This window comes from Tessaracoccus sp. (assembly GCF_016714275.1).
In the GTDB taxonomy this organism is placed as follows: Bacteria; Actinomycetota; Actinomycetes; order Propionibacteriales; family Propionibacteriaceae; genus Arachnia.
This window is the reverse complement of sequence record NZ_JADJNP010000004.1, coordinates 509,159-732,506: the sequence shown is the minus strand read 5'-3', so window position 1 is coordinate 732,506 and position 223,348 is coordinate 509,159. Positions and strand designations below refer to the sequence as shown.

The following is a 223,348-nucleotide window of genomic DNA, read 5'->3' as shown; positions in this document are numbered from 1 at the left end:
GATCACCATCGGCAAGACCGATGAGCAGGACCCGACAGTCCGGGCGATGGTCCGGGCCGCGATGCGCGCCGCCGACGAGGCCCGTCCCGGCTTCGACGGCATGGCCTGGGACATCTGGTGGGACACCGTCTATGTGCCGTCCGCGATTTTCACCAGCTTCCCCGCGTCCGACGACCCGAACATCTCGCCGCAAGGCTGGACGATCATGGCGAAGGAAACTTTGCAGTCGGGCAAGGGCCGCGAGTACGCGGTGCCGCTGCACCTGTCGATGCTGGACAACGAGGTGCCGGGCCTCAACCTGGCCACGGTCGAAGTCCCGTCCGGCAGCCCGACGGTACCGGCGCCCTCCACCGCGAAGGGCCAGCCGGGCGGCCTGGCGTCGCTCGACTACCAGGGTAAGGTGCCCGCCAGTCAGCTGCCCGACGGCTTCGAAGGTCTCCCTGATGCGGAGGACGGGCAGTTTTTGGCCCGTGTCGCTGGCGAGTGGACTGGTGTCGAGCCCCCCACGGGTGGCGTGTCGTCGTGGGACGACCTTGCCGACAAGCCGCCGGTGATCGCCGCGGGCGCTAACGCCGCGAACGCCCGGGCGGCGATCGAGGCGGTTGGGTCTAGCGACTCCCGCCTGTCGGACGCCCGCACCCCTACCACGCACGAGCATCCTGCCGCGGACCTCTCTGACTCGACCACGGTGGGGCGCTCCGTCCTGACCGCAACGTCCGCAGCAAGTGCCCGCAGCGCGATCGGCGTCGTCGATGCGACCGTGTCGGCGAAGGGGCTGGTGGAGCTGGCCACGACCGCCGAAACCCAGGACGGCACAGACACGGCCCGCGCGGTCACCCCGGCAGGGATGGCAGCCGCGGCGCTGACCAAGCGTCCTGGCGCGTCCGGTCGGTTCGGTGGCGTGTACGCCACTGAGGGTGATATTCCGACCGGCAGTCTCGGCCCGGGCGATGTCGGGACCTGGTTTGTGGTGATGGGCTCGTGAGCCATGTCTCGACATGGGACGGGAATCGTCTGGTCCCTGACCGCACCCCTGCCGTGTGGCCCGACCCTGGGCCAGGATGGGACCCCATCTACTACTCGACATTCGCGGTCGATGATGGCTGGACGCATCGTTTGGAAACCCAGTCGAATGACAATTCCTATAACATGCCGAAGAATGTCAAATTCGGGCCGCGGGGAATGGTTATCGAGGGTATTCGCGAGGCTGGATATCCTCGCCCGTACACCTCCGGAGACACCCTGGGTCAGCACATTTCGATACCAAATTATTTCCGGTGGGACGTCGCCGCGAGTCTTCCCACGGCGCACGGCATGTGGCCCGGATTCTGGCTCCGTCCACTCACTCGCCCGGGCGGCTCGCCCGGCAACGGCGCAGAGATCGATCTGGTGGAGACGTGGACCATGTCCTGGCCCCCACCGAAAATGTCGGCCACGATCCACCCCAACTACGACGCCGACCCCCGCCCCCCGCACGCCGGCGCGAACCTCAACTACAGCGTCCTGCCGAACTCAGACCCCGCCGCCCTGCACATCTACACGTGCATCAAGACCCCCGGACGGATTGAATTCTTGTGTGACGGGATTCGAATCTATGCATGGGATAGCGACGTCCCGGTGTGGAATGGGGCGCTCAGGCACGGCCCGCCACCGGCCTGGTACAACGACGCCTACGAAGCCGCGGGCACCACCTGGTACCCCCGCTTCACGCTACAGATCGGCATGGGCACCGGGGGCAACAACGCCGAGCCCGATGCTGACTGGACCTATTCCGAGATCGTCATTCCCTGGACCCGAATCTACAAGAGGAGCATCGACTAATGGCCATCGTACGAAGCTGGTCCGGTAAGGGCCCTCCGCCGGACCCCTCACCACCTCCAGCGTGGGTACCGGCGACACCGCCTTCTCTAACGTCACCGGCTCACCCGCGATCGTCGCGGCGTCCGGGCGCGCGCCCCGCGTCCGTTTCGCCGACGGCACCCCCCGCCAGCTGACCTGGTGGCCGCTGCCCGCCGCTCCCGTGTCCGTGTACGCGATCCGCATGTACCTGTCCCTCGAGGAGCTTCCCGCGTCCGGCGACGGGGAGATCTGCGCCACCCGCAACTCTGGGGCGCAGTGGTCACTGCGGGCCGTGTCCACCGGCGCGCTACGGCTCCGTGACGACGTCGCCGGTACCGTGCGCTGGACCTCCACCGCCGGCATCATCACCACCGGGATCGTCTACCGCGTCGAGATCACCGTCGCCGCCGGCTCCGCGCTCGTGCGCCTCTACGAGGGCGACGGCACAACCCCGCTGTGGTCCTCGACCGCCGCCGCCGTCCCCAGCGAAATCAACGAAGTGCGCATCGGCACGGCGACCGCGACCATCCCCGCAGGCCTGGCCTACGGCGACATCGCCGTCGCCGACACAGATGCCTGGATCGGGCCCGCCGTCGCTCCGCTCCCGGCCCCGGTCCTGGGCACGCCCACGATCACCGACACCACCCTCCCCGGCGCCAACGACGGCCAAATCAGCCTGCCGTTCACCGCCGGGTCCGGCCCGGCGCCGGCGGGGTTCCAGCGCTGCATCCTCCCCGGACATGTGACGTCCGGATTCGTCGAGCAGGGGTCTGCGACGTCGCCCAGGGTGTGGACCGGTCTCGCCCCCGGCGACTACACCATCGCCATCAAGAGCAAGGCGTGACGCATGTCTGTCGACTCCGAGTGGGCCTACGAGCACGTCCGTGTCGGGGACGGCCTCGCCACCGCCGACTCCGACTGGTCCTACCTGCATGTCCGCGTCGGGGACGGGCTACCACCGGGCGACTCGGCATGGTCCTACCTACACGTGACCGTGACGGCCGGGATCGACTCCGGCATCCGCATCTGGGGCGGCACCAGCCTCGTCCCGGCCCGGGTCCTCACCTGGGACGGCGCCCAACTGGTCTAGCCCCGGCACCGCCGGCCCGACAAGGAAGCCCCCGCTCAGCATCAGCTGAGCGGGGGCCTTTTCGCGTCCCCGGGCAGGGCGCCGCGGTGGGGACGCGAGTCTCCAACCCCACCAGGGTGGGGAACACGGAAACCCCGACATGCCAAGTGGGGTCAGCTCCTCCGAGGAGGAGAGCGCGCGGGGAAGTCTACACCGGGGGGTAGCGTCGAAGCCGGTTCCACACCACCGACCCGTTCGCCAGGCCGACTGCCCGAGCGATCGCCGCATGTGAAACGCCGTCGCGCTCGATCAGCGCCCGGGCCCTGTCGGCCCAGCCCTGCATGTCGGTGAGGTCGCCCAACTCGGCAACCTGGGCCGGTATCAGGTCCACGCGCCGCGCCGATGATGCTTCGATACGTCGGGCTACCCGCTCCGCCCGCCGCTGCCCGGCCGCGGTGTTGCCCGCGCGCGCCGCGTCGACGTCCCTTGCTGCGTCGAGCCGCGCCAGGTGCTCGGTCTCGTGCTCGTACCACGCCTCTGACAGCCGAGCAGCCGTCGCCGTGCCGATGAGCCTGGTCCGGGTGCTCAGACCATGCTTCTCCCGGTACCGTGCTGCCGTCAGCCCGTGCGCTGTGCGGGTGTGGGTTGCGAGCTGCTCGAACGCGCGCCCGCACTCGTGACAGACCGGGCGCCCGTCATCGTCGCGGTCCAGCACCCCGTACCGGCCAACGCCGGACGGCGCCCCGAACTCCGGTCTCACGCCTTGCCTGCCCGTATCTGGTACACTCGGGCCCGCTTCACACCGGAGGCCTGCACGACGACGTCGACGGGCACGCCCGCCCCAAGCGCGGTGCGGATCGCATCATCCCTCGCGGTCTGCGCGGCATGCAGCGCATCCACAGCCTCATCCACCCGGGCCGCGTAGGCCCGCACCTGCTCGACCGGGTCACCAGCCAGCCACTCCGCGCGCAGCCCCGCGATCACCTCCGACGGCACCTCTCGCCGGAACGCGCCCACCCCGGTCGCGACCGGGAGATATCCCGCCGGGAGCCGCTTGGCCTCATAGCGGGCCCAGTCCTCGACGCTCCAGTCCGCGGCCCAGCCCTTGCGTGACGGCATCGACACATCCCAATGCTGCCGCCAGTGCTCGCCAGGGCGCCGCTCGCCGGCTTCGATCGCCTCGGCATGCTGGTAGCGGACCGTCTCGTCGGTCAGGTCCCAGTCCTGCTCGGCGAGCAGCTCGGCATTCGTGCGTACCGACTCGATCGTGATCGTCTGCCGGTCAGCCTCCGCCCGGGGGCTCCACGGCAGGCTCGGGAACAGGGCGAGGAGCGCGCGGGCGGTGATGTTCAGCTCGGTCATGGTCAGTTCTCCTCGGTCATCGAGCGGATGTAGTCGGCGGCGTCGGCGGCGCTCATGGCTCGGATGCCGTCGAGGGTGTCGGGGCCGGCGAACCAGGAGCCGAGGTGGCGTTCCTGCTCAACCAGGGCCCAGACGGTGGCGACCTGGTCGTCGGTGATGCTCCCGCGCACCGGCACGGCGGGAGCCTCGGTGGTCGTCTCGGCCTCGGCGGTCTCGATGACGGCGGGGGCCTCGATCTCGGGCACCTCGTCGATGTGGGCGTAGGTGGCGACCGTCTGGCCCTCGGCGTCGACCACGATGACGCCGGTGTGGCGGCGGTAGCGGGCGGCGCGGTTGGGGATGTCGGCGCGGATCTGGAGCCCGGCGGCCGCGTAGGCGCCGACCTTGGCTTGGCGGGCGGCGTTGCGTGCGGCGAGGGCGTCGTCGTCGGCGCGCATCGCGGCGACCTTGGCCTCGGCTTCGGCCTGCGAGGTAGCGGACCCGGCCAGCTCGCCGTTGCGGCGGATCATGAAGAGGTTGGCGGCCCTGCTGCTGATGCGGTACTGGTTCGTGCTCATGCCATGAGTCTACCCGACTAGACTCATGATGTCTAGTCGGGTAGACGACTGTTATCTAGTCGTTATCTTTGGGGTCACCGCACCGTGACCCAACGGCCACGGGGTTCTTCGTCTTAGGATGAGCCACATACGGCGAAGGGAAGAACCCCAGATCACCGCGAGTGGCTCCTCGGTACTAGGGATACCGAGGAGCTAACTCATCCCTTGGGCGGGTAGGGGTCGTTCCCGTAGGAGTTCGAGCCACCGATCTTGCCGTCCTTGTTGTGGATGACGTGCTCGGTGCCGGCAGGGTGCGTTCCCTGCGGTGGCTCTCCTCACAGCGGCGCGCCGCGCTCAATCGTCGTCGGGCGTCTTCGCAGGCCTGCCCCGCGGCGGTCGACCGTCCTGCCACTCGTCGATCGTCGAGGCCCACCACCATGCCGACTGCCCCATCGACCCGTCGGCCTTGGGCATCGTCTTGTCACGCTGATAGCTGCGCAGCGTCGCCACGGAGAGCCCCGTGTGTTCGGCGACCCCAGCGATGTCGAGAGGCTGGTCCCCGACCTCCGGGGCGCCTGGAGCCTTCGCCCGGGACGCCCGCGCTCCACTCGGCGACGAGACCGCCGCCGCCTGTAGCTCCAGCAGGCTTCGCCTCCACAGCGGACCCGCGCCGCGCCTTAGGTGAGGCGCAGGCAGACGCCCAGGGAACGCGCGGCTCGCCTCGGTGCGCCCCAGGATCTCCGAGCGGACCCAGTCGTCCTCCCATCGTTCCCGGGCTTGGTTGGCCCACCTTGCGGCCGGGATCGTGACGTACTCACCTGGCCCCCACCACGGCGGGTAGTGGCCGGTCCGGTCGTGGATCGGCTCCCACGTGATCGCGGTGTGGTCGAGCAGGGGGTGGTCGTCGGGTTGGCCGTCCCAGAGGTGCCCGACGGCGCGGCTGCCGACCATGTGGCCCGGCCAGTGCTGCGCGACCGTGGCGCCGATGTAGGCCAGGGCATAGCGGATCAGTGGGCGCTTGAGCGGCGCCTCGTCGGTCTCCAGCGTGACCCACTGGCGGTCGATCACCCAGCCAGCGAGCGCGCTGGTCGATAGCACCCGGGCTCCGAGGCACAGCTCGGCAACGATGTCGACGTCGTGGTCGATCGCGACAAGCTCGGAGTAGATCGCTGCCCCGAGACCGTGCACGCTGGCCTGCCCGCGGGTACGCCACCACGGATCCCGGCCTACGACCTCCGGCGGCGTCGGCTGCTCTGCCAGGTCGCGGCTGAACCGCAGCTCGTACCACTCCAGCAGCCGCCCGAACCCGGCCACCGGCCCGTCGACCTCCAACTGCCGGGTCGACCCGACCCGGACCCAGCGGGAGTTGACCAGCGGAGCCCGGCCGAGCGAGCTGGCCAACTCGAAGGCGTCGACCGGGTCCATCGGCGCCGGAGACAGATGGATGAGCCCGACCGCGGCAAGCCAGGCCGTCGGGCCCGCCGCGAAGCCCTGCTCGATGATCACAGCGAGCCCGCGCCGTCGATGACCGCTTCGGCGACGATGTCGCCGTCGGCGAAGACCCGCACCAGGTCGCCATCGACGATGTCGACGCACCAGTCGGCGTTCGGGTTGCCAAGGGTGCGCCCAGAGATCTCGTCCTCGTGCCAGGAGTCGGCGGTGAGAGGGTGGATCGCGCGGAGGTGCTCGTCGAGGGTGAAGTCCGGGCTAAGGGTCCCGGCCTCGTAGGCCGTCCGCACTGCGGCGGTGCGGAGATCGTTGATGCGGGTGTACAGGTCTGCGTTGCTCATACCTCTATTAAATACCCTAACCGCGTGACTGTCAAGCGGTTAGGGTAATAAATTTTGAGCGTCTCACCGCACCGTCACCCGCGCCGCCACATCCCCCAACGGCAGCCACGTCCGCCGACGCCGATCCGACGGCTCATCCAACGGCCACGCGACCAGCACACGGTCCACACCTCTACCCGCACCGTCGTCCGCACATCGCGATCGCCGAAACGCACCCATGCCAGACCCCAGATTGGCGCCCACTCCGTCGCCCGCGTCATCGGCTCCCGGTGCAGGTCCAGCTGGTCCCGACTCAAGCTCTGGAGCGGGCCATGCTGCCGCGCCTCACGGATCTCACGCTCCTCAGCGAGCCGTCCGGCGTTGTGGGGATAGCGACGATTCGTGCCCATGCGGAGGATTCTGGACGGAGGGTCTGACAGGCTTGGAGCGCGATTGGCTACACCTATGGCTACACGTCCGAGCCATTGAACGCCGTTCAAACTGCCTCTGGCTAGGTGCCCCCAGCGGGGCTCGAACCCGCGACCCATGGATTAAAAGTCCACTGCTCTACCGACTGAGCTATAGGGGCGGTGTCGAGTGTAGCGGCGCGTGGCACTGTAGGGGCATGGATTTCTGGGGCTGGTTCCTGCTCGCGGTCGTCGTCGGCGGCGGGTTGCTCGCAGCCGCCGTCCTCGCCGACAGGCGCGCCCGACGGCGCGAGTCCGGCGAAGGCGAGCCCGCCCCGGAGCGCGGGATCCCCGCCGTCGACTCCCAAGTCCCCGCCTACATCACCCAGGACGAGGTCGATGCCTTGCCCGCGCCCGGGCGCGGAGTCGCCGGCGACCTGTCCCACAAGGGCGAGGCTTCGGGTTCGGTCACGCACACCCGGACTTCGCGACCCAGACCTCCGGCGCCGACTGCCCTAATCCACGCATCCTCGTTGTCGACGGCGAGATCGACGCGATGCGCCAGCTGTTCGTCCCTCTCCACGGCAACCGCGGAGGTGCCGCTCGTCGTCGTCGCGGGCCGGCTTCGCCGACGACGTCCTGACCACGCTGGCCGCCAACCGCCGCGCCGTCGGCCTCTCCGTCGTCGCCGCGGTCGCAGGCCCCGGGGACCGGCGCCGACTGGCCGAGCTGACAGGCGCCGAGCAGCTCACGCCGGAGGATCTCCGCGCCGGCTACGTCCCTGAGCAGGCCTTCGGTCGCGCCGCCCGATGGACGAGCACGCTCCGCGCATCGTGGGTCGCCCCTGCCCCGGTCCGCTGACACCAGCATCGCCGCTCGGCACCCCGCCTATGGCTCAGCTGAGCGAACCTCCGCAGATTTGCGTACGCGACCCGGCCCGAGGGTGTCCGCAAACCCTCAACCTCGAACCTCAACCTGCGGGGTAAACCTCAAGGTCGACTTGAGGCGGATCGAAACTGAGAGGATCGACCCAGGCCCTCTCCGACGAAAGTACGAGCCGCGACCTTGGGGCCTCGGGATAAACCCCTAGTCAACCCGTAGTCAACGCCACTCATGACCCCGAAAATCACACAAATGTGGTTTTCAGCTTCCCCGGGCGTTTCACCTGACCGGCTCTCAGGCAACTCTCAACCTCGCCGTTGCTGACCACCCTCCGCCCTTCTTACTGTCCACCGGAAGGGGGACGTGCCGGGGTCACCCGACCCGGGGAAGCGGCACGTCCCTCATTCAGTTCAACGAGGAGAGACGTGAGAAACGCAGTCAAGGGCATCCGGGGGGCTGCCGCCGCCATGGGGCTGGCGATCCTGGTCCAGGGACTCGGCACTCTCGCCGCGGGTCCACTCGCGGACGCGGGCACCTCGCCGGTGACCGCCACGGCGCGCGTGCATGTGCGCTCCGGCCCCTCCACCTCCTCCTCGAGCCTCGCGGTCCTCTCCGTCGGCGATTCGCTCCCGTCGAAGGGCAGCTCAAACGGCTGGACGAAGGTCACCTACAAGGGCAAGACCGCCTACGTATACAGCCAGTACCTGAAGGGCTCCTCCTCGAACTCCGGTTCCGTGTCGGACTCGGCGGCGAAGGGCACCCGCTACGCCACGGCGAACCTGAACCTCCGCACCGGTGCCGTCTCCGCGACTCCGTGTCGAGGGTCGCGCGAAGGGCACGAAACTCACACTGACCGGCAAGGTCAGCGGCAACTACGCGCAGGTGACCTACAACGGCAAGACGCTCTGGGCGTCGCTCAGCTACCTGTCCGAGAGCACGCCGAGCACCGGCTCCTCCCTTCCGAAGGTGACGGGGCAGAAGCGCGGCACGACGGCGCTGATGATCCGCACGACCTCGACGAGCGGGTTCGCGAGCCTCGGCGATGCACCCAAGGGCACCATCTTTGACGTCACAGGCAAGACCTCCCGCGGGATGGCGCAGATCGTCTGGATGGGCGCGGTCCGCTGGGTGAATGCCGCATACCTGGTCAACGTGGGCAGCAAGACCGACGCCCCCTCGGCGCCGTCGACGCCCAAGACGTCGACCCAGTACGCGACGACGGTCCTCAACATCTGGAAGTCCAGCACAGGCACCTCCCACAGCGGTGAGTTGCCCCGAGGCGCCGTGGTCAAGGTGACCGGAACCGTGAAGGACGGCCGCGCGCAGATCGTGCACAACGGTGCGACAAGGTGGGTGACGGCCCGGTACCTCTCCGCAAGCAAGCCTTCTTCCGGGAGCGCTTCGAGCGGCAGCGGCGATAGCCTGAACCGCGGCTGGTCGAGCGGCCTCGACAAGGCCAACGCGAACGTCCAGGCAATCGCCCGCGACGTCTGGGACCGCTTCCCGCAGATCAAGACGCAGTACGGCTGGCGCCGCGACGTCACCCCTGATCATCCCGCCGGACGCGCCGTCGATGTGATGATCCCGGGCTACAAGTCGAACCAGGACCTGGGCTGGGAGATCGCCAAGTACTACCGCGTCAACGCCAAGAAGTTCAACATCAACTACATCATCTTCGGGCAGAAGATCTGGTCGGTGCAGCGCAACGGCGAGGGCTGGCGCTCGATGTCGGACCGCGGCGGCGACACCGCCAACCACTACGACCACGTCCACATCAACACCTACGGGTAGGCCCAGACACCCGAAACTTCGAGCGTGATCCGCTGCTCATTGCGCGAGACTCAACGTTGTCAGCAGACGATGCCGACGACGACGTTGCCCGGCGAATCCTGCTAGCATTCCTTCCGGCGCCCAGCCCCTGGCTTGGAGCAAGACGGCACCAGCCCCTATGCTGGTGCGCGCTGGTCCCCATCGTCTAGCGGCCTAGGACTCCGCCCTTTCACGGCGGCAGCACGGGTTCGAATCCCGTTGGGGATGCGACGTCTCCCCCTCCAGGGAGCAGGCAAACCGGTGGCGACAAGGGCTTATGACGGATGTGACAAGCTCAGCGGAGTCACGCTATAGTTACCGGGCTGGCTTGGCCAGCAGGTCAAGAAATTGGCCCCGTAGCGCAGTTGGTTAGCGCGCCGCCCTGTCACGGCGGAGGTCGCGGGTTCGAGTCCCGTCGGGGTCGCTCGGTCAGACAGATATGTCAGACCACGGCCAGGTAGCTCAGTTGGTACGAGCGCTCGCCTGAAAAGTGAGAGGTCGCCGGTTCGACCCCGGCCCTGGCCACCCCGCCTTCGTTGTTCACACCACCGCCGTCGGCGGACCCGGCGCGGATTCCACAGTAATCTCCTGTTTCCGCGAGCCGCAACACGTATCATCTCATCGAACCACCGCTCCACGGCATCGTCGACCACAGGGGCGCAATCCGACCCGACATGGACCGGCGGGTCCCGACGAATGGAGAGCACACGACCTCACCGAGTCACGGGATGACCGCCGCGCCGCGCATCGTCGTCCTCGGCGCCACTGGCTACACAGGTGACCTCACCGCCCGCAGCCTCGTTCGCCAAGGGGCCCGCCCAGTGCTCGTTGGCCGCAACCCAGCTCGGCTTGCGGCACTCGCAGCTGATCTCGGAGGTCTCGACACAGCGACCGTCGACATCGAAAAGCCCACCACGCTTCGAGCCGTGCTGCACGAAGGCGACATACTCATCAGCGCCGTGGGACCGTTCCTCAAATACGGTCGCACCGCCGTCGAAGCAGCAGCTGAGATCGGCGTGCACTACTTCGACTCCGCGGGCGAGGGCCCGTTCATTCGCGAGGTCTTCGAGCGTTGGGGCCCGGTGGCGGAGCGCAACGGAGCCGGTCTGGTCCCCGCGTTCGGCTACGACTACGGTCCCGGTGCTTACGCCGCCGCCGCGGCGCTCGACGAAGCGGGCGATGAGGCGACAGCCGTCGACATCGCCTACTTCGCGCCCGGCTTCGTTCCCAGCGGAGGCAGCCAGGCCACCGCGGTCAGGGTCGTGGTCGAAGAGGGCTACGCGTTTCGTGAAGGTCGCATCCAGGCCGAGCGACCGGGCCGCTGGACGAGACGCTTCACCGTCGACGGCCGGCCCCTGCTGGGCGCGTCGGTTCCCGCTGCCGAACAGTTTGGGCTCCCCCAGACCTATCCCGGCCTACGAGATGTCACAGTGTTCCTCGGACTCCCGCGAGGCGCGGCCCGCTCCCTCGCCATCAGCTCGCGACTGCTCGGCCCCGTTCTGCACATGGGCGCGCTCAAGCGAGGGCTGACAGCCATCGCCGACCGGATGATGACGGGATCGACCGGCGGACCCGATGCGCACAGCCGGGCCCAGGCCAGGTCGGCGGTGGTTGCCGTCGCACGATCACCCCATCGCGAACTGGCACGGGTCACCCTGGCCGGGCCTGATCCGTACGAGGTCACCGCCGACCTCCTCGCTTGGGGAGCTAGGACCGCCGTCCAAGACGGCCTCCACGGCGTCGGCGCGCTCGGTCCGGTGAAGGCCTTCGGCGTCGACGGACTCGAACGGGCCTGTACGACGGCGAGCCTCATACGCGGACAGTGCCCTCGAAGTTCCGGCACGAGACCCGCTCATCGGTAGCCTGAAAGCCTTGCGGGCGGACCCACCGCTCGTGAGACCCCTGGGTGACGCCGACGATGAGCGGTCGACGTGGCCTCCGGGTTTTTCAGAAGCACCTACGGAGGCCCGGACAGTGATTCCCTCAGAGTCCCACGACATGGTGCGCATCTCCGCGGGCGCATTCCTGATGGGGTCCGCCGACTTCTACGCCGACGAAGGCCCGGTGCACGCGCGCCGGGTCGATGCCTTTCTGCTCGACCGTGCCCCCGTGACGAACGCACAGTTCGCGAGGTTCGTCGCGGACACCGGCCACGTCACGGTCGCTGAACGCTCCCCCGACCCCGCCGACTTCCCCGGCGCCGACGCCGCCGACCTCGTTCCGGGATCCATGGTCTTCACCCCAACCGACGGCCCTGTCGACCTGCGCGACTGGCGCCACTGGTGGCGGTGGCAGCCCGGGGCGTCGTGGCGAGCGCCGTTCGGCCCGGGCTCCTCCGCCGACGACAGGCACCCCGTCGTGCACGTCGCCTACGCCGACGCCCGCGCCTACGCCGACTGGGCCGGTCTCCGTCTGCCCACGGAGGCCGAGCACGAGTACGCGGCCCGTGGCGGCCGCGACGGGCTGCGATTCGCCTGGGGCGACGAGCCCTACCCCGACGGCGTCGCGCAGGCCAACACCTGGCTGGGGCGGTTCCCGTACCAGAACCTGGGCGTCGGCGGGACGTCGCCCGTCGGCACCTACCCCGCCAACGGCTACGGCCTCTTCGACCTCATCGGCAACGTGTGGGAGTGGACGACCGACGTCTACACGCCGCGGCACCGCCCACCGGACGAGGTCGTCGTCGACCCCGAAGGACGGCCGAATCTGCTCGCTCCCCCGCCCGCCACGACACCCCGCCGCGTCCTGAAGGGCGGATCGTTCCTCTGCTCGCCGGACTACTGTCTGAGGTTCCGGCCGGCCGCGAGGTCGGCACAGACCGAGGATTCGGGCATGTCACATGTGGGCTTCCGCTGCGCGCGCGACGCCTACTCGGCGTAGCAGCGCAGGAAGCGCGCGTACTCCTTGAACACCTCGGCCCGGACCGACGGCGCGGACAGCACCAGATCGTGCAGCGCGTCGGCGAACCGGGCGATCACGATCAACCGGCCCATGCCGTCGGCGCGCGAGACGATCCGCTCGACGTCGAGGACGGTGTCGGCCTTCGTGAGCGCCTCGTCCCACTTGCGGCGGAAGTCGCTGCGCTCCGAGACACCGACGAAAACGGGGCAGTCGATGTCGAGCCCCGAGGCGACGACGGCGTGGCCCGCGAGGATCGCGGCGAGCCAGCCGAAGCGCAGCAGAAACGCGGGGTCCCCCTTGAGGTTGTGGTTGTAGACCCACTCCCCGTCCTGGTCCGCGGCGATGGACCGACGATAGTGGCCGATCTCGGAGGCCGGGAGGGACGACGTCGGCGCCACGGCCCGCATGGCCGTGAACACCGGCTGCGTCGCGGGGCGCAGCACCGAGTTCCCCTGCAACTCGAGCCACGGCGAGTTCAGGATCACGGCGGCAAAGGTCCCTGGGCGCTCGTTGGCGTACAGGGAGCCGACCAGTCCGCCCGTCGAGTGGCCCATGAACACGATGCGGTCGTGACCCTCGGCGCGGAGCTGCTCGACGGCCAGGTCCAGTTCGACGAAGTAGTGCGTCAGGTCCGCGACGTAGCCGGCGAGCTGCTTAGGCCGCAGCGAGCGGCCGTAGCGGCGAAGGTCGAGCGCGTAGAAGTCGTAGCCGAGGCCATCGATCTCGTCAGCCAGGTGCGTCTGGAAGAAGTAGTCATTCCAGCCATGGAGGTAGAGCAACGCGGAGGGATATCGAGGGGCGTCGTGGCGCACGAGTGTCGCCACCAGCGAGTTCTCAGGCTCCAGGGCGTACGTCGGCTCCTCGGGCAGCGGGAAGACCAGCTGCTCGTAACCGTCAAGCTCCGTATCGGGCGACCACTCACCCATGACTACCGGGACGCACCACCAGGGCTATGACGAGGCGCGCTCGTCGTCTTCGTCCTCGTAGTCCGCGTACTGCTCAGCGAGGTCGGCGTAAGGGTCAGGGATGTCCTCAACCTCGACGTACTCCCCGTAGGAGTCGCTGCGGAGCTCACGCTCCAGAGATGCGAAATCGGTGTCCACCGCGCGATACTTCAAATCGCGGGCCACCCTCGTCTGCTTCGCCTTTGCACGGCCGCGCCCCATATCGGGTCGACCCCCTTGCCTTGTGTCCCTCGCGGCCTTGCCGCGGAATCTTCAACCAACTCGTGGGGTACAGGCTACCCAATCCACGGAATTACGCCAAAGCCCTGGTCACCTCCTGGTCACGCGGCGCGCGACAGCCCGAGCTGCGCGGTGGGGACGTCCTTCGTCTCCCTCGCAGTGAGCGCGCTGACGGTCGCGACAAGGCAGATCGTGGCGGTGAACGCCGAGATGACGACCCATCCGCCCTCTCGCACTCCGCCCAGCCACGCAACGATCGACGGCGCGAAGCCGGCCATCAGGAAGCCCAGCTGCGTGCCGATCGCCATGCCGGAGAACCGGACCTTCGTGCTGAACATCTCGCCGTAGAACGACGGCCACACCGCGTTTGCTGCGGCGTATCCGCACGAGAACGTCACGACCGCCAACGCGAACGTCTGGATCACGTTGCCCGAGCTCATCGACAGCAGGTAGAACGGCATGAACACCGCCGACGACACGGCCCCGTAGATGAACACCGGCTTGCGTCCGATCCTGTCCGCCAGGATCCCGAACAAGGGCTGCGTGACGAGCGCGCCGATGTTGGCCGCGACCACGAGCCACAGCGTGAGCGACTCGCGCAGCCCGACCTCCTTGCCGTAGGCCAGCGCGAGGTTCCCGAACACCGTCGAAACGGCGGCGATGAACGCGCAGCAGATGACGCGCAGGACGTCGCGCCAGTGGTTGGTCATCAACGCGACGAACGGCAGCTTGGCGATTTCGCCGTCCTTCTTCGCGTCCTCAAACGCCGGGGTCTCGTGCAGGCTGCGGCGGATGTAGAACGCCACGAGCACGACGACCGCGCTCAGCCAGAACGGAAGGCGCCAGCCCCAGGTGTACTTGATCTCGTCGGGCAGCGCGACGACGGGGATGAAGATCAGCGCGGCGAGGATCTGGCCGCCCTGCGTGCCGGTGAGGGTCCAGGATGTGAAGAAGGAGCGGCGATGGTCCGGCGCGTGCTCGAGGCTGAGCGACGATGCCCCGGCCTGCTCACCCGCCGCCGAAAGGCCCTGCATCAGGCGGCACAGCACCAGCAGGACAGGCGCCCACCAGCCGATGGCGTCGAACGTCGGCAAACAGCCGATGATGAACGTGGAGAGGCCCATCAGCACGAGGGTGAACATCAGCACCTTCTGCCTGCCGATCCGGTCACCGAAGTGGCCGAGCACGACCGCGCCGATGGGCCGCGCGATGTAGGCGAAGCCGAACGTCATGAACGACATCACCAACGCGGCCTGGTCGTTGCTGCCGAAGAAGATCCTCGGGAAGATCAGCGCGGCGGCGGATCCGAAGATGAAGAAGTCGTAGTACTCGACGGCGGAGCCCATGAAGCTGGCCACCGCCGCGCGGACGGGGGTGCGGCGCGGCTGCGCGGTCGTCGTCGACATCGGTGCTCCTTGGGTTGTCAGTTCTGCTCGGCGGCGAGCAGGTGGAGGAAGTGCTTCCGCATACGTTCGGGATCTGGCTGCAGGCCGGTGATCAGTTCCATGGCCTCGACGGCCTGGAAGACGGCCATGCGTCCGCCGTCGAGGGTGGCGCAGCCGAGGCCACGCGCGACGGTGAGGAGGCGGGTGCGCAACGGCCGGTAGACGATGTCGGAGACCCACATGTCGGGCCGCAGGAGGGCCTCGTCGAGCGGCATCCCCGGATGGTGGTGCATGCCGATGGGAGTGCAGTTGACAAGGCCCGATGCGGCGGCAATGGCGTCGGACAGCTCTGTGGGGACACCGGAGCACACCTCCGCGTGCCGGTGGGTGCCGAGACTGGCCGCAAGGGCAGCGGCACGGGCGCCGTCGACGTCGATGACGGTGAGCCGCTTCGCTCCCAGCCGCAGCAGCGCGTCGGCCACGCCGCTACCCCCGCCGCCCGCGCCGAGGAGGACGACGTCACCGAGGTCGGCGCCGGGCAGCCCGGCCCGAAAGGCGCGCTCGTAGCCGCTGGTGTCGGTGTTGTAGCCGACCGCGCCGGCGTCGGTGAAGATGACCGTGTTGACCGACCCGAGCCGCAGCGCCGTCGGATCGACATGGTCGAGGAGGTCCACCACCGCGCGCTTGCACGGGAAGGTGATGTTGAGCGCGTCGTAGCCGAGCCTGCGGGTCCAGTCGAGAATCTCGGGCAACTGTCGGGGCAGGAGGCCCAGCGCGTCGAGGTCGATGGGGCGGTAGACGTAGCTCACTCCCAGCGCCGCGGCCTCCGCCATGTGCATCGGCGGCGTGAACGACGGCAGCACCCCGGAGCCGACGAGGCCGACGAGGTAAGGCCGCCTCGGCGCGGCGCTGGGGGACGTCACGACGGCGAGGATAGTTGACCGCCGCATGGTGTTCGCGAGCGAGCCCACTGGATGGATGCCGCTCTGGGTAAGCTGTAGCCCGCCGCCACCGGGTCTATCACTAGGAGTTGTTGCCGCCATGGGCACGATCATCTACACCCTCACCGACGAGGCTCCCCTCCTTGCCACCTACTCGTTCCTGCCGGTCTTGGGCGCCTTCGCGGGCCAGGCCGGGGTCGATGTCGAGACGCGCGACATCTCACTGGCCGGCCGCATCCTCGCCCAGTTCGCCGACGTCCTGCCCGAGGACCAGCAGGTAGCCGACGCGCTGACCGAGCTCGGCGAGCTGGCGAAGACGCCCGAGGCGAACATCATCAAGCTGCCGAACATCTCCGCGTCCGTACCGCAGTTGAAGGCCGCCGTCGCCGAGCTGCAGGCGCAGGGATTCGCGATTCCCGACTACCCCGAGGACCCGCAGACCGACGAGGAGCGTGACGTCCGCGCCCGCTACTCCCGCGTGATGGGCTCCGCGGTGAACCCAGTGCTGCGCGAGGGCAACTCGGACCGCCGCGCGCCGGAGTCGGTGAAGAACTACGCGAAGAAGAACCCGCACCGCATGGGTGCGTGGTCGAGCGACTCGAAGACCGCCGTCGCCACCATGGACGCCGACGACTTCCGTCACAACGAGCAGTCGGTCGTCATGCCCGCCGACGACGTGCTGACCATCCGCCTGATCCACGAGGGCGGCCCGACCGTCCTCAAGGACGGCCTGAAGGTGCAGGCCGGCGAGGTCGTCGACGGCACCGTGATGCGCGCTGCCGCGCTCGACGCGTTCCTCGCCGCGCAGGTTGCCCGCGCCAAGGCCGAGGGTGTCCTCTTCTCCGTCCACCTCAAGGCCACCATGATGAAGGTGTCGGACCCCGTGCTGTTCGGACACGTCATCAAGGCCTTCTTCCCGGAGGTGTTCGCTGCGTACGGCGACGACCTGGCCGCGGCGGGCCTCTCCGCCAACGACGGCCTGGGCGCGATCCTCGCGGGCCTCGACGCCCTCGACAACGGCGCGGAGATCCGCGCGGCGTTCGAGAAGGGCATCGCCGATGGCCCTGCGCTCGCGATGGTCAACTCGGACAAGGGCATCACCAACCTGCACGTCCCGTCTGACGTCATCGTCGACGCCTCGATGCCCGCCATGATCCGCCAGTCGGGCCACATGTGGGGCCCGGACGGCGCCGAGGCCGACACGCTCGCCGTCATCCCCGACTCCTCCTACGCCGGCGTGTACCAGGCCGTGATCGAGGACTGCATCGCCAACGGCGCATTCGACCCGCGCACCATGGGCACGGTCCCCAATGTCGGCCTGATGGCCCAGAAGGCCGAGGAGTACGGCTCGCACGACAAGACCTTCGTCATCCCGGCCGACGGCGTGGTCCAGGTCGTCAACGCCGCCGGCCACATCCTGATGAGCCACGACGTCGCCGCCGGCGACATCTGGCGCGCCTGCCAGGCGAAGGACGCCCCCATCCGTGACTGGGTGAAGCTGGCCGTCAGCCGCGCCCGCATCACCGGCTGGCCGGCCGTCTTCTGGCTCGACCCGGAGCGCGCGCACGACCGCAGCATCACCGAGCTGGTGCAGCAGTACCTGCGCGAGCATGACACCGTCGGCCTGGACATCCGCATCATGAGCCCGGTGGAGGCCACGAAGTTCTCTGTCGAGCGGATCCGCCGCGGTGAGAACACCATCTCGGTGACGGGCAACGTGCTGCGCGACTACCTGACCGACCTGTTCCCGATCCTCGAGCTGGGCACCTCGGCCAAGATGCTGTCGGTGGTTCCACTGATGGCGGGCGGCGGCCTGTTCGAGACCGGCGCTGGCGGCTCGGCCCCGAAGCACGTGCAGCAGCTCGTCGAGGAGAACTACCTGCGCTGGGACTCCCTGGGTGAGTTCCTGGCGCTCGCCGCGTCGTTCGAGCACCTGGCGCAGACCGAGGACAACGCCCGCGCGGCCATCCTCGCCTCGACGCTCGACCGCGCCACCGGCACCTTCCTCGACAACGACAAGTCCCCCACCCGTCGCCTCGGCGGCATCGACAACCGCGGCTCGCACTACTACCTGGCCACGTACTGGGCCCAGGAGCTGGCGGCGCAGACCGAGGACGCCGAGCTGGCAGCAGCGTTCGCCCCCGTCGCGAAGGCCCTGACCGAGGGCGAGGACGCGATCGTCGCCGAGCTGCTCGCCGTGCAGGGTCACCCGACGGATCTCGGCGGCTACTACCGCCCCGACGAGGCCAAGACGAGCGCGGTCATGCGCCCGTCGGCCACGATGAACGCCATCATCGACGCCCTCTGATGAGTTTTGACGCACAACTGGGCTCTCAGTGCTCGATAGGGCACAGGGAGCCCAGTTGTGCGTCATTCCTCCATGGTCAGTCGTGAACCCATGAGCACACGACCTGTCCGCATGGGCGCGCGGGTCTACGGAATCGCCTGTGTGATGGCTCTCGCCGGCTGCGCCGCATCCCCTCAGCCTTCCACCCCGCCGCCGGGTGGGACCAGCACGCCGACACACAGCGTCAGCCCGGCGGTCAGCGTCGACCCTCCCGCCGCGGCTTTGCTGACCGAGATCGTGCTGAGCCCACCGATCTCCGCGTTCGGACCGGAGTGGAGCGAGGTGTTCGCCGTCGGCTACGGCGACGCGCCGGAGCTGCTCGGTACCTCACTCGGCGGTGACGGCAAGGGCATCCACTGGGGGCCGAGCTACGGCACCCAGCTCCCGGACGGGACGTGGTGGTTCGTCGATACCGGGAAGCTCCGGCTCGCGCACTACTCGGAGACCGGCGCCTACCTCGGCGACCTACGCCTGCGCGAGGAGTACCTCGCCCAAGGCCAGTACCTGCAGTGGGCGCGGCCGCTCGCCCTGCGCGACGGCACCGTCGTCCTGCAGAGCACAACCCCCGACAACCCGGAGATGCTGCTGCTCGCACCCGATGGCACGCTGTCCCGCACTCCGCTGGACGAGTGGCTGTCGGTGCACACCACAGACGGCACCTACCTTTACGGCTTCAGCGACGGCGGGCTCATGGTCCGCATCGATCCCCGAACGGGAACGTCGATCCCCGTGCTCGTGCTCTCCGCCATCACCGAGGAAGACCTACGGATCTCGCTGGAACCCGGCCTCCTGTCGGTCACCCTCGGCACCCATGCTGTGCAGCTGCCGGTGTCGGCCGCCGGCGCCGACGGGGCCGAGGTTCACCTGGGCATCGAGGCCGCCGTCGGCACGGACGGCGTCGCGAACATCCTGCTCAGTGGGCTCATCGAGAAGACACCCGGGGAGGTCGAGGACGTGTTGGGCCTGCTTCGCCTCCGCCACGACGGCCGCGCCACGATCGACGACCTCCCTGCGCTCACCAGCTCGGCCGATCCCGCCGACGGCCTGCGCCTCGGCGTCCGCTGGGGCGATCACCGGCCTTGGCTGATGCTGATCGGGGAGGACGCCGTACGCGTCTTCCGCAGGACCGTGGAGTTTTGACGCACAGTGCGCCTTCCTATGCTCGCCAGAGCACAGGAAGCCCAGTTGTCCGCCATTCCTCCATGGCGACTGTCATGATGTCGGCATGACACTCACCAACTGGGCGGGCACCGTCGCCTTCACCCCGTCTGATGTCCTCGTCCCGCGCACGATCGAGGAGGCGCAGGCAATGGTGGCCGCGGCGTCACGGATCCGCGCGCTAGGGACCGGGCACTCGTTCAACCCGCTAGCCGACTCGGCCGCGCTGATCTCGATGCGTGCGATCGAGCTTCCGTTCGACCTGGACGAGACCGCGCGCACGGTGACGGTGCCGGGGTCGGCCCCCTACGGCGCCGTCGCGAGGTTCCTCCAGGAGCGTGGGTGGGCGCTGCACAATCTGGGCTCGCTGCCGCACATCTCGGTGGCCGGGGCCAACTCGACCGGCACCCACGGGTCTGGCGACGGCAACGGCGTCCTGGCGACGGCCGTGCGCGGGGTCGAGCGGATCGGGGCCGACGGCAGCCTCTCTTGGGTGCGCGCCGGCGACCCCGACTTCGAGGGCAGCGTCGTGTCGCTCGGCGCGCTCGGCGTCGTCACCAGGTTGACGTTCGCGATCGAACCCACCTACGACATCACCCAACACATCTACACCGGCCTCGCCTGGGACCGGTTCCTCGACGATTTCGACGGCATCATGAGCGCCGCCTACAGCGTCAGCGTGCTGGGCCGCTGGGTCGAGCCGACGCTGTCGACGCTGTGGTTGAAGTGCCGCGACGACGACGCCGAGCCATCCTCCAGCCGGTTCGGCGCCGCGCTGCAGGGCCCGCGTGTGGGCGCCATCGCCGACGGCGGTTCGCCCGACGACAATCTCACCCCGGTCGGCAGCCGCGGTTCGTGGGCGACGCGCCTGGCGCACTTCCGCTTCGACCGCGCCCCGAGCGCGGGCGGCGACGAGATCCAGTCCGAGTACTTCGTCCCCCGCGACCGGGGATCCGACGCGCTGCGGGCCGTCCGCGCGCTTGCCGATCGCATCGACCCGGTGCTGCACGTCAGCGAGTTCCGCACCCTCGCCGGAGATGACCTGTGGCTCAGCGGCGGCGAGGGCGGCCCGCGACTCGGCATCCACTTCACGTGGCAGAAGCGCCCAGCGGAGGTCGCGCGCGTGCTGCCCGAGATCGAGGCAGCGCTCGCTCCCTTCCAGCCGCGCGCCCACTGGGGAAAGCTCTACGGCGAGGGCTTCGACCAGGCCACGGCCTATCGCCGGGTGCCGGAATTCACCGCGCTCATGGCACGCGTCGACCCGTCGGGCACATTCCGTAGCCCGCACCTCGACCAAGCCCTCGGGCTCGGATAGCTCTCTGGGCGGAACATATCATGGATACTAACTACAAGTCCGTTAGTATCCAAGCATGAAGTCACGCGTGGCGCTAAAGACGCTTGCCGAGGTGACTGAGTCCCAGTGGGGACTGGTCACCTCGGCGCAAGCCCGCGCACGTGGCGTTACACATATGAACCTGACCCGGCTGACCGAGTCTGGCGACCTCGTGCGCGTCACGCACGGCGTCTATCGAGACGCAGGGGCGCCAAGCACCGAGCACGAAGAACTCCGTGCAGCATGGCTCGCAGCCGAGCCCGCCAAGCCTGCCTACGAGCGACTTAGCGAGCGCCCCATGAGCGCGGTCATCTCAGGCGAGTCCGCAGCGCGTCTACATGGCATCGGCGACTTCCGTGCGACACGAAGCGAGTTCACCACACCGACGCGCAGGCAAACGCAGCGCCCCGACGTCCATTACCGAACCCGCGTGCTTCCCGAGCAGGACGTCACAATTCGCGACGGACTACCCGTGACCACACGCGAGCGCACCATTGCCGACCTGGTCGAAGACCGTCAAGACCTGAGCCTTATCGGCGACGCGCTGCGCGACGCAGCCGGCCAGTCACGCCTTGACTCGGATCGTCTCGCCGAACTTCTCAGCCCGCTTGCCGAACGCAACGGCCACAAGAAGGGCGACGGTGGCGCGCTTCTGAATGAGCTGCTGCGGGTCGCCGGCATAGACTTTGACCACCTAGCCACGCGCCTCACCACCACCATCTCCCCTGACGCGTTCGTCAAGCTGGCTGAAGCCATGTCCGAGGCCCTGCTCAAGCGGCTGCCCGTAATCGATCCCAGCATCTACCTCAAGTTCGCCGAAGTAATGTCTGAGGCTCTACGCAAGATACCTACACCGGATCTCAGCGCAGTCGCTACTACTCTTCCCGCCGACGGCGCAGTGAACGCAGCCCAACTCATCAAGCAACTGACAGCGGCGAACTGGACGGAGCTCACAGCGGCCGCGAAGTCCAACCGGCACGAGGACGAGCAATGACCGATCATCAGCGTTACTCAAGCCCGGCCGCAGTAGAGGCAGCGATCAAATCGACCGCCCGGGCCGCGTTCACGGCCGATCCCTCGCTGAGTATCCAGGAACGGATCCGGCTGGAGTACTTCCACCGCTTCCTGAGCCGCGTGTTCTCCGAAGGAACCGACTCCGCCTGGGTGCTCAAGGGAGGAACGGGCATGCTGGCCCGCGTGGCATCTGCCCGTTCGACGACCGACGTCGATCTGTTTAGCCGTAGTCGCAGCCATTCTCTCGACTCGGCGCTTGATAACCTTCGGCGCCTCGCCACGATCGATCTCAGCGACTTTTCCGATTCGACTATGTCGGTCACACCGACGCAATCGGCGGAGACCAGCAGACCTACACTGAGGGCTACCGAGCGACCTTCGAGGTCTACATCGGTGCGAAGCGGAAGGATCACCTTCACGTCGACCTTGTGGTGAACGTCGTCATGACCGACGATGCGGAGGTCGCGACCCCGGCGAACGCACTCCCCCTACCGAAGCTCGCGAGCAACCCCTACCTTCTCTATCCCGTCGTAGATCAGATCGCCGACAAAGTGTGCGCAACGCTCGCGCTCTACAGCGGGCGCCCATCGAGTAGGGAAAAGGACCTGGTCGATCTCGTCGTACTGGCCGTCACCCAGGATGTCGGCGCCGCGAAGCTTCGACGAGCACTTGACGCCGAGTCGGGGGTTCGACTCCCCACACTCCCCAGCTCGTTTGGGGTGCCTACCACATGGGGTCCGCGGTACGGCCGGCTCGCAGCCGCCGTACCAGCGTGCGACGGCTTCCGAACCGTCGCCGGTGCAACGGACCTGATGAGACGCTTCATCGACCCGGTACTCGACGGCAGCGCGGCGGACAAGAGGTGGAGTCACATCCACCTCGGTTGGAGCTAGCCATCGGGAACTCACAAGGCCGAGGAGATAGCGACGGCGTGGGCCGCCAGCGCGTCGCCGCCCAGGTCGGGGCTGAAGCCCAACCGTGCGATGACGAGGCCTTGCGAGGGGATCACGAACAGGCGCTGGCCGTCGTGGCCGGACGCCCAGTAGGTGTCCGCCGGCAGGCCGGGGAAGGCCAGGCTGCCGTCGACGTTGCGGTTCAGCCACCACCCGGAGCCGTAGTTCTCGTCCTCGCGCGTCCCGGCGGTGGTGTTCGTCGTGGCCTCCGCCATCCAGCCCTCGGGGAGCAAGCGCCGACCGTCGACGACGCCGTCGTCGAGCGCGAACTGGCCGATTGCGGCCCAGTCGCGCGGGGTCGCCCACAGGTACGAGGAGCACACCGGGACGCCCGAGGCATCCGGCTCCCACACGGCCGAGGAGATCCCGAGCGGCGCCAGAAGCTGGGTGCGAGGCAGGTTGGCGCTGTCGCGGGCCTTGAGGAGCAGAGCCTCACATGCGATGTTCGTCGACCCGCTCGAGTACTGCTGGAACGTCCCCGGCGCGTGGTCGAGCGGCTGCGCCGCCGCGGAGGCCGCCATGTCGCCGTCGAGGTAGAGCATCTTGGTGATGGCGGTGCCGAGGTCGTAGGTCTCATCCCACCTCAACCCGGACTGCATGCGGAGGAGGTCGTCGACGGAGATGTCGCGGCGCTCGTCCCTGGCCCAGTCCTCGCGGAGGTCGTTGTCGGTGAGCTGGATGGCCCGCTGGTCCGCCATCCGGCCGACGAGCAGGTTGGTCACGGACTTGGCCATGGACCAGCCGAGCTGCGGCGTGTCCTTGGTGAACCCGTCGGCGTAGCGCTCCGCGATCAGTGCGCCCTCCTTGACCACGACGACGGCGCGGGTGCCGAGGCCGTCGGCGAAGGCGGCATCCAGCGCCGCCGCCAGCTCCGGCGGGACCGAAGCGGGGTCGGTGGCCTCGGCGATGGGGTTCGATGACGTGATGGGCGCCGCTGATGCGGGGAGGCTGGGACGCTCGGCCGCGATCGTGCAGCCGAAGCCCTCGGTGTACCAAGCGGTCTGCTTCGCGAGGATCCCCAGGACGGTGGTGCTGATGGAACCGTCGTCGTTCACCGCTGTGCGCAGGTAGGGCACCAGGGGATTCGGCGGGAGGTCGGCCTCGGGGTCCTCGCGCCCCGCGACGTTCAGCACCGCACAGGCGTTGTGCGCCGCGTACCCGGTTCCGGTCAGGAGCAGCGGCCGGACATACCAATAGACCGCTACCCCGGCGACCACCAGCAGTAGCGCGACGGCGAGCAGAATCCTGCCCCAGAGACGACGTCGTCGAGCCATGCCCGCAACGATAGCCCCGCGCGCCAGCCCACGGGTTTGTCCACAAGAGAGACACCAGCGTCGGGGTTATCCCCAGCTTTCTGAGGGCCGCTTGAGCGCGGACGGTCGCTTTGCTTGGCTGGGCGCGACGACGTGGGGCGCGTCGTCGGAGCCAGGGAGGCGGACATGGGACGACGAGCGGTCGCGCTGGCAGGAACTCTTCTCCTGATGCTGGGCGTGGTGGTCGCCGGACCGGCAGCCGCGGACGACGGCACGGAACAGACGCTGCTGATGGTGCTCGACGCATCGGGCTCGATGAAGCAGAAGCTGTCCGACGGCAAGACCCGGATCTCCGCGGCAAGGGCGTCGCTGCACAGGGCGATCGACCAGCTGCCGGAGTCGACGCGGGTGGGGATGCGGGTCTACGGCGCGTCTGTACCCGACGAGAAGGGCAAGAAGGCCCAATGCGCGGACTCCGACCTCGTGGTGCCGATCGACACAGGAAACCGCGCGGCGCTGCGCACTGCCGTAAAGCGGTACGCGCCGCTGGGCGAGACGCCTATGGCCTACTCGCTGAGGCAGGCGGTGAAAGACCTCCCCGAGAAGGGAAACCGCACCATCCTCCTGGTGTCCGACGGCGAGGAGACCTGCGCGCCGGACCCCTGCCCAGCCGCTGAGGAACTGGCCGGAGTCGACCTGCGCATCGACGTCATCGGCGTGGACGTCAACGCGAAGGCACGGGCGCAGCTGAAGTGCATCGCGGACAAGGGCAACGGCCGCTACGTCGACGCCCGCACGAGCAAGGACCTCGACTTCGCGCTGAGTCGGCTCGCCGAGCGCGCGTTCCGCTCCTTTGGGCTCAGCGGCACGCCAGTGGCGGGTGCGGCTGACGGCGCCGCGGCGCCGGAGATCGGCGAGGGCACCTGGGTCGACACCGCGCCCGCGACCGGGAGCGCAGGCAAGAGCTACCTGATCCGACGGACGATCCCCGGGTCCGACCTCTGGGTCGGCCTGGCGTTCACGAACCCCGCCGACGTGAGGGGAACGCAGATCGTCGGCCTCGACGTCGAGGTCGCCGCCGTCGACGCGCGCCTCACCCGCTGCGACGGGGCGACCGCGTCGGCAGTCGGAGGCAACGGGATCGGCTCGGCGCAGGGCCTTTTCAGCGCGCTCGTTACTTCGTTCGACAGCGGCGCCGAGGCATGCGACACCGCGGAGGAGGTGGTCGTCACCGTCTCGCCGAACATGGGCGCCGACCTCGACGGCCACCCCATCCAGCTGAGGGTCCACGAGGAGCCGCCGGTCGCGGACGAGAGCAGCTTGCCCGCACCGACGGAACCGGTCTGGGAGAAGACGAAGCCCCGCACGGCCTCGGCGGCTCCCCCGCCGGGCAGCACCTTCGACGACGCGCCAACCCTCGCCCCGGGCACCTTCGGCATCGACGTCGTGCCGGGTGAGGTCGCCGTCTACCAGGTGCCTATTGGGTGGGGCCAGCGCCTCCAGGTGCAGCTCGACTCGCCGGGCTTCGAGGGCGACGACCGGCGCCGGATCGGAACCCGAACCGCAGACCTGGGATTGATCGGCCCCTACGGCGGTGACGCCCGCGCACCCGGGGTCGGCCCGGCCGCGAGCAACCGGCTGGTGGTCCGCGATAAGGGCAACGTCGGCGTCTCGACCCGCGCGATCGCCTACCGGAACCGCTCCGAGCCCAGGACCGACCTCAACCAGCACGTGAACGCGTTGCCGGGCAGCGTCCGCGTCGTGGTCAACGTCGTCCGGGAGCCCAGGGATTATGAGTCCATCTCCTGGGCCGTACCCCTCACCATAACGGTGAAGGTCGTCGGCGACGAGGCTGCCCAGCCGACCTACGTGCTGCCAGCCCTCAGCCCGCCACCCTCCACCGACACGCCGACCCCAGCTCCCACCACTAGCGCCGTCACGACGCCGGAGCCGACACCACCGTCGCTTCCCGCGCCCCCATCCTCCGGCGTCCCCTGGCTCGCCCTCAGCGTCGGAGGCGGTGGACTCCTCGTCGCGGCCTCAGCCCTGGTTTGGGCGCGGCCACAACCGGCGCGTTCGGTGACCCCGAAATGACCTCGATTCCAGAACGGACATGCGTTGTGCATGCGAGTAGCATGAAGTGCATGTCTACTGTTCAGGTGAGGGACGTCCCCAGCGATGTGCATCGCACGCTCAAAGCGCGCGCTGCCGAGTCCGGACGCAGCCTTTCGGAGTATGTGCTGGACATCCTCACGCGAGAGACGCGGCAGCCCACGATCGACGAGCTCCTTGAGCGGGTACGGCTGCGGGGACAGGTCGACCTCGGCGACAGAGTCACCGAAATCCTCCGTGCTGAGCGCGAATCGATGCGATGAGCGTCGTCCTCGACGCATCGATCGTCACGGAGCTGCTCGTACTGAGCCCCCTCGGCGAGCGGGCCGCGCCGCTGGTGCGCGCGACAGGCGGAGACGTGCACGTGCCGCACCTGCTGGACATGGAGGTCATGTCCGTGCTGCGTGGACTCGTCCTCGGCGGCATCCTCACTGAGACGCGCGCCTCCTACGCCCTCACGGACCTACGGGATTTCCCCGCCCGCCGGTGGCCCGCCACGGTGTTCTTCGAGCGGATCTGGGAACTGCGCGGCGACGTGACAGCCTACGACGCAAACCACGTCGCACTCGCCGAAGCCCTTGACGCGCAGCTGATCACCTCCGACGCCAGGTTGGCCCGGGCGCTCGACGGCATCGCGCGGTGTGGCGTTACCCTCGTCGCGTGACCCCGCCCGGCGCTCCGCGCGGGGCCCGGCTCAGGGAACGATGGTGGCGCGACTCAAGGAACGAGGCGGGCGGCGCCGGGGCCGTCGGAGGCGATGATCTCGCCGAGGGTCCAGCTCCAAACGCCGCGGGCCTGCAGCGCCGCCAACGCCGCGGCAACCTGGTCCTGAGGAAGGATCGCAACCATGCCGACGCCCATGTTGAGCGTGGCGTCGACATCTGCCTGGGACAGCCCACCCACCTGCTGGACCAACTGGAAGATCGCGGGAGGAGTCCAGGACGAACGCTGCAGAACGGCAGTCATGCCGTCGGGGATGACGCGGGCCAGGTTGTTGGCAAGGCCGCCGCCGGTGATGTGGCTCATGGCGTGGACGTCGGCCTTGGCGATCAGGTCCAGGACGTCGAGAGCGTAGACCTTCGTCGGCTCGAGCAACTCCTCGCCGAGCGTGCGGCCCAGCTCGTCGACGTGCCGGTCGAGCGCCCAACCCGCCTGGTTCAGCAGCACGTGGCGCACCAGCGAGTAGCCGTTCGAGTGCAGGCCCGACGACTTCATCGCGATCACCGCGTCGCCGACCTCGACGCGGTGCGCGCCGAGGATCTTTTCGCGCTCGACGACGCCCGTCGTCGCCCCCGCGATGTCGTACTCGTGCGGCTCCAACAGCCCGGGATGCTCCGCGGTCTCACCGCCGACGAGCGAGCAGCCCGCCGCGACGCACGCGTCCGCGATGCCGGAGACGATCGCCGCGATCCGCTCCGGCACGACCCGCCCAGTGGCGATGTAGTCGGTCACGAACAGCGGCTCGGCGCCGCAGACGACGAGGTCGTCGACGAGCATGCCGATCAGGTCGAAGCCGATGGTGTCGTGCTTGTCGAGGGCCTGCGCGATGGCGACCTTCGTGCCCACGCCGTCGGTCGACGTCGCCAGCACCGGATGCGCGTAGCCCTTCAGCGCGGAGGCGTCGAAGAACCCCGCGAAGCCACCGAGGCCGCCCAGCACCTCTGGCCGACGGGTCCGGGCCACGGACGCCTTCATCAGCTCGACGGCGCGATCTCCGGCCTCGATGTCGACGCCGGCGGCGGCGTAGGCGCTCTGGTTCACAGTTCCTCCAGGTTCAGCAGCTTGGCCTGCTCGGGCGGGATGGCGACGGGGTAGCGGCCGTCGAAGCAGGCGCGGCACAGCTCGTCGGCCGGCACCTCCGTGGCCTCGGTGAGACCGTCGAGCGAGATGTAGCCGAGCGAGTCGGCGCCCAGCGAGCGACAGATCTCGTCGACCGTCAGCCCGGGCGCGATCAGCTCGGCGCGCGTGGCGAAGTCGATGCCGTAGAAGCACGGCCACTGGACCGGCGGTGAGGAGATGCGCACGTGCACCTCCTTGGCGCCTGCTTCGCGCAGCATCCGCACCAGCGCTCGCTGCGTGTTGCCGCGGACGATGGAGTCGTCGACGACGACGAGCCGCTTGCCCTCGATGACCTCGCGGAGCGGGTTCAGCTTCAGCCGGATGCCCAGCTGGCGGATGGTCTGCGTGGGCTGGATGAACGTGCGGCCTACGTACGAGTTCTTGACGAGGCCCTGGCCGTAGGGGATGCCGGAGCCCTGCGCGTAACCGATGGCCGACGGCGTGCCGGACTCGGGCACAGGGATCACGAGGTCCGCGTCGACAGGGTATTCCTCGGCGAGCTTCCTGCCGATCCGCACGCGCACCGAGTGCACGCCGTGGCCGGCGATCGTGGTGTCCGGCCTTGCCAGATAGACGTACTCGAAGATGCAGCCCTTGGGCTTGGCCTCGGCGAAGCGCTGCGTGCGGAGCCCCGCCTCGTCGACGGCGATGAACTCACCCGGCTCGACCTCGCGCACGAAAGAGGCCCCGACGATGTCCAGCGCGGCGGTCTCGGAGGCGATGACCCAGCCGTTCGCCAGCCGGCCCAGCACCAGGGGACGGATGCCCTGCGGGTCGCGCGCCGCGTACAGCGTCTTCTCGGTCATGAAGGTGAGGCAGAACGCACCGCGCAGCCGCGGCAGTACCTGCATTGCGACCTCCTCGAGGGGAAGGTCGCCGAAGCTCGACATCAGCGCCGTCACCAGCGACGTGTCGTTGGTGGAGTCCATGGTGCGCTTCTCCGGCACCCGCTCCGACGGCGCGAGCTCGGCCAGCCAGGCCTCGAGTTCGCGCGTGTTGGTCAGATTGCCGTTGTGCGCGAGCGCGAGGCCGCCGTGGTGCGTGGCGCGGAACGTGGGCTGCGCGTTGTTCCACACGCTGGCGCCGGTGGTCGAGTAGCGGGTGTGACCGATGGCCAGCCGGCCCGGGAGGGACTTGAGCGTTGCCTCGTCGAACACCTGGCTGACAAGGCCCATGTCCTTGTAGACCATGATCCGGTGAAGGTTGCTGACGGCGATGCCCGCGGACTCCTGGCCGCGGTGCTGCAACGCGAAGAGTCCATAGAACGTCAGCTGTGCGACGTCCTCCTCGGGCGCCCACACCCCGAAGACGCCGCATTCTTCCTTCGGACCCTCAAAGCTTTGGAGCACCCGGCCAGCCTAATGCACGAAACGGCGGGCCTCCGCCCCGGAAGCCCGGGATGGAGGCCCGCCGTCGGGGTAGGCAACGAGGTGGCTAGACCTGGTACAGCCGCAGCAGGCGCGCGACCTCGTCGGCAAGGGCCTTGGCCGCAGGCCCGGTCCACTTGCGGGTGTCGACAACTGGCGACGCCGAGCACGGTGCCGACGATGAGCGGCTCGCCGATGAGGCCCACCAGAAGCTGCCGGTGGCGACCTGGACGATGGCCCCGGTGAAGGCCATGTGCCAGATATTCCAGATGTCGACGTTGACGACGCGGGTGGCGCGCACCAGCAGCATGATGATGTTGACGGCGGTCACTCGCCGAATCGTGCAGCGAGGATCTGGGCAAGGGTCTCGGGATCGGCCGCTTCTCGGGCGGCCTCGACGAACGAGGAGTCCTGCAGGGCCGTGATCATGGCTGACAGCTGCGGGACGTGGCTCTGGCTGTCGGCGATGGGCGAGGTGAGGGTGGCGACGGCGAGTGTGTTGCCGGTGACGAAGTCCGCCGAGGAGGGCAAGCACTTCGTCCCGGTCGGCCGCCGTGATCTGGGGGAACATCAGCCGAGCTGTTATAACCATGCAGTTACTCCTTCGTGGTCGTGAGGGTGATGTCCGCGCCGTCGATGGCGACGGACAGCTCAGGGGAGGGTGTGCCGTCGGTGATGACGACGTCGATGGACTCGAGCTCGCTGATCCTGTTGACGGCGATGGTGTCGAGCTTGTCGGCGTCGGCCACGAGGACGACGGTGGTGCAGTGATCCATGGCCTTGCTCGAGGTGGCGCCCTCGAGCGCACGCTCAGCCAGCGGGCCGAACAGTGAGCACTCGTTGCGGCGCATGATGCCGCCGAGCACGACGGTGTCGACCTCGGTGCTCTCGGGGAGGATGTTCGCGATGGGCAGCGTCGGGGTGATGACGGTGGCCCGCTTCTGCTGCCGGACGATCTCGGCGGCGATGGCGTAGCTGGTGGTGTAGTCGAGGTAAACGGTGGCACCGTCGGCGATGAGTTCCACCGCCGCGCGGGCGATGACGGCCTTCGCCTCGTTGTTCACTGCCCGACGCCGCTCGTACGCGCTCTCGTGCTCGACGCGGCGGGCCCCAACCTCTTCTCTGCATATTTCTTGGAATTCTTGTGTGGTTCGCAACCTGCACTCGCGTGGCCCGCCTCGCGCGGCGGCCCGGGCGACGGATGGCTAGGATCGGAACCCATGACGACGTGGCCGGGATTCAGCCTCCGGCGCGCGGCGAGCGCCCGGTCGTTGCTCGGGCTTCTCCTGGCCCTCGTGATCGTCTCCACCGGGATCATCGCCGGCACGCTGGGGCATTCCCGCGCCCTCGCGACGCGAGCAGCCGCCGTCGCGCTGGCCGACACGTCAGTCGGCGACGTCGGCATCGACGTCCAGACGCGGCTAGGCCCGGACCCGGCCGGACAGGACGCGCTCGCACGGAAGCTGCTGACCGACGGCTTCTCCCCCTCCCCCGTCAGCATCGAGACGAGCTACCTCTCCACAAAGGGCGTTCCGATCCCTGCGAGCGAGGCGTCAGCCGAGGCCGAGTCGTTCGTCCGTTGGACGGTGCGGCCCGATGCCGACCGCCTCCAGCCCGAGCACCTCGACACACTTGCCGGCGCTGCCGAGCGTGCTCGACGGCTGGTCGGCCCCGCGGACGTCACCGGCCGCGGAATCACGGTTGCCGGCGACCTCGCGGGCACCGCGCATCGCGCGAGCCAGGACTTCGCCGTCGGCGAGGCCTTCCGGCTCGTGCCGCTCTCGGTCCTGCTCCTCGTGGCGATCGTCGGCCTCGCTCAGGTGGCGAGCCTCCTCGCCACCGCGCGCGAACGCGAGGTACATCTCCTTTTCGCGCGCGGCGCGAGCCTGCGTCAGGTCGCCGCCGCGGGCCTGGCGGAGTCGCTCGCCGTCGCACTCGTGGGCGCGGCGCTGGGAACCGGCGGGGCGGCCCTGGTGGTCTGGGCTGTCTCAGGGACGACCGGGAACGGCGCGCCCGTGCTGGCCGGCGGCGCCGTCGGGGCGGGCCTCGCCGCGCTCTGTCTGGGCTCCGTCTCCACCAGGTCCGCCGTCCAGGCCGCGCGCGCCGAGTCCACGGGCTCCTCGCGGGTCCGCGCGGTCGCCGGAGCCGCGGGCCTCGTCCTGGCGGTGCTCCTCGCGGGGCTGGCCACCTGGCAGCTGCGTCGGGCGGGGCGGTTCCTCACCGTCGAGGACGACGGCGCGGTCACCACCGACGTCGTCTCGGCCCTCGCGCCCGCGCTGCTGATCGCCGCGTTCGCGGTGACAGCTCTCGTGGCGCTCGCGCCGCTGACGCGGTTGCTGGAGCTCGTCACCGACCGGGGTCGCTCCGCCGCGCTGTGGCTCGCCGGCGCCCATCTCGCCCGCGGCCTCCGATTGCACGCCGTGCCTGTCGTCCTCACCGTTCTCGCCACCGCCATCGCCACGTTCGCGTCGCTGTTCGCCGGCACGAGCGCCGCGATGCAGCGCGACCTGCGCACGCTCTCCGACGGCGCCCGCCTCCGCGTCACGGCCTCCTCGGTCGAGGCCGATTACGCGTCGCCACTCTCTTTGCCCCCGGTCGGCGAGGTCGACGGCGTGACCGCCACCGCCCCCGGTGTGGCGGGCCGAGGCCGCGAAGATCGGCGACCTGCTGCTGCCCGCCGTCGCCGCTCCCACGGCCGCGCTGGGCGAGATCGCGCTGCTCCCTGGGGGTCAGGTCGTCCCTGCCCTCACCCGTCCCGCCCCTGCTGCAGGCCCGCGCTCGCTCCCGATCCCCGCCGAGGCGACCGAGCTGGAGGTCACGCTGGGCGGCGGGGCATCTCTCGACCCCTGGCAGCAGCTGTTGCTGGAGAAGAAGGTGGAGACCAGCGACGACCCGGGCTTCGAGTTGGAGCAGTACGAGTTCCCGCTGCGGTTCTCCGTCACGCTGAGCGTGCGCGACGCCGAGACCGGCCAGGGTGCCGTGCTGGAGGGTCCCACGCTCGAGCTGCCTCCCAACGCCGTCGGCCGGGCCAGGCCCCGGTTCGAGGGTGCCCACGGCGAGAAGACGACGAAGGTCGCGCTACCCGCAGGTCGGGCCCTCTTCATCGATGCCGTGACCGTGCGCATCGAGGGTTCTACCTGGGTCGAGTACACGACCGAGGTCGCCGTCGACATCGCTGCGCAGGGCGAGAGCCTCCTCGGCGAGGGGACGAAGGGATGGGTCGGCGACGCGGCCGTCAGCGAGGAGTTGGCGGGTCCGTACCGCACGCAGCTGGCCGATGTCGTGCCGGAAGCTGGTGCCCATGTCGAAGAGACGGACGACATGACGTTCACCAGTTGGCACACGAACCGCCCTCCGACGCCGAGCGCTTTCCTCGACACCACGTCGTCGCCGTGGCTCCTGACTACGACGTCCCCCGAAGACGAGATCCGAATCGGCCCCACCGTCGCCTTCGACCCGACGAAGGACTACGACCCTCTTGAGGTGATGAAGGCCGCGCAGGCGCCGACTCCGTCCCCTGCACCCGTCGCACTCACCCGGCGCGCGGCGGCCGAGGCCGACCTGCGCACGGGCGACAGAATCGAGGTGAACGCCTTCGGCCGGCGCATCCCCGCCGTGGTGAGCGCCGTCGTCGACTGGGTGCCCTCCGTTACCGGCGACCGCGCGCTCCTCTTCGACTCCGGCGCCCTCGCCGAGACGCTGTCGTCGCCCTCCCCGATCCTCACCCGCCCGACGGAGGTGTGGGCCGCCGCGGACGGCGCCCCGGCCGCGGTTGCCGACGCGGTCCGGGCCGTCCCGGGAGTCGAGGACGTCGCCGTCGCCTCGCCTGCTGCGGTCGGCGGGCCGACGACGGCTGCGGCGGACTCGCTGTGGCTGGTCGCCGGCAGCGCGCTGGCGCTCGCTGTCACCGGCCTCGCCGCCGCGGTGAGCGCACAGCTCACCACGCGACGCCCCGAGGTTGCCGTGCTGCGCGCCCTCGGCATGACACCGGTGTCCCAGGCGCGCAGCCGCGCCTGGGAGACCGGCGGGGTGCTCGGCATCGCGGCCGCCGTCGGGATGCTTGCGGGATGGGCGATCAGCGCGCTCGTAGTCGGGCCGCTCGCCTGGTCGGCCGGCTCCGTCGAACTCGACGCGGCGCTCCGTCCGGAGCTGCTGCCCCTCGCGGGGATCCTGGCCGCGGGAGCGGTCGCGGTCGGATTCGTCCTCGCCGGGCTGGCGTCCTCCGTCCGCAGGCAGGCGCTGGACTCCGAGTACCGGGCGGAGGTGCGATGACCCTCGTGACCCTCCTGCGCCGGCAGCTCGCCGCGCGGCCGTGGCCGACGCTGCTGCTGGCCGTGACGCTCGTCATCGCCGCGGCCCTGGCCGCGGCCGTGCCCCGCCTGATCGACGACCTCGATGATCGACAGCTTGCCCAACGACTCGCCTCGCTCTCCGCGATCCAGGGCGACGTCACCGGCACGTGGGGGCCTCCCATGGGGATGGGGTCCTCTCCTGACGCCGCATACGATCCGTGGCCCGAATACCGGGAGCGCATGGCGGCCCTCCGGGAGGCACAGCCCGAGCCGTTGCGTTCCCTGCTGCAACCCGCGCAGTTCATCGCTCGCTACCCGGCAACGGACTCCTTCGTCCCGCCTGCCGAGTCCGGGTACTACCAGGTCACGCTCGACATCGTGGCCGACCCCGATCTCGCCGACCACGCGGAACTCGTCACCGGCAGGTGGCCCCAGGCCGCCGGCACGCAAGAGGTCAGCGAGGTCACGGTCACTTCGGTCGCGGCAGAGCGCATGGGATGGGCGGTTGGCGACCTCCTCTCCGACGGCTACCGCCTCGTCGGCATCTTCCGCCCGAAAGACTCGACGGACGTGCGGTGGGAGCACATCGAGTTCGGGCGGAGTTACCTGGAGAAGACCGACCCGGACCGAGGGATCGAGTTCTTGACCGCCGTCTTCGTCGACCCGGCCCTCGTCGGTTCCTCCCCGCTGAGGCTGGGCGCCCCCTTCACGATCACCGGCTGGTTCCGGCTCGACGCCGCCCAGGTCGTCGGGGTCGACGTCGCCACGCTCGCGGCTCAGCTCACCGGCATGTTGGTCAATCCGTGGATCATGCACGAGCCCACCGATGAGCGCCCGTGGACCGAGGAGGCGCGACTCGCCTCGGAGCTCGGCGGAGCGTTGGCCGAGGTCTCGGCGCAGCAGCGTGGGACGCGCGCCCTGGTGGCGGTGAGCGCCGCCGGCCCGCTGGGCGTGGCATCCGCTCTCGTTGTGCTGGCCGCGCGGCTCGTGGCCGACCGCCGCCGCGCCATCCTGGCCCTCACCTCGGCGCGGGGCATGTCACCCCGCCAGCAGCGCGGTCTCGCCATCGCCGAGGGGCTGCTGGCCGGGCTTCCCGCGGCGGCGCTGGGCACGGCGATCGCAGCGGCCCTCACGCCGGGCGGGCCTCCCGGACCGACGGCGTGGCTGATCGCCGGCCTCATCGCGACGGCGCCGGCCGCCGCGCTTGCCTGGCAGGTCACCCCGCCGACCGGGCGCGGCGACCTCTCGTCCCGCGGCGGCAAGGCCCGTGTCGTCGGCGAGGCCCTCGTGTTGCTGGCGGGTGTCGCCGCCGTGTGGCGGCTGCTCAGCGGCGCCACCGCGGGCGAAGGCCTCGACATCCTGGGCGCGACCGCCCCGTTCCTCCTCGCCCTCGCCGGCTGCCTGGTCGTGCTGCGCGCCTATCCCCTCCCCCTGCGCTGGCTCCACAGGATGTTGCGCCCCCGCCGGGGGCTCACGGGCTTCCTGGGCTCCGCCCGCGCGCTCCGCGAACCCGCCAGTGGGCCGATCCCCGTCCTCGCCATCGTGCTGGGCAGCGCGCTGACCCTCACCAGTGCCGTCCTCCTCGGCACACTCTCACATGCCACCGAACGCGCGGTGTGGGAGCGCACGGGATCCAGCCTGCAGGTGGGCGGTCCCCGAATCACGAAGGAGGACGCGGACCGGATCCGCGAGATCGATGGCGTGACCGCCGTCGCGCGCATCCGCGTGGGCGGGGCCACCGTCCGGTTGACCACCCCCGTCGGCGAGGCGCATGTGCGCGTGTGGCTCGCCGACCGCGACCTGCTCGACGCCTACGCCGTCGGGTTCGACACGCCGCCGGTACCTGCCGCGCTCTTCGGCGACGGCGACCCGGTCCCCGCCGTGTTCGGAGGGGAGGTGCCCGACGCCGCCACCGGCACGCTCTCCTCACTCGGCCAGGTGCGCCGCGTGGCCCACCTCGACGTCCTTCCCGGGGTCCTGCCCGGGCTGGGCTGGGTGGTGGTCGACGCCGCCCGATGGCCTCAGGCCGATGCCGCGCCGTCGACGCTCGCTCTGGTGGCCCTGGCACCCGAGACCGATACCACGGCCGTCACCGCGCAGATCCGGGAGGTGCTGAGGACGGCGCGGATCACGTCTGCCGCCGACGAGCTTCGCGACCTGCGCGCCTCCCCCACCGTCTCCGGCCTGACCCGGATCTTCGCCCTGCTCGCCGCGACCACAGCCGTCCTGCTGGTGTTGGCCGTCTCCGCGGCGCAGCTCCTGGGCGCGGCGTCGCGGCGTGCGCTCGCGGCGGTGCTCAGCACTCTTGGCATGCCACGTCGTCGGTTCCGCGCGCTCGCCGCCTGGGAACTGGGGCCAGTTGTCGCTGTTGCCCTGGTCTTCGGGCTGGCCCTCGGGGTGGGCATCGCCGCGCTGCTGGTGCGAGCCTCCCACTTCGTCGCCCTCACAGGCGGCGCGACCGCTCCCACGCTCGCCGTCGACCCACTTGTCGTCGGCGGCGTCGTCGGCGGGTTGCTGGCCGCGGCCGGTGTCTCCATCGCTCTCAGCGCCGCCCTCGCGGGGCGGGCAGACGTCGCACACCAACTCCGGATCGGGGAGGACAGATGAGTCAACCGAGGCACGCCCTTAACCTGGCGGACCGGGCGCACGGCGGTCCGGACATCTGGTGCGAGGACCTGGTGCGCATCCACAACACCGACGGCGTGGAGGTGCAGGCCCTGCAAGGACTGAGCCTCACCGTCGAGCCCGGCGAGGTGGTGGCCCTCGTCGGAGCATCCGGTTCGGGCAAGTCGACCCTGCTGAACATCCTGTCCGGGCTCGACAAGCCAACGGGCGGGCGGGCACGGGTCGCGGGCGAGGACCTGACAACGATGAGCGCCCGCCAGAGGATCGACTTCCGTCGCCACGCCGTCGGCTTCGTCTTCCAGCAGACGTCGCGCAATCTGCTGCCGTTCCTGACCGCTGCCGAGAACGTGACGCTTCCGATGGTGATCGCGCGCCGGGCGCGGGAGGGAAGGGCGGGCGAGTTGCTCGACCTGCTCGGCGTGGCCGACTGCGCGGACCGTCGACCCGCACAGCTCTCGGGCGGCCAGCAGCAGCGCGTGGCCATCGCGACGGCGCTGGCGAACGCGCCGTCGGTGCTGCTCGCCGACGAGCCCACCGGCGAACTGGACGAGACCCATTCCGCCGAGGTGCTCGATGCGATGCGCGACTCCGCCGAGCAGCTGGGCACGACAGTGCTGATCGTCACGCATGACCCGATGGTGAGCGAGCACGTCGCCCGCACGGTGCAGATCCGCGACGGCCGGACCTCCACCGAGGTACTGCGTCGCATGGTCCCCGACGGCGCGGGCGGGCTCACCGAGGTTGCCGAGGAGTACACCGTGATCGACAGGAACGGCCGCATCCAGCTGCCGAAGGCGCACGTTGAAGCCCTTGACCTCCGCGAACGCGTCCGGCTGGACCGAAAGCACGACCATGTGGGCGTGTGGCCGGGAACCCCCAGGGAGGACGAGGCATGAGAAGCGCGACGCTGACCGGGCGCGACCTGCGCCGCGTCTTCGGCCGAGGCGACACCGCGACGCCGGCACTCGCCGGGGTCGGCATCGAGGTGTACGCGGGCGAGCTGACCGTGGTGACCGGGCCGTCGGGCTCCGGCAAGACCACCCTCCTGAACCTCCTCGGCGGGCTCGACCGCCCGACGTCCGGAACGGTCACCCTCGACGACGGGCGCGTGCTGAGCGCGCTGGCCGACGACGAAGTGCTCGCGGCGCGGCGCCAACGGATCGGCTACGTGTTCCAGACGTTCGGGCTGATCCCCGTGCTTTCCGCGGCGGAGAACGTCGAGGTGCCGCTGCGACTGGCCGACGTGGCCCCCGCGGAGCGTGCCACCCGCGTCGCAGAGATCTTGGAGCGGGTCGGCCTCGCCCGGCACGCGCGCCAGCGCCCGAACGAACTCTCGGGTGGCCAGCAGCAGCGTGTCGGCGTCGCCCGCGCCCTCGTCGCAAAGCCTGACATCCTCATCGCGGATGAGCCCACAGGTCAGCTGGACTCCGAGACCGCCGCCACGATCATGGATCTCATCGTCGAACTCACCCACGAGCGCGGACTCGCCTCGGTCGTCTCGACGCACGACCCGGTGCTCATCCAGCGCGCCGACCGCGTCGTCAGCCTGCTCGACGGGGCGCTCACGCCCTAGTTACTTCCTCTCCTCCGCGCGGGCGGCCTTCGCCGCGTACAGGCGAGCCATCAGCAAGGGACGGGTGGTGACCTCTGCTCTTTGCATGAGGCGGCCGAGACGCTTCTTCAGCCCGGACTCGGACAGGCCGAGGCGGCCGGCCATGACGTCGACCGAGTGCCCCTCAAGGACGATGCCGACCAGGCGTTCGTCGTCCTCGTCCTGCACGATCTTCCCGTACACGTCGGGCCCCAGCTGCCCGATCAGCGGCTCGTCCAGCAGCGAGGCGATGGCCTCCGGGCTGCTCACCGAGAGCCCCTGCGCCGCGGTCTTGACCGCATGGAGCAGGTGGGCGGGGCGCACGTCCTTGTAGAGGTAGCCGCTCGCGCCCGCCTTCAGGGACTCGGTCACGTTCCCGCTGGGGAAGGCCGTCAGCATCAGCACCCGCGGCGAGCCCTCGTTGGCGCGCAGGCGGCGGCACGTCTCGGCGGCGCTGAGGCCTGGCATGGCGACGTCGAGCAGCCACACGTCGACGGGGTGAGGGAACGAGAGCGCGGATTCCCTATTCTGGGCGAGGTGGACCACGACGAGGTCCGGGTCGCGGCTGAGGATGCTGGCGACGCCCTGCAGCGAGAGGGCGTCGTCGTCGCAGAGGCCGACGCGGATCATCGCAGGACCCCTTCGTTGCTCAGTGGCAGGCTTGCGGTACACACCCATACGTTCCCCTGTGATGACGATTCGGCACGGCCACCGAGGACCTCGGCATGCTGCCGTACGGTCATCAGCCCCATGGAGTCCGGGCTCGCCGCGCGCGGCTGGCCAATCCCGTTGGTTACCAGCAGATCGAGTCGGTCCTCTGTGCGCTCAGCGACGATGACGACCGGTTCCTCAAGCGCTGCGTGCCTGGCGACGTTGCACAGCGCCTCGGAAAGGATGCGTCCGCACGCCCTGTCGACGACGCCGGGGAGGCCCGTGAGCGCCGCCTTCGTCCCCTTGGCGACCTGGGCGTGTCCGCCCTGCAGGGAGATGGCCTCGATCCCCTTTTCGAGCGCCTCCTCGGCGCCGATCGAGGTGATCTGCGCGTCGGGGTTCCCGTCCTCCCTGAGCATGCTGGTGATGGAGCGCAGGGAGGAGTTCGCGAGCCGCGCCCGCTCCGCCAGCGAGGCGATGACGGGGTCGTCCTGCGGGAGCGACTCGGCCGCGAGCACCAAAGCGGAGAGATTGCGGGCTACGAAGTCATGCAGATCGGTAGCCACGGCGAGCTGGCGTTGCCGGTGCCGCGCCTCGACGCGCGCTGCCTCGGCCTTTCCGACGCTCCGGGAGCCGAGCCCGAGCACCCAGACGATCAGGTAGAGGAGCAACGTCGCGAAGAAGAGCGTGACCGGTCTGTCGCCCGATCGGCGATACATGGTGATGAAGAGCGGGATACCGAGCGTCGCTGTTCCCACGACCGCCAGCGGGAACCTCCCGAGCCTCACCGCGAGCACCACACCACAGGCCGCGATGTAGTGCGCCATCCCGATTCCCTCGGGATCGACCATCAAGCCGGCAAAGCCGGCAACGATGAGCGCCGCCATGCCGATCCTGGGATAGCGCAGGGTGAGCAGGAGGAGCAGGAACGTGAAGGCATCCCAGAGGAGCGCGTGAAACTCCTCTCGGGCCTGCGTGAACCCGAGCACCGACACCGCCAGGAAGAGGAACCCGACCGTGCACTCAACCCACCCCAAAACGGGAACCATTCTGATTCGCACATCTGGACAGTACTAAAGTTGACCGGGCGTCGCCTATTGGAGACTCCAAGAACTACTTAGGTGAGTTCGTCGCAGCGGCGCCGAGGGCCGCTCATGTCCGGTCTCCGATGCCGTCGAGAGGCAGTGTGGCCGTACACACCCACATGTCTCCCAACGCCGTGGATTCGACCCTGCCGCCCAGCATCTCCGCGTGCTGCACCATGGCCATGACGCCCATCGTGGGGAGCGCCGACGACGACGTTCGCCGCGCGATGCGGTTGGAGACGACGATGTCGAGCGTCTCCTCGGACCGCTCGGCGACGAGGACGCACGGCTCCCGGACATCGCCGTGGGCCAGCGCGTTGTGCAGCGCCTCCGCGATGATGCGGCCGGCCACGAGGTCCAGTTCCTCCGGCAGCTCGTGCAGCGAGGCGGCCGTTTCCCCTTCGACGCTCACCGCCCCCTTCTGGGCGGCGAACATCTCCTCGGCCTGGCGCAGCGCCTCCTCTGCTCCGACCGCGGGACGCAGCCGCCGAGGCCCTCCGCGCATCACCTCGGTGATGTCGCGGAGGGTGGCGTTGGCCAGGCGCGCCCGCTCGGCGACCTTGGAAGCGGCGCCCGGATCGTCGGTTTCCGGCAGCGCCTCCGCGGCCATGACCAGTGCGCTGAGGTTCCTTGCCACGAAGTCGTGGAGGTCGGCGGCGATACTGAGCTGGCGCTCCCGGTACTGGCTCGCGACGCGGGCCGCTTCGGCCCGCGCAAGCCCGCGGATGCCGAGCCCAATCGCCCAGACGACGGCGTACCAGATCCCCACTGAAGCGAGCATGAAGAAGGGGGCAGGGGGATCTCCGAAGTAGGCGGCTCTGACGAAGAGAACCGCGTAGTTGACGCCACCAAAGACGACCGTCCCTATCACCGCGAGCCGAAGGTGATCTCGCCGAATCATGAGCACCACCGCGCAGGACGAGATGAGGACGTACATGCCTTGGCCCAAAGGATCGACGAGCATGCCGAGAGGGACGGCGACGAAGAGCGCCCACGCGCTGACCAGCGGCCATCGCATACCGAGACATAGGAGCGCCAGCACCAACGCGTCCCACCAGGGCGTCCACCCCAGCGCCGTGCCTCCGGTGAGATAGTCGAGGAAAGCGACGAGGAAGAAAAGCGCGCCGAGGATGCACTCCGCCCCACCGGAGTTCAGAATCGACCGCACGCGCATGTTGTACACCGTAATGCTCGATTTCCCGGCGTGTCTCCGATCGGGCACAGACGTACCCGAAGGGTGCGCGACTAGGTCTGAGCGTCCACACCCCATAAGGTGACGTCGTGAAGATTCTGGTCCTAGTCCTCGCCCATTTCGCGCTTGTGGTCCCTCCGGCCCTTCCCCAGCCTGCGCTGCCGCAGGCTGGGAAGCCCGCCGCAACTAAAGTAGCTACGCCCTCCTCAACGCCCCCCACGACCACCAGCCTCACCGACCCTGTCGGCTGGTGCGACGTCTTCCCGTGGTGGCCCGGCTGCCGCCGCTCGAAGTACACCCCGCTCCCCTGACGAACCCGGCCTCGGGGTCCGAGCCGCGGTTACTGGCGGCTCGGATGCAGGGCGACCTGGGTCGCCTTGACCACCGCGACGACGGCGGTGCCGTCAGCCAGCGACAGCTCACGAAGCGCCGACGGGGTGACGTCGGCGTGGATGGGCTGGCCGCCGACGAGCAGGCTGACACGCTGGACGAGCCCGCGGTCCTCCACACCCGCCACGACGGCCGGCAGCTCGTTGCGCGGACTCCCGTGCGGCGCCGCCGGGAAGATGCTGACCGCTCCCGGCGGGAAGACCGCCCGCGCCGGACCCGCCGGGAGCTGCGACTCGGCGAGGCCCGCGATCACCGCTCCCCCATCGAGCCTGACAGCTCCGTCGTCCTCCGCGGTGCCGTGGAGCAGGTTGAGGCCGACGAAGTCCGCGAGAAACGGCGTCCCCGGGCGCTGGAAGACATCCTCGACGGCACCCGACTCCGCCACGCGGCCCGCGTCGAGGTAGGCCACGCGGTCGGCGAGGACGAGGACGTCGAGCGGATCGTGCGTGACGAGCAGTGTGGTGATGCCGCGGAGCCGGTCGCGAAGGACGCGGCGCAGCTCCGGTGTCGCGCTGGCGTCGAGCGCCGCGAACGGCTCGTCGAGCAGCACGACATCGGGGTCGACGGCGAGCGCGCGGGCCAGTGCCACACGCTGCGCCTGGCCGCCGGACAACTCGCGCGGGCGTCGCCGCTCGAACCCGGACAGCCCGACGGCGGCGAGCTCCCGCTCCGCGCGCGCCCGCGCCTCGGCCTTGCCGACCCCTCGGGACCGCGGGCCGTAAGCGACGTTGTCCAGCACCGAGAGGTGAGGGAACAGCAGCGGGCGCTGCTCCAGATAGCCGATCCTGCGCCGGTTGGCGGGGATGAAACCCTTGGCATCGGCGACCGTGGCTGCGCCGATGGCGACCTCGCCGTCGTCGGGGCGAAGCGCGCCCGCGACCAGCTGGATGGACGTCGACTTGCCTGCCCCGTTCGGGCCGATCAGCGCAAGAACCTCGCCCGGTGCGACGGACAGCGCGACGCGGACACCCCGGGCAGCGACCCCGGCGTCGACGCGGAGAGCTTCAGCCATGGTTCCCCCAGGCGCGGAAGTGGGTGGCGAGCCACACGACGAGGCCGGCGACGGCGAGCAGGATGACCGACAGCGCCAGCGCGAGGTCGGAGTCGGACTCGCGCAGCAGGTAGATCTCGAGCGGCAGCGTGCGGGTGGTCCCCTGCAGCGACCCCGCGAAGGTCAGTGTGGCGCCGAACTCGCCGAGCGCCCGCGCGAACGACAGCGCGGTCCCGGAAGCCAGCGCGGGGGCGGCCATCGGAAGAGTGACGGTCAGCAGCGTTCGCGTCGGGCTGGCACCCAGGTACGTGGCGGCGCGCTCGTAGTCTTGACCGCTGGAGCGCAGCGCGCCCTCCAGTGAGACGACGAGGAAGGGCAGCGACACGAAGGTCTGGGCGACGATCACGGCCGTCGTGGTGAAGCCGATCTCGATGCCCAGCGCCGACAGGTACTGCCCGACGAGTCCGCGGCGGCCGAGCGTCGTGAGCAGCGCGAGGCCCGCGACCACCGGCGGCAACACCATCGGGACCGTGACGAGCGTCCGGGCGGCCGACGCCCACCGGCCACGCGTGCGGGCCAGCACCAGCGCCGTCGGCACGCCGAGGATCAGCACGATGGACGTGGAGATCAGGCAGGTGAAGAGGCTCAGCCGGAGCGCGTCCAGCGAGCGCTCCGACAGGAGGAGCTCGGGAAGCCGCGCCCAATCGGCGCGGATCAGCAGCCCGAGCAGCGGCAGACCGAGCAAAGTGAGCGCCAGCGCCATCGGCACCAGCGCCCACTTCGGGTAGCTCAGGCCAGTTGTCACTGAGGAGCGCCGAAGCCGAACTCAGCCAGCTTCGCCTGTCCTTCAGCACCCATGATGGCCGCGATGAAGGCGTCGGCCTGCTCGGGCATCGGGGCGCCCTTGACCTTGCCGATCCAGTAGGTGTTCGGGTCTTCCTTCGCGCCGGGGACGTCAAAGACCTTCACCTTGTCGCCGGCGCCAGTGGCGTCGGTGGCGTAGACGAGGCCGGCATCCGCCTCACCCGCGGTGACCTTGCCCAGCACGTCGGTGACCTTGGCCTCCTCGGAGACCGGGGTCAACGTCAGGTTGTTGGCCTCGGCGGCCTTCACCGTCGCGGCACCACACGGGACGTCGGGCGCGCAGATGACGAGCTTGGTGCCGTCGAGCGAAGCGTCGAAGCCGGTGATACCCGCGGGATTATCCGCCGGGGTGACCAGCACCAGGTAGTTGGTGGCGAACATGACAGGGTCGCCGTCCATGAGGCCCTCGGCCACGGCGTTGTCCATGTTCTTCTTGTCGGCAGAGGCGAAGACGTCGGCCGGCGCTCCGCCCTTCAGCTGATCGACCAGACCCGACGAACCGTCGAACGAGTACTTCGCCTCGGCGATGTCCGGGAACACCGCGTTCATTGAGGCGGCGGCGAACACGATCGCGTCCGCCGTCGACGGCGCCGCCGGCGGGGCCTCAGTGGTCTGGGTGACCGACGGCGCCGGAGCGGCCGGGGTCTCCGCGGGCGGGGTAGTCCCGCCGCACGCGGCGAGCAGGGCCAGGGGGGCGGCGAGGACGAGGAGCGCCAGGCGCTTCATGCACGGTTCCTTTCGATGGTGACGTTCGTAGCCTTGATGACCGCGGTGGCGACGACGCCGGGCTCGAGGCCCAGCTCCTGCACCGCCTCGGTGGAAATGAGGGACACGATCCGGTAGCGGCCGCATTGCAGCTCGACCTGGCTCATGACCGTGTCGGAGACCACGCGGGTGACGAGGCCCGTCAGATGGTTGCGGGCGGAACGGGCCCCCGCGCCGCCGTCGAGCTGGTCGAGCGCCTTGTCCGCAAGCTCCTGCGCGAGCGCGGCCAGCTCGACACCGTCGATGGCCTGCCTGCCTGACTCGTCCGCGACGGCGTGCAACCGTCCGGTGTCGACCCAACGACGAACCGTGTCGTCGCTTACTCCCAGGAGGCTCGCCGCCGCGGCAATCCGAATATGCGTCATGAACGAATACTATCAACCGTAGTTGCGGTGCATGCATGCGGTGACAACCGCATGCGCCCGTTCCTCCAATTAACTTGGGTCAAGTCCGCCGGTTCGCGGGGCGGCCACTAGCATGGCGTCATGCCATACCGCGCCGTCGTGATCACCTGCTCCGACCGGGCAGCCGCCGACATCTACGAGGACCGCTCCGGAGCGGTCCTGCGCGAGGGCCTCCTCGCTCAGGGGTTCGAGGTCGACCACCCCGTCGTGTTGCCGGACGAGGCGACACTCATCAGGCAGGCGATCATCGACGCCGTCGACGGCGGCGCGCGGGTGGTGCTGACCACCGGCGGGACCGGGGTCGGCCCGCGCGACGTGACGGTCGAGGCCACACGCCCGCTCCTGACCTACGAGGTGCCGGGCATCGCGGAACAGGTCCGCGCCGCCGGTCTGGCGGCGACGCCGCTGTCGTCACTCTCCCGCGGCCTGGCCGGCATCGTCGACCGAGGCGGCCTTCGCGCGTTCGTCTTCAACGCGCCCGGCTCCCGCGGCGGCGCCCGTGACGCCCTCGCCGTCCTCGCCCCCGTGCTCACCCACATCGTCGACCAGCTCGACGGCGCGGATCACGACATGAACCGCCCCGCCTCCGCCTCTGCGGGGCGCTCCCGCTGACGGATAAGTGCGGTCACAACAGGGTTATCGGGATATGAGGGCCTTGGATCGCATCTCGGTGACGTTTTCCGTCAGATAGTCAGCGCACCCAGTCGCCGGAACGGCCGCCGGACTTCGAGGTGACGCGCGCCGAGACGATCTCCGCGCTGCGGTCCACGCCCTTGACCATGTCGACGACGGCGAGCGCGGCGACCGTCACGGCCGTCAGCGCCTCCATCTCGACGCCGGTACGGTCCGCCGTCTTGACCTCGGCGCGGAGCTGCACCCCGCCGTCGGCGATCTCGACATCCAGCACGACGCCGTGCACGCCGATGACGTGGGCCAACGGCAGCAGGTCCGGCACCTTCTTCGCCGCGGCGATGCCCGCGATGCGCGCCACCGCGACGACATCGCCCTTCGGGACGGTCCCCTCGCGCAGGGCAGCGACCACATCGGCCGAGCAGGAAACGAAGGCCTCTGCGCCCGCGGTGCGGACGGTCGGCTGCTTGGCGGTGACGTCGACCATGCGGGCGTGCCCCCGCGCGTCTAGATGCGTGAACTCCATGTGACTACCTCACCAGAAAGACGTCGAGGATGTCGCCGGGCGCCACGGCCTCGACATCGGCGGGGACGACGGCAAGGGCTTCGGCCAGGTGGAGCGAGGCGACCAGGTGCGAGCCCGAGCCCAGGCGATGGGCGGGACGGGCGCCGTCGGCGGTCAGGACCACGGGGACGTACTGGCGTCGGCCGGGAGGGGTCTTCCAGCCCTCGGCCACGGCCACCCGTGTGGAGGCCCACTCGGGATCCGCCCCCTGGAACGCAGCGAGCAGCGGGCGCAGGTAGGCCCAGGCGGAGACGAAGACACTGACGGGGTTGCCGGGCAGCGCGAGCAAGGCCTGCTCGCGGCCGTCGGTAGTGCGCAAACGGCCGCTGGCCTGCGGCTTCCCCGGCTGCATGGCGACCTTCACGAACTCGATCTCGCCCTCGACCACCTGGCGAACCACCTCGAACGCGCCGACGGAGACACCGCCGGAGGTGACGATGACGTCGGCCTCAGCGGCCTCGGCGAGGGCCTCGCGGAAGTCGTCGACGTCGTCAGAGACCGCGCGAGCGCAGACGACCTCGCCGCCGAACTGCTCGACAAGGCCGGCGATGAGGAGGGAGTTGGAGTCGGGGATCTGACCGAAGCCGATGGGCTCTCCCGGCGCGACGAGCTCCGTGCCCGTCGCGAGCACCGCGACCTTCGGCCGACGGCGCAGCCGCACCTCCGCGTAACCGATCGACGACGCCGCCCCCGCGGCCGCGGGGGTCCAGCGCTCGCCGGCGCGCAGCACGAGGTCGCCGACGGCGACGTCCTCTCCTCTGCACCGAACGTTCTTGCCAGGCGTGACGGGCACGACGGCGACAGACCCCGGCAGCGGCACGTCGCCCTGCTCCTGATCCGTGTCCTCCACCATCACAACGGCGTCGGCGCCGGGAGGCATCGGCGCGCCGGTCATGATCCGCGCGGCCTCGCCCGGACCCACCGTCGGCGCGTGCGAGGCGCCCGCCGGGACGTCGCCGACGACCTTCAGCCGGGTCGGCCCCGCCGCGGTGTCAGCGGCGCGGACCGCGAAGCCGTCCATGGCGGAGTTGTCGAACGGCGGCACGGCAAACCGCGCCGTCAAGTCCTCGTCCAGCACGCGTCCGAACCCGGACCCGACGGCGCACGGCTCTGACCGCAGCGGGCTGGCGAGCCCGACGACCCTCTCCAGGTACTGCTCAACGGTCAACATCGGTAGTCCTTCTGTCTGTTTTCGTGTTCGGGTTCATCGGTTTCACTTCGACACGACGACGAGGCTACGCCTGCCGCGTCGGCTCAGCACGGCGCGGCACGAGTCCGGCGCTTCGCGCGGGGATTCGGCGCAATCAGCGGTAGCGGCCAACTCAACTCAACCTGCGGCTTTTCGCAGTGGGAGCACGGACCAGCGGGCGGACAGCGCATTGAGGACCATGACACGGCCGACGAGCGGCTCCCCGAAGCCCGCGAGGAGCTTGATCGCCTCCGTCGCCTCGAGCGCGCCGATCTGGCCGACCATCGCCCCCAACACGCCGATCTCCAGGGCCAGCGGGTAGTCGCCGGCATTCGGCTCCTCCGGGAAGAGGTCGCGAAGATAGAGCTTGTCGCCGTGCCCGTCCGGCACGCCGAACACCGAGCACTGGCCCTGCATTCCGACGGCGGACGCCCAGATCAGGCGCGCTCCGACGGCCTCCGCGGCGTCGGAGAGGAGATACTTGGCGCCGTAGGTGTCGGTGCAGTCCATGACCAGGTCGTAGCGCACGAAGAGGTCTCGGGCCCGCTCCGCCGTCAGATACTCGGGGTACTCGTCGACGGTCACGTCGGTGTTCAGCAGCCGCAGGCGCTCCGCGGCGGACTCGGCCTTGTTGCGACCCAGCTCGGTGTGCAGCACCTGGCGCTGCATGTTCTTCAGCTCGACGGCGTCCCCATCGACCACCCCGATCCTGCCGACACCGGCCGCCGCCAGGTACGGCAGCGCGGCCGATCCCAGCCCACCGGCGCCGATAACGAGGACCGACGATGCCAGCAGCCGCTCCTGCCCCTCCACGCCCATGCCGACGACGTCGACGTTGCGGATGTAGCGCTCCTGCTGTTCCGAGGTCAGGGGCATTGCGACCACTCGTGCGTGCCGTCGGCGAGCACCTGACGCTTCCAGATGGGCAGCTCGGCCTTGACGCGCTCGATGAGGTCCGACGCGCAGTCGAACGCCTGCTTGCGGTGCGACGCGGAAACGGCGACGAACAGCGCGACCCCGCCGATGTCCAGGTATCCCACGCGGTGCTGCGCCGCGATCGCGTGCACCCCGTCGCGACCGGCGAGATCGGCGACGATCCTCGCCATGATCTCCTCGGCCGACGGATGCCCGACGTACTCGATGCCCGTGACCGCGACGCCGTGGTCGTGGTTGCGGACGGCGCCCTCGAACGTGACGATGGCGCCGGCCTTCTCGTCGGAAACGGCCGCACGGAGTGCGGCGCAGTCGACGTCCGCGTCGGTGATGCCGGAGACGATCCGGTCAGTGTCCACCATACTTAGACGTTCGTCGAAGTATCAACGAGGGAGCTGACGACGCCGAGCGCGCGCTCGATGGCGGCGTCTCGATCCTCCGCGGAGCCCGCGGACAGCCCCACGAGGAAGGCGGTCAGCGGCGCTCCTGGGCGGCTCGGTCCGTGCGCCACTTGGCCCACCATGTCGAGCAAGGCGTCTGTGTGGCTCTGCGCGAGGCCGGCCGGGATGTCGAGGGCGGCCGCCACTTGATCCACCCACTGCCGCATGGCAGCTTCCTTCGGGTTCTGAGGATTTTCTGACATGCGAAAGACGCTATCACGAGCGTTTCGCGCCCGGCGGGGCGGAGGTACCGAAAGGGTTCGCGACCCGGAAAGCGCACGCCGCGCAATAGGTACCCCGGCCGCCGGCATGCCGGGCCTGGCAGCGGGGGCACGCGGTCGTCGCGACCGCGGCGAGCACCCTGCCGGGCTCCCCGGCGAGGTCGTCGAACGGAATGGGGCCGCCGTCGGAGATCGCCTCCATGGGGCACAGGCGCATGCAGTCCAGCTCGCCGCGGCACGCGTCGCGCAGGTGGACGAGCTTGCTGACGGCGCCGTCGTGGGTCAGCGAGAGGGCGTCGTGCGGGCACGCGTGGACGCAGACGCCGCATGCGGTGCAGCCATCGACGGCGAGTGCGCGCGCGGGACTCTCCTCGCGCACCTCGAGGACGGCCTGGCCGCGTGCGCGGAGGAGATCCAGGGCGGCCAGCGTGCGGGCGGTGTCGTCGCCGTCGAGGTCGAGCGGAAAGGGCCCCGCGCCGGCGAGGCCGAGGAGGCCGCGGCGCGAGACCGGGATCGCGCCGAGCGTCAAGACCTCGGGTGCCTTGCGCCAGCGGCCCGGTGGAGGCGGGCTCTCTACGATCTCGACTCCCGTCACGATGGTCGCGCGCCACCGCTCCCCCAACGCCCGCACTTCTTCCGCGCGATCGCCGCAGATGACGACGGCGACCTCTCCCACCCCGCACGCCAGCAACTGCGCGGGCAGACCGATCGACGCGTCCGCGACACAACCGGTCAACCGGACCGCGACGGCGCCGCGGCCGATGTCCGGCACGGGTGCGTCCGGGCACAGCAGCACCATTCGCCGAGGGACGTCATGGGCGGCCAGCCAGCGCAGCAGCGAGAGGGTGCTGTCTGTCACCGGGAGCGCAGCTCCTCGACGAGGAAGCCGCGCACCAGTCCGGGAAGCACCCGGAACAGTGGGGTCGCGGCGCGCTCCTGAACGGCGTCGAGGACGAGACCGACGACGGGGTCGAGCTTCTCGCGCAACCGCGTCGCCGACTCACGCGCCGCCGCGGCAGCGGCTCCGTCCCCGGAGCGTTCTGCCTGGGCGGCGGTGGCGGTCAGCTCGGCGAGGTCGAGGATCCGCTGGCCGACGTGGTCGTCGGCGCCTTGTCCCGTGCGGAGTTCGATCCGGCCGGGCGACGCGCGCACGAACAGGCGCTCGTAGTCGAACCGGACGGCGCCAAGCTCGCCGGCGCCGCCGTCAAGTGCCGCGAGCGCCGCTCGGGTGTCCTCGTCGGCGAGCGGCCAGGTGGCGCGCATCGCGGGGTCGTTCAGGCTTTCGACCAGCGCCGCGGCGGGCGGCTTCAGCAGGAGCCGCCCGAGGACGAATCCCGCCGTCGCCACCTGGATGCCGAGGGGCAGGGCGGCCCCGGCGCTTCGCGCCTCCATCAGATGCCGACGCGGAACATCGAGTCGTAGTGCAGCGAGCGGCCCATGATCTCCGCGATCGTCGCCAGCACGAATGCCGTGGTGATCAGCAGAACGAGCAGCTGGGGCCGCTCGCGGAGCGTCTGCCCGGCCAGCCGGTACCCGAACAGGGCGAGCACGACGGTCGCGAGCGCGAGCAGCAGCATCCGGCCGACGAAGAACGTGCCGGAGAACACCGCCGCCGACGCCTGCGCCGTCGCGTCGCCTGCGGCCAGCGCGGAGATGTGCACGGGGTAGGAGATCAGGACCAGGATGCCGCCGACGGCGGTGACCACCGCGATCCACTGCATCACCTGCGTGATCGCCTTCCACTCATCGGCGGTGGTGGGGGCGTTGATCTCCGCGATGCGCGCGGAGATGCCCGCCTTGGTCGACGGCTTCGTCGCGACGGCCACGCCGCCGCCACCGACGACAGGGGCCTCGCCGGCCGGCGCCCGTCCCTCGTTGCGTCCCCGCACCATCACCGTCCACATCAGCGCGCAGCCCGCGGCCAGCGCGCCCAGGATGATCGTCGTCAGGAAGAAATGGAACGGCACGATGGGCGTGTTCCAGGCCGGAACCGTGACCAGCGAGTAGTAGATCATCGACATCGAGCTGACCAGCCCGATCCCGACCAGCGCCGTGAGGAGTCCGACGACGCGGCGCAGCGCGTCGCTGCCGATCCGGAACCAGGAGAGGATGGCGAACAGGAAGCCGAGGCCGGCGAACCCCATCCCGAAGAGGATCTCGCGCGACAGCCAGGACGAGTCCCAGTGCCGGACCACGTTGAACACGTGCAGCACGTCGTTCATGTGCAACATCGAGATCAGCAGGCCGAGCACCAGCGCCGGCCCGATCGCGTACAGCACCGGCTCGGTGATGCGGCGCACCGTCGTCGCGTCGTTGCGATGCGAGAGCAGCACGTCCATGATCCCCAGCGCGATGAACGTGCCGACGCTCAGCTGGGCGATGACCGTGAACAGGATCATCGGCAATTCGTGCGTGTTCATCAGATCTCCTTGGGGTTCGCGATCTCGCCCGTGCCGCCGTCCCAGGGCTGGGCGTCGCGGTGCGGGGTGATCACCAGTTGAGGATGGGTGATGCTCGGGTCGGGCAGCGGGGCGACGGCGTCCTTGGCGCCCCAAGTGGCCCGGAGGTCGTCGATAGGCCCGAAGTCCAGCGCGCGCGAGGGACACGCGGACACGCACGCGGGATCCTGGCCCGTCTCCCGATAGTCGTAGCAGAGGTCGCACTTGGACATGTGCCCGGTCTCCGCGTTGAACTGCGGAGCGGAGTAGGGGCACGCCCACTCGCAGTAGCGGCAGCCGACGCACTTGGACTCGTCGACGAAGACCGTGCCGTCGTCGCGCTTGGTCATCGCCGTGGTCGGGCAGACCTGCACACACACCGGGTTCTCGCAGTGGTTGCAGGCGATCGAGGTGTAGTACGTGAACACATTCGGAGTGAACGTGTTGCCGTCGGTCTGCCACGTCCCGCCGCTGTACTCGACGACGCGGCGCCAGTTCACGCCGATCGGCAGGTCGTGCTTGTCCTTGCACGCGATCTGGCACGCCTTGCAGCCGTTGCACAGGCTCTGGTCGAAGTGGAAGCCGTAGTTGGCCCCCGCCGTGATCTGCGGTTCGCTCATGATCTGACTCCCTACGCCTTCGCGACCTGGACGAGACTTGTGTGCTGGCCGTTGCCCTTGGCCAACGGTGTGGTGTGCAGCGACGTGAGGACGTTGGCGGCGCCGCCGTGGTCGACGCCCGCGTCGTCGAACTTCACCCACGCGCCCTGCGGCACGGAGATCGCGCCGGGGACGATGCGCGGGGTGACCAGCGCCTGGCACTGGATGGTGCCGCGGTCGTTGAAGACCCGGATGATGTCGTCATTGGCGATGCCGCGGGCCGCGGCGTCGCGGGTGTTGATCCAGATCTTCTGCGGATGCGCCTCAAGGTTGTTGGAGAGGTTGCCGTAGGTGGAGTGCGTGCGCCCCTTGTAGTGGTGGCTGATGCACTGCAGCGGGTACTTCTCGTTGCCCCGCGCCTCCTCCGCGCTCTCCCAGGTGGCGACGTGGGCCGGGATGGGGGTGATCTCATCGCCGGGCAGCGCGTTCGGGAACTCCCAGGTGGCTGCCAGGTCGGCGAGCTGGGAGGAGTAGATCTCGATCTTGCCCGACGGCGTGCCGAGCGGGTTGGCCTCGGGGTCCTCACGGAACGCCTTGAGCCCGACGTAAAGCCCGTTCGGATCAAGGTACCGGTAGACGCCCATCTCGCGCAGCGCCTCGAACTCCGGCAGGTGCGGGTTCGCCTCCCTATTCTTGGCCTGCAGCTCCCGAGCCCAGTCCTCGGTGGTCTTCTTCCCTCCCCCGAACTCGGCGCCCACCCCGAGGCGCTCGGCCAGCGCGGTGGTCACGTCGATCGCGGTGCGCGACTCGTACAGGGGCGCGATGGCCTGCTCGCACATGATCTCGTAGGCCATGTCGCCGGTGTACTCCGACGGCACGAGGTCCCAGCGCTCCGACGTCGTCGTGTCGGGGAGCACCAGATCGCACAGCTTCATCGTCGAGGTCATCTGGTTGTCCATGCCGACGATGAACTCACACTTGGACTCGTCGTCGAGGATCTGCCGCGTGCGGTTGATGTCGCCGTGCTGCGACGAGCCCATCGCGGAGCCGTAGAACACCATGAACTTGATGCCGGTCTCGAGCTTGTCGCGGCCGCGCACGCCGTCGGCGAGCGCCGTCATCTCCGGGCCGCGCTCGATGGCGTCGGTCCACGTGTAGCAGGAGATCTGCGTCTGGACGGGGTTGGCGCCGTCGTCGAGCCACTGGGTGACCGGCCAGTAATAGCCGTCGCGGCCGCCGGTGCCGCCGCCGGGGATGCCGACGTTGCCGGTCACGCAGGCGAGCAGGTAGATGGCGTTGGCCTGGTTCTCGCCGTGCGCGTGGCGCTGCGGCCCCCAGCCCTGCGTGATGTTGGCCGGCTTCGCCAGCGCGACCTCGCGAGCGAACTTGCGGATCTGGTTGGCTGGCACGCCCGTGATCTCGGCGGCCCACTCCGGGGTCTTCTCGACGCCGTCGGGTCCCTTGCCCTCGACGTAGGAGCGGTAGGACGCGTTCGCCGGCGCCCCCTCGGGCAGGTGCTCCTCGTCGAAGCCGACGCAGTATGTGTCGAGGAACGCCTGGTCGTGCAGGTTCTCCTGCAGCATCACGTGCACCATGGCCGCGATCAGCGCGGTGTCGGTGCCGGGCCGCAGCGCGATCCACTCGTCGGCCAGCACGGACGCCGAGTCCGAGTAGCGCGGGTCGACAACGATGATCTTCAGGCCCCTCTTCTTCGCCATCGCGGTGGTGAAGGTGACGCCGCCGCCCGACATCCGCGTCTCCTGCGGGTTGTTGCCCCACAGCACCAGCAGCTTCGAGTTCTCGATCGAGTCCTCGATCGAGTTCGACGGCTGCTCGTCGGGGGTGCCGTAGAAGTAGCGGGTGCACTGCGACACCTGGAGGTAGGAGTAGTTGCCGTAGTAGCCCAGGTACCCACCCAGGAGGTTGAAGAGGCGCGCCCAGCCGCCCGAGTAGCCGATGTGCGCGTTCCATACGCCAGAGCCGTAGTTCTTGTAGACGGCCTCGGGGCCGTAGGTGTCGTAGGTGTATCTGATCTTCTCGGCCAGCAGGTCGAGCGCCTCGTCCCAGCTGATCTCCTCGAACCGGCCCTCGGTGCGCTTCGCCCCTTCCACGCGCTTGAGCGGCTTCTTGATCCGGTCCGGGTTGTAGACGCGCTGACGCATGTTGCGGCCGCGGACACAAGCCTTGATGTTCCGATTCAGGAGGGTGTCGTCGCCGGTGTTGTCGGGCAGGACGCGGACGATCGTTCCGTCCTTGACCTGGAGCCGTAGCGGGCAGCGGGAGCCGCAGTTGATGACGCAGGCAGACCAGACCGTCTTGTCGGCGTCGGCCATCCCGTCGCCGGGCGCCGCCGCGGCGGTGCCGGGCATGCCGAGGTCCGCGACCGTGGAGACAAGGGCGGCCGTGCCGCCGGCCACGCCGGACCACTTGAGGAAGGTGCGCCGAGAGCTGTTTCCGAACGGCGTGGTCACCGTCTCCTGGGTCGTGGACATCTGGGGCCTCCGCAGGTTTGAGGATCAGGTGTCTCGCACGCTACAGGACACCCGTTGGATAGATTGGCGCGGGGTCGGCTAAGCGCGGCGGGGGGCCCGAAATAGACTGGGGGTACCGCGCGCGCGGGTGACACCCCTGCGGGATCACCCGCCAGCGGCCTCTCAGACCCGCATCTCGGGCACCCCTCCCCCGGCTCGCAAAGGAACTCCATGCAGGACATCGAACGCCTCGACGACATGGCGGCGGCCTTCTCCGTCCTCGGCAGGTTCCACCGGGCCGCGCCCGACGAGCAGACGCTGCTGACGCTCTGGGAGCTGCTCCCCGAGTGGCCGCTGGCCTCCGACAAGGCTCGGGAGGGCCTCGCCGAGTTGGCTGCCTCGCACCGGGAGGGCGAGAGCACCGACGCCATCCGCCGCGATCACGACCGCCTCTACGGCGATACGGCGGCCGCCGTCGTCGCGCCGTACGAGTCTGTCCACCGCGGGACGGAGGGCCTCGTGTTCGACGAGCAGACCCTCGAGGTCCGCGCCGCCTACCGCGAGTTGGCGCTGAAGGCCCCGCGGCTGAACAGGGAGCCCGACGACCACGTCGGCCTGGAGTTCGACTTCGTCGCGCAGTCCTGCCTGCGCGCGATCGATGCCCTCGACGCCGGGAATGACGCGGAGGCGGCCGGCCTCATCTGGATCGGTGCCGCCTTCCTGCGCGACCACCTGCTCCCCTGGGCGCCGGAGATGCTGACCACGATGATCGGCGAGGCGCACACCCACTTCATGCGCGGCGTCGGCCTGCTCTCCCTCGGCGCGCTGGCCTCCTACGAGGAGTTCGCCGCGGCCGGCTGAGCAGACCGGATGCGCCGCAGGGTGATGTGGCCGGTCTCGTCCGGCCTCGCGAGCTGCCAGGGCGGCGCGAGGGTCAGGTAGGTGTCGATGACGACGTCGGGCGGGTCGGCCAGGCCCGTGTCGAGCCAGGCCTTGATCATCGCAATCGAGCCGCGCACCTGCTGCTGGATGGCCATGGTGCGCCAGAGCGCCGTCACGTGCGGCTCGGCGAACTGGGCAACGACGGCGTCGACGGAGCGCGTCGCCACCGACTCCAGGTACTGCACCAGCGACGACAGCGTGAACGAGCTCGTGGCCAGCAGCGTCTCGTAGACGGCGCGGTGCTCCTGCACGTGCTCAAGAAGCGCCGTGTACGCCTCCCGCCACAGCTCGACGTACTCGACGCCGGGCACGGTCATCTCGTCGGCGAGTGCATCCAGCCGCGGCGCGAGCCGCTCGACGAGCGTGTCGGCCAGCAGTTGCGCGGGCGACGAGGAGTGCGAGTAGAACGTCGTGCGCGACACCCCCGCAGCCGACGCGAGTTGCGAGACGGAGATCTCGTCGGCGGGTACCTCCGCGGCCAGCTCGAACAGCGCCGACACGAGGCTGGCGCGCACGCGGAGATACCTCGGGTCCTCCTCGGTGATCCGCGCCATCGGCCCATGCTCCCACATCCGCGCACAGACGACGAGCGGCCAAGCCGCCTCAGGATTTCGCGCAGTCCGGCGTCTCGTCGCGGATAGGATGGCCTCCTACCCAGGAGGGACATGAAGCGCTGGTGGGCGACGGTCCCCGAGATCGCAGAGGACGTTCGCGACGCGCTCGCGGCCGGGGACGACATCCATGCCATCCGCATGCTGATGGATGGCATCAACGCGCTGCCCGCCGCACAAAAGGCCGGAACCCTCGACGACGCGCTCAACGCTCCGGACACCACCGGGGATCCACGATGGGACGCGCTCCTCGCGGGGGCGCTGCGCTACCGCCTGCACCAGATAGGGGAACACGCGCCGTCGTGGACCTTCAAAGAGCCACTGGAGAAGGGCTGGTGGCCGTTCGCCTACAGCCCGTCGGACGCCTACAACGACATGGCCCACACACCGGCGGAGCTGATGCGGCTGGGCATCTTCTTGGATGAACGGGAGTTCACGCAAGCATGACGGCCCACGACCGGAACCTCACCCGCGACGAGATCCTCTCCCTCCTGCGGGAGGTCGGCGAGATCCTCGTGGGTCGCGACGTGGAGGCCAGCGTCTATGTCGTCGGCGGCGCCGCGATCGCGCTGGAGTTCGACGCCAGGCGCATCACCAGGGACGTCGACGCCGCTGTCAGGTCCGGCGGCGACGAGTTCTGGCGCGCCGTCGCCACCGTCGCGGAGGCCCACGAGCTCAGCCCGGACTGGGTCAATTCCCGGGCCACGGCGTTCTTCAGCAACGAGCCGGACCCCGACTCCCGCGAGCTCACCCTGCCCGGCCTCCGGATCGCGGTCGCCTCACCCCACTACTTGGTCGCGATGAAGCTGCGCGCGATGAGGAGGCGCGATCTCGACGACCTCGAGGTCTTGTTCCGCCACCTGGGATTCACCTCACCGGAGCAAGCGGCGGCGATCCACGACGAGTTCTTCGACGAGAGCTACATGGGCTATAACGACCCACAAGAGGCCCTGTACGCAGCCCAGCGGGTGTTCGACCGGGCCGCCGCGCGAGGCAATCCGCTCACCTAACCCAAGTTCTTCAGGCCGAAACGCCTTGATGCCGGTGAACCGCGCCCTGACATCGTTAACCGCTGGCGATTCCACTAGATCTGGTGGAATCGCCAGCGGTTAGGCGCGAATCAGCTCTTCTTCGGGGCGCCCGGGCGGGCGTAGCGGATCCAGGTGATGACGATGCAGCCGACGGCCCACACCGCGCCGATGATGTAGAACGCCGTCGGGGACATCATGGTGAGGCCCACGCCGAACAGGAACGGGCCGAAGGCGGCGATGGCGCCGGTCCAGCCGATCACGCCGCCGGCCTGGCGGCGCTCGAAGATCATCGGCATCTGCTTGAACGTCGACGCGTTGCCGATGCCGGAGAACAGGAAGATCAGCAGCATGCCCCACAGGAACTGGTTGAACCCGCCCTGCAGCGCCGCGGCGCTCGAGGTGTCGGGCGTCAGGCCCGGGATGGTGTAGATGATCGAGCCCAGAATGCCGATGCCGCTGATCAGCGTCCAGATCGCGCCGCCCATGCGGTCGGTCAGCGGCGAGAATACGATGCGCGCGCCGGCGCCGACCAACGGGCCGAGGAACACGTACTTCACCGGGTCCGGAACCGCATAGCCCTCGACGAGCACCTTCGCAGCATGGCCGACGCCCTCGACGATCTCGGGGTTGCCCGTGCCGTACAGGTTCGCCATCAGCAGGCCGAACTGCGCGGAGAGGCCGGAGAACGTGCCGAAGGTCATGATGTAGAGGATCGTCATCCACCAGGTGTCCTGGTTGGTGAAGATGTCGAACTGCTGCTTGATGCTGGCCTTGACCGGCACCGACTTCAGCACGATGTAGGCCCAGATGGCGCCGGCGATGATGAACGGGATGTAAACGAGCGCCGAGTTCTGGTACCAGACGACGACGGGGTCCTTGCCCGCGACCGCCATGGTCTGCGAGCCCAGGAACGCGAACATGCCGAAGCTGATCAGCCAGGGCGTCAGCAGCTGCACGAGCGAGACACCGAAGTTGCCGATGCCGGCCTGGAGGCCCAGCGCGGTGCCCTGCATCCGCTTCGGGAAGAAGTACGACGTCGACGGCATGAAGCCTGAGAACGCGCCGCCGCCGATGCCCGCCAGGAACGAGAGGCCCATCAGGCGCCAGTACGGGACGTCAGGGTTGGTGACCTCGAAGCCCCAGCCGAGCACGGGGAGGATCAGCAGCAGCGTCGTCAGCGTGACCATCTTGCGCGTGCCGATCTTCGGGGGCAGCACCATCCAGACCAGGCGGAGCAGGCCGCCGGAAAGGCCCGGCATGGCGGCAAGCCAGTACAGCTGCGCCTTGGTGAACTCGAAGCCGAGCGCGTTCAGCTTCGGCACGATGGCGCTCGGCAGGAACCAGGCGACGAAGCACAGCGTCAGGGTGAAGGTGGTGACGGTGAGCGTGTTCCACGCCAGCTTCTTGTCCCATTTGCTCTCGTCCTCGGGGTCCCAAGCGACGAGCCAGTCGCCCTTGGTCTCAGTTGCGCTCATGCGTGTGCCTCCTCAAGGGGACGGTCGATGCTGCCGGCCAACTCGGGGGCCTTCTCGTGCAGCATCTTGACAATAGTGACGTGCATCCAGATGGCGCAGACGGCCACCAGGACGAAGATGCAGGAGAACGTGGAACTCGGGAAGCCCGACCACGTCTTCGTGTAGGCGAACAGCGGCGGCAGGAAGAAGCCACCCAGGCCGCCCAGCATGCCGACGAGCCCGCCAACGGAGCCGACGTTGTCGCCGAAGTACTCGGGAATGTGCTTGAACACGGCGGCCTTGCCGAAGCCCATCGCGCAGCCGAGCACGAACACCAGCAGCACGAACCACGGCAGCTGCATCTGGTAGTGCAGATGGTCGGTGGTCGCGCCGTCGGGGTGGACGACGGTGATGAAGCCGTTGGGCATCATCAGGATGCCACTGCTCAACAGCATCAGGCCGAAGGTGAAGTACATGACCTTGCGGGCACCCCAACGATCGCTCATCCAGCCGCCGACGGGCCGCAGCAGCGACGCGGGAAAGATGAAGGTGGCCGTGAGCAGGCCCGCGATGGTGAGGTCGACGCCGAAGTTGTCGACGTAGTACTTGGGCAGCCACGCCGACAGCGCCACGTATGCGCCGAACACGGCCACGTAGTACAGGCTGAATCGCCACACGCGCACGTTGCTGAGCGGCGCCAGCATCTCCTTGACCGGCTTCGATGCCCCCGGCGCGCGGTCCACGCGCGGGACGATGATCCAGGTCAGGATGCCGACGACCACCAGCAGCACGGCGTAGATGACGGGGATGAGCCGCCAGCCGCCCTGGATGCCGAGGACGAAGGTGCTGCCCGCCGTCGTGGCGATCAGCGGCGGACCGATGAACTTGGTGACCGACGCGCCGACGTTGCCCGCACCGAAAACGCCCAGCGCGAGTCCCTGGCGGTCCTTGCTGAACCAGGCGGAGTTCCAGGTGGTGCCCACAGAGAACAGGTTGCCGGCGAAGCCGACGAGGAAGGCGAGAACCAGCAGCCATGTGTAGCTCTGCGCGAAGCTCACCATGTACGCGGGGATCGCGGTGGCGAACAGCAGGAACAGGGTGACCTTCCTGCCACCGATCCGGTCCGCGATGATCCCGGCAGGAAGCCGCCACATCGAGCCGTTGAGGACGGCGACGGCCGAGATCCAGGCCAACTGCTCGTCGCTGATGCCCAGTTCCTTCTGGATCGGGATGCCGAGGATGCCGAACATCAGCCACACCGCGAACATCAACGTGAACGCGATGGTGGACATGGTCATGACGCGGCCCGCGCCCTTGCCGGTCTCGTGAACCGGGGGGACCTCGATGAGGTTCTTACTCACTGACGGTGGTCTCTCTGTCGTCGAACATCTTCCAAGTTTTTCGGAAGTACGCGCCTAGTCTGCACAAAGGGTTCTCCCCGGCGACGACCGGCCCCGGTTAAGCGCCTGGGCCGGGTCCATTCGTTTCGACACGGGTGCTCGGCTGACGCCTCGCGACCCGGCTCAACGAGCGGTACCTACCTTCTCGTCTTCTCGTTGTCGCGGGTGCCGATCGGGTCCCAGCCGCGGCCCTTGACGGTCTGCGAGTGCTGCGGCACGACGTCGCGCGAGCGGTAGACGACATAGGGGCGGAACAGGTAGTGCAGCGGCGCGGAGAACGCGTGCACGAGACGGGTGAACGGGATCATGGCGATCAGCAGCAGCGCGATGACGATGTGCGCCTGGAACTGCCACGTCGCGTGACCCATCGCCTCGACGTTCGGCTGGAACACGAACAGCGACCGGAACCAGATCGACACCGTCTCGCGGTAGTTGTGTTCCTCACCGGTGGGCGTCTTGTCGCCGGTCAGCGTCGCGACCATGCCGAGGCCGACGGCGAGCGCCAGCACCAGGTACATGACCTTGTCGTTGACGGTCGTCGCGCGGAACACCGCGGTCTGGGTGCGACGCCGGTAGATCAGCAGCGCGAGGCCGACCACGAGCGCGACGCCCGCAAGGCCGCCACCGTAGAACGCGCCCATGTGGTACATGTGCTGGTCGATGCCGATCCAGTCGGTGAGCGCCTTCGGGATGATCAGGCCGACGACGTGGCCCAGGAAGACCGCGAGCAGCGCGAAGTGGAACAGCGGCGAGGCGAACTTCAGCAGCTTCGACTCGTACAGCTGCGACGACCGGGTGGTCCACCCGAACTGGTCGTAGCGGTAGCGCCAGAACAGGCCGCCGAAGAAGACCAGCGCCACGATGTAGGGGAAGACGCCCCAGAGGAAGGTACTCATGTCAGCCTCCTTGCCTTGCCCCGGCCAGTTCCTGGCCGGCGACGGGGAACGGGGTGGTGTTGATGAACGGCTCGAGCCCGACGAGCTCGCTGGGGCGGTTGCCGAGCAGCTCCTGGACCTCAGCCCTCGTCTGGGGAGATGGCCCGCCGAGCGTGTCGCAGACCGCCGCGACGACGTCGGCGTGCGGCAGCTTGTCCTTCACGAGTCCGAGCCGCAGCAGCTCCAGCGAGGCCCGATAGGTGTTGAGCAGCGCGACGCCGAGCGCGGGAGCGCCGTTGGCGGCGAACTCGAGCACCATCGGCAAGTAGTCGGGCAGTTCGCCGTCGAGATCGACCAGCAGGCCGGAGTCGCGGTAGGTCTGCTTGATGGCGGCAAGCACCTCGCCGCGGCGGCGGGTGTCGCCGTCGGTCCAATAGGTGAGGTGCAGCGCGTGACGGCGCGACAGGTCGAACTCCTGCACGTGCCAGGCCTGCGCGTCCATCGGGGCCATCGACCTGAGGTGCGCCAGCACGGGAGCGAACGACGCAAGCGCGTCGGCCTCGACGAGTGCCTCCTCCACAAGCGGCAGCCTGCTCAGTGTCTCCTCGTCCGGGTAGGACAGAACGACGGCGGCCGCGGCGTAGAGAACGCGGTCGCGCCGCGGGGGCGGGGCGGGCAGCTTGAGCGCCATTACGACCTCCCCGCCTTCTCCCGCTCTTCCTCGTCGCGCTTGGCCTTGACGGCGGCGAACGACTCGATCGCCACCGGGACGAGGCGCCCGGACGACTCGCCCAGCGGCGAGGAAAGGCTCGGATCGTCGTCGAAGTTAACCGAGCAGGCCATCTCCTCAAGGTTGTGCGCCTGCTCATGGTGCGCCTTGGGAATGACGTAACGCTCGTTGTACTTCGCGATCGCCAGCAGCCGGTACATCTGCTCCATCGCCCCGCCCGTCATGCCGACGGCGGTGGCCAGTTCCTCGTCGCGCTCGCGGCCGAGCGTGACGTCGCGCATATAGGAGCGCATCGCTGCCAGCTTCTGCAGCACCAGCCGCACCGGCTCGACGTCGCCCGCCGTGAACAGCTCGGCGAGATACTCCAGCGGGATCCGCAGCGCGTCGATGGCACCGAAAAGGTTGCCGCCGGCCTCCGCATCGTGCCCCTGAGAGCTCAGCAGGTCGACCACCGGCGACAGCGGCGGGATGTACCAGACCATCGGCATGGTGCGGTACTCCGGATGCAGCGGCAACGCGACCCTGAAGTGCTTGATCAGCGCATAGGTGGGCGACTTCTGTGCGGCCTCCAGCCAGTCGGCGGGAATGCCGTTGGCCTTGGCGTCGGCGATGACCTGCGGGTCGTAGGGGTCCAGCATCAGTTCGAGCTGAGCCTCGTACAGGTCCTTGTCATCGGCCAGCGCGGCCTCGGTGACCTTGTCGGGGTCGTAAAGGATGACGCCGATGTAGCGCAGCCGGCCCACACAGGTCTCCGAGCACACCGTCGGGATGCCCACCTCGAGGCGCGGGTAGCAGAAGTGACACTTCTCCGCCTTGCCCGTGCGGTGGTTGAAGTAGATCTTCTTGTAGGGGCAGCCGGTGATGCACTGGCGCCAGCCACGGCACTTGTCCTGGTCGACGAGCACGATGCCGTCCTCGGAGCGCTTGTAGATCGCGCCCGAGGGGCACGACGCCATGCACGACGGGTTGAGGCAGTGCTCGCAGATGCGGGGCACGAAGAACGCGAAGCTCTTCTCGTACTCCAGCTTGATCCGCTGGTTGGACTCCTCGCGCAGCGTCTTGAGGATGGGGTCCCCCTCCTCCGTCGCCGCGACGCCGCCCAGCGAGTCGTCCCAGTTTGCCGACGCGGTGATCGCCATGTCCTTGCCCGTGACAAGGGACTTCGGCCGGGCGACAGGAAAGTCGTCGCCGAGGGGCGCGGTGATCAGGGTCTCGTAGTCGTATGTCCAGGGTTCGTAGTAGTCGTCCATGCCCGGCTGCACCGGGGACGCGAAGATCGAGAGGAGCTTCTTGAACCGGCCGCCCGAACGCAGCTTGAGCCGTCCGTTCTTGGTGCGGACCCAGCCGCCCTGCCACTTGTCCTGGTCCTCGTAGCCCCGGGGGTAGCCCTGGCCGGGCCGGGTCTCGACGTTGTTGAACCAGACGTACTCGGTGCCCGCGCGGTTGGTCCACGCCTGCTTGCACGTCACCGAGCACGTGTGACACCCGATGCACTTGTCCAGGTTCATCACCATGGCCACCTGGGCCATGACGCGACGCTGCTTCGCCATCAGTACTGCACCTCCTGGGAGCGACGGCGCACCGTCGAGACGATGTCCCGCTGCACGCCCGTTGGGCCGATGTAGTTGAAGGCGTACGCCTGGTGCGCGTAGCCGCCGATCAGGTGGGTGGGTTTGAGCAGGATGCGGGTCACCGAGTTGTGGATGCCACCGCGCCTTCCGGTGGCCTCCGACTTCGGCACGTCGATGGTGCGCTCCTGGGCGTGCTGCACGTAACAGATGCCGTCGGGCAGCTTGGAGGAGACGACGGCGCGGGCGACGAACACGCCGTTGGCGTTGGTCAGCTCGATCCAGTCGTTGTCCTTCACGCCGATCGAGGCGGCGTCGGCCACGCTGAGCCAGGCCTGGGGCCCGCCGCGTCCGAGCGACAGCATGAACAGGTTGTCCTGGTACTCGGAGTGGATGGACCACTTGTTATGCACCGTGAGGTAGCGCAGCGTGATCGCCTTCTCCCCCGCAGGTCCCAACTCGGGCTCGCCGTAGGCCTTCGCCATGTCGAGAGGCGGCCGGAACGTCGGCAGTTGCTCGCCCGCGTCGATCATCCAGTCGTGGTCGAGGAAGAAGTGCATCCGGCCCGACAGCGTGTGCCAGGGCTTCAGCCGCTCGGTGTTGATCGTGAAGGCCGCGTAGCGCCGTCCGCCGGTCTCCGACCCCGACCACTCCGGCGACGTGATCACAGCCTGCGGCGCCTGCTGGGTTTGCGCGAAGGTGATCAGCTTCTCCTCCGACCCCTCGGAGAAGTCCGCCAGCTTGCGTCCGGTCTTCCTCTCCAGATCGTGGAAGCCCTGCGTCGCGAGCTCGCCGTTGGTGGTGCCCGAGAAGATCAGGATGGCCTCGGCGAGGCGCTGGTCGGTGTTGATCGCCGGCCGGCCCGCCGCCGCGCCACTCGGGAAGACGCCGTGTAGCTTGCCGAGCTGCTCGACCTGGTGACCCACCTTGTAAGTGATGTTCTTGACCGTGAAGCCGAGCTTCTCCGCGAGAGGCCCGACGGTGGCGAGCTTGTCCGCGATCGCCGTGTAGTCGCGCTCGACGACAGCGAGCACCGGCATGTTCTCGCCGGGGACCGCGGGGATGTCGGAGCGCTTCCAGTCGCGCACCACGCCGCCGGGCTGCTTGATCTGGCCCGGCGTGTCGTGCTGCAGCGCGACCGCGACCAGATCGGAGCGCTTCTCCAGCCGGCCCTTCGCCATCTGGGACAGCTTGTGCGCCAGCTCGGTGAACAGCTCGTAATCCGTCTTCGCCTCCCACGGCGGGTCGATCGCCGGGGAGAACGAGTGCACGTACGGGTGCATGTCGGTGCTGCTGAGGTCGTGCTTCTCGTACCAGGTGGCCGCCGGGAAGACGATGTCGGACAGCAGCGTCGAGCTCGTCATGCGGAAGTCGGCGGTCATCAGCAGGTCGAGCTTGCCCTCGGGCGCCTCGTCGTGCCAGGCCACGTCCACCGGGCGCTCGTCGGCGCCGTGGTTGTTGGGCATCAGGTTGTTGTGCGTGCCCAGCAGGTGCTTGAGGAAGTACTCGTTGCCCTTCGCCGACGACCCGAACAGGTTCGAGCGCCAGAGGATCATGGTGCGCGGCCAGTTCTGCGGCGCGTCGATGTCCTCCATCGAGCTCTTCAGCTCGCCGCTCTTCACCTTCGCCGCCACGTAGGCCTGCACGGACTCGGCCTCGCCGCGCTCCACGGCGGCCTTCGCCTCGTCGGCCAGGTCGAGCGGGTTGGCGTCGAATTGCGGGTAGAACGGCATCCAGCCCAGCCGGTTCGACTGCGCAAGGGCGTCGGCGGTGTGCATGTTGTCGAGCACGCCCCGCGACAGCGGCGACTTCACCCGGTTCGACGAGAAGCCATCCGTGCGCCACTGGTCGGTGTGCATGTACCAGTACGCGGTGCCGATCATGGTGCGCGGCGGGCGCTGCCAGTCCATGGCGTTGGCCATGTTGAACCAGCCCGTCATCGGGCGGCACTTCTCCTGGCCGACGTAGTGGGCCCAGCCACCACCGTTCTTGCCGATGCAACCGGTCATCATCAGCAGCGCGATGATGGCGCGGTAGGTGACGTCGGCGTGGAACCAGTGGCAGATGCCCGCGCCGATGATGATCATCGTGCGGCCCTTCGACTCCTCGGAGTTGCTCGCGAACTGGCGCGCGGTGCGGATGCAGGCCTCTGCGGGCACGGAGGTGATCTCGGCCTGCCACGCGGGGGTGTAGGGCGAGTCGACGTCGTCGTAGTCCTTGGCCCAGGTGCCGGGAAGGCCTTCGCGGCCGACGCCGTACTGCGCGAGCATCAGGTCGAAGACGGTGGTGACGAGCTTGTCGCCCAAGCGCCGGGCGGGAACGCCGCGGCGGATGATCGAGCCTTCGCCGCGGGGGTCCTCGAAGCACGGCAGTGCGACCTCGACGCCCTCTGCGGCGTCGTCGTCGATGAACGTCAGCGTCGGCTGGATGTCGCCGAGGTCCAGGTTCCACTGGCCCGCGCCGTCGTCGGAGTACCGGAAGCCCATGGAGCCGTTCGGGACGGCAGTGGTGCCCGTCGCCTTGTCCCACATCACGGTCTTGAACGCGGCGTCGCTGAGGTCCTCGTACTCGGGCAGGTCGGCCGCAGTGATGAACTTGCCCGCGGTAAGGCCATGGCCGTCCGGGTGCTCGACGAGCGTGATCAGCATCCCGAGGTCGGTGTACTGCTTGACATAGCCGTCGAAGTACTCGACCTGCTTGTCGACGAAGTTCTCCTTGAGGATCACGTGGCCCATGGCCATCGCGAGCGCCGCGTCGGTGCCTGCCTGCGCGGGCAGCCATTCGTCGGCGAACTTCACGTTGTCGGCATAGTCCGGGCTGACGGTGACCACCTTGGTGCCGCGGTAGCGGACCTCGGCCATCCAGTGGGCGTCCGGAGTACGCGTGACCGGGACGTTGGATCCCCACATCATCAGGTAGGAGGCGTCCCACCAGTCGCCGGACTCGGGGACGTCCGTCTGGTCGCCGAAGACCTGCGGGCTAGCAACGGGGAGGTCCGCGTACCAGTCGTAGAAGCTGGTCATCGCGCCGCCGATGAGGTGCGTGAAGCGCGTGCCGACGGCGTGGCTCACCATGCTCATCGCCGGGATCGGCGAGAACGAGACGCAGCGGTCCGGGCCGTAGTTCTTGATGGTGTTGATGTAGGACGCCGCCGCGATCTCGAGCGCCTCGTCCCAGCTGATCCGGACAAGGCCGCCCTTGCCACGCGCCTGCTGGTAGCGACGGCGTTTGGCCGGGTCGGTCGAGATCTCGCGGAAAGCCTCCACCGGATCTCCCAGGCGTTTCTTCGCCTCGCGGTACATCTCGATCAGGACGCCTCGACCGTAGGGGTAGCGCACCCGGGTCGGCGAGTAGGTGTACCACGAGAAGGCCGCGCCGCGGGGACAACCGCGGGGCTCATACTCCGGGCGGTCGGGACCCGTCGACGGATAGTCCGTCTGCTGCGACTCCCACGTGATGATGCCGTCCTTGACGTACACCTTCCAGGAGCACGAACCCGTGCAGTTCACGCCGTGCGTGGAGCGGACGACCTTGTCGTGGCTCCAGCGGTCGCGGTAGAACACGTCGCCCGCACGGCCGCCCTTGCGGAAGACAGCTCGGCCGTCCGCGGTCTCATCCCAATCGGTGAAGAAGCGGCCAAGCTTCAGGAGCGCGTCCGATGCCGGGCCGTCGAGTCGAGCAGTCTGGTCCATGCTGGACAGCTTTGCATAGAACCTTCGTACAAACACGAAAATCGGCGCTTCTACGACAACCCGTCGGAGTTATTTTTCTGAGATCCGCGATTACGGGCCATTACAGAGATACATTCCGCGTATACGGAGCGCTCCCCGGATTATTTTCGCAACTTCGGCTACGCGAAAATGTGGTTTTGTGTCATCCTTATGCCGACACGGCGTCTACGGTAGGAAGGGTCCCGAACCCCTCGCCCCAAGGAGAAACATGTCATTCCGAGTAGGTCTCATCGGCGCCGGCGGGATCGCAAGGGCGCACCTGCCCGCCTGGCTCGCGCTGGGAGCCGACGTCACCGTCCACTCCGTCGCGGGGCAGGAAGCCCTCGTCGCCGAGTGCGGCGGCACCGTCGTCGACAGCCTCGACGACCTGCTCGCCGCGTGCGACGTCGTCGACATCGTCACGCCCACCCCCACGCACCGCGAGCTGGCCGAGCGCGCGCTGCGCGCGGGCAAGGACGTCGTGTGCGAGAAACCGCTGGGCCGAACCCCCGACGACGCCAAGGCCATCGTCGACCTCGCCGCGGGGCTCGGCCGCCAGGTCTACCCCGGCCACGTCGTGCGCTTCTTCCCCGAGTACGCCGCGATGCACAGGGCAGTGGCCGACAGCGTGATCGGCACACCCGCCGTCGCCCGGTTCACCCGCACGGGGAGCTTCCCGCAATGGGCCGCCTGGTTCGCCGACGACGCGCAGTCGGGCGGCGTGGTGTTCGACCTGATGATCCACGACCTGGACATCGCGCGGTGGACGATGGGCGAGGTCACCGAGGTCTACGCAACCGCCGCCCGCGACCGCTCCTCGTCGGGAGTTGAGGTATCGGTCGCGGAGGCCGTGCTGACCCACGAGGGCGGCGCGATCAGCTACGTCCGCGCCGTCTGGGGTCCCCCGGGGACCACCTTCTGGACCTCGTTCAACGTCGCCGGCGACGGCGGCGTGCTCCGGCACGACACCCGCGACGAGAAGTCGTTCCGCCTCGACGGGGGCGCATCAGCCGCAGAGGGCGCGATGCTGCCGGACCTGAGCTTCGTCGAATCCCCCTATCTGACCGAGTTACGGGAGTTCGCGAGCGCCTTCGCGGGAGGGCCGACGCCGCGAGTCACCGGCGAGGACGGCGCGATCGCCGTGCGCCTCGCCGCGGCGGTGCAGGCGTCCATCGAACTCGGCCGCGGCGTCGCCTTCGGTGAGGAGGCCGTGCGATGAGGATCGGCCTGCTGTCCTTCGCTCACGTCCACGCCGCGGGCTACGCAGCCCTGCTGCGCGACACGCCCGGCGTGGAGCTGCTGTGCGCCGACCCCGACGGCGCCACCGCCCCGCCCGGAGAGGTGCGCGGGCGCGCGTTCGCCGACGCGTTGGGCGTGTCCTCCGTCGAAACCTACGACGAGCTGTTCGCGTGGCGCCCCCACGCGGTGGTGATCTGTTCGGAGAACGCCCGTCACCACGACCTCGTGCTCCGCGCCGCGGCCGAGGGCGCGCATGTGCTGTGCGAGAAGCCCCTGGCCACGACGGTCGCCGACGGAGAGGAGATGGTCGCTGCGTGCCGCGCGGCCGACGTCTTCCTGATGACGGCGTACCCGGTGCGCTTCTCGCCCCAGTTCGCGGCGCTGCGCACCCTCATCGACGGAGGCGGCCTCGGCCGCCCGCTGCTGGCGACCGGCACGAACAACGGCCAGATCCCCGTCGGCTCCCGGGCCTGGTTCACCGACCCGGAGCTGTCCGGTGGCGGCGCCCTGATGGACCACGTCGTACACGTCGCCGACCTCCTCGACGCGCTGCTCGGCGGCGAACAGGCCTCCTCGGTGCGCGCCGTCGCCAACGCGATCCTGCACGCCGACAAGCCACAGGTGCGCGCCGAGACCGGCGGCCTGGTCAGCGTGTCGTACCCGAGCGGGCTGCGCGCAACCATCGACTGCTCGTGGAGCCAACCTGACCACGCCGAGGTCTGGGGCGGGCTGACCCTTGAGGTCGTGGGTACGGAGGCCGGCGCCTCGATCGACCCCTTCGCGCAGCACGTCGGCGGCTTCAGCGAGGCGGTCCCGGGAGGGGTGTGGATCGGCTACGGGCGGGACCTCGACCGGCGCATGCTCGACGCCTTCATCGAAGGGGTGCGCTCGGGGGCCGGCCCGCAGCCCGACGGCGACGTGGGCCTGCGGACGCTGCGCATCGTGGCCGCGGCTCAGCAGAGCGCGGCGACCGGCGAGGTCGTGCAGCTCTGAGCGCTGCCGCGGCTCAGACTCCGAGCTGCGGGAGCTTCGCGCCGGCGGCCCTCGCAGCCTCGGGCGTGTCGACGTCGCGCGTCGTCGCCTCGGGAGCACGGACGCGGGCGACATCGAGGGGGCGCATGAACCGGTGCACCGCGCCAACAGGGTCGGCAGCCAGAGCGTCGACCAACGTGGCCAGCGCCGCAGCCCGGTAGCGGCCGGCCAGGTACTGCGGCCAGCCGTCGTCATCCTCGAGCACGACGCCGTCGGACCCCACTTCCGCCGCGGCGAGCAGCGCGACGGCGGCGCCCGGACTGGCGAGGTCGCCGGCGAGGATCAGCACCTCGTCGGCGGCGGTCAGCTCCGCGAACGCGGCGGCGATGCCCGCAACGGGCCCGCCGAAGGGCGGGTCCTCACGGCGGAAGGTCACCCCGTCGCCGCTTGACCAGCCCTCAGGCTGATCTCCTGCGACGACGACGGCATCCGCCCAAGTCAGCGCCGCATCGACGACACGAGCCAGCAGCGGCCGACCGTCGAGAAGGAGGGCGAGCTTGTCGGTGCCCATGCGCGACGACCGCCCGCCGCCCAGCACGATGGCGCCGCGCACAGCGGTCTATCCGCCGGCGAACGGAGGCAAGACGTCGACCCGGGCGACGCCGTCGAGGCTGGCTTCACGACCCGACACGCGCGCGCCGTCGGCAAGCAGCGAGCTGACGTTCAGGACGGCGGCGAGGCGCTCGTTGCCCGCGCCGAGCTGGTCGACGAGCGCGGCGACGGTGCTGGCGCCGGACACGCTGAGCGACTCGGCGCCCGCGGCCTCCGCCGCTCCCGCGAAGAACCTGACCTCCATGTGGGTCCCCTTCCTGCCCCGGTCATCCGCCGATGGCGCTCATGGTGCGGGCCGGCTGGACGAAGCCCGCGTCGTCGATCCCGTGGGCGCGCGGTTTGCCCCACTGGGCGGCCGCCCAGGCGGCGGCCAGGTCGTCGTCGGAGCCACCGCCGCGCAGGATGGCGCGGAGGTCGGACTCCTCCTGGGAGAAGAGACAGCTGCGGATCTGGCCGTCGGAGGTGAGCCGGGTCCGGTCGCACGCACCGCAGAACGGATGCGTGACCGAGGCGATCACGCCCAACTCGCCACCGGGGTGATCGTCGCCGGGGGCGACCCGCCACAACTCGGCGGGTGCAGCTCCCCTTGGCTTGACGGCGGCGGAGAGAGCGAACGCCTCGCCCAGGGCACCGAGGATCTCCTCCGCGGTGACCATGCCGTCGCGGCTCCACTCGCCGGACGGCCCGAGCGGCATCTGCTCGATGAACCGCAGCTGGTAGCCGCGGGAGAGACAGAACCGGGCGAGGGGCACGACATCGGTCTCGTTTACGCCGCGCATGACGACGGCGTTGATCTTGACGGGGCGGAGGCCCGCGGCGTCGGCGGCGGCGATGCCCGCGAGCACGTCGTCGAGCCGATCTCGACGAGCGAGCTCGGCATAGCGCCGGCGGTCCAGCGAGTCGAGCGAGATGTTCACGCGGTTCAGCCCCGCGGCCTTGAGCCCGAGGGCACGGCGGTCGAGGCCGAGGCCGTTGGTCGTGAGCGCCAACTCCGGGCGGCCGCGCTCCCCTCTCAAAGCGGCGGCACCCGCGACGATGCGCTCCAGCCCGCGGCGCAGCAGTGGCTCACCACCCGTGAACCTGATCCGGGCAACGCCCAACCGCTCCACGGCGACACCCAGCAGGCGCAGCACCTCGTCGTCGGTGAGGGTCTGCTCGGTCGGCAGCCAGTCGAGTCCTTCGGCGGGCATGCAGTAGCTGCAGCGCAGATTGCAGCGGTCGGTCAGCGAGACACGCAGGTCTCGCGCCACTCGACCGTGCCGGTCTGCCAATTCTCCGAGGAACACGGTCTTACCCTACCCTGAGTCCTTCGGCGGGCCGCACCGGGACGAGGCCTCACGACGCGGCGCTTCGCGACGGACGCTAGCCGGGGGCGCGCGTTCGGCGAGTTTGTCCTAATGCCACAATGGCGACTGTGAAGACAACCCAGCCCCACGGCCTGGGACCCACACGCGCCCGAGTCTTGTCACTCCTGCAGGGTGCGACGGCCCCCAGGTCCGTCAGTGACATCGCCGACGAACTCGGCCTGCACCGCAATTCCGCGCGCTTCCACCTCGACGCCCTCGTCGCCGCGGGCTATGCCGAGCGCGCCATCGTTCCGTCCGGCGCCCAAGGCCGTCCCCCACTGCTCTACGCCGCCACCCAGGCGTCGCCGACGCTCAGCAGCATGCACCTCCTGGAGCTCGCCGACGTGCTCCTCACTCACGTGGCGGCATCCTCCCCCGACGCGAAGGCCGCCACCCGCGAGGCGGGCTGCGAGTGGGGCGCCAGTGTCGCCGAGGTAGGCCTGTCGGCCTGCGAACTCATCGAAGAGCTCGCCCGGCACCTCGCCGAGCGCGGCTTCGGCACCGAACACGACGGTGAGACCCTCACCTTCCGACGTTGCCCGTTCCGCGGCGCCGTGGGCGGGAACCGGATGCCGCTGGTGTGCGCCATCCATCAGGGCTTCCTCGACGGTTATCTGAAGGCCAGCGGCGCCGAACTCAAGGCCGGCGAACTGGAGATCGGGTCGGAGATCTGCACCGTGACCGTCACGGCGAGGTGAACGAGCCGCACCCTCGCCAGACCCCGACGGACGCCCTCCCGCGACACTCGCTATCCTTGGACGGTCGTCCGTCGGCGGGGATGCCGGCACTGTCAAAGGAGCCAGATATGTCGAGCAAGACCGCCATCGTGGGTTCAACCGTCGGCCTGCATGCACGCCCCGCGGCGGTCATCGCCGCGGCGGCGATCGAGTACGAGGATCCCATTTTCCTGTCCTTCGGCGGAAACTCCGTCTCGGCGGCGTCGACGCTGTTGATCATGTCGCTCGGCGCGGAGCACCTCGCCGAGGTGACCGTCGAGTCCCAGAACGCGGACGCCGTTGAGCGTCTCGCCTCCCTGATCGAACAGAACCTCGACGACTGATGAGCCAGCTCAGCCCGCAGTAGCTAGGGAAGTACGGATCAATGGGGTGCCGAGTAAGGACGCGCGAGGCGGGATGAACTGGGCTCTCAAGATCCGAGGGTGCTATTGGACATAACGCCGAAGATAGTGAGAGTTCAGATCGCCCGATCTGGTGCGCCGCAGTCGGTGCCCGATTGATCAGTGCTTCCCTAGGTTCTGGAGCAGGAGGGCCTCGGCGAGGGTCGCGCTCGCGAGGTCGTCCAGGTCGACGGACTCGTCGATACCATGCATCCGCGATGTCGGATCGACGACGGCGGTCAACAGGACGAGCGCACCGGGGTTGCGGTCGGCGAACTCCGCCGCGATCGGGATGGAGCCGCCGACGCCGATCTGGACGGGATCGACGCCGAAGGCCTCGCGGATTGCGGAGAGGACCGCCTCCGCGCGTGGACCCTCGACCGGGAAAGCGCTGCCGGCGCCGCCCTGACCAGGCTCGACGTCGACACGCGCGCCCCACGGGGCATGGGCGCGCAGATGGCGGACGAGCGCCTCCGTCGCGGTGTGCGGGTCATCGCCAGGGGCGATGCGCACGCTGACCTTCGCCCGCGCCGTCGGAACCAAGGTGTTGGAGGCGTCGCGCACCGGGGTGGCGTCGATGGCGAGGACGGAGGCCGCCGGGCGCGTCCACATCCGCGCGGACGCCATGCCGTCGCCGATCCACTCGACGCCGTCGAGGAGGCCGGACTCCTCGCGGAGCCGGTCGAGGTCGTACTCGACGGCGGGATCGGGCGCGGTGGCGAGGCCCTCGATCGCGACGTTGCCGCGGTCGTCGTGCAGCGTGGCGAGCAGGCGGCAGAGCGCTGTGAGGGCGTCGGGAACGACGCCGCCAAACTGCCCGGAGTGCACTCCACTCTCGAGCGTCGAGACGGTGACGACGGCGTCGACCAGTCCGCGCAGCGTCGTGGTGAGCGCGGGCACGCCTGCCTGCCAGTTGACCGCGTCGGCGATGACGAAGACGTCCGCGTCCAGCAGTTCGCCGTAGCGCGCGAACAGCGCGGGCATGCTGGGCGAGCCGATCTCCTCCTCGCCCTCGACGAAGACCTTGACGCCCACCGGAGGGGTGCCGCCGTGCGCTCGGAGCGCGCCGAGGTGGACCGCGATGCCGCCCTTGTCGTCGGCCGAACCGCGGCCGTAGAGGCGACCGTTCCGCTCGCTGGGCGAGAACGCCGGGGAGGCCCACGCGGCGGGGTCGCCCATCGGCTGGACGTCATAGTGGGCGTAGAGCAGTACCGTCGGCGCTCCCGCGGGAGCCGGGTAGTGACCGTAGACCGCGGGCTTGCCTCCCGGGACGTCCAGCAGCTCGACCCGCGGGCAGCCGGCGCCGCGCAGCAGCTCCGCGACGATGTCGGCCGCGGCGAGCACGTCGTCGTGGTGCTCGGGCTGGGAGGAGACGGACGGGATGCTGATGAGGTGGTGAAGATCGGTGAGGACCGCCGGCAGGGCGGCCGAGACGGCGTCGCGAAGGGTCATGAGGCCACCATACTCACGCCCGCGCCCGCGGCATCGGCTGCCCTCTGAGGTCCCGCGGACACCCTTATCCCACACCGGGTAAGTTCAGAAAAACGGAAGTTATAGCCTCCTTGTATGAAGCAACCGCCGCCAACGCTGTCGCCCTTGCTTCGCTCGGATCTGCAAGGGGATCTTCTCAGCACGCTCTACCTCGCGCCGGGCGAAGAGAACTCGCTCACCGATCTCGCGCGTCAACTCGACGCGGGGCTGACCACGATCCACACCGAGGTGGAGCGCCTGGCGATCGCGGGGCTCGTCGTTGACCGTAGGGTCGGCCGCGCCCGCCTCGTCCGCGCCAACCTCGAACATCCGTTGGCCCCGGCGCTCACCGAGTTGCTCACCCTGACCTACGGCCCTTTCACGCTGCTGCCGCGCCTGCTGCGCTCCGTACGCGGCATCGAGCGGGCCTATTTGGTGGGGCCGTGGGCGGCCCGCCGGACCGGGAAACGCGGCGAGTTCCCACAGCAGATCGACGTCGTACTCATCGGCGACGTGCCCGAGCGGACGGCGGCGCGCGTGAGCGCGACGGCCTCGAAAGCGCTGCTGCGCGATGTCGCGGTGACGGTGCTCGCGCCGGCGGACTGGTGCCCGGGCGGTGAGCCCGCCGTCGAGTTGGCGCTGAGCGCCTAACTCAGCCGAGCGCCGCAGGGATCGGGGCGAGCCAGGCGTCGCGGGCCTCGTCGAGGCCAACGCTGAGGACGCCGAAGTCGAGCACGGGTTCCGCGGTGACCTCTCCCAGCCGCGTGACCGGAACGCCGCGGTGCTCGCAGAGCATCAGGAACTCGGCGACAGCCCCCTCGGGCAGCGACACGACGGCGCGGGCCGCAGACTCCGAGAACAGCGCGATCGTCGCGTCGCCGCCCGGCAGCATGGCCCGGAAACCGAACCCGGCGCGGAAGGCCGACTCCGCGAGCGTCGCGGCCAGGCCGCCCTCGCTGACATCGTGCGCCGACGTCACGAGGCCACGGCGCGCGGCCTCGCCCATGACACCGGCCAGCGCAGCCTCCGCGTTCAGCACGACCGCCGGCGGCATGCCGCCGAGGTGACCGTCGTGAACGGCCGCCTCCCAGATCGAGCCGGAGAGCTCCTCTCGGGTCTCCCCCAGCAGGAGGATGGCCTCTCCGGGCCGCGTGAAGCCGGCGCGGATGCGCGTGGCGACATCGTCGATCACGCCGAGGACGCCGATGGTGGGCGTGGGCAGGATGGGGGTGGTCGCCGTCTGGTTGTACAGGCTGACGTTACCGCCGGTGACGGGCACGCCGAGCTCGCGGCACCCGTCGACCAGGCCGATGATGGCCTCGGCGAACTGCCACATGACCTCCGGGTCCTCGGGCGAGCCGAAGTTCAGGCAGTCGGTGATGGCGACCGGCTCGGCGCCGGTGACGGCGACATTGCGGTAGGCCTCGGCCAGCGACAGCTGTGCGCCCAGGTAGGGGTTGAGGTACGAGAAGCGGGAGTTCGCGTCGAGCGACAGCGCGATGCCGAGACCCGTCTCCTCGTCGATGCGGAGCATGCCGGAGTCCTCTGGCTGCGCGAGGACGGTGTTGCCGCGGACGTAGCGGTCGTACTGCTGCGTGACCCAGGTCTTGTCGGCCACGTTGGGGTGGCTGAGCACGGCGAACAGCGCGGCACGCAAGCCCTCGGGTGTGTTGTCGCGGGGAAGGAGTTCGGCACGGTCGGCGTTCACGCCGTCGAGCCACTCGGGGCGACGGTAGGGGCGCTCGTAGACGGGACCCTCGTGCGCGACGGTCTTGGGGTCGACGTCGACGATGGTCTCGCCGTGCCACTGGATGACGAGGCGATCGCCCTCGATGACCTCGCCCACCACGGTGGCGAGCACATCCCACTTGGCGCAGATCTCCATGAAGCGCTCGACGTTGGCCGGCTCGACCACCGCCATCATGCGCTCCTGGGACTCGCTCATGAGAATCTCCTCGGGCGCGAGGTTGGGGTCGCGGAGCGGGACGAGGTCGAGGTTGACGAACATGCCGCCGTCGCCGGCCGAAGCCAGCTCGGAGGTGGCACAGGAGATGCCCGCGGCGCCGAAGTCCTGGATGCCGTTGATGATGCCGGCCTGAAACAGCTCGAGCGTGCACTCGATGAGCAGCTTCTCCATGAACGGGTCGCCCACCTGGACGCTGGGCCGCTTCGCGGGGCCGGTCTCGTCGAACGTCTCGGACGCGAGGATGGAGGCGCCGCCGATGCCGTCGCCGCCCGTGGCCGCACCGAACAAGATCACCTGGTTGCCGACGCCGGAGGCGTGCGCGAGGTGCAGGTCCTCGTGCCGCAGCACTCCGACGCAGAGCGCGTTGACGAGCGGGTTTCCGAGATAGGTCCGGTCGAACTGGACCTCGCCGCCGATGTTCGGCAGACCGAGGCAGTTGCCGTAGCCGCCGACGCCGTGGACGACACCAGGGAGGACACGCTTGGTGTCCGGCTCGCCGAGCGGGCCGAAGCGCAGCGAGTCCATGACGCCGATCGGCCGCGCGCCCATCGCGAGGATGTCGCGGACGATGCCGCCGACGCCGGTGGCCGCGCCCTGGTAGGGCTCGACGTACGACGGGTGGTTGTGCGACTCCGCCTTGAAGGTGACGGCGTAGCCCTGGCCGATGTCGACGACGCCGGCGTTCTCGCCGATCCCCGCGAGCAGCGGCCCGCGCGGCGTCTCCTGGCTGAGCGCACCGAACTTCTTCAGGTGCACCTTGGAGGACTTGTAGGAGCAGTGCTCGGACCACATCACCGAGTACATCGCCAGCTCCGCGGACGTGGGCCGGCGCCCGAGGATCTCCCGGATCCGGGCGTACTCGTCGTCCTTCACGCCGAGGGCGGCGTAGGGCTGCTCGAGTTCAGGGGTCTGGATCGCGTTCTCAACGGTGTCTGCCACGGGGTCAATCTACCGGTGACGGCGCCCTGGGACTGAACTCGACCGGAGCCGTCACCACTATCTGGAGTTTTGACGCACGGTTGGGCTTCCTGTGCTCTGTAGAGCACACAGAGCCCATCCGTGCGTCATTTCTCCATGCCCGACACAGAGCGATGCCGACCAACGGCAGCGCGAGCGTCACAGGGTGTTGTCCGAACACACGAATGTGTTGTCCATCGGCCGCGAACTATGGCGCCAGCCGCCGCGCGACACTCCAATCGTCGCCATGCGAGTTGAAGACGCCCTTGCCCTGAGCGCTGGGGTCGTGCGTGTGCGCAACCACCCATCGCTCCGCTCTGCATGGACCCAGCACCTCACGTCTGGACGACTGATTCGCGCGCTCCCCGGCGTCCTCCTGGACGCCGATCTGGCAGCCGACCCGGTGGCGTGGATGCGAGCCGTTCACCTCTGGGACCCCGACGCCGTGATCGCGGGGGCCGCTGCTGCCTATCTCACTTTCGACCCTGGCACCATTCCGAAGAACGTCCTCGTCTACACCCGCACGAAACTGGCCCACCGCGGGCTCGTGAGGTTCCAGCGTCATCGGCTGGCCCCGGACCTCACCATGTGGCGAGGAGAGGTGCATGTCACGTCACCAGCGGTGACAGCGTTGACGGCGGCGATCGCCGGCGACTACGCCACAGCCACGACGGCGCTCCGGGAGGGCATCGTGAGCCAGGACCGGCTGCAAGAGGCAGCCCGGCGGCTTCGTCTATCCCCTCGAGATCCGCTCGTCCGCGTGCTTCGCGAGCTGAGCGAGAACCCCTGGTCCGTGGCTGAGGTAGACGCGCACCGTCTCTTCCGGGCGGCGGGCATCCGAGGATGGGTGGGCAACTACGAGGTCGTAGCTGGAGGCCACCGCTTCAGCCTCGACATCGCCATTCCCGAGTCTCGCATTGCCTTCGAGATCAACAGCTTCGCGTTCCACAGCGGGCGCGAGGCGATGATGCGCGACTCCTGGCGCGGAAACCTACTGTCCGCCGACGGATGGCGCCAGTACGTGCTTCTCCCGACCCAGATCAGCAACCACCCAGAGGAGACGATCGCATTCGTGCGCGACGTGGTATGGGCGCGGCATCGCGGGGGCGCATCGGCGTAGCGGCAGGGTCGGCATGGAGTTTTGGCGCAGGGATCGGCTTGCTGTGCTCTGTAGAGCACACAGAGCCCAACCGTGCGTCATTTCTCCATGACGCCCGACACGGCGCCCCGCGGTCAGACGCGGATGCTCAGGAACTGCAGCACCGACTCGAAGAACTTCGCGCCGTCCAGCGACGGGCCGGTCAGCGACTCGATGTTGTGCTCCGGATGCGGCATCAGGCCGACGACGTTGCCGCGGTCGTTCGTGATGCCCGCGATGTCGTTGGCCGAGCCGTTCGGGTTGTCCAGGTAGCGGAAGACGACCTGGTCGTTGCCCTCGAGCTTGCGCAGCGTCTCCGGGGAGGCCTGGTAGTTGCCCTCGCCGTTCTTCAGCACGATGGTGATCTCGTCGCCCTTCGTGAAGGCGCAGGTCCAGGTCGTGTCGATGGTCTCGACCCGCAGGCGCTCGTCGCGGCAGATGAACTGCTGACCCGCGTTGCGGATCATCGCGCCCTCAAGCAGGTGGGCCTCGCACAGCAGCTGGAAGCCGTTGCAGATGCCGAGCACCGGCATGCCCTTGTTCGCGGCGTCGATCACCGTCGACATCACGGGGCTGAACCGGGCGATGGCGCCGCAGCGCAGGTAGTCACCGTAGGAGAACCCCCCAGGCAGGATGACGGCGTCGACCCCGTCGATGGAGTCGGAACCGTGCCACAACGGAACGGCCTCGGCCCCCGAGAGCCGCACGGCGCGTAGGGCGTCGTGATCGTCGAGCGAGCCGGGAAAGGTGACGACGCCGATGCGGGGCATCAGTCGGTCACCACGTCGAAGGACTCGATGACGGTGTTGGCGAAAAGCGTGTCCGCGGCGCGCTCGATCTGGGCGAGCACCTCGTCGGTCACCTCGCCGTCGACCTCGATCTCGAAGCGCTTCCCCTGACGAACCGAAAGGCCCTGGAAGCCGAGCCGCTGCAGGGCACCGGTGACGGCCTTGCCTTGCGGGTCGAGGATCTCGGGCTTGGGCATGACGTTGACGACGACGCGTGACATGCGCCCAACTCTAACGGCCAACCGCCCAATCGCTAACCTAGTGTCCCGCTCCTGGGCACCCGGTGAGGGCTAGCCGGCGAGCCACTCCACGGCTTGGCCGAACAGCTTGCCGTAGCCCGCCCAGTCCATGAACTCCTGCGGCGCCCAGTGCGGGGAGATGTCGGAGGCGTAGGCGAGCGTCCGTCCCTCGCCGACCTCGCGCACCACAAGGAGGGGGCGCCCCTCGACCTCTGCGAGCACCAGCGCGTCGTCGCGCGCCGTCAGCTTCTGGTAACCGAGGATGGCTGGCCACTCCCGGTCGAGCCCTGCGGTAACGGGATGTTCGACGTCAGTCAAAGTACCCTCGGCTCCCTCCGGAGCCTCCACGCGGTCGTCGTACGGGAGGAGCGTGACGGGCAGGATCTCCTCGATGGGCGTTTCGAAGTAGTTCGCCTTTGCTTCGAAGCCCTGGAAGCTGAGATAACCGCCGGCCATCATGAGACCGCCACCGCTGTTCACCCACTCGCGGAGGAGCTTCAGCCGGTTCGGCGCGCGCCTGCCCTCCTCGAACACGACCGGGGGCAAAAGCAAGGTGTTAGCGCCGACGTCGGAGAGGAGCACGACGTCGTAGGCGTCGAGTTCCTCCAGGGTCAGCGGGAAGAACTCGGCGACATCGTGCGAGCGCAGGTGCGTCACCTCGTGCCCCTCCGCCGCGAGCGCCGTCAACAGGGCCGCGCACCCGATGTGCACCTGCGTGTGCGCGAACGCGTCGTAGCCCTTGTGGTCGATGACCGCGCTGACCCACGATTCCCCTGCGAGTAGCACCTTTGCCATGTCTTCTCCTTTGCTGAGCGGTAGCGAGAGCCTACCAACGCGTAGGGTGTCGGCATGGCAGTACTCCTCGTGGCCCTCCTCGACGGCACGCTCGTCGACCCCGCGCGACCCATCGTGCGCGCCGACGACCAGGGCGTGGTGCGCGGCGATGGCGTGTTCGACGCGCTGCTCGCGCTACGCGGCCGAGCGCGCGATCTCGACGCCCACCTGGAGCGGCTCGCTCAGTCCGCGCGCATGCTGGACCTCCCCGCGCCCGACGAGGCCGGCTACCGCCGAGCCGTCGACGCCGTGCTGACCGCCTGGGACTGGGCCGAGCACCCGGAGGCCGTGCTCCGAATGATCCTCACCCGCGGACCGGAGGGCACGATCGACGAGCCGAACGGTTGGGTGATGGCAGCGCCGCTCGACGCCGCGTCGCGCAGGCAGCGGACCGACGGCGTGCGCGTCCTCCTGCTCGATCGCGGGTTCGAGGGCGGCGAGATCGCCGACCTGCCGTGGCTGCTGCCCGGCGCGAAGTCGCTGTCCTATGGCATCAATATGGCGGCGAAGCGGTACGCCGTCACCAACGGCGCCGACGACGTGATCTTCCGCGCACCTTCGGGCAAGCTGCTCGAAGGGCCGACGTCCAGCGTGGTGCTCGACCTCGACGGCGTCCTCGCCACACCTCCGCTAGACGGCATCCTTCGTTCGATCACCGTCGAAGAACTCGTGACGGGCGCACCCTCCGCTGGGCTTGAGGTGCGGGTCCAGGAACTCCGCGTCGGCGACCTCGACCGGTGCCGAGGCGCCTGGCTCCTCTCCAGCGGCCGCATCCTCGCGCGCGTCACGCACGTGGACGGCCGGGAGCTGCCGACGTCACCGCTCGAAGCGAAGCTGAGCCGCGTGCTCGACGTGCCGGGGCGCTGATGCTGGTTCCGCCGGACATCTCATGGGCCGGGCTCCCTCCGGAGGGTCGCACGCTGCTCGATCGCGTCGCCGAACGCGCCCGCGGCCTCCTGAACGGCACGTTGACCACCGTCCGGGAGGGCGAGGCCGTCACGCTCCGGATCACCGAGGTCGAGGCCTACGGCGGTGGGTTCGATCCCGCCTCGCACGCCTACCGCGGCCCGTCCGCGCGCAACGCGGCCATGTTCGGCCCACCGCTGCACGCCTACGTCTACCGGCACATGGGGTTGCACACCTGCATGAACGTCGTCGTCGGCATCGATGCGATGCCGACGGGGGTGTTGCTCAGGGCGGGCGAGGTGATCGACGGCGCGGCGACGGCCCGCGCCCGCCGCGGGGCCTTGGGCGTGACCCGCGCCGACCTCGACCTGGCCTCCGGCCCGGCCCGCCTCACCGTCGCGATGGCGATCACCATTGCCGACGTCGGCGCCCCGCTCGACGGGACCGCCGGGCTCCTCCTCGAGACACGGCAGGGGGCCGAGCCGACGATCGCCGTCGGCCCCCGCATCGGCGTCGGCAAGGCCAAGGACTTCCCGCTGCGTTTCTGGGTCGCAGGCGACAAGACCGTGTCGAAGCCCAATTTCCTTCCGCGCACCTCATCGTGATACTCATGTTTCCTGCCGCCTGAGCGCGGCCCCTTTCGCCTCTCGCCCACCGCCGCGCCCGGGCACCGTCTTCCGCCGTCCTCTCAAGGAGCACCCCCGATCACACCTGTAGACACGTCCGTCCTCCGCCGCGCCGCAGCCGGCGCCGCCTACTCCGTCCGCTACGCCGCGCGCACCACGCCCGGCTGGTTCGCCGCCATCGCCGGCGCGCTGGGCTGGACGCCCAGTGGCCGGCGCGGACATCGCCCGGCGAGCAATGGGGCGGCCGCGGCATCTCCGGCGGTCAGTGGCAGCGGCTCGCGCTCAGCCGGATCCACCTCCGCGGCGCCGGCATCTGGATCCTGGACGAGCCCACCTCCGCGATCGACGCCGAGGCCGAGCAGGAGATCTTCGCCGAGCTGTATGCCAACCGCGCGGACCGGATCACGCTCGTCGTCACCCACCGCGCTTGGACCCTGCGCCAGATGGACCGCATCTACGTGTTCGACGACGGCCGCGTCGTCGAGTCCGGCACCTATACCGAACTGCTGCGGCGACGCGGCCGGTTCGCCGATCTCTTCGCTCAGCAGGCGGAGGGAGACCTCGCCGCGCTTTCCGCGGAACCCGTGACCTCTGGAGACATGTGAACGACCTCCCCCTCACCCTTCCGCCGGGCCTCACCTGGGCCCTCTGGCACGAGCTCGGCCCGTCGTCCCGCGGCCCCGAGCCGATTCCCCACTGGCTCGTCACCCAGGACGCGGTGGACCGCGAGCTCGGGATCATCAAGTCCGGCAAGGAGGCGGAGGCCTTCCTCGTCGAGCGCACGACCTGGGCCACCGACGACGCGTGCCTCCTCGTGCGCAAGACTTACCGCCCCGAACATCTCCAACCGCGGCGCGCCACCACCGACATGGACCTCGGGCGCCTTTCCAGCCGCGACCTCCGCGCGCTGGAGAACAAGTCCCTCTACGGCAAGTTCGTGCTCAGCCAGACCTGGCCGACCCGCGAGTTCCGCACGCTTGTCACGCTCTGGGAGGCGGGCGTGCCGGTGCCGTACCCGGTCGGCCAGAACGGCGCGGATATCTGGATGGAGTACGTCGCCACGCCGGACGGCTCGCCCGCACCCCGCCTCTCTGATCACCGTGGCGACGACCTTCCTGCCATCGCCGAGGCCGTGCGCGAGGCCGCGGTGCGTATGAGCGCCGCGGGCATCGTCCATGGCGACTTCTCCCCCTTCAACGTCCTCGTCCCCGAGCCGGGCACCATCAGCGTGATCGACGTCCCACAGGCGATCGACGCGACGTCGACGACCGGAATGAGCCTCCTCCAGCGGGATCTCGACAACTTCACCGCGTGGTTCGCCCGGCGCGGGGTCGCGCTCGATGCCGACGACTGGTTCGGCGACTGCATGACCCACGCCTTCAGGTAATCCGCCGCCTTTGGGCAATCCGCAACGCAGCACGGCCCGGCCTGCAGTGCGCAGGGCCGGGCCGTGTGACGGTGGCTAGAAGGCCAAGCGCTCGGGCTCCGGGCCCAACTCCGCCTCGCGCGGGTTGGGGACCTGGAAGCCGTTGGCCTTGTACGCCTCGTAGTCGAACTCCTCGCACTCGTCGAGGCCGATCTTGTGGTACTCGTAGAAGCCGTCCCAATCCTCGTAGCCGTCGCCGAGGCTGCTGTTCAGGAACGCGTCCGCCATGGCCATGCCGAGGCGCGGCGCGGTCCAGAACCCGCCCATGGCGAGCAGGTTGCAGCCGTTGGCCGCCGCCGCCCGCTTGGCCGAGCGCACGGACTCGGCGACAGCCGCGTGGACGTGCGGGCACTTGCTCGCCGCCACGTGGATGCCCATGCCGGTTCCGCAGAAGGCCAGCGCCTTCTCGAACTCGCCCTCGGCGATCTGCGACCCGACGAGGAAGCCCACCCGGTGGTACATGGGGAGGTCGTCCTTCACCGGGGTGAGGTCCGTGACGGTCCACCCGTTCTTCTCCAGGTGCGCCTTGACGTACTCCTTGAGCGGGAAGCCCGCGAAGTCCGCCCCGACGACGACCTGCTTGTCTGCTGTGGTCTTCATCGCTACTTCTTCCTGAAGCGGGCGAACAACCCGCCCCCGACGTTGCCCGTGCTGATCACGACAAGCAGCACCGCGCCCCAGATGAGGGGCAGGTAGAAGTTGCTGACCTGCGGGAAGGTGTTCAGCCCCGACTGCAGGATCTGCAGGATCGCGATGGCCATGACGACGCCGATGAGGCGGCCGCTGCCGCCGTTGGGGTCGACGCCGCCGAGCACCACGATGAGGACGGTCAACAGCGTGTAGGTCACGCCGTAGTCCGCCTTCGCCGAGTTGTAGTTGGCCATCATCACCAGGCCGGCGACGCCGGCGCAGAGCCCGGAGAGGGCGTAGGTGCGCACCAGCAGACTGACGGAATTCAGGCCGCTGAACTTCGCCGCGGTCGCGTTGCTGCCGATCATGTACAGCTTCTTCCCGAATGCCATCTTGGTCAGGATGAATCCGATGATCAGGGCGAGCACGACGAAGATGATGAGCGGCATGGGGATGCGCAGGATCTTGCCTCCCAGCAGAGCGCTGTAAGCGGGTGGCAGGCCGCTGAGCGGCTTTCCTGCGGTGATCACGATGGCGATACCGGTGAACAGCTCGAGCGTGCCGAGCGTGACCAGGATGGCCGGGATCTTCACCTTTGCGACGAGGAAGCCGTTGAACGCGCCGGCGAGGGTGCCGAGCACGATCGACAGCACGATGGCGACGAGCACCGCCGTCGCCTGCTGGCCCTCGGCCGCGCCGGAAGGGGCGATGGTCAGCATCACAGTAGCCGAGGCGATGGCGGTCATGTTCGCGATGCCGACCGACGACAGGTCGATGCCGCCCGTGATCATGGTGAGCATGACGCCGAGCGCCATGATCCCGAACTCGGGGAACGCGACGCCCATGGCCTGCCAGGTGGAGACACGGGTGAACGAGTCGGTCTTCATGATCGCGAACAGCAGCAGCAGCGCCGCGAGCATGAGGACGAGGCGCTGCAGGTGCGGGTCGAGCCCGAGGCCGACCCTCTTCTTCTTCGTGGGAGTGACGGTGGTTGTGGTCATGTCAATGGTCCTTTCACTCCGCCACCAGACGCTGACGCTTTCGGCGCCGTGTCAACTGGACGGCCGACACACCGGTGCCGGCGATGATCAGGAGGCCGAGCGCGAAGCGCTGCCAGAACGTCGGAACGCCGACGAGGATCATGCTGTTCTGCACGATGACGATCAGCAGCGTGCCCAGCATGACGCCCGTGAGCGAGCCGGTGCCACCGGTGATGGCGGTGCCGCCGAGCACGACGGCCGCGATGACCATCATCTCCATGCCGAGCAGGTTGGTCGGGTGCATCTGGCCCATGCTCGTCGTGCGGACCAGGCCCCCGAGGGCGGCGATGACACCGACGATCACGTACAGCCAGAACTTGATCCTGCGAACCTTGAAGCCCGCGCGGATCGCCGACGACTCGTCGCCGCCGAGCGCGAAGATCCCGCGGCCGAACATGGTGTAGCGCATCACGAAGAAGATGACGGCCAGCACGGCGACCAGGATGAGGAAGGAAGCCGGCATCGATGAGGTGAGCCCCGTCGAGCTCGTCGCCTTGAACAGCGACAAGCGGCCGAACGCCTCCATCGACGGAGGCAGCTGGGAGATCTGCACGGAGGAGAGCGCACCCTGCATGATGCCGGAGAACACGTTGAGCGTCGCCAGCGTGATGATCAGGGTCGGCACAGCAAGCCGCGAGGTGAAGATGCCGTTGAATGCGCCGAGCAAAGCGCCCAGCGTCATCACCAGGACGAACGGCAGGAGCACGTTGCCCTGGTACCCCGAGTCGACCAGGTACCGGGTCACGGCGTACACCGCGAGGGAGGCAAGCGCCGGGAACGAGACGTCGATGCCGCCCGAGACGATCACCAGATAGGCGCCGATCGCGAACAGACCGGGCACGACCATCGCGTTGGCGAGGTCGACCATGTTGTTCGACGTGAAGAACTGGCCGCTCCGCGCCTGGATGATGATGCTGAGCACCACGATGATCAGGAACAGGTAGAACTCGTTGGCGCGCAGCAGTTTGCCGATGATGCCCTGCATGTCACTGCTCCTTTCCGTGGATGGAACCGCCGGTGATCTTCGCGGACATCTCGGCCTCGGTGACCGACGCCGGATCGATCTCGTCGACGAGGCGCCCCTCCTGCAGGAGCAGGATCCGGTTGGAGACCGTCAGCAACTCGGGGATGTCGTCGGTGATGACGATGATGCCCATGCCGCGCGCAGCGAGGTCGTTGAGGATCAGGTGGATGACCCGCTTCGACCCGATGTCGACGCCGACGGTCGGACCATTGAGGATCAGGATGTCCGGGTTCGTGGCCAGCCACTTCGCGAGGACAACGCGCTGCTGGTTGCCGCCGGACAGCGTACTGACCGCGTTGTACGGGTTCGCCGTCGCGATCTTCATCTCGTCGACGCGGAACTCCACCTCCTGCGCGCGACGCTTGTCGTCGAGCACGCCGACGGCGTTGCTCAGGTGGTCGAGTTCGGAGATGACGATGTTGTCGGCGATGGAGCGCTGCAGCATGAGTCCCTCTGTCAGCCGATCCTCGGGCACGTAGGCGATGCCGTTGTCGATCGCGTCCCTGATCCCCTTCAACCGCACGGGCTTGCCGCTCACGCGGATCTCGCCCTCGTCCGCGGGGAAGACACCGAAGAGCGTCAGCGCAAGTTCGGTGCGGCCGGAGCCGAGGAGGCCCGTGATGCCCAGCACCTCGCCCTTGCGGAGCGTGAAGTTGATGTCGTAGAGAGCATCCTTCAGCCCGAGGCCCTTCGCCTCGAGGACCGCGTCGCCGGGCTCCCCCGTCGGCGCCGTGCTCGACTCGTCGTAGTCTCGGCCGGTCATGTACTGCGCGAACTTCTTGCGGTCCAGTTCCGAGGGCACCGTCGTGACGACGAGCTTGCCGTTGCGGATGATGGTGAACCGCTCGCTGATCTCGAAGACCTCCTCCAGCTTGTGGCTGACGAAGAGGATCGCGATGCCGCGCGCCTGCAGGTCCGCGACGACCTTGAACAGCGCCTCGACCTCACGGTGGGTGAGCGCCGTCGTCGGCTCGTCCATGATCAGCAGCTTGGTGTCCGTGAGCAGCGCGCGGCAGATGGCGACGAGCTGCTTGTCCGCGACGGAGAGGTCGCCGACGCGCGCGTCCAGGTCGACCTTGAAGTTGATCTTCGCGATCGCCTCCTCGGCGATCTGCCGGAACCTCTTCCAGTTGACGAGCTTGCGCCCCGCGGAGACCTCACCGGTCAGGGCGAGATTCTCCATCACCGTGAGGTTCGGGAACACCGAGAAGTCCTGATAGATCACCTGCACGCCGTTGTGGATGGCCTCGATGGGTGTCAGCTTCGTGTACGTGTTGCCGTTCATGGTGATCTGGCCGGCGGTCGGCTGGTAGACGCCTGAGATCACCTTGATCATCGTCGACTTGCCGGAGCCGTTTTCGCCGGCGAGGCAGTGCACCTCGCCGGGGTATATATCAAAGTCGACCTGGTCGAGAGCCTTCACGCCGGAGAACGCCATCGTGAGACCTCGGATCGACAGGAATGGTTCAGCCATTGCTCTCCTATCGGGTGTGGGGCCGTCTCCGAAGAAAGACGGCCCCACGGGCGATGTGTTCGACGGTCCTAGAACCCGAAGCTGTCGACGTTGTCCTTGGTGATCACGATCCAGCCGGCACCCTCGAGGATCTTGTCGCTACCCTCCGCGAACTTGACCTCGGAGTAGCCCTCGGCCTTGAGGTCGAGCGGCGCCTCGATCGGCTCCTTGTCGAGGATCCTGCGGGCCAACTCGGCCATGGCGTAGCCTGCCTCGGCCGGATCCCACAGGGTCAGGGCATGCACGAGGCCCTTCTCGAGGATCTGCTTGTTGGCCTCGGGCATGCCGGTGCCCGCGGTGAAGAACTTGCCCTGCAGGCCGAGCTCCTCGATCGCGCGCGCGACGCCCGGGGCGTCGAACGAAGAGGTGCCCATGATGCCCTTGAGGTCCGGGTACTTCTTGATCAGCTCCTTGGCGGTCTGGTACGCGATCTCGCCGTCGTCCTGCGACTCGACGCGGGGCTCCGCCTCGAGCAGCTTCATGTTCGGGTACTTCTCCTTCTGGTGCGCGACGCCGCCGTCGGCCCACTCGTTGTGGGACGCGTTGGTGACGTGGCCGACCATCGTGGTGTAGAGGCCCTCCTCGCCCATGCCCTCGGCCAGGTTGTCCATGATGAAGCCGCCGTAGGCCGAGTTGTTGAAGGCCTCGAGGTCGTACATGGTGTTCTGCTGCGTTGCGCCCTCGTGCGTGACGACGACGATGCCCGCGTCCATGGCCTCCTTGAGCACCGGCTCAAGGGCACCCGGGTCGACGGGAACGACGCAGAGCGCGCCGACCTTCTGGGCGATCAGGTCACGAATGACCTGAGCCTGCTGGGTCGCGTCGGTGGTCGCGGGGCCCTTCTGATAGACGTCGAGGCCCGTGTCGGCGGCGTAGCGCTTGACGCCGACCTCCATGCGCACGAACCACGGGTTCGTGGAGTCCTTGGGGACGACCACGATGGTGTGCTTGCTGTCGCCACCACCGCCGCCGCCGTTGGTGGGCTGCGTGGTTCCGCCGGGAGCGGCCGTGTCGTCGTTGCAGGCGCTGAGGCCGACAGCGGCCGCAACCGCGATGCCGTTGATCTTGATGAATAGACGCCGCTTCATGGAGTCCGTCCTTTCGAGGCCCTGTAGTGGAGCACCGGGGCGGCCCTGCCCCAGCTGCTGCTTAAAACGCTTTAATGCGCTGTAGGTGACACTACTCTTAGCAGGAGGCGAATTTCAGCAACACTCCGCGGATCGATACCGTTCCGTGATCTTTAGGTAGGGAACATGACACACCCCCCCGTACCCAACGGGGAGCGCGCACGCATCGTCGACGTGGCGGCGATGGCGGGAGTCTCGCCCGGGACTGTCTCCAACACCCTCAACCATCCCCAGCGCGTGAACGAGGAGACCCGCAGACGGGTGATGGAAGCCATCGACCAGCTGGGCTTCGTCCGCAACAACCAGGCGCGCGTGCTGACCGGCGCGCCCAGCACCACCTTGGGGCTCATCGTCCTCGACCTCAAGAGCCCGTTCTTCATGGAACTGGCCCACGCCGTCGAGCGGGCGGCATCGGCGCTGGGGCACGTCGTGATCATGTGCAACTCCGAAAACGACCAGGCGCGGGAAACCCAGCTCCTCGAACTGCTCGCGAGCGAGCGCGTCGCTGGTGCGCTCGTCACTCCCGCAGGCGGAAGGAATCCGGTCCCGGGACCGCAGGCCGGCCCGCCTCTCGTCCTGCTCGACCTGGAGAGCCCCGACCATCCCTGCTCCGTCCGCGTCGATCACGTCGAGGGGGCACGGCAAGCAGCCCGGCATCTGATCGAGTTCGGCCATCGTCGGCTGGCCTTCATCGGCGGCCTCGCGGACCTCGGTCAGTTCCAGCAGCGCGTCGTCGGCATGGAACTGGCGATGGCTGAGGCCGGCCTGGATCCCGAGAGCCTCGTCGTCATCCGCTCCGAGGGCATCAACCTGGAGAGCGGCGAGGCGTCCGCGGCTCGGCTCCTGGACATGGCGGACCGACCCACGGGAGTGTGCTGCGGCAACGACATGCTCGCGTTCGGCGTGTACCGCGCACTGGACCGCGCCGGCGTTCGGGTGCCGCAGGACATCGCGCTCGTCGGCTACGACGACGTGGCCTTCGCCGCGAACTGGATCGTGCCCCTGACCACGGTGCGGCAGCCGACCCGCGAAATGGGCCGCCGGGCCGCGGAACTCCTCCTCGACCACGCCACCGGCACCGCCCACGAACACCAACGCGTGGTGCTCACTCCCGAGCTGATCGTGCGCCGCTCAAGCGGCGCCTATGAGTGACGCCCGGAGCCCGACGCCCTCAGTCGGCGAGCCTCTTCAACGCCTCCAGGTAGCGTTCGCGCGTCGCGGCCACGACGTCGTCGGGCAGCGGAGGAGGCGGAGTGTCCGACGCCTTGTCCCAGCCCGACTCCTTGAGCAGCCAGTCGCGGACGTACTGCTTGTCGAAGCTGGGCAGCGACTCCCCTGGCTGCCAGAGCGCGGCGTCCCAGAAGCGGGACGAGTCCGGGGTGAGCACCTCGTCGGCGAGGACGAGCGTGCCGTCGGCGCGGTGGCCGAACTCGAACTTGGTGTCGGCGAGGATGATGCCGCGCTCGGCGGCGATCCGCTCGGCGCGGGCGTAGATCGCCAGCGTCAGGTCGCGCAGCTGGGTGGCGAGCTCCTCGCCGTGCAGCCGGACGATGGTGGCGAAGTCGACGTTCTCGTCGTGCTCCCCCAACGGCGCCTTGATGGCGGGCGTGAAGATCGGCTCGGGCAACTTGTCGCCATCGCGCAGCCCCTCGGGCAACGGGATGCCGCACACGGTGCGCGACCGCTGGTACTCGACCCAGCCGCTGCCGGTCAGATAGCCGCGCGCGACGCATTCGACGTCGACCATGTCGAGCGCCTCGACGACCGTCGCCCGCCCCGCGACCGAGCCGGGCACGTCGGTGCTGAGGACGTGGTTGTCGACGAGGTCGGCGAGCTGGTCGAACCACCACAGGCTGAGAGACGTGAGGATCTCGCCCTTGCCCGGGATGGGCGTGCTGAGGACATAGTCGAACGCGGAGATGTTGTCGGTTGCCACCATCAGGATGCGCGGGACGCCGTCGACCTCGACATCGTAGAGTTCGCGGACCTTCCCCGCGTGACGAAGGGGTAGCTGCAGAAGATCGCCGTACTGACTCACGCTCACAGGTTACGGATTCGAAACGCTTTCCCGGAAATCGTCGTGGTCAGTTGCGGCGCATGCATAGGGTGGAACATGGCGTCGATCACCTCCCCCGCTCCACTCATCGCTATCCGAGGCGTGAACAAGTACTTCGGGGAACACCACGTGCTGAAGGACATCGACCTGGACGTGGCCAAGGGCGAGGTCGTCGTGGTGATCGGCCCGTCGGGCTCCGGCAAGTCGACGCTGTGCCGCGCCATCAACCGTCTGGAGACCATCGACTCGGGCGAGATCCTGATCGACGGCATCCCGCTGCCCCAGGAGGGCAAGGGCCTCGCGAAGCTCCGCAGCGACGTCGGCATGGTGTTCCAGGCCTTCAACCTGTTCGCACACAAGACCGCGCTCGAGAACGTGACGCTGGCCCCGATCAAGGTCCGCAAGACCCCCAAGGCAGAGGCCGAGAAGCGGGCGATGGAGCTTCTGGCCCGGGTCGGGGTGGCGGATCACGCGAAGAAGCTGCCCGCACAGCTGTCCGGCGGCCAGCAGCAGCGCGTCGCCATCGCGCGCTCGCTGGCCATGGACCCGAAGCTGATCCTGCTCGACGAGCCCACCAGCGCGCTCGACCCCGAGATGATCAACGAGGTGCTTGACGTCATGATCGGCCTCGCCCGTAGCGGCATGACGATGGTGGTTGTCACCCACGAGATGGGGTTCGCCCGCAAGGCCGCGGACCGCGTCGTGTTCATGTCCGACGGCGCCATCGTCGAGGAGGCTACCCCTGAGGAGTTCTTCACCCACCCGCGGTCCGATCGCGCCAAAGACTTCCTCTCCAAGATTCTGTCCTAAGTCCATCCACGAGAACGGAGATACACCATGAAGAGGTTCGCACTAGCCAGTGGCGCCGTCGCACTCGCGGCCGCGCTCGCCCTCACGGCCTGCGGGGCAGACAAGGAGGTGGACACCAAGACGCGGCTGTCCGAGGCCGGCACCATCACGATCGGCACCAAGTTCGATCAGCCGCTCTTCGGGCTCGTGGGAGCCGACGGCAAGCCAGAGGGCTTCGACGTCGAGATCGGCAAGCTTGTCGCCACGGCACTCGGCATCCCGGCAGACAAGATCAAGTGGGTCGAGACCGTCTCCCAGAACCGCGAGCCGTTCATCCAGAACGGCCAGGTCGACATCGTCGTTGCCACCTACACCATCAACGACACCCGCAAGGAAGTCATCGACTTCGCCGGGCCGTACTACATCGCCGGCCAGTCGTTCCTGGTGCCGAAGGGCAACCCGAACGGCATCGTCAGCACCGAGACCCTGGGCGACAACACGATCTGCACGGTCACGGGGTCGACGTCGGAGAAGAACATCAAGGAGTTCACCGACAAGGTGCTCACGCTCGACAAGTACTCCGACTGCCTTGAGCCGATCCGCAACGGCGACGCGCAGGCGCTGACCACCGACAACGTGATCCTCGCGGGCCTCGTCAACCAGAACCCGGACGAGTTCGAGGTCATCGACTACACGTTCACGGAGGAGCCGTACGGCATCGGCCTGAAGAAGGGCGACGACGACTTCCGCACCTTCATCAACGACGTCCTCGAGGCCTCCTACAAGGACGGCTCCTGGGCGAAGGCGTGGGAGAACACGGCGGGCACGGTGCTGCCGACGCCCGAGCCGCCGCCCGTCAACCGCTACTGATTCCCTTCCTGCGACGAGGAGCTGAGAGGAGGCGCACCCATGGACGCCGTGCTGTCCAACCTGGACACCTACTGGCTGGGGTTCAGAGGCACCCTTGAGCTACTGGCCATGGGCGGCCTCGGCGCCCTCCTTCTCGGCACCCTCGTCGCCCTGCTGCGGATCTCACCGATCGGCAGCCTTCGCGCCGTCGCCGTCGGGTACACGGAGCTGATGCGCAACACCCCGCTCACGCTGGTGTTCTTCTTCATCATCGTGGTGCTGCCCGCGCTGCAGATCCGCATCCCGACGAAGCTGGGTGCGTTCATCGCGCTTTCGCTGTACACGTCGGCGTTCGTGGCGGAGGCGATCCGGTCAGGCATCAACGGCGTCCCCATCGGCCAGGCAGAGGCGGCGCGCTCCGTCGGCCTCAACTTCGGGCAGACGGTGCAGCTGATCGTCCTGCCGCAGGCGCTGCGGATGGTGGTTCCTCCCATGATCAACGTGTTCATCGCGCTGACGAAGAACACGTCGGTCGCGGGTGGCTTCGCCGTCATCGAGCTGTTCTATGTGTCAAAGGGCCTCGCGAACCAGCACGGGAACGCCGTCATCGCCGTCCTGCTCGGCATCGCGGCCTGCTACCTCGTCATCACCATCCCGTTGGGGCAGATCGCGGCGCGGATCGAGCAGAGGGTGGCGATGCAGCGATGAGTACCTCGTCCGTCCTCTACGACGCCCCGGGTCCGAAGGCGCGTCGGCTGTCACGCATCGTGTCGGTGGTGGCCGCGGTCGTCATCGGCGGCGCCGTCATCTGGCTGTTGTGGGCGCTCGGCCAGCCGCGCGTCACCGTCAACGGCACGACGCTCACCGGGCTGTGGAGTCCGGAGCGCTGGGACATCTTCGGCGACCCGCAGGTGTGGCGGCGGCTCATACTCGAGGGCCTGGTGATGGGCACGCTGCGCGCCGCGGCCCTCGCCGCGGTGCTTTCGCTGATCCTCGGCGTCGTCCTCTGCTTCGCCCGGACCGCACCGCAGCGCTGGATCAGCGTCCCCGCGGCCGTCATCCTCGAGTTCTTCCGCGGCATGCCCGTGCTCCTGATGATGCTATTCATCCTGCTGGCGCTGGGCACCGGCGGCTACACCGCGGTGGTGCTGGCACTGACGGTCTACAACGGCGCGATCATCGGCGAGGCGCTCCGCGCAGGGCTGTCGGCCTTGCCGAGGGGCCAGCGCGAGGCAGGCCTCTCCCTTGGCCTCACCTCACTCCAGACCCGCATCACCGTCGAGTTCCCGCAGGCGCTCCGGCAGATGCTGCCGATCATCGTGGCGCAGCTGGTCGTGCTGCTGAAGGACACCTCGCTGGGGTACGTGGTGTCGTACCCGGAGATCCTGCGCGTGTCGGGCTACATGAAGGACTTTTACGGGTCGACCCGCTACTCGTTCCCGATCTTCATCGTGGTCCTGCTCACCTACCTGGCGGTGAACTTCTCGCTGTCCGCGTTCGCGCGTTGGCTCGCGCGCCGCTCGGGACCTCGGGCCGGCGCGATGGCCGTCGCCGCCCCTACCCCGACTGAACAGCCGTAGCCGACGCCGTGCCCTCGACGTCGACGCTGCGGATACCGATGAGGCCGAGGAACCGGGTCTCGTAGGCGCCGGCGAGGGTGACCTCCGCCGCCTGGCCGCTGATCGTCACGCTCGCGTCCCAGCCGGCGGCCGCGGCGTAGTCCACTGCCGCCCGCTTGGCGGCGTCGACGTCGATCGACGGTCCGTCCGCCGTCAGAGTCGTCTGGTGCGTCGCGACCCGGGACGCCTGGCCGGCGACGGCGCGGGCCTCCTGCTCTGCGGCGGCGTGCCCGGCGAAGTCGACGCCGAGACCGACGGCGATGATGAACGCCGGCAGCATGACCGCCGTCCACACCGACAGCGCGGCCCCGCGCTCACCCTTCCCCATGGTTCTTCCCTCCCTGGGCCATTCAACCAAGGAAACTCACAGCGGTACAGCACGCCCGTCGACGTTGTGGACAACTCATGAGAAGACTCTCATTCAGCACTCACTGGGTTCTCACGAGCCCCCTGTGGACTATGACCATCGAACGGCAACATCGCCCCGATCAAAGGAGTCCTCATGACCACCACCCGACTGCGTAAGTTCGCCGCCACCGGCTTCGCCACGGCGCTCGTCGGCGGACTAGCGCTGACCATGTCGCCGCTCTCCGCCGACGCCGCGACCTACACCTGCAACGGCCACAAGGCCACCATCGTCGGCACCAACGGCAGCGACGAGATCCGCGGCACCTCAGGCCGTGACGTCATCGTCGCCCGCGGCGGAAACGACGAGATCGACGGCCGCGGCGGCAACGACGTCATCTGCGGCGGCTCCGGCAGCGACGAGATCGAGGGCGGCAGCGGCAACGACTGGATCGACGGCGGCTCGGGCCACGACGAGATCGACGGCGATTCCGGCAACGACAACATCCGCGGCGGCTCCGGCCACGACGACATCGACGGCGGCTCCGGGAACGACACCATCCGCGGCGAGTCCGGCCACGACGAGATCGACGGCGATTCCGGCAACGACGTCGTCTACGGCGGCACCGGCAACGACCACATCGAGGGTGGCCGCGGCGACGACCGGCTCTCCGGCCAGGCCGGCCACGACCTCATCGAGGGCAATGCGGGCAAGGACAAGCTGAGCGGCGGCGCCGGCACCGACATCCTCGTCCAGGGCTCGGCCTCCGACCGCGTCGAGGACCGCTGGGACGATCGCTACGGCTACGACGACTGATCCCCTGCACCGACGAACGGCCGCCCGCCCCGGTTCGGGGCGGGCGGCCGTTCTGCGCTGGTGCGCCGCAGCCGGTGCCCGATTGATCAGTGCTCCCCTAAACCTGGGCGGGCGCGGGGAGCGCCTCGACGATCGCTTGGACGGTCTCCTTGGCGTCGCCGAAGCACATCACCGAGTTCTCGTTGAAGAACAGCGGATTCTGCACGCCGGCGTAGCCCGCGCTCATCGAGCGCTTAAACACCACGACGGTGCCCGCCTCCCAGACGCGCAGGACAGGCATGCCGGAGATCGGCGATCCCGGCTCCATGGCGGCCGGGTTGACCGTGTCGTTCGCGCCGATGACCAGCACGACGTCGACCTCGTCGAAGTCCTCGTTGATCTCGTCCATCTCGTAGACGATGTCGTACGGGACGTGGGCCTCGGCCAGCAGCACGTTCATGTGCCCGGGCAGGCGGCCGGCGACGGGGTGGATGCCGAAGCCGACCTTCGTGCCCGCGCGGCGCAGCCGCTCCGTCAGGTCGGCTACGGCGTGCTGCGCCTGGGCGACGGCCATGCCGTAGCCCGGGACGATCATCACGTTCTTCGCCTCCGCGAGCAGGCCGGCGACGTCCTGCCGCGAGGCCTCGCGATGCTCACCCTGGGGACCGCCGTCGGAGGTGGCGACGGCGTCGCCGAACCCGCCGAGGATGACGGAGACGAACTGGCGGTTCATCGCCTTGCACATGATGTAGCTGAGGATCGCGCCGGACGCGCCGACGAGCGCACCCGTGATGATCAGGACGGTCATGTCCAGCATGAAGCCGCTGGCCGCGGCCGCCCAGCCGGAGTACGAGTTCAGCATCGAGATGACCACGGGCATGTCCGCGCCGCCGATCGCCGCGACGAGATGGGCGCCGAGCAGCAGCGAAAGCACGGTGGCGATCACCAGCGGGATGATCGATCCGGTGGCGAGGTACCACCAGCCGAGGAGCACCAGCGCAACGACGACGACGAGGTTCAGCCAGTGGCGGCCTGGCAGAGTCAGCGGCTTAGACTTCACCTTGCCGTTGAGCTTGCCCCATGCCACGAGCGAGCCCGTGAACGTGACGGCGCCGATGAAGATGCCGAGGTAGACCTCGATCATGTGCAGCGCGTCGGCGTTCGGATGGTCGAGGTGGACGTTGAAGCCGACAAGCACGGCCGCAGCGCCCACGAAACTGTGCAGCAGCGCGATGAGCTCCGGCATGCCGGTCATCTGGACCTTGCGGGCCTTCCAGATGCCGATGATCGCGCCGATAGAGAGCGCCGCGTAGAGCATGACCGCGGCGTCGGGCTGAAGGTTGTGGTTGGCGTAGTCGCGGTAGGCGATGGCGAAGTTGGTGGCCACAACCGCGAACACCATGCCCATGATCCCGTAGACGTTGCCCTTTCGCGCCGTCTCGTGCTTCGACAGCCCCGCGAGTGCGAGGATGAACATCAGCCCGGCGGCGATGTAGGTGGCGTTGATGAAGTTCGTCAGCATGGCGGACTCAGCCCTTCTTGAACATGTTGAGCATGCGCGCGGTCACGGTGAAGCCGCCGAACACGTTGATGGAGGCGAGCAGCACGGCGACGAACGCGACGATCTTCACGGCGTAGTTGTCGCTGGCGAGCTGCGTCATGGCGCCCACGAGGATGATGCCGCTGATGGCATTGGTGACGCTCATCAGCGGGGTGTGCAGGGCGTGAGTGACGTTCCAGACCACGTAGTAGCCGACGACGCCCGCGAGCGCGAAGATGCCGAAAAGGCCGACGAAGCTCGAAGGGGCGACGGTGAGGGCGCCGATCATCACGAGCGCCGCGACGGCGACCAGCACCACCTGGTGCCACCACGGGCGCGGCGGCTTCGGGGGCGTCGGCTCCACCTGGGCGGGTGTCGCTGCGGGTGCAGGGGCCGCCGAGACCTCGATGGGAGGCGGCGGGAAGGTGATCTCGCCATCGCGCACCGTCGTCATGGTGCGGACCACCTCGTCGTCGAAGTCGAGGACGAGGGTGCCGTCCTTCTGCGGCGTCATCAAGGTCAGCGCGTTGACCAGGTTGGTTCCGTACAGCTGCGAGGACTGGCCGGGCAGGCGGCTCGCGAGGTCGGTCCAGCCGATTATCGTCACGCCGTTGTCGGTGACGTACGTCTCCCCGGGCCTCGTCAGCTCGCAGTTGCCGCCGCCGAGGGCAGCAAGGTCGACGATGACCGATCCCGGGCGCATGGTGGCGACCATATCGGCGGTGACCAGCTTCGGCGAGGGGCGGCCGGGGATGGCTGCGGTGGTGATGATGATGTCAACGTCCGCGGCCTGCTCGGCATACAGCTGCGCGGCCTTCGCGGCGTAGTCGGCGCCGACCTCCTTCGCGTAGCCGTCGGAGCTGACGCCCTGGTCAGCAGTGTCGACGTGGAGGAAGGTCGCGCCCATGGACTCGACCTGCTCGGCCGTCTCGGGACGCACGTCGGTGGCGCGGACGATGGCGCCCAGCGAGTTCGCGGCACCGATCGCGGCCAGGCCAGCGACCCCGGTGCCCGCGACGAGCACCTTCGCCGGCGGGACCTTGCCCGCGGCGGTGACCTGACCGGTGAAGAAGCGCCCGAACGCGTGCGCTGCCTCGACGACGGCGCGGTAGCCGGAGATGTTGGCCATCGAGCTGAGCGCGTCGAGGGCCTGCGCGCGGCTGGTGCGCGGCACCATGTCCATGCTGAGCGCGGTGACGCCGCGGGCGGCGAGCCTCTCGGTCAGCGCGGCGTTCTGCCGCGGCCAGAGGAACGCGACGAGCACGGCGCCGGGCCGCAGCGCGGCGATCTGTTCGTCCGTGGGCGGGTTGACGGCCAGCACGACGTCGGACGCCCACGCCTCCGCCGTGGTGCCGATCGCGGCGCCCACCTCGCTGAAGGCCTCGTCGGGAAGGGCCGCCCGGGCGCCGGCCCCGGTTTCGACGAGGACGTCGTAGCCGAGGCCGATGAGTTGAGTGACGGTTCTGGGTGTCGCGGCCACCCGGTTCTCGCCGGGAGCCACCTCCAAGGGGATGCCGATTCGCATAAAGAGAACCTATCGGGTGCCCTTCTCACAGATTCACCGGGGTCGACTGGTGCGAGTCTCGGACACACATCTCTCTACGGCGAGGCCGCCCGAAAAGGGCTGGCTCCCCGCATAGAAAGATCTGTGTCCGAGCGAGAGTGGGAGACCGACCGGGGCGGCGGGTCAGAGGACGGCGCCGGGACGGTAGGCGGCTGCCTCGGGATCGGAGGCGACGACGACCGCCACGCGCTCGGCGACGCGCGCGACCTGGTCCTGCGCCGTGCCCGCGAGCTCCAGCGGGCTGACGACCAGCGCGTCGAGCTCCTCACGGCTGAGCTGCAGGCGGTCGTCGGCGGCGAGGCGGGCGAGCAGGTCGTTCTCCTTCGCGCCCTTGCGCAACCCGAGAGCGACGGCGACGGCGTGCTCCTTGATCGCCTCGTGGGCGACCTCGCGGCCCACGCCCTTGCGGACAGCGGCCATCAGCACTTTCGTCGTGGTGAGGAACGGCAGGTAGCGGGACAGCTCGGCCTCGATCACGGCAGGGAAGGCGCCGAAGTCGGCGAGCACCGTCAGGAACGTCTCGAACAGCCCGTCGAGCGCGAAGAACGCGTCGGGCAGCGCGACGCGGCGCACCACGGAGCAGGACACGTCGCCCTCGTTCCACTGGTCACCGGCCAGTTCGCCCACCATCGACACGTAGCCGCGCACGATCACCGCGAGACCGTTGACGCGCTCGCAGGAACGCGTGTTCATCTTGTGCGGCATGGCCGACGAGCCGACCTGCCCCTCCTTGAACCCCTCCGTGACCAGCTCGATGCCGGCCATCAAGCGAATCGTGGTTGCCACGTTTGACGGCGCGGCGGAGATCTGCGCCAGCGCGCTGACCGCGTCGTAGTCGAGCGAGCGGGGGTACACCTGGCCCGTCGATGTGAAGACCTGGGCGAAGCCGAGCTCTTCGGCGATCCCGCGCTCCAGCTCGGCCAGCTTCGCGGCATCGCCGCCGAGGAGGTCGAGCATGTCCTGCGCGGTCCCGACGGGGCCCTTTATGCCGCGCGCGGGGTAGCGGCCGACGAGGTCGTCGAGGCGGGCCAGCGCGACCAACAGCTCATCGGCTGCGGTCGCGAACCGCTTGCCGAGCGTCGTCAGCTGCGCGGCCACATTGTGCGAGCGGCCGGTCAGCGGCTGGTCCGCGTACTGCACCGCGAGCCGCGACAGCTGCGCGAGCGCGGCGACGACACGGACGCGGATCACGCGCAGCGAACCGAGCACCTGCAACTGCTCGATGTTCTCGGTGAGGTCCCGCGACGTCATGCCCTTGTGGATGTGCTCGAAGCCCGCGAGGTCGTTGAACTCCTCGATGCGTGCCTTCACGTCGTGCCGCGTGATCCGCTCACGCTCGTTGATCGACTCGAGGTCGACATCGTCGATCACACGCTCGTAGGCCGCGATCACCTCGTCGGGGTCTGCCCCGCCGAAGTCGACGCCGAGGTCGCGCTGGGCGCGAAGCACGGCGAGCCACAGCCGACGCTCGGCCACGATCTTGGCCTCCGGGGCCCAGATATCGCGCATGGCCACGGAGGCATAGCGGTTGGCAAGGACATTGGGGACGCTCATGGGCCGGAGTCTACTGGCGTTTGCGCGACGAGCCGGGCCGTGAGCCCACCCGTCCGCGGCGCGCTACCTCGGTGTCGGCGACTACCTCATCCGGCGCTGGACCGGCGAGACGGCCACTGACTACGGCATGGCCGCCCGCACCGGCGTCCTCGACATCGACAGCCGCGCCTGGAGCGAGGACCTTCTCGGAGCCATCGCCCCGTTCGCGCCGTGGCTCACCGCGGACCGACTGCCCCGTCCGGGGCCCAGCGGCAGCGCCGTCGGCACGCTGCGGCCGGCCGCGGCGGAGCGTCTGGGGCTCCGGCCTGACGTCGTTGTGGCGCTGGGCACGCACGACCAGGCCGCCGCGTACCTCGGCATCGGAGGCGGCCCTGGGGTGCGCTCCTGCATCAGCCTCGGCTCCTCGGACTGCTTCACCGTCGGCTCGGCCGCGCGGCCGCTGGGCTTCGACCGCACCGGCTTCGCCACCTACCCCATCGACGACGAGACGTGGATCACGCTGGCGGGCACGGCCGCCGGCGGGTGGGCGCTCGAGTGGTTCACGCGCATCGTCGGGCGGGAGCGGGTCGGCGACGTGTTCGACGATCTCAGCCCCGATCCGCCGCCGCTGCTCGTGGTGCCGTACCTGCGCGGCTCCGGCACCCTGGACAACGATCCCTCCGCCACCGGCACCGTCCACGGGCTGACCCTCGAGACGACGCTCCCCGAACTCGCGCGCGCGTTCATCGAGGCCTCGGCCCTCAGGGTCCCGGCATAGTCCTATCTCACGTTGTCAGGAGCAGGTCGGCGGCCCGGTTGATGTCTCGGGAGATATAGCGTAGGCCAGCGGCGATGTTGTCCCAGCCTGCCAGACGTAGCAGGCTGATGGCGATGTTGCGGAGGGTGGCCATGATCTCGGCGCCGGTGCCGGTGTGGACCCTGCAGCGGTCCTCGTCAAAAGTGACATCCCTGACCCAATGAAGGCGGTTCTCTATTCCCCAGTGATGCTGCACCCAGTTGGCCACGACGCGAGGCTGTGCCTGTGACATCGGCTTGGAGCAGATCAGGTAAGCCACTTCCACGCTGCGCTTGCCTTTACGGGTGGTGGTACGGCGGACCTGCAACACCTGCCTGGCCCCAGGGAAGTCGATCCAGGCCGGCACCTCGATCGCTTTGACGGTGCGGGTGGCCTTGCGGCCATGACCGACTTCGGTGGTAGTACAGCCCACTGGTATCCGGGTCCAGGGCAGGGCGGCGATCTGCTTGGCAGGGTGGGCTGGTTCTTCTTCACCGTGAAGACGAAGTCGGCGCCGTTGTCGGTGAGGAAGGTAGCCGTGGCGGTTTGCGTATGGAGCGCATCCGCGGACACGATCACTCCGGTCAGGTCCATCGTGCCTAGTAGATCCCGTAATGCCGGGATCTCATTGGTCTTGGCATCGACCCGTGCCTGGGCCAGTACCAGGCCCGTGTCGTGACTGAGCACCGAGACCAGATGCGGTAGGCAACCATCGGTCCCGCCGGATCGGCGCAGCGTCTTACCATCGACCGCGACCGCCCGGGCTCCGCCGACCCCGGTGTGGCGCTGTCGCATCCAGGCACCGCACAGCAGGTTGAACATGACCGGATCGCAGGCTTCCAGCACCCGACGGATCGTGCTCTCCGACGGGATCGGTGTCGACATCTGCACCCGTCGCAGCAGGGCTGGGCCGAGGTCTTGAGCCCAGTCCCAGATCCACCAGCGACTCGGCACCGGCCGCGACGGCAGCAACCGCGAGCGTGAGGATCACCTCCAGCCGATGCCGCCGACCGCGCCGATGCCGGGGCCGGGACCTGGGTGAGTAGTTCGAGGATGTTAACGGCGTGCGGCATGCCAGGTTCGACATGGGCGGCCGTGACAGGGAAGATGTCACTGGACGCGGTCCTTCGAGACGAGAACGGATGGGTTGACACCCCGATCTCAACCCGAAGACCGCGTCTCTTGGTCCACGACACGCCGACAAACCCAGCAAAACCCCTAGCCAGGAGCATCCTCAACAACCTTGCCGGGGCCCTGCCTCGGCCCTGGAGTTCGCGAAGATCGCGGCCGCGTTCGAGTCCCACGGCGTTGCCCCCGGGGTCCTCGTCGTGGCAGGCACCGGCGGGCGCAACACCGCGGCCCTGCAGGCGCGCTCCAACGCACTCGGGCGGCCGCTGGCGGTCGCCGCCGAGAACGCCTCCTGCCGCGGCGCCGCGCTCCTGGCGGCGCGCGCCGTCGGTCTGGGCGAAGCCTTCGCTGGGACGCTCGACCGCGCGTCCACGCCGCTGACCCCCGAGCCCGGGCACCTCGCGTGGTACCAGGCCCAGCGGGCGGCCTACGTCGCGCTGCGCGAGGCGACGGCGCACATCACCCCCAATCCCTCCACCCACATCCACATCTAGAGGAGACAAAATGATCGACCCGTCGTTCGACATCGCCAAGGCCCGCGAGGAGATCCTTGCCTACTGCCTGCGTTCCATGGAGTACGGGCTGAACTTCAATACCCAGGGCAACATCAGCATCCGCGTCCCCGGCGACGCGGACCTCTTCCTGATCACGCCGACCGACCTCGAGTACGACAAAATGAGTCCCGAAGACATCGTGCTGGTCAACGACCGCTATGAGGTCCTCGACGGCCACCTTGAGCCCTCCTCGGAGGTCACCGTTCACGTCGCGGTCTACAAGCGTCGCCCCGACGTCCAGGCGATCGTCCACTCCGAGCCCGTCTTCGCCAACGTGTGGGGGGTCGTCGGCGAGCCGATCCTCGGCACGCTGGTGAACATGGTCATCTACACCAAGGGCGACGTGCCGATCATGCCGTTCGAGCTCAGCAACAACGCGGTGTTCGGCGACCACATGTGCGACGTCATGGGCGACCTCAACGCCGTCGTGTGGGCCAATCACGGCCTCCTCACCGTCGGCCCCGACCTGCGCACGGCGTTCAAGACCAGCGTGGCCGTCGAGTCCGCGGCCAAGGTGCTCGCCTATGCCCGCGCCATCACCCCCAGCCCGATCGTGCTCGAGTTCGACAAGCTCGGCATCGATCACACGCTCTGATGGGCATCCGAACGCTGCGGCAGCTCCTCGCCGACGCCGAGGACGGCGGCTACGCCGTCGGCGCCTTCAACGTGTCCAGCCTCGAGCAGGCGGTGGCGGTGATGGAGGCGGCGACGGCGGAGCGGTCGCCGGTGATCGTGCAGGCGATCTCGGGCATGTCGCCGTACTCCTCGGAGGCGCGCTGGTGGCGCCAGCTGCGCGCCGTCGTCGCCGACTACGACGAGGTCGCCGCCTGCGTGCACCTCGACCACGGGCGCACCTACGACGACTGCCTCCGGGCGATCGCCGCCGGGTTCTCGAGCGTCATGATCGACGCCAGCCGCGACCCAGAAACCGACGAGCCTGCCAGCTATGAGGCCAACCGCGCGCTCACGCTGCGCGTGGTGGAGGCGGCCCACGCAGCAGGCGTGAGCGTCGAGGGCGAGTTGGGCACCGTCGGCGGCGCCGAGGCGGGCATCAAGGGCATCGTCGAGGAGATCGTCTTCGCTGACCCGGACACCGCGGAGCGCTTCGTCGCCGAGACCGGGGTCGACGCGCTCGCGGTCGCCGTCGGGACCAGCCACGGATCGGTGAAGTTCACCGACGCCGCGGGCGGCCAGCGGCTGCGGATCGGGCTGATCGAGCAGATCAAGGAGCGCCTCCCCGACACCTACCTCGTGCTGCACGGGTCGTCGTCGGTTCCGGCCGACGCGGTCGCGACGATCAACGCCCACGGCGGCGCGGTGACGCCGTCGTACGGGATCGGGCTGGAGCAGAAGCGGCGGGGCATCGCGTCCGGGATCCGTAAGATCAATCAGGGCACCGACTCGCACCTCGCGTGGAGCGCCGCCCTGCGAGAGTTCCTCGCGACCCAGCCCGCCGTCGTCGAGCCGAGCGAGCAGCTGCGCCCGGCGATGGCCGCGTTCCGCGACATGGTGGCGCTGCGGATGCGGGAGTTCGGGTCGGCTGGAAAGGCATGGGCCTAGACCTGCTGGACCGCGACGCCTGCCTCGCGGATCGGCTCGAGGTTCGCCTCGGGGGTCTCCACTCCGGTGATCAACAGATCGATGTCCGAGAGCGGGGCCACCCGGGCGAGCTGGGTCCGGCCGATCTTCGTGCTGTCGGCCACGAGCACGCGCTTGCGGGACGACTCCATGAAGCGCTTCTTCATGATCACCTCGGGCATCGACGAGTTGGTGACGCCCTCCGCGGACACCCCGTTGCAGCCGATGAAGCAGATGTCGCCGCGGATCAGCCCCATGAACATGTCGCCGAGGGGATCGACGAGCGAGTGCTGCTTGTGCCGCACCGTCCCGCCGGTCACGCCGACGGTGAACTGCTGCTCGCCGCGCTCGAATTCGAAAGCAATGGTAAGCGAGTTGGTGAAGACGACGACGCCCGACAGGTCGTCGCGCGCCAGCAGCGCGCGGGCGACGGCGGTGGTCGTGGAGCCCGCGTCGATCAGCACGGACTGGTCCCTCGTCACCATCGCGGCCGCCGCGTGCCCGATCCTGCGCTTCTCGCTCGTGGCCCGCGTCATGGCGAGTTCCAGCGCCGGTTCGGTCGCCAACGCGCGGTGGCCAGCGACGGCGCCGCCGTGCACCCGCTCGATGACGTGCGCCACCGCGAGCGCGTCGAGGTCCGTGCGGATGGTGACCTCCGAGACCTGGAACGCGCGGCTCAACTCGGTGACCCGCGCGAAGCCTTGCCGCTCCACGATCGAGACGATCTGCTCGCGCCGCACCGAGGCGGGAAGGATCGGCGAACCCTGTGTCATGCGGGCACCCTACCCGGGGAAACGCAAACAACCGCAAACCCGGGAGACCGCAAGGCCCGACCCCTTCACGGGGCCGGGCCTCGGGTTGCGGCGACGACCGGTCAGGCGTCGATGACCGCCTGCAGCTCGCCGACGCGCGGGCGCGCGCGCTCGGTCAGCAGACGCTGGCGCTCGCCGCGGTCCACCGACATCGCGTCCTTCCAGATCGACCGCCCGGCCATCGCGCCGGCCGCCCCCGCCTTCATCGCGGTGGCCACCTGGCCGAGGAACGTCTCGTGGTCAACGCCCGCCGACAGCACCGCCCACGGCACACCGCTCGCAGCTGCCGTGACCCGCTCGCAGGCCTCCGCCGAGCCGGGGAACGGCAGCTTCAGCACCTTCGAGCCGCACGCGACGCCGAGCTCCGTCGCCCCGACAAGCAGGTCGGCGAACGCGGCCGCGTACTCCTCGTCGGTCTCGCCCTCCAACCGGTAGAGCAGGAACTCGACGATGAGCAGCACACCCTCACGCTCGCACTCGGCGACCAGGTCGGCGATCTGCCGCCCCACCTTCGAGTCCGCATCCTGGCGGTCGGTGCGCACGTAGAACAGCATCTTGGCGACGTCGCCGCCGAGGTCGCGCACCGTGCGCGCGGTCACCCCGTCGACGTAGCGCGTGTAGCGCAGGCCGTCGACAGTCTCGAAGCCCGAGGCGTCCATGCCGACGACCAGGGCGGTCGAGGCGGGCAACGCCGAGTCGTCGACGATCCCCGGCAGCGCGACCTCCGGGTCGAGCAGAACCGCGGGCGCAGCGGGTGCGAGGTGCGTGGCGATGTCGTACTTCGCCTCGATCAGCTGCTCGGCCGTGACCTCCGCGGGCGTGGCCGACACCGCCTGCTTCATGCCGTTGCGCTGGTCGGCCGCCACGATCAGGAGGTGCCCCCCAGGTGTGAGGAGCCGTTCATAGGCCCGCCGCTCGGCCGGGCTCAGTTTCGTCGTCATGTCAGATCTGCCTTTCCTGTGGAATTCCATTCGCGCATCCGGAGCGCAACCGCCTCGCGCATGCCCGCGAGGCCGTCCTTGACCACCATCGCCGGCTCGATCTCGGACGGGTTCGTCGTCATGAACTCGCGGAGCCTTGCCGTGAAGGCCAGGTGCGAATCGGTGCCCTGGTTGATCTTGGAGAGCCCGTTGGCGATGCCCGCGACCTTCTCCTCGGGGGCGATGCCCCTGCTCGATCTTGCCGAGGTTCATGACGACGATCCGGTCGGAGAGCGTCATCGCCTCCTCCTGATCGTGGGTCACGAACACGCTGGTGATGCCCAGCTGCTGCTGGATCCTGCGGATCTCGCTGCGCATCTGGCCGCGCAGCTTGGCGTCGAGGTTGCTGAGCGGCTCGTCGAAGAGCAGCACCTTCGGCTTCATCACCATGGCCCGGGCGAGCGCGACCCGCTGCTGCTGCCCGCCGGACAGCTGGTGCGGCGCGCGGTCCGCGTACTTGAGCAGGTCCATGCTGGTGAGCGCCGCGTCGACCTCCTCGGCCAGCCGGGCGCCCTTGATCTTCTTCAGCTTCAGCCCGAAGCCCACGTTCTGCCTGACGGTCAGGTGCGGAAAGAGCGCGTAAGACTGGAACACCATCGACATCGGGCGCTTGTTGGGCTCCATGCCGACGATGCTGTCGTCGTCGAGCAGGATGTCGCCTGAGGTGACGGATTCGAAGCCGGCGACCATCCTCAAGGTCGTCGTCTTGCCGCAGCCGGACGGGCCGAGCAGCGTGACCATCTCGCCCGCGCGCACGGTGAGGGACACGCCGTCGACCGCGGGCATCGGGTTGTTGCCGTAGTACTTGACCAGGTTCTGCAGTTTGAGTTCGCCGGGGCGGATCATCGCCTCAAGCGCCAGGGAGTTGGTGGCAGTCATGTCGGTGTCCTTCACAGTCGCTTCTGCCGAAGCGCTCGGGGGTGGTCAAGAGGAACAAGATGTTGAGGATGCCGATCACGACGAGGACGATCGTGATCAGTACGACGCAGTACGCGAAGGCGTTGCCGAACCGGGCCGCCTCCACTTCGTTGAGGATCTGCGCGGTCATGATTCGCGTGCCCGGAGTGTGATGAAGATGATCGGCGACAGCGTCACCATCGATCGGGAGAACGCGTAGATGAGCCCGGAGAGCAGCGCCGGCCAGATCAGCGGCAGCGTGACCTTCCAGAAGGTGACGAGACTCGTCGCGCCGAGCGAGGTCGCCGCCTCGTCGATCGCCGGGTGGATCTGCTGCAGCGAGGCGATGCCGCTGCGCTGGGCCGACGGCGACGACCGGGCCACGTACATCATCACGATCGCGATGGCGCCCGCGAAGATCGCCGAGCCACCGGCGAGGGCGGGCAGGAACTGCCTCCCGCCGATCACCGTCGGAACGTTGAATGCCAACGCATAGCCGATGCCGAGGACCGTGCCGGGCACCGAGACGCCCAGCATGCCGAGGAAGTCCAGCCAGCCGGAGGACCGGCCGAGCTTCCGCACGACCAGCCACGCGACGACGATGCCGAAGACGCCGGCCAGCGGCATGGCGATCAGCGCGAGGCGGGTCGTGTCGACCATGGCCTTCGTCCCGAACCCGCTCAGGATGTAGGCGAAGTTGTCCAGCGTGAAGGTGTTGTTCACGCCTAGGTTCTTGACGAAGCCGCCCACGATCACCGTGGCGTAGACCACGACGATGAACGCCGAGAGCAGGTACACCGCGATTCCCATGGGCCAGCGCAGCGCCGGGGCCGTGATCAGCTCGGCCCGGCCGGCGGGCTTGCCCGTGACCGAGACCACCGACTTGCGCTTGACCCAGTACCGCTGCAGCAGGAACACCAGCAGCGCGGGAACGAGCAGTTGCACGGAGTAGGCCGCGCCGGCGGCGACGTTGTACTCGCCGGCGATGGCGATGTAGGCCCGCGCCGAGAGGACGGTGAAGTCGCCGCCAAGGACGACGGGGTTGGCGAGGTCGGCGATGGCCTCGACGAACAGCAGCATGAAGGACCCCAGCGTGCCCGGCAGCAGCATCGGCAGGGTGACCATGACGAAGGTCTGGAGCTTCGACGCGCCGAGGTTCGCGGCCGCCTCGTCGAGTGACGGATCCAGGTTGCTCAGCATGCCCTTGAAGTTCATGTAGGCCACCGGGAAGAACGAGATGCCGAGCACCAGCGTCAGGCCGGGCATGCCGTAGATGTTCCACTCCTGGCCGAGGATCTGGTTGCTGATCACCCCGCTGCGGCCGAACAGCGTGATCACCGAGGTGGCCAGTGCGAACGGGGGCGAGACGATGGGGATCATCGCGATCAGGTTCAGGATCTTCTTTCCCGGGAGCTTCAGCCGCACCTGGACGTAGGCGAAGATGAACCCGACGAGGGTCCCCGCCGCGCCGACGACCACTCCCAGCAGCATGGTGTTGCCGATGATGCGGCGGTTGATCGGATTGGTGAGGGCGCCGCTCAACACCTCGAGGCCCTTGGGCCCGAAGGCTCCCAGCAGCACCTGTAGCAGGGGCAGGATGACCAAGATCGTCAGCACGGCGATGACGGCGATGAACGTGATCTTGACGCCGAGGTCTTTCGGGCCGCGCGGACTGCGGCCCGTCCGTGGCGGCGCGGCGGCCAAGGGGGTTTCTGTGGGTAGTCCTGGCATGGCTATCCTCTCGATCCAAGAGCCTGAAGGTGGGAGATCGGCCTCCCCGGTCGCTTCTCAGCGACCAGGGAGGCCGCCTCGTCACTCCTTCGGTGCCGGGGCGATCTCGGCGTCGAACCGCGGAATCATGGGCTCGACGCCTGCGGCCGCCTCAGCGGGATCGAAGTCGAGCAGCTTGACCTTCTCCGGGTCGACCATGTTCGGCAGGACCTCGGCGTTGACGTTCGACGGGTTGGAGAACATGTTCACCTCGGGGCCGATGTTCTGGCCCTTGGGCGAGATCTGCCAGTCGATGAACACCTTGGCCGCCGCCGGATTCTTGGCACCGGCGACGAGGCTGATCGAGCCCATCGAGAAGCCGGTCCCCTCCTCCGGGTAGGTGAGCACCAGGTCGGTGCCGCTCTCGATGAGCTTCGTGCAGTTGTCGCTGAACACGATGCCGACGGCGATCTCACCGCGGCTGGCCATCTGCGCGGGCGCCGCGCCGCTCTTCGAGTACTGCAGGATGCTGTTGTGCAGTTCCTTGAGGTAGGCGAAGGTCGCATCCTCGTCACGGTTGTGGAGCAGCATCAGGGTCCACAGCAGGTTCGTGCCCGTGCCGGGGTCGCCGGGTGGGACACGGCAACCTCGCGCTTCAGCTTCGGGTCGAGCAGATCGGCGAAGCTCTTCGGCGCCTCGACGCCGAGCTTGTCCAGCCGCGCGGGATTGGAGCAGAACGACATCACGCCGAACTGCAGCGCCGTCCACTTGCCATCCGGGTCCTTCATGTTGTCGGGCACGTTGTCGGCCTCGGGAGACGCGTACGCCTCGGTCAAGCCCTGCTCCGCAGCCTCGATGTGGCCCTCGGCCGGCCCGCCGAGCCACGCGTCGAATTCCGGCGCCGTCTTCGTCGCCGCCATGCGCGCGACCGCCTCGCCGGTGCTCATCCGAATGAAGTTGGTCTCGATCCCGGTGTCGTCCTGGAACTTGCTGATCTTTGCCTGGCACACCTCGTCGTCGAAACTGCAGAGCACCGTCAGCGGGCCCTTCACCTCGCCACCTGGCTCGGTACCCCCACCTGGCTCGTCCACCGCACATCCCGTGACGGCGAGCAACAGCGAGAGCGGCGCCGCCGCCCATGCCCACTTCTTCTTCATCTCTTTGCCTCCCTTGGCTCCTGGTCCATGCCGGGCGCCGCGCCTCTGCGGCGGAACCGGACACCTGTTATTCAAGCCGGATGCACGAGCCCGAGGGGAGGCCTCAACGCCACGAGTGGTAACAGTCCTGTTACCCACAGGGCCACCCGCTCTTTCCTTCCGCGGCAGGGGGCGTGGCAGGATGCGAAACACAATGACGTTCGCACCCGATCGGGACCCGCTTCCCTTCGTCACCGTTACCGCTGCCATCGGCGCAGCAGGGTCGAACGCGCTCTCGCTCATCTACGGCGGTTGGTGGGTGTCGGCGATCGCGTTGGCACTCGGCCTCGTCGCCGCCGTCGGGGCCTCGGCGACGATCGCCCGCACGATCGCGCGGAACCGGCGCCGCAGCCAGCAACTCCACGAGCAGTTCGCTGAGGCCCGCGTCCTCAGCCATGAGATCCGCACGCCGCTGGCCGTCATCGTCGGCTCCGCCGAACTGCTCAGCTCGGCCAAGGACGCCCTCGATCGCGACCAGCAGGGCTTCCTGCAAGCCATCGTCACCAACTCCAAAAGCCTGCAGCGGCTGGTCGACGACCTCCTGGCGCAGGCCCGCATCGACGCCGACCTCTTCACGGTGCGGCTGGAGACGGTCGACTACCGCGACTTGATCCGGAGGATCGTCGACGAGTTGCGGGTCGCCTATCCCGCGGAGATTCTGCTCAGCAACCTGCGCGCGCCGGTCCTCGTCGAGGCCGATCCCGGACTCCTGCGTCAGGTGCTCAACAACCTGGTCAGCAACTGCCTCCGGCACGGCGAGGAGCAGATGGTGCTGATTCGGGTCGCGCGGCAGGAGGAGGGCGTTCTCACGGTGGTCTCCGACTTCGGTCCTGGGCTGCAGCGCGGTCGAGATGTGAACGCGCGCAGACACCCCGAAAGCAACGGCATCGGCCTTCGCGTCGTCAGGAACATCGTCAAGAGCCACGGCGGCGGCGTCTTCTTCGCCAGCACCCCGGGGTTCGGCACGAGCGCCAGCGTCTACCTGCCCCAATCCCCCTCGGAGGTCGCTCGTGTCAGAGCCCGCTGACATCCTGCTCGTCGAGGACGAGCCGGCCATCGCCGCCATCGTCGACTACGCGCTGCGCGAGAGGGGCTTCCATGCGCTCCACGCGACCAGCGCGGAGATCGCTCTGCGCGCCTTTCACACCCACCAGTTCGTCCTCGCCATCGTGGACGTCGGCCTCCCGGGCATGGACGGATTCGCCTTCTGTCGCGAGGTGCGACGTCGCAGCGACATGCCGCTCATCATCCTGACCGCGCACGCCGAGCCGGAGGAACGGATCCAGGGGTTCGAGGTGGGCGTCGACGACTACGTCGCCAAGCCGTTCAATCCGCGCGAGTTGGCGCTGCGCGTGCAGGCAGTGCTCGGCCGCTCCGCCCGCCCGGGTCGCGCCGGGCTGCGCGTCGGGCGGATCAGCCTCGACACCGCCTCCGGCCTCGCGTTCGTCGACGATCGCGAGCTGTCGCTCAGCCCCACGGAGCACCGGCTGCTCCTGAGCCTCGCCCGCACACCCGACCAGGTGCTCACGGTGCGGCGGCTGCTCGAGGCGGTGTGGGGCCATGACGTTCAGCTCGGCGGCCGGGATCTCGTCAAGGTCGCGGTGTACCGCCTCCGAAAGATCCTCACCGCCGCCGGGCTGCCCGCCGGCTGCGTCGAGGGGCGACGGGGTCAGGGGTACGTGCTGCGCTCGGACCTGACGCGCTGATCCCTGCCTCAGCCGACCGGCGACGACGCGATGGCCCCCGCCACGGCCGCGGCCTGCGCCTCCGGATCCAGCCGGGCGTCGACCGCGATGTGAGGCACCTCCGGCGCAGCCATGTCCGGCAGGGCTCCCCCCTGGTCGAGGTGGGCAAGCTTGCCCGCGTCGCGCGCCGCGCCTCGGCGTCGCATCCGCTCCGCGATCAGCTCTCGGTCCGCCTGCAGCCACACCAAGTGGGGGTTCCCGGAGGCCGCGCGCAGCCGCTCGGCCAGCGCGCGCCACGCCTCGGCGTCGGAGCGTTCGGCTGTGAACGGGGCGATGAGCACCACCGGGGTGCCCGCGGAGAGGCAGTCGACCGCGGCGCTGAGCAGTGCCTCGTACCGAGGCCCGCGGACCGTCGCTGCGAGCGCCGGGTCCCCATACTCACCCGTCGCCCCGCTCAGTCGCACGATGACGTCCACGAGCGGGTTGGTCATCGTGTCGAGGTCGAGAAGCGCGGCGCCCAACACCCGCGCCAACTGCCGCCCCGTCGTCGTCTTGCCGACGCCGGGCGGGCCGGTCACCACCAGCGCGAGCGGGCCGCCGGGGCCTTGGTCCTGTGCGGGACGGGAGCATTGCGCCATGCGGGCACCCTACTCGGAACACGACGGCGCAGGTGCGCGATCACCCGGTAGGCGCCGGGCCCGCGACCGTCACTCGAACGTGAGGCCCCCGTTGACGCTCAGGCACTGGCCGGTGACGAAGCTCGCCTCGGGCGAGGCGAGGAACGCCACGGCGTTGGCCAGCTCCTCCGGGGTCCCGGTCCGGCCGAGCGGCACGCCCTTGACGTAGTCGCCGATGTTCGCGCCGTCGTGCCGTTCGACGGGAATCCAGCCCGGTGCGATGAGGTTCACGCGGATCCCCTGGCCCCCTAGCTCGTTTGCCCAGGAGCGCGTCAGTCCGATCATGGCCGCCTTCGCCGCCACGTAGGTCGCGAACGGCGCCGCGCCGCGATGCACCACCTCGCTGCCGATGTTGACGACGCTGCCGCCGCCGAGTCGTCGCATGCCCGGCAGCGCCGCCCGCAGCAGAAGAAAGGGGGCCTTGACGAAGAAGTCGATCTGATCCTGGTAGTCGCTCCAGGAGCTCTGGTCGATCGTCAACTCCGGCTGCGGCCCGGTCGCGTTGTTGACGATGACGCCCACGTCCATGCCGAAGTGCGCGGCCGCGTCCTCGATGAGCGCGCGGGCCTGGTCCTCGTCCGTGACGTCGCCCCGCACCGCGACGGCGTCGCCGCCCCGCTGTCGGATCAGGCTCACGACCTCCTCCGCTCGCGCGGCAGACCGCGCGTAGTTGACCGCGACCTGCGCCCCGTCGGCCGCCAATCTCAGCGCGATCGCACGCCCCAACCCCCGCGACGCGCCGGTGACCAGCGCGACCTTTCCTTCACTGCCGTGATTCATGCCGTCATCCTGGCCGCTCCTCACCGAGCCGAACGAATCCGACGCGAAGTCGCCCGTGTGGGAGGAATTTCGCCGGAAACGCCTTGTTGTTGGCTGGTCAGTTCGGGGCACCACCCACGCGCGCTTACCGGCCTTCTGACCGGAAAGAGCCACGGCGCACAGCTGACGATTGACGAGATCGAGGAAGCGATCGCCGAGGCCGGCGCCTCAGCAGGTCAAAGGCGAACAGTGAAGATCGCTGTCGACGCCGATGTTCTGCTGCGCACGCGGGCTGGCTCGCTTAGACGCGGGCCGCAGGCGCGGGCTGAGAGGCGCGAGCCGCGGTGACCATCGCATCGATGATCTCCGACCAGGGTGTCGCCGACACGCCCAAGAGTTCGGTGGTCTCCGCGCCGTCACAGAGGAACGGCTCGTCGTGCTGACTGCGCATCTCGAACAGCTCCCGCACCATGGGGCTGAAGATCGCCCCAGCGAGCAGGAGGGCGTCGGGCATGCGCTTCAGCCTCGGCTCCGGCGCTCCGGCGGCCAGCGCGATCGCCGACGCGATCTCGCGGAGGCTGCGCGGTTCCGCCGTCGGGACAACCCAGGGGCGGCCCCACGCTTGGTCAGAACCCAGCGCCGCGGTCACCGTGGCCGCGATGTCGCCGACCGCCGCCCAGCTGTGCGGGGCGTCCGGCTGGCCGAACACGGACGCCGTCCGCCCCTTGAGCACGGGCGCGACCAGGCGACGCCCGGCGTGGGCACCGTCAGTGGTCAGCGCCTCGGGCCCGGTGTAGTCGGACGCCCGGATCTCGGTGGCGCGCACCCTGCCCGCGCGATGCGCCGCCAGGAGCTCCTCCCACAGCGCGGCTCGCACGGCGCCCTTCCTGGTAGTGGGGCGCAGCGGCTCGGATGCCGTCATCACCACGCCGGGCGGGTACCCATACAGGTTCCCGACGAGCACGACATCGCTGCGTGACGCCTCGGCCGCCGCGATCACGTTGCGCAGCAGCGGCGGCCACGCGGCGCGCCAGCGGTGGTACGGCGGATTGGTGGCGATCACCACACCGGCGGCGCCGTGCAGCACGCCGCGGAGGGCCGGGTCGTCGCCGGCCATGGCAACGGCATCCGCACCGGGGACGGCCGTGCCGGAGCGGGTAACGACGGCGACGGCGTGACCGTCGGCGAGCAGTCGGCTGGTGACGGCACGGCCGATCGGGCCGGCACCAAGGACGATGTATCTAGTCATGACAACCTCCGAGAACAGTGTTCACTTACAACTAGCGAACAGTGTTCTCCAGGGGGTCCCATCCTGTCAAGAACACTGTTCTCAGGATGTGCGATGATGGGGCCATGGGTGCGGAGGATGTGAACAACGAGGCGGTCGACAGCGGTGCCGGGGGAGCACGAACAGTGGGTGCCGTCCTCGACGTCGCCCGCCGGCAACTGGGCGAGGTTGGGCCGTCCGCGTTGTCGCTGCGTGCCATCGCCCGCGAGATCGGCGTGGTGCCCTCGGCCATCTACCGCTACCTGCCCGGCCGGGAGGCGATCCTCACCGAACTGATCCACACCGGATACGAGCGCCTGGGCGCCGCGGTCTCCGCCGCGGAAGCCCAGTGCGATCGCGACGACTACCTCGGACGTTGGCTCGCAACGTGGCACGCCGCACGCGCATGGGCCGTCGACCACCCGCATGAGTACGCACTGCTCTACGGGACCCCCGTCGTCGGCTACCGCGCGCCACAGACGACGGTCGCCCCGGCCCAGACCGTCGTGCTCACCCTCGCGCAGATCAGCATCGACGCGCTCGCGTCCGGGGCGTTGGCGTCGTCCGCCGCGCCGCTCCCGCCACCCGGCCCGGCAGTGACGGCGGACGCCGAAGCCGTCCTCACCAGCCTGCCCGGCCTGGGGTTCGACGTCCCCCCCGACCTGACGCCCGACATGGTGCTGCTGGTCATCGACGCCTGGACCACGCTGTTCGGCGCGATCTCCTTCGAGCTGTTCGGCCACTACGTGGGATCGATGACTGCGAGCTGCGAGCATCTCGAAGCGCTCGCCCGCCGATGCGCCGCCGCACTCGGCATCCTCAGTGCCGCGTGTCGGAAGTAGCTCGCGCACTGGGGAGGCCATCGACCAGATGGCCTCTCTGCTAGGGCGCGTCACCCCCACGGAGCCACCGCAGCTGAACTGCTCGGCTCGGAACACAAGGTTCCCGCAGGAGACCTGCGTCGGCTCCTCTGCGACGCCCAGATCATCCCCGTCGTCCTAGGATCGCACTCGGAGATCCTGGACATGGGGCGCGCCACGAGATTCTCACCACCGCGCAGCGACCGGCGCTCGCGATGAGGGACAAGGGCTGCCTGTTCCCAGGCCGCGGGGTCGGCGAGCCGGAAGGCCACGCGCACCACGTCGTGCCGTGGTGGCAGGGCGGCAGATCAGACCTCACCAACCTGGTCCTGCTCTGCCCGCATCTCTGCGGACTTGTGGAACCCACGCGGCTCCACGGGGACAAGGCAACGAGCAGATGGGAGGTCGGCCTCCTGAACCCGCGGGCTAGTGCCGCGCGCTACTTCCGACACGCGACACTCGAAGGAAGTCAGTCGATCCCAGCGAAGAAGCGCGTCAGTTCCTCCGCGATCTGGGCCTCGGCGACGGCACAAGTGACGGTCGGGATGCCGTCGCCGGCCTGTGGGCCGTAGCGGCCGAAGAAGGAGTGCACCGCGCCGTCGATCGTCACCAACTCGGCCGACTCAGGCAGGCGGCTGAGTCCGCCCTTCACCTTTGCGGCATCGGCCACCCCGTCCAGCTCCGCGCGCAGCGAAAGCGTGGGAAGGGCGGTGCTGCTCAGGTCCGCGCTGTCCGCAGGATACGAGGCTAGCAGCACCAGTCCGGCTATGGCATCGGCGTGGTCTGCGGCGTAGGACGCCGCCATCGCGCCCCCGAGTGAGTGCCCGCCCAGAACGACGGGGAGGTCAGGCGCAAGTTCGGCTGCCACCTTCTCAGCGCGGCCTTCACCGAGGACGGCAAGGTCGAGCGGCATCTCTGGGATCAAGGTCCGTACCCCGTGCGCGGCGAGCGCCTGGCCGATCCACTCGTACGCCTGCGGGCGGACGAGACCTCCTCCGTAGAGGACGAAGGCCACGCGTGCCTCCCCCGTGGGCGGATCCACGACGAGCACCTTCCCGCCCGCCTCGGCCACGTCGACCCTCGCGGAGACACCGGGAACCACTGCGTCCTGCCCGACGACGAGCGGGCCCCGCAACAGGTACGGCTGGCCGACGCCGATCCCGTACCCGAGCAGCGCCGCAGCCAAGACCAAAAGGACGACCGTATGCTTCTTCATGCACCCATTGTGATCGCGTCGCCTGTCGGACGTAGCGTCGGCTTCTGCTCCTGACCCACGACGCTAGCGAAGCTAGGGCTCGTTACGGAAGTGGTGGTCGTAGCGTGCGTCGGAAGCGGCACTAGATAGCTCGCCGACGAGGTGCGGCTTGCCCTCCTTGCCCACGACGGCGAACGCCCAGCCGTCGTCCCGGCGCGCTGCGGCGAAACCGACCCTGCCCGGAAGGGGGATCGGCTTCGCGAACTGCACCCGGGCCCGGTAGGCGTCGGGGAGGCGGCCGAGGCCGGCGAGCGCCCGCGCGTGCGTCCACATGCCGTGGATGATCGGGCGGCGGAACCCGAAGAGCCGCGACGTCGCGGGGCTCAGGTGGATGGGGTTGAAGTCGCCGGACACTTCCGCGTAACGACGGCCGAGATCCGCGGCGAGCCGCCACTGCTGAGAGGGAACGACGGAGGGTGCGGCCAGCCGCTCTGCCGCGACCGGCTCGCCGGCCACCCGCACCCCCGTCGCCAGGTACAGCGAGGTTCCGCGCCAGACCGGCTCATCGCTCGCGTGCACCTCCCCCACCATGTCGAAGACCGCGCCCTTGCCGTGCGGGCGGAGGTTCTCGGCGCGCACGAGGAGCCGCAGCCGCTCACCCATCGACACCGCCCGCGAAAGCGTCATGTCGTTGCTCACATGCACGAGGCCCGGCAACGCGAAGGGGAACGCGTCGTCGGCCATCAACGCCGCCTGCAGCGGAAACGTCAGCACGTGCAGCCAGGTCGCGGGCACGCGGTCGGTCAGGCCGAAGCCGGTGACGCGGCAATACTCGGCGAGCCGCGCGATATCCTGCTCCTGGTCGTCGAGGAGCAGGCTGAGCGGCGGGAGGGTCTCGACGGGAACTCCTCGCTTCCGCGCGGAACCGACGAGCCCCTTGACGAGCAGCGGCCCGACCTCGGGGACGGAGGTCAGCTCGCGCACCTCGCGGGACATCTCAGGCCCCCACGAGGTTCTGTCCGCAGACCCGAATGACCTGGCCGTCGACGCCACCGGAGGCCGGCCCGCACAGGTAGGCGAGGGTCTCCGCGACGTCGACAGGATTCCCCCCCTGCGTGAGCGAGTTCGTGCGGCGGAAGATCTCGCGCTGCACGAAGGGGATGGCGGCGGTCATCTCCGTCTCGATGAACCCAGGCGCGACGGCGTTGACCGTGATCGGCCGGCCGGCGAGTTCCTCGCTCATCGCCCAGACCAGCCCCATCACCCCCGCCTTGGAGGCCGCGTAGTTGGTCTGCCCCTTGTTGCCGGCCACGCCGGAGGTCGAGGCGATGCCGACGATCCTGGCCTCCTCGCCCAGACCGCCAGGGATGTCGTTGTTCAGCAGGAAGTCGTTGATCCGCATCTCGGCGGCGAGATTCACGTCGAGCACCGACGCCCACCGCTTCTCGTCGAGGTTGGCAAGCAGCCTGTCGCGCGTGATGCCCGCGTTGTGGACGAGGGCCCAGATCCGCGTGTCGGCGCCGTGTCGCGAGGCGACGTGCTCCGCGATCCGGCGCCCGGCGGCGGCGGCGGTGATGTCCAGTTGCAGCGCGGAGCCGCCCACTTCGTTGGCGACGCCGGCGAGCGCGTCACCGGCCGGCGGGATGTCGACGGCGACCACCGTCGCCCCGTCCCTCGCGAAGGTCCGCGCGATCGCGGCGCCGATGCCCCGAGCCGCGCCGGTCACGACGACGACCCGCCCCTCGAACGGGCGAGCGGTCAACGGGCGGGTGGTCTTCGCTGGGCCTACCCGCCACGCCTGGCCGTCCACGAACGCGGAGCGGCCCTCCAGCAGGAAGGAGAACGTCGAGGCCAGGTCGTCTGCCGTCGCGCCCGCGCGGACGAACACCAGGTTCGACGTCGCTCCCCCGCGCAACTCCTTCGCCACCGTGCGGTTGATGCCGTCGATGCCCTGCGCGACGGCCTTGGCCTCCAGCCCCTCGACGGCGGAAGCGTCGGCGGCGAGGATGATCACGCGGCCGGAGGACTCCAGCTGCCGCATCACGGGCCGGAGCAGTTGCCGGATGCCCTCTAACTCGACGATACGCCGGACCCCGGTCGCGTCGACGACGACGACCCCTGGCTTGCTCGGGTAACGCGGCGGGACGTCGCGCCCCTTGTCGTCCTTGGTTCGCGCGTCGGCTGTGTCGAGCAGCGGAGCCGCGGGCGTGACCCCCAGCAGGGCGAACGTCTCGCGAGCGATGCCCCCGCCGTCGAGCTCGCCCAGCACGATCGGCCCGGCGGGGAGCACGCGCCCCCTGCGCAGCCGCGGCGGGTCCGCGAGCCCCGCCTTCCTGGCGAGGAACTTGCCGGCGGGGGTGCCGTAGATGGTCTCGAGGATGTCCATGTCACACCGCCTCGAGGATCGCGACGACGCCCTGGCCGCCCGCCGCGCAGATGGAGATCAGCCCTCGCGAGCCCTGCCCTCGCGCCGCCAGCGCCTTCGCCAGCGAGGCGACCATCCGGCCGCCGGTCGCCGCGAACGGGTGCCCGGCTGCCAGCGAGGAGCCGCCGACGTTCAGCTTCGCCCGGTCGACGACGCCCGTCCCGTTGACCTCCAGCGCCTTGAGCGTCGCGACCACCGTCGCGGCGAAAGCCTCGTGGATCTCGATCAGGTCGAAGTCATCCAACCTGAGTCCGTTGCGGGCGAGTAGCTCGGGAATGGCCCGCGTCGGCGCGAGCAGCAGATCCTCTGCACCCGTGACGTAGTCGGCGGCGGCGACCTGCGCGTCGACCAGGCGCGCCAGCACCGGCCAGCCGCGCCCACGCGCGTGCTCCTCCTCCGCGAGCAGCACGACGGCGGCGCCGTCGGTCAGCGCGGTGGAGTTGCCCGCCGTCATGCTCGCGTCCTCGCCCGCGCCGAAGACGGGGCGAAGCTTCGCGAGCGCCTCCAACGAGGTGTCGGGGCGAAGGATGCCGTCGCGCGCGACGCCGAGGTAGGGCGTGACAAGGTCGTCGTAGAAGCCCTCGTCCCAGGCCTTTGCCAGGTTCCAGTGCGAGGCCAGCGCCAGCTCGTCCTGCTCCTCGCGCGTCACGCCCCACTTCGCGGTGGTGAGCGCCTGCGCTTCGCCCATGCTCAGGCCCGTGCGCGGCTCGATGACCGCGGGAGGGACCGGCGCGAGGTCGGAGGGGCGGATCCGCGTCAGCGCCTTCAGCTTGTCAGGCATCGTTCGCGCCCGCGACAGCGCGAGCATCGCCTTGCGCAGCGGCTCCGTGACGACGACGGGCGCGTCCGACGCCGAGTCGACCCCGCCGGCGATGGCCAGGTCGGCCTGGCCGAGGCTGATCTTGTTCGATGCGTAGATCACGGCCTCCAGACCGGTGCCGCAGGCCTGCTGCAGGTCGCACGCCGGGCTGTGCGGGGAGAGTGCGGAGCCGAGGACCGCCTCGCGCGTGAGGTTGAAGTCGCGGGTGTGCTTGAGCACGGCGCCGCCGACGACCTCGTCGACCTTCTGCCCTGACAGCCCGAATCGGGCGACGAGCCCGTCGAGCGCGGCGGTCAACAGGTCTTGTGCGGACGCCGACGCGTACTTCCCGCCGGCCTTGACGAACGGGGTGCGGTTGCCGCCGACCACCACCGCGGTGCGTGTCCTCATATCGATCCTCCCGGGCCTCGCGATATATCCGATACCGACAGTAGCAGGTACGCTGAGTTTCGGGTACTGTCGATTCATGCACACCGACACCGTCCGTCAGGCCGACGGGCGCACCACGCGCTGGGAGCGGCACAACACGACGCGCCGCCAGAAGCTGGTGCAGGACGCCGTCCGCGCCATCCGCGCCTACGGACCCGGCGTCGGAATGGACGAGATCGCCGCCCAGGCCGGAACATCGAAGACGGTCCTCTACCGCCACTTCGGCGACAAGGCCGGGCTGTATGCCGCCGTAGTCGAGTCGGTGCACGACTTCATCCTCCACAAGCTCCCCCTCGACGAGGCCAGCGAACTGGACCCGCGCGAGCTCGTCACGACCCTCGCGGAGGCCTACCTCGCCGTCGTGGAACGCGACCGCAATCTATACCTCTTCACCACCTCCCGCCCCACAGGCGACACCCCCACCGAGGACCCGGTGCTCGGCATCACCACCCGGATCGGCAACGCCGTCGCCGAGGCCATGCGCTCCTGGCTCCGCCGTGAGGGCCTCAGCGAGGAGCCCGCCAACATCTGGGCCCACGGTGCCGTCGGGTTCATCTGGGCCGTCGCCGACCGGTGGATCGTCACCAACCTGCGCCGCCCTCGCAAAGAGGTCGTCGCCTACATCGACCAGCTGTTCGGACCCGCGTTCGACGCTCAACGAAGGAGTTGACCATGACCATCACCCCGACCGGCTCCGCGCTGCAGCGCGTCCTCGACGGCGAGTTCCACGAGATCAAGCAGCGCTGGCGGGACGTTGTCACCGCCGACGACGTCGTCCGCGACCCCACGCTCAGCCTCGACGATGCACGCGACTGGGCCCTCGACCGCGTGAAGCGGCTCGCCCACCGCCACTTCGTCACTGCGGGCTTCCCGACGGCGCAGGGCGGCACGGGCAACGCGGCGGCCTCCGTCGCCAACTTCGAGATGGTGGCCATGGGCGACCTCTCGCTGACCATCAAGTCGGGCGTGCAGCACGGGCTGTTCGGCGGCGCCATAGTGAACCTCGGCACCGCGTGGCACCACGAGACGTTCCTGCCGGGCGCGATCGACGTGAGCCTTCCCGGCTGCTTCGCCATGACGGAGATCGGCCATGGGTCCGACGTGCAGTCGCTCGAGACGTCGATCACCTGGGATCCCGAGACGTCGGAGCTCGTCGTCCACTCCCCTAGCCCGACGGCGGCCAAGGCCTACATCGGCAACGCCGGGCGCGACGGCCGCATGGCCGCGGTGTTCGGACAGCTCTGGGTCGGCGACGAGCACCAGGGCGTGCACGTCGTGCTCGTGCCCATCCGCGACGAGCAGGGCAACGACCTGCCCGGGGTCACCACCCGCGACCAAGGCCACAAGGGCGGCCTGCTCGGCGTCGACAACGGCACGATCTCCTTCGAGCACGTCCGCGTGCCGCGCGAGATGCTGCTCGACCGCTACGGCGGGATCGGCGAGGACGGCGTGTACGCCTCCCCCATCGCGTCCAAGAGCGCCCGCTTCTTCACGATGCTCGGCACGCTGGTGCGCGGCCGGATCTGCGTCGGCGGCGGCGCGGCGTCGGCGTCCCGCAAGGCGCTCAGCATCGCGGTCCAGTACGGCAACCGTCGCCGCCAGTTCCGCCTGCCGGGTCTGGGTGAGGAGATCCCGCTGCTCGATTACCTCACGCACCAGCGGCGGCTCCTCCCCGACGTCGCCCGCGCCTACGCCTACGGGTTCGCCCAGAACGAGCTGGCCGCGCAGCTGCAGCGCGTGCAGGACGCGGAGACGCTGGACCCGCAGGCGTCCCGCGAGCTCGAGACCCGCGCGGCGGGCATGAAGGCGGTGCTCACCCGCTGGGCCAACGACACGCTGCAAACCTGCCGCGAGGCCTGCGGAGGGGCAGGGTTCATGTCGGACAACGGCATCACGCTGCTCCGGCAGGACGTCGACGTCTTCGCCACCTTCGAGGGCGACAACACCGTCCTGCTGCAGCTCGTCGCCAAGGCGCTGCTTCTCGACTACAAGACGACCTGGGGCGAGATGGACCTCCGCGGGACGGCGCAGCAGACCGCGAAGATGCTCGGCGAGACGTTCATGGAGCGGACGACGGCGCGCTCGGTCATCGAGCGCCTCATCGCCGCGGCCGACCGTCGCCCCGAGTCCGACCGCCTCCGCTCACGCGGCTGGCATGTGACCCTCTTCGAGTTCCGGGAGCGCCACACCGTCGAGGGCCTTGCCAAGCGCATGCGCGCCGCCGCGAAGGCCGACGACCCGTTCGCGGCCATCAATCAGTGCCAGCCCCACATGCTGGAGGCGGCGAAGGCGCACGTCGACCGCGTGGTGCTCGAGGCGTTCATCGGCGCCATCGAGGACTGCGACGACGACTACATCACGGTGCTGCTCGGCCGCGTCTGCGACCTCTACGCTCTGGCGACGATCGAAGCCAACCGCGCCTGGTTCCTGGAGCACGAGGTCTTCGACTCCTCGCGTTCGAAGGCGATCACCGCGGAGGTCGACGCGCTGTGCGGCGAACTGCGTGGCAAGTCCCGCGAGCTGGCGGAGGGCCTGGGCGTCCCCGACGCCTGGCTCACACTCCCGAGGGCCGCGATCCCCCCGCTGATCCCCACCGCTGGTTGAGCCGACGCGCGCGCCAGACCATGCCGACAACGCCACCCCGGAGCCAGCGAACATGAGGTTCGGGCCATCAGCATGTATCGCCCTCCTCTTCGTCGTCCCTCAGGCACCCGCGTGGGCCGACGATACGGTGCCGGACGATGTCGCTCAGGTCTTTGCCTCCGAGGCGCTCTCCGCGATGCACGACAACATCCACGCGACAGAGGTCGGGAACGATCCCGTCGATTACCGCGCCGTGGTCGGCTTCGGTCGGCCGCACGAGGTCTTCGCCTGGTCACGCGACTTCCTCGCCAACGACCAGGACGCCCCACCCACCAGATCAACCAACGAGTGGATCGCGCCCGCCGTGCTCACGAGCGGCGATGTGGCAGGCACGGCCACCGCGTGGCGGCCCACCGCCGGCGCCGTCGCGGAGACCGCTGGGTTCGACGGCGACATGGAGTTAGGGGCGGCGCTGGAAGCGGTACCTGAGGACGCCCAGGTGGTATCCGATCCCAGGTCCGGAGCGTGGTACGTCATCGCCGACGGCGAGGTATCCGCGCTCACGCAACGGACAGCCGCGGAGCTGCCGAACCCGCTCCCCATCAGGCAGTTCCAGGCCGTCGTCGCGGCCGAGTTCGCCGACTCGGCGACGAACGCCCGAGCGCAACCCGGATTGGTCTGGGCGCTGGTCGCGATCGCGTGTTGCCTCGGCATTCTGGCGCTCCCGGCGATCATCCGGAGGGCGCGGAACCGGTGACCGGCGCCGCGCTCAGGTGATCCGCAAGTCGGCACTCGGTGCGGGCATCTCGACCCAGGTGCGGCCCGGCGCCATCAGCAGCGGCGAGCCGTCGGCAAGGGTGAACGAGAACCTCTTGTTCACCGCGCCCTTCTTCCAGGTGCCCTTCACGACCTTGCCGCCGTGGGCGTAGTGGAACGTGCCCTTCGCGTCGATGATGTCGACGATCGGGTCGGGCGCGTGCTTCCCGTAACCGATCCTGCCCATCTCCCACGCCGCGGCGATGATCAGTACGGCGTCGGCCGACACGCGTGTGCCGCCGGCGAGGATGTGCTCTCCCCACGGCTGACTGCGCAGATAGGTGGAGCTGCCCTTGTCGTACTCGTAACTCATGTCGTACTTGTGTGCGGAGCCATAGGGCACCTCGATCGTCTTCGCCTTTTCGCCGACCGATGTCGACGCCTCGGTCCCGCGGGGCGCGAAGGGGAAGTAGGGCTTCGGAGCCTTGGTGTTGCGCGTGGCCAGCTCCGCCATCTTCGCCGGGTGCGCCTGAATCGCGCGGTCGTACTCGGTGCGCCCGTTCGCCCGGTACAGCCGATCCTTGTTCACGCTGAAGGCACCGGTCCCCCGCCAGTCGAGGTAAGTCATGCGCTCGAGATACCCGGAGTGCTTGTCGGCGTACGCGAGAACCCAGTCAGCAGCGCCCGTGTTGCCGAACACCGGCTTCATCGGCGAAAGCAGCGGGATGTCGACCGGCCGGATGGAGCGGATGGGGCCTACGGCCTTCGGATAGGAGCTGTGGTAGACCGGACACAGCCGCGTGTAGGCGAAGCCGTTGACCTGACAGAAGACGATGTCGGCCTCCTGCAGGCCCACCTGCGGCTGCTCCACCTTGAGGTTCGGCACCTTCAACGCAACAGCCGGTCGTTTCAGGAGCGAGGCGTCGGTCAGCGGACGGCCGGTGAGCGGCTCGATCGGCTCCGGCGTAGGCGACGGGCTGGGGCTCGGCGACGGCGTGAGGGTCGGAGAAGGCGACGGCGTCGGCGTGAGGGTGGGAGTCACCACGGGCTCGGGCTTGCCTCCGCACGCGGCGAGAGTCGCACCCGCGGCCGCCATTCCCGCTGAGAGGACTACACGCCTTGACGTCTCCACGTCGCCTCCTTACTTTTCAACCCGCGACCGACAGCATAAGGCTAGTGGTGCGCCTCAACTTCCGGAGCACCCAAGACCTGCCGCGAAAGCGGAAGATGCCTAGTTCTAGTGGGGCACGCCGATGTCGGCCCGGTGGAAACCACCTTCGAGTGTGACGCGACCCAACAGCGCGTAGGCCCGGGCGCGGGCGTCATCGACGGTGTCGCCGCGGCCGACGATCCCCAGCACGCGCCCGCCCGAGGAGACAAGGCGGTCGCCGTCGAGGCGGGTTCCGGCCTGCAGCGTGTACGCATCGTCCTCGTCCGAGGGGAGCCCGATCGGCGTGCCTGTGGTGGGCGTTCCCGGGTAGCCCGCGGCGGCCTCGACCACGACGACGGCCGCGCCGTCCTGCCACTCCAACGCGCCGACGGCGTCGAGCTCGCCGCGCGCGGCGGCGCGGAGGACCCCGGCAAGGGGCGTCTTGAGCAGGGCGAGCACTGCCTGGGTTTCCGGATCACCGAAGCGGACGTTGAACTCGACGACGCGCAGGCCCTTCGAGGTCAGCGCGAGCCCGGCGTAGAGCAGGCCGATGAAGGGCGTGCCGCGGCGGCGCATCTCCGCCAGCGTCGGGTCTACGACGGTGGCCATGATCTCGTCGACGAGGCCGGGGTCGGCCCAGTCGAGCGGACAGTAGGCGCCCATGCCGCCGGTGTTCGGGCCCGCGTCGCCGTCGCCGACGCGCTTGTAGTCCTGCGCGGGCAGCAGCGGGAGCGCGCGCTCGCCGTCGCAGATGGCGAAGAGGCTCACCTCGGGACCGTCGAGGAAGTCCTCGATGACGACACGGCCGCACTCCGCGGCATGCGCGAGGGCCGCGTCGCGGTCGTCGGTCACGACGACACCCTTGCCCGCGGCGAGGCCATCGTTCTTCACGACGTAGGGCGCGCCGAACTCGTCGAGCGCGGCGGCGGCCTCCTCCGCGGTCTCGCAGACGCGCGCGTCCGCCGTCGGGACTCCGGCCGCGGCCATGACGTCCTTCGCGAATGCCTTGGATCCCTCGAGCACGGCCGCCTCACGGCCCGGGCCGAAGGTGTCGAAGCCGGCCTCGCGGAGGGCGTCGGCGACCCCGGCGACGAGCGGGGCTTCGGGGCCGACGACCACGAGGTCGGCCCCGATCGACGTCGCCAGCTCGACCATCGCCGAAGGCGAGTTGGCATCGGCAGCGTGGAGTGTCGCCAACGCGGCGAGCCCGGGGTTGCCGGGCGCGGCATGGAGGTCGACGGCGGGATCGGCGGCGAGGGCCCGTCCGAGCGCGTGTTCGCGCCCCCCGGAGCCGAGCAGGAGGATCTTCACGCGGGCCAGCCTAGTGGTCGAGCGCGGTGAGAGCAGCGGCCTCCCGGTAGCGGTCCCAGCGCACGGTCCCCTGCAGCGTCGGCTCCGCGACGACGGGGGCCTCGGGACGGAGGTCAGCCATCGCCTGCCCGAGCGGGACCCCCGCATGCAGCGCGAAGGCCTGGACGGCGGCGCCACGCGCGACGGCTTCCTCGGCCTGCGGCAGGCTGACCGGCCGCTGCAGCGCGTCGGCGATGAACCGGCGGTACGCCTCCGCGCGAGCTCCTCCCCCGACGACCATCGCCCCGCCGGGCGTCTCGACACCCAGCGCGTTGAGCTGCTCGACCCCGGCGCGGAGGCCGAAGACGACGCCCTCGTAGGCGGCGCGGGCGAGCTGCTCGCGGCTCGTGTCGGAGGTGAGATCCACCACGAGTCCGCGGGCGTTCGGGCGGTTGGGTGTGCGCTCGCCGTCGAGGTAGGCGACGAGGATCGGCCCTTCGGGCCCTGCCTCGAGCGCGAGTCGGCTCAGCTCTGCGTGGTCGACGGCGAGCCAGCGGGCGAAGGCGTCGGTGACCTTGGTGGAGTTCAGCGTGCACGCCAGCGGCAGGAACCCGCCGGGGACGGCGGCGACGCCGTTGATGACGCCGCCGGGGTCTCTGACGGGCCGCGGCGTGGGCGTGAAGATCACCCCGGACGTGCCCAGCGCGATCACCAGCTCGCCGGTCTCCAGGCCGAGCCCGACAGCGGAGACGTGCTGGTCTCCCCCTCCCGCACCGACGGCGACGTCACCCGTAAGCCCCAACTCGCGGAGGGCGTCGGCGTGCAACACGCCGACCACCTCATCAGGCCCGGCCACGCGCGGCACGATCGACGGCCAGTCCGGCTCGGGCGAGACGGCCTCGAGGAACTCCCAGACGTACTCGTTGGCGTCGGCGTCGAAGTAGCCGGTTCCCGAGGCCTCGGACCTGTCTGTGACCCGTTCCCCGGTCAGGCGGAAGTTCAGGTAGTCGTGCGGCAGGAGCGCGGTGCGCAGCGCGCGCAGGACGTCGGGCTCGTGCGCCGCGAGGCCCGCCAACTTGCTGATGGTGAACGCTGCGGGCGGGAGGGAGCCCGTGCGTTCGATGAACCGCTCCGCGCCGACACGTGCGATGAGCGGCTCAAGGTCCGGTGCCGTCGTGGTGTCGTTCCACAGCTTCGCAGGCCGGAGCGGTATCCCTTCGCCGTCGAGAGGGACCAGGCCGTGGCACTGGCCGCCCACGGAGATGGCGGCCACCCGCGAACCCGCGGGCGCGTCGGCCATCGCGGACCGGAACGCCGCGACGAACGCGCGCCACCAGTCCTCGGGGTTCTGCTCGGAGCGCGGCGGCGTCACCGGAGGATGCGCGGCCGTCCCGCGCGCGACGAGGCTAAAGTCCGTGGCGTCGCGAAGCTCCACCTTGCATGACTGCGTGGAGGTGTCCACGCCCGCAACGAGCACCCGCATGGCTGTCACGCCTTCGCGGCGCGGTACTCGTCGATGCTCAACGGGTCGAGCTCCAGACGATCGACCGGCTTCGGCAGCGTGGTCTGCGCCCCCACCGCCCCGCCGGGATGCGTGTGGTGCACCTTCGCCCACTCGTATCCTCGAACCTTCATCAGGACCGAGGCCAAGGCATCGCCCCACACCCCGTGCGCCAGCGTCGACCCCATGGCGATCATGCCGCCGAGATCGGCCTCGGGGGCGGTGCCGACGACGACGGCGAGGTCCGCGTTCCCCGTCAGCGGCGTGCCGGAGGTGCATGTCAGCGCGATCACCCCGGCACCGCGGTCCTGCGACCGGGTCACCAGATCGTTGATCTCGGTGGAGCCACCGCCCTTGGAGATCACGATGACGATGTCGCCCTCGGTGACGACCCCGAGCGTGCCGTGGAGCGCGTCCATCGCGGGCAGGAAGATCGCGGGCGTGCCGGACACGGCGAGGAGGTGGGCCATGCGGCGCGCGACAGTGCCGGAGGTGCCGGATCCGCTGACGAAGACCTTGCCCCGGCAGCCGTAGAGCAGCCGGGCCGCAGTGAGGAAGGTCTCGTCCAGCTCGTCGGCGACAGCGGAGACACCGGCGCTCTCGGCGGCGATGCGTTCCTTGGCGGCGGCCAGGATGCCTTCAGCGTCAGTCATGGATCGATAGCCTTTCGTTAGGGGTTTCACCAGGAAGCAATCGTGTCGCACGCTCAGGCGGCCGCCCAGGCGGCCTTCCGGAGATCGGCCTCGGTGAGGTCCGAGGCCAGCGTGGTCTCGCCCGTGCACGAGCCGTCCGCGAAGACCGCGACCTCGTCGGCGACAGCGAGGACCTCCTCCTCCTCGGAGGACACGACGATGACCGTCATCCCCTGCTCGGCGGCGAGGTTGCGCAGCAGGTGGTGGATCTCGACCTTGACGCCGATGTCGACGCCTTTCGTCGGCTCGTCGAGCAGAAGCACCTTCGGGTCTTGGCCCAGCACCCTCGCGAGCAGCACCTTCTGCTGGTTGCCGCCGGAGAGGCTGGCGATCGGAGCCAGGCGGTTCCCGCGCACGCGGACCCGGTCCATCAACTGCTCGCCGGCCTTGACCATGGCCCGCGGCTTCAGCAGGAAACCCGCGTCCGTGTAGCGGCGCACCACCGGAAGCGTGACGTTGAACGTGCCGTCGCGCAGCGGGATGATGCCGTCGATCTTGCGTTCCTCGGTGAGGTACGCGATGCCGTGCGCCTGCGCGGCTGCGGGGTTCTTGGGCCGGTACGGGCTGCCGAAGAGGCGGACTTCGCCGGAGTCGACGGCATCGAGGCCTACGAGCGTGCGGAGAAACTCGGTGCGGCCGGAGCCGATCAGCCCGTAGATCCCCAAGACCCTGCCCGCGTGTGCCTTCAGGGACACGTCCTCCAGGTCCTTGTTGCGGAGATGCGAGACCTCGAGGGTCGCCTGGGCGTCGGCGGGGAGGGGGGCGCGGCTCGTGGGTGAGGCGGAGACGGTCTGGCCGGTGTGGCCCGCGGGCTCGCCGGTGATGGCCTCGATCACGGCCGACTGGGGCACCTCGGCAACGGCCGCGTCGATCCGCATCTCGCCGTCGACCAGCGCGAAGATCCGGTCGGCGACCGCATAGAGCTCGCTGAGCTTGTGGTCGATGAGCAGGATCCCGATTCCCCGCTCTTTGGAGAGCTCACGGACGAGGTCGAGGAACTCGGCGACCTGTGCGCTCTCCAGGCTGGTCGTCGGTTCGTCGAGCAGCAGGAAGCGGCAGTCGCGGTGGGTGGCTACGGCGATCTCCAAGAGCTGCCGGGTGGCGACCGGGTAGTCGCCCAGCTTGCGGTCGACGTCGACGTCGAGGTTGAACTCTGCGACGAGTTCCCGCGCCACGCGCCGCATCTGCTTGGAGTTGAGGGTTCCCCGGGAGGTGAGCTCCTCGCCGAGGAAGATGTTCTCGGTGACGGTGAGGTTCGGCAGCAGCGCCAGCTCCTGGTACACCGTCGAGACGCCCAGTTTGATGGCGTCGATCGGGCTGCCGAACTGGTGCTCTTCGCCGTCGATGTGCATGAAGCCGGAGTCGGGCTGGACGGCGCCGCTCAAGCACTTCAACAGCGTGGACTTGCCCGCGCCGTTGTGCCCGACGAGGCCGATCACCTCGCCGGGGGCGAGGGAGATGGACACGCCCTTCAGCACGGTCGTGCCGGAGTAGCTCTTGACGATGCCCTCGGCCCGCCACGCCCGTGTCTTGTCAGACATGTCCGTCTCCCTTCCCGTTGTGTTACTCAGCCGAGCTCGTTGTCAGCCGGTGTCTCGCCCTTGACGAACATCTTGAGCGGCTGCAGGACCTCGTGCTCGACGGTCTCGCCCGCCAGCCACTTCTGGATCTGCTCGATCACGAGCTGACCGTACTTCTCCGGCTCCTGCGCGACGCAGGCCGGGTACTGCTCGGTCAACGGCTCCCCCTCGGCGCAGAAGCCGTAGACGAGGGTGTCCTTGCCCGCGACACCCTGGAGCGCACCGTAGGTGGCGGGGCCGGTGGAGGCGAAGATCACGTTGATCTCCGGGTGGCCCTGCATCATCTCCTGGGTGACCTTCAGCGCCACGTCGGGCATGACGTTGCTGTCGACGGTGGCGACAACCTTCGCGTTCGGGTTGGGCTTGATGCCGTCCTGGAAGCCCTGGTCGCGGAGCACGACGGGGACCTCGTCGGGCTCGGAGACGAGGCCGGCGTTGATCTCGGTGTCGGCGCCGAGGTCCTTCAGGACCTGCTCACCGATCTGTCGGCCGCCCTCGTGGTTGTCGGCGCCGAGGTATTGGACGATCTTCGCGCCCTGGGAGAGCATCGCCTCCTCGTCAACGGTGACGTTGACGGTGAACACCGGAACGCCCGCGTCGTTGGCGGCCTTCACCAGCGCGGCGGCCGGGGCCGACTTGACCGCGTTGAGCGCGAGGGCGCAGGGCTTCTTCTGCAGCATGGCCGTGACCTGGGCCAGCTGGGCGGCGTCGTCGTTGTCGGCGACCTGCACCTCGACGCTGAAGCCCGCCGCCTTGCCCGCGTCCTCGAAGCCCTTCTTCATGTACACGTAGTAGGGGTTCGTGAGGTTGGGCAGCGCGACCGCGATGAAGGGGCTGTCGGCGGAGCACGACTCCGGCTTGGGAATGTCCGTCAGGTAGATGCTGGCCGGGGCATCGGTCGCACCACCGGTTCCTGGCGTGTTGGCGGGCGGGGTGGTCACGCCTGTGCTGCAGGCGCTGAGGGCAAGGGCTGCGATGCCGATGCCCGCGAGAAGGGTCTTCCTCATGTTGCTGGTTCCTTTCACCGTGTGGATTCAGAGGAGGGTGGGGATGCTGTTGCCGCGGCGGGGGCCGGCGGGCCGCCGTCGGTCCCGCGGCGGATCCGGCGCAGGCCTCCCGCCCGCGCCGAGGCGGAGCGGCGGTAGCCGTCGAGCACGACGCCGAGGAGGATGATCACGCCGATCACGAGCGGCTGCCAGAAGCTGGGGACGCCGAGCACGTTCATGCCGTTGGAGACGGTGGCGATCAGGATCGCGCCGATGAAGGCGCCGAGGATGGTGCCTGTCCCGCCGAAGAGGCTCACGCCGCCGACGACGGCGGAGGCGATCGAGTAGAACTGCTCATTGCCGGAGCCTGCGCTGGGGTAGCCGACCATCAGCCGGCTCATGGTGATGAGGCCGCCGAACGCGGCGCAGACGCCGCTGACGACGTAGGCCGAGATCGTGACCCGCGCGATGTTGATGCCCGCGAGGCGGCTGGTCTCCTTGTTGCCTCCGACGGCGTAGAGGTGCACGCCGTAAGGGGTCCGGTGGAGGATGAACATGAAGATCAGCAGAGCGATGACGAGCAGGATGACCGGGGTGGGGATGCCCGCGAGCGACCCGCGCCCGATCACCGCGAACATGGGATCCGCGACGTTGACGGACTGGGCGTTGGTCAGGATCTTCGGGATCGAAGCGGTGATCCCGAATGTCGCGAAGGTGACGATGAAGGGTGGCAACCCCACGTAGTGGACCACGACGCCGTTGAAGAGACCCACGGCGATGCCGGCGAGGATGGCGACGATCGCGGCGACCCACCAGGGAAGCCCGGCGGCCATGGTCAAGGCGGCCAGCATTCCGGTGAGGGCGATGTTCGACCCGACGGAGAGGTCGATGCCGCCTGTCAGCAACACGAACGTCTGGCCGAGGGCGAGGAACGCCACGACCACGCCGTTCTCGAGCAGCACCGTCAGGTTGCCGGGGCTGCGGAAGCTCACCGAGATGAGCGACATGGCCAGCACGACCAAGAGCAGAACGCCCGTGATGCCCAGTTCATCGGGCAGCTTGAAACGTGATCGCACGACGCCTCCTTGAGTCGACCAGGGGTCTCAACCGCCCACCGGTTGGCCATCGCCGTCGCGAAGGCCTACTACCTGGACGACAGGACGAAGATCCAGATCGCCGACGAGTTCCAGCTCTCGCGATTCAAGGTGGCGCGGCTGCTCGACTACGCGCGCGAGAGCGGCGTCGTCGCCATCTCGATCCGCGAGAACCCCCGCCCTGAGCATGCCCTGGCCAGCCGCCTCCGCAGCGCCCTCGGTCTTGCGGACTGCGTCGTCGTCGCGACGGCGGGCCGCGAGTCACCCCGGGCACAGGTCGCGATGGCGGGCGCTGCATACCTCGCAACGTCCGTCGGCACGAACGACGTGGTGGGCTTCTCCTGGGGCCGGACGCTCTCCGCGCTCACGGGGTATCTCGGCAGCCTTCCCCCCATCCGCGCCATCCAGTTGAACGGCTCGCTGGGCAGTGACCTGGCGATCTCCCCGCTCGAGATTCTGCGCCGCGTCGTGCAGAGCGCGGGCGGGAGGGCGGACCCGCTCATGGCCCCGCTGCTCGTCGACAGCGCAGAGGCCGCGACGGCGATCCGCCGCCAGCCGGAGATCAGCAGCACCTACGCGGGCTTCCGGGAACTGACGGTCGCCTGCCTCTCCGCCGGCTCCTGGGAACCACGCACCAGCCAGCTGGTCGAGCACATGACCGACGAGGACCGCGCTCCACTGTGGGCCGCGGGCGCCGTCGGCGAGCTCGCGGGAATCTTCCTCGACGCCGCGGGCACCCCGCTCGAGCACCTGACCGATCGGCTGATCCGGATCCCCACCCACGAATTGGCCGCGGTGCCGCAGAAGATCCTGATCGCGGAGAGCACCGTCAAGGCGACGATCGTGCTGGCCGCCGTCCGCGCCGGCCTGATCGACGTCCTCGTGATCGACGTCGCCCTGGCGGAGGAGCTCCTGCGCCTGGCGGAGAACTCCTAGGACTCGTCGAACTCCCGGTCGGCGCGCTCCGCGGCCTCCTGCGCGCGCTGCACCACGACGCGGAAGCCGATGATCAGAGCGACGAAGCCGGCGCCGACGGGGACGGCCCACCACCAGCCCCAGCCGAGCTGTTCCTGCCACACGGCGACGACGACGGTCGCCACCATGAACACCGCGAGGATGCTCACAAGGATCGCCATCAAGCGCATGGTCGTCACCCCGCCAGCGTAGGGCACCCGCCACTTCATCACCTGCGCTCCTGGCTCGCACGTGCAACGCCTAGACACACCTCTCCCCACATGACAAGATTTATCTTGTATTCCAGATTTTCCTTGGAGGGAACATGCCGCACCCGAACGACCCCAACAAGCGGTTCTACGGCGCCATCACCGTGAGCGACCGGGGACAGATCGTGATCCCTGCCAAGGCCCGACGCGACTTCGGCATCGAGATCGGTGACAAGCTCCTCGTCTTCGGCGATCTGCAGCACGGGATCGCGATCGCGAAGGCCGACGACGTCATCGCCCGCCACCCGGGGACCGCCGCAATCCTCGACGACGGCGCCTCCGGTGCTGCTGACTGACCGAGGCGCCAGCCGGCTGACGTCGATCGCGGCCAACGTCGTCGCCGCGCTGTGCGGCGCAAGCACGGCGTGGCTCACGGGGTGGGCGGCATGGGGGATCCCGCTGGCCGTCGTCGGCGGTACCGTCGGCTGGTTCGTCGGCCGTGTCGCCGGCCGCGCGATCGCCGATCGACTGCTGCGGCTCGGCTTCGCGCCCCGCGGCCGCCCCGTCTACCGGCTGGACGCCCTGCCCGTGGGGGAGGGCGGCGCGGGAGGGAAGGCACAGGCCCTGGCGCGGTTGACGCGCGCGGGACTGCCCGTCCCCCGAGGAGTTGTCGTCCTCCCCCGCGGCTTCGACGGCGAACAGCTGACCTCGGATGCGGCCGCGGCCCTCTCCGTGGAGATCGCCCGCTTCCCGAGCGGCCAACGCTTCGCCGTGCGGTCCTCCGCGCTGGCGGAGGACTCCTCCGCCGCTTCCTTCGCCGGCGCCTACGAGTCGGTGCTGAACGTCGCGGCCAAGGACGTGAACGACGCCGTCGCGCAGGTGCGACGCTCCCGCGACGCGGCGCGCGTCGCCGGATACGGGGCGGCAACGGGCACCGAGGTGGGCGACCTCGCGGTGGTCGTCCAGGCCATGGTCGACGCCGACCTCGCCGGCGTGCTCTTCACCGTCGATCCGCCGACCGGCGACCTCGGCACCATGACCGGGAGCATGGTCGAGGGCCTCGGCGAGTCGCTGGTCTCCGGCGACGCAACCGGGGAGGGGTTCACCCTCGTGCGCCCATCTGGGGCGTACGACGGCCCTGCCGCGCTGGCCCCCTTCGCGGCCCGGATGCACCGCGAAGCCCACACGATCGAGAACGTCTTCGGCGGCACCGCGCAGGACATCGAGTGGGCGATCTCCGGCGATCAGCTCTGGGTCGTGCAGGCTCGCCCGGTCACCACCATGAACCCGTGGCGGGGCCACAGCGCCGAACGCAACGACTCGCTGGCCGGGGCAAGCCTCTGGTCCGCGACCAACCTCGGCGAGGCCAACCCCGAGCCGCAGACCCCGCTGACCGTCTCACTCAGCCGCTACCAGCAGGCCAACGGAGGCCCCTCCATGGCACTGCGCGGACGGGAGATGGCGGGCTCGATCGGCGGACGGCCCTACGCGAACCTCAGCGTCCAGATCACGGCACGGCGCGGCAAGGCCGCCAACCTGGAACCCCGCGAGGCATACCGCGCGATCTCCGGCTGGTGGGGCGACCTCCCCGACGACGTCCCGATCCCCCTGATCCCGATGACGTCGCAGGACTGGTCCGAGGCGGGGCTGCGCCTTCTCGGCACCCTCGCGCGCATGGGCTGGGAACGCCTACGGCTGCCTAAGTTCCTGCGTGGCTGCCGGGCACGCTGCGCGGCTCTCGACGCGCGGATCGACGGCTGCGACACGCCCGCCGCGCTGCGCGCGGCCTGGGACGAGGAGGTCTTCGGCTTCGGGATCCGCGCCTTCTGGGCGGTGATCGCGGCGGGCTCCACCTCCCCCGCCCGCCTGGAGGCAGAGCTAAGGGAGCAACTCGGCCCCGAGGATGCCGCGGTGCTGATGTCCTGCCTCTCCATCCTCGCGGGGCCGCTGGAGAGCCTCGGCCCCGCCGTCGGACTGCAGCAGGTGCGCGCCGGCACGCTGTCCCGAGAGGAGTACCTGGACAGGTTCGGCCACCGCGGCGTCAACGAGACCGAGCTCGCGTGGCCCCGCCCCGCGGAGGACCCCACCTGGCTCGATCGCCTCCTCGCCGACACCGCGGACGGAGCCGACCTCACGGACAGAATCGTTCGGCAGCGCGAGACGTTCGATGCCGCCATGGACCGGGTGCGCGCCCGGAACGCCCGGCTCGCGAGGCGCTTCCGTCGCCGGCTCGAGAAGGCCGCGACCCAGGCCGCGCTGCGGGAACGCGCCCGGTCCGAGGGCGTGCGGGCGATGGGCGTCGCGCGCCGGTTCGCGCTGCGCGCGGGCGAGCTGCTCGGCATCGGTGAGGACGTGTTCCTCCTCACCATTGAGGAGTTGCTCGCGGCCCTCGACGGCGACCACGCCGTCTTCGCGTTGCTCGATCTTCGGCGAGAGACCGTGTACCGGTACCGGGAGCTGCCGCCCATGCCTGGGATCGTCTGCGGCCCCTTCGACCCGTTCGCCTGGGCGGCCGATCCGGACCGACGTACGGACGTCTTCGTCGCCGGCCGCGAGCAGACGCCACCGGCGCCGCCGTCCGACGGCGTGATCGTCGGGCATCCGGGCGCCCTCGGCCGGGTGGAGGGGGTGGTCCGCCGACTCGATCGCTTCGAGGACGCCGATCAACTCCTCCCAGGCGAGATCCTCGTGACGCGCCTGACCAACATCGGCTGGACCCCGCTCTTCCCCCGCGCGGGCGCAATCGTCACCAATTTGGGCGCCCCGCTCAGCCACGCGGCCATCGTCGCGCGCGAGTTGGGGATTCCCGCCGTCGTCGGCTGCGGGAACGCGACGACGCAACTCCGCACCGGCGACCGCGTGCTCGTGGACGGCGCGGCCGGCGAGGTGAGGATCCTCAGATCAGGTCGTTGATCGCCACCGACTGCTCCCGGCCGGGGCCGACGCCGATGCCGCTGATCCGGCAGCCGATCAGCTCCTCCAGGCGCTTGACGTAGGCCTGGCAGGTGGGCGGCAGGTCGTCGAACGCGCGGGCGCCCGAGATGTCCTCGGTCCAGCCGTCGAGGTACTCGTAGACCGGGGTCGCGTGGTGGAAGTCCGACTGCGTCATCGGCATGACGTCGTGACGGACGCCGTCGACCTCGTAGGCCACGCAGACCGGGATCTTCTCCCAGCCGCTCAGGATGTCGAGCTTCGTCAGGAAGACGTCGGTGAACCCGTTGATCTTCACGGCCTGCTCGACGACCAGCGCGTCGAACCAGCCGCAGCGGCGCGGGCGGCCGGTCGTGGCGCCGAACTCGCCGCCGATCCGTCGCAGTTCCTCGCCGTCGTGATCGTTCAGCTCGGTGGGGAACGGGCCCTCGCCGACACGCGTGGTGTAGGCCTTCGCGATGCCGATCGTGCGGTCGATCCGCGTCGGGCCCACCCCGCCGCCGGTGGTGGCGCCGGCCGCCGTCGGGTTCGACGACGTGACGTACGGGTAGGTGCCCTGGTCGATGTCGAGGTGGTGCGCCTGCGCGCCCTCGAACAGCACGACCTTCCCCTCGTCCAGCGCGTCGTTGATGTAGCGGCCGGAGTCGATGACGTGCGGGCGGATGGTGTCGGCGTGCTTGAGCAGCGCGTCGGCCACCTCGTCGGCGTTGATCGGCCGGCGGTTGTACACCTTGACCAGGAGCTGGTTCTTCTGCTCAAGCGCCGCCTCCACCTTCTGGCGCAGGATCGACTCGTCGAGCAGATCCTGGATGCGGATGCCCAGCCGGTTGACCTTGTCCGAGTAGCAGGGGCCGACGCCGCGGCCGGTGGTGCCGATGCGGCGCTTGCCGAGGAAGCGCTCGGTGACCTTGTCGAGCACGCGGTGGTACTCGGTGATGATGTGCGCGTTCGCCGAGATCAGCGGGTGCGGCACGTCGACGCCGCGGGAGTGCAGCACCTCGAGCTCCTCGGCGAGCACGTCGAGGTCGACGACGACGCCGTTGCCGATCACCGTCGTCGTCTCCGGATTGAGAATGCCCGACGGCAACAGGTGCAGCACGAACTTCTCGCCGCCGACGACCAGCGTGTGCCCTGCGTTGTTGCCACCCGAGTAGCGCACGCACACGTCGACGCGGTCGCCGAGCTGATCGGTCGCCTTGCCCTTGCCCTCGTCGCCCCACTGGGCTCCGACCACGACCACACTTGGCATCGAGTCCACATCCTCGTCACTGCATGCTTTCGCCCCAGGCCTGATGGCTGGGGCGGTATTACCGCGGGCATTCTACCCGTGGGACGCGTCAGTGCCCAGTGCGCCGCAGGAGGTGCCACCTGTCTGCGGGACCTCACCCCCATTACAGGCGGCACTCATCCCATGGCGCACGTTCGCTCACGGTGGAACAATGGGATCCAAACGCGCACACGGCGCGGCCAATGCGATGTAGCAGGAGGCTCCAGCATGAAGAAGCTCATCAACTCGCCGGACACGGTGATCGCGGACGCCCTGAAGGGCATCGAGGCATCCGACACGTCAGTCCGGGTCGACCATGGCACGCGCGTCATCTACCGCGCGGCGCCCAAGGACGCGGGCAAGGTCGCGCTGATCTCCGGCGGCGGCTCCGGCCACGAGCCGATGCACGGCGGCTTCGTCGGGCTCGGCATGCTCGACGCCGCGTGCTGCGGCGAGGTGTTCACCTCGCCCACCCCCGACCAGATGCTGGCCGCCACCACCGAGGTGGACAACGGCGCCGGCGTGCTGCACATCGTGAAGAACTACACCGGCGACGTCATGAACTTCGAGATGGCAGCCGAGATGGCAGCCGACGCAGGGATCCAGGTGGAGACGGTGATCGTCGCCGACGACGTCGCCGTCGAGGACTCGACGTGGACCGCCGGACGCCGCGGCGTCGGCACGACGGTGCTGCTGGAGAAGATCGTCGGCGCCGCCGCCGAGGAGGGCCGCGACCTGGCCGCCATCAAGGAGCTGGCGCAGAAGGTGGCCGACAACGGCCGCTCGATGGGCATGGCCCTGACGTCGTGCACCGTTCCCGCGGCGGGCAAGCCCACCTTCGACCTCCCCGAGGACGAGATGGAGATCGGCATCGGCATCCACGGCGAGCCGGGACGCCACCGCGAGCCCATCGCCGACGCCGCATCGATCGCCAAGCAGCTCGTGGATCCCATCCTCGCCGACCTCGACTTCACGGGCGCGCCGGTGATCGCCATGCTGAACGGCATGGGCGCCACGCCGCTGATCGAGCTGTACCTGGTCTACGGCGAGGTGGCCGCGCTGCTGGACGCCGCCGGCGTCACCGTCGCGCGCAACCTCGTCGGCAACTACATCACCAGCCTCGACATGGCCGGCTGCTCGCTGACGTTGGTCAAGGCCGACGACGAGATCCTTGGACTCTGGGACGCACCCGTCGTCACGGCGGGACTACGGTGGGGCCTGTGACTGCTACAGACCTCACCCTCGACCAGCTCGCGGCCTGGCTTCGCCGCTACGCGGAGATCATCGACGAGCAGAAGTCCTACCTGACGGACCTCGACTCGGCCATCGGCGACGCCGACCACGGCACCAACATGGCGCGCGGCACCGCCGCTGTCGTGGGGACCCTCGACGAGGCCAACACCGTCGACGCTCTGCTGAAGAAGGCGGGTATGACGCTGGTCAGCACCGTGGGCGGCACGAGTGGCCCGCTGTATGGCACCTTGCTGATGCGCGCGGGCATGACGACGGGCAGCGTGACGGCCCTGGCCCCGGAGGAGTTCGCGAAGGCGCTCCGGGCCGGGCTGGACGGGCTCGTCGCCCGGGGCCGCACGGAGCTGGGCGACAAGACGATGGTCGACGCCCTCGCGCCCGCGCTCGATGCGCTCGACGCGGCGATCGCCGACGGCAAGCCGCTGGCCGAGGCGGTTGCCGCCGCCCGCGACGCCGCCGTCATCGGCCGCGACGCCACCATCCCGCTCGTAGCCCGCAAGGGTCGTGCGAGCTACTTGGGCGAACGCTCCGCCGGGCACCTCGACCCGGGGGCGGCGTCGGCCACCATGCTGCTGGACGCGCTGGCCGAAGTGGTCGCGGCCTGATGGCCGTCGGCATCGTCGTCGTCTCCCACAGCGCCCCGCTCGCGGAGGCCGCCGTCGAACTCGCCATGCAGATGGTGCACGTCGACCGGCCCCCCGTGGCGGTGGCCGCCGGTGCCGACGGGGGGCTCGGCACCGACGCGACCGCGGTTGCGGCCGCGCTGGCCGAGGTGGACAAGGGCGACGGCGTGGCCGTGCTCGTCGACCTCGGCTCCGCGCTGATGAGCGCCGAGCTGGGGATCGAACTCCATGGGGCACCGGACTCGGACATCCGCATCCTGCCCGCCCCCTTCGTCGAGGGCCTGATCCTCGCGGTCATCCAGGCTTCGGTCGGTGGCAGCCTCGACGACGTGGCCTGCGAGGCGTCGGGCGCGATGGCACCCAAGCTGGCGGCCATCGGCGTCCCGGAGGAGGAGCCGCCGCTCCCCGCGGCGCCGGCCCCCCTCCCCGAAGCAACTCCGGACACAGAGGCACTCGCTGAGGCTGTGATCGTCAACGCGAACGGCCTGCATCCCGGGCCCGCCGCGTTGTTCGTGGCCGAGGCGCGCAAGTTCGACGCCGACGTGAAGGTCCGCTGCCGCGACGTCGGCCCCGTGTCGGCGAAGAGCGGTATCGGGCTGGCCTCGTTGCACGCCGGGAAGGGGGACGCCCTGCGACTCAGCGCCACCGGCCCCGAGGCCGAGCAGGCGGTCGAGGCCCTTGCCCTGTTCATCTCGTCGGGTTTCGGCGAGTGAACGAGTCGGCGTGCCCTAGTGGCCCGTCGCACCTAAAGGTGCGACAGACCACTAGCCCCGCACTGCGGCGTTAGGCTGAGCGCCATGAGCGAGACGCACCCCAACCTCCTGGCTTCCGACGTCGTCGTGCACCTGCCTGAGGATCCTGCCCTGACCGCGATCGCCGAGCGGGGCCGAGAGAACTTCCTCAACGTCGTGGCGGCACATCCGACGTCGTCACTCTGCTGGGCGTTGCTCGCGGAGACCTGCCTGACGGAGGAGGGGGTCGGCAACGCCGTCGCCGCCTACGCCTACGCGCGCACCGGCTACCACCGGGGCCTCGATACGCTGCGACGCAACGGCTGGAAGGGCAGCGGCCAGATCCCGTGGAGCCATGAACCCAACCGCGGATTCCTCCGCGCCCTGTGGGCGCTGAGCGTCGCCGCGGGCCGGATCGGCGAGGCCGAGGAGCAGGAGCGCTGCGCCCAGTTCCTCCGCAACTCCTCAGAAGAGGCTTTCCAGGCGCTCTCCTCCTGAGACTTCTCGCGCGTCATGGAGTTTTGGCGCACGGATGCCCTCCCTGTGCCCTATACGGCGCAGAAGCCTGAGGCATGCGCCAAAACTCCATGCAGGCCGAGTAGCCACGGTTCAGCCGACCCACGCCGGGGTCGTCAGGACGCGGCCCTCGGCGACGAGGCGGCGCTCGCCGACCAGGTTCACGGCTAGGCCCGGCAGCCTTTCCTCCGAGGAGTGGCCTGCCGAGAGCAGGATCTCTCCCGGCTCGACGATGCGGCGTCCGTCCACCCCGGTGAACGAGGAACGATCGGCATGGACCTCGAACGTGACCCGGCGCGACTCGCCGGCCGCGAGGTCGACCTTCGCGAACCCGATCAACTGCTTCAGGGGGCGCACCACCTCGGCCCAAGGATCCTCCAGGTACAGCTGCACCACCTCGGCCCCGTCGCGGCCGCCGGTGTTGGTCACCGTCACCGCGTACTCGACCGCGCCGTCGACGGGGATCTCCTCTGCGGAGACCACGGGGTCGGTCAGCGCGAACGACGTATATGACTCGCCTGCCCCGAAGGGGAAAAGCGGGCGGGGGTCGAGGTTGGAGATGCCGTCGGAGACCCATCCGAGGGTCGGGGCGAGGTAGGTGCCGGGCTGTCCGCCGCGCAGCGCAGGGATGGCGATCGGCAGCCGGCCCGACGGGTTGACCGCGCCCGTGAGGACCGCCGCGATGGCGTCGGCACCCTCGACGCCCGGCATGAACGACTGGACGACGGCGGCGGCGCGGCCGGCGTACTCGCCCAACGCGTAGGGGCGCCCCGTCACCAGCAGCAGGACGGTCGGGGTTCCCGTGTCCAGCACGCGATCGACCAGCTCACCCTGACGGCCGGGAAGCGCGAGATCGACGACGTCGCACCCCTCCCCCGAGGTGCCGATCCCGAACAGCCCGGCGATGTCGCCGACCGTCAGGACGGCCACGTCGCTGGCGCTGGCGAGCGCGACGGCCTCGTCGAGTTGCGCGTCCGTGCCATCGACGAACCCGCAGCCAGGCGCGAAGACGACCTCGCCGTCGAGGGTCTCGAGCGCCTCGGGCAGCGTGCGGATGTTGAGGCCGGTCTGCCTGCCGGGGAGGTTCGACATCACGTGGTTGGGGAACGAGTAGCAGCCCATGAACGAGCGCACGTCCTCCCATACGGGGCCGACGACGGCCACCCTGCCCAGCCCGGCGCCCAGCGGGAGCACGCCGTCGTTGTTCAGCAGGACGACCGACTCCTCTGCCATGCGGCGGGCGACGACGCGGTTGCCCGGCGAGTCGAGGTCGCGGTCAGGGGCGCCGCCGCCCGCGGGCTGCCAGTCGGGGTCGAGCAGCCCGAGCTCCGCCTTCTGGGTGAGGACGCGCAGCGCGGCGCGGTCGACGTCGGCCTCATCGACGAGCCCCAGGGCAACAGCCTCGGCGAGGTGTCCGAAGGGGCCGGTCTCAGGTAGCTCGACATCGAGGCCGGCCCGCAGCGCGAGCGCGGCCGCGGTGGCGGCGTCGGGCGCGACGCGGTGCGTGTGGATGAGGAACGGCACGGCCCAGTAGTCGGAGACGACGACGCCGTCGAACCCCCAGCGGTCACGCAGCACTTCGGTGAGCAGCCGCCGGTCCGCGACGGTGGGGACGCCGTCGATGTCGCAGTAGGAGTTCATCACGGCCTTCGCCCCGCCGCGCACCGCCATCTCGAACGGCGGCAGCATGATGTCCTCCAGCTCGCGGACGCCCATCGAGATGGGCGCGTGGTTGCGCCCTGCGCGCGAGGCGGGATAGCCGACGAAGTGCTTGCATGTCGCGTGCACGCCCCCGGACTGGAGCCCCTGCACGTAGGCGGTGCCGAGCGTCCCCACGAGGTACGGGTCCTCGCCGCAGGTCTCCTCGACGCGGCCCCAGCGGTAGTCGCGCACGACGTCGAGCAGCGGCGAGAGCCCTTGGTGCACGCCGACGGCACGGAGGTCGGCGCCGATCGCCGCGGCCATCTCGAAGACCCGCTCCGGGCGCCAGGTGGCACCCCAGGCGATGGCTGCCGGGTAGACGGTGGCGCCGTGCGTCGTGATGCCGGTGAGGCACTCCTCGTGGGCGAGCGCGGGGATGCCGAACCGGGATGCCGCCCGCACCTCCGCCTGGCGAACACGTAGTTCGGCCCGACCCTCGGCGACGCTGACGGGGCCGGTTCCGAAGACGCGCGTCAACTGGCCGAGCCCGTCGCGATGGGCCTCCTCCCAGCCGGTGCTCGCCATCGCGTGCTCCATGGGCGCGACGTCGTGGTGCTCCCCGTCGTCGGGGGTGGCCTCGGGGCGGGGCCGGTTCCAGAAGGAGCCGAGCTGCGCGGCCTTCTCGGCCAGCGTCAGCTCGGCAACGAGCGCCGCGGCCCGGGCCTGGGGGGTGAGCGAGGTGTCGTGCCAGGTTGTCATGAGAGGGTCCTTGGGATCGGTCAGCCCTTGACGGCCCCGGAGAGGCCGCCGACGATCTTGCGCTGCATGGTGAGGAAGAAGATCATCGCGGGGATCATGGAAAGGCTGGTGAACGCGAAGACGCCCGCTGTGTCGGAGGCGTGCTCCGTCGAGTAGTCCGCGACGCCCAGCGGGAGGGTTCGCATGTCGCCGTGGAGCAGGAGCAGCGGCAGCAGGTAGGCGTTCCAGGATCCGACGAACGCCAGCACGCCCACGGTCACGAGGCCGGGGGCCGACAGCGGCAGGATCATCGTCGAGAAGATCCGCAGCCTGCTCGCGCCGTCGATCTGGGCCGCCTCGTCGATCTCGTTCGGGATCGCTTGCAGGAAGGGGCGCAGGATGACGATGGTGATGGGCAGCGCGAACGCCGCCTGCGGTAGCGCGACGCCCCACCAGGTGTTGCTCATCTGGAGGTCCTTGGAGACGATGATGAACAGGGGGATCACCGCGACCGTCGCGGGGAAAAGCAGGCCGAGCACGAACACCATGTAGAGCGCCTCGCGGAACCGGAAGTGGTAGCGCGACAGCGGGTAGGCGGCCATGAGCCCCAAGAGGACGGCGAGCCCCGTCGTCAGAAGGGCGACAACGACGGAGTTGAGCGCGTAGGTCCAGAACCGGGAGTTCGTGAGCACGTTCACGTAGTTGGTCCACACCCACGGGTCGGGCAACGCCGCTGGCCGGTCGGCCAACTGCGCGTTGCTGCGGAACCCGCCGAGCACTGCGTAGAGCACGGGGCCCAGCGAGAGTGCCGCGGCGACGAGCGCGACGAAGTAGACGAGGGGGTTGGCTCCGCGGGGCCTGCGGCGCGGGGTTTCTGCTGCGCTCATCGGCGGACCTTTCGTGGCGAGTCCGCGAGGTTGTCGCGGCTGAGCACGAAGCGCTGGTAGGCGAGCGCGAACGTCAACGCGATCACGAAGAGCACAACCGATGCCGCGCCCGCGATCCCGTAGTTCGAGCGCTTCGTGCCCTCGTTGATGAGGAAGGTGGCCATGGTCGCCGTCGCGTTGGCCGGGCCGCCCTTCGTGAGGATCCACACCATGTCGAACAGCTGTAGCGAGCCGACCATGGAGAGGAAGGCCCAGGTGCGCAGCGTCGGTCCCAGCAGCGGGATGGTGACGTGCCATTGGCACTGCCACCAGGACGCGCCGTCGATCTGCGCCGCCTCCTCCAGCTCCTGCGGGATGCCCTGCAGCCCCGCGAGGAACAAGATGATCGCCAACCCGACGTACTTCCAGGTCAGCACCACCATCACGGTCCACAACGCATACTCAGGCGTGCCGAGGAAACCCTGCGCAGGACCTTGGATGCCCACGGCAGCCAGCAGGGAGTCGATGACTCCGTACTTGGGCTGCAGCAGCTGGAACCACACGACGCCGGCGATGACCTCCGCCAGCACGTAGGGGACGAAGACGACCGTGCGTAAGAGTCCCCGAAATCTGATTCGCTGGTTGAGGAGCAGCGCAACCGCGATCCCCAGCGGCAGCTGGATGACGACGGATGCCACCACGATGAACAGGTTGTTCCCGAGTGCGCCGAGGAAGACGTCGTTGGTCAGGACCGAGACGTAGTTCTTGAGCCCGACGAAGTCGACCAGCGGCCCGAAGCCCTTCCAGCGGTAGAGCGAGAACTGCACGGCGCGCACCATCGGCCACACGACGAAGAGCCCGAAGAGGACCAGCGCCGGTGCCGTGAACGCGACGACTTCGACGGCCATGCGCCAGTCCCGCGGCCGGTGGCCGCGGGACTGGACGGTGGATGAAGCCATCACTTCTCCGCGTCAGCGGCTTCCTGCGTGGCGGTGACGATGTCCTGCGGACTCGCCTGACCCGCGAACATCAGCGCGATCGCGTCGTTCATCGCGCCGCCGACGGAGGTGCCGAAGGCGGTGTCGAAGTACAGCTGGACGCGAGCGGCGTCGTCGCGCACCTTCAGCAGCGTGGCGAGCGCGGGGTCGGACACGTATTGCGAGGCGGTGGGGTTCGTCGGGAGGCCCATGTCCTTCTCCGCGAAGCCCTTCTGCACGCCGTCGGAGAGCAGATAGTTCACGAACTCGACGGCGACGTCAGGCGCGTCGGCCGGGAGGCCCCAGGCGTCGCCACCGCCGAGCGCGGAACTCGGATCGCCGAGTTGGCCCTCGAACGACGGGAACGCGAACCAGCCGGTCGCCTCGCCCAGTCCCTTGTTGTCCTCGGTCAGGCCCTGCATGACGCCGGGCTCCCAGTGCCCGGCCAGCTCCATCGCGACTTTGCCGGTGGCCAGCAGGCCGGACGCGGACGTCGGGCCGGACTGGGCGGGGGTCGTCAGGAACCCGGAGTTGAACGGCTCGGCGGCGACCAGCTTCTCCAACTGCTCGCCCGCGACGATGAAGCACTGATCCGAGAAGTCGAGGGTGGTCACCGCCTTGTCGAGGACGTCGGCGGAGCAGGCGCGCAGCGCGAAGTAGTACCAGTAGTGCGCGGCGGGCCACTTGTCGCCCGCGCCGACCGAGATCGGCTCGATGCCCGCGGCCTTCAGCTTGTCGATCGCCACGTACATCTCGTCCCAGGTCGCGGGCGCCTCGGTGACGCCGGCCTGGGCGAAGAGGTCCTTGTTGTACCAGAAGCCCACAACGCCGAGCGAGAAGGGCAGCGAGTAGGTCTTGCCGTCGACCTGCCAGCCGGAGACGGAGCCTCCCAGCTTGGCGATCGTGTCCGCGGAGCTCTCGGTGAGGTCCTTGACGAGGCCGACCTTCACCTTGTCGGCCAGCTCGCCGCCTCCGCGCTCCATGTAGATGTCGGGGACGTCGCCGGACTGCCAGGCAGCCTCGAGCTTGGTGACCATGTCCTCATGCTGCATGGCCGAGATGTCGATCGTGACGCCAGGGTGGTCAGCCTCGAAGTCCTTTGCCACCTGCTCGTAGTACGACTTGCCGGGGTCGCTGTTCGAGTTGTGCCACCAGGTGACGGTCACGTTCTCCTGTGGGGAGCCGCCACCCGCGGTGGTCTCCGTGGGCGCGGGGGTCGTCCCGCCTCCGGTGCCGCACGCGGACAGCGCCAAGGCGCCGGCCGCCGCCAGCGCCAGGATCTGCTTCTTCATTGAAACCTCCTCATGTTCACGATTTGTTTCGCGAAACAACATTTGCTTCGTATCGTACGCGCCACCGCGTAAATCGCAAACCTTGGCGTCCAATTTGTTATCTGTCTGTTGCACTTGATCGAAAATTTTTCGGTAAGGTGATGTCATGTCGACCACACGACCCCGCCTCGACGAGGTGGCCCGGCTCGCCGGGGTCTCCCGCGCCACGGCGTCCAAGGCGCTCAACGGCCGCGCCGACGTGTCACCCGCCACACGCGACAGGGTGGCGGCGGCCGCCTCCGAGCTCGGCTATCAGGGCGTGGGCGCCGGCCCCGCGGTGCCGCTCATCGGCCTCGTCGCCGACAACATGACGACGACCTACACCCTCGACATCCTGCGCGGCGCGACGACGGCCGCCATGGCCGCCGGCGTGGGATTGGTCACTCAATACTCCGAGGACCTCCCGCCCGCCGGTGCCCACCCGCTCAGCGACGCGTGGTTCGAACAGGTGAAGCGCAGCGGCTGGCTCGGCGTGATCGTCGTGACCACCAAGCTATCGCGGCGCCAGCTGAAGAAGGTTGCCGAGCTGCAGCTCGCGACGGTGGCCATCGACCCGGCCAACGCGCTGCCCGCCGGCGTCACCTCGATCGGCGCCACCAACTGGAACGGCGGCGTCGAGGCCACCGAGCACCTGATCCGGCTCGGCCATCGGCGCATCGGCTTCGTGCGCGGCACCACGGGATCTGTCCCCGCGGCCGAGCGCCTGCAGGGCTACCTCTCGGCGCTCATGATGCACGACCTCCCCCACGACACACGGCTGGTCGTCGGCGACGAGTTCTCGGCCGAGGCGGGTCTGCGGGCCGGCCTTCAGCTGCTGTCACTCCCCCCGGATGTCCGCCCCACCGCCGTCTTCGCGGCTAACGACGCCATCGCGCTCGGCGTGTACCAGGCGGCACGGCAGTTAGGCCTCCACGTCCCAGACGACCTCAGCGTCGTCGGCTTCGACGACTCGCTGCTCGCCCCGCTCGTCACACCGCCGCTCACGACGGTGAACCAGCCGCTCGAGGACATGGGAGCCGCCGCTGTGCGCACGCTCGTCGACCTCAGCCAGTCGCGTCCGGTCACCGCCGGCCCCATCCGTCTGGCCACCTCCCTCGCCGTCCGCGCCTCGACGGCCCCGCCTACCCCGTGAGGAACTAAGCCTCGATCCATCGGTGGGCGACGCCTGACACCTTGCAGCAGGAACCGTATGCCCTTCCTCGGCCCGCCGGCTCAGACCATGCCGTTAGGGCTGAGGGCCTGCGCGCCTTACACTTTCCGACGGCCCATTTTGTCTACTCCGTCTGGAGCCGCCGCGCATGCCCATCCGCCAAGACCTGCGAAACGTCGCGATCATCGCCCACGTCGACCACGGGAAGACGACCCTCGTCGACGCCATGCTGTGGCAGTCCGGCGCGTTCAGGGAGGGCGCGGACATCAACAACCGGGTCATGGACTCCATGGACCTCGAGCGCGAGAAGGGCATCACCATCCTCGCGAAGAACACCGCGGTGCGGCACGTCCGCCCCAGCGGCGAGACCGTGACGATCAACATCATCGACACCCCCGGCCACGCCGACTTCGGCGGCGAGGTCGAACGTGGTCTCGAGATGGTCGACGGCGTGATCCTGCTCATCGACTCCTCCGAGGGCCCGCTCCCCCAGACCCGGTTCGTGCTGCGCAAGGCGCTGGCGAAGCAGCTGCCGATCATCGTCGTCGTCAACAAGGTCGACCGCGCCGATGCCCGCATCAGCGAGGTCGTCGAGGAGACCTACGACCTGTTCATGGACCTGCTCGACGACGACGCGGCCCACGTCCTCGACTTCCCCATCGTCTTCGCCTCCGCGAAGGCCGGGCGCGCGTCGCTGACGCAGCCCGGCGATGGCGAGATGCCCGACAGCCCGAACCTCGAGCCCCTGTTCGACACGCTCTTCGCGCACATCCCCGCGCCCTCGTACGAGGAAGGCGCGACGCTGCAGGCGCACGTCACCAACCTCGACGCGTCGCCATACCTCGGACGCCTCGCGCTGTGCCGCGTCGTCGCCGGCGAGCTGCGCCGCGGCCAGCAGGTGGCCTGGTGCAAGACCGACGGCACCGTCAGCACCGTGAAGCTCACCGAGCTGCTGATGACCGAGGCCCTGGAGCGCGTCCAAGCCGACGTCGCCCGTCCCGGCGACATCGTCGCCATCGCCGGCATCCCGCAGATCATGATCGGCGAGACGCTGTCGGACCCCGAGGACCCGATGCCGCTGCCGCTGATCCACGTCGACGAGCCATCGATCTCCATGACGATCGGCATCAACACCTCGCCGCTGGCAGGCAAGTCCGGCAAGAACCTGACCGCTCGTCTGCTGAAGGCGCGTCTCGACCAGGAGCTGGTCGGCAACGTGTCGATCCGCGTGCTGCCCACCGAGCGCCCCGACACCTGGGAGGTGCAGGGCCGCGGCGAGCTGCAGCTCGCGATCCTCGTCGAGATGATGCGCCGCGAGAGCTTCGAGCTCACCGTCGGCAAGCCGCAGGTGGTTACGCGCACCATCGACGGCAAGCTGCACGAGCCCGTCGAGCGGCTCACCGTCGACATCCCCGAGGAGTACGTCGGCACCGTCACGCAGCTCATGGGCCTTCGCCGCGGCCAGATGGAACAGATGGTCAATCATGGCACCGGCTGGGTGCGCCTCGAGTTCATCGTGCCCGCGCGCGGCCTCATCGGGTTCCGCACCGAGTTCCTGACCGAGACCCGCGGCACCGGCATCATGAACCATGTCTCGGAGGGCTATGCGCCCTGGGCGGGCGACTTCCGCACGCGCCCCACCGGTTCGCTGGTCGCGGACCGCACCGGCGTCGTCACCGGCTACGCGCTGTTCAACCTGCAGGAGCGCGGCACGCTGTTCGTCTCCCCCGGCGACGAGGTCTACGAGGGCATGATCGTCGGCGAGAACCCGCGCGCCGAGGACATGGACGTCAACCCGTCGAAGGAGAAGAAGCTCACCAACGTGCGCTCCTCGACCGGCGACGAGCTGGAGCGTCTCATCCCGGCGAAGAAGATGTCGATGGAGCAGCAGCTCGAGTTCTGCGCAGCCGACGAGTGCCTCGAGGTGACGCCTGCGGTCGTCCGCATCCGCAAGGCGCTGCTGAACGCCAACGACCGCGCCAAGGAACGCAACCGCACCAAGCGCGCCTGATTGCTCGCCTCCGGCACCACCGGCCCGGCTTCGGGTACACAAATCCCTCTATACGTCGAGCCAGCCCTCATATGGGTTGGCCCGCATAGAGAGATTTGTGCGTGGAGGGCCTGAAGAGACAGATGTAAAGATATATCTTTGACATATCGCGATAGGTCGCGCATACTGGTTGTCGACGGCGCCACACGGGCGCCGCGCAACAACCAGGAGGAGACATGGACTACGCCATGCACCACCCACATCCCCTGCCGCGGATGCGCGACATCGCGCGGCAGATGTTCACCGAGGCCGATGGCGGCGACCCCCGGGGTCGACGCGGCGGCCCGCGCGGGCACCGCGGACCCGGCGGTCGCGAGGGCGGCCCCGGCTTCGGCCCCATGTCCGGCTTCGGTGCCGGTTTCGGCTCGGGCTTCGGTCACGGCTTCCCCGGCGGCCCCGGGCGTGGCGGGCGGCGTCGCCGCGGTGACGTCAGGCTCGCGGCCCTGCTGCTGATCGCCGAGACCCCCCGCAACGGCTACCAGATCATCCAGGAGCTGGCCGCCCGCACCGATGGCCACTGGAAGCCCAGCCCGGGCGCGATCTACCCCGCGCTCAGCCAGTTGGAGGACGAAGGCCTGATCCGCGCCCTCGACGGCGGCAAGGTCTACGAGGTCACCGATGCGGGCCGCGCCGAGGCGGCGGCCGTCGCCGACCAACCCGCACCGTGGGAGCAGGCCGGTGACGACCAGGACCCCGCCCGCGCGTTGGCCCACAGCATGCGTCAGGCCGCCCAGGCCGTCGGCGCGATCGTGCAGTCGGGTGACGCCGAACTCATCACCAAGGCGACCGCGGAGCTGGACGACCTCAAGCGGAAGCTGTACCAGCTGCTCGCCGAGGCCTGAGGCTCACAACAGCCGCCACCCCAGCAGCGCAAGGCCGGCGAAGGCGGCCGCCCACATCATCGAGGCGAACGTTCCGATGATGAAAAGCTCCCCCTTGCGCGACGTCGGACTCGCCAACTCCGCGTAGCGGCCGAGTCCCTTCACGCCCAACACGACGGCGATCCCCGCCGGGAAGCCCGTGACGATGCACACATACGTCGCGAGGCGCTCGAGCACCCCGACCCAGCGCCCTCCCGGCAACTCCTGCTGCAGCAGGCCCAGGTTCTCGCGGGCGCGACGGACGTCTGCATCGCCGTCGGGCTGGGCGGGGTCGATCCGCCGCAGCACCGCTCGGATCACCGGGTTGCCCAGCATCGCGCCCACCGCGCAGGCCACCGCGATGACGCCGCCTAGAACCATCTCCATTCCCCCACGCTATCCGCGACCTCCGACATTTTTCTCCGACCTTCGCGAGCTGAAGGAATTATCTACATTTATGAGTTCTTTAGGTAGTCTCTTCATGTGAACGAGGGGAAGAACGGATCTGTCATCGCGCTGCTCGTCGACGTCGTGGGCTCGCGGAGCCATGACCGGGGCGGGCTGCACCGCGCGCTCCTGGGTGCGGTCGACGACGTCAACGCGCGCGTGCCGACGCTCGACCCGCTACGGCCTACCGTCGGTGACGAGCTTCAGGGCGTCTACTCCACGCTGGGCGGCGCGCTCTCAGCGTCGATCTGGCTCAGGCTGCACCTCGCGGCAGCCGCGGCCACCTCACCTGTCGAGTTGCGCTTCGGGGTCGGGGTCGGCGAGGTAACAACCGTCGACCCCGCCCTGGGCATCCAGGACGGCACCGCGTGGTGGAGCGCCCGCGACGCCATCGACTGGGTGCACACCCAGTCCACCCGCGCGGGCTACGAGTCCGTGCGCACGGCGGTCCGCGACTCCGAGGGCTCCCCACCCGTCGACGGCCTGCTCCGCCTCCTCGATGCCGCCCTCGCGCGTCTGCGCCCGGGGCCGCTGCGCACCCTCGCGGGCCTCCTCGACGGGCGTGACAACCAGGAGATCGCCGAGCGCGAGGGGATCACCGCCTCGGCGAACTCTCAGCGCATCCGCAACAACGATCTACGCCCACTCGCCGATGCGATCGTCGCCGTCGGCCGCCTCCCCTGAGGGCGTCAGTCGTCGGCGTCGATCTCGCTCAGCTTCTCGACATCGGGCGTGCTGGGGCGGTTCTTGCGGCCGCGCTGGACGAGCAGCGGGTCTGTCGGCTTGATGACCGACGGGTCCTTGCCGTCGTAGTCGTGCAGATCGAGGAACAGCCGCATGGCGTTCAGGCGGGCGCGTTTCTTGTCGTTGCTCTTGATCCGGTACCAGGGGGCGAGCTCGGTGTCGGTGTGCTTGAGCATCGCGTTCTTCGCAGCGGTGTAGTCCTCCCAGCGGCCCAGCGACTCCAGGTCCATCGGGGACAGCTTCCACTGACGCACCGGGTCGATCTGGCGGATGGCGAACCGGGTGCGCTGCTCGCGCTGGGTGACGGAGAACCAGAACTTCGTGACGGTGATGCCCGACTCGATCAGCATCTCCTCGAACCGAGGTGCCTCGCGGACGAAGATTTCGTACTCCTCGTCCGTGCAGAAGCCCATCACGCGCTCGACGCCGGCGCGGTTGTACCAGGAGCGGTCGAACAGCACGATCTCGCCCTTGGTGGGCAGATGCTGGATATAGCGCTGGAAGTACCACTGGCCGCGCTCGCGCTCCGTCGGCGCCGCGAGGGCGACGACGCGCGCCGTGCGCGGGTTGAGGTGCTCCGTGAATCGCTTGATGGCGCCGCCCTTGCCCGCTGCGTCGCGGCCCTCGAAGATGATGATGTGCTTCTCGCCGTTGTCCTGCGTCGAGTACTGGAACTTCAGCAGCTCGATCTGCAGCTGCCGCTTCTCGACCTCGTACTCCTCCCTGCTCAGCAGCTCGTCGTAGGGGTACTTGTCGCGCCAGGTCTCGACGGCCTTGCCCATGGGATCGAGCAGGTACGGATCCTCGCCATGCACGTCGGTGACGGTGAACCCGTCGGACATCAGCTGATCAATGTATTCGCGCAAGCCCTGACTCATGGCCACATTTCAGCATGGTTTGGTTAACGGCACCCCAACAACGCGCGAAACACTCAGACCCGGGGGGGCTGAAGCCTTTTCCGCCGCCAGCGAAACCCCGTCCGACGGCGCCCCCGACGGACCCCTCCCGCACTGTCGGCGCGGGCCTGTAGGGTCACGGCATGACTGAAATCACCTTCCGAGGCACCCCTGTCAACACCGTCGGCCAGCTGCCCGAGGTCGGCAGCGCGGCGCCCGCCTTCGAGGTCACCGGCGGCGACCTGAAGCCCCTGACCAGCGAAGCCTTCGCAGGCAAGAAGCTCGTCCTCAACATCTTCCCGTCGGTCGACACCGGCGTCTGCGCCATGTCCGTGCGCCGCTTCAACGAGCTCGCCGCCGGCCTCGATGGCGTCGCCGTGCTCTGCGTCTCGCGCGACCTTCCCATGGCGCTCGGCCGCTTCTGCGGCGCGGAGGGCATCGAGAACGTGACCGTTGCGTCGGACTTCCGCACCAACTTCGGCGAGACCTACGGCGTCACCATGGCCGACGGCCCGCTGGCACACCTGCTCAGCCGCGCTGTGGTGGTCGTCGACGCCGACGGCGCGGTCGTCTACACCGAGCAGGTCCCGGAGATCGGCCAGGAGCCCGACTACGACGCCGCCCTGGCCGCGCTGAGCTAGGCCGTCTCACGCACGACGAGAGTCGTGGGCAGCACCACGGAGTCACGCGGGATGCCCGCAACGACGTCGAGCAGGATGTCGACCATGACGCTGGAGATCTGAGCCCAGGGCTGGCGCATGGTCGTCATCGGCGGGTCGTGGCTCTCCGCGAGGCCGGAGTCGTCGAACCCGGCGACGGCGACATCACCGGGTACCGAGCGGCCGCTGCGGCGGAGCGCGGCGATGGCGCCGACAGCCATGACGTCGGATGCGGCGAACACGGCGTCGATGTCCGGCGCGCGCTCCAGGAGCCGCTGCATCGCGGCCGCGCCCCCGTCGACCGAGTAGACGCCCTGCTCGACGAGGGTGGGGTGGAAGCGCAAGCCCATCTCCTCGCGAAAGCCCTCCACCCGGTAGCGGCCGCCCGGGGTGTCGTTCGGGCCCGTGATGAGCGCGATCTTCTCGTACCCGCGGTCCATCAAGTAGCGCGTCATGACGCGCGCCGACTCCTGTTCCGCCACCGAGACCGTGGGCACCATGGCCCGGTACCCGAGCGGGGCGCCCGTGCAGACGGTAGGCACTCCCGCTTCGATGAGGTTGGCGAGCAGCGGATCCGACTCATGCGACGAGATCAGCAGCACGCCGTCGACGTGGCCGGCGCGCACGAAGCGCTCGACGTTCGTCCGCTCGGCGGGCGTGTCCGCGACGACGAGCGCCGTGGTCATCCCGCGCTGGGCCAGCGCCTCGGTCGCGCCCCGCAGGAGCAGCGCGAAGGTCGGGTCGGCGAACAGCAGCTGCTGCGGCTCGGTGAGCAGGAAGGCGACGGAGTCGGCCCGCCCGGTGGCGAGGCTCCGCGCGGCGTGGTTGGCGGTGTACCCCGTCTTCGCGATGGCCGCCTGGACGGCGGCGCGCGCCTCGGGCGAGACCCATTCCTTGCCGTTGAGGACGCGGGAGACGGTGGCGTGCGAGACCCCCGCGACGGCCGCGACGTCGCGGATGGTCAGCTTTCGCTGAGCGGGGATCACCTCTGCCACGTAGCGGACTCTACCCTGCGATTCCTGTACACGGTCACAGTTTCATAACAGAACGTGACTTTTCTTCGTCTCCAATCTAGGTTTGAGGCATCCTGTAACCGATCACAGCCCGTGACCACTCGAAAGACCCGAGGACGTGTCGTACATGACAAAGACCCCCTGGCCTGGGATCGCCTACGGCGGCGACTACAACCCGGAGCAGTGGCCACGCGAGACCTGGCGCGAGGACGTCGCGCTGATGCGCGAGGCCGGCGTCGGCCTGGTCAGCGTCGGCATCTTCTCCTGGGGCCTGCTCGAGGTCGCCGAGGGCGAGTTCGACTTCTCGTGGCTCGACGAGTTGCTCGACCTGCTGTGGAGCAACGGCATCCGGGCCGACCTCGGCACCCCCACCGCCTCTCCCCCCGCGTGGTTCTTCGACGCCTACCCGCACGCCCGCGTCGTGACCGGCGACGGCGTGGCGCTCGGCTTCGGCTCCCGCGGCGCGGCCGCCCCGTCGTCGCCCGAGTACCGCGCGGCCGCCGTCCGCATCGCGGGCGAGCTGGCCCGCCGCTACGCCGACCACCCCGCCGTCGTGATGTGGCACGTCCACAACGAGTACGGCGTCCCCGTCGGGGAGGACCACTCGGCGCCCGCGCTGGCCGCCTGGCGGGTCTGGCTCGAGGACCGGTACGGCACCGTCGACGGCCTGAACAGCGCGTGGGGCACCGCCTTCTGGGGCCAGCACTACACGACGTTCGCCCACGTCGGCACCCCCGCCGCCGCGCCGTCGGCGGTGAACCCGGCCCAGCGGCTGGACTTCGCCCGCTTCAGCGACCAGATGCTGCGCGACTGCTTCATCGCCGAGCGCGACGAGATCCGACGCCACGCCGCCCAGCCCATCACGACGAACTTCATGGCCAACCAGCACGACGGCTGCGACCTGTGGGCGTGGGCGCGCGAGGTCGACATCGTGGCCGACGACCACTACCTCTGGGCGGCCGACGAGGAGGCGGAGATCGGCCTCGCGATCGCGGCCGACCTGACCCGCTCGGTCGGCGGCGGCAGGCCCTGGATCCTCATGGAGCACTCCACCTCCGCCGTGAACTGGCAGCCCCGCAACATCGCGAAGCGGCCCGGCGAGATGGCCCGCAACTCGCTCGCGCACCTCGGCCGCGGCGCCGACGCCGTCCTCTTCTTCCAGTGGCGCGCCTCGCGCTCCGGCGCGGAGAAGTTCCACTCGGCGATGCTCCCGCACGCGGGCACCTCATCGCGGGTCTGGCGCGAGGTCGTCGACCTGGGCGCGAAGCTCGGCAGGCTGGCCGAGGTCAAGGGCTCCGAGGTGCGCGCCGACGTCGCCATCCTGTGGGACTTCGAGTCGATGTGGGCGCAGGGCCTCGGCTGGCACCCGTCCGAGGCCGTCGACCCGCGCGAGCGGATCCGCGCCTACTACGAGCGTCTCTGGCGCGACGGCCTCACCGCCGACTTCGCCCATCCGTCGCAGGACCTCTCCGGCTACCGCCTCGTGATCGCGCCCGCGCAGTACCTGTTGACCCGCGCGCAGGCCGACAACCTGAACCGCTTCGTCGCGGGAGGCGGCACGCTGCTCGTCTCCTACTTCTCAGCCGTCGTCGACGAGCACGACGCGGTGCACGAGGGCGGCTTCGGCCGGCCGCTCGAGCCCGCGCTGGGCGTGTGGGTCGAGGAGTTCCTTCCCCTGCGCGAGGGCCGGCACGACACCTTCCGCCTCGGCGACCGCGAGTTCACCGCGGACGTCTGGCAGGAGGACCTGGTGCTCACCACCGCGGAGCCGCGCGCCCGCTTCGTCGCGGGAAGGACCGACGGCGGCCCCGCCGTCACGCGCAACGTCCACGGCGACGGGGTGGGCTGGTACGTCAGCACCCGCCCGACGGCCGACGGCCTGGCCGCCATCATGACCGAGGTCTACGCCGACGCGGGGCTCGCCCCGCTCGGCCTGCCCGCGGGCGTCGAGGTGGTGACCCGCCACGGCGCGGGCGCCTCCTACACCGTCGCCGTCAACCACTCGACCGACGACGTGGTCCTCCCCCTCTCCGGCGCGGACCTCCTCTCCGACGGTGTCGACTCCGACGCCGTCGCCCTGCGGGCCGGCGCCGTCGCCGTCGTCCGCCACTCCCCCGACTCCTCTCTCCGCGGACGCTGACCGGCGCCCGCACACCTCACCGAAAGGAACCCACCCATGAGCAAGTTCAGCATCGGGGCCGCCGCACTCGCGGCCTCGCTCCTGCTCGCCGCGTGCGGCGGCAGCACGCCCGCCACGACGCCCGACCCCGGCACCGCCGCGCCCACCGAGACGACCGCGTCCGAGGCCCCCATCGACGCCACCGGCGTCGAGCTGACCATCTGGACCGACGCCAACCGCAAGCCCGCCATCGAGGCTGCGGCCAAGACGTTCGAGTCGGAGACCGGCGCGAAGGTCACGCTCGTCCAGAAGAACTTCGACGACATCCGCACCGACTTCCTCGCCCAGGTTCCCACCGGCGAGGGTCCGGACATCACCATCGGCGCCCACGACTGGCTCGGCGCCTTCGTCCAGGGCGGCGTCGTCTCGACGATCGACCTGACCGACAAGGCCTCCTCGTTCGCCCCCGTCTCGCTGTCGGCGTTCACCTACGACTCCCAGCTGTACGCGCTGCCGTACTCGCTGGAGACCATCGCGCTCATCCAGAACACCGACCTCGTCGGCGAGGAAGCCCCCGCCACCTTCGACGACATGATCGCCAAGGGCAAGGAGTCGGGCGCCGAGCGCCCGTTCGTCATCAACACCGCGGGCCAGACCGGCGACGCCTACACGATGTACGGCTTCCAGACCTCGTTCGGCGCCCCGGTGTTCGTCCAGACCGAGGCGGGCTTCACCACCGAGGTCGGCATGGGCGGCGAGCCCGGCACCAAGTTCGCCGAGTGGCTCGGCGCCAACGGCGAGAAGGGCACCAAGTACATCTCGACCACCGTCGACTACGACACCAACAACGAGCTCTTCGCCGACGGCAAGGCGCCCTACACGATCCAGGGCCCCTGGGCCATCGAGGCGCTGACCGCCAAGGGCGTCAACGTCAAGGTCAACCCCATCCCGTCGGCCGGCGGCGAGACCGCCTCCCCGTTCGTCGGCGTGCAGGGCTTCTACCTGAGCGCCCAGAGCAAGAACGCGCTCGTCGCGCAGGAGCTCATGGTGAACTACCTCGCCACCGACACCGCGCAGAAGGCGCTCTACGAGGCCGACCCGCGCATCCCCGCGTGGACCACGCTGGCCGACGAGGTGTCCTCCGACGCGGTCATCGCCGGCTTCATCGAGTCGTCGAACAACGGCGTCCCGATGCCGAACATCCCTGAGATGGGCTCGGCGTGGGAGATGTGGAACGCCGCCCAGGTGCAGATCATCAAGGGCGCGAATCCGGCTGACACCTGGTCGAAGATGATCAGCGACCTCGAGGACGCGATCAAGTGACCACCGACGGAGGCGGCCGCGGGCCGCATGGACGCGCATGGCTCGGCTGGGGGTTCCTCGCGAAGCTCGCCATCATGGCCGTGATCAACGCATTCGGCCTCATGGGCATCATCGCCGCGTACCAGGCGGGCAGCTGGGTCATCCTCGGCGCCGCTGTCGTGCTGCTCGCGGCCGCCGACGTCGTCTACTTCACCAAGCGGGCGCTGCCCCTGAAGTATCTCCTGCCGGGGCTGGCGTTCCTGCTGGTCTTCCAGGTGTTCATCTTCGGCTACACCGCCTACATCGCCTTCACGAACTACGGCGCAGGCCACGTCGGCACTCAGGCGCAGGCCGTGCAGGCGTCCCTCGGCCAGGGCGAGCGGCGCGCCGAGGGCGCGCCCAGCCTCCCGCTCTCGGTCGTCCGTCAGGGCGACGAGCTGGGCTTCGCCGTCGTCGACGACGGCCAGCTCAAGGTCGGCACGGCGGAGCAGCCGCTGGAGTCGCTGGGCGCCGCGACGGCCGCCGCCGCGCCGAAGGAGGTGCCCGGCTGGGACGTCGTCTCGCGCCGCGACCTCCTGAGCGATCAGGAGCTGCAGAAGGCGGTCATCGACCTGCGGGTCCCGGTCTCCGACGACCCGAACGCGGGATCCATCCGCACCCGCGACGGGGCGAGCGGCGCCGTCTACCAGTCGACAATGGTGTGGGACGAGGCGGCCCAGACCATCACCAACACCGCGACCGGCGTCGTCTACCACGCCACGGACCGGGGCCTCTTCACCTCCGACGACGGGGAGTCGCTCGCCACCGGCTGGGCGGTCGGCGTCGGCTTCGAGAACTTCACCCGACTGTTCACCGACCCCGACATGGCGAAGCCCCTCGCGATGGTGTCGCTGTGGACGCTCGCCTGGGCCGCGCTGTCGGTCGTGATCCCCTTCGCGCTCGGCCTCGTCATCGCCATCGTCTTCAACGACGAGAGGGTCCGCGGCCGGAAGGTGCTGCGCACGCTCTTCATCCTCCCCTACGCCTTCCCCGCGTTCATGTCCGCGCTGCTGTTCCGCGGCATGTTCAACGCGGAGTTCGGCGTCATCAACGAGATGTTCTTCGGCGGGGCGAACATCGACTGGCTGGGCGACCCCTGGCTCGCCCGGTTCGCCGTCCTCTTCGTCAACGTCTGGCTGACGTACCCCTACTACTTCCTCGTCTGCACGGGCGCGCTTCAGGCCCTGCCGTCCGACACCCTCGAGGCGGCCAGCCTCGACGGCGCGGGCAGGCTCCGCCAGATGACGTCGATCATCCTTCCGCTGATCCTCGTGTCGACGGCGCCGCTGCTGATCTCGTCCTTCGCGTTCAGCTTCAACAACTTCACCGTCATCTACATGTTCAACAACGGCGGCCCCGCCATACCGGGCGCCCCGTACGCGCTGGGCTCCACCGACATCCTGATCTCCGCGATCTGGGACATCTCCGGCGTCTCCGGCGGCTCGGCCGACTACGGCCTCGCCAGCGCACTTTCCATCATCGTGTTCATCGTCGTCGGCCTGATCTCGGCGATCGCGTTCCGGCAGACGAAGCGGCTTGAGGAGTACCTGTGATGTCCGCAACGCCTACGAACCGCACCGCCGCCCGCCGCCGTCGTTGGCTGAGCGAGGTCGGCTGGAAGTACCTCGTCGCCGCCGTCGTGCTGTTCTACGCGACGTTCCCGCTGATCTACATCGTCTCGGCCGCGTTCAACCCGCACGGCAGCCTCGCGGCGAGCAACGCGCTGTTCTCCGTGATCGACGTCCACAACTTCGCCGCGCTGTCGGACACCCGCTACTGGACGTGGTTCGGCAACACCCTGATCGTCGGCGGCACCGCCGCGATCGGCACGGTACTCATGGGCGCCGCGGCCGCGTACGCCTTCTCGCGGTTCCGCTTCGCGGGCCGCCGCGTCGGCCTCACCGCGCTGCTCATCATCCAGATGTTCCCGCAGGCCCTCGCCTTCGTCGCCATCTTCCTGATGCTGTTGGCCCTCGGCGCGGTGTTCCCGCAGCTCGGCCTCAACTCGAAGCTCGCGTTGATCTGCATCTACCTCGGCGGCGCGCTCGGCACCAACACGTTCCTGATGTACGGCTTCTTCAACACGGTGCCCATCGAGATCGACGAGTCCGCCAAGATCGACGGCGCGAGCCACGCCCAGATCTACTGGAAGCTCATCATGCCCCTGGTGACGCCCATCCTCGCCGTCGTCGGCCTGCTGGCGTTCATCGCGTCGTTCGGCGACTACATCGTCGCGAAGATCGTGCTGGTCTCCGAGGAGAATTGGACGCTCGCCGTCGGCATGTTCCAGTGGGTGTCGAACCAGCTCTCCAGCAACTGGGGCCTCTTCGCCGCGGGCGCCCTCGTCGCGTCGATCCCCGTCCTCGTGCTGTTCCTGACGCTCCAGCGCTACATCATCGGCGGCCTGACCTCCGGCTCCGTGAAGGGTTAGCCCAGCCGCGGCCTCACGTGGAGGCCGACGTCGGGGTCGACGAGCACCTCCTGCGCCGCCGCGATGCCGGAGACGACGAGCTCGGCGTCCACCGGGACGCCCCGCTTGACCAGGCCCAGCGCGATCGGGCCGAGCTCGTGGTGGCGTGCCGCAGAGCCGACGAAGCCGACGGCGCGGCCGCCGTGCTCCAGCGCGGCGCCGGGCTCCGGCAGCTCCGAGCGGGAGCCGTCGAGGTGCAGCTGCACCAGCCGGCGCGGCGGGCGGCCGAGCGTGTGGACCCGCGCGACGGTCTCCTGCCCGCGGTAGCAGCCCTTGCTGAGGTGCGTGCCGACCAATCCGATCTCGTTCGGGATCGTCTTGAAGTCGGTGTCGACGAAGATGCGCGGCACCCCGGCGGCGATCCGCAGGGCCTCGAACGCCCAGGTGCCCGCGTTGTCCTCCAGCTCGGCGTCGACCGGCAGGAAGGCCTCGACGCCGCCGAGGTCGGAGTCGCGGACGCGCCAGGCCCCGTCCAGCGGGACGCGGTGGCCCGCCCACACCAGGCGCAGGTCGTCGCGGCGGGCCACCTCGACCCTCATCGCGAACCGCATCCGGTCGAGGAAGGCCACCAGCTCGTCGGCGCGGCCGGGCTCGGTCCACGCCAGGAACGAGGTGCCGTCGTCGACCCCGTGCAGCACGTGCTCGATGTGCCCCGTCGGAGAGAGGATCAGCGCGGTGGTCGCCTCGCCAGGCGCCAGCGCCTCCATGTGCTGGGTGGTGAGCGAGTGCAGCCAGCTCAGCCTGTCGGCGCCGCCGACCTCGACGACCTCGCGGTTGCGGAGGTCGACGACGCCGTCGCCGGCCTCGAGACGGCGCGCCTCGGCGACCGGGTTGCCGAAGTGCCAGGCCAGCCCCGCATCGGCGCCGGCCTCGACCCGGACCGGCATCAGACGCGCTTCAGTCGCGCCCACATGTGGGGACGCAGTTCGTGCTCGGTGGTGGCGCGGTCGAGCGCATACATCAGGTCGCCCTCCACCTTGCCGTAGAGCCGCTGGCCCGCGGAGTGCGTGACCTCCGCCGACTCCGTCCGCACGACGGCGTCGCTCAGCAGGTCGATCCGCGTGACCTGGATCTTCCCGACGAGCAGCTCCGTCCACCCGTCGGCGTTGGTCAGCGTCACCTCGAGCGACGCGTCGGCCTTCGGCCGCCAGAAGCCCGCCTCCATGCCGAGCGGGGCGGGATCCGCGCCCTCCTCGCCGAGCAGGAAGGTCTGCGACGCGTAGAACAGGTAGTCGCCGCCGTTGTGGCTGAACTCGATGCGCTGCTCGAAAGCGAAGTCGGCGCCCTCGTGATCGGTGCCGTTGCCCGTGCCCTCCCAGCGGCCGACGAGCCAGCCGAGCGCGGTCAGCTTCGGGTTCAGGCCCTCGGGCACCTCGATGTCAATGTTCACGGTTCTCCTTCTCCCGGAGCTGGTGGCGCAGGCCCCAGAGGACGGCGGCCAGCGCCACGAGCGCGATCGCGCTCGTGATCCCCGCGGCGGCGATCAGCACCCACACCAAGACGGCGTTCATGGCCCCGAGTATAGGAAGCAGGCCAGAATGGGGCCATGCGCGTAGTACTGACCCGGGTGTCGTCCGCCTCCGTCACCGTCGACGGCGAGGTGATCGCGGAGCTCCCCCGCCCCGGGCTGCTCGCTCTGGTCGGCGTCGGCCACGACGACACGGCCGCCGACGGCGCGGCCCTCGCCCGGAAGATTTGGGGGCTCCGCATCCTGGACGGCGAGCTGAGCGCGAGCGACGTCGACGCCCCGGTGCTCGTCGTCAGCCAGTTCACGCTGTTCGCCTCGACGCGCAAGGGCCGTCGCCCCTCGTGGAGCCAAGCGGCGCCCGGCCCGGTGTCGGAGCCACTGGTCGAGGAGTTCTGCGTCGCCCTCGAGGGACTGGGCGCGACCGTCCTTCGAGGCCGTTTCGGCGCCGACATGAAGGTGTCATCGGTCAACGACGGCCCTGTCACGATCACGATCGACACCGCGGACTGGGAGTAGTTCCCATGAGCCCGTGCCAGAAATACTCACGCGCGCGCCAGGAACTCCAGGGAGCTGATCGACACCGAGTCCGCCTCGGTGTCCTCGTCCTCGCCGGGCAGGGAGGAGAGGATCTCCATGCGGGCGAGTGCCGTCGTGGTCTCCGGGAAGCGCACCTCCTGCGGTGAGCTCTCGCTGGGCGCGAAGCCCTGGTCGAAGAAGGAGCCGTCCGCGAACATCCAGCGGATGGCGGTGATCCTGCGCTCTGCGAGGAAACGGTCGGGGACGGCGGTGTTGCCGTTGACCAGCCGGATGCCCACGAGGTGGACGGGCTGGTCGAAGGTGAAGTCGATCACCTCGCCGACACCGTCGCCGGGGCACCGCCACACGGTGTTGGGGTCGTCGTCGAGGAGCGTTGCGGGGGCGCCGCCTGCACCGTCGCGGCACTCGCCGGTGGCGTACTGCGCGGCGACGGCAGCGACGGGACTGTCAAAGGACACGGCGACATCCACGACCGGGCCGGGCGACACCACCGAAGGAACGGGCGTCTTGGGATCGCCCAGCGGGTTCGGAAGGAGCCGTCCGATGAGGAACCCGACGATGACGGCGAGCACGATCGGCACGATCAGCAGGCTGGGTGCGATCCCACTCGCCTGTTGCTCGGCGGGGCGCCGACGGCGGGGGCCTGGGGCGCGCGGCGGGCGCGGCCGACGGGGCCGCTCGTCGGCGCGGCCGGAGGAGTCATCCTCCCGGACCTCCGCCGACTCGGCCGTCCGCTTCCGGAAGTATTCATCCGGCACGCGCTGAACCATTCGGCCATGCTAACAAGGAGGTGCAGCGCCGCGAGGGCGGGAACCCGACTCGCGCCGTAACACGACGTAACACGACGGCGATACGATTACGCAGTCCCACGTGAGTCAAGGAGGGATGCGGGCCATGAGCGCAGTGTTGTTCGTCTCCGGGGGTGAGCCCCCCGATGAGCTCCGTCTCCTCAGCCATCAGCTCCGAGGCGCCGCCTCCGCCTCGGACGCGCTGCTCGCGGCCGAGGCGGTCGACGTCATCATCGTCGACGCCCGCACCGACCTCGCCAGCGCCCGCGCCACCTGCCAGACGCTCGCCAAGACGGTCGGCACTCCGGTCTTACTCCTCGCCCCCCTGACCGCGCTGGCGGTCCTCGCCCCGGACTGGGGCTTCACCGACTTCGTCGCCGCCGGCTCCGAGCCCGCCGAACTCGACGCGCGGCTGCGCATCCTGACCCGCGCCAGCGCGGACCCTGACGTCTTCACCGCCGGCCCGCTGCGGGTCGACGGCGCCGCCTACACCGCGACGCTCGACGGCGAGCCCCTCGACCTGACCTACACCGAGTTCGAACTGCTGCGTTACCTCATGCAGCATCCCGGCCGCGTCCTCTCCCGCGAGACGCTCGTCAGCCAGGTGTGGGGTTACGACTACTACGGCGGCACCCGCACCGTCGATGTGCACGTCCGGCGCCTGCGTGCGAAGCTGGGTCAGTACGACCACTACATCGGTACCGTCCGCAACGTCGGCTACCGCTTCGCAAGCACCCGGGAGGGAACCCGTGCTGGTTAACCTGACCACGCTGACCCCAACGATGCAGGATGCCCTGCGCGGGCTCGTCGCCGAGATCACCGCACATGACGGCATCTCCCCCATCAATGAGTCCGCGTCGCTGGGCATCGATGGCCTGCGCGACGCGGACTTCTTCTTCATGGGTCGCCGATCGGACCCACACGGCTTCGTGGTCTGCGACGAGCGCGAGTCGACGCTGCAGGTGGGTGTGCATCCGCAGCACCGCCGCCAGGGCGTCGCCACCGAGTTGCTCACGGAGGCGCTGCGCGCCTACCCCACCTTCTCGCTCTGGGCGTTCGGCACGCTGCCGGGCGCTCCGGAGCTAGCCCGCCGCATGCGTATGGTCGCCACCCGCGAGTTGCTGCGGATGGAGCGCGACCTTCCCGTCGTCGGCGACGACGCGACGGCGGCCGGCTACGAGATCGGCCCGTTCATGACGGGAGACCGGGAGCAGGTCGTCGCGGTGAACGCCGCCGCGTTCGCGCATCACCCGGAGCAGGGCCGGTTGACCGTCGAGGAGTTCGACCAGCTCACGGCGCAGGACTGGTTCGACCCGGAAGGGCTTTTCGTCGCCCGCACGACCGACGGCGAGGTCGCGGGCTTCCATTGGACCAAGCGCCACGGCGGCGGACTCGGGGAGGTGTACGTGTTGGCCGTCGCCCCCGGACACGAGGGAAAGGGCCTGGGAAGGGTGCTCCTGAACCGCGGATTGGACCATCTCGCCACCGTCGGCGACACCCGAGTTCAGCTGTATGTGGAGGCCTCCGAGCGGAGGGTGGTTAGGCTGTACCGGAACGCGGGCTTCGAGATCGCGCAGACCGACACCAGCTACCAGGCCCCAGGAGAGGTTCCGTGACCGAGACGCCGCTGCCGGCCGACCGCTATCTCGACCGCGAGTTGAGCTGGCTCGCGTTCAACGATCGCGTGCTCGACCAGGCCCGCGACGCCCAGCGCGTCCCCCTGATCGAGCGCGCAAAGTTCCTCGCCATCTTCTCCTCGAACCTCGACGAGTTCTTCATGGTGCGCGTGGCGGGCCTGAAGCGCCGCATCGCCGCCGGCGTGGCCGTTCCCACCGTCGCGGGCAAGATGCCCGGCGAGTTGCACACCGAGCTCCTCGACCGGGTCCGCGGGCTCGTTACGGAGCAGTCGCGGATCTTCCAGGAGGACGTGCGCCCTGCCCTGGCCGCGGAGGGCATCGAGATCCTGAAGTGGGACGAGCTGACGGCGGCGGAGAAGGACTCGATGCGGGCGCTGTTCGCCGAGCGGATCTTCCCCGTGCTGACGCCGCTCGCCGTCGACCCCTCGCACCCGTTCCCTTACATCTCCGGGCTGTCGATCAGCCTCGCGGTGCAGCTCCGCAACCCCGCCACGGGTGCGCGGCAGTTCGCCCGGGTCAAGGTGCCCGGCATCCTCGACCGGCTGGTCCGGTTGGGCGAGGGCCGTTTCATCCCGCTGGAGGAGATCATCTCCCGCCACCTGGGGCAGCTGTTCACGGGCATGCAGGTGCTGGCCCACACGACGTTCCGGGTGACGCGCAACGAGGACATCGAGGTCGAGGAGGACGATGCCGAGAATCTCCTCTTTGCGCTCGAGAAGGAGCTCCTGCGCAGCAAGGTGGGCCGGCCGCCGGTGCGCCTTGAGGTCGAGGAGGACATCGACGAGGGGATCCTCGCGATGCTGATGGCCGAGCTCGACGTCACCGACGACGAGGTCTTCCGCATCGCCGCGCCGCTGGACCTCACCAGCCTCTTCGCGCTGGGCGGCTCGCGCCGCGAGGACCTCAAGTACCCGAACTTCCTGCCGATCACGCACCCCGACCTCGCCCAGGTCGAGTCGGCCCGGCCTGCCGATCTGTTCAAGGCGTTGAAGCTGCGTGACGTCCTCGTGCAGCATCCGTACGACTCGTTCGCCACCTCGGTGCAGCGGTTCATCGAGCAGGCCGCCGCCGACCCCGCCGTGCTCGCCATCAAGCAGACGCTGTACCGGACGTCGGGCGACTCGCCCATCGTCGACGCACTGATCGAGGCGGCGCAGGCCGGCAAGCAGGTGTTGGCGATCGTCGAGATCAAGGCCCGCTTCGACGAGCAGAACAACATCGGCTGGGCGCGAAAGCTGGAGCAGTACGGCGTCCATGTCGTCTACGGCATGCTCGGGCTGAAGACGCACTGCAAGCTGTCCCTCATCGTCCGGGCGGAGGCGGACGGCGGGCTCCGCCGCTACGCGCACATCGGTACGGGCAACTACAACCCGAAGACGGCGCGCCTGTACGAGGACATGGGACTCCTGACGTCGAATCCGATCATCACCGACGACGTCGCCCGCCTCTTCAACCATCTGTCGGGCATGACACAGGAGACGAACTACCGTCGCCTGCTCGTCGCCCCGCACGGCATCCGGCAGGGTCTGCTCGATCGGATCGAGAATGAGATCGCCAACCACGAGGCGGGGCTGCCGTCGGGCGTGAAGATCAAGGTGAACTCTGTCGTCGACGAGGCGCTGATCGATGCGCTGTACCGGGCGTCGCAGGCCGGCGTTCCCGTCGACATGCTCGTGCGGGGGATCTGCACCATCCGGCCCGGCGTGCCAGGGCTGAGTGAGAACCTGCGCGTCCGATCAATCCTCGGCCGGTTCCTCGAGCACTCGCGGGTGTTCTGGTTCGCGGGTGGAGGCCGCCCGCTCGTCGGGATCGGGTCGTCGGACCTCATGCACCGCAACCTCGACCGGCGCGTCGAGGCCATCGTCTCGCTCACGCATCCCGAACACATCCAGCAGGTGGAGAACCTGTTCGAGCAGGCGTTCTCGCCCGAGGTCGTCCACTGGGAGCTCACGGACTCCGAGTGGGCCGCCCACACCACCGACGAGGACGGCACTCCCTTGACCGACCTGCAAGAGTCCCTCATTCAGCAGGCCAAGGCCAGGCGCGCCACCCGATGACGAAGCGGGCGAAGGTACGCGCCGCAGGCGCCGTCGTGTTGCGCGGGGAGGGCGACGACCAGGAGGTCCTCCTCATCCACCGACAGCGCTACGACGACTGGTCCCTGCCGAAGGGCAAGGGCAAAGTCGACGAGTTGTCGCCCGCGACGGCGGTGCGGGAGGTGCTGGAGGAGACGGGCTACGTCGTGCGCTTGGGCTTGCGGCTGCCGACGATCCGCTACAACGTGTCACGCGGCCCGAAGACGGTCGAGTACTGGCGGGCGGTCGTCGTCGAGCAGCGGGAGTTCATCCCCAACGACGAGGTCGATCGGACGAAGTGGATGAAGGTCGCCAAGGCGATGCGGAAGCTCACCTACAACACGGAGCGCCGTGTCCTCGCCGCCGCACTGCTCACCCCGCACACCATTCCGCTCGTCCTGGTGCGTCACGGCAAAGCGATGCTGCGCAGGAACTGGACCGGTCGTGACCAGGAGCGACGCCTCACCAGCCGCGGCCGCCGCCAGGCGAAGGAGCTGATCGCGGTCCTCGACGCCTACGGCGTCGCGGCGCTGGCGTCGTCGTCGTCGACCCGGTGCGCGCAGACGCTCGCCCCGTACGCGAAGTTCGCGGGCCTCGATGTCGCGACCGCCGATGTTCTGACCGAGGAGGAAGGCACGGTGCGTCCGAAGGACGTGCGCAAGTTCATGGCGCGCCTCCTGGCCACCATGGACCAGCCAACGGCGATCTGCGGCCACCGCCCGGTGCTGCCACAGATGTTCACGGGCCTCGGCCTCGAGCCGCGGGCGATGGTCGTCGGAGAGGCAATCGTCCTGCACCGCGACGATGACGGCCAGATCGTCGCGAGGGAGATCCACAAGCCGACCGCCTGATCGGGGGCTGCAACATCGCGGATCACGACGACGCCGTAGGCTGTGTTCGTCGTGTCACGCACCCGGTCGAAGGAGACGGCCATCACAGGTAAAGGGACCCGACGCGCGCCGGGTCGCGCTCGATCAGGGTGGCATGTACCGGGTCTCCTTCACCTACCAGGGCAACACGCGCGGCGGTCAGCCTTCCGAGGTTCACGCCCGGTTCGACCATCACCCCTGGTTCACGGAGACCGCATCAACCGAGGGCGAGGTCACCCGGATCCGCTACGTCCGCCTTTCCAGCGTGCTCTGGCCGCTGCCGGAAGCGTTCACCCAGCGTTCACCCAGGGCCGCCGGTTGCGTTACCTTCGCGGCCTAGCTTTCCTTCCATGAACACTAGACTTACCGCCGCGCTCGGGCTCGCAGCCGCGCTTTCGCTCTCCGCCTGCGCCGCGAACGAGATCCCCGGTGCAGGCACGCCCGGCACCACCGGCTCGGACACGCCCGGGACCAGCTCAGGCCTGAGTGGCACACTCGCCGGCAAGGGCGCGTCGTCGGCGAAGGTGGCACAGGAAACCTGGATCGCCGCCTTCCAGACCGCCAACACCGCCGTGACCATCAACTACTCCCCCGACGGCTCCGGCGCCGGGCGCGAGGCCTTCATGGGCGGCGGCGCCGACTTCGCGGGCTCCGACCGCGCGCTGAAGACCGAAGAGAACGTCGCCGGCGCCTTCAAGGGCTGCGCCGACGCCTCGGCCGCCATCGACGTGCCGATCTACGTCTCTCCCATCGCCGTCGTCTTCAACCTCGACGGCGTGACCGAACTCAACCTGACCCCTGAGGTCCTTGCCAAGATCTTCCACGGCGACATCTCCAACTGGAACGACCCGGCCATCGCCGCCATCAACGACGGCGCCACCTTCCCCGACCTGGCCATCACCGCCGTCCACCGCTCCGACAAGTCGGGCACCACCGGCAACTTCACCGACTACCTGGCCGTCGCGGCCGCGGATGTGTGGACCGGCGGTTCCGTCGAGGAGTGGCCGCTGCAGGGTGGCGAGGCCGCGAAGGGCACCTCCGGCGTCGTCGCCGCCGTGACTGGCGGCGCAGGCACCATCGGGTACGCCGACGCATCCCAGGCCGGAAAGGCCAGCATCGCGAAGGTCGGCCCGGACGGCGCCTTCGAGCTGCCGACCGAGGAAGCCGCCATCAAGGCGCTCGAGGCGTCCCCGATCGAGGAGGGTCGCGCCGAGAACGACATCGCGATCGCGCTCGACCGCACCGCCACCGGCTACCCGCTGGTGCTCGTCTCCTATGGCATCGCCTGCGCCGAGTACAAGGACCCCGCCAAGGGAGCGCTGGTGAAGTCGTACCTCGAGTACGTCGCCTCCGAGGAAGGCCAGGCCGCCGCCGCGGCGTCCGCGGGCTCCGCGCCGCTGAGCGCCGGCCTCCGCGACAAGGTCCTCGCCGCTCTCGCGACCATCAAGTAGCAGGGCGACCAGCTACGTGAGCGTCGACTCCCTCAAGAAGGACCGGAGGCGGTTCGGCGACGCGCTGTTCAGGCGCGTCGCCACCGTCTCCGGCTCCGGCATCCTCGTCATCCTCGCGGCGGTGGCCCTCTTCCTGATCGGCCTCTCGCTGCCCGCCCTTTTCGCCTCCGCTGAGGAACTCCCCTACGGCCCGTTCTGGTCATGGGTGATCCCGCTCGCCCTCGGCACGGTCTGGGCCGCCTTCCTCGCGATGCTGTTCGCCGTCCCTGTCGCGATCGGCGTCGCGCTGTTCATCTCGCACTACGCCCCGCGCCGGCTCGCGCAGGGGTTGGGCTACATCATCGACCTGCTGGCGGCCGTGCCGTCGGTCGTCTTCGGCCTGTGGGGCATCAACGTGCTCGCGCCGATGCTGCTGCCGGCCTACGCCTGGCTGAACCGCACCTTCGGTGACGTCTTCGTGCTCAGCTACTTCTTCGGCGGCAAGGCCTCGGGCACCGGCCGCACCATCCTGACGGCGGCACTTGTGCTGGCCGTGATGGTGCTTCCGATCATCACCGCCATCAGCCGCGAGGTGTTCCTGCAGACGCCTCGCCTGCACGAGGAGGCCTCCCTCGCCCTCGGCGCCACCCGCTGGGAGATGATCCGTCAGGCCGTCCTTCCCTTCGCCATGCCGGGCATCGTATCGGCGTGCATGCTCGGCCTCGGCCGGGCGCTCGGCGAGACCATGGCCGTTGCGATGGTTCTCTCCCCCGGCGCCGGGTTCCATCTGCAGCTGCTGACGTCGTCGAACCCGAACTCGATCGCCGCGAACATCGCGCTGCAGTTCCCCGAGGCCTACGGCCTGGGCGTGAACCAGCTGATCGCCTCCGGCCTGATCCTCTTCGTCATCACCCTCGGCGTGAACATGGCAGCCCGTGCCATCGTCGCCCGACGGGCCGAGTTCTCGGGAGCCAACTGATGTCCACCGCCGTCGCCGACACCGTCACGAAGCGCCGCAACATCCTGACGTCGGCCCAACTCCCGACGACGACCATCCCGCTGCTCCTGGTCGCGGCCTACGCCGCCAGCTTCGGCCTGCTCGCGCTGTTCGGGGCCGCCTCCTGGCTCTCCGGCCTCGCGCTCGGCTCGCTGGTCTTCCTCGCCGCAGGCTTCGCTCTCTCGGCCGCCGTCGAGGGCATCCGCAAGGCCAAGGATCGGCTGTTTCGCTACATCATCACCGGCGCGTTCCTGCTTGCCCTCTTCCCGCTCATCTCGGTGATCTGGGGGACGCTCAGCAAAGGCATCGCACGCCTCGACGGCCTGTTCTTCAACTCGTCCATGCGCAACGTCGTCGGTGAAGGCGGCGGCGCCGTCCACGCCATCTGGGGCACCCTCATCATCACGGGCCTCGCGACACTGATCTCGGTTCCCATCGGCATCATGACGGCCATCTACCTCGTCGAGTACGGGCAGAAGGGCAGGCTGGCGCACTCCATCCGGTTCTTCGTCGACGTCATGACGGGCATCCCCTCGATCGTCGCGGGTCTCTTCGCATACACGATCTTCTCGATCCTGATAGGCCCCGGCACCAACAACGGCCTCGCCGGCGCGTGCGCGCTGTCGGTGCTCATGATCCCCACCATCGTGCGCTCCACCGAGGAGATGCTGCGGCTCGTGCCCAACGAGCTACGCGAGGCCTCCTACGCGCTCGGTGTGCCGAAGTACCGCACCATCTGGCGGGTCGTGCTGCCGACGTCGCTAGCCGGCATCGTGACCGGCGTCGTGCTGGGCATCGCCCGCATCATCGGCGAGACTGCCCCGCTGCTCGTCACCGCAGGCATCACGGCGTCGATGAACGTCAACCCGTTCGCGAACCCCATGGCCACGCTGCCGGTGTTCGTCTACTACGAATACACGACACCCGGCGCCGACCCCACCCCGTACATCGACCGCGCCTGGGCCGGCGCACTCACCCTGATCCTGATCGTCATGGGACTGAACCTGATCGGCCGCATCATCGCCGCCAAGTTCGCACCCAAGGCCGGCCGGTAGAGAGAAAGCACATCCATGTCCAAGCGCATCGAGATCAAGGATCTCAACATCTACTACGGCAAGTTCCACGCCGTAAACTCCGTCAACATGGTGATCGAGCCGCGCGCGGTGACGGCCTTCATCGGGTCGTCGGGCTGCGGGAAGTCCACCGTGCTGCGGTCGCTGAACCGGATGCACGAGGTCATCCCGGGCGCGTACTGCACCGGCGAGGTGCTGCTCGATGGCGTCGACCTGTACGACAAGGCCGTTGACCCGGTGAGGGTCCGACGCCAGGTCGGCATGGTGTTCCAGCGCCCCAACCCTTTCCCCACGATGAGCATCCGCGAGAACATCCTGGCGGGCGTGCGGTTGAACAACTCCCGCATCAGCCGTTCCGACGCCGACGCCCTCGTCGAGAAGTCCCTGCGCGGCGCCAACCTGTGGAACGAGGTCAAGGACCGCCTGGATCGCCCCGGCTCCGGCCTTTCGGGCGGCCAGCAGCAGCGCCTGTGCATCGCCCGCGCCATCGCCGTCTCCCCCGACGTCCTGCTGATGGACGAGCCCTGCTCCGCGCTCGACCCGATCTCGACCCTCGCGATCGAGGACCTGATCAAGGAACTCAAGGAGACCTACACCGTCGTCATCGTGACGCACAACATGCAACAGGCCGCGCGCGTGTCGGACCAGACGGCGTTCTTCAACCTGAAGGAACACGGCAAGCCCGGCGAGCTGATCGAGATGGGTCCCACCGAGAAGATCTTCCACAACCCCGACCAGAAGGCCACGGAGGACTACATCACCGGCCGTTTCGGCTGATCCCCCAAGCCGGCGCGCTCCGGTCGCCCCCCCTCCCGGGCCGCGCCTCCTACACAGCTCTCTATACGCGAGCCAGGCCACCGGCGCCGGCTCGCGTATAGAGAGCCCCCTCTCCCCTCCCTCGGGCTTTCACGCCCTGCTCCGGGCACTAGGGAAGCACCGACCAATCGGGCACCGGCCGCGGCGCACCAGATCGGGCGATCTGAACTCTCAATATCTTCGGCGTTGTGTCCAATAGCACCCTCAGATCTGGAGCCCAGCTCTCCTCCCCCCCGGCCCCCCCCCCCCGGCACCCCATTGATCAGTACTTCCCTAGGGAAGCACCGACTGCTCAGTACTTCCCTAGAGGTCCGGCCCCCTGATCGACGCGAGCGCAGAGGAACGCGCCCATGAACACCCTTGACGGCATCGTCATCTGCTCCTTCTACACCGGCGACGACTACTACCGGTCGAGCGCCGACGCCCTGCGGTCCGACCTCGACCGCCTCGGCGTGCACTCCGTGCTCGAGGAGATCGAGAAGCCGGAAGGCACGGACTGGGCAGACATCTGCCGCAAGAAGATCCCCTTCGTCGTGCGCGTGTGCGAGTCCCACCCGAACGACAGGGTGTTCTGGATCGACGTCGACTGCCGGCTCCTCGACATCCCCGACTACGTGCGCCACTCGACGGCCGACCTGCTCGGCTTCCAGCGAGGCTTCGGCAGCCCGTTGACGATCGGATACGGGCGTCGAACGAGGTTCTGGGAGCCGACGTTCCTGGGCATCAACGCGACGCCGGGCGGCCGGGCGTTCATCGCAGAAGCGGCTCGAAGGGAGGCATCCACCGACATCAAGGCCACCGACGACTACTTCTTCGAGGAGGCGTGGCGCGCAAAGGCCGACAACCTGACGTTCCAGATGCTCCCCTCCCCCGCCATCGTCGGGCGTGGGGCGCCCGACGGCACCGTCTCGCCCTTCTTCGTCTTCGGTTCCAGCGGAAACGTCTCAGAGTTCAAGGGGAAGGTGGCCCAGCACGCGTCGGTGACGGGCACCGGACGGCCGACCATGCGCTCGCTTGCCGACATTGCGCGGCGGCGCGCGCTGCAGGGGGCGAAGAAGGTACACGCCTGGATGCCCGCGAAGACCTCGGGCATGCTCCGGCGCGTCGCTGACCGGTCCGGGGTGACGCATCTGCTCACCGGCGGAGCCGACGCCCATCCGACGCAGCCCACCTCCAGCGCGGCCCGGTCGCGGCTAACACAAGCCATGGTCATGGCAGGTCAGCGCGGCGAGACCGATCAGGTCGCGAGCATCTACGAGCGGCTGGCGAGCAGTTCGACGCCGACGGCGTCGGAGCGCGACGCTCACAGTGCCGCGAGGAGCTTCGCCCACTACCGCACCGCGGAAGGCCTGGCGGATACGACCGACGCCGCCCGTCTCGCGTGGTGGGTCCGGCCGTTCCCGGGCAACTTCGGCGACTGGCTGAGCCCGCTGGTCGTGGCGCGTACCGGCGAGACGGCCGTGCAATACCAGTCGTTGACCGCGAGGTCGAGCGCTCCGCACCTGGTCGCCGTCGGATCGGTCGGTCGGTTCATCAAGGCCGACTCCATCGTCGTCGGCACCGGCATCTCCAGCATGGACACCGCCACCGGCGTGCCGGCCCGGTATGTGTCGGTGCGCGGTCCTCTGACCGCGCAGGCCATCGCGGCCGTCGGAGGACCTGTCGTCGAACGCTTCGGCGACCCGGGCATCCTCGTGTCCCGGCTCCTCCCCGTCCAACGCGGCGTGACGAACGGCCGCGTGGCGGTGGTGCGCCACTTCACGCATGTGGGCGTCTCGCTGACGCTCCCGGACAACGTCGACGAGTTGAGCGTCCTCGTGAGCGCTCCCGACGACATCGCCGGCCTCCTCCGGCGGCTGAACGAGTACGACTACGTGATCACGAGCGCCATGCACATCCTCATCGCATGCCACAGCTACGGCATCCCTGCGGGGCTCGTGACGTTCGCCGGCCTAGAGACCTCCGTACACGGTTCCGGGATGAAATACACCGACTACGCGCGCGGCGTCGGGATCGCCAGGGAGTTGATTCCGCAGAAGGTCGGGTTCGACTTGAGGAAACTGTCGCTCGAGTCGCTGGTGAGCGACATCAGGGTGCGCTCCGAGGTACTGGACGACGTCGAGAGCGCCGTCCGCGACGCGCTCTCCTGCTACACGGAGACGGTCACGACCGGACGGCTCGTCTCTTGAGTCGGATGCGTGCGAGAGGCGACATGCCGGGGACGGCGCGGCGTTCGAGTGCCGGTGTTTAGGCACGTCCTCACCGTCTCGGGGCGGTTGTTCACCGATGCAAGAAGCCGGCTGAAGGTGAGCCTCCTTGTCCTGCTGTTCGCGGTGATCCCGATCACCGAGATGCTGGCCGTCCGGCTGTTCTCCGGCATCATCACCGACGGCCCCGGACAGTTCGCCGCGAACCCGCTGCGCGTGGTGTGGCAGATCGTGGTGTTCTTCCTCGCACTGGCTGTCACGCGGTCAGCCCACCATCTCATCAAGATCGTGCGCGTACGGGTCTTCCGGTCAGGCTTCCAGGCGGCCGGTTCCGGCGTTCCGCCGAACAAGGAGAGTTGGCAGTGGGCGGTCGCTTTCGAGATGTCCAACGTCTCGTCGGCCGTCGTCCAGATCGCCATGTTCGCCGCGCTGTTCTTCGCGTTCGATCCCATCACAGGGATCGTCGGCGCCGTGGTCGCAGCAGCATCGCTCGCGGCCATCTCCTGGCTCTACCAGCGTCAGCTTCGGCTGCAGCGCGACTATCTCGAGACGCGATGGACCCCGGAGGCCGTCGCGATCCCGGACCGGGTCGGCACGCGGATCAAGCACTCGGAGATCGGGGCGTTCGTCGGCACCGCCGGCCTGTTGGTGACGCTGATCGTCGTCTTCGCCCGGGTCCTGGGCGGCCAGATCGTGACGTCGGACGCGATCGTGCTCTTCCTCGGCCTGAGGCTGATGTTCGGCCAGTTCGGGACGCTGTCCTCCGGCGCGATGCGCTTCGCCCGCGCCGCGGTGCACCTGTAGGGGTCTTCGGCTGATCCTGCGGAGTCGCGAGAGGTCCCGCGGTTAGGTGGCACCTCTTAAGGGTTGGCTATTCCACCAGAACTGGTGGAATAGCCAGCTCTTAACGGCTACCCGCAAGCCAGGAGACGATCTTGTCGGCGGACTGCGCGGCCGAAAGCCCGGTGTTGTCGAGCACGAGGTGCGGGTACGCGGTCAGCAACTCGTCGGCGACACTGGGGCGCTCCGAGGTCATCAGGTGCACTTCCATGGAGCGCACGTTGTCGTCGGACCACGCCACGTCGCGCTTGGACCGCTTGTCCGCCAACCGCTCCGGCGTGTGGTTACGCCCCAGCCGCGTATCGAGGCTGGCGCGCAGCTCGACGAAAGCGACATCCCCGTCGAAGATGGCGACGTTCCTCCTCGTCAGCTCAAGATCCTCCTCGAGATCGAGGCCCCAGACCACCGTGAAGAGAAGGTCGATGCCGCTCGCCGCCGCCTCCTCAAGTACCTGAGCGCGGAACGCCTCATTGAGCCTGTTGAACTGCGGCGACCCATAACCGAACGTCTCCGCGAGCGGCTCGATCGTCATGTGATTGTGGAAAAGCCGGAAATCCGAGCGCGCGCAGACCGCGCGCCCGACGGTCATCTTGCCGACCGCGGGCGGTCCAAAGATCACGAGCAACACCAGCCAAGGCTAACGCCCGCGCCTCACCACGCGGACAGCAAGTCGGCGGCGCTGAGTGCGAGGTCGGCGCCTCGCGGCGCCTCTCCTCCGGGACTGATGGCCGCCAGCAAGGCGTCCTCGGAGCGAGGAATCCGCATCCTCGCGACGCGGAGCGCGTCGATCTCACGCTCGCTCACGCCGCCGTCGGCGCGCCACTTGATCGTGCCCACCATCGCGGTGGTCTCGCGGGCGCAGGCGACGACATCCACCTCCACGCTGTTGTCACGGACCCACCACGGCGCCACCTGTTCGACACCAGCCAGGCGGGGGTCTTGCGCGGCCAGCCTGAGAACCGTCTGCCGGACCACGGGCTCAATGCTGCGCCCGCGCCAGCTCGCCCAATCGCGGTCGAAGGCGTTGATGGCGAGGTCCGCGCGGCCCCGCGCGATCAGGTCCACCTGGCGTTCGACGTACCGGAACCAGAACCGCAGGTAGGGATCGGCGATCCGGTAGCGGCGCACGCGAGAGTTCGGCGCCGCCCAGGCGGGCTGTTCCCGCTCGATCAACTGCTTGTCCTCGGTCAGCGTCTTGAGCGCCCTGGTGATCGCCGTCTCGACGCGTTTGCGGCCTTCCGGGTCGCCGATGGCTCCGAGGATGTCCATGAATCCCGGGCTCGCGGCATCGTCGGCGCCGATCGCGGAGAGCACCTGAAATGACATCGGCCCGTCGGGGAACTCGGCGTCGAGCGTCAACCGCCCCGTCGTGATCAGTGGGCTGAACGGATCGGTCAGTGAAGCTCGGACAAAGTCGGTGGGCGAGCCGTCCGAGCGCGCGAGCTCGGTCACCAGGCGCGGGTACCCCCCAGTGATCAGGTAGCTGTCGAAGACCTCCATGGGGCTGGCCCCAGGCAGCGCTTCGGCGATGTCGGCGGGGTCCAGCGCGGGCATCACCATCTGCTGAAGGCGGCCGAAAAGCGGCCGACCATGCGTCGCAAGGCGGTCCATCATGGCGATATCCGATCCGATCAGGACCAGCAGCACGGGAAGCCGTTCCAGGACGCGGTCCCATTGCGCCTGGAGTTCGCCCTCCAGCGTCGGGTCCGCCGCCACGAACCAGGGGAACTCATCGAGGACGACGACGATGGGTCCGTCTTGGGCGGCCAGTGCGACCCGTCCGAGCCATTCCCGCCACGACGAGGCGGGGCTCTGCGCAAGCACCTCGGCATGCGGCAGCCGGCGTCGCGCGTCGCCGATCGCGCTGGTGGCGTCCGCGAGCTGTCTCACCGTCCCCGCACCGAAGACGGCGGTCACGAAGACCGAAGGCACGTCGGCCGCCTCCAGGAACCGCTCCACCGCCGTGGACTTCCCGATCTGACGGCGCCCACGTATCGCGATCGCACGCCCGGTTCCCGTGCGCGCCACGATCGCTAAGTGCGCCGCCAGGTCCTCAAGCACCCGTCGGCGCCCGTAGAACCCCAATGCCGACTTATCCCTCATGCGACGTATCATACATTGAATGTATGATACGTGTGACGCGGGATAGCCGGTTCAGCTGCTCGGCCCCCGGGCACCAGGGGCGCCAATCGACTGGCGAGGCCGTCAGCCGCAGGTGAGGAGGCCCGCGTCTTCCTTCAGCTGAAGGACGCGCGCGGTCGACTCCTCGACCCGCGCCGCGAACGCGGTGTCGCCCTCGGCCTTCTGCAGCGTCGCGTCGGCCATGGCCGACATGATCGCGGGGTTCGCGTTGATCGCCAGGTCGCCGCCGGCCTCGAAGAAGCGCACGGCGCGCTCCGCCGGGGTCACTTCGGCCACGGCCTTCGCCGCGCCCAGGTCGTCGGCGATGACGACGCCGTCGAAGCCCAGGTCGTCGCGCAGCAGATCCGTGATGACCGCGCTGCTGAAAACGCCCTCGTTGTTCGGGTCGATGTGTTCGAAGATCGCCGACGACACCATCACCGACGACACCCCCGCCGCGATGGCCGCGCGGAAGGGAGCGAGGCTCTCCGACTCCCGCGTGGTTTCGGTGTCCAGCGCCGCCCCGAAGTCGGTGTTCGCCGTCACCTTACCGAGGCCGGGGAAGTGCTTGACCGCCGTCACGACGCCCGCCTCCCGCATGCCGTCCACGACGGCGACGACGGAGTCCGCGACCTCCGCGGGATTCGAGCCGAAGTCGCGCCGCAGCTTGCCGATCGGTGCGTTGCTCTCGCGCTTGTTCTCGGGCACGACGTCGGCCACAGGAGCGAGGTTGTAGTCGATCCCGGCGCGCTTCAGCTCCTCGCCCCACTTCTCGGCCTTCGTCTCCAACTCGGCGGGGTCCATGCCGCCCTGCGCCCGCGCCGGCGGGATGTCGCTGAAGCCCTCGCCCTTGAGCCGCTGGACGGCGCCGCCCTCCTGGTCGACGGCCACCAGCAGCGGCAACTCCGCCGTGCCCAGGGATCCCAACTCCGCCGTCAGCGGCCGCATGACCGTCTGGCCCGCAGTGCTGTTACCGAGCAGCACGACGGAGCCGACCCTGTTGTCCGAGATGGCCGCGCGCGTCGTCTCGTCTAGGCCGGAGGTATCGACGCCCAGCATGAACAGCTGGCCGACCCTCTGTTCCAGCGTCAGTCCGCGCGCCATCGCCACGCACGCCGGCACGGAAGGGGTGGGCGTCGGCGTCGCCATCGCGGTGTCGCCGGCGGAGCTCCTCGCGGCCGAGAAAGCCGACTCCGTCTCGTCGGGCAGCTCCACGCCGAGCGGTTCGGGGGCGCACGCGCCCAATCCCAGCGCGATGACGGCGGCAATGGCCAAGGGCGCGAATCGCCTCACTGGTCGAGCTCCGCGGGCCGGTGCGCGGCCAGCAGGCTGAGCAGGGCGTTCTCGACGACCTCCGGCAGCGCCGGATGAATCCAGTACTGCCCGCGGGCCATGTCGTCAACGCGCTGCCCGAAGCTCATCGCCTGGATCAGCGGCTGGATCAGCGTCGATGCCTGCGGGCCGACGATGTGCGCGCCGAGCAGGTGCCAGGTGCGGGGGTCGGCGAGGAGCTTCACGAAGTGGCCCTCATCTTCCAGTGCCCAGCCGTAGGCGACGTCGGCGTACCGCTGGCGTGCCACGACATACGGGGTCCCCCATGCCTTCAGCTGCTCCTCGGTGGCTCCGACGCAGGCGAGTTGCGGATCGCTGAACACGGCGGCGGGCACGAACCTGTGGTCGGTCTGGCGCAGGTTGCCGGGGTTCAGCAGGTTGTGCTTCAGCGTGCGCATCTCTGCGTTGGCCACGTGCTTCAGGAGGAAGTCCGAGGAAACGTCGCCCATCGCCCACACGCCGGGCGCGGTGGTGCGCTGCTCGGCGTCGACACGGATCTGGCCGCCCGATCGCAGCTCGATGCCTGCCGCGTCGAGGTTCAGCATGTCGGAGTTGCGGACGCGGCCCACGCACACGAGCAGCGCGTCGGCGTAGTACTCGTACTCGATGCCGTTGCGGTCGGTGGTGACGACGACGAGGCTCCCGTCGCCGGCCTTCTCGACCGCCGACAGCTCCTGGTTGAGCCGCACGCGCACACGCCGGCCGATCTGCTCCGCGAACGCCGACGAGACCTCGCCGTCGTGACCGCGCAGCAGCACCTCGGAGCGGTTGATCAGGGTGACATCGGTGCCCAGCGCGGAGAACACGTGCGCGAACTCTGCGGCGATGTACCCGCCGCCGACGATCACGAGCCGCTCCGGGCGCTCGTCGATCCGCATGATGGTGTCCGATGTGAACACGCGGTCCGCGGCCTCCTCGAGGCCGGGGATGTCGATGGCGCGCGGCCGGGAACCGGTCGCGATCACGATCTGGTCGGCGCTGATGTCGACGTCGCCGATCCGCAGCGTGTGGGCATCAACGAAGCTGGCCTCGCCATGGAAGACGGTCACGTTCGCGGAGCGCTCGCGCCAGTCGAGGCCACCCGCGGAGATGGGGTCGATGCGGCCGAAGATGCGGTCGCGGATGGCGGGCCAGTCGGCGCCCTTGAATTGCAGATCGACGCCGAGGCGGGCGGCCTCGTGCGGGGAGGCCGCCAGGTCCGCGGGCAGCACGAACATCTTGGTGGGGATGCAGCCGCGGTTGAGGCAGGTGCCGCCGAAGGTCTCGTCTCGTTCGATGAGGGCGACGCTGAGATGGTCGAAGCGCTCATCGATCAGGGAGTTGCCCGTACCGGAGCCGATGACCGCGAGGTCGAAGTGCTGCATGGGCCCATTCTGGCACGGTGAGCCACGCACCCCCGGGACCCGACAGGCGCACGCCTGGCGAACCGTCACCTAAAGTTGCGCCCATGAGTACCTCTTGGGCAGTGATCACCGGCGCGTCGGCCGGACTCGGCGTCGCATATGCGGACCGTCTGGCGTCGGAGGGCGCGAACGTGTGGCTGGCCGCCCGGAGCGGGGACGTGCTGGAGGACGTCGCCGCGGGAATCCGCGAGCGCCATGGAGTGCAGACCCGCGTGACCGCCGTCGACCTTTCCGCCGACGCCACCCGCCGCGGCTTCGTCGAAGAGGTAGGCGCCGCGCAGATATCGCATCTGATCAACAACGCGGGCTTCGGCACCATGGGCGACTTCGTCGACGCCGACCCCGCGCGCCTCGGCCAGGAGATGCAGCTCAACATGGTGGCGCTCACTGAGCTCACCCGCGCCGTGCTCCCGGGCATGAAGGAACGCGGACGCGGCGCGGTGGTCAACGTCGCTTCGACCGCCGCGTTCCAGCCCATCCCGACGATGGCGGTCTACGCCGCGAGCAAGGCGTACGTGCTGCGGTTCAGCGTCGCGCTGAGGGACGAGTTGAAGGGCACCGGCGTCCGCGTGCTGGCGATCTGCCCCGGCCCCACCGAGACCGCATTCTTCGCCAACGCGGGCAACGAAAGCGCGATGAGCAACCGCCGCACCCCGCAGCAGGTGGTCGACACGACGTTCGAGGCCCTGAAGCGCAACCGCCCGTTCGTCGTCGACGGCGCGACGAACGCAACGCTGGCGTTCGCGAACCGCCTCGCCCCCACCTGGCTTGCCGTCTCGCTCGCCCGCAGGATCGCGACGCACTAGCTTGCCGCTTGCGCCGGGGCTCTGGGGCTCTGGGGCTCTGGGGCTCTGGGGCTCTGGGGCTCTGGGGCTCTGGGGCTCTGGGGCTCTGGGCGAGCCTATTTCGCACGACGCTCTGCAGCCGTCAAGTCTCGGCGGTAGAGAACTACCCCCAAGATAGGCTTTAGTTGGCAGAGTGTCGACCAACGTCGACTACGGCAGGAATGTTAGACAAGCGTAGGCAAGGATAGTTGGCGACTAGAACTCACCTAGTCATCATCTACGAAGGAGTCGAAATGCTGAAGTTCGGCAGACCGAGGCTAGTCCGCCTCGCAGTCGTTGTCATCGCAGTGTTGTTCTTTGCACCACAGGCAGACGCGGCATACTCATGGGGGACGAGTTCCGTCAGCAAGAACGGGAAGGTCATGGGTTACGGATACGGAACCGTCACAGGGCAGTTCCTTCAGATCACAAGCACCGCATACACGCGGTACACCTCCTCACTCGATGGACGTGGGGTCTACTCCTCTGTCTATTCCTACCAGGTTGGATACAACGCCCAGGCTCGCAGCTTCCGCCACCCCAACGCTCCAAGCAGCTCCTACACCAAGAGCACAATGAAGCAACTGTATAGTGTGCCGACCCACCTCCCCTGGAAGGCCAAGGCTAGGGTGTGCGTCGATATCGCCTGGGCTCCAGACCACTGCGGGAGCTGGACTAGCCCCGGGGACGTCTACTAAGCCGTGAACCACCCGCCTGATGTCGTTCAAGTCACGGACCTGCGGAAGACCTTCCGCAGGTCCGTGGCTCTGGATGGCGTAACGCTCAATCTGTCTTCCGGCGTGACGGCGCTTGTCGGCCCCAACGGGGCGGGCAAGACGACCCTCATGCGAGCTCTGGCTGGCGCCCTGGTTCCCACGAGCGGCAGCATCCGCGTTCACGGCCTCGACCCCTACGCGACAGCGGAGCGCCCCCGCGCACTGGCCGAGGTGGCGTGGATGCCGCAGATCGCCGACCTTCCCAAGGGCATGCGAACAATCGACCTCGTGGCGTACCTGTGCTGGATGCGTGGTCAGAGCCGAGAGTCTGCATTGGCGAACGCGGAGGAGTCGCTCCGCGCCGTCGGCCTCACCAAGTCGTTTCATGTTCGGCTGCGGACCCTCTCCGGAGGAATGGTCCGACGTGTGTGGCTCGCTCAAGCACTCGCCGCTGACGCCGAGGTCTTGCTGCTCGATGAGCCCAGCACTGGACTCGATCCTCGGCAACGCGAGACCATGGTGCGGCTGATTCGAGAGACCGCAGCCGGTACGGTCCTCCTGTCCAGCCACCTCCTGGAGGATGTACGGGAACTGGCTGAGCGGATCGTCGTCCTGGACCAGGGACGGGTCGCCTTCGATGGCCCCCTTGGCGCCGGCATGAATGCTAACTGGTTCATGAACCTCATCAGCGACGAATCCGAGCAGGAATGATGCCCATCAGGATTTGGTGGCGGAGGACCTGGTGGGTCTTCCCCTGTGCGCTGGTGCTCCAGTTCCTCGTCATGCGCAACGTCCAACCCATCGACGACCTACCAGGATGGCGGGTCAACTGGGGGTGGATGCTGGGAGTGTGGAACGGCGGCACGATCCTCATGTCCCCGTTCCTGGCCGCGGTGGCGGCGATGGTGATGATGCGGGAGTGGCCTCACGGCGTTCGTGAACAGGTCGCGCCCTTGCCGCGGGGACGGTCGAGTACTCGTCACATCTTCACCGTGCTCTACCTTCAGGGGTTGGCGGCCATGGCGATCGCCCTGGCCGTCGGTGCCGCGATGTGCGTCGCTTACGGCGCCCCCATCGAGTCGGCCACATTGCCATGGCAGTTCCTCACGGGTCCCGCAGCGCTGCTCGCCTCCGTTCTCCTCGGATTGGCTGTCGGAGCATTGTTCGGCGACATCCTCGTCGTCCCCTTGCTGGGTTTCGGCGTGTTCCTCGCACACCAGATCTTCTTCTGGTCCGGGTTTCCCGAGCTGTTCACGACGGAGGTCCCCACCTGGTTCTACGAGGAGGCAAGGCCGAAGGCAACCCACCTGATAGCCACGATCACACTCAACATCGCCGTCGGTGCCGCGCTGTTGTGCTTCCTCGACTGGATCACCAGGCTCCCCGGAATGCGCCCCCGGTGGTTGTTGCTTGCCTCCGGGGCCTTACTCGCCACCGCGATGCTCATCTACACGCCGTGGGTGCTCGCGAACAACACCGAGACCTACGAGCTCATCGGATGAAGCGGCTGAGGATCGCCACTCTCTGGCGCCTACCGATGGCCCTGCTGCTTGGCGCGGTGTTCCTGACGGTTGTCCTCATCGCCGGTGACCTCAGCATCCATCTCCCCATGACCGATGGTCCGCGGATGACCCGCCAGGCAGCGCTCCTGGTTCTCCCCGTGACGCTGTCGGTGCTGCTCCTCCCGCCACTTCCTGACGTCCACGCCTCGTTGGCGAGATACCGACTCCATCACTGGGTCACGCGCACCCTCTTCTGGGTCGTCATGACCGCGGTGTGCGCAGGCGCCTGGGTAGGAAACGGTCTGGCCGAGAATCTCGTCTTGTTCGAGATGCTGAGTACGTTCAGCGTATCCGCGGCGGTGTTGCTCCTAGTGCCGAGGTTCGGTGTTCGCGTGGTCTTGGCGCTCACCATCCTGAGTTGCGCCTGGCTCCTGTACGGGGTTCCGTTAGGCGGGATCCTGGGCCTGGGCGACCTGACCGTTGAGAGTGAGCCCGATGCACCGACGGGGACCGCGGTCGGGCCGCTGCTCGTAGCAGTCTCGCTGGCCGCCTGCGTGGTCGGAACGCTGCCGAGGCTGAGCCGTCACCAGCCGTGAACGCAGTGCACTAACCGACCTTGATCACCTTGTTCTCGGTGAGCTTCTCGGTCGGGTCGCCGGGGACCGAGGCGCGGATGTCGTAGTTGCCGGCGCCCAGGCTGATCCCGGCCGACCAGGAGTGCCAGCCGTCGGCGTCGACCCCGCCACTGACCGCGGCCTCGAAGTCGTCGATGATCGCGTTGCTGTCGATGTCGGTCACGCGGACGCGGGGCGTCCCGGCCCCGGGCTGCACGATCCCCGAGATGAGGACCTCCCCGACGGCGTAGGTCGCACCGTTGCGCGGCGCCGTGATCATCACCGGAGCCAGCGGCGTGATCCCCGCCGCGGTGAAGCCCTCCAGGTTGAGGAACCACTCCGGCGGCGTCTTGCCCTCGCTGAGGAATCTGACCCTCAGGTCGGGCTGGTGGAGCAGCGCGACCAGCGAGGAGATGACCTGGTTCCTGGCCTGCGCGGCTTGGCGCGGGCCTTCGATGTCGCTGTATGCCTCAGCCGTGAGGTCCACGACGATCACGCCATCGACCTCCTCGGTGCCGATCAGCTGCCCAGGGCCCCACGCAGTCTTGTAGTCGGGGTCGAGCGGCGCAAGGCTCAGCACGGCGTCGATCACGGAGTCCATGAGGTCGTTCGACGACGGCAGCCCCCGCAGCTCGCGGTACAGCGCACCGTCGGAACGCCCGACGTAATAGATCACCGCCTGCACCTGCGCCGGGAGCGAATGGGAAGCCCCCGCTGTCGCCGTCGGCGCGGGTTCGTCGGTGGGCGTGAACGCCGGCGCCGAAGAGGGGCGGGTCAGTAGCGCGAGCGCGAGGCCGACGAGCAGCGCCGTCAGCGTGAGCAGCACCACGGTACGCGGGCCCACCCTGCGACGGTAGGAGCCCGAGAGCTCGGCGAGTTCCCCGAGCAGCGTCTCCGTCCCCGGGGCCTGGACGGCCCGGGCGGCGGACCGCAGCGCAGCGGTCAACTCCTGCGACAGCGACTCGATCACCCCGGGCTGGCTGCCGGGACTCGGCTCGCCGACCAGCGCGCGCAACGCCTCAAGCGCCGCCTCCAGGCGCTGGTTGCAGCCGCGGACCGACTGCCGCATGATCCCTGCCAGCTCGGGGCCGAACACCGATAGGTAGTGGCTGACGACCAGGATCTCCGCGGTACGCGGCGGTAGCGCCGACACGGCGTGGAGCAGCTCGCTCTGACGGGGGTCGTCGACCTCGGGAAGCACGAGCGGGTCCTGCGCGGTCCGCGCGCCGCGGGCGAGGTGCACGGTGTGCTCCTGCAGGAACTCGACCCGCTCCGCCGGATCGATCAGGCGGTGGCCGCGGCGATGCAGCGCGAGCAGCGCGCTGCGCACGATCCGCCCGGACTGCGCCTCGGCGCCGAGCAGCACGACGAGCCGGTGCAGGGAACTCCCCTGCTCCTCGTAGAGCCGGACCAGCCAGTCCGGCGACTCGTCGGCGGCCACCGGCTAGATCCCTGAATAGGAGTGCATGCCGTTGAACAGCAGGTTCACCCCGACGAAGTTGAACCAGAACGTGAACACGCCGATGACCGCGATGATGGCGACGGGGCGGCCGCGCCAGCCCGCGGTGGCGCGGGCGTGCAGGTAGGCGACGTAGACCAGCCAGGTGATGAAGGACCAGGTCTCCTTCGGGTCCCAGTCCCAGAACCGGCCCCACGCGTACTGCGCCCAGATGGCACCGGCGACGATGACGAACGTCCAGAGCGGCACCCCGAACGCATGCATCCGGTAGGAGAAAAGGTCGAGGCGGGCCGACGACGGCAGCTTCGCCAGGTAGCCGGTGATCTCCGGGCCACCCTCCGCGGCGCGGCGCTCAGCCCGCTCGCGGATGAGGTAGAGCACCGCGGCAATGGCGCCGACGTTGAACGCGGCGCCGGCCGCGCAGGCGGCCACGATGTGGAAGATGAACCACACGCTATGCAGCGCGGGCATCAGCGGGGCGACGTCGACGTAGAACTGCGTGACGGCCAGCCCGAGGCCGATGGTGAGGATCAGCGTCACGCCGAGACCTAGCCACCGCATCCCGAACTTCAGCGCACACACCAGGTAGATCAGGACCGCGAACCCCAGCGACGTCGTGATGAACTCGTACATGTTGCCCCACGGCGGGCGCTGGGCCGCAACACCGCGCAGCACGATCGCCGCCACGTGCAACACGGCGCTCAGAGCCGTGACCATGAGCCCGAGCCGTCCGTAGAAGTCCACCCGGACGCGCGCGAGATCCTCGCTGCCATCGGCCGGCCTCGTCGCGACGAGCCCGCGGGCCGACGACCATTCCAGGGTGTGGAGAGCGAACGCCACGAGATAGAGGACCGCGGCGGTCACCATCACGGCATACGACCACTCGGAGAGCGTCATTCATCAATCCTTACTGCCGGGAGGTGGTGCTTCCCCATTGTGCATGTTCTCGGGTCGGCCGGTCACGGCCTCCCGCAGCGCGGCGACCTCGACGTCGAGCCCGCCCGCGGCGTCGGTGCGGTCGAGGCCGCCGACGGTGGCCACGCCGCCCTGAACCCTCACGAAGAGGCGACGGGGCCGCACGAACAGGCTGATGGTCAGGCCAAGCACGCCCGCGATGATCGAGATCAGCGTGAGGGTGTTGCCCGGTGTCTGACTGACCTGCAGCTTCACCCAGCGGTGCCATCCGTCGAAGGAGATCGACCCGAGGCCGTCCGGCAGGGGCATCGCCGCGCCGGGCAGCATCCGCGATCGCAGCGGCTCACCCTCGTCGCCCGGGACGGGCTGCAGGCCCTTGGTGTTCAGCGTATAGATCGACTCAGGGATACCCGTCTCCGCCTTCGGCTCGCCGTACCAGGCGTTGAGGTAGACCTCCGGGCTCAGGGCGTCGGGGAACACCGAGTGCGGGCCGGTCTCGTCGAGGACCGCCGTCGGGAAGAAGAAGGCCTCGAACGCGAGCCGGTACGGGCGGGCGTCGGGCGCCTTGATCACGCCGACGGAGGCGAAGTTGCCGTCCTGCGGCAGGAAGACGACGGGGCCGGAGAAGGCGACGTCGCCGTTGCCGTCGCGGACGGTGAAGCTCGGCGCATAGCCGTGGCCGACGAGGTTGACCTGGCTGCCGCCGGCGGTGAGCAGCGGGCCGTTGACGGTGAGCAATTGGGCCCGCTCCCCGTCGGCGTCGGTGAGCACCACGTCGGCGTCGAAGCGACGGGCTGCGCCGCGTTGCACCGAGCCGGTCTCGAACTCCGCGGCGAAGCTCTTCACGCGGACCGTGAAAGGTTCGAGCGCGTCGGTGTTGAGGAGCGTGCCCGCGGTGAAGTCGTCGTACTGCGTGATGGCGTTGGCGAATCCGCGCTCCTCGACGACGACGACGCTGCCGCGGAAGCCCCACAGGTTCGTCCAGGCGAGCCCGACGAGGACCACGACCAGCGAGACATGGAACAGGAGGTTGCCCGCCTCGCGCACGTAGCCGCGCTCGGCGCTGACGCCCTCTTCCCCGCGGCGGATCCGGTACCGCTTGCCCTTCAGCCAGGATTCCGCGCGATCCAGCGCCTCCGCGTCCGCGCCGTCGAACGCGCCGATGGCAGACTCGGGCAGCCGCTCCACCCGCGCGGGCAGCGGCGGCGGGGGCTTGCGGACGGCGCGGAAGTACTTGCCGATGCGCGGCAGGATGCAGCCGATCAGCGAGACGAACAGCAGCAGGTAAACGGCGGAGAACGCGGGCGACGTGTACACGTGGTACATGCCCAGCGGCTCGAGGATCTTGTCCCAGAACGGGTAGGCGCGCTTGAAGTCCATCACCGAGATCGGCGACGCGCTGCGCTGCGGGATCATCGAACCGGGGACGGTGGCGAGCGCGAGCAGGAAGAGCAGCGCCAGCGCGGTGCGCATGCTGGTCAGCTGGCCCCACGTCCAGCGACCGAACTCGCGGATGGGGCTGCCGCCCCTCGCCCGGGTCACAGAGGTGGCCCGCTTCTCCCGGCTCACAGAGGTGGCCCGCTTCTCCCGGCTCACAGGATCGTCCCGAAGCCGGCGGCCCACTGGCGCAGCACGCCCATCAGCAGATCCCACACGCCGGTGACCATCGCGAGGCCCACCAGCATCATCGCGACACCGCCGGCCGTCTGCAGCCCGCGCTGATGGCGGCGGATCCAGTCCAGACGGGGCGCGAGGGCGGTGAACGCGGCGGCGAACGCCAGGAACGGCAGCCCCAGCCCGACGGCGTACGCGAACGCGAGCACGCCGCCCCGGAGGGCCGACCCCTCGTTGAGCGCGAGCGTCAGCACGACCGAGAGCGCGGGGCCGATGCATGGCGTCCAGCCGATCCCGAACACCACGCCGAGCAGCGGCGACGCCCACACGCCCAGCCGGGGCGCGGCGGACATCCGCCACCCCGACGGCATCGGCAGCCAGCCGGCGAAGGCGGCGCCCAACGCCATGATGAGCAGGCCGAGGACGACGGTGATGGCGCGCGCGTTGCCGAGCAGCGCGGCCCCGACTCCACCGATCAGCGCCCCGGTCAGCACGAAGACCACCGAGAACCCCAGCACGAAGCCGAGCGTGCCTCCGATCAGCAGCCGCTTTGGCCCCTCGCCCTTTGCGATCTCCGCTGCGCCGAGACCTGACGCGTAGCTGAGGTAGCCGGGCAGCAGAGGCAGCACACAGGGCGACGCGAAGCTCACGACGCCGGCGAGCACCGCGACCGGGATGGCGACGAGCATCGACGACGTCAGCGCCGAACTGGCCCAGCTCTCCAGCAGGATCACGAGCCGGCCTCCACGTCGCCGACGATGCCCACGAGGGTCTTGGCGTCGACCTGTCCGATGACCCGGGCCGCGACCCTGCCGTCGGCATCGATCACGATGGTGCTGGGGATGGCCTTGGGCGGCAACTGCCCGAAACCGAGGAGGAGTTCGCCGTCGGGGTCGAAGATGCTGGGGTAGGTGACCTCGAAGGCGCGCTCGAACGCGAGCGCCGGGCCGGCGTCGAGGTCGCGCGTGTTGAGGCCGAGGAACACCGCGTCGTCGCCGAGCTGCTTCGCGGCCTCGACCAGCTGCGGCGCCTCCTCGCGGCAGGGCGCGCACCACGAGCCCCACACGTTGATGACGATCGGGGTGCCCGCGAAGTCCGCCGTCGACACCTCCTCGCCTGCCAGGGTCGTGCCGGCGAGGACCGGCGCCTCCTGACGTTCCGCGACCGGGACGATGGCGACGGTGCCGTCGCCCGTGGTGAAGCCGAGGCCTTCGCTGGCGCCGGGCGCGGCGGAGCAGCCGACCAGCGACAACGCGGCCGCGACAGCGACCGCGAGTCGCCTCACGTGCCCACCTTGAACCCGCGGCCCTTCTTGACCGGCAGCAGGTCAGCGGCCGGCTCCGCGTACTCGACGGCGGTGATCCTGCCGTCGCGGACCGTGAAGCTGGTCACGGAACACAGCGTCGTCTGGCGGGCGCGGGGATCGTGCACGAAGGACCGGCCTTCGACGTCGCGGCGCGCGATGAAGATAGGCAGTTGGTGGCTGACGACGAGCGCCTGCTCGCCGGGGCCCGCGGCGTCGGCGGCGTCCGCGATCGCGGCGCGCATCCGGGCGGCAATCTCGCGATACGGCTCGCCCCAGCTGGGGCGGAGCGGGTTGCGCATGTGCCAGAACATGCGCGGGTTCCGCAGCGCGGCGTTGTCCTTGCCGAAGACCATGCCCTCGAACTCGTTGGCCGCTTCGATCACGCGGTCGTCCGTGGTGATCTCCAGGTGGCTGTGCAGCGCGGCCGTCGGGGCCATCGTCTCCTGCGCGCGCTGCAACGGTGAGCAGCGCAGATGCGTCAGCGGGGTGTCGGCCCAGTGCTCCGCGAGCCGCTGTGCCATGCGGTGCCCCAGCTCGGAGAGGCCGTAACCCGGCAGGCGGCCGTAGAGCACGCCGTCGGGGTTCTCGACTTGGCCATGCCGCTGGACATGAACGATCGTCGCGTTGTTCACGCTCATCACCCTATTCCGCCGGTTCAACGGGCTTGCGCCGCTTCCGGCGCTTGCGCTGCGACGGCTTGGTCACCGGCAGCCCCGCGGCCAGCTGGTCCGCGCGCCGCCTGTCCGCGTAGCGGGCGAGACCCTCGGCGAGGGCCTCGAACGTGGGGTGGTCGGCGATGACATCGACGCGCAGGCCGTGGATCTCGCAGGCCGCCGCGGTGGCGGGCCCGATGGCGGCGACGACGGTGGCCGCGTGCGGCTTGCCCGCGATGCCGATCATGTTGCGCACCGCCGTGGCAGAGGTGAAGACGACGGCGTCGAACATGCCGGTCTTGATGTCGTCGCGCACCTCCGGCGGCGGAGGCGCCGCGCGCACGGTGCGGTAGGCGGTGACCTCCTCGACCTCCCAGCCGAGGCGGCTGAGGCCGACGAGCAGCGGCTCGACCGAGACGTCCGCGCTGGGCACGAGCACCCGGTTGAGGGGGTCGATCAGGTCGTCGTAGGCGGGGAACTCGTGGGCGAGGGCGCCGGTGGTGTTCTCGACGACGGGCACGAGGTCGGCGACGAGCCCCAGCCGGGCGAGCGCCTCGACGGTGCCGCGGCCGACGGCGGCCAGCGAGATGCCGGACAGCGCGCGAGAGTCGAGGCCGTACTCGGTCAGCCGCTCCGCGATGGCGGCGACGGCGTGCGGGGACGTGAAGACGAGCCAGAGGTAGCGGCCGTCGACGAGGCCGCGGACGGCCTTCTCCATGCCCTGCTCGGTGCGCGGCGGCTCGATGGACATCGTGGCGACGATCTCCGTGGACGCGCCGAAGTGCGCGAGCTCCTCGGTGAGCGACGTGAGGTCGTCCTTGGTGCGCGGGACGATGACGCGCCAGTCGAACAGCGGCTTGCCCTCGAACCACAGGTAGCGCTGCCGGTGTGTGTCCTCGATGCCGGGCCCGACGATGAAGAAGCACTCCCCCACCTCGGAGGCGGAGACCTGGGACCAGTCGAGGACCTCGCTGACCTGGGCGGTGGTGCCCATGCCCACCAGCGACAGCGTGTGGCCCTTCGGGCCGAAGACCTCGCGGGCCTGCGCGGCCACCTCCCCGGCGAGCTCGCCGCGGGAGCGGATCACGAGCGTGTCGGCGGTGGGCCACTGCGCGGCCGGCGGGACCTCGATGGTCGCGTCGAGCGCCGCGAAGGCGGAGGTGACGCGGACGGCGCCGAAGCTCAGCGCCGCGCTCCACCGGTTGACGCCGGGCACGACGTTGGCGTGCAGACCGGCGTGCGTGAGCACCTCGGGCAGCACGCCGCGAGCGTCGGCGTCGGTGAAGTAGTCGCCCCGGGTGAGGCGCACGACCTTGCGGCCACGGGCAACGCCCTCGAGGATGGCGCCCACCTCGTCATCGCCTGCCAGCGTGACGGTTGCGTGCGCGGGGCCGTAACCGCGGATGAGCTCGACGTCGGCATCTTCGTCGACGATGATCAGGTCGGCGAAGCGGACGGCCCGGGAGCCGGCGAGGGTCAACAGGCCGAGGTCGCCGGGGCCGGACCCGACGAAGGTCACCGAACCGGTGGTCGGCTCGAGCTCCGCGTCGTCGGCGGAGTGCGGGTCAACAGGCTCGGTCACGTCAGGTCTCCTTCAAGGGCAGCGCCGCGATCCAGTCGTCGGATATGTCGCGCGGGGCGCCGGTGGTCAGTGCCTCTCGCAGGGCCGCCTCGTCGACGAACCAGTAGCCGTGAAGCTCCCGGTCGACGAACGTCACGGGCACGTGATCGGTGAACCGGGCCCGAAGCCGCTCGTCGGTGTCGACGTCGACGGCGCGCCACGTCACTCCCAGGTCGGCGGCGATGCGTCGCACGGCCGCCTCGGCCTCCACGCACAGGTGGCAGCCGAGCCGCGTCAGCAGCAGGACCCGGGAGGGCGCAGGCACTACTTGCCGGCGCGGCGACGCTGAATGCGGGTGCGCTTCAGCAGCTTGCGGTGCTTCTTCTTGGCCATGCGCTTGCGACGCTTCTTGATGACAGAACCCACTGTTTGCCTTTCATAGCCGGGGACGATGCGCCCCGGGGTGTGGTGTGCTGGGGCCAACCACGGCTGGCCAGACCCCAAATATTAGCCCGCGCCCGAGTAATCGACCAATCACGCCGACGTCAGGAACGCGCCATCTCCGCGCTGCGGTCGTGGCAGGCCTGCACGGCGGCGAGGAAGCCGGAGCGGACGCCCGCGTCGTCGAGCACCCGCAGCGCGGCCGCGGTGGTGCCCGCAGGCGAGGTCACCATCTCGCGGAGTTCGGTCGCCGAGCGGCCCGACTCCGCAAGCATGGCGGCGGCCCCGACGAAGGTCTGATTCGTCAGCGTCGTCGACTCGCCTCGCGACAAGCCCTGATGCACGCCCGCCTCGATCATGGCCTCGGCCACGTAGAAGAGGTAGGCCGGGCCGGAGCCGGAGATGGCCGTGAGCGCATCGAGGTGCGGCTCATCGATCACCAGTGCCTTGCCCACGGCCTCCATCAAGTCGACGACGCGCGCCGTATGCTCCTCGGTCGCCGCCTCGCCTGGCACGATCCCGGCCATGCCCTTGCCCAGAAGCGCGGGCGTGTTCGGCATGACCCGCACGACGGCGACCCCGGGCAGTGCGCCCTCGAGGACCGCGAGCGGAACGCCCGCCGCGATCGAGACAACGAGGGCACCCGGGGAGAGCCTCCCATTCAAGACGCTCAGCACCTTCACGACGGTGTTGGGCTTGACCGCGAGCACGACCGTGTCGGCGGCGCCCGCATCCTCCAACGCGATCGCGGCGATGCCGTGCCGTGCCGCCAGGTCGGCCGCGCGCTGCGGCGAAGGCTCGACCACGGCGACCTCGTCCGCGGATACGCCGGAGGCGATCCACCCGCTGATCAGTGCCTCGCCCATGGCGCCACCGCCGACGACGACGATCCCGCTCATCGGACCAGCAACTCCGCGATCTGGATGGCGTTCAGCGCCGCACCCTTGCGCAGGTTGTCGTTGCTGAGGAACAGCACGAGACCCTTGTCGCCCTCGACGCTCTGATCCTTGCGGATGCGCCCGACGAACGACGCGTCGGCACCGGCGGCCTGCAGCGGCGTCGGGACGTCGGCGAGCTCCACGCCCGGCGCGGCGGCGAGAACCTCGCGTGCCTGGTCAGGGGTGATGTCGCGGTCGAACCGCGCGTGCACCGTCAGCGAGTGGCCGCTGAACACGGGCACGCGCACGCAGGTGCCGGCGACGAGCAGATCGGGCGCGTGGAGGATCTTGCGCGACTCGTTGCGCAGCTTCTTCTCCTCGTCGGTCTCGCCCTCGCCGTCATCGACGAGGTTGCCCGCGAGCGCGACCACGTTGTACGCGATCGGCGCCACGTACGGGGCGGTGCTCGCCGGCTGGAACGCCGAGCCGTCGTGCGCGAGCACGGCGGGGTCGTCGATCTCGCCCAGTTGGGTGGCCAGCGCGCTCACGCCGGCAAGGCCGGAACCGGAGACGGCCTGGAACGTGGTGACCTGCAGCGCCACGAGGCCCGCGGCGTCGTGCAGCGGCTTCAGGACCGGCATCGCGGCCATCGTGGTGCAGTTCGGGTTGGCGATGATGCCGAGCTCGGCCTTGTCGACGTCGCCCGGATTGACCTCGGACACGATCAGCGGGACACGGTCGTCGAGGCGCCACGCGCTCGAGTTGTCGACGACGACGGCCCCCGCCGCCGCGACCTTCGGCGCGTACTCCTTCGACGTGCCGCCGCCGGCGGAGAACAGCGCGACGTCGAGGCCGGAGAAGTCCGCCGTCGCGATGTCCTCGACGACGACCTCGGTTCCCTTCCAGGGCAGCTTCTTGCCCGCCGACCTCGCGGAGGCGAAGAACCGGATCTCATCGACGGGATAGTTGCGCTCATCGAGCAGGCGACGCATCACGCCGCCGACCTGCCCAGTCGCGCCAAAGACTCCAACACGCATGGACGGGAGTCTACGGGTTCAGCGGCCTATTAAGGACATGAGCCACGGGAGGAGGGGGGCGCCGAGGAAGGAGAAGATGTCCAGCCAGGAGTGGGTGACCACCAGGGGCATGACGCGGCGCTTCAGGACGGTGAGGAACAGCCAGCCGAAGATCAGGCCCATCAGGACGTTGCCCGCGAAGCCGCCCCAGCCCTGGTAGAGGTGGTACATGCCCCGGACCACGGCGCTGATCACGACGATCATCCACATCGCGCGGCCGGTCTGGGCCCAACGGGTGAACAGGTAGCCCACCATGAGCACCTCTTCCAGCACCGCGTTTTTGATCGCGAGCAGGACGAGCACCGGGATCGTCCACCAATTCTCGGCGAGGTTCGCCGGGCGGACCTGCGTGTTCAGCCCGAACGCGACCGCGCCCAGGTAGAACGCGAGGCCCGCGACGCCGATCACGACGAAGATCACCGAGCCCGAGCGCAGGTCGCGCCAGGGACGCGTGAGGTCGAAGCCCATCACGCGGAACGGGCCCTCCGCGGGGGCCAGGTGCACCGCGAGCAGGTAGAGACACAGCGCGACCGGCGCCATCGGCAAGACGATGTATGCCGCCTGGTACATGAGGTCGAGCCAGGGCCGGTCAGGGACCGCCGAGTTGTTGATCGACGTCGTCTGCTGGCCGAGCGGCACGTTGCGGGTGAGCTTCTCGACGATCGAGAGGGTCGCGTAGACGGCCGACTCGCCCAGCGAGACCATCAACACCAGAAACATCTCGAGGTAAAGCACGCGGCGGGGCGGCAGCGCCGTCGTCGCCTCGGCGGTCACCGCTTGTCCCCCAAGGCCCGCAGGTAGTTGTAGGCGGCGCGCGGACGGGCGGCGATCTGCGTGGTCAGGTACTCGTACCAGGCCGGGCCGAACGGCACGTAGGTGCGGCACCGGTGGCCGATGTCGACGAGGCGCCGCTGCTCCAGGGGGCGCACGCCGTAGAACATCTGATGCTCGTATCCCTCAGGGCCCAGTTCGTTGCGGCGCGCGAGCTCCTGCGCGATCGAGATGATCGTCGGGTCGTGCGAAGCGACCATCGCGTAACCGCCGCGCTCCATCGTGGCCCGGAGGCAGCGCACGAGGGCCTTCGCCTTCTCCTGCTCCCTGCGATGGCCGAGGGTCTTCGGCGCGGGGTAGGCCCCGATGCAGAGGCGCACACGGGCGCCGGAGTCGGCGAGCGGGCCGACGACGCGCTCGGACTCGAAGACGTCGGCGGGGAGGGTGACGCCCAGGTCGGGATGGGACGACCGGACGGCGCGCCACAGGCCGAGGGTCTTGTCGAAGCAACCAACGCCCTGCATCTCGAGCGTGACGACGGCGCCCGCGTCGTCGGCTGCCTCGCACAGCCCGACGAGACGGGCGCGAGCGCCGGCGGGGTCGGCAGCGAGGCTCAGCTGCGACGGCTTGATCGAGAGCTCTACACCGGACGCGGCGTCGCCCAGCCGGGCGAGCGACGCGGCGAGCTCGTCGACGGCCGCGGCCTCGTCGTCGGGCGCCGGCAGATAGGTCAGGGAAAGGTCCAGCCCTTGGCCGCTGAGCTTCTCGACCACCGGCACGACGGCGTCGATGTCGATGCCCGCGACGTAGCCACTGGCGAACTCCTCCGCCACCCCGGACGCGAGCGCCGCGGAGCGGACGCGCGGGGAGCCGATCAGTTGCCGGAGCGTGGCGTGCAGGCGGCCCACGTCACTCCTTCGACACGCCGACGGCGAGCGCGCGGCGCGTGTTCTGCAGGGCCTCGCCCAGGAGCACCTCCCGCTCGTGCCGCGACTTCGCGCGCCGCGTCGAGACCTCCATGACGACATGCCCCTCGAAGCCGGCCCGGGCGACCTCGCTCAGCACCTCCCACGCCGACTGGTCGCCCTCGCCGGGGAGCAGGTGCTCGTCCTTGAGGGAACCGGTGCCGTCGGTCAGGTGAATGTGGGCGAGCCGCTCTCCCCAGGCGTGCACGAAGTCCATGGACTGGCGACGCGACGTCGACGCGTGCGAGAGGTCGAGGGTGAGGTGGTCGTAGTCGAACGGCGTCGGATCCCAGCCTGGGAGGTAGGCCTGGAGACTGCCCGCCGGCGTGCGCCACGGGAACATGTTCTCCACGCAGAACTTGACGTCCATCTCCGCGTTCAGCTTCTTGATGCCCTCAACGAAGCCCGCGCCGTAGTCGCGCTGCCAGCGGAACGGCGGATGCACGACGACGACGTCGCCCCCGAGCCGGAGCGCAGCCTCGCCGGAGCGACGGAGCTTGTCCCACGGGTCGTTGCCCCACGTGCCCTGCGTGACAAGCAGCGTCGGCGCGTGCACGGACGGAACGCGGACGCCGTGATAGTCGGCCAGCTTGGCGACGGCGTCGATGTCGATGCTGAGCGGGTCGACGCCGATCATCAACTCGACGCCGTCGTACCCGAGCGACGCCGCCAGCTCGAACGCGCTGGTCGACGCCTCGGGGAAGACCGAAGTGGTAGACAGCAGGACTTGCGGCGTGGGCACGGCTCCCACCCTACCTTCCGCACTCACTCCGACGGCCCCGTACGGCGCCAACTTCCTCCATAGCATCCCTGGTCGCACCGCCGGAGCGCGCCCTGATTAGTCGATCGGGGTTCCGTGCGGCAAGAATGTGGCCATGCACGTCGACCATCTGATCTTCGCGACCGGGCCGGACGGACTCAAGGCTGAGGCCGCCCGGCTTGCTGACGCGCTCGGCACCGACTACAAGGACGGTGGCTTCCACCCGCGCTTCGGCACACGCAACCACATCATCCCCCTGACGGATGCCCGCTACATCGAGGTCGTCGAGGTGCTCGACCACCCCGCCGCCGAGAAGGCGGCGTTCGGTCAGGCTGTACGCGCCCGCTCGAACATGGGAGGCGGGTGGCTCGGCTGGGTCGTCAGCGTTCCGAACATCGCGCTGTACGAGCAGCGCCTCGAGCGCTCCTGCGTCCCCGGCTCGCGTCAATTCCCCGACGGTCGCCGCCTTGAGTGGGTGCAGATCGGCATCCGCGGGCTCATCGCGGACCCGCAGCTGCCCTACTTCCTCGAATGGAAGAGCGACGACTCCCTGCGCCCCGCCGCGCTGCCCGCGGAGGTCTCCCTGACCGAGATCCAGATCTCGGGTTCTGCCGAGCGCCTCTCCGAGTGGCTGGCGCTCCCCGTCGGCGACGAGCTCGACGGCATCAAGCTAGACCTGGTAGCCCCGCGTGGCACCCCCGGCATCAGCAGCGTGACGTTCAGCTCCCCCACGAAGGGCATCGTCACCATTTGACCTGAGCGATATCGCCGGCGCGCTCCGCTCGCGGTGCCGGCGAAGGGCACGATGGATGTCGTGACCACTTCACAGACGTCCATCGACTGGTTCCTCGAGGCACGCTTCGGCATCTTCGTCCACTTCGGCCTGTACAGCGGCGCCGCACGGCACGAGTGGGTGCAGCACCACGAGCGGCTGACCGACGCCCAGTACCGGCCCTACTTCGAGCACTTCAACCCCGACCGGTTCGACGCCACCGGCCTCGCCCGCGCGGCGAAGGGTGCGGGCGCGGGCTACGTCGTCCTCACCACGAAGCATCACGAGGGCTTCTCCTTGTGGGACACCGCCCTCAGCGAGTTCTCCTCGCAGTCTGCCTGCGGCCGGGATCTGGTGCGCGAATACGTAGACGCGCTGCGCGCGGAGGGACTCCGCGTCGGGCTCTACCACTCGCTGATCGACTGGCATCATCCAGACTTCCCCGTCGACTGGATCCACCCCCTCCGCGACGATCCGGCGGGCGTCGCGCTCAACGAGGGCCGCGACATCGCCCGCTACCGCGCGTTCCTGCACGGCCAGGTGCGCGAGCTGCTGACCGACTACGGGCAGATCGACTACCTCTTCTTCGACTTCACCTACCCCGACGCCACGGCCGGCTGGGCAGGCAAGGGCCCGCAGGACTGGGGCTCGGAGGAGCTGTTGGCGATGTGCCGCGAGCTGCAGCCGGGCATCATCGTCAACGATCGCCTCGGCATCCCCGGCGACTTCGTCACCCCCGAGCAGTACCAGCCAACCTCCCCGCTGACGAAGGACGGCGTGCCGCAGGTGTGGGAGGCGTGCCAGACCATGAACGGGTCCTGGGGATACGACCGCGACAACGTGAACTTCAAGCCCGCCAGCCTGCTGGTGCAGATGCTCGTCGACTCGGTCTCCATGGACGGCAACATGCTGCTGAACGTCGGCCCCGACGGCCGCGGCGCCGTCACCCCGCACGACCTCGCGACCCTTGCCGAGATCGGTGCGTGGATGGAGTTGCACCGCGACGCGATCGTCGGTGCCGGGCACGCCTCCTTCGATCCGCCGCGCGAGGGCGTCTACACGCAGCGGGGAGACAGGCTCTACCTGCATCTCCACACCTGGCCGCTGGGCTTCGTGCACCTCCCGGACCTCGCGGGCACGGCGACCTACGCCCGCTTCCTGCACGACGGCTCATACCTGCGCCTCACGTCGTCGGCCCCGGGTGAGTCGGCGAACTCGATGATGCCCGCCGGCGAGGCCGAGGGGACGCTGACGGTCCACCTCCCCGTCCGCCGCCCGGAGGTGCTGATGCCGGTCATCGAGCTCACTCTGTCCTGAACCGACGCGCCGCTCGAGCGGGTGCACCCCGCCGTCCCTAGAGCGGGGCCACCTCGTGGTGGTCGAGCACGAGGTTGGCGGCGCCGAGCAGGATGGCGTCGGCCCCAGAGCGCGCGGCCTCGATCGTCAGCGTCTGCGTCACCAGCGGGTGGCAGCTGGCGTAGACGCGCCCGCGGACGGCCGCGATGAACGGTTCCGACGAGCTGAGCGAGCCCGTCAGAAACACCGCATGCGGGTTGAAGAAGTTCACCACAACCGAGAGGACCTGACCGAGATACGTTCCCGCCTGCCGCACCAGGCGCGAGGCGAGGGGGTCGGCATCGAGCGCCAGCGCCAGCACCTCGGCCGTGGAGGTGACCTCGTAGCCCGCCTCACGCAGCTGACGCACGAGTCCCGCGCCGCTCGCGACGGTCTCGAGGCAGTCGACGTTCCCGCACGCGCACGCGACGCCGGCGCCGGTCTCGATGCAGGTGTGGGTGATGTCGCCGGCGGCCGATGTGGCACCACGGTGCAGCCGGCCATCGACGACGACGCCCGCGCCGATCGCGGTGCCTGCTTTCACGGTGATCGAGTGCAGCCCGTCGCCGAAGCGGAGCCGATGCTCTCCCAGCGCGGCGAGATTCGCGTCGTTCTCGACAGCGACGGGTACGCCGAGCCGGTCCGCCAGATAGCCGCCTACCGGGAACCCCGCCCAGCCGGGCATGCGAGAGGGCCGCTCGACGCCGCCGAGTGCCGTGTCGACCGGACCGGGCAAGCTGACCCCGACACCGTGCAGGGCACCGGCGGACATGCCACGGCATGCGTCGACGACCGCCGACAGCGTCGCTTCCGGGCCGTCCACCAGCGCAACGGGGAAGGAGACGGAGTCGACGAGGGTTCCGGCGAGGGTGAGTCGGCCGATCCGGGCGTGGCCGCCGCCGAGGTCCACCGAAAGCACCTCGCCCCGCTGCTCGGGAACGGCAAGCGCGCGCGGCCGACGCCCACCCCGCGACGGGCCGCTGCCCGTCTCGCCAAGGAGACCGGCATCCACTAGGTCCTGCACGGCGATGCCCACGGTCGATGGCGCGATGCCGAGGACCTCGGCCAACTCGCTGCGCGACGTCGCCTCGCCCCGAGCCACCAGCTGGACGATGCGCCTGGCACGCGCGTGTGCTGCGGAACGGTCCACCTCGCCCTCTCTTTCTTCGCAATCGAATGAAGTCACGCTAGTCACAAGGCGGGCTCGCCGCGCCTCTCCGAAGGGCGACTGCTCATCTCTAGTGATCGGTTCATTCACAACGCGACGAGCACGCGCGACGATTCCTTCATTCGCACCCCACCGAACTTAGTTCGATAATCGACCTATCATCCGGCCGAGAGGCAGACTCAATGACGACACAGCAGGGGCTGGAACAGCCACTGGCCGGCATCGACATCGGCGGCACGAAGACCTCCGCGCTGCTCGTGACCGACGACGGCCGCGTCCTCGGGCGGGAGACGGTCCCCACTCCGGCGAAGGAGGGGGGTGCGATGATCGCCGACACTGCGGCCGCGCTCGTTCGCACGCTGGTGGAACGCGTCGGCCTGGCCCCCCGCGCCGCAGGTGTGGGCGCGTCCGGCGTGATCGACGCCCAAGGCGCCGTCCTCGCCGCATCCGACTCGTTCCACAACTGGGTGGGGTTCCGCCTCTCGGACGAGATCGCGTCGCGCCTCGGCGTGCCCACCATCGCGCTGAACGACGTCAACGCGTTTCTGGTAGGCGAGGCGACCTGGGGCTCGGCCCACGGTGAGGACGTGCTGGGCGTGACGATCGGCACCGGCGTCGGCGGCGCGATGCTCCTGGGCGGCACCCTCCGCAACGGACCCAACGGCGGGGCCGGCGAGATCGGGCACACCGCCCGCTACAGCGACATCGTCTGCACCTGTGGGCGCGTCGGGCACCTGGAGACGGTGGCCGCCGGCCGCTCGATCGCCCGCGCGTACCTGGAGGCCACCGGCCGCGAGGGCGTGACCGCCAAGGACATCGCCGACCTGGCCCGCGACGGCGACCCGGTTGCCATCCGCCTCTTCGAGCGCGCAGGGCACACGCTGGCCCAAGCCTGCGTCAGCGCCGCGACGCTGCTCGACGTCCCCAGCGTCGTCGTCGGTGGGAGCCTCGCGAACGCCTGGGACCTGATGCAGCCCTCGATCGACCGGGTGCTGCGCGACGACCCGCCGGTCACCGGCGCCCCGCTCACCATCAGCCGCGGCTCCCTCGGCGGCGACGCCGTCGCCTTGGGCGCAGCCGCGGCGCTCCGCCAGAGTATGACAGCCCCCACCCCGGAAGGAACCGACGCACCGTGACCACGAGGTCATCCGCACACGAGATCTGGATGGGGCCGATCGCCCCGCTGTCGCCTGGGGGCCTCGAACGTCCCCGGATCGGCATCGCGGGCATCTCGATCGAATCCAGCACCTTCTCCCCGCACCTGTCTGATGAGCGGGCGTTCACCCTCCGCACGGGAGCCGAGTTGCTCGCCTACTACCCGTTCTTGGACGCCGGACGCGACCTGGGCGACGCTGCGGAATGGGTGCCGTTGACGCATGGCCGCTCACTGCCCGGCGGCGCTGTGCCGATGAGCACCTACCGGGCGATGAAGGAGGCGGTCCTCAAGGGCATCGCCGCCGAGGGTCCGTTCGACGCCTTCTTCTTCGACATCCACGGCGCCATGAGCGTGGTCGGGATGGACGACGCCGAGGGCGACCTGGGCACCGCGGTACGCGAGGCGCTCGGGCCGGACACGCTGGTGTCGGCATCGATGGACCTGCACGGCAACGTGTCGAGGGAGCTGCTGGACGCCGTCGACCTCATTACCTGCTACCGGATGGCGCCGCACGAGGACTGGATGAACACCAAGGAGCGCGCGGTGCACAACCTGCTGGCGCGGCTTCGCGGCCCACACGGCGCCGACCCGCTGGCGCGCCGCCCGTTCAAGGCCTGGCGCCAGGTTCCGGTCCTCCTGCCCGGGGAGAAGACCAGCACCCGGTTGGAGCCCGCGAAGGGCATCTACGACCGTGTTGCCGATGTCGCCGACCTCGACGGCGTGGTGGACGCGGCCGTCTGGGTGGGCTACGCCTGGGCCGACGAACCGCGCTGCCAGGCCGTCGTCGTGGTGACCGGCGACGACCGCGAGGTCATCGCCCGCGAGGCCGAGAGCCTGGCGCGGCGCTACTGGGACGCGCGGGAGGACTTCCAGTTCGTCGGCCCGACGGCGTCGTTGCACGAGGCCCTCGACCTGGCCCTGGCCCCGGGGGCGACGCGCCCCTACGTGATCTCGGACTCCGGCGACAACCCCACTGCGGGCGGCGCCGGCGACGTCTCCTGGACGCTGGGCGAGCTGCTCGAGCGCGAGGACCTGCGTGAACCCGGCCGCGTCGTGATCCACGCCTCGATCTTCGACGAGGCCGCCGTCGCGGGGGCCGCGGCCGCGGGCGTCGGCGCCACGGTCACGCTCGAGGTGGGCGGCAGGGTCGACCCAGGTCCGCGCGGGCCTGTCACCCTCACGGGCGAGGTGTTCTCGGTGACCGAGGGAGACCCGACGGCAGGCACACAGGTCGTGGTCCGGGCCGGCTCGGTGCACGCCATCGTCACCGAGCGCCGCAAGCCCTTCCACGAGCTGCAGGACTTCCGGATGCTGGACCTCGAGCCGACGGCGGCGGACGTCGTCATCGTCAAGATCGGCTACCTGGAGCCCGAGCTTTTCGGGCTGGCCGACGACGGGGCCAACTGGATGCTCGCGCTGACCCCCGGCGGCGTCGATCAGGACCTGCTGCGCCTCGGCCACCACCGCCTCCAGCCGGGCGTCTACCCCTTCGACCAGGGCAACACGGACCCCGACCTGACGCCCGTCGTCACCCGCCGTGGGGAGGAGGGCTGACATGCCCCGCTTCGAACTGCGCACTGGCCCCGACTTCGGTGCCGACGCTCCCGTCTACCCGCCGCGGCGCATCCCCGAGTGGTACCGCGACGCGAAGCTCGGCTTCTTCGTCCATTGGGGCCTTTACTCGGTGCCCGCATGGGCGACGGCGCACGGCCCCGGCGGCGTGCCGGACGAGGACGCCTACACGCATCACCAATACGCCGAGTGGTACGGCAACACGGTACGCATCGCCGGCTCCCCCACCTGGGAGCGGCACCAGCGCCTCTACGGCGTCGGCACGTCCTACGAAGACCTGGCCGACCTCTGGCAGGCGGAGGCGTTCGACGCGGACGCACTCGTCAGCGAACTGGTCGGCGCGGGCGCGCGCTACGTCATCCCCACCACCAAGCACCACGAGGGCTTCTGCCTCTGGGACACCCCGACGACGGGCTTCAACGCCGCCCGCCGCGGCCCCCGCCGCGACCTGATCCGGGAGCTGCACGACGCCACCCGCAGGGCCGGTGCGCGTTTCGGCGTCTACTACTCGGGTGCCCTCGACTGGCACGTCTCGGACTTCCCACCGATCGAGTCCGACACCGACCTGTTCCGGTTCCGCCGGCACGACGAGCAGTTCTCGCGCTACGCCGCGGAGCAACTGGAGGAGCTGATCGAGAGGTACTCCCCCGACGTCCTCTGGAACGACATCGAATGGCCCGACGGCGGCAAGGACACGGCGGAGTACTCGCTCGCCGCACTGTTCCGTCGCTACTTCGCGGCGGTGCCCGACGGCGCCATCAACGACCGCTGGGGCGTGCCGTACCACGGCTTCCTGACGCGCGAGTACATGCGGGTCGACGGCGTGCAGGACGAGGTGTTCGAGGCCACGCGCGGCCTCGGCTTCTCGTTCGGCTACAACCAGGACGAGGACTCGCGTCACTCGCTGTCTGGTGCCGCGCTGATCCGGCTGCTGGTCGACGTCGTCAGCAAGAACGGCAACCTGCTGATCAACGTGGGCCCGCGCGCCGACGGCTCGATCCCCGAGCTGCAGCTGACGGCCATGCGCGAGCTGGGCGCCTGGCTGCGCGTCAACGGCGAGGCGATCTACGGCACCCGGCCATGGGTCCGCGCCGGCGAGCCGTTCGGCGCCCCCGTCTCCTACACGACCAGCGGCGACGCCGTGCATGTCCATGCCCTGGACCCCGCCGTCGGCGAGCTGCGACTCCCCGAGGAACTCCACGGACGGTCCTATCGGTGGATCGGCGCGGGCGAAGCTGAGGTCGCCGACGGCATCGTCGCGGTCCCGGAGCCCCTGCGCGGCCGCGCGGCCGCGGTGCTCACGACGCGCTGAACGGTTTTGTCGGCGCGACCCAATAGGGTCGGGGTCGTGGCGAAGAAGCAAGACACCTACGCCTGCACAGAGTGCGGGTGGACGAGCACGCGCTGGGTCGGCCGCTGCGGCGAGTGCCAGGCTTGGGGCACCGTCGCGGAACGGGGCGGTGCGCCCTTGCGGGCGGTGCCGTCGTCGGTCCCGCTGGACAAGGCCGTGCCCATCGGCGACGTGCCCACTGACAAGGCCCGACGACGCAAGACCTCCATCGCGGAGCTCGACAGGGTGCTCGGCGACGGAGTCGTGCCCGGCGCCGTCGTCCTGCTGGCCGGGGAGCCCGGGGTCGGCAAGTCGACGCTGCTGCTGGACGTCGCGGCCAAATGGGCGCGCTCTGGCGAGCGGACGCTGTACGTGTCGGGCGAGGAGTCGGCGTCACAGGTACGCCTGCGGGCGGAGCGCACAGGCGCGCTGGCGGAGACGCTGTACCTCGCCTCGGAGAACGACCTCGGCACGGTGCTCGGCCACGTCGAAGAGGTCAAGCCGTCGCTGCTGGTGCTGGACTCGGTACAGACCATCGCGTCTGATTCCGAAGGCGCACCCGGCGGCCCCAACCAGGTCCGCGAGGTCACCGGCGCCATCGCGCGCGTCGCGAAACGCGAGGGGATGGCCGCGGTGATCGTCGGCCACGTCACGAAGGACGGTTCCATCGCGGGTCCGCGGACGATGGAGCACATGGTCGACGTCGTGCTGTCGTTCGAGGGGGACCGACACTCGGGCTTCCGGATGGTGCGGGCAACGAAGAACCGCTTCGGCCCCGCGGACGAGGTGGGGTGCTTCGAGATGAACGAGCGGGGCATCGTCGAGGTGCCCGATCCGTCCGGGCTGTTCACGTCCGTGCATCGCCAACCGACGCCTGGTACGTGCGTGACGGTGACGCTGGAGGGCAGGCGGCCGCTGCTGGCCGAGGTGCAGGCGCTGGTGGGCCCGGGGCCTGTTCAGTCGCCGCGGCGGACGACGCACGGGCTGGACGGCTCACGGATCGCGATGGTGCTGGCCGTGTTGGAGCGCAAGTCCAAGGAGAAGCTCTCGGACAAGGACGTCTACGTGTCGACGGTGGGCGGGGCGCGCGTGACGGACCCCTCGGTAGACCTGGCGTCGGCCATCGCGGTGGTCTCCGCGGCGCGGGACTGGGCGGACCCACGCCGCGTCGTCGCGCTCGGCGAGGTCGGCCTCGCCGGTGAACTGCGGCGCGTTCCCGGAGTCGAACGCCGGCTCGCGGAGGCGGCGCGCCTCGGCTTCCAGCTCGCCCTGATCCCTCAGGGCTCGCGCGACGTGACCGTGAAGGTGCCACGCCTGGGCGACTTGAAGGTCATCGAGGTGCCCACGCTGCACGACGCCCTCGCCGAGCTGCACCTGGTCGAACGCCAAGGCACCCCTCCCCGCCCGCCGAACATCCGGGCGCTCAAGTGACGTGTCCCCGTTGATGGAGTGGCTACGGATCGGCGAGTTGGCCCGGCGGACCGGGCTCACGCAGCGCGCACTGCGGCACTACGACGAGATCGGGCTTCTCGTCCCCAGCGGGCGCTCGGGCGGCGACTACCGCCTCTACTCGCGCGCGGACGTCGAGCGCCTGCTCGCCATCCAGCACCTGAAGTCTCTGGGCCTGTCGCTTACGGAGATCACCGAAGCACTGAACGGTGAGGGCGCCGACCCTGGCGAGTTGCTCGCCAGACACGCTGAGGTCGTAGAACGTCGGATCGCGGAAGAGCGGGAGCTCCTCACCCGCTTGCGTCGGCTGCAGCGCGCGGCCGAGACGCCGCCGGCTGGCAGCGAGGCCGGGCCGGGGTGGGACGATGTCCTGGAGTCGATCGCGCTGGCAGAGCGGCTGCGGCACGTGGATGCCGACGTGCGATTCGCTGCGGCGATCGGCAGCCCGGCTCGGCTGACTCCCGACGACATGATCACCCTGCTGCTCGATCCGGACCCGGGCGTCCGCGAGGGCGCGGCGTGGGCCGTGGCCCACCGGCGCGACACCCTCGCCGAGCTCACGCCCCGGCTTCTGACCGGCGACGACGTCTCGCGTCATGCGCTGGCGCACGTACTTGGCAAGGTCCGCGCCGCCGACGCCATCCCCGTCCTCACCGAGCTCCTGTCCGACTCAGACGAGCGCGTGGCAGCCAAGGCGGCGTTCAGCCTCGGCCAAATCGGCTCGTCGCTCGGCGGTGACGCGTTGGCGAACGCAGTCGAGGATCCCAGGCAGCGGGTTCGGGACGAGGCCGCTGCCGCGCTGGCCCGCACACCGGGCGCGGTGTCGCTGCTCGTCGCCGTTCTCCGGACCGGGTCGGTGGTCGCCCGCGAGGCTGCTGCGGACGCCCTCGGGTTCGTCTCCTCCGCGCCGGTCGAGGCCCTTGCCGAGGCACTTTCGGATCCGGAGCACCGCGTGCGGTTCGCGGCCCTCGCGGCCCTGGGACATCTGCCGGGCGACGAAGCGTCCGCCGCCATCAGGACGGCGGCGGACGCCGAGGACCGCCGCGAACGCCTCCTCGCTCGTCGACTCCTCGATGACCGCGCCCGGAATCAGCGGTCAGCCGCGAACCGCAAGGCCAACTGAGCGAGCAACGGGTCGTCGCCGGACGCGATGCGGCGCAGGGGCTCGTCGGCGGCGAAGGCCAGCTGGCCGAGCGCCGAGACGGCCGCCAGCCTGACCGCGGGTACGGGGTCGGCGGTTAGCTCCTCCAGCGCCGGGGCCGCCGCGTCGGCCTCAGGACCGCCCAAGTGGCCGAGCGTCTCCGCCGCGTGCTCCCGAACCTCCGGGTCGTCGCTGGACAGGGCCGCGACAAGTGCAGGAACCGCGGGTTCGCCGACGGTGGCCAGCGCGTTGGTCAGGGCGTCACGCTGCAGGAGGTCGCCGTCGGCCAGCCGCGCGACGAGTACGCCGACGGCCCGCTCACCTCCGGTGTTCGCAGCGGCGCGGTACGCCTTGATGGCTACGTCTGCGTCGGCGTCGGCGACCAACGGAGCGACGGCCTCGAAGTCGTCCGCCGACGCTACCTTGCTCAACACATGCGCCGCGGTGCGACGCTGTGCGGGATCCACGTCGCCCAGCATGGCGGCCAGGTGCGGCCGTGCGGGTTCCGCGTGCTGCACGACCGCCCACGTCAGGTCCTCGCGGACCCGGGAGTCGGGCTCTACCCGCAGCCGGTCGAGCAGCGCCCCGACCACGGCGTCGTCGCGGACGGCGCCCAGAGCGAGGGCAGCCTGGCGACGGTCGGTGCCGTCGAAGGCGTCGAGGGAAAGGATCAGGGTCTGGACATCGGTCATGCTGATGAGGCTAAACGTTCACGCGACGTGAAGGTCAAACGCCGTCGAGCACCGTTCTCTGTGAGCGGAGAGACGTCCTAGACTGACGGGGACCGAGAAGGAGGGCCGGTGTCGAAGCCAACGGTGCGCCGCTACCTGAAGCTGCTCGCGCCCGGAACCCCGCTGCGGGCGGGCGTCGACCGCATCTTGCAAGGACGCACCGGGGCGCTGATCGTCCTCGGCAACAACCAGGCCGTGCAGCACGTGTGCTCCGGTGGGTTCAAGATCGGCGTCGAGTGCACCGAGCAGGCGCTTCGGGAGCTCGCGAAGCTGGACGGCGCCATCGTGCTCTCCAATGACCTCGGCACCATCGTCGCCGCCGGCGTGCATCTCGTTCCAGCGGGCGACCTCCCGACGGCGGAGACCGGCACCCGGCACCGCTCAGCCGACCGCACGGCCCAGGCCGCCGACGTGCCTGTGGTCACCGTTTCGGCATCGATGTCAACGGTGTCGCTTTTCCTCGACGGCCGCCGCCACCTCGTCGAGACGGTCCCACAGGTGATCAGCCGCGCCAACCAGACCCTGGCGACGCTCTCGCGCGTCGTGGCCCACCTCTCCGACCTGCTCGACCAGTTCTCCACGCTCGAGATCAGCGAGCAGGTCACCCTCCGCGACCTCACGCACGTGGCGCACCGCGTCGAACTCGCGCGGCGTCTTTCCGCCGAGATGCAGTTCCATATCGACCTCCTCGGCGTCGAGGGCCGCATGGTCGCCCTGCAACACGCGGAGCTGGCCGGGGCGTACGAGGGCATCGCCCCGCTGCTCGTCGCCGACTACGCACACAACCTCGACGACCCTTCGCAGCTTGACCTCGCGAAGCTCGCCAACTTCTCCTCCGAAGAGCTCTTCAGCGGACAGCTCGTCGCCGAACGCCTGGGCTTCGGTGCCGGCGCGAACCTCGAGCAGTCGTTGTCCTCGCGCGGCATCAGGCTCCTCAGCACCGTCGGCCGGCTGCCCTCGCACCTGGTGGAGAAGCTGCTCACCCACTTCACACTGCAGGAGCTGTTCGGCGCGTCGACGGCCATGCTGCTGGAGATCGACGGCATCGGCCCGACGCGCGCCCGCCAGATCCGCGACGCCCTCCTGCGGGTCACCGACAACTCGTAAACCGGCTAAGCCTCGATCCACCGGTGGGCGCCGTAGCGAGCGGCACCAGACAGGTGCACGGGCAAGCCCTGGACGCGACGGCATACCGAACACGTCTGTTGAGCGGTCAGGGCGAAGCCAGTGTGCCTGGATGGGGCCGCGTAGGAGGCGCAGATCGGTGGATCGAGGCTAAACTGTCCCCGAACACAGGGGAGCACTGAAGAGTGCTGAGAGTGCGGACGGTCCGCAGACCCTCGAACCTGATCCGGTTAGCACCGGCGTAGGGAGTGGGAGTTCTCCTCGGCACGTGCCGAGCCTCCGAAAGGAGTGCACACATGAAGATCCGTATTGCCATGGCCGCCCTATCGGTCGTCGCGCTTGCCGCGTGCGCCGGCACGACCCCCGCACCCTCGGCAGGGGGCAGCGGCCCGGCGACGACTCCCGGAACGCAGGCACGGACGGAGTCGAAGAAGCTGACGGTCGTCACCCACGACTCGTTCGCCCTGCCCGAGGAGCTGCTGAAGAAGTTCGCCGACCAGACCGGCTACGAGGTCACCTACACCGCCCCTGGCGAGGGGACGTCGCTGGTCAACCAGCTGATCCTCACCAAGGACTCGCCGCTGGGCGACGTCGTGTTCGGCATCGACTCGACGACCGCCCCCCGCGTCGTGCGCGAGGGCGTCATCGTTCCGCACGTCGCGGACGCGAAGGTCAAGGACGGCCTCGCCGCAGAGGGGCTGACCCCCGTCGACTTCGGTGATGTCTGCGTAAACGCCGACTCCGCCTGGTTCGCCACGAACAACGTGCCGGTCCCCACCACCCTCGACGACCTTGTGGCTCCCGCCTACAAGGATCTCGTCGTCGTCCCCTCCCCCACGTCCTCCTCGCCGGGGCAGTCGTTCCTGCTCGCCACGATCGGCGCGAAGGGAGACGGGTGGCTCGACTACTGGAAGGCGCTGAAGGACAACGGCGTGAAGTTCGCCGCGGGCTGGTCCGACGCCTACTACACCGACTTCTCCGGCGCCGACGGCAAGGGCCCGCGCCCGCTCGTCCTCAGCTACGCCACCTCCCCCGCCTACACCGTCGACGGCGACGCCTCGACGACGGAGGCATTGCTCGGCACATGCATCCGCCAGGTCGAGTACGCCGGCATCCTCGCGGGCGCGCAGAACGAGGTGGGCGCCGCGAAGTTCATCGACTTCCTCCTGACCCCCGAGGTCCAGGCGACGATCCCGGAGAACATGTACATGTACCCGGCCCTCGACGGCGTCGCGCTGCCGGAGGCGTGGGCGAAGTTCGCACCGCTTTCGGACCAGCCGATCGCGGTTGACGGCGCCGAGGTCGACGCCAACCTTGAGAACTGGCTGCGGACCTGGGCCGAGGAAATCGGGTGACGAAGGCGGCCTGGCGCGCGGCGTGGGTAGCAGTCGCGCTGCTCCCCGCCGTATTCCTGGTCGTCTTCTTCGCGTGGCCGGCGACGAACCTGATCGTCCACGGGTTCCGCGACGGCGACACTTGGACCCTCGGCGGATTCGCGGAGGTCTTCTCGTCCGCTCGGACGTGGCGCGCCGTTGGGTTCACCCTCGCCTCCGCCGGGGCAACGACGCTGCTGAGCGTCCTGCTCGGCCTTCCCGGCGCGCACGCGCTCTACCGCTGCCGGTTCCCTGGTCGCGACGCACTGCGGGCCGCGGTCACCGTCCCATTCGTGCTGCCGACAGTGGCGGTCGGCATCGCGTTGGGCGCGCTGCTCCGCGACGACGGATGGCTCGGTTGGCTGGGCCTCGGCGGCACCCCCGTCGCGATCGTCGCGGCGATGGTGTTCTTCAACTACTCGGTCGTGGTCCGGACGGTCGGCGCGATGTGGGCGCGCCTCGACCCACGCCTCGCCCAGGCCGGCGCCACCCTGGGCGCCGGCCCGCTCCGCGTGTTCACGACCGTCACGCTGCCGACGCTGGCTCCCGCCGTGCTGTCGGCAGCGGCGCTGGTGTTCCTGTTCAGTTCTTCGTCGTATGGCATCGTGATGGTGCTCGGCCACGGCAAGTACCACACCGTCGAGACCGAGATCTGGTTCCTGACGACCCAGCTCCTCGACCTGCGGGGCGCGGCGGCGCTGTCGATCACACAGCTGGTCATCGTTGCCATGGCCTTGTGGGCGACGGGGCGCGCCCAGGTCGGCCTGACCCGGGCGCTGAAGCTGCAACCCGACGTCGGCGCCGCCCGTCGCTACGACGCGCGCCGCGATCTCCCCGCGCTGACGGCCACCCTCGCAACCGCGGTGCTATTGCTCGGACTGCCGGTGGCGAACCTCGTGTGGCGCTCGCTGCACCGCGCAGGCTCGTTCACGTTCGCGAACTACACCGAGCTCGCGACGGCGACGGTCCAGGGCGCCAACCCCTGGCGTGCGCTGGGCACCTCGCTCACGACAGCGCTCGCCGCCACGGCGATCGCGGTCCCGCTCGGGGTGATCGTCGCCCTCGTGGCCTCCCGGCGCCCGCGCCGCCCAGCCGCGCGCCACGCCCTCGCCGCCGTCGAGGCCGTCTACCTTCTGCCGTTGGGGGTCTCCGCGGTCACCGTCGGCTTCGGCTACCTGATCACGCTGAACCGGCCGCCGCTGGACCTGCGCTCCAGCCTGATCTTGATCCCGATCGCCCAAGCCGTGGTGGCGCTTCCCCTGGTGGTGCGCAGCCTGCTGCCCACCCTTCGTGCCGTCGACCCACGCCAGCTGGAGGCGGCCGCGACGCTGGGGTCGCCGCCGTGGGCCGTGCTGGCCAGGGTCGAGCTGCCGCACCTGACGCGGGGCCTGGGCCTCGCCGTCGGCTTCGCGTTTGCGACATCGCTCGGCGAGTTCGGCGCGACATCGTTCCTTGCCAGGCCCGACAACCCCACGCTGCCCGTCCTCGTCGTGCGGCTCTTCGGGCGTCCCGGAGCGGAGTCGTACAGCCTGGCATTGGCCGCGACCGTTGTCCTGGCAGGATTGGCGGGGGCCGCGATGGCCCTCGCGGAGCGGGCACGGCCCGAGGAGGTGACGGCGTGGTGAGCGGACACAGAACGAGCGGACTTGAGGTGCGCGACGCGACGGTGCGCTACGGCGAGACGGTCGCTCTCGATCGCGTCAGCCTGAGCGTCGACCCCGGCGAGGTGGTCGCCCTGCTCGGCCCCTCGGGCTCGGGGAAGTCCACGCTGCTGCGCACGATCGCCGGGCTCGAACCGCTCGTCTCTGGCTCCGTCCTCTGGGACGGCGCGGACCTCGCCGCGGTCCCCACCCACAAGCGCGGCTTCGGGATGGTGTTCCAGGACGGCCAACTGTTCCCAACGATGAGCGTGGGCCGCAACGTCGGCTACGGCCTGGCGCACTTGTCGAAGTCGGAGCAACGCACGCGGGTGTCTGAGCTCCTCGATCTCGTCGGCCTGCCCGGCCTCGATCACCGCCGCCCCACCGAGTTGTCCGGCGGTCAGGCCCAACGCGTCGCCCTCGCCCGCTCGCTCGCCCCTAGCCCCCGCGCCCTGCTGCTCGACGAGCCGCTGTCCGCGCTCGACCCGGGCCTGCGTCGTCGACTCGCCGACGACCTCGCCCGCATCCTGCGCGAGACCCACACCACCGCCGTCTACGTCACCCACGACCCGGACGAGGCGGAGCGGGTCGCCGACCGCGTACTCACCCTCACGCCCCCGGTCTGACCCGCACAAGATAGCGACACTGCGTCGCTATCTGTCCGCAACCGCCGTCGACCAGCCGCGGGACGTCTACGATCCAGGCGTTGTCGATGCGAGAATGGCCTCATGCCCAAGATCGCCGCCGCAACGATCGCCGAACACCGCGAGAACGTCCTCGCCGCGCTGGTCGATGCCAGCGAGCGCATCCTCCGCGCCGGCGAGCCCCTCACCGCCGGGGTTGTGAGTGCCGCGGCGGGGATCGCCCGTAACTCGATCTACCGTTATGTCGACAGTGTCGATGACCTGCGTGTGCTCGTCCTCGAGCGGTACCTGCCCGATTGGGAGCGAGCGGTCACGACAGCGCTCGCGCCGTTGGACGATCCCGGCGACCGCGTCGTCGAGTGGGTCCGCGTCAACATCCGGCAGGCCTTCCTCACCGGGCACGGATGGTTCATCACCATGGCCCGCGAGGCGCCCACCTCCTCCGCGATGCAGGACCTGGCCGACCACGCGCACAACATCATGCGCCACCCGCTCGGCGACGCCTGGCTCCAGCTCACGGGCGACGCCAACTCGGCGCGAATTCAGTCGTCCCTCACCCTTGGCCTCCTCGGCGCTGCCTTCCAGCAGCTGAACGGCGGTCTCCCCCTCGACGAGGTCACGGCAGCCACCGCCGCAGCGACCCGCGCAATCGTCGACGCCACCCGCCGCCGCGCCGCCTGACTCCTCAATCAGCGCGAGCGCGGAAACCCATCCAGGCCGCGTGGACACGCTGGGCGACCGTGAACGCGCTCCCGACGGCGACGACGGCCAGCGCGAGGCTCAGCACCCAGACAGGGGCACCAAGGCCGACGGCGAGGACGCCAAGGAGGGCTCCGACCAGCCGGTCCGTGCGCTCGAACAGCCCCACAGAGGCGTCGACGCCCACGGCCTCCGCGCGGGCTCGCGCGTAGGAGACCAGAAACCCGAAGACCAGGCACGCCAGCGTCAGCCAGAGGATCTCGGGCCTGTTGACGACGCCGGTGACGTCCACGCCAACACCCGGCGCGGGGCCTCCTCCCGCTGCCCAGAGGGCGAGGCCCGAGAACACGGCGGCGTCCGCGGCACGGTCAAGGGTGGAGTCCAGAAAGGCCCCGAAGCTACTCTCCCTGCCCGTGACCCGGGCAAGGGTGCCGTCGATGCCGTCGCCCAGCAGGAAAACCGCGATGACGATAGCGCCCGCGAGGAAGTGCCCTAGGGGCAAGAGCGTCAGCGACGCGGCGACCACGCCGGCCGTGCCGACGACGGTGACCTGAACAGGGGTCACCCCCGCCGCGGCGAGCAAACGCGCGGCGGGGGTGAGTGCCCGTCCATAGGTTCCGCGAAGGAAGTCCAGCACGGTACCGGTCAGCCGTTGTCGACCGCCGGGGTCAGCGCGAGGGCGTCCGCCTTCGCGACGCCGGTGAACCGGAAAGGCAGCTCCGAGCCCTCCTCGGCGACGTCGACCAGGACGATCTGCCCGGCAGAGAGTTCCCCGAAGAGGATCTTCTCCGCGAGGATGTCCTCGATGTCGCGCTGGAGCGCACGGCGCAGCGGCCGCGCACCGAGCACGGGATCGAAACCACGCTTGGCGATGAGCGTCTTCGCGGCAGGCGTGAGCTCGATGCCCATGTCCTTGTCCTTGAGCCGGCCCTCGATCTGGGCGACCATCAGGTCCACGATCCGCTCGATATCCGCCTGCGACAGCTGGTGGAAAACGACGATCTCATCGACACGGTTCAGGAACTCGGGGCGGAAGTGCTGCTTCAGCTCATCCGACACCTTTGCCTTCATCTTCTCGTAGCTCGACGCCTCATCTCCCGCACGCGAGAATCCGAGGTTCACCGACTTCGAGATATCGCGGGTGCCGAGGTTCGTCGTCATCACGATCACCGTGTTCTTGAAGTCCACGACCCGGCCCTGGGCGTCGGTCAACCGACCCTCGTCCAGGATCTGCAGCAGCGAATTGAAGATGTCGGGATGCGCCTTCTCGATCTCGTCGAACAGCACCACCGAGAACGGCTTGCGGCGCACCTTCTCGGTCAGCTGGCCACCCTCCTCGTAGCCGACATATCCGGGCGGGGAGCCGAACATCCGGGAAGCGGTGTGTTTCTCCGAGTATTCGCTCATATCCAGCGTGATCAGCGCGTCCTCGTCCCCGAACAGGAACTCGGTGAGCGCCTTCGTCAACTCGGTCTTTCCAACGCCAGACGGGCCGGCGAAGATGAACGAGCCGCTGGGGCGCTTCGGGTCCTTCAGACCCGCACGCGTGCGGCGGATCGAGCGCGAGAGCGCCTTGACGGCATCCTCCTGGCCGATGTAACGCTTGCCGAGCTCGGCCTCCATGCGGAGCAGCCGCTGCGACTCCTCCTCGGTGAGCTTGAACACCGGGATGCCGGTCGAGCCGGAGAGCACGACGGCGATCTCTTCCTCGCCGACGACGGCGGGCAGGTCGGAATCGCCCTGCTTCCAGGCCTCCTCGCGCTCGGCCCGCTGCGCGCGGAGCTTCTGCTCCTCGTCCCGAAGGCGCGCGGCGCGCTCGAAGTCCTGCGCGTCGATAGCCGCGTCCTTCTGGAGCTTGTTGGCCGCGAGGGCCTCGTCGAACTCCCGCAGATCCGGCGGAGCGGTCATGCGCTGAATGCGCAGTCGCGCACCCGCCTCGTCGATCAGGTCGATGGCCTTGTCAGGCAGGAACCGATCCTGGATGTAGCGATCCGCCATCGTCGCAGCGGCCGAGAGGGCCTCGTCGGTGATGGTGATCCTGTGGTGCGCCTCGTAGCGGTCGCGCAGGCCCTTGAGGATGTCGATCGTCATGGCGACCGACGGTTCGGCCACCTGGATCGGCTGGAAGCGGCGCTCGAGAGCCGCGTCCTTCTCGATGTGCTTGCGGTACTCGTCCAGCGTCGTCGCACCGATGGTCTGCAGCTCGCCACGCGCCAGCATCGGCTTCAGGATGCTGGCGGCGTCGATCGCGCCCTCCGCGGCGCCGGCCCCGACGAGGGTGTGGATCTCGTCGATGAACAGCATGATGTCGCCGCGGGTCTTGATCTCCTTCAGCACCTTCTTCAAGCGCTCCTCGAAGTCGCCGCGGTAGCGGGAGCCCGCGACAAGCGCGCCGAGATCGAGCGTGTAGATCTGCTTGTCGCGCAAGGTCTCGGGCACGTCGCCGCGCACGATCGCTTGCGAAAGGCCCTCGACGACAGCTGTCTTGCCGACGCCGGGCTCGCCGATCAGCACCGGGTTGTTCTTGGTGCGGCGGCTGAGCACGGTCATGACGCGCTCGATCTCCTGCGTGCGCCCGATGACCGGGTCGAGCAGGTTGTCGCGAGCGGCCTGCGTCAGGTTGCGGCCGAACTGGTCGAGGATCTGGGACGTGGCCTTCTCAGGCCCGGTCTCGGGGGCACCGGACATCGAGGCCTCGCGGCCCTGGTAGCCGGTGATGAGCTGGAGCACGGTGCTGCGGACGCGGCTGAGATCCGCGCCGAGCTTGATCAGCACCTGCGCGGCGACACCCTCACCCTCGCGGATGAGCCCGAGCAGGATGTGCTCGGTGCCGATGTAGCTGTGATTCATCTGCAGCGCCTCGCGGAGCGACAGCTCCAACACCTTCTTCGCGCGCGGGGTGAACGGGATGTGACCCGTCGGGACCTGCTGGCCCTGGCCGATGATCTCCTCGACCTGTGCCCGCACGGCCTCCAGCGCGATGCCGAGCGACTCCAGCGCCTTGGCGGCCACGCCCTCACCCTCGTGAATGAGCCCGAGCAAGATGTGCTCGGTGCCGATGAAGTTGTGGTTGAGCAGCTTCGCCTCGTCCTGAGCCAGGACGATCACGCGCCGCGCCCGGTCGGTGAACCGTTCGAACATAACTAACTTCCCTCCTTGTTGCATCGACGACACCGCGTCGGCAACTTCTTCCGATCTTACTAACGACTGGCCAAACCAACCCGATCCATGGTTCACCGAGCGAGAACACGAAAAAAGCCGGCGGGGTGCTCTCGCACCCCGCCGGCTTCGACGTGGCTCAGTTGGCGGCCTCGTAGGCCTCCATCACGTTGGCCGGGATGCGGCCACGGTCGGAAACCTCGTAGCCGTTGTCGCGGGCCCAGGTGCGGATCTCGGCGAGGCCGCCCTTCGGGGAGCGCGCGGCCTTGCGCCCCGAGGACGCCTTGCGCCGGCCGACACGCTCCGCCTTTGCGATGAACGGGGCAAGCGCGGCCTCGAGCTTGGCGACGTTCGCGTCGCTGAGATCGATCGTGTACTCCGCCTTGTCGAGCGAGAACTCGACGGCGCGTGCGTCGGCGCTACCGTCGATGTCGTCGGTAAGAATGACGCGGATCTCTCGTGCCACAGGGGACTCCTTCTAGATATCGTTGAGAGCTATCATGTGAACCATACATTCACCGTTGGTCAAATAACAAGAGAGAAGCGGCCCCTTACTTTGCCGGGCTCGAACGTGCCTCGGGCATGCGCCAGATGGCAGCCCTGACCGAAGTGAGATTGGCCGCTTCCGAGAGAAACATGTTGAATCTACGCATATTAACCGTAGGGGGTTTGTCCCTTCCCGGACACGAACCGATCTCTCTCGGACCCCGCCATCCCAGCAGCATCTCGCTCATTAGTATTCACGCTGAGATCGACGGCGACGAGATCGTCACGGCTGACGTTACGAGCGGATATGGTCATCGCGGCGCCGAGAAGCTCTTCGAGGTTCGCGATTACCGCTCCATGATCATGCTGGCGGACCGACATGATTGGCTCGCCGCGTTTAGTGGCGAACTCGGTCTCGCGCTGACGCTGGACAATGCCATGCGCCTTACTCCCCCACCCCGCGCCACGCTGCTGCGAACCCTCCTCGCCGAACTCGCGCGCATCCACAGCCACCTCTCGTTTCTCAGTTACCTCGCACCCGACCCTGCGGTCGGATTGTGGGACACCGTCGAGGCCATCCGTGGGCGACTCCTCGCCTGGGCGGGCAACCGGATCCATCCCATGCTGAACCGCGTCGGAGGTCTCGCCTCGGACGCCCCCAACGGCTGGCTGGAGGCGCTGGACCCGGTGCTCGATGACGTCGCCCGCCTCGCCGACGCCCTCAGAAGGAAGCTCGCCGCCACAGAGCGGTTCCGCGGCCTGGCCGTCCTCGACCGCGACGCCTGCCTGGGTTACGGGCTCTCCGGCCCCGTCGCGCGCGCCGCCGGCCTTGACCTCGACCGCCGGGTCACTGGCTACCTCACCTACGGCCGGGTCTTCCATCCCGCGCCTCTGCGGCGGGCGGGAGACGCCGAGTCACGCCTGGGCGTCCTGATCGACGAACTGGTCACCTCCGCGGACATGGTGCGCGCGGCGCGCTCCCTGGCGGCGACGACGCCGGGTGAGGTGTCGACGCGCCTCTCCCGCCGCCTGAAGGTCCCGGAGGGCGAACACGTCACCGACATCGAGGCGCCGTGGGGCGTCGCGTCGTGCCACATGGTCTCTCGCGGCGGACAGACGCCCTGGCGTGTGGGCCTGCGCACGCCGTCGTTCGCCAACCTCTCCGCCCTCGGCCCCGCGCTGGCCGGCGTGCGTCTTGGTCAGCTGCCCGACGTCGTCGCCAGCCTGGGGTACACGGTCGGGGACGCGGACAAGTAGAGAACGCGGAACCCCCGGCACAGGGCCGGGGGTTCGTGGTTGTGGGTCGCTCAGGCGCGAATGCGGAGGTCGGGAAGCTCGTCGAGGTTCAGCTTCGCGAGGTCGACCATGGTGGGGTGTTCGTCGTCGCCCCAGATGTCCTCGATGCTTGGGCTCATCGCGTTGCGCGGCAGAGTGAGGATGTTGGTGGTCTCCTCCGCCTCGAGTTCCGCGATCCGAGCCTCAAGCTGGTCGATGCGGGCCTGGCGCTCGGCGACCTCGGCTCGGAGCCACACGGCGTTGCCACGCATTGCGGACAGCTCGCTCTTGGCGGCGCCCAGCTGGCCCCGCAGCTTGGCGATGACGGCCTGGAGGTTCTCGGCGCGTGCGTTGAAGCGGCCGATCATGGCGACCGACTCCTCGTGGAAGCGCGACGCCTGCCGTGCGCGGAGCGTCACCTCATGCTTCATCTCCGCGGCGTGGCGGGCGCGCTCGGCGGCCAGCTCCCGCACGGCGAACCAGAACGCGGCGATCGCCATGGCGACGGCGACGACGACGCCCGCGCGGACCACCCACACGCCGCCGAGAAGTGATGCGAGCGACGCGACGGTGCCCACGACAAGGATCGCGAGCGCGATCGTACGTTCAGAAGATTTCGATGCAGCGCGACGTCCAGCCATGCCGCGGATTGTAGTGCCTGCCCGCGCGACACGCCGTGTCGGAAGCGGCGTGTCCGGCATTCAGGCGGCCGTGGGGTGGCCGCGGCCGGTGGTGCCCTCGCCGGGCTCGCCGGGACCCCCTGGCGTGTCGTCATCGTCGTCGCCATCGTGGACGACGCACGCGCGCTCCAGCAGCGCGCCCGCTCCGGCCAGGAGAAGGGCCGCGACGATCGTCGCTGCCCCCTGGATCACGCGCGCCGAAGGCAAGGGTGCATCGAACCGGGTGATGTAGCGCATCACGTAGACGACGTGCCCGCCCGCGAGGACGGCGCCCGTCACAATCATCGCCTTGGCGATGGCGACCGCCGCGAGCCCTTCCTGCGGGCCCAGCTTGTGCTCCTTGCGCCGCTTCGGCAGCGACCGACGATAGACGACCACGGCAGCCGCGAGCAGCACGAGCAAGATGGGCACCGACCACGGCACTACTGGTGGGAACCCTCCCACCGTCTCGAATCCGAGCAGGATCATGCCGCTGACGGCCGCGCCCGCAAGGACCGCAACTACGGCCTGCCGCGCGGTGGTCAGGCCGAGCTTTGGCCGCTCGCTCAAAAGCCGGTGCCGGTGAAGGTGATGACGATGTCGTCGCGGCGGTTCACCAGGGAAGTGTCCACCTCGTCGATGAGCTCGGCGATCGGGCCCTGGCCCGCGATCTCGCCGTTCGGGTCGATGTCAAGCCACGGGACGAGCACGAACGCCCGCTCGTGGGCCCGCGGGTGCGGCAACTCGATGTCGCCCTCTGAGATGCGCTTGCCGACCATGATCACGTCGATGTCGAGCGTGCGCGGACCGTCCGGGATCTCGCGGGTCCGGCCGAAGTTCTGCTCGATGGCGGAGCAGCGATCGAGGATCGTCAGCGGCTCCAGCGTGGTCTCCGCGACCACCACGAGGTTCAGGAAGTCGTCCTGTGGCGGACCGCCCATCGGTGTGGTCTGGTACACCGGTGAGACGTCGACCAGCGCCAGGTCGGGGGTGTCGGCGAGAAACTCGACGGCCTCCTGCAGGATGGTGGCCGAGTCGCCCAGGTTGGATCCGAGGCTCAGGACGACCTTTGAGATGGGGCGGAGATTGCCCAGCGTGTCGACGTCGATCTCGAAGGGGCCGTTGGACATCACTTACTTACTCCTACTGATCGTGACCGAGACGTCCGCAAAGCTCTGGCTGAGCGGCGCCTGGGGTTTGTGCACCGTTACCGTGACGCGCTCCACCTTGCCATGCCGCAGGCACCTGTCCGCAATCTCGCCGGCAACCGTCTCGATCAAGTCTCGAGGCTCGCCGGTGACGATTGCCTCCACATCGTCGGCCACATCTGCGTAGCTGACGGTGTCGGCAAGCGCGTCGGAACGCGTCTCCAAAGGGAACTCAAGGACCACGTCGACGACGAACGGCTGCCCGGTCCTGCGTTCCTCGGGGAAGACCCCGTGATAGCCGGTCGCGGTCAGGCCGGTCAACGTGATGCGGTCGATGATCTGCTCCCTTCTCCGATGATTTGACTCTATCGCACGAGGTCCGGGACGGTGAGGCGGGAGGCGACGGCGATGGCGTCGGCCTGCATCCTGACCTCGTGCGTCCGGACGGCCCACACGCCGTGGAGCGCGCTCCAGAAGGTGAGGGCTGCGGTCGCGGCGTCGCGCCCCTTTGCGGGGCGGCCGTCGAGCAGGCCACCGAGGAAGGCTTTGCGGGAGGTCCCCACGATCACCCGGTGCCCCAATCCGACGAACCGGTCAAGGTGGCCGAGCAGCTCCCAGTTGTGGTCCCAGGTCTTCGCGAAACCGATCCCCGGGTCGAGGATGATCCGGTCCTCCGCCACGCCCGCGGCGAGCGCCGCGTCGCGGCGCGCGAGCAGCTCGTCGGCGACGTTGCGCACCACGTCGTTGTAGACGGCGGCGTCCTGCATGTGTGCCGAATGCCCGCGCCAGTGCATCAGGCAGACGTCCACGCCGTAGTCAGCCGCGACGCGCAGGAGGGCGGGGTCGGCGAGGCCACCGGAGACGTCGTTGATCAGGACCGCGCCGGCAGCAACCGCCTTCTCGGCGACCTCCGCGCGCATGGTGTCGACGGAGACGCTGACCCCCTCCGCGGCGAGCGCGCGGACGACAGGAAGGACCCTCGCGAGTTCGTCCCCGACCGACACGCGCTCTGCCCCGGGACGCGTCGACTCGCCGCCGACGTCGATGATGTCCGCGCCGTCGGCCACCAGGGCGCGCGCGTGCGCGATGGCGAGCGCCGGATCAAGGTACGAGCCGCCGTCGGAGAAAGAGTCGGGGGTGACATTGAGGATCCCCATGACCACGGTCATCGGAACCTACCTGCCGAGGATCAGGCTCATCGCCTCAGTGCGGGTGGCGGCGTCGCGCAACTGGCCACGGACGGCGGAGGTGACGGTGCTGCTGCCGGGCTTGCGGACGCCGCGCATGGTCATGCAGGTGTGCTCGGCCTCGACGACCACCATGACCCCGCGGGCATCGAGATGCCGCACGAGCGCGTCGGCGATCTGAGAGGTCAGCCGCTCCTGCACCTGGAGCCGACGCGCATAGAGCTCGACGAGCCGGGCGAGCTTTGACAGCCCCGTCACGCGACCGTCAGCCGAAGGGATGTAGGCGACGTGCGCCACACCCGTGAACGGCAGTAGGTGATGCTCGCACAGGCTGACGAGTTCGATGTCCTTCACCAGCACCATCTCGTCGTGCGCGATGTCGAACGTGGTGCCTAGCAGGGACTCGACGTCGCCGCTGTAACCGCCGACGAGCTCTCCCCAGGCGCGGGCGACCCGCTCAGGGGTCTCCTGCAGCCCATCCCGATCAGGATCCTCGCCGATGGCGGCCAGGATCTCGCGCACCGCGGCGGCGATGCGGGGCTCGTCGACGCTCACGGCTGCTGCGGGGCCGGCGGGACGCTCGGCGGCGCCCACGGGTTGACCTCGGAACCTGCCGGGAACTGCTCGGGTGGCGTCGGCAGTGAAACCGGCGCGGAACCCGAAGGCGGGACGTCGACCGGCGGCAGCTCCGAGGGAATGCGCAAGTCGGAGCCCGTCCAGGCGGAGCGCTTGTCGCGGCGGCGCAGCGGCTTGAACACCTCCGCCACCTCCTGCTTGTTCAACGTCTCCTTGCGGAACAGCTCGCGGACCAGCTCGTCGAGGACGTCGCGGTTCTCGACGAGGACGTCGAACGCCTCCTGATGGGCGGTGTGGATCAGCTCGGCGACCTCGGCGTCGATGACCGCCGCCATGTTCTGCGAGTAGGCCTCCGTGGAGTCGGTGCCGCGCATGCCCATGAACGGCTCGGAGTCGCCGCCGCCGAGCTTCACGGCGCCGATCTTCTCGCTCATGCCGTACTGGGTCACCATCGCGCGAGCCACCCTGGTGGCCTTCTCGATGTCGTTCGCGGCGCCCGTCGTCGGGTCGTGGAACACGAGCTCCTCCGCCGCGCGCCCGCCCAGCATGTAGGCCAGCTGGTCGAGCAGCTCGCCGCGGGTCTGCGAGTACTTGTCCGCATCAGGCATGACCATGGTGTATCCGAGCGCCCGGCCGCGCGGGAGGATCGTGACCTTCTGGACCGGATCGTTGCCGGGCATCGCGGCCGCGACGAGCGCGTGCCCGCCCTCGTGGTAGGCCGTGATCAGTCGCTCGCGGTCATTCATCAGACGCGTGCGCTTCTGCGGGCCGGCGATCACGCGGTCGATGGCCTCCTCGAGCTGCGGCTGGCGGATCATGTCGAGGTTCATGCGGGCCGCGAGAAGCGCGGCCTCGTTCAGCACGTTAGCGAGGTCGGCGCCGGAGAAGCCCGGGGTGCGGCGCGCGATCGACACGAGGTCGACGTCGCTCGCGAGCGGCTTGCCCTTCGCGTGGACCTGCAGGATGCGGGCGCGGCCCTCGGCGTCGGGCGCGTCTACACCGATCTGGCGGTCGAAGCGGCCCGGACGCAACAGCGCCGGGTCGAGGACGTCGGGGCGGTTCGTCGCCGCGATCAGGATGACGCCGCCGCGGACGTCGAAGCCGTCCATCTCGACGAGCAGCTGGTTGAGGGTCTGCTCGCGCTCGTCGTGACCGCCGCCCATGCCCGCGCCGCGGTGGCGGCCGACGGCGTCGATCTCGTCGATGAAGATGATGGCAGGCGCGTTCTCCTTCGCCTGCGCGAAAAGGTCGCGGACGCGGCTCGCACCCACACCGACGAACATCTCGACGAAGTCCGAACCGGAGATAGAGAAGAACGGAACGCCCGCCTCACCCGCGACGGCGCGGGCCAGCAGCGTCTTGCCCGTTCCCGGAGGCCCGTACAGCAGCACGCCCTTGGGGATCTTGGCGCCGAGCTTCTGGAACTTCGCGGGCTCCGCGAGGAACTCCTTGATCTCCTCGAGTTCCTCGACGGCCTCCTCCGCGCCCGCAACGTCCTTGAACGTCGTCTTCGGCGTGTCCTTGGAGACCAGCTTCGCCTTCGACTTGCCGAACGAAAGCGGCCCGCCGGCGCCCGAGTTCGACATGGACCGCATGATCCAGAAGAACGCGAGGATGAGGATAAGGAACGGCACACCGGTGTAGAGGAACGTCTGCAGCAGCCCGGGCGTCGGGTTGGTGCCCGTCCACTCCTCGAGCGTGCCCGCCGCCTTGCGCTTCTCCAGCAGCGGAATGACGTTGTCCACCTGATTGCCGACCCACGCCGACTGCGTGCGCTTGCCCGCGGAGTCCGTGACGCGGATCATCTGCTCGCCATCGACGAGCTTGACCTCTTTCAGCTTCGTGTCGCCCTCAAGCTGAGCGAGCGTCGTCGAGGTCGGCACGGTCTCGAACCCGGCCATGGAGCCGAAAAGCTGCATGCCGAGGATCAGGAAGAGCAGGCTGAGGACGATCCAGGCCAAAGGGCTCCTGAAAAACTTCTGCAAAACAATCCCGATCTGAAGTCAATGAATGCGCACCGAAACCTTACCAGCGCGCGCAATCGGAGCCTCTCAGCTGTAAACGTGCGGGGAGAGGGTGCCGACGTCGCGCAGGTTGCGGTAGCGGCCGGCGTAGTCGAGGCCGTAGCCGACGACGAACTCGTTGGGTATCTCGAAGCCCACGTAACGGACGGGGACCTCCATCTGCGCCGCGTCGGGCTTGCGGAACATCGCCATGATCTCGAGGCTCGCCGGCCCACGGGAGGCGAGGTTGCTCATCAGGTAGCTGAGGGTGAGGCCGGTGTCGATGATGTCCTCGACGACGATGACGTCGCGGCCCGCAAGGTCCACGTTCAGGTCCTTCAGGATGCGCACCACGCCGCTGGACTGCGTGCCCGCGCCGTACGAGGAGACGGCCATCCAGTCCATCTCGACATGACTGCGCATGGCGCGCTGCAGGTCGCTCATGACCATGACAGCGCCGTTGAGGACGCCGACCAGCAAAACCTCACGTCCGGCGTAGTCCTCGTCGATCTGGGCCGCGATCTCGTCGATCCGCGCCTGAATCTGCTCAGAGGTGAAAAGCACCTTTTCCAGGTCCTGCATGACGTCAGCTGCATCCACGGGCCAGAGCCTAGCGCGGGTTCTGCCTGGCGCGAGTTCATTGGTTTCGACAGTCGGGCACTCGGCTCCGTCGAATTGAGCCGCGGCGCAGCGCGGAGCACCGCGCGCATATCGAAGTCAACCAGCGGTGATGTGCAGTTCGCCGCCGACGCGAGCGACGGCGCCGCCCGGCAGCGCCGTCGGTCCCTGACCACGCCAACCGGTGACGAAGGCGTCGACGGCGAGGACGCCCTCGAACGACGGCGCGAGTCCCGCGTTGCGCAGCCACGAGCGGAGGACCCTCCAGCGCAGGGCGTCGGGCAAAGGGCGGAGGTCTTCCACGCGCAGCGCCCCATCCGGCACGGGGCGGTTCTCCTCCTCGGCGAGCGCGTCGAGGAGGTCGGCGTCGGCGCGGGCGAGGCGCGCGGTGCGGGCGAGGGCGGGGGCGACGTCGCGGCCGAGGTCTACGGCGAGCGTCGCAAGGGCGCGGCGGGCCCCGACGCGGGCGAAGGACGGGTCGTCGTTCATAGGGTCCTCCCACCACTCGACGCCCCAGGCGCGGCAGGCAGCCTCGGTGTCCGCGCGACGCAGGCCGAGCAGTGGGCGGCGGAACAGGCCCCGGACCGGGGCCATGCCCGCCAAAGAGCGGGTGCCCGAGCCGCGGAGCAGACCGAGCAGGACGGTCTCGGCCTGGTCGTCGAGCGTGTGCCCGAGCAGCACGGGTAGGCCGGGCTCGGCGAGCGTGGCGAGGCGGGCGTCGCGCGCGGCGGCCTCCACCCCGTCGGCGCCGGGACGCACCTCGACCCGCTGGGCGCGGGCAGGGACGCCGACAGCATCGAGGCGTGCGACGACCCGCCGGGCGACCTCGGCGGAGCCGGGTTGCAGGCCGTGGTCGACGACGACAGCCTCCGCCCGGGTGCCCGCTCGGCGCGCGGCCCAGGCGGCGCCGAGCGCGAGCGCGAGCGAGTCGGCGCCGCCGGAGCAGCCGACGACGACGTCGCCGTCGGGCAGGCCCGCCGCGACGGCGGTAGCGACGGTCAGCGCCGCGAGCGGGAGCTCACGCCTAGCCATGGACGCGCCTCAGCCATGCCTCGGGGTCCGCGATCTCCTCGGGCTTCGGCAGCGTCTCCGGTGCCGCGAAGGCCGCACGCAGCGCCTCGGGGCCGCCGCGGCGGGTGACGCGGCGGCAGAACTCGAGGCCCTCGCGGTACTGCGCGTCCTTGTTCAGCGAGCCGGCCAGCCGCCCGAGACGCGACCCAGACCCGGTGCGGGAGAACGCCTTCCTGAGCCGCTTCACCGTCGGCACGAGGCGGCGCCCCACTTCGTCTGCCACGTGGTCGGCGTGGCCCTCGAGGAAGGTCATGGTGGCGACCATCCCGGCCAGGCGTTCGGCGCCCTCCCCGGTCGCGATGATCGCAGCGGGGTCGCCCGTGCGGGCCCACCCGATGAGGCCCTCGAGGAGCGAGCTGTCGTCGTCGAGGACCGCCCGCGCGCCCTCCATCAGGTGCGCGCGGAGCCAGGGCGCGGCGCGGAACTGCAGCGCGTGCGTCTGCTCGTGCAGCGAGACCCACAGCCGGAAGTCAGCCGGGACGAAGCCGTGCGCCCGTTCCAGCCGCAGGATCGTGGGCGCCACGAGGTAGAGGGTGTCGGAGCCGGTGTAGCCGTCGTACTGGCCGAGGAGGCGGCGGCTGACGAAGCGCAGGCCCGCGCCGAGCGCCAGCCCGCTGCCGAAGCCGCGCAGAGTGGTGAGCGCACCGGGCGCCCGGGCTGGGAGGCCGAGGTCGGTGACCACGCCGTCGGTCATGGCACGTACGGCCTCGGCCCAGCCCGTCCAGTCGACGACGCGGACGGTGCCCGCGCCGACGGAGTCGAGACCGAGGTAGTCGGCGCCCGCCTCCCCCGCGCGGCGGGCGGTCACGCGGAGGCCGGCCACCAGTTGCCGGAGTTCCGGCAGGCTGCGCCCGGGAAGATCACGGCTGCCGAGCCGCGCGACTCGGCGGGCGAGCGCCCAGTCGACGGTGGGCGCGAAGGTGCCCGCGGGCGCGTCGTCGGCGCTCATCAGCACCCGCAGGAGGCGACGACGCCGGTCGCCTGATCGGCCCAGACCTTGGCGGCCCAGCCGTCGGGAGGACCGTTGATCATGAACGCGAACGACAGGAGCCGGCCGTCGGCCGTGGCGGTGGTGCCCGCCAGCGTCGACACCAGCGAAAGGGTTCCGGTCTTGGCGCGCGCGACCCCGCGGGCGGGCTCGGCGATCGGGTCGGTGAAGCGGTCGGCGAGAGTCCCCGTGACGCCTGCGGTGGGGAGGCCGTCGAGGAGGACCGATAACCGCTGGTCCTGCTCGGACAGCGCGACGGCGCGGGCGAGCATGCCGGCAGTCACCCGGTTCTGCCGCGAGAGCCCCGAGGAGTCGTGCAGCACGGTGCCCTTGTCCCACAGGTCGAGAGGCTTCAGCTGTTCCTCGATGGCGGCGACGGCGCCCGCGAACGTCGACGGGTGGCCCGTGTGGACCGCCAGTTGGAGACCCATGATCTCCGTGAACGAGTTGTTGGAGCGGTTCATGGCCGTCTCCATCAGCACGTGCACTGGCAGGGACTCGACCCGTGCGATCTCCTCCCCCTTGGCCGCCGCCTTCTTCGGCTCGCCCTTCTTCACCGTCACGCCATGCTTCTTCAGCTGCGCGGCGAAGGTCTTGGCTGCGTCCACGGCGGGCTCCCTGCTGCGACCTCCCTCGGCGAGGCGCCCCTCGTCGACCCAGAGCGCGCTGAGCTGCGTCACTTGGTCGCGGTACATGCCTGGCCAGGTCTCGTTCCACCCGGGCTCGGAGAAATATCCCGCGTTGAACCCCAGCGTCACCTTCTTCTGCCCCGCAGCCAGCAGCACCTTCGCGGTGGCGGCCGCCAGCTCCTCCGTGGTCGCCGGGCGCGGATAGGGACGCGCCTTGTCCGGCACGCTGCGCAGCAAGGGGTCTCCCCCGCCGACGAGCACGATCCTGCCCGGCTCCGGCTGCAGGACCCGCGTCGCGAACCTCTCGCTGCCGTCGAACGCGCTGAGCACCGCGATGGCCGTCAATGTCTTCGTGTTCGAGGCCGGGATGAGCGGCTTGTCCGCCTTGCTGGACGCGACGACCT

223 protein-coding genes, 4 tRNA genes, 7 pseudogenes and 1 riboswitch (2 of these 235 cut by a window edge) are annotated in these 223,348 nt (G+C 69.3%); of the genes and pseudogenes, 104 read left to right on the top strand and 130 right to left on the bottom strand.

Annotated elements, in window-relative coordinates:
- From IPJ61_RS17745 to IPJ61_RS17730, 4 genes are all read left to right on the top strand, one after another.
- A protein-coding gene (locus IPJ61_RS17745) for a hypothetical protein (protein WP_297110770.1) crosses the window boundary here: on the top strand, positions 1-985 show its 3' portion. The gene continues 182 nt to the left of window position 1, outside the view; the window shows 985 of its 1,167 coding nt (coding positions 183-1,167); the start codon falls outside the window, past its left edge; it ends in the stop codon at positions 983-985.
- Between the two features lie 329 nt (positions 986-1,314).
- Entirely contained in the window at positions 1,315-1,821 is a 507-nt protein-coding gene (locus IPJ61_RS17740; RefSeq protein WP_297110767.1) for a LamG domain-containing protein, read from the top strand.
- Positions 1,822-1,882: 61 nt separating this feature from the next.
- A complete protein-coding gene (locus IPJ61_RS17735) occupies positions 1,883-2,683 on the top strand; it encodes a hypothetical protein (RefSeq protein WP_297110764.1) in 801 nt (266 codons plus the stop codon).
- A gap of 3 nt (positions 2,684-2,686) precedes the next feature.
- The gene (locus tag IPJ61_RS17730) at positions 2,687-2,929 is read left to right on the top strand and encodes a hypothetical protein (RefSeq protein ID WP_297110761.1); all 243 of its coding nucleotides are present in this window, start codon (positions 2,687-2,689) and stop codon (positions 2,927-2,929) included.
- A 187-nt stretch (positions 2,930-3,116) separates the two neighbouring features.
- Here IPJ61_RS17730 and IPJ61_RS17725 read toward each other — a convergent pair whose 3' ends face one another.
- From IPJ61_RS17725 to IPJ61_RS17695, 7 genes are all read right to left on the bottom strand, one after another.
- Entirely contained in the window at positions 3,117-3,668 is a 552-nt protein-coding gene (locus IPJ61_RS17725) for a MucR family transcriptional regulator (RefSeq protein ID WP_297110758.1), read from the bottom strand.
- Positions 3,665-4,270 (bottom strand): hypothetical protein, encoded by a 606-nt coding sequence (locus tag IPJ61_RS17720; protein ID WP_297110755.1) that lies wholly within the window; start codon positions 4,268-4,270, stop codon positions 3,665-3,667. Before IPJ61_RS17720 ends, IPJ61_RS17725 begins: the two co-directional genes overlap by 4 nt.
- A gap of 2 nt (positions 4,271-4,272) precedes the next feature.
- Positions 4,273-4,827: a hypothetical protein gene (locus tag IPJ61_RS17715; protein WP_297110752.1), complete on the bottom strand. Its 555-nt coding sequence runs from the start codon at positions 4,825-4,827 to the stop codon at positions 4,273-4,275.
- 333 nt (positions 4,828-5,160) lie between these two features.
- The gene (locus IPJ61_RS17710; protein ID WP_297110749.1) at positions 5,161-6,312 is read right to left on the bottom strand and encodes a helix-turn-helix transcriptional regulator; all 1,152 of its coding nucleotides are present in this window, start codon (positions 6,310-6,312) and stop codon (positions 5,161-5,163) included.
- On the bottom strand, positions 6,309-6,596 hold the full coding sequence (locus tag IPJ61_RS17705; RefSeq protein WP_297110746.1) for a hypothetical protein: 288 nt from the start codon (positions 6,594-6,596) through the stop codon (positions 6,309-6,311). The genes IPJ61_RS17710 and IPJ61_RS17705 overlap by 4 nt, the downstream gene beginning before the upstream one ends.
- A gap of 74 nt (positions 6,597-6,670) precedes the next feature.
- On the bottom strand, positions 6,671-6,985 hold the full coding sequence (locus tag IPJ61_RS17700; RefSeq protein ID WP_297110743.1) for a hypothetical protein: 315 nt from the start codon (positions 6,983-6,985) through the stop codon (positions 6,671-6,673).
- Positions 6,986-7,091: 106 nt separating this feature from the next.
- Positions 7,092-7,164, bottom strand: a tRNA-Lys gene (locus IPJ61_RS17695).
- A gap of 1,167 nt (positions 7,165-8,331) precedes the next feature.
- Between IPJ61_RS17695 and IPJ61_RS22355 the strand changes: the two are divergent.
- From IPJ61_RS22355 to IPJ61_RS17665, 7 genes and pseudogenes are all read left to right on the top strand, one after another.
- A pseudogene (locus IPJ61_RS22355) lies at positions 8,332-8,562 on the top strand (SH3 domain-containing protein); the annotation flags it as partial.
- A gap of 97 nt (positions 8,563-8,659) precedes the next feature.
- The gene (locus IPJ61_RS17690; RefSeq protein WP_297110740.1) at positions 8,660-9,655 is read left to right on the top strand and encodes an SH3 domain-containing protein; all 996 of its coding nucleotides are present in this window, start codon (positions 8,660-8,662) and stop codon (positions 9,653-9,655) included.
- Between the two features lie 173 nt (positions 9,656-9,828).
- Positions 9,829-9,901, top strand: a tRNA-Glu gene (locus IPJ61_RS17685).
- A 122-nt stretch (positions 9,902-10,023) separates the two neighbouring features.
- Positions 10,024-10,097 (top strand) — tRNA-Asp (locus IPJ61_RS17680).
- Positions 10,098-10,124: 27 nt separating this feature from the next.
- A tRNA-Phe gene (locus IPJ61_RS17675) sits at positions 10,125-10,198 on the top strand.
- Between the two features lie 203 nt (positions 10,199-10,401).
- The gene (locus IPJ61_RS17670) at positions 10,402-11,535 is read left to right on the top strand and encodes a saccharopine dehydrogenase family protein (protein ID WP_297110737.1); all 1,134 of its coding nucleotides are present in this window, start codon (positions 10,402-10,404) and stop codon (positions 11,533-11,535) included.
- Positions 11,536-11,671: 136 nt separating this feature from the next.
- Positions 11,672-12,553, top strand: a complete 882-nt coding sequence (locus IPJ61_RS17665; protein WP_297110734.1) for a formylglycine-generating enzyme family protein — start codon at positions 11,672-11,674, stop codon at positions 12,551-12,553.
- Here the strand turns inward: IPJ61_RS17665 and IPJ61_RS17660 are convergent.
- From IPJ61_RS17660 to IPJ61_RS17645, 4 genes are all read right to left on the bottom strand, one after another.
- Entirely contained in the window at positions 12,541-13,500 is a 960-nt protein-coding gene (locus IPJ61_RS17660) for an alpha/beta hydrolase (RefSeq protein WP_297110731.1), read from the bottom strand. The genes IPJ61_RS17665 and IPJ61_RS17660 overlap by 13 nt on opposite strands.
- A 24-nt stretch (positions 13,501-13,524) precedes the next feature.
- Positions 13,525-13,740, bottom strand: coding sequence for a DUF3073 domain-containing protein (locus IPJ61_RS17655; RefSeq protein WP_297110728.1), 216 nt, complete (start codon positions 13,738-13,740; stop codon positions 13,525-13,527).
- A gap of 119 nt (positions 13,741-13,859) precedes the next feature.
- Positions 13,860-15,164 (bottom strand): MFS transporter, encoded by a 1,305-nt coding sequence (locus IPJ61_RS17650; RefSeq protein WP_297110725.1) that lies wholly within the window; start codon positions 15,162-15,164, stop codon positions 13,860-13,862.
- Between the two features lie 17 nt (positions 15,165-15,181).
- Positions 15,182-16,066: a shikimate dehydrogenase gene (locus IPJ61_RS17645; protein ID WP_297110722.1), complete on the bottom strand. Its 885-nt coding sequence runs from the start codon at positions 16,064-16,066 to the stop codon at positions 15,182-15,184.
- A gap of 118 nt (positions 16,067-16,184) precedes the next feature.
- On the opposite strand from IPJ61_RS17645, the gene IPJ61_RS17640 reads away from it, so the two are divergent.
- From IPJ61_RS17640 to IPJ61_RS17615, 6 genes are all read left to right on the top strand, one after another.
- Positions 16,185-18,392 (top strand): NADP-dependent isocitrate dehydrogenase, encoded by a 2,208-nt coding sequence (locus IPJ61_RS17640; RefSeq protein WP_297110719.1) that lies wholly within the window; start codon positions 16,185-16,187, stop codon positions 18,390-18,392.
- A 90-nt stretch (positions 18,393-18,482) separates the two neighbouring features.
- Complete coding sequence (locus tag IPJ61_RS17635; protein ID WP_297110715.1) at positions 18,483-19,571, top strand: DUF7485 domain-containing protein; 1,089 nt, start codon at positions 18,483-18,485, stop codon at positions 19,569-19,571.
- Between the two features lie 85 nt (positions 19,572-19,656).
- Positions 19,657-20,904 carry an FAD-binding protein gene (locus IPJ61_RS17630; protein ID WP_297110712.1) on the top strand — a complete coding sequence of 416 codons (1,248 nt, stop codon included), beginning with the start codon at positions 19,657-19,659 and terminating at the stop codon, positions 20,902-20,904.
- A 55-nt stretch (positions 20,905-20,959) separates the two neighbouring features.
- Positions 20,960-21,916, top strand: a complete 957-nt coding sequence (locus IPJ61_RS17625; RefSeq protein ID WP_297110709.1) for a type IV toxin-antitoxin system AbiEi family antitoxin domain-containing protein — start codon at positions 20,960-20,962, stop codon at positions 21,914-21,916.
- Positions 21,913-22,371: a nucleotidyl transferase AbiEii/AbiGii toxin family protein gene (locus IPJ61_RS17620; RefSeq protein ID WP_297110706.1), complete on the top strand. Its 459-nt coding sequence runs from the start codon at positions 21,913-21,915 to the stop codon at positions 22,369-22,371. Before IPJ61_RS17625 ends, IPJ61_RS17620 begins: the two co-directional genes overlap by 4 nt.
- The gene (locus IPJ61_RS17615) at positions 22,269-22,829 is read left to right on the top strand and encodes a nucleotidyl transferase AbiEii/AbiGii toxin family protein (RefSeq protein ID WP_366505877.1); all 561 of its coding nucleotides are present in this window, start codon (positions 22,269-22,271) and stop codon (positions 22,827-22,829) included. Before IPJ61_RS17620 ends, IPJ61_RS17615 begins: the two co-directional genes overlap by 103 nt.
- 11 nt (positions 22,830-22,840) lie before the next feature.
- Here the strand turns inward: IPJ61_RS17615 and IPJ61_RS17610 are convergent, their stop codons facing one another.
- On the bottom strand, positions 22,841-24,163 hold the full coding sequence (locus tag IPJ61_RS17610) for a serine hydrolase domain-containing protein (RefSeq protein ID WP_297110704.1): 1,323 nt from the start codon (positions 24,161-24,163) through the stop codon (positions 22,841-22,843).
- Between the two features lie 165 nt (positions 24,164-24,328).
- Here IPJ61_RS17610 and IPJ61_RS17605 point away from each other — a divergent pair, with 165 nt between their 5' ends.
- Genes IPJ61_RS17605 through IPJ61_RS17595 form a run of 3 tightly spaced genes read left to right on the top strand, consistent with a single transcriptional unit; the run spans position 24,329 to position 26,918 of the window.
- A complete protein-coding gene (locus IPJ61_RS17605) occupies positions 24,329-26,236 on the top strand; it encodes a vWA domain-containing protein (RefSeq protein ID WP_297110701.1) in 1,908 nt (635 codons plus the stop codon).
- A gap of 50 nt (positions 26,237-26,286) precedes the next feature.
- Entirely contained in the window at positions 26,287-26,517 is a 231-nt protein-coding gene (locus IPJ61_RS17600; protein ID WP_297110698.1) for a FitA-like ribbon-helix-helix domain-containing protein, read from the top strand.
- Complete coding sequence (locus tag IPJ61_RS17595; RefSeq protein WP_297110695.1) at positions 26,514-26,918, top strand: type II toxin-antitoxin system VapC family toxin; 405 nt, start codon at positions 26,514-26,516, stop codon at positions 26,916-26,918. The genes IPJ61_RS17600 and IPJ61_RS17595 overlap by 4 nt, the downstream gene beginning before the upstream one ends.
- Positions 26,919-26,971: 53 nt before the next feature.
- Here IPJ61_RS17595 and purM read toward each other — a convergent pair whose 3' ends face one another.
- The 6 genes from purM to IPJ61_RS17565 all read right to left on the bottom strand — a co-directional run bounded on the left by purM (position 26,972) and on the right by IPJ61_RS17565 (position 31,322).
- Complete coding sequence (gene purM / locus IPJ61_RS17590) at positions 26,972-28,015, bottom strand: phosphoribosylformylglycinamidine cyclo-ligase (protein ID WP_297110692.1); 1,044 nt, start codon at positions 28,013-28,015, stop codon at positions 26,972-26,974.
- Entirely contained in the window at positions 28,012-29,442 is a 1,431-nt protein-coding gene (gene purF, locus IPJ61_RS17585) for an amidophosphoribosyltransferase (protein ID WP_297110689.1), read from the bottom strand. Before purF ends, purM begins: the two co-directional genes overlap by 4 nt.
- Before the next feature lie 85 nt (positions 29,443-29,527).
- Entirely contained in the window at positions 29,528-29,791 is a 264-nt protein-coding gene (locus tag IPJ61_RS17580; RefSeq protein ID WP_297110686.1) for a PTS transporter subunit IIC, read from the bottom strand.
- Positions 29,788-29,991: a hypothetical protein gene (locus IPJ61_RS17575; protein WP_297110683.1), complete on the bottom strand. Its 204-nt coding sequence runs from the start codon at positions 29,989-29,991 to the stop codon at positions 29,788-29,790. The genes IPJ61_RS17580 and IPJ61_RS17575 overlap by 4 nt, the downstream gene beginning before the upstream one ends.
- Positions 29,992-30,056: 65 nt before the next feature.
- Positions 30,057-30,524 carry a DeoR/GlpR family DNA-binding transcription regulator gene (locus IPJ61_RS17570; RefSeq protein WP_297110680.1) on the bottom strand — a complete coding sequence of 156 codons (468 nt, stop codon included), beginning with the start codon at positions 30,522-30,524 and terminating at the stop codon, positions 30,057-30,059.
- 489 nt (positions 30,525-31,013) lie between these two features.
- Positions 31,014-31,322 carry a hypothetical protein gene (locus IPJ61_RS17565; RefSeq protein ID WP_297110677.1) on the bottom strand — a complete coding sequence of 103 codons (309 nt, stop codon included), beginning with the start codon at positions 31,320-31,322 and terminating at the stop codon, positions 31,014-31,016.
- Between IPJ61_RS17565 and IPJ61_RS22350 the strand changes: the two are divergent.
- Positions 31,257-31,412, top strand: a pseudogene (locus tag IPJ61_RS22350) (hypothetical protein); the annotation flags it as partial. The gene IPJ61_RS17565 and the pseudogene IPJ61_RS22350 sit on opposite strands and share 66 nt — an antisense overlap.
- Before the next feature lie 36 nt (positions 31,413-31,448).
- Here the strand turns inward: IPJ61_RS22350 and IPJ61_RS17560 are convergent.
- Complete coding sequence (locus IPJ61_RS17560; RefSeq protein ID WP_297110675.1) at positions 31,449-31,877, bottom strand: hypothetical protein; 429 nt, start codon at positions 31,875-31,877, stop codon at positions 31,449-31,451.
- A 214-nt stretch (positions 31,878-32,091) separates the two neighbouring features.
- Here IPJ61_RS17560 and IPJ61_RS17555 point away from each other — a divergent pair, with 214 nt between their 5' ends.
- The 4 genes from IPJ61_RS17555 to IPJ61_RS17540 are packed head-to-tail and all read left to right on the top strand — an operon-like array spanning position 32,092 to position 37,950.
- Positions 32,092-33,732, top strand: coding sequence for an FtsX-like permease family protein (locus tag IPJ61_RS17555; protein WP_297110672.1), 1,641 nt, complete (start codon positions 32,092-32,094; stop codon positions 33,730-33,732).
- A complete protein-coding gene (locus IPJ61_RS17550; RefSeq protein WP_297110669.1) occupies positions 33,729-36,359 on the top strand; it encodes an FtsX-like permease family protein in 2,631 nt (876 codons plus the stop codon). Before IPJ61_RS17555 ends, IPJ61_RS17550 begins: the two co-directional genes overlap by 4 nt.
- Positions 36,356-37,273, top strand: a complete 918-nt coding sequence (locus IPJ61_RS17545) for an ABC transporter ATP-binding protein (protein WP_297110665.1) — start codon at positions 36,356-36,358, stop codon at positions 37,271-37,273. Before IPJ61_RS17550 ends, IPJ61_RS17545 begins: the two co-directional genes overlap by 4 nt.
- Positions 37,270-37,950, top strand: coding sequence for an ABC transporter ATP-binding protein (locus tag IPJ61_RS17540; RefSeq protein ID WP_297110662.1), 681 nt, complete (start codon positions 37,270-37,272; stop codon positions 37,948-37,950). The genes IPJ61_RS17545 and IPJ61_RS17540 overlap by 4 nt, the downstream gene beginning before the upstream one ends.
- Here the strand turns inward: IPJ61_RS17540 and IPJ61_RS17535 are convergent, their stop codons facing one another.
- From IPJ61_RS17535 to IPJ61_RS17505, 7 genes are all read right to left on the bottom strand, one after another.
- Positions 37,951-38,598, bottom strand: coding sequence for a response regulator transcription factor (locus IPJ61_RS17535; protein WP_297110659.1), 648 nt, complete (start codon positions 38,596-38,598; stop codon positions 37,951-37,953).
- Positions 38,595-39,668, bottom strand: coding sequence for a sensor histidine kinase (locus IPJ61_RS17530; RefSeq protein WP_297110657.1), 1,074 nt, complete (start codon positions 39,666-39,668; stop codon positions 38,595-38,597). Before IPJ61_RS17530 ends, IPJ61_RS17535 begins: the two co-directional genes overlap by 4 nt.
- A 103-nt stretch (positions 39,669-39,771) precedes the next feature.
- Positions 39,772-40,878 (bottom strand): sensor histidine kinase, encoded by a 1,107-nt coding sequence (locus IPJ61_RS17525; protein WP_297110656.1) that lies wholly within the window; start codon positions 40,876-40,878, stop codon positions 39,772-39,774.
- 358 nt (positions 40,879-41,236) lie between these two features.
- Positions 41,237-42,298 (bottom strand): ABC transporter ATP-binding protein, encoded by a 1,062-nt coding sequence (locus IPJ61_RS17520; protein ID WP_297110655.1) that lies wholly within the window; start codon positions 42,296-42,298, stop codon positions 41,237-41,239.
- Entirely contained in the window at positions 42,291-43,082 is a 792-nt protein-coding gene (locus IPJ61_RS17515; RefSeq protein WP_297110653.1) for an ABC transporter permease, read from the bottom strand. The genes IPJ61_RS17520 and IPJ61_RS17515 overlap by 8 nt, the downstream gene beginning before the upstream one ends.
- Positions 43,079-43,867: a molybdate ABC transporter substrate-binding protein gene (modA, locus tag IPJ61_RS17510; protein ID WP_297110651.1), complete on the bottom strand. Its 789-nt coding sequence runs from the start codon at positions 43,865-43,867 to the stop codon at positions 43,079-43,081. Before modA ends, IPJ61_RS17515 begins: the two co-directional genes overlap by 4 nt.
- Positions 43,864-44,271, bottom strand: a complete 408-nt coding sequence (locus tag IPJ61_RS17505) for a TOBE domain-containing protein (protein ID WP_297110648.1) — start codon at positions 44,269-44,271, stop codon at positions 43,864-43,866. Before IPJ61_RS17505 ends, modA begins: the two co-directional genes overlap by 4 nt.
- 120 nt (positions 44,272-44,391) lie before the next feature.
- Here IPJ61_RS17505 and IPJ61_RS17500 point away from each other — a divergent pair, with 120 nt between their 5' ends.
- Positions 44,392-44,922: a MogA/MoaB family molybdenum cofactor biosynthesis protein gene (locus IPJ61_RS17500; RefSeq protein WP_297110645.1), complete on the top strand. Its 531-nt coding sequence runs from the start codon at positions 44,392-44,394 to the stop codon at positions 44,920-44,922.
- A 79-nt stretch (positions 44,923-45,001) separates the two neighbouring features.
- Here the strand turns inward: IPJ61_RS17500 and moaC are convergent, their stop codons facing one another.
- From moaC to IPJ61_RS17450, 10 genes are all read right to left on the bottom strand, one after another.
- Positions 45,002-45,466 carry a cyclic pyranopterin monophosphate synthase MoaC gene (moaC, locus tag IPJ61_RS17495; protein ID WP_297110642.1) on the bottom strand — a complete coding sequence of 155 codons (465 nt, stop codon included), beginning with the start codon at positions 45,464-45,466 and terminating at the stop codon, positions 45,002-45,004.
- 4 nt (positions 45,467-45,470) lie between these two features.
- Entirely contained in the window at positions 45,471-46,676 is a 1,206-nt protein-coding gene (locus tag IPJ61_RS17490) for a molybdopterin molybdotransferase MoeA (RefSeq protein WP_297110639.1), read from the bottom strand.
- Between the two features lie 156 nt (positions 46,677-46,832).
- Complete coding sequence (locus tag IPJ61_RS17485) at positions 46,833-47,570, bottom strand: HesA/MoeB/ThiF family protein (protein ID WP_297110636.1); 738 nt, start codon at positions 47,568-47,570, stop codon at positions 46,833-46,835.
- On the bottom strand, positions 47,561-47,989 hold the full coding sequence (locus IPJ61_RS17480) for a molybdenum cofactor biosynthesis protein MoaE (protein WP_297110633.1): 429 nt from the start codon (positions 47,987-47,989) through the stop codon (positions 47,561-47,563). Before IPJ61_RS17480 ends, IPJ61_RS17485 begins: the two co-directional genes overlap by 10 nt.
- A gap of 2 nt (positions 47,990-47,991) precedes the next feature.
- Complete coding sequence (locus IPJ61_RS17475; RefSeq protein WP_297110630.1) at positions 47,992-48,270, bottom strand: DUF6457 domain-containing protein; 279 nt, start codon at positions 48,268-48,270, stop codon at positions 47,992-47,994.
- Between the two features lie 13 nt (positions 48,271-48,283).
- The gene (locus tag IPJ61_RS17470; RefSeq protein ID WP_297110627.1) at positions 48,284-49,147 is read right to left on the bottom strand and encodes a 4Fe-4S dicluster domain-containing protein; all 864 of its coding nucleotides are present in this window, start codon (positions 49,145-49,147) and stop codon (positions 48,284-48,286) included.
- On the bottom strand, positions 49,144-49,680 hold the full coding sequence (locus IPJ61_RS17465; RefSeq protein WP_297110624.1) for a hypothetical protein: 537 nt from the start codon (positions 49,678-49,680) through the stop codon (positions 49,144-49,146). The genes IPJ61_RS17470 and IPJ61_RS17465 overlap by 4 nt, the downstream gene beginning before the upstream one ends.
- Positions 49,680-50,708 carry a dimethyl sulfoxide reductase anchor subunit family protein gene (locus IPJ61_RS17460; RefSeq protein ID WP_297110622.1) on the bottom strand — a complete coding sequence of 343 codons (1,029 nt, stop codon included), beginning with the start codon at positions 50,706-50,708 and terminating at the stop codon, positions 49,680-49,682. Before IPJ61_RS17460 ends, IPJ61_RS17465 begins: the two co-directional genes overlap by 1 nt.
- Positions 50,708-51,346 carry a DMSO/selenate family reductase complex B subunit gene (locus IPJ61_RS17455; protein WP_297110619.1) on the bottom strand — a complete coding sequence of 213 codons (639 nt, stop codon included), beginning with the start codon at positions 51,344-51,346 and terminating at the stop codon, positions 50,708-50,710. Before IPJ61_RS17455 ends, IPJ61_RS17460 begins: the two co-directional genes overlap by 1 nt.
- An 11-nt stretch (positions 51,347-51,357) precedes the next feature.
- Positions 51,358-53,817, bottom strand: coding sequence for a DMSO/selenate family reductase complex A subunit (locus IPJ61_RS17450; protein ID WP_297110616.1), 2,460 nt, complete (start codon positions 53,815-53,817; stop codon positions 51,358-51,360).
- A gap of 210 nt (positions 53,818-54,027) precedes the next feature.
- Between IPJ61_RS17450 and IPJ61_RS17445 the strand changes: the two genes are divergently transcribed.
- Positions 54,028-54,657: a TorD/DmsD family molecular chaperone gene (locus IPJ61_RS17445; RefSeq protein ID WP_297110614.1), complete on the top strand. Its 630-nt coding sequence runs from the start codon at positions 54,028-54,030 to the stop codon at positions 54,655-54,657.
- On the opposite strand, the gene IPJ61_RS17440 is transcribed toward IPJ61_RS17445, so the two are convergent.
- Positions 54,630-55,292: a TetR/AcrR family transcriptional regulator gene (locus IPJ61_RS17440; protein ID WP_297110611.1), complete on the bottom strand. Its 663-nt coding sequence runs from the start codon at positions 55,290-55,292 to the stop codon at positions 54,630-54,632. The genes IPJ61_RS17445 and IPJ61_RS17440 overlap by 28 nt on opposite strands.
- A gap of 111 nt (positions 55,293-55,403) precedes the next feature.
- Here IPJ61_RS17440 and IPJ61_RS17435 point away from each other — a divergent pair, with 111 nt between their 5' ends.
- Positions 55,404-55,796: a hypothetical protein gene (locus IPJ61_RS17435; RefSeq protein WP_297110608.1), complete on the top strand. Its 393-nt coding sequence runs from the start codon at positions 55,404-55,406 to the stop codon at positions 55,794-55,796.
- Positions 55,793-56,359, top strand: coding sequence for a DUF6036 family nucleotidyltransferase (locus tag IPJ61_RS17430; protein WP_297110602.1), 567 nt, complete (start codon positions 55,793-55,795; stop codon positions 56,357-56,359). Before IPJ61_RS17435 ends, IPJ61_RS17430 begins: the two co-directional genes overlap by 4 nt.
- Before the next feature lie 110 nt (positions 56,360-56,469).
- On the opposite strand, the gene IPJ61_RS17425 is transcribed toward IPJ61_RS17430, so the two are convergent.
- From IPJ61_RS17425 to IPJ61_RS17400, 6 genes are all read right to left on the bottom strand, one after another.
- Positions 56,470-57,855 (bottom strand): MFS transporter, encoded by a 1,386-nt coding sequence (locus tag IPJ61_RS17425; RefSeq protein WP_297110599.1) that lies wholly within the window; start codon positions 57,853-57,855, stop codon positions 56,470-56,472.
- Positions 57,852-59,195: an MFS transporter gene (locus IPJ61_RS17420; protein WP_297110595.1), complete on the bottom strand. Its 1,344-nt coding sequence runs from the start codon at positions 59,193-59,195 to the stop codon at positions 57,852-57,854. The genes IPJ61_RS17425 and IPJ61_RS17420 overlap by 4 nt, the downstream gene beginning before the upstream one ends.
- 176 nt (positions 59,196-59,371) lie before the next feature.
- Positions 59,372-60,130: a respiratory nitrate reductase subunit gamma gene (narI, locus tag IPJ61_RS17415; protein WP_297110592.1), complete on the bottom strand. Its 759-nt coding sequence runs from the start codon at positions 60,128-60,130 to the stop codon at positions 59,372-59,374.
- A gap of 1 nt (position 60,131) precedes the next feature.
- Complete coding sequence (narJ, locus tag IPJ61_RS17410; RefSeq protein ID WP_297110589.1) at positions 60,132-60,800, bottom strand: nitrate reductase molybdenum cofactor assembly chaperone; 669 nt, start codon at positions 60,798-60,800, stop codon at positions 60,132-60,134.
- Positions 60,800-62,389 carry a nitrate reductase subunit beta gene (gene narH / locus IPJ61_RS17405; protein ID WP_297110584.1) on the bottom strand — a complete coding sequence of 530 codons (1,590 nt, stop codon included), beginning with the start codon at positions 62,387-62,389 and terminating at the stop codon, positions 60,800-60,802. The genes narJ and narH overlap by 1 nt, the downstream gene beginning before the upstream one ends.
- Positions 62,389-66,108: a nitrate reductase subunit alpha gene (locus IPJ61_RS17400; RefSeq protein WP_297111018.1), complete on the bottom strand. Its 3,720-nt coding sequence runs from the start codon at positions 66,106-66,108 to the stop codon at positions 62,389-62,391. Before IPJ61_RS17400 ends, narH begins: the two co-directional genes overlap by 1 nt.
- A gap of 31 nt (positions 66,109-66,139) precedes the next feature.
- Between IPJ61_RS17400 and IPJ61_RS17395 the strand changes: the two genes are divergently transcribed.
- Both IPJ61_RS17395 and IPJ61_RS17390 read left to right on the top strand, forming a co-directional pair.
- Positions 66,140-67,336 carry a Gfo/Idh/MocA family protein gene (locus IPJ61_RS17395; RefSeq protein ID WP_366505875.1) on the top strand — a complete coding sequence of 399 codons (1,197 nt, stop codon included), beginning with the start codon at positions 66,140-66,142 and terminating at the stop codon, positions 67,334-67,336.
- Entirely contained in the window at positions 67,333-68,349 is a 1,017-nt protein-coding gene (locus IPJ61_RS17390; protein WP_297110581.1) for a Gfo/Idh/MocA family protein, read from the top strand. Before IPJ61_RS17395 ends, IPJ61_RS17390 begins: the two co-directional genes overlap by 4 nt.
- 13 nt (positions 68,350-68,362) lie before the next feature.
- Here IPJ61_RS17390 and mobA read toward each other — a convergent pair whose 3' ends face one another.
- The 3 genes from mobA to moaA are packed head-to-tail and all read right to left on the bottom strand — an operon-like array spanning position 68,363 to position 70,226.
- On the bottom strand, positions 68,363-68,941 hold the full coding sequence (gene mobA / locus IPJ61_RS17385; protein ID WP_297110579.1) for a molybdenum cofactor guanylyltransferase: 579 nt from the start codon (positions 68,939-68,941) through the stop codon (positions 68,363-68,365).
- Between the two features lie 6 nt (positions 68,942-68,947).
- Positions 68,948-69,184 carry a MoaD/ThiS family protein gene (locus IPJ61_RS17380; protein WP_297110576.1) on the bottom strand — a complete coding sequence of 79 codons (237 nt, stop codon included), beginning with the start codon at positions 69,182-69,184 and terminating at the stop codon, positions 68,948-68,950.
- Positions 69,185-69,206: 22 nt separating this feature from the next.
- Positions 69,207-70,226 carry a GTP 3',8-cyclase MoaA gene (moaA, locus tag IPJ61_RS17375; RefSeq protein ID WP_297110573.1) on the bottom strand — a complete coding sequence of 340 codons (1,020 nt, stop codon included), beginning with the start codon at positions 70,224-70,226 and terminating at the stop codon, positions 69,207-69,209.
- 128 nt (positions 70,227-70,354) lie between these two features.
- On the opposite strand from moaA, the gene IPJ61_RS17370 reads away from it, so the two are divergent.
- Together IPJ61_RS17370 and IPJ61_RS17365 are read left to right on the top strand one after the other, a co-directional pair.
- Positions 70,355-70,984, top strand: coding sequence for a helix-turn-helix transcriptional regulator (locus tag IPJ61_RS17370; RefSeq protein ID WP_297110570.1), 630 nt, complete (start codon positions 70,355-70,357; stop codon positions 70,982-70,984).
- Positions 70,985-71,091: 107 nt separating this feature from the next.
- Positions 71,092-71,346 (top strand): HPr family phosphocarrier protein, encoded by a 255-nt coding sequence (locus tag IPJ61_RS17365; protein WP_297110567.1) that lies wholly within the window; start codon positions 71,092-71,094, stop codon positions 71,344-71,346.
- Between the two features lie 177 nt (positions 71,347-71,523).
- Here IPJ61_RS17365 and IPJ61_RS17360 read toward each other — a convergent pair whose 3' ends face one another.
- Entirely contained in the window at positions 71,524-72,855 is a 1,332-nt protein-coding gene (locus IPJ61_RS17360; RefSeq protein WP_297110564.1) for a dipeptidase, read from the bottom strand.
- Positions 72,856-72,969: 114 nt separating this feature from the next.
- On the opposite strand from IPJ61_RS17360, the gene IPJ61_RS17355 reads away from it, so the two are divergent.
- Positions 72,970-73,524 carry a helix-turn-helix domain-containing protein gene (locus IPJ61_RS17355; protein WP_297110561.1) on the top strand — a complete coding sequence of 185 codons (555 nt, stop codon included), beginning with the start codon at positions 72,970-72,972 and terminating at the stop codon, positions 73,522-73,524.
- A gap of 1 nt (position 73,525) precedes the next feature.
- On the opposite strand, the gene purL is transcribed toward IPJ61_RS17355, so the two are convergent.
- On the bottom strand, positions 73,526-75,778 hold the full coding sequence (purL, locus tag IPJ61_RS17350; protein WP_297110558.1) for a phosphoribosylformylglycinamidine synthase subunit PurL: 2,253 nt from the start codon (positions 75,776-75,778) through the stop codon (positions 73,526-73,528).
- A 265-nt stretch (positions 75,779-76,043) separates the two neighbouring features.
- Here purL and IPJ61_RS17345 point away from each other — a divergent pair, with 265 nt between their 5' ends.
- Entirely contained in the window at positions 76,044-76,916 is an 873-nt protein-coding gene (locus tag IPJ61_RS17345) for a hypothetical protein (RefSeq protein WP_297110556.1), read from the top strand.
- A 113-nt stretch (positions 76,917-77,029) separates the two neighbouring features.
- On the opposite strand, the gene purQ is transcribed toward IPJ61_RS17345, so the two are convergent.
- The 3 genes from purQ to IPJ61_RS17330 form a co-directional block, all read right to left on the bottom strand.
- A complete protein-coding gene (gene purQ, locus IPJ61_RS17340; protein WP_297110553.1) occupies positions 77,030-77,704 on the bottom strand; it encodes a phosphoribosylformylglycinamidine synthase subunit PurQ in 675 nt (224 codons plus the stop codon).
- Positions 77,704-77,943: a phosphoribosylformylglycinamidine synthase subunit PurS gene (gene purS, locus IPJ61_RS17335; RefSeq protein ID WP_297110550.1), complete on the bottom strand. Its 240-nt coding sequence runs from the start codon at positions 77,941-77,943 to the stop codon at positions 77,704-77,706. Before purS ends, purQ begins: the two co-directional genes overlap by 1 nt.
- Positions 77,944-78,012: 69 nt before the next feature.
- Positions 78,013-78,756, bottom strand: coding sequence for a glutamine amidotransferase (locus tag IPJ61_RS17330; protein WP_297110547.1), 744 nt, complete (start codon positions 78,754-78,756; stop codon positions 78,013-78,015).
- 54 nt (positions 78,757-78,810) lie between these two features.
- Between IPJ61_RS17330 and IPJ61_RS17325 the strand changes: the two genes are divergently transcribed.
- The 5 genes and pseudogenes from IPJ61_RS17325 (at position 78,811) to IPJ61_RS17310 (ending at position 81,714) form a co-directional block, all read left to right on the top strand.
- Positions 78,811-79,662: an aminotransferase class IV gene (locus IPJ61_RS17325; protein ID WP_297110545.1), complete on the top strand. Its 852-nt coding sequence runs from the start codon at positions 78,811-78,813 to the stop codon at positions 79,660-79,662.
- Positions 79,662-80,306, top strand: a complete 645-nt coding sequence (locus IPJ61_RS17320; protein WP_297110541.1) for a DNA-3-methyladenine glycosylase — start codon at positions 79,662-79,664, stop codon at positions 80,304-80,306. Before IPJ61_RS17325 ends, IPJ61_RS17320 begins: the two co-directional genes overlap by 1 nt.
- Positions 80,307-80,491: 185 nt before the next feature.
- A pseudogene (locus IPJ61_RS22345) lies at positions 80,492-80,620 on the top strand (hypothetical protein); the annotation flags it as partial.
- Between the two features lie 150 nt (positions 80,621-80,770).
- A complete protein-coding gene (locus IPJ61_RS17315; protein ID WP_297110538.1) occupies positions 80,771-80,932 on the top strand; it encodes a hypothetical protein in 162 nt (53 codons plus the stop codon).
- On the top strand, positions 80,929-81,714 hold the full coding sequence (locus tag IPJ61_RS17310) for an RIO1 family regulatory kinase/ATPase domain-containing protein (protein WP_297110535.1): 786 nt from the start codon (positions 80,929-80,931) through the stop codon (positions 81,712-81,714). Before IPJ61_RS17315 ends, IPJ61_RS17310 begins: the two co-directional genes overlap by 4 nt.
- 75 nt (positions 81,715-81,789) lie before the next feature.
- Here the strand turns inward: IPJ61_RS17310 and IPJ61_RS17305 are convergent, their stop codons facing one another.
- The 5 genes from IPJ61_RS17305 to IPJ61_RS17285 all read right to left on the bottom strand — a co-directional run bounded on the left by IPJ61_RS17305 (position 81,790) and on the right by IPJ61_RS17285 (position 87,048).
- Positions 81,790-82,353: an RpiB/LacA/LacB family sugar-phosphate isomerase gene (locus IPJ61_RS17305; RefSeq protein WP_297110532.1), complete on the bottom strand. Its 564-nt coding sequence runs from the start codon at positions 82,351-82,353 to the stop codon at positions 81,790-81,792.
- 2 nt (positions 82,354-82,355) lie between these two features.
- The gene (locus IPJ61_RS17300; protein ID WP_297110529.1) at positions 82,356-83,384 is read right to left on the bottom strand and encodes an ABC transporter permease; all 1,029 of its coding nucleotides are present in this window, start codon (positions 83,382-83,384) and stop codon (positions 82,356-82,358) included.
- 13 nt (positions 83,385-83,397) lie between these two features.
- The gene (locus tag IPJ61_RS17295) at positions 83,398-84,408 is read right to left on the bottom strand and encodes an ABC transporter permease (RefSeq protein WP_297110526.1); all 1,011 of its coding nucleotides are present in this window, start codon (positions 84,406-84,408) and stop codon (positions 83,398-83,400) included.
- Between the two features lies 1 nt (position 84,409).
- Positions 84,410-85,921: a sugar ABC transporter ATP-binding protein gene (locus IPJ61_RS17290; protein ID WP_297110523.1), complete on the bottom strand. Its 1,512-nt coding sequence runs from the start codon at positions 85,919-85,921 to the stop codon at positions 84,410-84,412.
- 68 nt (positions 85,922-85,989) lie between these two features.
- Positions 85,990-87,048, bottom strand: coding sequence for an autoinducer 2 ABC transporter substrate-binding protein (locus IPJ61_RS17285; protein ID WP_297110520.1), 1,059 nt, complete (start codon positions 87,046-87,048; stop codon positions 85,990-85,992).
- A gap of 165 nt (positions 87,049-87,213) precedes the next feature.
- Between IPJ61_RS17285 and IPJ61_RS17280 the strand changes: the two genes are divergently transcribed.
- Positions 87,214-88,239 carry a LacI family DNA-binding transcriptional regulator gene (locus IPJ61_RS17280; protein ID WP_297110517.1) on the top strand — a complete coding sequence of 342 codons (1,026 nt, stop codon included), beginning with the start codon at positions 87,214-87,216 and terminating at the stop codon, positions 88,237-88,239.
- A 28-nt stretch (positions 88,240-88,267) separates the two neighbouring features.
- Here IPJ61_RS17280 and IPJ61_RS17275 read toward each other — a convergent pair.
- A pseudogene (locus IPJ61_RS17275) lies at positions 88,268-89,104 on the bottom strand (phosphoribosylaminoimidazolesuccinocarboxamide synthase); the annotation flags it as partial.
- 96 nt (positions 89,105-89,200) lie between these two features.
- Here IPJ61_RS17275 and IPJ61_RS17270 point away from each other — a divergent pair.
- Genes IPJ61_RS17270 through IPJ61_RS17255 form a run of 4 tightly spaced genes read left to right on the top strand, consistent with a single transcriptional unit; the run spans position 89,201 to position 92,361 of the window.
- Positions 89,201-89,953, top strand: coding sequence for an amino acid ABC transporter ATP-binding protein (locus IPJ61_RS17270; protein WP_297110514.1), 753 nt, complete (start codon positions 89,201-89,203; stop codon positions 89,951-89,953).
- Between the two features lie 27 nt (positions 89,954-89,980).
- The gene (locus tag IPJ61_RS17265; RefSeq protein ID WP_297110511.1) at positions 89,981-90,802 is read left to right on the top strand and encodes a glutamate ABC transporter substrate-binding protein; all 822 of its coding nucleotides are present in this window, start codon (positions 89,981-89,983) and stop codon (positions 90,800-90,802) included.
- Between the two features lie 39 nt (positions 90,803-90,841).
- Positions 90,842-91,489 carry an amino acid ABC transporter permease gene (locus IPJ61_RS17260; RefSeq protein WP_297110508.1) on the top strand — a complete coding sequence of 216 codons (648 nt, stop codon included), beginning with the start codon at positions 90,842-90,844 and terminating at the stop codon, positions 91,487-91,489.
- Complete coding sequence (locus IPJ61_RS17255; RefSeq protein ID WP_297110505.1) at positions 91,486-92,361, top strand: amino acid ABC transporter permease; 876 nt, start codon at positions 91,486-91,488, stop codon at positions 92,359-92,361. Before IPJ61_RS17260 ends, IPJ61_RS17255 begins: the two co-directional genes overlap by 4 nt.
- On the opposite strand, the gene IPJ61_RS17250 is transcribed toward IPJ61_RS17255, so the two are convergent.
- On the bottom strand, positions 92,339-92,728 hold the full coding sequence (locus IPJ61_RS17250) for a pilus assembly protein (protein ID WP_297110502.1): 390 nt from the start codon (positions 92,726-92,728) through the stop codon (positions 92,339-92,341). The two genes, IPJ61_RS17255 and IPJ61_RS17250, sit on opposite strands and share 23 nt — an antisense overlap.
- 174 nt (positions 92,729-92,902) lie before the next feature.
- On the opposite strand from IPJ61_RS17250, the gene IPJ61_RS17245 reads away from it, so the two are divergent.
- Entirely contained in the window at positions 92,903-93,562 is a 660-nt protein-coding gene (locus tag IPJ61_RS17245; protein WP_297110499.1) for a calcium-binding protein, read from the top strand.
- Between the two features lie 97 nt (positions 93,563-93,659).
- Here IPJ61_RS17245 and IPJ61_RS17240 read toward each other — a convergent pair whose 3' ends face one another.
- The 3 genes from IPJ61_RS17240 to purB all read right to left on the bottom strand — a co-directional run bounded on the left by IPJ61_RS17240 (position 93,660) and on the right by purB (position 98,199).
- Complete coding sequence (locus tag IPJ61_RS17240; RefSeq protein ID WP_297110496.1) at positions 93,660-95,063, bottom strand: NAD(P)(+) transhydrogenase (Re/Si-specific) subunit beta; 1,404 nt, start codon at positions 95,061-95,063, stop codon at positions 93,660-93,662.
- A 7-nt stretch (positions 95,064-95,070) separates the two neighbouring features.
- A complete protein-coding gene (locus tag IPJ61_RS17235; protein WP_297110491.1) occupies positions 95,071-96,606 on the bottom strand; it encodes a Re/Si-specific NAD(P)(+) transhydrogenase subunit alpha in 1,536 nt (511 codons plus the stop codon).
- Between the two features lie 162 nt (positions 96,607-96,768).
- Positions 96,769-98,199: an adenylosuccinate lyase gene (purB, locus tag IPJ61_RS17230; RefSeq protein ID WP_297110488.1), complete on the bottom strand. Its 1,431-nt coding sequence runs from the start codon at positions 98,197-98,199 to the stop codon at positions 96,769-96,771.
- Positions 98,200-98,266: 67 nt separating this feature from the next.
- Between purB and IPJ61_RS17225 the strand changes: the two are divergent.
- Positions 98,267-98,545, top strand: a pseudogene (locus IPJ61_RS17225) (FGGY family carbohydrate kinase); the annotation flags it as partial.
- 30 nt (positions 98,546-98,575) lie between these two features.
- The gene (locus IPJ61_RS17220; RefSeq protein WP_297111012.1) at positions 98,576-98,956 is read left to right on the top strand and encodes an FGGY-family carbohydrate kinase; all 381 of its coding nucleotides are present in this window, start codon (positions 98,576-98,578) and stop codon (positions 98,954-98,956) included.
- A gap of 7 nt (positions 98,957-98,963) precedes the next feature.
- Here IPJ61_RS17220 and IPJ61_RS17215 read toward each other — a convergent pair whose 3' ends face one another.
- On the bottom strand, positions 98,964-99,407 hold the full coding sequence (locus tag IPJ61_RS17215; protein ID WP_297110484.1) for an ISAs1 family transposase: 444 nt from the start codon (positions 99,405-99,407) through the stop codon (positions 98,964-98,966).
- Positions 99,408-99,457: 50 nt separating this feature from the next.
- Positions 99,458-99,928: pseudogene (locus tag IPJ61_RS22340) on the bottom strand (ISAs1 family transposase); the annotation flags it as partial.
- Positions 99,929-100,239: 311 nt separating this feature from the next.
- Between IPJ61_RS22340 and IPJ61_RS17210 the strand changes: the two are divergent.
- From IPJ61_RS17210 to IPJ61_RS17200, 3 genes are read left to right on the top strand one after another with little or no spacing between them, the layout of a single operon-like run.
- Positions 100,240-100,596 (top strand): FGGY-family carbohydrate kinase, encoded by a 357-nt coding sequence (locus IPJ61_RS17210; protein WP_297111009.1) that lies wholly within the window; start codon positions 100,240-100,242, stop codon positions 100,594-100,596.
- A gap of 10 nt (positions 100,597-100,606) precedes the next feature.
- Positions 100,607-101,251, top strand: a complete 645-nt coding sequence (locus IPJ61_RS17205) for a class II aldolase/adducin family protein (RefSeq protein WP_297110482.1) — start codon at positions 100,607-100,609, stop codon at positions 101,249-101,251.
- Positions 101,251-102,216, top strand: a complete 966-nt coding sequence (locus tag IPJ61_RS17200) for a ketose-bisphosphate aldolase (RefSeq protein WP_297110479.1) — start codon at positions 101,251-101,253, stop codon at positions 102,214-102,216. The genes IPJ61_RS17205 and IPJ61_RS17200 overlap by 1 nt, the downstream gene beginning before the upstream one ends.
- On the opposite strand, the gene IPJ61_RS17195 is transcribed toward IPJ61_RS17200, so the two are convergent.
- From IPJ61_RS17195 to IPJ61_RS17170, 6 genes and pseudogenes are all read right to left on the bottom strand, one after another.
- The gene (locus IPJ61_RS17195) at positions 102,213-103,007 is read right to left on the bottom strand and encodes a DeoR/GlpR family DNA-binding transcription regulator (RefSeq protein ID WP_297110476.1); all 795 of its coding nucleotides are present in this window, start codon (positions 103,005-103,007) and stop codon (positions 102,213-102,215) included. The two genes, IPJ61_RS17200 and IPJ61_RS17195, sit on opposite strands and share 4 nt — an antisense overlap.
- A gap of 101 nt (positions 103,008-103,108) precedes the next feature.
- Positions 103,109-104,905 (bottom strand): ATP-binding cassette domain-containing protein, encoded by a 1,797-nt coding sequence (locus IPJ61_RS22565; RefSeq protein ID WP_297110472.1) that lies wholly within the window; start codon positions 104,903-104,905, stop codon positions 103,109-103,111.
- On the bottom strand, positions 104,877-105,074 hold the full coding sequence (locus tag IPJ61_RS17185; RefSeq protein WP_297110469.1) for a hypothetical protein: 198 nt from the start codon (positions 105,072-105,074) through the stop codon (positions 104,877-104,879). Before IPJ61_RS17185 ends, IPJ61_RS22565 begins: the two co-directional genes overlap by 29 nt.
- Positions 105,071-106,654, bottom strand: a complete 1,584-nt coding sequence (locus IPJ61_RS17180; RefSeq protein ID WP_297110466.1) for an ABC transporter permease — start codon at positions 106,652-106,654, stop codon at positions 105,071-105,073. Before IPJ61_RS17180 ends, IPJ61_RS17185 begins: the two co-directional genes overlap by 4 nt.
- 81 nt (positions 106,655-106,735) lie before the next feature.
- Positions 106,736-107,368, bottom strand: coding sequence for an extracellular solute-binding protein (locus tag IPJ61_RS17175; RefSeq protein WP_297111006.1), 633 nt, complete (start codon positions 107,366-107,368; stop codon positions 106,736-106,738).
- Positions 107,272-107,790, bottom strand: a pseudogene (locus IPJ61_RS17170) (extracellular solute-binding protein); the annotation flags it as partial. The pseudogene IPJ61_RS17170 and the gene IPJ61_RS17175, both read right to left, overlap by 97 nt.
- A gap of 193 nt (positions 107,791-107,983) precedes the next feature.
- On the opposite strand from IPJ61_RS17170, the gene IPJ61_RS17165 reads away from it, so the two are divergent.
- A complete protein-coding gene (locus IPJ61_RS17165; protein ID WP_297110463.1) occupies positions 107,984-108,856 on the top strand; it encodes a sensor histidine kinase in 873 nt (290 codons plus the stop codon).
- A complete protein-coding gene (locus IPJ61_RS17160) occupies positions 108,840-109,535 on the top strand; it encodes a response regulator transcription factor (protein ID WP_297110461.1) in 696 nt (231 codons plus the stop codon). Before IPJ61_RS17165 ends, IPJ61_RS17160 begins: the two co-directional genes overlap by 17 nt.
- An 8-nt stretch (positions 109,536-109,543) precedes the next feature.
- Here the strand turns inward: IPJ61_RS17160 and IPJ61_RS17155 are convergent, their stop codons facing one another.
- From IPJ61_RS17155 to IPJ61_RS17145, 3 genes are all read right to left on the bottom strand, one after another.
- Complete coding sequence (locus tag IPJ61_RS17155) at positions 109,544-110,152, bottom strand: AAA family ATPase (RefSeq protein WP_297110458.1); 609 nt, start codon at positions 110,150-110,152, stop codon at positions 109,544-109,546.
- A 69-nt stretch (positions 110,153-110,221) separates the two neighbouring features.
- The gene (locus IPJ61_RS17150; protein WP_297110455.1) at positions 110,222-110,971 is read right to left on the bottom strand and encodes an SDR family oxidoreductase; all 750 of its coding nucleotides are present in this window, start codon (positions 110,969-110,971) and stop codon (positions 110,222-110,224) included.
- A 280-nt stretch (positions 110,972-111,251) separates the two neighbouring features.
- Positions 111,252-112,199 (bottom strand): NAD-dependent epimerase/dehydratase family protein, encoded by a 948-nt coding sequence (locus tag IPJ61_RS17145; RefSeq protein ID WP_297110453.1) that lies wholly within the window; start codon positions 112,197-112,199, stop codon positions 111,252-111,254.
- A 104-nt stretch (positions 112,200-112,303) separates the two neighbouring features.
- On the opposite strand from IPJ61_RS17145, the gene IPJ61_RS17140 reads away from it, so the two are divergent.
- Both IPJ61_RS17140 and IPJ61_RS22320 read left to right on the top strand, forming a co-directional pair.
- Positions 112,304-113,059 (top strand): TetR/AcrR family transcriptional regulator, encoded by a 756-nt coding sequence (locus IPJ61_RS17140; RefSeq protein ID WP_297110449.1) that lies wholly within the window; start codon positions 112,304-112,306, stop codon positions 113,057-113,059.
- A 233-nt stretch (positions 113,060-113,292) separates the two neighbouring features.
- Positions 113,293-113,649, top strand: coding sequence for an HNH endonuclease (locus tag IPJ61_RS22320; protein ID WP_366505829.1), 357 nt, complete (start codon positions 113,293-113,295; stop codon positions 113,647-113,649).
- Here IPJ61_RS22320 and IPJ61_RS17135 read toward each other — a convergent pair.
- The 4 genes from IPJ61_RS17135 to IPJ61_RS17120 form a co-directional block, all read right to left on the bottom strand.
- Positions 113,547-114,293, bottom strand: coding sequence for an alpha/beta fold hydrolase (locus IPJ61_RS17135; RefSeq protein ID WP_297110447.1), 747 nt, complete (start codon positions 114,291-114,293; stop codon positions 113,547-113,549). The genes IPJ61_RS22320 and IPJ61_RS17135 overlap by 103 nt on opposite strands.
- Positions 114,294-114,365: 72 nt before the next feature.
- Positions 114,366-115,268, bottom strand: a complete 903-nt coding sequence (locus tag IPJ61_RS17130; RefSeq protein ID WP_297110444.1) for a MaoC family dehydratase — start codon at positions 115,266-115,268, stop codon at positions 114,366-114,368.
- A 1-nt stretch (position 115,269) separates the two neighbouring features.
- Positions 115,270-116,658, bottom strand: coding sequence for a 3-oxoacyl-ACP reductase (locus tag IPJ61_RS17125; RefSeq protein WP_297110442.1), 1,389 nt, complete (start codon positions 116,656-116,658; stop codon positions 115,270-115,272).
- 1 nt (position 116,659) lies between these two features.
- Positions 116,660-117,907: an acetyl-CoA C-acetyltransferase gene (locus tag IPJ61_RS17120; RefSeq protein WP_297110439.1), complete on the bottom strand. Its 1,248-nt coding sequence runs from the start codon at positions 117,905-117,907 to the stop codon at positions 116,660-116,662.
- 76 nt (positions 117,908-117,983) lie between these two features.
- On the opposite strand from IPJ61_RS17120, the gene IPJ61_RS17115 reads away from it, so the two are divergent.
- From IPJ61_RS17115 to IPJ61_RS17105, 3 genes are read left to right on the top strand one after another with little or no spacing between them, the layout of a single operon-like run.
- Complete coding sequence (locus IPJ61_RS17115; RefSeq protein WP_297110437.1) at positions 117,984-118,616, top strand: TetR/AcrR family transcriptional regulator; 633 nt, start codon at positions 117,984-117,986, stop codon at positions 118,614-118,616.
- 2 nt (positions 118,617-118,618) lie between these two features.
- Positions 118,619-120,550, top strand: coding sequence for an acyl-CoA dehydrogenase family protein (locus IPJ61_RS17110; RefSeq protein WP_297110434.1), 1,932 nt, complete (start codon positions 118,619-118,621; stop codon positions 120,548-120,550).
- A gap of 52 nt (positions 120,551-120,602) precedes the next feature.
- Positions 120,603-121,286 carry a hypothetical protein gene (locus IPJ61_RS17105; RefSeq protein WP_297110431.1) on the top strand — a complete coding sequence of 228 codons (684 nt, stop codon included), beginning with the start codon at positions 120,603-120,605 and terminating at the stop codon, positions 121,284-121,286.
- 12 nt (positions 121,287-121,298) lie between these two features.
- On the opposite strand, the gene IPJ61_RS17100 is transcribed toward IPJ61_RS17105, so the two are convergent.
- The 7 genes from IPJ61_RS17100 to IPJ61_RS17070 all read right to left on the bottom strand — a co-directional run bounded on the left by IPJ61_RS17100 (position 121,299) and on the right by IPJ61_RS17070 (position 129,560).
- On the bottom strand, positions 121,299-122,417 hold the full coding sequence (locus tag IPJ61_RS17100) for a DUF3048 domain-containing protein (protein WP_297110428.1): 1,119 nt from the start codon (positions 122,415-122,417) through the stop codon (positions 121,299-121,301).
- Positions 122,418-122,522: 105 nt separating this feature from the next.
- The gene (purD, locus tag IPJ61_RS17095; protein WP_297111003.1) at positions 122,523-123,755 is read right to left on the bottom strand and encodes a phosphoribosylamine--glycine ligase; all 1,233 of its coding nucleotides are present in this window, start codon (positions 123,753-123,755) and stop codon (positions 122,523-122,525) included.
- Position 123,756: 1 nt separating this feature from the next.
- Entirely contained in the window at positions 123,757-125,208 is a 1,452-nt protein-coding gene (gene xylB / locus IPJ61_RS17090) for a xylulokinase (RefSeq protein ID WP_297110425.1), read from the bottom strand.
- Between the two features lie 5 nt (positions 125,209-125,213).
- Positions 125,214-125,879 carry an SIS domain-containing protein gene (locus IPJ61_RS17085; protein ID WP_297110422.1) on the bottom strand — a complete coding sequence of 222 codons (666 nt, stop codon included), beginning with the start codon at positions 125,877-125,879 and terminating at the stop codon, positions 125,214-125,216.
- 53 nt (positions 125,880-125,932) lie between these two features.
- Positions 125,933-127,459, bottom strand: coding sequence for a sugar ABC transporter ATP-binding protein (locus IPJ61_RS17080; RefSeq protein ID WP_297110419.1), 1,527 nt, complete (start codon positions 127,457-127,459; stop codon positions 125,933-125,935).
- A gap of 26 nt (positions 127,460-127,485) precedes the next feature.
- A complete protein-coding gene (locus IPJ61_RS17075) occupies positions 127,486-128,505 on the bottom strand; it encodes a substrate-binding domain-containing protein (protein ID WP_297110416.1) in 1,020 nt (339 codons plus the stop codon).
- A 14-nt stretch (positions 128,506-128,519) separates the two neighbouring features.
- Positions 128,520-129,560 carry an ABC transporter permease gene (locus tag IPJ61_RS17070; protein WP_297110412.1) on the bottom strand — a complete coding sequence of 347 codons (1,041 nt, stop codon included), beginning with the start codon at positions 129,558-129,560 and terminating at the stop codon, positions 128,520-128,522.
- Positions 129,561-129,569: 9 nt separating this feature from the next.
- Between IPJ61_RS17070 and IPJ61_RS17065 the strand changes: the two genes are divergently transcribed.
- Positions 129,570-130,514 (top strand): sugar-binding transcriptional regulator, encoded by a 945-nt coding sequence (locus tag IPJ61_RS17065; RefSeq protein ID WP_297110409.1) that lies wholly within the window; start codon positions 129,570-129,572, stop codon positions 130,512-130,514.
- On the opposite strand, the gene IPJ61_RS17060 is transcribed toward IPJ61_RS17065, so the two are convergent.
- Positions 130,511-130,732, bottom strand: coding sequence for a hypothetical protein (locus IPJ61_RS17060; RefSeq protein WP_297110406.1), 222 nt, complete (start codon positions 130,730-130,732; stop codon positions 130,511-130,513). The two genes, IPJ61_RS17065 and IPJ61_RS17060, sit on opposite strands and share 4 nt — an antisense overlap.
- A gap of 125 nt (positions 130,733-130,857) precedes the next feature.
- Here IPJ61_RS17060 and IPJ61_RS17055 point away from each other — a divergent pair, with 125 nt between their 5' ends.
- Both IPJ61_RS17055 and IPJ61_RS17050 read left to right on the top strand, forming a co-directional pair.
- A complete protein-coding gene (locus IPJ61_RS17055) occupies positions 130,858-131,097 on the top strand; it encodes an AbrB/MazE/SpoVT family DNA-binding domain-containing protein (protein WP_297110403.1) in 240 nt (79 codons plus the stop codon).
- Entirely contained in the window at positions 131,084-133,654 is a 2,571-nt protein-coding gene (locus IPJ61_RS17050; RefSeq protein WP_297110401.1) for a PEP/pyruvate-binding domain-containing protein, read from the top strand. Before IPJ61_RS17055 ends, IPJ61_RS17050 begins: the two co-directional genes overlap by 14 nt.
- Here the strand turns inward: IPJ61_RS17050 and IPJ61_RS17045 are convergent.
- A complete protein-coding gene (locus IPJ61_RS17045) occupies positions 133,638-134,921 on the bottom strand; it encodes an adenylosuccinate synthase (protein ID WP_297110398.1) in 1,284 nt (427 codons plus the stop codon). The genes IPJ61_RS17050 and IPJ61_RS17045 overlap by 17 nt on opposite strands.
- 246 nt (positions 134,922-135,167) lie before the next feature.
- Between IPJ61_RS17045 and dhaK the strand changes: the two genes are divergently transcribed.
- The 4 genes from dhaK to IPJ61_RS17025 all read left to right on the top strand — a co-directional run bounded on the left by dhaK (position 135,168) and on the right by IPJ61_RS17025 (position 138,042).
- Entirely contained in the window at positions 135,168-136,163 is a 996-nt protein-coding gene (gene dhaK / locus IPJ61_RS17040) for a dihydroxyacetone kinase subunit DhaK (protein WP_297110394.1), read from the top strand.
- On the top strand, positions 136,160-136,795 hold the full coding sequence (dhaL, locus tag IPJ61_RS17035; RefSeq protein WP_459251308.1) for a dihydroxyacetone kinase subunit DhaL: 636 nt from the start codon (positions 136,160-136,162) through the stop codon (positions 136,793-136,795). Before dhaK ends, dhaL begins: the two co-directional genes overlap by 4 nt.
- Positions 136,795-137,526: a dihydroxyacetone kinase phosphoryl donor subunit DhaM gene (gene dhaM / locus IPJ61_RS17030; RefSeq protein ID WP_297110388.1), complete on the top strand. Its 732-nt coding sequence runs from the start codon at positions 136,795-136,797 to the stop codon at positions 137,524-137,526. The genes dhaL and dhaM overlap by 1 nt, the downstream gene beginning before the upstream one ends.
- An 84-nt stretch (positions 137,527-137,610) precedes the next feature.
- Complete coding sequence (locus IPJ61_RS17025) at positions 137,611-138,042, top strand: DUF3151 domain-containing protein (RefSeq protein WP_297110385.1); 432 nt, start codon at positions 137,611-137,613, stop codon at positions 138,040-138,042.
- Between the two features lie 111 nt (positions 138,043-138,153).
- Here the strand turns inward: IPJ61_RS17025 and IPJ61_RS17020 are convergent, their stop codons facing one another.
- From IPJ61_RS17020 to IPJ61_RS17005, 4 genes are read right to left on the bottom strand one after another with little or no spacing between them, the layout of a single operon-like run.
- The gene (locus tag IPJ61_RS17020; RefSeq protein ID WP_297110382.1) at positions 138,154-140,460 is read right to left on the bottom strand and encodes a glycoside hydrolase family 3 N-terminal domain-containing protein; all 2,307 of its coding nucleotides are present in this window, start codon (positions 140,458-140,460) and stop codon (positions 138,154-138,156) included.
- Positions 140,461-140,480: 20 nt separating this feature from the next.
- Positions 140,481-141,326 (bottom strand): carbohydrate ABC transporter permease, encoded by an 846-nt coding sequence (locus IPJ61_RS17015; RefSeq protein ID WP_297110379.1) that lies wholly within the window; start codon positions 141,324-141,326, stop codon positions 140,481-140,483.
- Complete coding sequence (locus tag IPJ61_RS17010; RefSeq protein ID WP_297110376.1) at positions 141,323-142,264, bottom strand: carbohydrate ABC transporter permease; 942 nt, start codon at positions 142,262-142,264, stop codon at positions 141,323-141,325. The genes IPJ61_RS17015 and IPJ61_RS17010 overlap by 4 nt, the downstream gene beginning before the upstream one ends.
- Positions 142,264-143,574: an extracellular solute-binding protein gene (locus IPJ61_RS17005; protein WP_297110373.1), complete on the bottom strand. Its 1,311-nt coding sequence runs from the start codon at positions 143,572-143,574 to the stop codon at positions 142,264-142,266. The genes IPJ61_RS17010 and IPJ61_RS17005 overlap by 1 nt, the downstream gene beginning before the upstream one ends.
- A gap of 145 nt (positions 143,575-143,719) precedes the next feature.
- Between IPJ61_RS17005 and IPJ61_RS17000 the strand changes: the two genes are divergently transcribed.
- From IPJ61_RS17000 to IPJ61_RS16990, 3 genes are all read left to right on the top strand, one after another.
- A complete protein-coding gene (locus IPJ61_RS17000) occupies positions 143,720-144,745 on the top strand; it encodes a LacI family DNA-binding transcriptional regulator (protein WP_297110369.1) in 1,026 nt (341 codons plus the stop codon).
- A gap of 166 nt (positions 144,746-144,911) precedes the next feature.
- Complete coding sequence (gene typA, locus IPJ61_RS16995) at positions 144,912-146,774, top strand: translational GTPase TypA (protein WP_297110366.1); 1,863 nt, start codon at positions 144,912-144,914, stop codon at positions 146,772-146,774.
- Positions 146,775-146,989: 215 nt separating this feature from the next.
- Positions 146,990-147,655 carry a PadR family transcriptional regulator gene (locus IPJ61_RS16990; protein WP_297110363.1) on the top strand — a complete coding sequence of 222 codons (666 nt, stop codon included), beginning with the start codon at positions 146,990-146,992 and terminating at the stop codon, positions 147,653-147,655.
- A gap of 3 nt (positions 147,656-147,658) precedes the next feature.
- Here the strand turns inward: IPJ61_RS16990 and IPJ61_RS22315 are convergent, their stop codons facing one another.
- Positions 147,659-148,060: a hypothetical protein gene (locus tag IPJ61_RS22315; protein ID WP_366505823.1), complete on the bottom strand. Its 402-nt coding sequence runs from the start codon at positions 148,058-148,060 to the stop codon at positions 147,659-147,661.
- A 96-nt stretch (positions 148,061-148,156) separates the two neighbouring features.
- On the opposite strand from IPJ61_RS22315, the gene IPJ61_RS16980 reads away from it, so the two are divergent.
- Positions 148,157-148,804 carry a SatD family protein gene (locus IPJ61_RS16980; protein ID WP_297110360.1) on the top strand — a complete coding sequence of 216 codons (648 nt, stop codon included), beginning with the start codon at positions 148,157-148,159 and terminating at the stop codon, positions 148,802-148,804.
- Between the two features lie 5 nt (positions 148,805-148,809).
- On the opposite strand, the gene ppk2 is transcribed toward IPJ61_RS16980, so the two are convergent.
- On the bottom strand, positions 148,810-149,742 hold the full coding sequence (gene ppk2, locus IPJ61_RS16975) for a polyphosphate kinase 2 (RefSeq protein WP_297110356.1): 933 nt from the start codon (positions 149,740-149,742) through the stop codon (positions 148,810-148,812).
- Between the two features lie 161 nt (positions 149,743-149,903).
- Here ppk2 and tpx point away from each other — a divergent pair, with 161 nt between their 5' ends.
- Positions 149,904-150,401, top strand: a complete 498-nt coding sequence (tpx, locus tag IPJ61_RS16970; RefSeq protein WP_297110352.1) for a thiol peroxidase — start codon at positions 149,904-149,906, stop codon at positions 150,399-150,401.
- Here the strand turns inward: tpx and IPJ61_RS16965 are convergent.
- Positions 150,398-151,414: a LacI family DNA-binding transcriptional regulator gene (locus IPJ61_RS16965; RefSeq protein WP_297110349.1), complete on the bottom strand. Its 1,017-nt coding sequence runs from the start codon at positions 151,412-151,414 to the stop codon at positions 150,398-150,400. The genes tpx and IPJ61_RS16965 overlap by 4 nt on opposite strands.
- A gap of 145 nt (positions 151,415-151,559) precedes the next feature.
- Here IPJ61_RS16965 and IPJ61_RS16960 point away from each other — a divergent pair, with 145 nt between their 5' ends.
- The 4 genes from IPJ61_RS16960 to IPJ61_RS16945 are packed head-to-tail and all read left to right on the top strand — an operon-like array spanning position 151,560 to position 157,323.
- Complete coding sequence (locus tag IPJ61_RS16960; RefSeq protein ID WP_297110346.1) at positions 151,560-153,572, top strand: beta-galactosidase; 2,013 nt, start codon at positions 151,560-151,562, stop codon at positions 153,570-153,572.
- Positions 153,573-153,608: 36 nt separating this feature from the next.
- Positions 153,609-154,874 (top strand): sugar ABC transporter substrate-binding protein, encoded by a 1,266-nt coding sequence (locus tag IPJ61_RS16955; protein ID WP_297110341.1) that lies wholly within the window; start codon positions 153,609-153,611, stop codon positions 154,872-154,874.
- A complete protein-coding gene (locus tag IPJ61_RS16950) occupies positions 154,871-156,445 on the top strand; it encodes an ABC transporter permease subunit (RefSeq protein WP_297110338.1) in 1,575 nt (524 codons plus the stop codon). The genes IPJ61_RS16955 and IPJ61_RS16950 overlap by 4 nt, the downstream gene beginning before the upstream one ends.
- Positions 156,445-157,323 (top strand): sugar ABC transporter permease, encoded by an 879-nt coding sequence (locus IPJ61_RS16945; RefSeq protein WP_297110335.1) that lies wholly within the window; start codon positions 156,445-156,447, stop codon positions 157,321-157,323. Before IPJ61_RS16950 ends, IPJ61_RS16945 begins: the two co-directional genes overlap by 1 nt.
- Here the strand turns inward: IPJ61_RS16945 and ygfZ are convergent.
- Genes ygfZ through IPJ61_RS16930 form a run of 3 tightly spaced genes read right to left on the bottom strand, consistent with a single transcriptional unit; the run spans position 157,320 to position 158,873 of the window.
- Positions 157,320-158,249, bottom strand: a complete 930-nt coding sequence (ygfZ, locus tag IPJ61_RS16940) for a CAF17-like 4Fe-4S cluster assembly/insertion protein YgfZ (RefSeq protein ID WP_297110332.1) — start codon at positions 158,247-158,249, stop codon at positions 157,320-157,322. The genes IPJ61_RS16945 and ygfZ overlap by 4 nt on opposite strands.
- Positions 158,249-158,752, bottom strand: coding sequence for a heme-binding beta-barrel domain-containing protein (locus IPJ61_RS16935; RefSeq protein ID WP_297110327.1), 504 nt, complete (start codon positions 158,750-158,752; stop codon positions 158,249-158,251). Before IPJ61_RS16935 ends, ygfZ begins: the two co-directional genes overlap by 1 nt.
- Entirely contained in the window at positions 158,742-158,873 is a 132-nt protein-coding gene (locus tag IPJ61_RS16930; RefSeq protein WP_297110324.1) for a hypothetical protein, read from the bottom strand. Before IPJ61_RS16930 ends, IPJ61_RS16935 begins: the two co-directional genes overlap by 11 nt.
- 35 nt (positions 158,874-158,908) lie before the next feature.
- On the opposite strand from IPJ61_RS16930, the gene dtd reads away from it, so the two are divergent.
- The gene (gene dtd, locus IPJ61_RS16925; RefSeq protein WP_297110321.1) at positions 158,909-159,346 is read left to right on the top strand and encodes a D-aminoacyl-tRNA deacylase; all 438 of its coding nucleotides are present in this window, start codon (positions 158,909-158,911) and stop codon (positions 159,344-159,346) included.
- A 26-nt stretch (positions 159,347-159,372) separates the two neighbouring features.
- Here dtd and IPJ61_RS16920 read toward each other — a convergent pair whose 3' ends face one another.
- Positions 159,373-160,137 carry an NADase-type glycan-binding domain-containing protein gene (locus IPJ61_RS16920; protein WP_297110318.1) on the bottom strand — a complete coding sequence of 255 codons (765 nt, stop codon included), beginning with the start codon at positions 160,135-160,137 and terminating at the stop codon, positions 159,373-159,375.
- Positions 160,138-160,261: 124 nt separating this feature from the next.
- On the opposite strand from IPJ61_RS16920, the gene IPJ61_RS16915 reads away from it, so the two are divergent.
- From IPJ61_RS16915 to IPJ61_RS16865, 11 genes are all read left to right on the top strand, one after another.
- Positions 160,262-160,915 carry a winged helix-turn-helix domain-containing protein gene (locus IPJ61_RS16915; RefSeq protein ID WP_297110315.1) on the top strand — a complete coding sequence of 218 codons (654 nt, stop codon included), beginning with the start codon at positions 160,262-160,264 and terminating at the stop codon, positions 160,913-160,915.
- The gene (mshD, locus tag IPJ61_RS16910) at positions 160,905-161,771 is read left to right on the top strand and encodes a mycothiol synthase (RefSeq protein WP_297110313.1); all 867 of its coding nucleotides are present in this window, start codon (positions 160,905-160,907) and stop codon (positions 161,769-161,771) included. The genes IPJ61_RS16915 and mshD overlap by 11 nt, the downstream gene beginning before the upstream one ends.
- Entirely contained in the window at positions 161,768-163,849 is a 2,082-nt protein-coding gene (locus tag IPJ61_RS16905) for an RNA degradosome polyphosphate kinase (protein WP_297110310.1), read from the top strand. The genes mshD and IPJ61_RS16905 overlap by 4 nt, the downstream gene beginning before the upstream one ends.
- Positions 163,846-164,718, top strand: coding sequence for an NUDIX hydrolase (locus IPJ61_RS16900; RefSeq protein WP_297110307.1), 873 nt, complete (start codon positions 163,846-163,848; stop codon positions 164,716-164,718). Before IPJ61_RS16905 ends, IPJ61_RS16900 begins: the two co-directional genes overlap by 4 nt.
- Positions 164,719-164,851: 133 nt before the next feature.
- Entirely contained in the window at positions 164,852-165,076 is a 225-nt protein-coding gene (locus tag IPJ61_RS16895; protein ID WP_297110304.1) for a hypothetical protein, read from the top strand.
- Positions 165,077-165,086: 10 nt separating this feature from the next.
- Positions 165,087-166,187: a phosphate ABC transporter substrate-binding protein PstS gene (gene pstS / locus IPJ61_RS16890; protein ID WP_297110302.1), complete on the top strand. Its 1,101-nt coding sequence runs from the start codon at positions 165,087-165,089 to the stop codon at positions 166,185-166,187.
- Between the two features lie 16 nt (positions 166,188-166,203).
- Positions 166,204-167,145: a phosphate ABC transporter permease subunit PstC gene (gene pstC, locus IPJ61_RS16885; RefSeq protein WP_297110299.1), complete on the top strand. Its 942-nt coding sequence runs from the start codon at positions 166,204-166,206 to the stop codon at positions 167,143-167,145.
- Positions 167,145-168,218 (top strand): phosphate ABC transporter permease PstA, encoded by a 1,074-nt coding sequence (pstA, locus tag IPJ61_RS16880; protein WP_297110296.1) that lies wholly within the window; start codon positions 167,145-167,147, stop codon positions 168,216-168,218. Before pstC ends, pstA begins: the two co-directional genes overlap by 1 nt.
- A gap of 15 nt (positions 168,219-168,233) precedes the next feature.
- On the top strand, positions 168,234-169,013 hold the full coding sequence (gene pstB, locus IPJ61_RS16875) for a phosphate ABC transporter ATP-binding protein PstB (RefSeq protein ID WP_297110293.1): 780 nt from the start codon (positions 168,234-168,236) through the stop codon (positions 169,011-169,013).
- Between the two features lie 389 nt (positions 169,014-169,402).
- Complete coding sequence (locus tag IPJ61_RS16870) at positions 169,403-171,241, top strand: polysaccharide pyruvyl transferase family protein (protein WP_297110291.1); 1,839 nt, start codon at positions 169,403-169,405, stop codon at positions 171,239-171,241.
- 117 nt (positions 171,242-171,358) lie between these two features.
- Positions 171,359-172,063, top strand: coding sequence for a hypothetical protein (locus IPJ61_RS16865; protein WP_297110288.1), 705 nt, complete (start codon positions 171,359-171,361; stop codon positions 172,061-172,063).
- A 100-nt stretch (positions 172,064-172,163) separates the two neighbouring features.
- Here IPJ61_RS16865 and IPJ61_RS16860 read toward each other — a convergent pair whose 3' ends face one another.
- From IPJ61_RS16860 to IPJ61_RS16845, 4 genes are all read right to left on the bottom strand, one after another.
- Entirely contained in the window at positions 172,164-172,727 is a 564-nt protein-coding gene (locus tag IPJ61_RS16860) for an ATP-binding protein (protein ID WP_297110285.1), read from the bottom strand.
- A 23-nt stretch (positions 172,728-172,750) separates the two neighbouring features.
- Positions 172,751-174,202, bottom strand: coding sequence for an ATP-binding protein (locus IPJ61_RS16855; RefSeq protein WP_297110283.1), 1,452 nt, complete (start codon positions 174,200-174,202; stop codon positions 172,751-172,753).
- 102 nt (positions 174,203-174,304) lie between these two features.
- On the bottom strand, positions 174,305-175,495 hold the full coding sequence (locus tag IPJ61_RS16850) for a glycoside hydrolase family 3 N-terminal domain-containing protein (RefSeq protein ID WP_297110280.1): 1,191 nt from the start codon (positions 175,493-175,495) through the stop codon (positions 174,305-174,307).
- A gap of 14 nt (positions 175,496-175,509) precedes the next feature.
- Positions 175,510-176,916 carry a mycothione reductase gene (locus tag IPJ61_RS16845; RefSeq protein WP_297110277.1) on the bottom strand — a complete coding sequence of 469 codons (1,407 nt, stop codon included), beginning with the start codon at positions 176,914-176,916 and terminating at the stop codon, positions 175,510-175,512.
- A gap of 83 nt (positions 176,917-176,999) precedes the next feature.
- Between IPJ61_RS16845 and IPJ61_RS16840 the strand changes: the two genes are divergently transcribed.
- From IPJ61_RS16840 to IPJ61_RS16820, 5 genes are all read left to right on the top strand, one after another.
- Positions 177,000-177,761: an SDR family NAD(P)-dependent oxidoreductase gene (locus IPJ61_RS16840; RefSeq protein WP_297110273.1), complete on the top strand. Its 762-nt coding sequence runs from the start codon at positions 177,000-177,002 to the stop codon at positions 177,759-177,761.
- 272 nt (positions 177,762-178,033) lie between these two features.
- Entirely contained in the window at positions 178,034-178,477 is a 444-nt protein-coding gene (locus IPJ61_RS16835) for a hypothetical protein (RefSeq protein WP_297110270.1), read from the top strand.
- A 3-nt stretch (positions 178,478-178,480) separates the two neighbouring features.
- Entirely contained in the window at positions 178,481-179,206 is a 726-nt protein-coding gene (locus IPJ61_RS16830; RefSeq protein WP_366505817.1) for an ABC transporter ATP-binding protein, read from the top strand.
- The gene (locus tag IPJ61_RS16825; RefSeq protein ID WP_297110267.1) at positions 179,206-179,997 is read left to right on the top strand and encodes a hypothetical protein; all 792 of its coding nucleotides are present in this window, start codon (positions 179,206-179,208) and stop codon (positions 179,995-179,997) included. Before IPJ61_RS16830 ends, IPJ61_RS16825 begins: the two co-directional genes overlap by 1 nt.
- A complete protein-coding gene (locus tag IPJ61_RS16820; protein ID WP_297110264.1) occupies positions 179,994-180,593 on the top strand; it encodes a hypothetical protein in 600 nt (199 codons plus the stop codon). The genes IPJ61_RS16825 and IPJ61_RS16820 overlap by 4 nt, the downstream gene beginning before the upstream one ends.
- Before the next feature lie 10 nt (positions 180,594-180,603).
- Here the strand turns inward: IPJ61_RS16820 and IPJ61_RS16815 are convergent, their stop codons facing one another.
- From IPJ61_RS16815 to IPJ61_RS16750, 14 genes are all read right to left on the bottom strand, one after another.
- Complete coding sequence (locus IPJ61_RS16815; RefSeq protein ID WP_297110260.1) at positions 180,604-182,052, bottom strand: GerMN domain-containing protein; 1,449 nt, start codon at positions 182,050-182,052, stop codon at positions 180,604-180,606.
- A gap of 3 nt (positions 182,053-182,055) precedes the next feature.
- Positions 182,056-182,967, bottom strand: a complete 912-nt coding sequence (gene ccsB, locus IPJ61_RS16810; RefSeq protein ID WP_297110258.1) for a c-type cytochrome biogenesis protein CcsB — start codon at positions 182,965-182,967, stop codon at positions 182,056-182,058.
- Between the two features lie 3 nt (positions 182,968-182,970).
- Positions 182,971-184,458, bottom strand: a complete 1,488-nt coding sequence (gene resB, locus IPJ61_RS16805; RefSeq protein WP_459251312.1) for a cytochrome c biogenesis protein ResB — start codon at positions 184,456-184,458, stop codon at positions 182,971-182,973.
- A gap of 119 nt (positions 184,459-184,577) precedes the next feature.
- The gene (locus tag IPJ61_RS16800) at positions 184,578-185,288 is read right to left on the bottom strand and encodes a cytochrome c biogenesis CcdA family protein (RefSeq protein WP_297110997.1); all 711 of its coding nucleotides are present in this window, start codon (positions 185,286-185,288) and stop codon (positions 184,578-184,580) included.
- Positions 185,289-185,329: 41 nt separating this feature from the next.
- A complete protein-coding gene (locus IPJ61_RS16795) occupies positions 185,330-185,884 on the bottom strand; it encodes a TlpA family protein disulfide reductase (RefSeq protein ID WP_297110252.1) in 555 nt (184 codons plus the stop codon).
- Positions 185,881-186,543 carry a histidine phosphatase family protein gene (locus IPJ61_RS16790; protein ID WP_297110250.1) on the bottom strand — a complete coding sequence of 221 codons (663 nt, stop codon included), beginning with the start codon at positions 186,541-186,543 and terminating at the stop codon, positions 185,881-185,883. The genes IPJ61_RS16795 and IPJ61_RS16790 overlap by 4 nt, the downstream gene beginning before the upstream one ends.
- Before the next feature lie 4 nt (positions 186,544-186,547).
- Complete coding sequence (locus IPJ61_RS16785) at positions 186,548-188,140, bottom strand: uroporphyrinogen-III synthase (RefSeq protein ID WP_297110247.1); 1,593 nt, start codon at positions 188,138-188,140, stop codon at positions 186,548-186,550.
- A gap of 1 nt (position 188,141) precedes the next feature.
- On the bottom strand, positions 188,142-188,444 hold the full coding sequence (locus IPJ61_RS16780; RefSeq protein WP_297110243.1) for a glutaredoxin family protein: 303 nt from the start codon (positions 188,442-188,444) through the stop codon (positions 188,142-188,144).
- The gene (locus tag IPJ61_RS16775; protein ID WP_042842924.1) at positions 188,444-188,545 is read right to left on the bottom strand and encodes a 30S ribosomal protein bS22; all 102 of its coding nucleotides are present in this window, start codon (positions 188,543-188,545) and stop codon (positions 188,444-188,446) included. Before IPJ61_RS16775 ends, IPJ61_RS16780 begins: the two co-directional genes overlap by 1 nt.
- 119 nt (positions 188,546-188,664) lie before the next feature.
- A complete protein-coding gene (gene proC, locus IPJ61_RS16770) occupies positions 188,665-189,459 on the bottom strand; it encodes a pyrroline-5-carboxylate reductase (protein ID WP_297110239.1) in 795 nt (264 codons plus the stop codon).
- Positions 189,456-190,475: an aspartate-semialdehyde dehydrogenase gene (locus IPJ61_RS16765; protein ID WP_297110235.1), complete on the bottom strand. Its 1,020-nt coding sequence runs from the start codon at positions 190,473-190,475 to the stop codon at positions 189,456-189,458. The genes proC and IPJ61_RS16765 overlap by 4 nt, the downstream gene beginning before the upstream one ends.
- 18 nt (positions 190,476-190,493) lie before the next feature.
- On the bottom strand, positions 190,494-191,288 hold the full coding sequence (locus tag IPJ61_RS16760) for a CPBP family intramembrane glutamic endopeptidase (RefSeq protein WP_366505813.1): 795 nt from the start codon (positions 191,286-191,288) through the stop codon (positions 190,494-190,496).
- Entirely contained in the window at positions 191,285-192,193 is a 909-nt protein-coding gene (locus IPJ61_RS16755) for a proline dehydrogenase family protein (RefSeq protein WP_297110232.1), read from the bottom strand. The genes IPJ61_RS16760 and IPJ61_RS16755 overlap by 4 nt, the downstream gene beginning before the upstream one ends.
- Before the next feature lies 1 nt (position 192,194).
- Positions 192,195-193,058 (bottom strand): sugar phosphate isomerase/epimerase family protein, encoded by an 864-nt coding sequence (locus IPJ61_RS16750; protein WP_459251307.1) that lies wholly within the window; start codon positions 193,056-193,058, stop codon positions 192,195-192,197.
- 67 nt (positions 193,059-193,125) lie between these two features.
- Here IPJ61_RS16750 and IPJ61_RS16745 point away from each other — a divergent pair, with 67 nt between their 5' ends.
- On the top strand, positions 193,126-193,764 hold the full coding sequence (locus IPJ61_RS16745; protein ID WP_297110226.1) for a VOC family protein: 639 nt from the start codon (positions 193,126-193,128) through the stop codon (positions 193,762-193,764).
- A gap of 60 nt (positions 193,765-193,824) precedes the next feature.
- A complete protein-coding gene (locus tag IPJ61_RS16740) occupies positions 193,825-195,099 on the top strand; it encodes an alpha-L-fucosidase (protein WP_297110223.1) in 1,275 nt (424 codons plus the stop codon).
- 37 nt (positions 195,100-195,136) lie between these two features.
- Here IPJ61_RS16740 and IPJ61_RS16735 read toward each other — a convergent pair whose 3' ends face one another.
- The gene (locus IPJ61_RS16735) at positions 195,137-196,219 is read right to left on the bottom strand and encodes an ROK family transcriptional regulator (protein WP_297110220.1); all 1,083 of its coding nucleotides are present in this window, start codon (positions 196,217-196,219) and stop codon (positions 195,137-195,139) included.
- Between the two features lie 248 nt (positions 196,220-196,467).
- Here IPJ61_RS16735 and IPJ61_RS16730 point away from each other — a divergent pair, with 248 nt between their 5' ends.
- From IPJ61_RS16730 to IPJ61_RS16710, 5 genes are read left to right on the top strand one after another with little or no spacing between them, the layout of a single operon-like run.
- Positions 196,468-197,421, top strand: a complete 954-nt coding sequence (locus tag IPJ61_RS16730; RefSeq protein ID WP_297110217.1) for an ROK family protein — start codon at positions 196,468-196,470, stop codon at positions 197,419-197,421.
- On the top strand, positions 197,418-198,995 hold the full coding sequence (locus IPJ61_RS16725; RefSeq protein WP_297110215.1) for a M81 family metallopeptidase: 1,578 nt from the start codon (positions 197,418-197,420) through the stop codon (positions 198,993-198,995). The genes IPJ61_RS16730 and IPJ61_RS16725 overlap by 4 nt, the downstream gene beginning before the upstream one ends.
- Position 198,996: 1 nt before the next feature.
- Entirely contained in the window at positions 198,997-200,325 is a 1,329-nt protein-coding gene (locus IPJ61_RS16720; RefSeq protein WP_297110212.1) for an alpha-L-fucosidase, read from the top strand.
- A 36-nt stretch (positions 200,326-200,361) separates the two neighbouring features.
- Entirely contained in the window at positions 200,362-201,774 is a 1,413-nt protein-coding gene (gene radA, locus IPJ61_RS16715; protein WP_297110208.1) for a DNA repair protein RadA, read from the top strand.
- A 13-nt stretch (positions 201,775-201,787) separates the two neighbouring features.
- The gene (locus tag IPJ61_RS16710) at positions 201,788-202,915 is read left to right on the top strand and encodes a HEAT repeat domain-containing protein (protein WP_297110205.1); all 1,128 of its coding nucleotides are present in this window, start codon (positions 201,788-201,790) and stop codon (positions 202,913-202,915) included.
- On the opposite strand, the gene IPJ61_RS16705 is transcribed toward IPJ61_RS16710, so the two are convergent.
- On the bottom strand, positions 202,882-203,625 hold the full coding sequence (locus tag IPJ61_RS16705) for a HEAT repeat domain-containing protein (RefSeq protein ID WP_297110202.1): 744 nt from the start codon (positions 203,623-203,625) through the stop codon (positions 202,882-202,884). The genes IPJ61_RS16710 and IPJ61_RS16705 overlap by 34 nt on opposite strands.
- Before the next feature lie 108 nt (positions 203,626-203,733).
- On the opposite strand from IPJ61_RS16705, the gene disA reads away from it, so the two are divergent.
- The 5 genes from disA to IPJ61_RS16680 all read left to right on the top strand — a co-directional run bounded on the left by disA (position 203,734) and on the right by IPJ61_RS16680 (position 209,127).
- A complete protein-coding gene (disA, locus tag IPJ61_RS16700) occupies positions 203,734-204,771 on the top strand; it encodes a DNA integrity scanning diadenylate cyclase DisA (protein ID WP_297110199.1) in 1,038 nt (345 codons plus the stop codon).
- 177 nt (positions 204,772-204,948) lie between these two features.
- Positions 204,949-205,054, top strand: a riboswitch (TPP riboswitch).
- A 31-nt stretch (positions 205,055-205,085) separates the two neighbouring features.
- Positions 205,086-206,144 (top strand): thiamine ABC transporter substrate-binding protein, encoded by a 1,059-nt coding sequence (locus tag IPJ61_RS16695; RefSeq protein ID WP_297110196.1) that lies wholly within the window; start codon positions 205,086-205,088, stop codon positions 206,142-206,144.
- Positions 206,141-207,787: an ABC transporter permease gene (locus tag IPJ61_RS16690; protein WP_297110193.1), complete on the top strand. Its 1,647-nt coding sequence runs from the start codon at positions 206,141-206,143 to the stop codon at positions 207,785-207,787. Before IPJ61_RS16695 ends, IPJ61_RS16690 begins: the two co-directional genes overlap by 4 nt.
- The gene (locus IPJ61_RS16685; protein ID WP_297110190.1) at positions 207,784-208,428 is read left to right on the top strand and encodes an ABC transporter ATP-binding protein; all 645 of its coding nucleotides are present in this window, start codon (positions 207,784-207,786) and stop codon (positions 208,426-208,428) included. The genes IPJ61_RS16690 and IPJ61_RS16685 overlap by 4 nt, the downstream gene beginning before the upstream one ends.
- Positions 208,429-208,530: 102 nt before the next feature.
- Positions 208,531-209,127, top strand: coding sequence for a TetR/AcrR family transcriptional regulator (locus tag IPJ61_RS16680; protein ID WP_297110187.1), 597 nt, complete (start codon positions 208,531-208,533; stop codon positions 209,125-209,127).
- A 4-nt stretch (positions 209,128-209,131) separates the two neighbouring features.
- Here IPJ61_RS16680 and pgsA read toward each other — a convergent pair whose 3' ends face one another.
- The 3 genes from pgsA to IPJ61_RS16665 all read right to left on the bottom strand — a co-directional run bounded on the left by pgsA (position 209,132) and on the right by IPJ61_RS16665 (position 212,770).
- Complete coding sequence (pgsA, locus tag IPJ61_RS16675; protein ID WP_297110184.1) at positions 209,132-209,782, bottom strand: phosphatidylinositol phosphate synthase; 651 nt, start codon at positions 209,780-209,782, stop codon at positions 209,132-209,134.
- Positions 209,783-209,790: 8 nt separating this feature from the next.
- Positions 209,791-212,286 (bottom strand): ATP-dependent Clp protease ATP-binding subunit, encoded by a 2,496-nt coding sequence (locus IPJ61_RS16670; protein ID WP_297110182.1) that lies wholly within the window; start codon positions 212,284-212,286, stop codon positions 209,791-209,793.
- Positions 212,287-212,443: 157 nt separating this feature from the next.
- On the bottom strand, positions 212,444-212,770 hold the full coding sequence (locus tag IPJ61_RS16665) for a histone-like nucleoid-structuring protein Lsr2 (RefSeq protein ID WP_297110180.1): 327 nt from the start codon (positions 212,768-212,770) through the stop codon (positions 212,444-212,446).
- Positions 212,771-212,973: 203 nt separating this feature from the next.
- Here IPJ61_RS16665 and IPJ61_RS16660 point away from each other — a divergent pair, with 203 nt between their 5' ends.
- Positions 212,974-214,047, top strand: coding sequence for an NADH-quinone oxidoreductase subunit D-related protein (locus tag IPJ61_RS16660; RefSeq protein WP_297110177.1), 1,074 nt, complete (start codon positions 212,974-212,976; stop codon positions 214,045-214,047).
- Positions 214,048-214,097: 50 nt separating this feature from the next.
- Here IPJ61_RS16660 and IPJ61_RS16655 read toward each other — a convergent pair whose 3' ends face one another.
- From IPJ61_RS16655 to dacB, 11 genes are all read right to left on the bottom strand, one after another.
- Complete coding sequence (locus IPJ61_RS16655) at positions 214,098-214,706, bottom strand: hypothetical protein (protein WP_297110175.1); 609 nt, start codon at positions 214,704-214,706, stop codon at positions 214,098-214,100.
- Positions 214,707-214,766: 60 nt separating this feature from the next.
- Positions 214,767-215,294 (bottom strand): DUF3180 family protein, encoded by a 528-nt coding sequence (locus tag IPJ61_RS16650; RefSeq protein WP_297110173.1) that lies wholly within the window; start codon positions 215,292-215,294, stop codon positions 214,767-214,769.
- On the bottom strand, positions 215,291-215,854 hold the full coding sequence (gene folK / locus IPJ61_RS16645; protein WP_297110170.1) for a 2-amino-4-hydroxy-6-hydroxymethyldihydropteridine diphosphokinase: 564 nt from the start codon (positions 215,852-215,854) through the stop codon (positions 215,291-215,293). The genes IPJ61_RS16650 and folK overlap by 4 nt, the downstream gene beginning before the upstream one ends.
- A gap of 3 nt (positions 215,855-215,857) precedes the next feature.
- A complete protein-coding gene (gene folB, locus IPJ61_RS16640) occupies positions 215,858-216,193 on the bottom strand; it encodes a dihydroneopterin aldolase (RefSeq protein ID WP_297110167.1) in 336 nt (111 codons plus the stop codon).
- 44 nt (positions 216,194-216,237) lie between these two features.
- The gene (folP, locus tag IPJ61_RS16635; RefSeq protein ID WP_297110163.1) at positions 216,238-217,041 is read right to left on the bottom strand and encodes a dihydropteroate synthase; all 804 of its coding nucleotides are present in this window, start codon (positions 217,039-217,041) and stop codon (positions 216,238-216,240) included.
- Between the two features lie 6 nt (positions 217,042-217,047).
- Positions 217,048-217,614 (bottom strand): GTP cyclohydrolase I FolE, encoded by a 567-nt coding sequence (gene folE, locus IPJ61_RS16630; RefSeq protein WP_297110992.1) that lies wholly within the window; start codon positions 217,612-217,614, stop codon positions 217,048-217,050.
- Positions 217,611-219,626 carry an ATP-dependent zinc metalloprotease FtsH gene (gene ftsH, locus IPJ61_RS16625; protein WP_366505869.1) on the bottom strand — a complete coding sequence of 672 codons (2,016 nt, stop codon included), beginning with the start codon at positions 219,624-219,626 and terminating at the stop codon, positions 217,611-217,613. The genes folE and ftsH overlap by 4 nt, the downstream gene beginning before the upstream one ends.
- A 60-nt stretch (positions 219,627-219,686) precedes the next feature.
- Positions 219,687-220,220 (bottom strand): hypoxanthine phosphoribosyltransferase, encoded by a 534-nt coding sequence (gene hpt / locus IPJ61_RS16620; protein ID WP_459251311.1) that lies wholly within the window; start codon positions 220,218-220,220, stop codon positions 219,687-219,689.
- Positions 220,221-220,355: 135 nt separating this feature from the next.
- Positions 220,356-221,288 (bottom strand): tRNA lysidine(34) synthetase TilS, encoded by a 933-nt coding sequence (tilS, locus tag IPJ61_RS16615; RefSeq protein ID WP_297110157.1) that lies wholly within the window; start codon positions 221,286-221,288, stop codon positions 220,356-220,358.
- Positions 221,281-222,276 carry a zinc-dependent metalloprotease gene (locus IPJ61_RS16610; RefSeq protein WP_297110153.1) on the bottom strand — a complete coding sequence of 332 codons (996 nt, stop codon included), beginning with the start codon at positions 222,274-222,276 and terminating at the stop codon, positions 221,281-221,283. The genes tilS and IPJ61_RS16610 overlap by 8 nt, the downstream gene beginning before the upstream one ends.
- A protein-coding gene (dacB, locus tag IPJ61_RS16605) for a D-alanyl-D-alanine carboxypeptidase/D-alanyl-D-alanine endopeptidase (RefSeq protein WP_297110151.1) crosses the window boundary here: on the bottom strand, positions 222,276-223,348 show its 3' portion. Its footprint extends 370 nt past the window's final position; the window shows 1,073 of its 1,443 coding nt (coding positions 371-1,443); the start codon falls outside the window, past its right edge; the stop codon is at positions 222,276-222,278. Before dacB ends, IPJ61_RS16610 begins: the two co-directional genes overlap by 1 nt.

Coding starts and splice junctions, on each gene's coding strand:
- IPJ61_RS17450 (WP_297110616.1), bottom strand. CDS start 53,817: ATGTCCACGACCCAGGAGACGGTGACCACGCCGTTCGGAAACAGCTCT.
- IPJ61_RS17660 (WP_297110731.1), bottom strand. CDS start 13,500: ATGGGTGAGTGGTCGCCCGATACGGAGCTTGACGGTTACGAGCAGCTG.
- IPJ61_RS17015 (WP_297110379.1), bottom strand. CDS start 141,326: ATGAGCGCAGCAGAAACCCCGCGCCGCAGGCCCCGCGGAGCCAACCCC.
- IPJ61_RS17020 (WP_297110382.1), bottom strand. CDS start 140,460: ATGACAACCTGGCACGACACCTCGCTCACCCCCCAGGCCCGGGCCGCG.
- IPJ61_RS17605 (WP_297110701.1), top strand. CDS start 24,329: ATGGGACGACGAGCGGTCGCGCTGGCAGGAACTCTTCTCCTGATGCTG.
- IPJ61_RS17305 (WP_297110532.1), bottom strand. CDS start 82,353: ATGAAGACCACAGCAGACAAGCAGGTCGTCGTCGGGGCGGACTTCGCG.
- IPJ61_RS16610 (WP_297110153.1), bottom strand. CDS start 222,276: ATGAGCGCCGACGACGCGCCCGCGGGCACCTTCGCGCCCACCGTCGAC.
- IPJ61_RS17665 (WP_297110734.1), top strand. CDS start 11,672: ATGGTGCGCATCTCCGCGGGCGCATTCCTGATGGGGTCCGCCGACTTC.
- ppk2 (WP_297110356.1), bottom strand. CDS start 149,742: ATGAGTCAGGGCTTGCGCGAATACATTGATCAGCTGATGTCCGACGGG.
- IPJ61_RS17625 (WP_297110709.1), top strand. CDS start 20,960: ATGAAGTCACGCGTGGCGCTAAAGACGCTTGCCGAGGTGACTGAGTCC.
- IPJ61_RS16765 (WP_297110235.1), bottom strand. CDS start 190,475: ATGCGTGTTGGAGTCTTTGGCGCGACTGGGCAGGTCGGCGGCGTGATG.
- IPJ61_RS17245 (WP_297110499.1), top strand. CDS start 92,903: ATGACCACCACCCGACTGCGTAAGTTCGCCGCCACCGGCTTCGCCACG.
- narH (WP_297110584.1), bottom strand. CDS start 62,389: ATGGCGAAGCAGCGTCGCGTCATGGCCCAGGTGGCCATGGTGATGAAC.
- IPJ61_RS17455 (WP_297110619.1), bottom strand. CDS start 51,346: ATGAGCGAACCGCAGATCACGGCGGGGGCCAACTACGGCTTCCACTTC.
- IPJ61_RS17235 (WP_297110491.1), bottom strand. CDS start 96,606: ATGCGAATCGGCATCCCCTTGGAGGTGGCTCCCGGCGAGAACCGGGTG.
- ygfZ (WP_297110332.1), bottom strand. CDS start 158,249: ATGCCGGTCCGGGTCGAGGCCGGCGCCGATGCGGGGCTGGCCTGGCAC.
- IPJ61_RS17200 (WP_297110479.1), top strand. CDS start 101,251: ATGGGCATCCGAACGCTGCGGCAGCTCCTCGCCGACGCCGAGGACGGC.
- IPJ61_RS16930 (WP_297110324.1), bottom strand. CDS start 158,873: ATGAACGCCGTCTTGGTGTGGGTGCTGATCGCCGCCGCGGGGATCACG.
- IPJ61_RS16705 (WP_297110202.1), bottom strand. CDS start 203,625: ATGACCGATGTCCAGACCCTGATCCTTTCCCTCGACGCCTTCGACGGC.
- IPJ61_RS16915 (WP_297110315.1), top strand. CDS start 160,262: ATGAGCGCAGTGTTGTTCGTCTCCGGGGGTGAGCCCCCCGATGAGCTC.
- IPJ61_RS17610 (WP_297110704.1), bottom strand. CDS start 24,163: ATGGCTCGACGACGTCGTCTCTGGGGCAGGATTCTGCTCGCCGTCGCG.
- IPJ61_RS17490 (WP_297110639.1), bottom strand. CDS start 46,676: ATGTTGACCGTTGAGCAGTACCTGGAGAGGGTCGTCGGGCTCGCCAGC.
- folP (WP_297110163.1), bottom strand. CDS start 217,041: ATGACCGTGGTCATGGGGATCCTCAATGTCACCCCCGACTCTTTCTCC.
- IPJ61_RS17355 (WP_297110561.1), top strand. CDS start 72,970: ATGAAGCAACCGCCGCCAACGCTGTCGCCCTTGCTTCGCTCGGATCTG.
- IPJ61_RS16920 (WP_297110318.1), bottom strand. CDS start 160,137: ATGGTTCAGCGCGTGCCGGATGAATACTTCCGGAAGCGGACGGCCGAG.
- IPJ61_RS16900 (WP_297110307.1), top strand. CDS start 163,846: ATGACGAAGCGGGCGAAGGTACGCGCCGCAGGCGCCGTCGTGTTGCGC.
- IPJ61_RS17010 (WP_297110376.1), bottom strand. CDS start 142,264: ATGGCTTCATCCACCGTCCAGTCCCGCGGCCACCGGCCGCGGGACTGG.
- IPJ61_RS17500 (WP_297110645.1), top strand. CDS start 44,392: ATGCCATACCGCGCCGTCGTGATCACCTGCTCCGACCGGGCAGCCGCC.
- IPJ61_RS17145 (WP_297110453.1), bottom strand. CDS start 112,199: ATGACTAGATACATCGTCCTTGGTGCCGGCCCGATCGGCCGTGCCGTC.
- ccsB (WP_297110258.1), bottom strand. CDS start 182,967: ATGACGCTCTCCGAGTGGTCGTATGCCGTGATGGTGACCGCCGCGGTC.
- IPJ61_RS17640 (WP_297110719.1), top strand. CDS start 16,185: ATGGGCACGATCATCTACACCCTCACCGACGAGGCTCCCCTCCTTGCC.
- IPJ61_RS17045 (WP_297110398.1), bottom strand. CDS start 134,921: ATGCCAAGTGTGGTCGTGGTCGGAGCCCAGTGGGGCGACGAGGGCAAG.
- IPJ61_RS16710 (WP_297110205.1), top strand. CDS start 201,788: ATGGAGTGGCTACGGATCGGCGAGTTGGCCCGGCGGACCGGGCTCACG.
- IPJ61_RS16840 (WP_297110273.1), top strand. CDS start 177,000: ATGAGTACCTCTTGGGCAGTGATCACCGGCGCGTCGGCCGGACTCGGC.
- IPJ61_RS17535 (WP_297110659.1), bottom strand. CDS start 38,598: ATGATCCGCGTCGGCCTCTGCGACGACGACGCCCTCTCGCTGCAGGGC.
- IPJ61_RS17440 (WP_297110611.1), bottom strand. CDS start 55,292: ATGGCGCGGATCACCGAGGAGGACCCGAGGTATCTCCGCGTGCGCGCC.
- IPJ61_RS17465 (WP_297110624.1), bottom strand. CDS start 49,680: ATGGAGGCGCGAAGCGCCGGGGCCGCCCTGCCCCTCGGCATCCAGGTG.
- IPJ61_RS17280 (WP_297110517.1), top strand. CDS start 87,214: ATGACACACCCCCCCGTACCCAACGGGGAGCGCGCACGCATCGTCGAC.
- IPJ61_RS17630 (WP_297110712.1), top strand. CDS start 19,657: ATGACACTCACCAACTGGGCGGGCACCGTCGCCTTCACCCCGTCTGAT.
- IPJ61_RS17250 (WP_297110502.1), bottom strand. CDS start 92,728: ATGGGGAAGGGTGAGCGCGGGGCCGCGCTGTCGGTGTGGACGGCGGTC.
- IPJ61_RS16945 (WP_297110335.1), top strand. CDS start 156,445: ATGTCCGCAACGCCTACGAACCGCACCGCCGCCCGCCGCCGTCGTTGG.
- IPJ61_RS16825 (WP_297110267.1), top strand. CDS start 179,206: ATGCCCATCAGGATTTGGTGGCGGAGGACCTGGTGGGTCTTCCCCTGT.
- purS (WP_297110550.1), bottom strand. CDS start 77,943: ATGTCACGCGTCGTCGTCAACGTCATGCCCAAGCCCGAGATCCTCGAC.
- IPJ61_RS17435 (WP_297110608.1), top strand. CDS start 55,404: ATGAAGCGCTGGTGGGCGACGGTCCCCGAGATCGCAGAGGACGTTCGC.
- IPJ61_RS17365 (WP_297110567.1), top strand. CDS start 71,092: ATGTCGAGCAAGACCGCCATCGTGGGTTCAACCGTCGGCCTGCATGCA.
- IPJ61_RS17715 (WP_297110752.1), bottom strand. CDS start 4,827: ATGAGCACGAACCAGTACCGCATCAGCAGCAGGGCCGCCAACCTCTTC.
- proC (WP_297110239.1), bottom strand. CDS start 189,459: ATGAGCGGGATCGTCGTCGTCGGCGGTGGCGCCATGGGCGAGGCACTG.
- IPJ61_RS16990 (WP_297110363.1), top strand. CDS start 146,990: ATGGACTACGCCATGCACCACCCACATCCCCTGCCGCGGATGCGCGAC.
- IPJ61_RS17485 (WP_297110636.1), bottom strand. CDS start 47,570: ATGCCCCTGACCTCGGAACAGCAGGAGCGCTACATCCGCAACGTCGAC.
- IPJ61_RS17565 (WP_297110677.1), bottom strand. CDS start 31,322: ATGTACCTCGCGTTCGCGCGCGGTGGCGAGGAGGCTCGCCACCTGAGC.
- IPJ61_RS16955 (WP_297110341.1), top strand. CDS start 153,609: ATGAGCAAGTTCAGCATCGGGGCCGCCGCACTCGCGGCCTCGCTCCTG.
- IPJ61_RS17325 (WP_297110545.1), top strand. CDS start 78,811: ATGGCAGTACTCCTCGTGGCCCTCCTCGACGGCACGCTCGTCGACCCC.
- hpt (WP_459251311.1), bottom strand. CDS start 220,220: ATGCAGGACCTGGAAAAGGTGCTTTTCACCTCTGAGCAGATTCAGGCG.
- IPJ61_RS16895 (WP_297110304.1), top strand. CDS start 164,852: ATGTACCGGGTCTCCTTCACCTACCAGGGCAACACGCGCGGCGGTCAG.
- dhaK (WP_297110394.1), top strand. CDS start 135,168: ATGAAGAAGCTCATCAACTCGCCGGACACGGTGATCGCGGACGCCCTG.
- IPJ61_RS17155 (WP_297110458.1), bottom strand. CDS start 110,152: ATGGCGCAATGCTCCCGTCCCGCACAGGACCAAGGCCCCGGCGGCCCG.
- moaC (WP_297110642.1), bottom strand. CDS start 45,466: ATGGAGTTCACGCATCTAGACGCGCGGGGGCACGCCCGCATGGTCGAC.
- IPJ61_RS17330 (WP_297110547.1), bottom strand. CDS start 78,756: ATGGCAAAGGTGCTACTCGCAGGGGAATCGTGGGTCAGCGCGGTCATC.
- IPJ61_RS17140 (WP_297110449.1), top strand. CDS start 112,304: ATGGGTGCGGAGGATGTGAACAACGAGGCGGTCGACAGCGGTGCCGGG.
- IPJ61_RS17055 (WP_297110403.1), top strand. CDS start 130,858: ATGCCGCACCCGAACGACCCCAACAAGCGGTTCTACGGCGCCATCACC.
- dhaM (WP_297110388.1), top strand. CDS start 136,795: ATGGCCGTCGGCATCGTCGTCGTCTCCCACAGCGCCCCGCTCGCGGAG.
- IPJ61_RS17295 (WP_297110526.1), bottom strand. CDS start 84,408: ATGCAGGGCATCATCGGCAAACTGCTGCGCGCCAACGAGTTCTACCTG.
- IPJ61_RS17265 (WP_297110511.1), top strand. CDS start 89,981: ATGAAGAGGTTCGCACTAGCCAGTGGCGCCGTCGCACTCGCGGCCGCG.
- IPJ61_RS16845 (WP_297110277.1), bottom strand. CDS start 176,916: ATGCAGCACTTCGACCTCGCGGTCATCGGCTCCGGTACGGGCAACTCC.
- IPJ61_RS17315 (WP_297110538.1), top strand. CDS start 80,771: ATGGACCGCATCTACGTGTTCGACGACGGCCGCGTCGTCGAGTCCGGC.
- IPJ61_RS17195 (WP_297110476.1), bottom strand. CDS start 103,007: ATGACACAGGGTTCGCCGATCCTTCCCGCCTCGGTGCGGCGCGAGCAG.
- narI (WP_297110592.1), bottom strand. CDS start 60,130: ATGAGTACCTTCCTCTGGGGCGTCTTCCCCTACATCGTGGCGCTGGTC.
- IPJ61_RS17730 (WP_297110761.1), top strand. CDS start 2,687: ATGTCTGTCGACTCCGAGTGGGCCTACGAGCACGTCCGTGTCGGGGAC.
- IPJ61_RS17285 (WP_297110520.1), bottom strand. CDS start 87,048: ATGAAGCGGCGTCTATTCATCAAGATCAACGGCATCGCGGTTGCGGCC.
- IPJ61_RS17270 (WP_297110514.1), top strand. CDS start 89,201: ATGGCGTCGATCACCTCCCCCGCTCCACTCATCGCTATCCGAGGCGTG.
- IPJ61_RS17345 (WP_297110556.1), top strand. CDS start 76,044: ATGCGAGTTGAAGACGCCCTTGCCCTGAGCGCTGGGGTCGTGCGTGTG.
- IPJ61_RS17650 (WP_297110725.1), bottom strand. CDS start 15,164: ATGTCGACGACGACCGCGCAGCCGCGCCGCACCCCCGTCCGCGCGGCG.
- IPJ61_RS17135 (WP_297110447.1), bottom strand. CDS start 114,293: ATGAAGAAGCATACGGTCGTCCTTTTGGTCTTGGCTGCGGCGCTGCTC.
- xylB (WP_297110425.1), bottom strand. CDS start 125,208: ATGCGGGTGCTCGTTGCGGGCGTGGACACCTCCACGCAGTCATGCAAG.
- IPJ61_RS17740 (WP_297110767.1), top strand. CDS start 1,315: ATGTGGCCCGGATTCTGGCTCCGTCCACTCACTCGCCCGGGCGGCTCG.
- IPJ61_RS17425 (WP_297110599.1), bottom strand. CDS start 57,855: ATGAGCGCAACTGAGACCAAGGGCGACTGGCTCGTCGCTTGGGACCCC.
- IPJ61_RS17130 (WP_297110444.1), bottom strand. CDS start 115,268: ATGTCCCGCGAGGTGCGCGAGCTGACCTCCGTCCCCGAGGTCGGGCCG.
- IPJ61_RS17360 (WP_297110564.1), bottom strand. CDS start 72,855: ATGACCCTTCGCGACGCCGTCTCGGCCGCCCTGCCGGCGGTCCTCACC.
- IPJ61_RS17655 (WP_297110728.1), bottom strand. CDS start 13,740: ATGGGGCGCGGCCGTGCAAAGGCGAAGCAGACGAGGGTGGCCCGCGAT.
- IPJ61_RS17620 (WP_297110706.1), top strand. CDS start 21,913: ATGACCGATCATCAGCGTTACTCAAGCCCGGCCGCAGTAGAGGCAGCG.
- IPJ61_RS17150 (WP_297110455.1), bottom strand. CDS start 110,971: ATGAATCACGGCAGTGAAGGAAAGGTCGCGCTGGTCACCGGCGCGTCG.
- IPJ61_RS17545 (WP_297110665.1), top strand. CDS start 36,356: ATGAGTCAACCGAGGCACGCCCTTAACCTGGCGGACCGGGCGCACGGC.
- purB (WP_297110488.1), bottom strand. CDS start 98,199: ATGAGCGTCCCCAATGTCCTTGCCAACCGCTATGCCTCCGTGGCCATG.
- IPJ61_RS17005 (WP_297110373.1), bottom strand. CDS start 143,574: ATGAAGAAGCAGATCCTGGCGCTGGCGGCGGCCGGCGCCTTGGCGCTG.
- IPJ61_RS17460 (WP_297110622.1), bottom strand. CDS start 50,708: ATGAACACGCACGAATTGCCGATGATCCTGTTCACGGTCATCGCCCAG.
- IPJ61_RS17300 (WP_297110529.1), bottom strand. CDS start 83,384: ATGACCACAACCACCGTCACTCCCACGAAGAAGAAGAGGGTCGGCCTC.
- pstB (WP_297110293.1), top strand. CDS start 168,234: ATGTCCAAGCGCATCGAGATCAAGGATCTCAACATCTACTACGGCAAG.
- IPJ61_RS17530 (WP_297110657.1), bottom strand. CDS start 39,668: ATGGTTCCCGTTTTGGGGTGGGTTGAGTGCACGGTCGGGTTCCTCTTC.
- IPJ61_RS17260 (WP_297110508.1), top strand. CDS start 90,842: ATGGACGCCGTGCTGTCCAACCTGGACACCTACTGGCTGGGGTTCAGA.
- IPJ61_RS17085 (WP_297110422.1), bottom strand. CDS start 125,879: ATGACTGACGCTGAAGGCATCCTGGCCGCCGCCAAGGAACGCATCGCC.
- IPJ61_RS16790 (WP_297110250.1), bottom strand. CDS start 186,543: ATGAGCGTGAACAACGCGACGATCGTTCATGTCCAGCGGCATGGCCAA.
- IPJ61_RS17205 (WP_297110482.1), top strand. CDS start 100,607: ATGATCGACCCGTCGTTCGACATCGCCAAGGCCCGCGAGGAGATCCTT.
- folK (WP_297110170.1), bottom strand. CDS start 215,854: ATGTCCAACGGCCCCTTCGAGATCGACGTCGACACGCTGGGCAATCTC.
- IPJ61_RS17595 (WP_297110695.1), top strand. CDS start 26,514: ATGAGCGTCGTCCTCGACGCATCGATCGTCACGGAGCTGCTCGTACTG.
- IPJ61_RS22565 (WP_297110472.1), bottom strand. CDS start 104,905: ATGACTGCCACCAACTCCCTGGCGCTTGAGGCGATGATCCGCCCCGGC.
- IPJ61_RS17165 (WP_297110463.1), top strand. CDS start 107,984: ATGACGTTCGCACCCGATCGGGACCCGCTTCCCTTCGTCACCGTTACC.
- IPJ61_RS17080 (WP_297110419.1), bottom strand. CDS start 127,459: ATGTCTGACAAGACACGGGCGTGGCGGGCCGAGGGCATCGTCAAGAGC.
- IPJ61_RS17700 (WP_297110743.1), bottom strand. CDS start 6,985: ATGGGCACGAATCGTCGCTATCCCCACAACGCCGGACGGCTCGCTGAG.
- IPJ61_RS17025 (WP_297110385.1), top strand. CDS start 137,611: ATGAGCGAGACGCACCCCAACCTCCTGGCTTCCGACGTCGTCGTGCAC.
- IPJ61_RS17670 (WP_297110737.1), top strand. CDS start 10,402: ATGACCGCCGCGCCGCGCATCGTCGTCCTCGGCGCCACTGGCTACACA.
- IPJ61_RS16800 (WP_297110997.1), bottom strand. CDS start 185,288: ATGCTCGTCGCCATCCCGGTCGCGGTGCTCGCCGGCGTCGTGAGCTTC.
- IPJ61_RS17000 (WP_297110369.1), top strand. CDS start 143,720: ATGTCGACCACACGACCCCGCCTCGACGAGGTGGCCCGGCTCGCCGGG.
- IPJ61_RS17075 (WP_297110416.1), bottom strand. CDS start 128,505: ATGAGGAAGACCCTTCTCGCGGGCATCGGCATCGCAGCCCTTGCCCTC.
- IPJ61_RS17520 (WP_297110655.1), bottom strand. CDS start 42,298: ATGGCTGAAGCTCTCCGCGTCGACGCCGGGGTCGCTGCCCGGGGTGTC.
- IPJ61_RS22315 (WP_366505823.1), bottom strand. CDS start 148,060: ATGGAGATGGTTCTAGGCGGCGTCATCGCGGTGGCCTGCGCGGTGGGC.
- IPJ61_RS16820 (WP_297110264.1), top strand. CDS start 179,994: ATGAAGCGGCTGAGGATCGCCACTCTCTGGCGCCTACCGATGGCCCTG.
- tilS (WP_297110157.1), bottom strand. CDS start 221,288: ATGGCTAGGCGTGAGCTCCCGCTCGCGGCGCTGACCGTCGCTACCGCC.
- IPJ61_RS17445 (WP_297110614.1), top strand. CDS start 54,028: ATGCAGGACATCGAACGCCTCGACGACATGGCGGCGGCCTTCTCCGTC.
- typA (WP_297110366.1), top strand. CDS start 144,912: ATGCCCATCCGCCAAGACCTGCGAAACGTCGCGATCATCGCCCACGTC.
- IPJ61_RS16745 (WP_297110226.1), top strand. CDS start 193,126: ATGCACGTCGACCATCTGATCTTCGCGACCGGGCCGGACGGACTCAAG.
- modA (WP_297110651.1), bottom strand. CDS start 43,867: ATGAAGCGCCTGGCGCTCCTCGTCCTCGCCGCCCCCCTGGCCCTGCTC.
- IPJ61_RS16960 (WP_297110346.1), top strand. CDS start 151,560: ATGACAAAGACCCCCTGGCCTGGGATCGCCTACGGCGGCGACTACAAC.
- IPJ61_RS17525 (WP_297110656.1), bottom strand. CDS start 40,878: ATGCGCGTGCGGTCGATTCTGAACTCCGGTGGGGCGGAGTGCATCCTC.
- dtd (WP_297110321.1), top strand. CDS start 158,909: ATGCGCGTAGTACTGACCCGGGTGTCGTCCGCCTCCGTCACCGTCGAC.
- IPJ61_RS16750 (WP_459251307.1), bottom strand. CDS start 193,058: ATGCTATGGAGGAAGTTGGCGCCGTACGGGGCCGTCGGAGTGAGTGCG.
- IPJ61_RS17600 (WP_297110698.1), top strand. CDS start 26,287: ATGTCTACTGTTCAGGTGAGGGACGTCCCCAGCGATGTGCATCGCACG.
- IPJ61_RS17255 (WP_297110505.1), top strand. CDS start 91,486: ATGAGTACCTCGTCCGTCCTCTACGACGCCCCGGGTCCGAAGGCGCGT.
- IPJ61_RS16835 (WP_297110270.1), top strand. CDS start 178,034: ATGCTGAAGTTCGGCAGACCGAGGCTAGTCCGCCTCGCAGTCGTTGTC.
- IPJ61_RS17550 (WP_297110669.1), top strand. CDS start 33,729: ATGACCCTCGTGACCCTCCTGCGCCGGCAGCTCGCCGCGCGGCCGTGG.
- pstS (WP_297110302.1), top strand. CDS start 165,087: ATGAACACTAGACTTACCGCCGCGCTCGGGCTCGCAGCCGCGCTTTCG.
- IPJ61_RS17105 (WP_297110431.1), top strand. CDS start 120,603: ATGAGGTTCGGGCCATCAGCATGTATCGCCCTCCTCTTCGTCGTCCCT.
- IPJ61_RS17475 (WP_297110630.1), bottom strand. CDS start 48,270: ATGTCAGAAAATCCTCAGAACCCGAAGGAAGCTGCCATGCGGCAGTGG.
- IPJ61_RS17120 (WP_297110439.1), bottom strand. CDS start 117,907: ATGAGGACACGCACCGCGGTGGTGGTCGGCGGCAACCGCACCCCGTTC.
- IPJ61_RS17390 (WP_297110581.1), top strand. CDS start 67,333: ATGAGGATCGGCCTGCTGTCCTTCGCTCACGTCCACGCCGCGGGCTAC.
- IPJ61_RS17115 (WP_297110437.1), top strand. CDS start 117,984: ATGCACACCGACACCGTCCGTCAGGCCGACGGGCGCACCACGCGCTGG.
- IPJ61_RS17480 (WP_297110633.1), bottom strand. CDS start 47,989: ATGGTGGACACTGACCGGATCGTCTCCGGCATCACCGACGCGGACGTC.
- IPJ61_RS17430 (WP_297110602.1), top strand. CDS start 55,793: ATGACGGCCCACGACCGGAACCTCACCCGCGACGAGATCCTCTCCCTC.
- IPJ61_RS16720 (WP_297110212.1), top strand. CDS start 198,997: ATGCCCCGCTTCGAACTGCGCACTGGCCCCGACTTCGGTGCCGACGCT.
- purQ (WP_297110553.1), bottom strand. CDS start 77,704: ATGCCCCGCATCGGCGTCGTCACCTTTCCCGGCTCGCTCGACGATCAC.
- IPJ61_RS16670 (WP_297110182.1), bottom strand. CDS start 212,286: ATGTTCGAACGGTTCACCGACCGGGCGCGGCGCGTGATCGTCCTGGCT.
- IPJ61_RS17180 (WP_297110466.1), bottom strand. CDS start 106,654: ATGCCAGGACTACCCACAGAAACCCCCTTGGCCGCCGCGCCGCCACGG.
- IPJ61_RS16680 (WP_297110187.1), top strand. CDS start 208,531: ATGCCCAAGATCGCCGCCGCAACGATCGCCGAACACCGCGAGAACGTC.
- IPJ61_RS17720 (WP_297110755.1), bottom strand. CDS start 4,270: ATGACCGAGCTGAACATCACCGCCCGCGCGCTCCTCGCCCTGTTCCCG.
- IPJ61_RS16855 (WP_297110283.1), bottom strand. CDS start 174,202: ATGAGGGATAAGTCGGCATTGGGGTTCTACGGGCGCCGACGGGTGCTT.
- resB (WP_459251312.1), bottom strand. CDS start 184,458: ATGCGCACCGCGCTGGCGCTGCTCTTCCTGCTCGCGCTCGCCACCGTC.
- IPJ61_RS17505 (WP_297110648.1), bottom strand. CDS start 44,271: ATGACGCATATTCGGATTGCCGCGGCGGCGAGCCTCCTGGGAGTAAGC.
- IPJ61_RS17290 (WP_297110523.1), bottom strand. CDS start 85,921: ATGGCTGAACCATTCCTGTCGATCCGAGGTCTCACGATGGCGTTCTCC.
- IPJ61_RS17240 (WP_297110496.1), bottom strand. CDS start 95,063: ATGCTGACGAACTTCATCAACGCCACCTACATCGCCGCCGGGCTGATG.
- IPJ61_RS22320 (WP_366505829.1), top strand. CDS start 113,293: ATGAGGGACAAGGGCTGCCTGTTCCCAGGCCGCGGGGTCGGCGAGCCG.
- IPJ61_RS17185 (WP_297110469.1), bottom strand. CDS start 105,074: ATGACCGCGCAGATCCTCAACGAAGTGGAGGCGGCCCGGTTCGGCAAC.
- pstA (WP_297110296.1), top strand. CDS start 167,145: ATGTCCACCGCCGTCGCCGACACCGTCACGAAGCGCCGCAACATCCTG.
- tpx (WP_297110352.1), top strand. CDS start 149,904: ATGACTGAAATCACCTTCCGAGGCACCCCTGTCAACACCGTCGGCCAG.
- IPJ61_RS17380 (WP_297110576.1), bottom strand. CDS start 69,184: ATGGAGGTCAGGTTCTTCGCGGGAGCGGCGGAGGCCGCGGGCGCCGAG.
- IPJ61_RS16695 (WP_297110196.1), top strand. CDS start 205,086: ATGAAGATCCGTATTGCCATGGCCGCCCTATCGGTCGTCGCGCTTGCC.
- IPJ61_RS17320 (WP_297110541.1), top strand. CDS start 79,662: ATGCTGGTTCCGCCGGACATCTCATGGGCCGGGCTCCCTCCGGAGGGT.
- IPJ61_RS17110 (WP_297110434.1), top strand. CDS start 118,619: ATGACCATCACCCCGACCGGCTCCGCGCTGCAGCGCGTCCTCGACGGC.
- IPJ61_RS16730 (WP_297110217.1), top strand. CDS start 196,468: ATGACGACACAGCAGGGGCTGGAACAGCCACTGGCCGGCATCGACATC.
- IPJ61_RS16870 (WP_297110291.1), top strand. CDS start 169,403: ATGAACACCCTTGACGGCATCGTCATCTGCTCCTTCTACACCGGCGAC.
- IPJ61_RS17635 (WP_297110715.1), top strand. CDS start 18,483: ATGAGCACACGACCTGTCCGCATGGGCGCGCGGGTCTACGGAATCGCC.
- IPJ61_RS17125 (WP_297110442.1), bottom strand. CDS start 116,658: ATGGACATCCTCGAGACCATCTACGGCACCCCCGCCGGCAAGTTCCTC.
- IPJ61_RS16655 (WP_297110175.1), bottom strand. CDS start 214,706: ATGGCTGGACGTCGCGCTGCATCGAAATCTTCTGAACGTACGATCGCG.
- IPJ61_RS17705 (WP_297110746.1), bottom strand. CDS start 6,596: ATGAGCAACGCAGACCTGTACACCCGCATCAACGATCTCCGCACCGCC.
- narJ (WP_297110589.1), bottom strand. CDS start 60,800: ATGGCGCTCAAGCTGCCCGCCCCGCCCCCGCGGCGCGACCGCGTTCTC.
- IPJ61_RS17540 (WP_297110662.1), top strand. CDS start 37,270: ATGAGAAGCGCGACGCTGACCGGGCGCGACCTGCGCCGCGTCTTCGGC.